The organism is Enterobacter sp. BWH52 (assembly GCF_001037565.1).
GTDB lineage: Bacteria > Pseudomonadota > Gammaproteobacteria > Enterobacterales > Enterobacteriaceae > Enterobacter > Enterobacter hormaechei_C.
This window is the reverse complement of record NZ_KQ089854.1, coordinates 3,869,870-4,100,555: the sequence shown is the minus strand read 5'-3', so window position 1 is coordinate 4,100,555 and position 230,686 is coordinate 3,869,870. Positions and strand designations below refer to the sequence as shown.

Below are 230,686 nucleotides of genomic sequence, written 5' to 3'. Positions count from 1 at the left end.
AGCATGGCGACGGGGTTTGCGTTTCATACGCGGACCTCGCATTCGCCCTCTTTTTCATCCTTTCGCGCAGGTAAACAAGTTTGAGGACTTGCTTCAGAGGGAATCTCAATTACTGCATAAATATGATGAGCAGGCCGCTCATCCAGAAAGCTTCCAGCGGATTTCCAACTTATCGGGAATTGGTACACAGGTCAAATGGCAATCTTATTTATACAAAAATGTGCTAAAGAGAGTTTATCTACCTGTATTTTAAGGTTATTTAACTAATTTTACATTGATTGATTGCCCTGAAAGAGCGCAGCGGAGTGTGATCTGACTCACTATATGAAAGCGGTATTATCCATGTAGCGTGCTGAATAGCGGTTTTATAGCAGAACAATAATCTGGCATTGGCCGCAATCCCGCATAAACACACTGTTTTTCAGTGATGGCGCTATAAATGAAAAAAACAATCAGAACATAAGGAAAAGTAATCACATGCGGCGTGAATGAAATTGCAGTAATCCTGAGTATTTATTCATATAGATAAAGGCCGTCCAGGGCGATTGATCCAGGTCATCGCCGACAGAGGCTAAAAATGGCAGGCTTGTCCCCTTTCTTCGGGACGGTCTATCAGATTATGCAGTTACAGAAATTAGTCAATATGTTTGGTGGGGATCTTTTGCAGCGCTACGGACAAAAGGTTCACAAACTGACGCTGCACGGCGGCTTTAGCTGCCCGAACCGCGATGGCACCATCGGGCGTGGTGGCTGCACCTTCTGTAACGTGGCCTCGTTTGCTGACGAGGCCCAGCAGCATAAATCTATCGCTGAACAGCTCGCCCATCAGGCGAGTCTGGTGAACCGCGCGAAGCAGTATCTGGCCTATTTCCAGGCCTATACCAGCACGTGGGCGGAGGTGCAGGTGCTGCGCTCGATGTATCAGCAGGCGGTTGCTCAAGCGAACATTGTCGGGCTGTGCGTGGGGACGCGTCCGGACTGCGTGCCGGACGCCGTGCTGGATTTACTTAGCGAGTACAAAGAGAAGGGCTACGAGATCTGGCTGGAGCTGGGCTTGCAGACCGCGCATGACAAAACCCTGCACCGTATCAATCGCGGGCATGATTTCGCCTGCTATCAGCGCACCACGCGTCTCGCCCGCGAGCGTGGATTAAAAGTCTGCTCGCATCTGATTGTCGGCTTGCCGGGAGAAGGGCAGCAGCACGGGCTGGAAACGCTGGAAAAAGTCGTTGAGACCGGCGTGGATGGCATTAAGCTGCATCCGCTGCATATCGTGAAGGGCAGCATAATGGCGAAAGCCTGGGAAGCGGGGCGGTTATGTGGTATCGAACTCGACGACTATACGGTGACTGCGGGGGAAATGATTCGCCATACGCCGCCGGAGATTGTTTACCACCGCATCTCGGCAAGCGCCCGCCGTCCAACGCTTCTGGCACCGCTATGGTGTGAGAACCGCTGGACGGGGATGCTGGAAATCAACCGCTATCTACAGGAGAACGGCGTACAGGGGTCGGCGCTTGGCCGCCCGTGGGTTCCCCCGCTACCGGCGACGGCCGCCTAGCAGACTTCCCAGCATGCCGCGTACTATCTGGTTGGTAATCTGACGCGTCGCGCTTTTTGCCATGGTCTGAACCACGCCATCGCGTTTGCCACCGCGTGGCCCGGTGCTGCCGAACAGAATATCTTTCAGCCCGCCGAGAATGCCGTCGTCCACGGCAACAGATTGCCCTTTTGCGGCAGGCGCATCCTGCGATTCGGCAGTCGCCTGCACCCCTTTTTGCAGCATCTCGAACGCCGATTCGCGATCCACCTCGTCTTCATACTTTCCGTACACCGGGGAGTGGTTAATCAGGCCGTTGCGTTCATCGTCCGTTACCGGACCCATGCGCGAGCAGGGCGCAATCACCATCGCGCGCTCGACAACTGTCGGGCTGCCTTTTGCATCGAGGAACGAAATCAGCGCTTCACCGGTGCCCAGCGCCTGAATGGCGGTTTCGGTATCAAAGGCCGGATTGACACGCATGGTTTGCGCCGCGGCTTTCACCGCTTTCTGATCTTTCGGCGTAAAGGCGCGCAGGGCGTGCTGCACGCGGTTACCTAACTGCCCCAGTACGTTGTCCGGAATATCCGACGGGTTTTGCGACACAAACCAGACCCCGACGCCTTTGGAGCGGATCAGGCGGATAACCTGTTCAATTTTATCCAGCAGCACCTGCGGCGCGTCGTTAAACAACAGGTGCGCTTCGTCAAAGAAGAACACCAGTTTGGGTTTTTCCAGATCGCCTGCTTCCGGCAGTTGTTCGTACAGTTCAGAGAGCATCCACAGCAGGCTGGCGGCGTAAAGCTTCGGCATCTGGTAGAGCTTCTCTGCGCTCAGAATGTTGATGATGCCTTTGCCGCTGCTGTCGGTACGCATCCAGTCTTTGATATCCAGCATTGGCTCGCCGAAGAAGTGTTCGGCGCCCTGTTGCTCCAGCGTCAGGAGCCCGCGCTGAATGGCGCCCACTGAGGCGCTGCTAATATTGCCGTACTGGTTTTGGAAGGATTTGGCGTTATCGCCAATGTACTGGGTGATGGCGCGCAGATCTTTGAAGTCGAGCAGCAGTAGCCCCTGATCGTCGGCGATACGGAAGATAATGTTCAGTACCCCGGACTGCACGTCGTTGAGGTTAAGCAGACGAGCCAGCAGCAGCGGGCCGAGGTCGGAGACGGTGGCACGCACCGGATGCCCTTTTTCGCCGAAGATATCCCAGACCACCACCGGATTACCGTGCGGCGTCCAGTCCGTGATACCGATATTTTTCAGGCGCTCAAGCAGTTTTTCTGACGCTGCACCTTCCTGAGCCACCCCAGTTAAATCGCCCTTCACGTCAGCCATAAAAACCGGCACGCCAGTCTCTGAAAACGACTCAGCCAGCTTTTGCAGGGTAACGGTTTTTCCCGTCCCGGTCGCGCCGGTGATCAGGCCATGACGGTTCGCCATCGCGGGCAGTAAAAACAGCTCTTTTTCCAGCGTCCTGGCGATTAACAATGGTGTACTCATGATGCACGTCCTCTCGTAGTCCTGGGTGGAGTATAGGCAACCTGACGGCAAAATGTCTGCGTAAATTCCTCACTTTGCGGCGCATTATCCAGTGCGGACTATGCTTTTGCATACGGTAAACAAAATTTTGGGAAACTATGTCCAGATTCTTTTTTAACGACCGCAAACAGCTTGTCAACGATGCCATTGAAGGCATACTTCTCTCCGCGCCGCACGGTAATCTCGTCAAACTGGATATCGATCCGGCCATCCGCGTGGTGGCTCGCGACGACTGGGATAAAAGCCGCGTGGCGGTGATCTCCGGTGGCGGCTCCGGCCATGAACCGGCACATGCCGGGTTCGTCGGCAAAGGCATGCTTACCGCAGCGGTGTGTGGCGATCTGTTCGCCTCCCCAAGCGTGGATGCGGTCCTCAATGCCATTGTGGCGGTGACGGGCGACCGTGGCTGCCTGCTGATTGTGAAAAACTACACCGGCGACCGGCTTAACTTTGGCCTGGCGGCGGAAAAAGCCAAACGCTACGGCCTGAAGGTCGAGATGGTTATCGTGGCGGATGATATCGCCCTGCCGGATAACAAGCAGCCGCGTGGTATCGCGGGAACGGCGCTGGTGCATAAAATTGCGGGATATGCGGCAGAGCAGGGGAAATCGCTAAACGACGTGCGGGATATTGCGCAACAGGCCTGCGATAACCTCTGGAGCCTGGGCGTGGCGATGCAAACGTGCAACCTGCCGGGCAGCGACGATGAAGAGGGGCGGATTAAGCAAGGCCATGTCGAGCTGGGCCTGGGCATTCACGGCGAGCCGGGAGCTTCCGTGGTGGATACGCAAAACAGCAAAGCCATTATCGACACGCTGGTGACGCCGTTACGCGCGCAGGCGGGGGAGGGGCGTTTTGCGGTGCTGATTAACAATCTTGGTGGCGTATCGGCGTTGGAGATGGCGCTGCTGACCAAAGAGCTGGCGCACTCGGCGCTGAAAGAGAACATTGCGTATCTGATTGGCCCGGCGCCGCTGGTAAGTGCGCTGGATATGAAAGGCTTTTCGTTAACGCTGCTAAAGCTCAACGATTTCTTCGAGAAGGCGATTCACGCCGAGGTCGAGACGCTGGGCTGGCAGAAGCCCGTGGCGTTCGCGCCCCTGCGTACCGTCCCACATAGCGCCCTTCATGATCGCGTGGAATATGCCCCGTCGGACAATACGGAGGTGAGCGAGGCCGTCGCCTCGGTAACGAAAACATTGATTCAGCTGGAAAACCGCCTTAACGCGCTGGATGCCAAAGTAGGCGATGGCGACACGGGCTCCACTTTTGCGCAAGGGGCGCGGGATATTGCGCAGCGACTTGAGGAGAACAACCTGCCCCTTAACGACGTGCCGACATTACTCCTGCTGGTAGGCGAGCGGCTGGCAACGGTGATGGGCGGATCGAGTGGGGTGTTGATGTCGATCTTCTTCACGGCGGCAGGACAAAAGCTTCACGATGGACAGCCGCTACCTGAAGCCTTGCTGAGCGGACTTGCGCAGATGAAGCAGTATGGCGGCGCGGATCTCGGCGATCGTACGCTGATCGATGCGCTGCAACCGGCGCTGGAGGCGTTACAGAAAGGCAATATTCAGGCGGCAGCGCAGGCCGCGCAGCAGGGCGCCGAAGCAACGGCAAAAATGGCGAAAGCCGGCGCGGGACGCTCGTCGTATGTGAATAAAGAGAATCTGGACGGGGTGATGGATCCGGGGGCAGTCGCGGTGGCGGAAGTTTTTAAGACCATGGTAGATGCAAAACGGTAACAACCGTTACCGTTTTTAGTGTTTGCGCCCTCTCCCTGTGAGCTGAGGGATCCCCACAAAATAATGCCTGCACAGACGGCCCCCTCTCCCTTGAGGGAGAGGGTTGGGGTGAGGGCATCAGGCCGCACATTCCCCGGCAATGTCACATCAAAAATCCGCTTTCAACACCACGCGGTAGCGGGCTTTGCCGTCGCGCACGTGCTGGATCGCTTCGTTGATTTTTGACATCGGGTACAGCTCGGTGGTGGGTGCCACTTTTGTGCGTCCGGCAAACTTCATCAGCTTGCGCAGCTCGTACGGTGTACCGGTCGCGGAGCCTGACACGCTGCGATCCCCGCCGATCAGGGTAAACGCCGGAACCGGCAGCGGCTTCATCACCGCACCCACGGTGTGGAAGTTACCGCCGTAGGCCAGCGCTTCAAAGTACGGCTGCCAGTCGAGATCGACGTTTACCGTGTTGATGATCAGGTCAAACTGGCCTGCCAGGGCGGTGAGTGCCTGAGGATCGCGGCTGTTCACCACTTTATCCGCACCCATCGCCAGCACTTCCTGCTCTTTCGCCGGGTTAGAGCTGAACGCCGTCACTTCACAGCCCATCGCATGCAGCAGTTTGATGGCAATATGCCCCAGACCGCCAATACCGATCACGCCGACGCGGCTGGTGGCGGTGATGTGATGCATCAGCAGCGGTTTAAATACGGTGATACCGCCACACAGCAGCGGACCTGCGGATTCAATATCAATGCTGTCCGGCAGCGGGATAACCCATTGCCAGTCGGCGCGCAGCTTATCGGCGAAACCGCCCTTGTTAAGGATGGTCGGCGTTGCGCCCTCAAGGCAGTTGATCTGGTTGCCGCTGATACAGGCATCGCAGTGACCGCAGCTGCGTGCCGTCCAGCCGATACCCACGCGCTGGCCCACTTTCAGCCCTTTGTCCTGCGCGGCGCTGCCGAGCGCCACGACGCGGCCAATGACTTCGTGCCCGGCAACCAGCGGATAGCTGGAAAAGCCCCATTCATTGTCGATCATCGAGAGATCCGAGTGGCAGATCCCGCAGTAATCAACCTGTACTTCGACGTCTTCCGCTTTTAGTTCGCCCGCATCGTACTCGTACAGCTCAAGTTCTGCACCCGCCTGCGGTGCGGCGTAGCTTTTTATCTTCGACATCGCGTTTCCCCTGTTTTGGTGTGAACTGTGAGTGTAGAGCATTCAGTTTACAGACGCTTAACAGAAGACGGCAGGAACGAAACTTACAGACTTTTCAGCATCCTGACTTCGCAGTCCACGTGGCCCGTGCAGCCCAGTGGCGCATCGATATGCTCAAAGCCCAGATGCTCATACAGGCCAATGGCCTCTTTAAGGAAAGCGGTGGTTTCGAGGTAGCAACGTTTAAAGCCCTGTGATCGTGCATGTTCCAGGGCGACCAGCGCCAGCTTTTTCGCCAGGCCTTGTCCGCGTATCGTTGGCAGGAAATACATTTTCTGAAGTTCACAGATATCCGGCTCGCTGCAAAGCAGTGGGGCAATGCCGCCGCCGCCCACGACCTGGCCGTCCTGTTCAATGACCCAGTAGGCATGACCCGGCTGGCTGTACAGCTGAAAAAGTTCGTCCAGATTGGGGTCGGCCACGGTGTAGCCTTTGTCGGCGGTCAGGCCATATTCGGCAGAAACCGTGCGGATAACGGCGGCGATAGCCGGGTTGTCCTGCTCAGTGATCCGACGCATTGTCGTCGCGACGGGGGTAATCACGCTCATAGCATTACTCATGACAAAAATTGACACACAACTGCTGTTAATAGCACCGCAGAAAGGGGAGTGCAAGCGAGGAGTTTTCAGGAAGGATACCCCTTACGCCCTGAAGCGTAAGGGGTAAAAGCATTACAGGGCTGCGATAACCGCCTGCTGCTCGATCAGTTTGGTCTTCGCATCGGCGAAGGCAACCAGACGCTCACGCTCTTTGGCGATGACCGCTTCCGGCGCGCGGGCCACAAAGCCCTCGTTCGCCAGTTTGCTTTCGATTTTGCCAATTTCCACGTCGACTTTCGCCACTTCTTTCGCCAGACGCGCCAGCTCCGCGTCTTTGTCGATCAGACCCGCCATCGGGATCAGCAGCTCCGCGCCGTCGATGATTTTGGTCACGGAAACCGGACCTTTGTCATCGGCAGGCAGCACGGTAATGCTTTCCAGACGCGCCATGGTTTTCAGGAAGGTGTTGTTCTCGGTGACGCGACGAACGGCAGCTTCGCTGCAACCGCGCAGCAGCAGTTCCAGTGGTTTACCCGGAGCGATATTCATTTCCGCGCGGATGTTACGTACCGCAACGATCGCCTGTTTCAGCCACTCGGTATCCGCAGACGCGGCTTCATCCACTTTCGCGGCGTCGAATGCCGGGAACGGCTGGAGCATGATGGTATCGGCATTAATACCGGCAATCACCTTCACGCGCTGCCAGATGGTTTCGGTGATGAATGGAATGATCGGGTGCGCAAGGCGCAGCAGACCTTCCAGAACGGTAATCAGCGTATTACGCGTGCCGCGCAGTTCCGCTTCAGAACCGCCGTTCATGACCGGCTTCGCCAGCTCCAGGTACCAGTCGCAGAACTGGTTCCAGGTGAATTCGTACAGAATGCCTGCCGCGATGTCGAAGCGGTAGCTGTCCAGCGCGTCGCGGAATGCTTTAACCGTCTGGTTAAATTCCGCCAGGATCCAGCGGTCTGCCAGAGACAGGGTCATTTCGCCGCCGTTAAAGCCGCAATCCTGATCTTCGGTGTTCATCAGCACGAAGCGGCTGGCGTTCCACAGCTTGTTACAGAAGTTACGGTAACCTTCCAGACGCTTCATATCCCAGTTGATGTCACGGCCGGTGGAGGCCAGCGCCGCCAGGGTGAAGCGCAGGGCGTCGGTACCGTGAGATTCGATCCCGTTCGGGAACTGCTTCTCGGTACGCTTGCGGATTTTCTCCGCCAGCTGCGGCTGCATCATATTGCCGGTACGTTTTTCCAGCAGCTCTTCCAGAGAGATACCGTCTACCATATCCAGCGGGTCGATAACGTTACCCTTGGATTTGGACATCTTCTGGCCTTCGTCGTCGCGGATCAGGCCGGTCATGTAAACGGTATGGAACGGAACCTGCGGCTTGCCGTCTTCGTCTTTGATGAAGTGCATGGTCATCATGATCATGCGGGCGATCCAGAAGAAGATGATGTCGAAGCCGGAGACCATCACGCTGGTTGGGTGGAACTGACGCAGCGCGTCGGTGTTTTCCGGCCAGCCGAGGGTAGAGAAGGTCCACAGCGCGGAGGAGAACCAGGTATCCAGCACGTCTTCATCCTGGCGCAGGGCAACGTCAGCGCCCAGGTTGTTTTCCTGACGCACTTCCTCTTCGGTGCGGCCAACGTAGACATTGCCTTCGTTGTCGTACCACGCCGGGATACGGTGACCCCACCACAGCTGACGGGAAATACACCAGTCCTGAATATCGCGCATCCAGGAGAAGTACATGTTTTCGTACTGCTTCGGCACGAACTGAATGCTGCCGTTCTCAACCGCTTCCACAGCCGGTTTCGCCAGCACGTCGGCACGCACGTACCACTGGTCGGTCAGCATTGGCTCGATAACTACGCCGCCACGGTCGCCGTACGGCACGGTCAGATCGTGAGGCTTAATCTCTTCCAGCAGGCCGAGCGCGTCAACGGCGGCTACGATGGCTTTACGCGCGGCAAAGCGCTCCAGCTTCTGGAACTCAGCCGGGATGTCGCTGGAATAAACGTCGGACTCGTTGCCTTTGGTGTCATACACTTCTGCGCTTTCGCGGATATCGCCGTCGAAGGTCAGAATGTTGATCATCGGAAGTTGATGACGACGACCGACTTCATAGTCGTTGAAGTCATGCGCTGGGGTGATTTTCACGCAGCCGGTGCCTTTTTCCATGTCGGCGTGTTCGTCGCCCACAATCGGAATACGGCGGTTCACCAGCGGCAGCACCACGAATTTGCCGATCAAATCTTTATAACGCGGATCTTCCGGGTTAACGGCCACGCCGGTATCGCCCAGCAGGGTTTCCGGACGGGTGGTCGCCACCACCAGGTAATCTTTACCGTCGGCGGTTTTCGCACCGTCTGCCAGCGGATAGCGGATGTGCCACATGGAGCCTTTAGACTCGCGGTTTTCCACTTCCAGGTCAGAGATGGCGGTACGCAGTTTCGGGTCCCAGTTGACCAGGCGTTTGCCGCGGTAAATCAGGTCTTCTTTGTACAGACGGACGAAGACTTCTTTCACGGCGTTGGACAGGCCTTCGTCCATGGTGAAGCGCTCGCGCTCCCAGTCCACGGAGTTGCCGAGGCGGCGCATCTGACGGGTAATGGTGCCGCCGGATTCTGCCTTCCACTGCCAGATTTTGTCGATGAACGCGTCGCGACCGTAGTCGTGGCGGGTTTTACCCTCTTCAGCGGCAATTTTACGCTCAACCACCATCTGGGTCGCGATACCCGCGTGGTCAGTCCCCGCCTGCCACAGGGTGTTTTTACCCTGCATGCGCTGGTAGCGGATCATGGTATCCATGATGGTCTGCTGGAAAGCATGCCCCATATGCAAACTGCCGGTGACGTTCGGCGGCGGGATCATGATGCAGAAGGACTCTTTGCTTTCGTCGCCGTTAGGCTTGAAATAGCCCTGCTGTTCCCAGTGCTCGTAAAGCGGCTGTTCGATATCGCGTGGGTTATATGTCTTTTCCATTATTTCCAGGTTGCCGTATTCAGGTTAAAACCGGCCAGGCGGTACGCTTTGTAGCGTTCGCGCGCCAGTTGTTTCAAAGATTCTTCGTAAGGGACAAAGTCTACCACTTCTGTGAAAGCGGTGGCAAAATCTGCAAAGTCTGTCCGCAGGCTAATGAGAATGTCGCGCGCGCTGCTGTTGCGTTTTTGCGGCCAGGCAATCTCCACCGGTGCCCCGCCGCGTGGACCTTCGCCCGACAGGTTATGCGGAACAAAACTCTCCGGCGGGCGCGCCCATAGCGCTTCATCCAGGCGAATCGCTTGCTGCTCATCTTCACAGGCAATCAGGACGCGTTTACCTGCGCGCCAACGTTCTGCGGCAATTTCACACACCAGTTGTTCAACGGCGCTGAGGCCATCCTGATGGGTGTCATTGTCCAGAAGGTAGAACGTTGCATTCTTCATATATGGGGTTTCTTGTCGTGGATTTAAATGCAAAGCCGGGTAAGCGTAGCGCCACCCGGCGTTTATCATTACTCGTCGCCGTTAAAACCCGCACGATTGAGCAGGAACTGCGACAGCAGCGCCACCGGACGTCCGGTCGCGCCTTTGGCTTTACCGGAGCGCCATGCGGTCCCCGCGATGTCCAGGTGCGCCCAGTTGTACTTGCGGGTAAAGCGCGCCAGGAAGCAGCCCGCGGTAATCGCCCCGCCAGGACGACCGCCGATGTTTGCCATGTCTGCGAAGTTAGACTCCAGTTGTTCCTGGAACTCGTCCCCCAGCGGCAGACGCCACGCGCGGTCGCCGGCCTGTTCGGACGCGCCGATCAGTTCATGCGCCAGCGGGTTGTGGTTCGACATCAGGCCGGTGATGTGATGCCCCAGCGCAATCACGCAGGCGCCGGTCAGTGTAGCCACGTCAATCACCGCTTCAGGTTCGAAACGCTCAACGTAGGTCAGCACGTCGCACAGTACCAGACGACCTTCGGCGTCGGTGTTCAGCACCTCAACGGTCTGGCCGGACATGGTGGTCAGCACATCACCAGGACGATAAGCGCGGCCGCCAGGCATGTTTTCGCAGCCCGCCAGCACGCCGATCACGTTGATGGGCAACTGAAGTTCCGCGACCATGCGCATAACGCCGTAAACCGCCGCCGCGCCGCACATGTCGTACTTCATCTCATCCATGCCTTCTGAAGGCTTGATGGAGATACCGCCTGAGTCGAAGGTCAGCCCTTTACCGACGAGCACGATCGGACGCGCATCTTCAGACGGATTGCCCTTGTACTCAATGACTGACATCAGGGATTCGTTCTGGGAGCCGTTACCGACCGCCAGATAAGAGTGCATCCCCAGCTCTTTCATCTGCTGTTCGCCGATAACGCGGGTGATAACGTTCTTGCTGTAGGCGTCAGCCAGCTGGCGCGCCTGAGACGCCAGGTACGCGGCGTTACAGATGTTTGGCGGCATATTGCCAAGATCTTTTGCCGCTTTGATACCGGCGGCAATGGCCAGACCGTGCTGAATGGCGCGCTCGCCGCTGGTCAGCTCGCGACGGGTTGGCACGTTAAAGACCATTTTACGCAGCGGGCGACGCGGCTCGCTTTTGGTGGTCTTCAGCTGATCAAAGCTGTAGAGGCTCTCTTTTGCGGTTTCGACGGCCTGGCGCACCTTCCAGTACGTGTTGCGGCCCTTAACGTGCAGCTCCGTCAGGAAGCAGACGGCTTCCATCGAACCAGTATCATTCAGTGTATTAATGGTTTTCTGAATAACCTGCTTGTACTGGCGCTCATCAAGCTCACGTTCTTTACCACAGCCAATCAGCAGAATACGCTCGGACAGGACGTTCGGAACATGGTGCAGCAACAAGGTCTGCCCTGGTTTGCCTTCCAGTTCGCCACGGCGCAGCAGGGCGCTGATATAGCCGTCGCTGATTTTATCGAGTTGCTCGGCGATCGGGGAGAGTCGGCGTGGTTCAAAGACGCCCACAACGATGCAGGCACTCCGCTGTTTCTCCGGGCTACCGCTTTTTACACTGAACTCCATGCACTACGCTCCTGAATCTTAAAGACAACGGCGGCGGCTACGGATAGAATTGAAACCTTTCGTAACTCATGTCCGCCGTTGTGGTGACTTCGTGTTAATCTTACGTTACTACGGTTTCGACACGTCAATAAATGTCATGAAGCGCGAATCCGCCGGGTTTTTTAATCTTAGCGATGATTTCAACGACTCAAGAGAATAAATGACGTTTAAGCCATGAAACAAGCTAAATTCCTGCATAAGACGAGTTTTAACGGGCGTATTTAAAGTGATAATCATAAGATATCTGGTTCGGGAGACGCTGAAGAGCCAACTGGCGATCCTCTTTATCCTCCTTCTGATCTTTTTCTGTCAGAAGCTGGTCAGGATCCTCGGCGCGGCGGTTGATGGCGAAATCCCAACGAATCTGGTGCTTTCCCTGCTCGGGCTTGGCGTGCCGGAAATGGCGCAGCTTATCCTGCCGTTAAGCCTGTTCCTTGGTCTGCTGATGACCCTGGGTAAGCTCTATACCGAAAGTGAAATCACCGTGATGCATGCCTGCGGCCTCAGTAAAGCCGTACTGGTAAAAGCAGCCATGGTGCTGGCGCTGTTTACGGGCATTGTTGCCGCGGTTAACGTCATGTGGGCGGGGCCGACCTCCTCTCGTCATCAGGATGAGGTGCTGGCGGAAGCAAAAGCTAACCCGGGGCTGGCGGCGCTGGCGCAGGGGCAGTTCCAGCAGGCGACCGACGGTAACTCCGTGCTGTTTATCGAAAGCGTCGATGGCAACCGCTTCAATGACGTGTTTCTTGCTCAACTGCGCCCGAAAGGTAACGCTCGGCCTTCTGTGGTGGTGGCGGACTCCGGTCAGCTGTCTCAGCGTAAAGACGGCTCTCAGGTTGTCACGCTGAACAAAGGAACGCGTTTCGAAGGCACGGCTATGCTGCGCGACTTCCGTATTACCGATTTCCAGAACTACCAGGCCATCATTGGTCATCAGGCCGTCGCGCTCGATCCAACGGATACTGAGCAGATGGATATGCGCACCTTAATGAATACCGATACCGATCGTGCGCGTGCTGAACTGCACTGGCGTATCACGCTGGTATTCACCGTATTTATGATGGCGCTGATGGTGGTTCCGCTGAGCGTGGTGAACCCGCGCCAGGGCCGCGTGCTGTCGATGCTGCCAGCGATGCTGCTGTATCTGGTGTTCTTCCTGCTGCAAACCTCAATCAAGTCTAACGGCGGGAAAGGAAAAATTGACCCGATGATCTGGACCTGGGTCGTGAATGGTTTGTATCTGCTGCTGGCAGTCGGACTCAACTTGTGGGACACGGTGCCTGTGCGTCGTCTTCGTGCCCGGTTTACGCGTAAAGGAGCCATCTAATGCAGGCGTTTGGCGTACTTGACCGCTATATCGGTAAAACGATTTTCACCACCATCATGATGACCCTGTTCATGCTGGTGTCGCTCTCGGGCATTATCAAATTTGTCGACCAGCTGAAAAAAGCCGGGCAGGGGAGTTACGACGCGTTGGGTGCCGGGATGTACACCCTGCTCAGCGTACCAAAAGATGTGCAGATCTTCTTCCCGATGGCGGCCCTGCTGGGGGCGTTGCTGGGCCTGGGGATGCTGGCTCAGCGTAGCGAGCTGGTGGTGATGCAGGCATCTGGCTTTACCCGTATGCAGGTTGCGCTGTCGGTAATGAAAACCGCGATCCCGCTGGTGCTGTTGACCATGGCGATTGGCGAATGGGTCGCGCCGCAGGGCGAACAGATGGCGCGTAACTACCGTGCTCAGGCTATGTACGGTGGTTCGCTGCTCTCCACGCAGCAGGGGTTATGGGCGAAAGATGGTCAGAACTTCGTCTATATCGAACGCGTGAAAGGGGACGATGAACTGGGCGGCGTGAGCATCTACGCCTTCAACAACGATCGTCGTTTGCAGTCGGTGCGTTATGCCGCCTCCGCTAAATTTGATGCGAACAACAAGCTGTGGCGGTTATCCCAGGTTGATGAATCTGACCTGACGAACCCGAAACAGATCACCGGTTCGCAGACCGTAAGCGGTACCTGGAAAACCAACCTGACGCCGGACAAGCTTGGCGTGGTAGCGCTCGATCCCGATGCGCTCTCCATCAGCGGTCTGCATAACTACGTGAAGTATCTGAAATCGAGCGGACAGGATGCGGGGCGTTACCAGCTCAACATGTGGAGCAAAATCTTCCAGCCACTGTCCGTGGCGGTGATGATGCTAATGGCGCTGTCGTTCATCTTTGGACCGCTACGTAGCGTGCCGATGGGGGTCCGCGTGGTAACTGGTATCAGCTTTGGTTTCGTGTTCTACGTCCTCGATCAGATTTTCGGTCCGCTGACACTGGTGTATGGCATTCCGCCAATTATCGGCGCGCTGTTGCCGAGCGCCAGTTTCTTCCTGATCAGCCTCTGGATGCTGCTAAAACGCTCCTGATAAAACGTCTTCCTCGCTCCCGCTAGCCCGGGGGCGAGGCTAATCTCCTGTTTCACCCCGCACTTTTTCTCACAACCTTCAACGCCTCGCCGTGAATTTGAGTATTATTGAGCGATAAAGTCGTGAAGGGATCCTCTATGAAGCAAATTCGAATGCTGGCCCAGTACTACGTCGACCTGATGATGAAGCTCGGGCTGGTGCGTTTTTCCATGCTGCTGGCGCTGGCGCTGGTCGTTCTGGCCATTGTCGTGCAAATGGCCGTGACCATGGTTCTGCATGGTCAGGTCGAGAGCATCGACGTGATCCGCTCTATTTTCTTTGGCCTGCTGATCACCCCATGGGCGGTCTATTTCCTCTCCGTGGTGGTTGAGCAGCTGGAAGAGTCCCGACAGCGTTTATCGAAACTGGTGGATAAGCTGGAAGAGATGCGCGAGCGCGATCTTAAACTCAACGTTCAGCTCAAGGACAACATTGCCCAGCTGAATCAGGAAATTTCAGACCGTGAGAAGGCGGAAGCCGAGCGTCAGACCACGCTTGAGCAGCTGAAAATTGAGATGAAAGAGCGCGAAGTCACGCAGATCCAGCTTGAACAGCAATCCTCTTTCCTGCGCTCGTTCCTCGATGCGTCGCCGGATCTGGTGTTCTACCGTAATGAAGATAAAGAGTTCTCCGGCTGTAACCGGGCCATGGAACTGTTGACCGGGAAAAGCGAAAAACAGCTGATCCACCTGAAACCTCAGGATGTCTATTCCGAAGAGGCGGCAGCAAAAGTGATGGAGACGGATGAAAAGGTCTTCCGCCATAACGTTTCGCTGACCTATGAGCAGTGGCTGGACTACCCCGACGGGCGCAAAGCCTGCTTTGAGATCCGCAAAGTACCTTATTACGACCGGGTGGGTAAACGTCATGGTCTGATGGGCTTTGGCCGTGATATCACCGAGCGTAAGCGCTATCAGGATGCGCTGGAGCGCGCCAGCCGGGATAAAACAACTTTCATCTCCACCATCAGCCATGAACTGCGCACCCCGCTGAATGGCATTGTGGGGCTGAGCCGCATTCTGCTGGATACCGAGCTGACCAGCGAGCAGGAAAAATACCTCAAAACGATCCACGTCTCGGCGGTCACGCTGGGCAATATCTTCAATGATATTATCGACATGGATAAGATGGAGCGCCGTAAAGTTCAGCTCGACAACCAGCCGGTTGATTTTACAGGCTTCCTTGCGGACCTGGAGAACCTGTCAGGTTTGCAGGCCCAGCAAAAAGGGTTGAGCTTTGTGATGGAGCCGACGCTGCCGCTGCCGCATAAAGTGGTGACGGACGGCACGCGGCTGCGTCAGATCCTGTGGAACCTCATCAGCAATGCCGTGAAGTTTACCCAGAAGGGGCAGGTTGCGGTGCGCATTCGCTATGACGAAGGCGACATGCTGCACTTTGAAGTTGAGGACTCGGGTATCGGCATTCCTCAGGAAGAGCAGGATAAGATCTTCGCCATGTATTATCAGGTTAAAGACAGCCACGGCGGTAAACCGGCGACCGGTACGGGCATTGGCCTGGCGGTGTCGAAACGTCTGGCGAAAAGTATGGGCGGGGATATCACCGTTGCCAGCCAGCCGGGTAAAGGCTCCACCTTTACGCTTACCGTCCACGCGCCTGCCGTGGCGGAAGAGGTGGAAGATACGTTTGAGAACGACGATATGCCGCTGCCAGCCCTGCACGTCCTGCTGGTGGAAGATATTGAGCTGAACGTCATTGTCGCCCGGTCGGTACTGGAAAAACTCGGTAACAGCGTGGATGTGGCGATGACCGGCAAAGCCGCGCTGGAGATGTTCACGCCGGGCGAGTACGACCTGGTGCTGCTCGATATTCAGCTACCGGACATGACCGGACTGGATATCTCCCGCGAGCTGACGCGCAAATATGCTCCTGACGAGCTGCCGCCGCTGGTGGCGTTGACCGCAAACGTGCTGAAAGATAAAAAAGAGTACCTCGAGGCCGGAATGGACGATGTGCTCAGCAAGCCGCTGGCGGTACCTGCCCTGACGGCGATGATCAAGAAGTTCTGGGATACCTGTGATGAAGAGGAGAGCACCATGACGTCTGTTGATAGCGCCAAAGCCCAAACGATACTGGATACCGCCATGCTGGAGCAGTATATCGATCTGGTAGGACCAAAACTGATCACCGATGGCCTGGCCGTGTTCGAAAAAATGATGCCGGGCTATCTGAACGTGCTCGAATCCAACCTGACGGCGCGTGACCAGAAGGGCATCGTCGAAGAGGGACATAAAATCAAAGGCGCGGCAGGATCGGTCGGGTTACGTCATCTCCAGCAACTGGGCCAACAGATTCAGTCGCCTGATTTACCTGCCTGGGAAGATAATGTAGGTGATTGGGTCGAAGAGATGAAACAGGAGTGGCAAAACGATGTGGCAGTGCTGAAAGCCTGGGTAGATGCCAGAAAAAAATGACCCCGGCTATACCGGGGTGCGCGAATACTGCGCCAACACCAGGGAAATCGTGGCTGCGCCTGATTTTTGTGGGTTGTTTTCGCATGGACGCCGCCTGAAAATTGAGGCCGCACGCAGATAAGATAGCAAATCTTAAACAGTTTGTTACATGAATCAGTGAAATGTGTGAAGCATAGCGTTTTAATCAGAATTTTTAATGTGCTTCAGCGAGTTGCTTAGAAGGATCGTCAGAATGAAGAAAGTGGGTGTCGTGCTGAGCGGATGTGGCGTTTACGATGGTTCAGAGATACACGAAACCGTATTAACGCTGCTGGCATTATCGCGGCAGGGGGCAGACGTTCTCTGCTTCGCGCCGGATAAAACTCAAGCAGACGTAATGAATCATCTTACCGGCGAGCCAATGGCGGAAAGCCGTAACGTGCTGATTGAAGCAGCACGTATTGTGCGTGGAGATATTCATCCGCTGGCACAGGCCGATGCCGCTGAACTTGATGCGCTCATCGTGCCGGGCGGCTTTGGCGCGGCAAAAAACCTGAGCACGTTTGCAACAGAAGGCGCGGCGTGCCATGTCGATCCCGATTTGAAAGCGCTATCGCTGGCGATGCATGCAGCAGGTAAGCCGCAGGGCTTTATCTGCATTGCGCCAGCCATGCTGCCGAAAATTTTTGATTTCCCGCTGCGGCTCACGATCGGAACCGACATTGATACCGCTGAAATTATTGAGGATATGGGCGGCGAGCACGTGCCATGCCCGGTCGACGACATTGTGGTGGATGAGGACAACAAAATCATCACCACGCCGGCGTATATGCTGGCGCAGAATATCGCTGAGGCTGCCGCAGGCATTGAAAAGCTGGTGGACAGAGTGCTGGTTCTTACCGAATGAGTCGTAAATTATCCCCTGGTGGGTGGTTAAAACGGATCCTGCTGCGTATTGTGCTGGTCCTGGCCGTTTTTTGGGGCGGAGGCATTGCGCTGTTCAGCATCCTGCCCGTCCCGTTCTCCGCCGTGATGGCAGAGCGGCAGATTAGCGCCTGGCTCTCGGGTGATTTTGGCTATGTTGCCCACTCAGACTGGGTCGGCATGGATGAAATCTCCCCGTGGATGGGGCTGGCGGTCATTGCGGCAGAAGATCAGAAATTCCCGGAGCACTGGGGTTTTGACGTGGCGGCTATTGAGAAGGCGCTGGATCATAATGAACGTCATGAAAACCGCGTCCGCGGCGCGTCAACGCTTTCTCAGCAGACGGTAAAAAATCTGTTCTTATGGGACGGTCGCAGCTGGGTAAGAAAAGGGCTGGAGGCCGGGCTGACGCTGGGGGTCGAGACGGTGTGGAGCAAAAAACGCATTTTGACCGTCTACCTGAATATCGCGGAGTTTGGTGACGGCGTGTTTGGCGTCGAAGCGGCATCGCAGCGCTATTTTGGCAAGCCCGCCAGCAGGTTGACTATGTCCGAAGCGGCACTCCTTGCCGCCGTGCTGCCGAACCCGCTGCGTTTTAAGGCCAGCACCCCGTCAGGCTACGTGCGAAGCCGCCAGGCGTGGATTATGCGCCAGATGCGTCAGTTGGGTGGGGAAGGGTTTATGGAGCGAAATAATCTTATGTAGGGCGGGTAAGCGCAGCGCTACCCGCCGACATGGCGAACGTTAGTCTTCGTCAAACCCGGCGTTAAACAGGGCAATCACTGCCGCCAGCGCTTCTTCTTCCTGCGGGCCGGTGGCTTCAACTTCAATCTGGCGGCCTTTGGCAGAATCCAGCATCAGCAGGGCGATCACGCTATTGGCTTCTGCCTCGGTTCCCTCGTCGTTGCGCAGCAGCACCTCAGCATCAAAACCCTGCATCAGCTCAAACAGCTTCATCGCCGGGCGCGCATGCATGCCCAGCTTATTGGTGATTTCGACGGTCTGTTTTACGGTCATGTTTTGCGTTTTTCCAGCGTGCGATGACGGGACTGAACGTTCTTCCCGCGTGAGCGGAAGTAATCGGCCAGCTGTTCGGCAATGTAGACCGAACGATGTTTACCGCCGGTACAGCCAATCGCCACCGTCAGGTAGCTGCGATTGTTTGTTTCCAGCATAGGTAACCATAGCTCAAGGTAGCTTCGCGTCTGGTAGATAAAATTGTGTACTTCTGTGTGTCGGTCGAGGAACGCCGCCACCGGCTTATCCAGACCGGTCATCGGACGCAGTTTCGGATCCCAGTGCGGGTTCGGCAGGAAACGCACATCAAAAACGTAATCCGCATCGATAGGTATGCCGTGCTTAAAGCCGAAGGATTCAAACACCATCGTCAGTTCACGCTCGCGCTTGCCGAGTAAGCGCGTACGCAGCATTTCCGCCAGCTCGTGGACGGACATTTCAGAGGTGTCGACAATCAGGTCGGCCCGCGAACGCAGCGGCTCAAGCAGATCGCTCTCTTTATCGATGGCGCTTTCCAGCGAAAGATTTTTACTGGAGAGCGGATGCAAACGACGTGTATCGCTGTAACGGCGGATCAGCGTGTTGCGGTCAGCGTCCAGGAACAAGAGCTGAGGCGAGAAGCATTCCGGCAGGCTGTTCATTGCCTGCTCGAAGATTTCCGGCGATTCCGGCATGTTACGCACGTCAATACTGACGGCGGCAGAGATTTGCCTGTCCGCCAGCGTCCGCGCCAGATCGGGTAACAACACTACCGGCAGGTTATCTACACAGTAAAATCCCATGTCTTCCAGCGCGCGCAGGGCCACGGACTTCCCGGACCCCGAACGACCGCTGACGATCATCAGCACCATGTTCCGTTTCTCCTCAGGGCAGCCGTTCTGAAGGCCCTTTCCCGATTATGCCTCATCCTGATTGCCTTCTGCTTCAGTGATAATTTGATAAAGCTCTTCATCACTTTGGGCTGAGCGCAGTCGACGACAAATGGTTTTATCCGCCAGACGTTTGGCAACCAGCGACAGCGTGTGCAGGTGGGTCTTGGTCTGATCGGCAGGAACCAGCAGCGCGAAGAGCAGATCCACAGGCTGGTTATCAATGGCGTCAAAAGCGATAGGCGTTTCCAGTTGCACAAACACCCCCACGGCACGCAGCGTATCTTCTTCCAGCTTGCCATGCGGGATCGCAATGCCATTGCCGATGCCGGTACTGCCCATTTTTTCACGAGTCAGAATGGCTTCAAACACGATCTGCGGCGGCAGACCCAGCTGTTTTGCGGCCAGCTCACTGATGATTTCCAGCGCACGTTTTTTGCTCTGGCAGTGAACGCCACTGCGGGTACAATCCTGGTTAAGGACATTGCTCAGTTGAAGAGCGGAATCGTTGTTTATCATAATTTCACCTAAGCGCTAACTGTACAAATGGCCTGTTGTGTTTCACAACAGGCCGTCCTGCACCCGTTAACTGCCCGGACAATTAGTGTTGTTTCAGTTTATCTTTATGTTTATTGAGCTGTCTCGCAAGCTTATCAATCAAGCCGTCGATAGCCGCGTACATGTCTTGCCCTTCCGCACTGGCATGGAGTTCCCCTCCGTTGACGTGCAGGGTCGCATCCGAGATATGCGTCACTTTCTCCACTTTCAACACAACATAGACCTGGTTGATCCTCTCGAAATACTGCTCGAGTTTCGCAAACTTAGTGTTTACAAAATCGCGTAAAGCCTCAGTAATCTCGACGTTATGTCCGGTGATATTGAGCTGCATAGTGTCTTCCTTATCGGTTGTGTCAAACCAGTTGTTTACGCTGGTTAGACGGCGGAATGGATAAAGACTCTCGATACTTCGCGACAGTACGACGTGCCACCATAATACCCTGATCGGACAGCATGGTGGTTAACTTACTGTCACTGAGTGGCTTCGCGGGGTTCTCCGCGGCGATCAACTTCTTCACCAGTGCGCGAATGGCCGTCGACGAGGCTTCGCCGCCGCCTTCGGTGTTCACGTGGCTGGAGAAGAAATACTTAAGCTCAAAAATACCGCGTGGGCTGTGCAGATACTTCTGCGTGGTCACGCGGGAAATGGTTGATTCATGCATCTCGACGGCCTGGGCTATGTCCGCCAGCACCATCGGTTTCATAAACTCTTCGCCCTGCTCAAAGAATGCCTGCTGCTGTTCGACAATACAGCGGCTGACGCGCAGCAGCGTGTCATTACGGCTCTCCAGACTCTTAATCAACCAGCGTGCTTCCTGAAGGTTGCTGCGAATGTATTGATTATCAGCGTCGTTACGGGCGCTGGTGCACATGGAGGCGTATTGCTGGTTGATTTGCAGGCGAGGAATGCTGTCGGCGTTCAGTTCAACGACCCAGCGGCCATTGTGTTTTCTCACCAGCACATCGGGAATGACATATTCCGGTTCGCTGGTCTGAATCGACTGCCCCGGACGCGGATCGAGCGACTGGATCAGATTCACCGCTTCCTTCAGCACCTCTTCTTTCAGGCGCGTGACGCGCATCAGGGTGCGGAAGTCGTGGTTCGCCAGCAGATCCAGATGATCGCTGATGATGAGCCGGGCTTCGTCAATCCACGGTGTCTCTTTAGCAAACTGCGAAAGCTGAATCAGAAGGCAGTCACGCAGATCTTTCGCGGCGACGCCAATCGGGTCGAAACGCTGAACGCGTTTCAGGACGGCTTCGATCTCTTCCAGTTCAATCTCGTCATCGCCGATGCTTTCAAGAATCTCGTCCAGCGTCACGGTCAAATAGCCCGTGTCGTCAACGGCATCGACAATCGAGGTGGCAATGGCGCGATCGGTATCGGAGAAAGGCGTCAGCTCCACCTGCCACATCAGGTAGTCCTGAAGCGATTGGGTAGTTTCGCCCTGGTAGACCGGGAGTTCATCGTCCTGGTAGTCTGCACGCGTCCCGGAAGGGGTACCCGCGGTGTAGATTTCATCCCAGCTGGCATCCAGCGGCAGTTCGTCCGGCATCTCTTTCTGTTCGAGTGCATCTACGGAGTCGAGCGTTTCTGTGTCCTGCGTCTGCTGGGCGTCTACCTCGTCATGAAGATCGGTCTGCTCCAGCAGCGGATTGCTGTCCAGCGCCTGCTGGAGCTCCTGCTGGAGTTCTAACGTGGACAGCTGCAACAGACGGATTGCCTGCTGGAGCTGCGGCGTCATGGCCAGTTGCTGGCTGAGCCGTAATTGCAAACCTTGCTTCATGTTCAGAGCGTTTTTCTCCGGTTCGGCGTGACTTAACCTCTACCCTATCAGAGTCTGAAGTCTTCCCCAAGGTACACGCGCTTAACATGCTCATCCTCGAGGATTTGCTGCGGCGTACCGTGGGCAATCAGATGGCCCTGGCTCACTATGTAGGCGCGCTCACACACCGCCAGCGTTTCACGAACGTTGTGGTCCGTGATCAGTACGCCAAGCCCGCTGTCGCGCAGGTGTTCAATGATACGTTTGATATCGATAACGGAGATGGGGTCAACGCCCGCAAACGGTTCATCCAGCAGGATAAATTTCGGGTTTGCTGCCAGCGCGCGCGCAATCTCAACGCGGCGGCGTTCACCACCGGACAGCGCCTGACCGAGGCTGTCGCGAAGGTGTTCAATATGAAACTCTTCCATCAGCTCGTTCGCACGGTCAGTGCGCTGCTCGCTGGTCAGATCGTCACGGATCTGGAGCACGGCCATCAGGTTGTCGAACACGCTTAAGCGGCGGAAGATAGACGCTTCCTGCGGCAGATAGCCGATGCCACGACGCGCGCGGGCATGCAGCGGCAGCAGGCTGATATCTTCATCATCGATAATGATGTTGCCGGCGTCACGTGGGACGATGCCCACCACCATGTAGAAGGTCGTGGTTTTACCCGCCCCGTTAGGGCCAAGCAAACCCACGATTTCGCCGGAGTTGACGGTCAGACTGACATCTTCGACGACGCGGCGGCCCTTATACGCTTTCGCGAGGTTTTTTGCAGTTAAAGTTGCCATAACGAATTAGTTACTCTTTTTCTTTGCCGGAGCCTGACCGTTGTTCTTGTCCTGCAACTGCGAAGGCACAAGCACGGTCGTGACGCGTTTGCCTTTTTCGCTGGAGGCCTGCATTTTCTGCTCTTTCACCAGATAAGTGATCTTGTCGCCTTTGATATTGCTGTCCAGCTGTTCCAGGTAAGCATTACCGGTCAGGATGACCAGATCCTTCGCCAGTTCATAGTGCATATGCGAGGCATGGCCTTTCACCGGCTTGCCGTTGTCCTGCATCTGGTAGAAGGTGGCCGGGTTGCCATAACCATCGATAATCTCTTTCCCCTGCTCGCCGCCCGGACGGGTAACGACCACTTTGTCGGCGTTGATTTTGATAGTGCCCTGGGTCACAACGACGTTGCCGGTAAAGGTGACGACGTTACCCTGCATATCCAGAGACTGGGTATCGGATTCAATATGAATCGGCTGTTCGGTGTCGCCAGTCACAGCAAGCGCGGGAAGACTGGCCGCCAGCAGCGCGCTGGCGATAACAACTTTAAGGCTGAGTTTGTTTGTTTTGAATTTCATAGGAGGTTCTAACCTTTTCAATCAGCTCGGCGTTTTTGCTGCGTAAGTTCCCGCGCATTCTTAAACCGCTGGAATTAAATGTTGTGCCATACAGGGTGACTAAATCCTGCGACGTGACATCCTGGGTGACCAGGTTGATCTGGGCGTTATCCGTCGTAATTTTTCGCAGTTGCGCGTCAGCGGTCAGGGCGTTGACTTCAACGTGACCATACAGGTAAAGCATACGGTCATTTGTCAGTTTTGCCCGGTCAGACTTGATTGACCACGTCGGCACTTTGTCCGTATCAAAGGTGGTCAGGACCGGCTGGGTAAACCACGAGGTGCCGTCATCTGAAAAATATTCTACATGCTGAGCAACGAGGCGATAGTTCAGCGCACCTTCCGGGCTATAGACCACGGTGTCGCTGTGATCGCTTTTATAGGTCGGGTCGCTCGTGTTAACCACTTCCGCTTGCGTATCATCGCGGTCAGCGAGATTTACGCCAATCAGTATCAGGGCGACAAGCGCAAGCAGAATGATAACCCAACGTCTGGTTTTACTCATATCGATTGCCCTTTCGCCTCATCAAGCTTGCCCTGCGCCAGCAGAAGCAGATCGCAGACTTCACGGACGGCGCCACGGCCACCGTGAATATGGGTAACGTAATCAGCACGCGGGATCAGCAGCGGGTGCGCGTCAGCCACGGCGATGCTCAGACCCACCTCCGCCATGACTGGCCAGTCGATCAAATCATCCCCGACGTATGCCACATTCTCTGGCGCAATGGCCAGTTTTCCCAGCAAATCCCGGAAGGCTACCATCTTATCAGACTGTCCCTGATAGAGATGCGTAATGCCCAGCGTTTCACACCGATCTTCTACCAGTTTAGCTTTCCGCCCGGTGATGATTGCAACTTCAATACCGGACGTGAGCGCACAGCGGATACCGTAACCGTCGCGAACGTTAAAGGCTTTCAGCTCTTCGCCGTTATTGCCCATATAAATCAGACCGTCGGAGAGCACACCATCCACATCGAGGATCAGCAGGCGGATATTTTCCGCCTTTGACATCATGTGGGCGCTCACCGGGCCATAACAGGTTGCAAGGGATGCACCCGCATTACTCATTGTCTTATCCTTCATTACACTACGCCAGCGCGCAGCAGATCATGCATATGTACCACACCCAGCAGTTGGTCGCCATCGGCAACCATCACTGAGGTAATATGACGGGACTGCATCAGGTTCAGTACATCTACCGCCAGCGTACCCGGACGGACGCGGATCCCTCCTGGTGTCATTACATCAGCGATGCCCAGCGTTCGGACATCCACACCCATATCGAATACCCGGCGCAGGTCGCCGTCGGTGAAAATGCCCTGAATCTTCATCAGATCGTCGCAGATAACCGTCATGCCCAGGTTTTTACGGGTGATCTCCAGTAACGCGTCGCGCAAAGAGGCCTCTTTGCTGACGTGCGGGATCTCATCCCCGGTGTGCATAATATCGTTAACCCGCAGCAGCAGTTTGCGCCCGAGCGCGCCGCCGGGGTGAGACAGGGCGAAATCTTCTGGCGTAAAACCGCGGGCTTCCAGCAGCGCAACGGCAAGGGCATCGCCCATCACCAGCGCGGCGGTTGTGCTGGAGGTCGGCGCCAGCCCCAGCGGGCAGGCTTCTTTAGGCACCTTCACGCACAGGTGAATATCCGCCGCGCGCGCCATGCTGCTTTCCGGGCGGCTGGTCATGCAAATCAGCGGTACGTGCAGACGCTTCAGCACCGGGATCAACGCCAGGATTTCATTCGATTCCCCGGAGTTGGACAGCGCAATAACCACGTCCTGCGGCGTAACCATGCCGAGGTCACCGTGCGCGGCTTCACCGGGATGAACGAAGAATGACGACGTGCCGGTACTGGCAAAGGTCGCCGCCATTTTGCGCCCGATATGGCCGGATTTGCCCATCCCCATCACCACGACTTTACCGGCGCAGTAGAACATCTTCTCACAGGCCAGACTAAAATCCTGATTAATGTACTGATCTAACTGCGCCAGACCTTCACGTTCAATCTCCAGAACGTCTTTGCCTGCTTTCTGAAAGTCAAAACCCGGCTGCAATTCTATTTGCGACATAATGCGTTTCCGTTTACCCAGAGAGAAGTGGCGAAAGCCAGTACAGCATCGCCAGCCATACGATAAATCCACCCGTCAGCAGCGCGCCTGCGCCTTTGCCGATCTGCTCTTTTCGCCGCCAGCAGAGCAGGGCGAAAATTACGCTGACCAGCAGCATTACACCGTAATCGCGCGTGAAGACCATAGGGTTAAACGGCCCCGGTGAGATTAATGCCGGCAGCCCCGTCACGATCGCGATATTGAAAATATTCGAGCCAATGATATTGCCGATGGCGATATCATCTTCCCCTTTACGCGCCCCGGCGATGGCGGTAGCCAGCTCTGGCAGGCTGGTGCCGATGGCGATGACCGTCAGACCAATTGTCAGTTCGCTCATCGCAAACGCGTTCGCCAGCACCGTCGCGTTATCGACCACCATCCGCGTGGCCATTGGCATGATAATCAGCGCGACGCCCAGCCACAGCAGGGCGACGGGTAAGGTCCCTTCCCGGGGCAGCTCGGCGAGGTGCTCACGCGTGAGGCTATCGTTACCCTGTTTTTCCGCCAGACGTGCGATCTTCACGCTGTAAAGCAACCAGATCACGGCCAGGGCGAGCAGGAATATACCGTCACCGACGCTCAGCACCCCGTCATAAAGCACATAGCCCGCCAGCAGACTGACGACTAACATTAGCGGCAATTCACGACGCAAAACATCGGAATGTACGCGAAATGGATGCAGTAATGCGGCTAAGCCTAAAATCAGCAAGATATTGACGATGTTAGAGCCAATCGCGGTGCCGATAGCGAGGTCAACCTGGCCATGCAACGAGGCTGAAACAGAAACGATGATTTCAGGAAGCGATGTGCCTACACTGACCACCGTCATGCCGATAATGATGGGCGGCATGCCAATGAGTCGACAGAGAATGGATGCGGCAAAGACCAAACGGTCAGCACTGTAGACCACCAACAGTAAACCAATTATTAACAGTGCTGTTGCTAAAAGCATCAAAAGTCCTTTCTTCAGGTATACTCGCTGGTCCACTGCGCACGAATTTTAGCGCCAGATGAAGTCTGAGACGTGACGAATTCCTAATTTTGACTTTATGCGCCGGAAAAGTAAAACAAATGCCAGCTTTCGCTAACCCCAATAGTGAATATTCTGTAAAAATGCGGGGTTTAGGGCTGATTTACGCTTCATGCCAGCCGTGAAGCAAGGTAAGTAAGGAACCATAAATGAGCCAAACGATGGCGAATATAGTCGATGTCCGGGGCGTCAGTTTTTCTCGCGGCAACCGGTTAATATTTGATGATATTTCGCTGACCGTGCCGCGCGGTAAAATCACCGCCATCATGGGGCCGTCAGGGATCGGTAAAACCACGTTGCTGCGTCTTATCGGCGGGCAAATCCCCCCTGACAGCGGCGAAATTCTCTTCGACGGCGAAAACGTCCCGGCGATGTCTCGCTCGCGCCTCTACACGGTTCGCAAACGGATGAGCATGCTCTTTCAGTCGGGTGCGCTGTTCACCGATATGAACGTTTTTGACAACGTGGCCTATCCGCTGCGTGAGCACACCCATCTTCCTCCTGCGCTGTTGCACAGCACGGTGATGATGAAGCTTGAAGCCGTGGGGCTGCGGGGGGCTGCGAAACTCATGCCGTCCGAACTCTCGGGTGGGATGGCGCGCCGCGCCGCGCTGGCGCGTGCTATTGCCCTGGAACCCGATTTAATCATGTTCGATGAACCGTTCGTCGGGCAGGACCCCATCACCATGGGCGTGCTGGTGAAGTTAATTTCGGAGCTGAACAGCGCCCTTGGCGTCACCTGCGTGGTGGTTTCCCACGACGTGCCGGAAGTGCTGAGCATTGCTGATTACGCCTATATTGTGGCTGACAAAAAGATCGTCGCCCACGGCAGCGCGCAGGCGTTGCAGGAGAATGGCGATCCGCGCGTGCGGCAGTTCCTGGACGGTATCGCAGATGGGCCGGTGCCTTTCCGCTATCCGGCGGGCGACTATCATGACGATTTACTGGGAATAGGGAGTTAAGCCACTCATGCTGTTAAATGCGTTGGCGGGTCTTGGACACCGTGGCCTAAAAACCATCAGTACGTTCGGGCGTGCCGGATTAATGTTGTTCAACGCGCTGGTCGGCAAACCGGAGTTCCGCAAGCATGCGCCGTTACTGGTGCGGCAGCTTTATAACGTCGGCGTGCTGTCGATGCTTATCATCATCGTGTCGGGTCTGTTTATTGGCATGGTGCTGGGGTTGCAGGGGTATCTGGTACTGACAACCTACAGCGCGGAAACCAGCCTTGGCATGCTGGTGGCGCTCTCGCTGCTGCGTGAACTCGGGCCGGTGGTTGCCGCGCTGCTGTTCGCCGGGCGTGCCGGGTCAGCGTTGACGGCGGAAATTGGCCTGATGCGCGCCACTGAGCAGCTCTCCAGTATGGAGATGATGGCAGTCGATCCGCTGCGCCGGGTGATCTCGCCGCGCTTCTGGGCCGGGGTTATCTCCTTGCCGTTACTGACTATCCTCTTTGTGGCGGTAGGTATCTGGGGAGGCGCGCTGGTTGGCGTTAACTGGAAAGGCATTGATGCCGGATTCTTCTGGTCTGCCATGCAGGACGCCATCGATCTGCGGATGGATCTGGTGAACTGTCTGATCAAGAGCGTGGTTTTCGCTGTGACGGTTACCTGGATTGCGTTGTTTAATGGTTACGATGCCATTCCGACGTCGGCGGGCATTAGCCGTGCAACGACGCGTACTGTCGTACATTCGTCGCTGGCCGTTTTAGGTCTGGATTTTGTGCTCACCGCACTGATGTTTGGGAATTGAGTTCATGCAAACGAGAAAAAATGAAATTTGGGTTGGCGTGTTTCTGCTTCTGGCGCTGCTGGCCGCGCTGTTCATCTGCCTGCGAGCGGCGGACATCACCTCTGTTCGCGCCGAGCCGACGTACCGTATCTACGCGACTTTCGATAACATCGGCGGCCTGAAAGCGCGCTCACCGGTGCGTATTGGTGGCGTCGTTATCGGACGTGTCGCCGACATTACGCTTGATGAGAAAACCTATCTGCCGCGCGTCGCGATGGATATCGAAGAGCGCTATAACCACATTCCGGACACCAGCTCGCTTTCTATCCGCACCTCTGGCCTGCTGGGGGAGCAATATCTGGCCCTTAACGTTGGTTTTGAAGATCCTGAGCTGGGAACGACTATCCTTAAAGACGGTAGCGTAATCCAGGATACCAAGTCAGCGATGGTGCTGGAAGATATGATTGGTCAGTTCCTTTACAACAGTAAAGGGGATGATAAAAAGTCTGACGATGCCCCTGCGCAGAGTGAAGACCACACCAACGTCGAACCGACGCCAGGCGCGACGAATTAATTTCAGGAGAAGTTATTCATGTTTAAACGACTGTTAATGGTTGCCATGCTGGTCATTGCCCCTCTTACCGCGGCGCACGCTGCGGATCAGAGTAACCCGTACAAACTGATGAATGAGGCCGCGAAGAAAACCTTCGACCGTCTTAAAAACGAACAGCCAAAAATCCGTTCTAACCCTGATTATCTACGTGATGTGGTGGATCAGGAGCTGCTGCCGTATGTGCAGATCAAGTACGCGGGCGCACTGGTGCTGGGCCGTTACTACAAAGACGCGACCCCGGCGCAGCGCGAGGCTTACTTTGCGGCGTTCCGTGAATACCTGAAACAGGCTTACGGCCAGGCGCTGGCGATGTATCACGGGCAGACCTATCAGATTGCCCCTGAACAACCGCTGGGCGATGCCACTATCATTCCTATTCGCGTGACGATTATCGATCCAAACGGTCGTCCACCGGTTCGTCTGGACTTCCAGTGGCGTAAAAACAGTCAGACCGGAAACTGGCAGGCGTACGACATGATCGCTGAAGGCGTCAGCATGATCACCACTAAACAGAACGAGTGGAGCGATCTGCTGCGCACTAAAGGCATTGATGGCCTGACGGCTCAGCTTCAGTCCATCTCTCGTCAGAAAATTACCCTGGACGAGAAGAAGTAATGTCACAGCAGCTTAGCTGGGCGCGTGACGGCGAGACGTTGACGCTGACGGGAGAGCTGGATCAGGATCTGCTTAACCCGCTGTGGGACGCTCGCCATAACGCGATGCAGGGCGTGACGCTGATTGATCTCCATGGCGTCACGCGGGTAGATACCGCCGGTATCGCCCTGCTGGCGCACCTGGTGGCCACGGGCAAAAAGCAGGGGAGTAGCGTCACCCTGACGGGGGTAAGCGATAACGTGATTACCCTTGCACAGCTTTACAATTTGCCCGAAGACGTATTACCTCGCTAATTTTTTCAGTACGTTACTTCTGAAAGCCCCGACAGTTTACGCGTCGGGGCTTTTTGCTTGTTTAAGACCGCGCCACTTTGCTCTAAGATGTTGAGCTTGTTTTCACTATCAGATGATGTAGACCCCATGGAAAATAATGAAATCCAGACTGTGCTGATGAATGCACTCTCCCTTCAGGAAGCCCACGTCTCTGGCGATGGCAGTCACTTCCAGGTTATTGCTGTGGGTGAGATGTTCGACGGAATGAGTCGCGTGAAGAAACAGCAGGCTGTGTACGCGCCGCTGATGGAATACATTGCGGATAACCGCATCCACGCCCTGTCGATTAAAGCGTTCACCCCACAGGAGTGGGCACGCGATCGCAAACTAAACGGTTTTTGAGCTGAGGGCGAAACGCCCGCAGCACGGTTGAATTTATAAGAGAGCAAACGATGGATAAATTTCGTGTACAGGGACCTACGCGTCTCCAGGGCGAAGTCACAATTTCTGGCGCTAAAAACGCCGCGCTGCCCATTCTTTTCGCTGCGCTGCTCGCAGAAGAGCCGGTAGAGATCCAGAACGTACCGAAGCTGAAAGATATCGACACGACCATGAAGTTGCTCGGCCAGTTGGGCACCAAAGTGGAGCGTAACGGTTCCGTCTGGATCGATGCCAGCAACGTGAACAACTTCTCAGCGCCGTATGAGCTGGTGAAAACCATGCGTGCGTCCATCTGGGCGCTTGGTCCGCTGGTGGCGCGCTTCGGTCAGGGACAGGTTTCACTGCCGGGCGGATGCGCTATCGGCGCGCGTCCCGTTGACCTGCATATCTTCGGGCTGGAAAAACTCGGCGCGGAGATCAAGCTGGAAGAGGGTTACGTTAAAGCATCCGTCAATGGTCGTCTGAAAGGCGCGCACATTGTCATGGACAAAGTGAGCGTGGGCGCAACGGTCACCATCATGTCGGCTGCTACGCTGGCAGAAGGCACTACCATCATCGAAAACGCCGCCCGTGAGCCGGAGATCGTGGATACCGCGAACTTCCTGGTCGCGCTGGGAGCGAAGATCAGCGGGCAGGGCACAGACCGTATCACCATCGAAGGCGTTGAACGTCTGGGTGGCGGTGTGTATCGCGTACTGCCAGACCGTATCGAAACCGGCACTTTCCTGGTGGCCGCGGCCATTTCTGGCGGTAAGATTGTCTGCCGTAACGCCCAGCCGGATACCCTGGATGCGGTGCTGGCGAAGCTGCGCGATGCGGGTGCGGACATTGAAATCGGTGAAGACTGGATCAGCCTGGATATGCACGGGCAGCGTCCTAAAGCCGTTAACGTGCGTACTGCGCCACATCCGGCATTCCCGACGGATATGCAGGCACAGTTCACGCTGTTGAACCTGGTGGCCGAAGGCACGGGCTTCATCACGGAAACCATCTTCGAAAACCGTTTCATGCACGTACCGGAACTGATCCGTATGGGTGCGCATGCTGAGATTGAAAGCAACACGGTAATTTGCCACGGCGTTGAAAAACTGTCCGGTGCGCAGGTGATGGCGACCGATCTGCGCGCATCTGCGAGCCTCGTACTGGCAGGTTGTATTGCGGAAGGGACTACCGTTGTCGATCGTATCTACCACATCGATCGTGGTTACGAGCGTATTGAGGATAAACTGCGCGCGCTGGGTGCAAATATCGAGCGTGTGAAGGGCGAGTAATCATTCCGGCACCCCCCTGCCAGAACAGGCCGGGGGATTGCTGTTCTTGTCAATTCTGGTGCATCAGTCCTGATGCGCTTTCTTCGTTTTGCTCTGGCGCATCATGCGCGTTCTGTCGATAAATTCATGGGTGATGGGATCGTGGTAGCGTGACGGCCATATCACCCACGGATGCGTATCCAGCGCCGTCGCGATAATCAGTTCCCCCTTCGGCCATGGGCGGGTCAGGGCGTTTGCCAGCGTCGACGAGCTCAGCCCATGACGACGTGATTCGGCAGCCAGCGAAGTTCCTTTTTTACGCAGTGCCGCAATAATGTCAGCAGAATGCCAGTCGATGAATTTTGTATCCATAATGCTGTCCTTGTGTTCGTTATCGTCCACGTCGTTTCGTGTGAAAAGACAGCATTACTATACTCACTTCGAACATCTGTTCTAAAAAGTTCATGTTACGAGAAGCAATATTCAGAATAAGGCACGGCTTTATACATACGGCCTGTAACCCGATGGGCTTACGCGTAAATGTAATTTACTGGAGCGTACTGGAGTCTCCCTGCGTAGGGGCAGGGAGATGATGAGGGATTAACGGTCGCGCTGGACGGCGATGTGCGCGAGGCCGATTAGCGCATCACGCCATGGGCTGTCGGGAATGACCTGAATAGCGGCGATGGCTTTGTCCGCTTCTTCTTCAGCGCGCTGACGCGTCCATTCCAGGGAGCCGCAGATTGCCATTGTTTCCAGTACCGGTTCCAGAAGATGGCGTCCATTTCCCTGCTCGATAGCCTCCCGGATCATTTTCGCCTGCTCTGGTGTACCATTGCGCATCGCGTGGAGCAGCGGCAGCGTTGGCTTGCCTTCGTTCAGGTCATCGCCGACGTTTTTACCGAGCGTTTCGCCATCCGCGCTGTAGTCCAGCAAATCATCAATCAACTGGAACGCGGTGCCGAGGTAACGGCCATAGTCCTGAAGGCCTTTTTCCTCCGCTTCGCTACAGCCAGCCAGAATGCCAGAGCACTGCGCGGCGGCTTCGAACAGACGTGCGGTCTTGCTGTAAATCACCCGCATATAGTTTTCTTCGGTGATGTCCGGGTCGTTGACGTTCATCAGCTGTAGGACTTCACCTTCAGCGATAACGTTCACGGCTTCTGACATCACTTCCAGCACCTTCAGCGAGCCAAGGCTGGTCATCATCTGGAAGGCTCGGGTATAGATAAAATCGCCTACCAGAACACTTGCCGCATTACCAAACGCGGCGTTGGCGGTGGCTTTGCCACGACGCATGTCTGATTCATCCACAACATCGTCGTGAAGCAGGGTGGCGGTGTGGATAAATTCGATCAGCGCCGCGATCGTGACATGGGCATTTCCCTGATAGCCAACCGCGCGTGCGGCCAGAATGGCAATCATCGGACGAATACGTTTACCGCCGCCGCTGACGATGTAATAGCCCAACTGATTGATCAGCTGAACGTCAGAGTTGAGTTGCTCCAGGATTGCTGCATTCACACCCGCCATATCTTGCGCGGTTAACTCATTGATTTTTTCTAAATTCATCGCAAAAGCCGGGCTTTTTATCCTGTTTATCCCACACGAGATGGGTACACAAAGGGTTTCGGTTTATAAATAGTATTGCTGATTGTACTGAAAAAACGGCTCAGATAAACGTTACCGTACGTGTTGTGTTTTTTTTCTTCATGTATTGATGGTAGCACTTGTCAAAGGCTCGCATTTTGCGTAATATTCGCGCCCTATTGTGAATATTTATAGCGCACTCTGAATCATACGAGGATGTGCGCGGAAGCGGAGTTTATATGTACGCGGTTTTCCAAAGTGGTGGTAAACAACACCGAGTAAGCGAAGGTCAGACCGTTCGCCTGGAAAAGCTGGACATCGCAACTGGCGAATCTGTTGAGTTCGCTGAAGTTCTGATGATCGCAAACGGTGAAGAAGTCAAAATCGGCGTTCCTTTCGTTGATGGCGGCGTTATCAAAGCTGAAGTTGTTGCTCACGGTCGTGGCGAGAAAGTTAAAATCGTTAAGTTTCGTCGTCGTAAACACTATCGTAAGCAGCAGGGCCACCGTCAGTGGTTCACTGATGTGAAAATTACTGGCATCAGCGCCTAAGACCTGAGGAGAGATTTAAATGGCACATAAAAAGGCTGGCGGCTCCACACGTAACGGTCGCGATTCAGAAGCTAAACGCCTGGGCGTTAAGCGTTTCGGTGGCGAATCCGTTCTGGCGGGTAGCATCATCGTTCGTCAGCGTGGCACCAAGTTCCACGCGGGTACCAACGTAGGTTGCGGTCGTGACCACACTCTGTTTGCTAAAGCAGACGGTAAAGTGAAATTTGAAGTTAAAGGCCCGAACAACCGTAAATACATCAGCATCGTTGCTGAGTAAGGTTTTCTCGGTCCGGTAACGGATTAAAGCCCCGCAACGTGTTGCGGGGCTTTTTACATTGGAAACCCGGAAAATTTTCTGTAGGGAAAACGGGCATGAAGCAGCAGGCCGGCATTGGTATTCTTTTGGCGCTCACTACCGCAATGTGCTGGGGTGCGCTGCCAATTGCAATGAAGCAGGTACTGGAAGTCATGGAGCCACCGACGGTGGTGTTTTATCGCTTCCTGATGGCAAGCATAGGCCTGGGCGCCATTCTGGCCGTCAAAGGTAAGCTGCCACCGCTGCGCATCTTTCGAAAACCGCGTTGGCTGGTGTTACTGGCTATCGCGACGGGCGGTCTGTTCGGTAACTTCATTCTGTTCAGCTCTTCCCTGCAATATCTTAGCCCTACAGCGTCGCAGGTGATTGGTCAGCTTTCACCGGTCGGCATGATGGTCGCCAGCGTATTCATCCTCAAGGAGAAGATGCGCGGCACGCAGATCATCGGGGCAAGTATGCTGCTTTGCGGGCTGGTGATGTTCTTTAACACCAGCCTGATTGAGATTTTTACCCGCCTGACGGATTACACCTGGGGTGTCATTTTTGGGGTGGGCGCAGCAACGGTCTGGGTGAGTTATGGCGTCGCGCAAAAGGTGTTATTGCGCCGTCTTGCCTCACAGCAGATCCTCTTTTTGCTGTACACTTTGTGTACACTGGCATTATTGCCTTTAGCGAAGCCGGGTGTAATTACCCAGCTCAGCGACTGGCAACTGGCGTGCCTCATTTTTTGTGGGCTGAATACGCTGGTCGGTTATGGCGCGCTGGCTGAAGCCATGGCGCGCTGGCAGGCAGCACAGGTGAGCGCCTTAATCACGCTTACCCCGCTGTTTACGCTGTTATTTTCAGATTTATTATCAATGGCCTGGCCCGATGTCTTCGTCAAGCCGATGCTCAACCTGTTGGGTTATCTCGGTGCGTTTGTCGTGGTTGCGGGCGCGATGTATTCCGCCATTGGTCATCGTCTCTGGGGGCGTTGGCGCAAAAATGAAGCGGTTGTAATAGTCCCCCGCTCAGGCGAATGAGTTACGGAGAGTAAAATGAAGTTTGTTGATGAAGCGACGATTCTGGTCGTGGCAGGTGATGGCGGTAACGGTTGTGTAAGCTTCCGCCGTGAAAAATATATTCCTCGTGGCGGTCCTGATGGCGGTGACGGTGGGGACGGTGGCGACGTGTGGCTGGAGGCGGATGAAAACCTCAACACGCTGATCGACTACCGTTTCGAAAAATCTTTCCGCGCCGAGCGTGGCCAGAACGGCCAGAGCCGCGACTGTACCGGTAAACGCGGTAAAGACGTGACGATCAAAGTGCCGGTGGGTACGCGTGTCATCGATCAGGGTACGGGCGAAACCATGGGTGATATGACCAAACACGGTCAGCGCCTGATGGTGGCCAAAGGCGGCTGGCACGGTCTGGGTAACAGCCGTTTCAAATCTTCCGTTAACCGTACCCCGCGTCAGAAAACCATGGGTACCCCAGGTGATAAGCGCGACCTGCAACTGGAACTGATGCTGCTGGCGGATGTGGGGATGCTGGGCATGCCAAACGCCGGTAAATCGACGTTTATCCGTGCGGTCTCTGCGGCGAAACCAAAAGTGGCAGATTATCCGTTTACGACGCTGGTACCGAGCCTGGGCGTTGTCCGTATGGATAACGAGAAGAGCTTCGTGGTCGCTGACATCCCGGGTCTGATTGAAGGGGCTGCAGAAGGCGCCGGTCTGGGTATTCGCTTCCTGAAGCACCTTGAGCGTTGCCGCGTACTGTTGCACCTCATCGACATCGATCCAATCGACGGTTCCGATCCGGTTGAAAACGCTCGTATCATTATCGGCGAGCTGGAGAAATACAGTGAAAAACTGGCGCAAAAACCGCGCTGGCTGGTATTCAACAAGATCGACCTGATGGACAAAGCGGAAGCTGAAGCGAAAGCTAAAGCGATTGCCGAAGCGATGGGTTGGGAAGATAAGTACTATCTGATCTCTGCCGCCAGCCAGGTTGGCGTGAAAGATCTCTGCTGGGATGTGATGACCTTTATCATCGAGAATCCGGTTGTTCAGGCAGAAGAGGCGAAACAGCCTGAAAAAGTCGAATTCATGTGGGATGACTACCACCGCCAGCAGCTCGAAGAGCTGGAAGCGGAAGAAGATGATGAAGACTGGGACGATGACTGGGATGAAGACGACGAAGAAGGCGTCGAGTTCATCTACAAGCACTAACCCCTGTATAAAGCCCCTTAACGGGGCTTTTTTTTATCCTATTTTCGTCGGTAACCAACAGCTGGCGATGAGGCCGCCCTCAGCGCCGTTCTCCAGCGTTAAATGACCATGATGGAGCTGTACGATACGCTGTACGATGCTCAGCCCAAGGCCGCTGCCGCCGTAGCGCTGGTCGAGACGTCGGAAAGGTTCGGTGATCGACTGGCGGTGCGCCTCATCAATACCCGGCCCCTGATCGGTAACGCTCACCCGGGTACCCCCCTCCGTCGCTGTTAATGCCACTTCAATGGTTGTGCCTGCCGGGCTGTAACGGGCGGCATTCTCCAGAAGGTTCCTTAGCATCAGACGTAACAGGACGGCGTCCCCCTGTACCGTCAGCGTGCTGTGGGCCGGCCATAATACCGTATGCTCTTTGGCTTCATGCTCCAGGCTAAGCGGAGCAATGATCGACTCAGTCCAGTTCACGGTATCGTAATGGCCGCTGGCCATCGCCTGTCCGGCACGCGCCAGCATCAGCAGCTGTTCCACCGTGTGCATCAGCTGATCGATCCGGTTTATCAGTGGCGTGGCCTGCGGGGAACCGGACTGAGCCATCAGTTCCAGATGGAGCCTAATCCCCGCCAGCGGCGTACGTAACTCGTGTGCCGCATCGGCGGTAAACAGGCGTTCCTGTTGAATAGTGTGGTCCAGCCGGGCGAGGAGTTGGTTGAGGGACGTGGTTACTGCGCCTATCTCTTCCATATCAGAATACATCGGCAGGGGAGTCAGATTATCCGCCGAACGGTTCGCAAGGCTGGCGCGAAGTTTGTTGAGTGGTCGGGTGATCCATGTGACTGCCCAGAATGAGAAGAGCAGGGTAAAACCGACCATCACCAGTGAAGGGACCAGCAGGGAGGCAATGGCTTCGCGGATCTCTTTTTCGACATGGTTGTTGCGTGCTTTAGCGGACAACGTTTCATTCACCAGAAAACCGATCTGCTCGCGGCTCTCATGCCACAGCCAGACTACGCTAATGAGTTGAAAAAATAGCAGAATAACCGCCAGCAACACCATTAATCGCCGGCGCATACTGTTCATTTCTGGCTCTCCAGACGGTAACCCACGCCGCGTACGGTTTTGATGCGATCTTTACCGAGCTTGCGGCGCAGATTATGAATGTGAACTTCAAGCGTGTTTGATCCTGGATCGTCCTGCCAGGAGTAGATGTCCTGTTGCAGCGTTTCACGGTGCACGGTCTGCCCGCTGCGCATGATCAGGCGCGTCAGCAGAGCGAACTCTTTTGGGGTCACTTCCACAGGCTGAGACTGGCGCAGCACCTGCTGAGTTTGCAGATTGAGGGTAATATCCCCGTCCGTCAGCAGGTTGTCGCTGTGGCCCTGATAGCGGCGGATCAACGCCCGTACGCGAGCCTGTAGCTCGGCAAGGGCGAAGGGTTTTACCAGATAATCGTCAGCGCCAGAATCAAGCCCGTTAATTCTGTCTTCAATGGCATCGCGGGCGGTGAGAATCAATACGGGATTCTCCACTCCGCGACGACGCCACTGGCAGAGCAGCGTCGCGCCGTCTTTATCCGGCAGTCCCAAATCCAGGATCACCAGGCTGTATTCACCGCTCTGGATCAGGGCATCTGCTTCAGCGGCCGTGGCGGCACAATCCAGGGCGTAGCCCTCATTGCCCAGCGCCAGCGCTAACCCTTCCTGCAATAACAGATCGTCTTCAACTATCAGTAGTTTCATCGCTAGTTATTCTGGTAGATGTCCTTATAGAGCCTGCTTTCGAAACGTACCAGTGGAATACGGCGATTGCGCTGGTCAGCCGGTTCGACGGCATAGCCGGAAAGATACTGCACAAATGCCATGCGTTGTCCGCTGGCGGTCGTGATGAAACCGGCAAGGTTGTAAACGCCTTGCAGGGAACCCGTTTTGGCTGAAACTTTGCCATCCACGCCCGCAGCGTGAAGGCCCGCGCGGTACTGAAGAGAGCCGTCGTGTCCGGCAAGCGGCAGCATCGTAATAAAGTTTAGCTCAGCGTCATGCTGAGCAATGTACTGCAACACCTGCATCATGGTGGCCGGCGAGATCAGGTTATGACGCGATAAACCGGAACCATCAACGGCGATCGTATTGCCCAGATCGATACCCGCCTGCTGGCGCAGGATCTGACGTACGGCATCAGAACCGGCCCGCCAGGTGCCCGGCACACCAAAGCGCGCGTGCCCGATCATGCGGAATACCGTGTCGGCAATCATGTTATCCGACTTTTTCAGCATAATCTTAAGCAAATCATGCAGTGGCGCGGACTGTTTGCTGGCAATCACCGTGCCTGGCTCATTCACCTGCGTCTGGCGCAGCAGCGTTCCGGTGTAGGTTATGCCCGCCTGCTTCAGTTCATCTTTGAAAATGGCACCGGCATAACCTGCGCCATCCTGAATGGCAAAGGCCAGCGGGAGTGGATCGGCCCGCTGGGTCAGGCAGCCGGTGAGCGTATAGCGGTTGAGATCGCCCGGTACCACGTCCAGCTCGCAATACTGTGCCTCCGGGGAGCCTTTCGCCAGCGTCCGCACCTGGCTGAACATCGTGACCGGGTAGTAAGACGCCACGCGAATAAACGCTAAGTCATTTGGTTTTGGCGCGCTGTAAAGCGATACGGAGAAGCAGTTACGGTCAACGATGGCGGCGGCTGGCGGGGCGCTAAAGCACTGCGTCATGTCGTTCCATGGCCAGCCAGGCGCTTTATCGTGGCTGGCGAAAATGGAGGTGTCGATCAGCACGTTGCCATCTATTTTTGTTACGCCGGATTTTTTTAGTACCGCCACCATGTTGCGGACATCCTGGCGCTTAAAGGTGGGATCGCCACCAAAACGGGCGATAAGATCGCCTTTCAGTTCGCCACCCTCAACGTTACCTCTGGTTTCAAGGGTGGTAGTAAAACGGAAGTCAGGCCCGAGCTGGAGCAGGGCGGCGAGGGCGGTGATCACTTTCTGGGTACTGGCAGGCAGCGCCATCTGTTGACTGTGATAGTCAATCTCGGGAGCCTGCGCGCCAACCTTCTGCACCATCAGGGCAAGGTTCGCGCCGGCGGGCAGTTGATTAATGTACTCATCAACATTCGCGGCCTGAACGGTGAACGTTATACTGGTAGTCAATCCGATGATAAAACTGGAAAATCGCATAATCTCGCGCTAACAACCCGAAAACAAACCGTCATACTACGGTGCATGGCACTGTAAAGTAAACGATGACCCATAGTGAACTTCGCGGTAAAATGCGTATCAAATTGAAAAATTGCTGCTGACCTGGGGCGTTGCTCCCGGGTCGGTTTTCTTTTTGCTTCTGGCCTGTTCAGGTGGGCTGGAGCAGGGAACACTGCTCCCAACAGGAATGTTTAAGAGGTATAACAAATGCAAGCTATTCCGATGACCTTACGTGGTGCCGAAAAACTGCGCGAAGAGCTGGATTTTCTGAAATCCGTGCGTCGCCCTGAAATCATCGCCGCTATCGCGGAAGCGCGTGAGCATGGCGACCTGAAAGAGAATGCTGAATACCACGCGGCGCGTGAGCAGCAGGGTTTTTGTGAGGGGCGCATTAAAGATATCGAGGCGAAACTGTCTAACGCGCAGGTTATTGATATCACCAAAATGCCAAATAATGGCCGTGTTATCTTCGGTTCTACCGTCAGCGTCCTGAATCTGGACAACGACGAAGAGCAGACCTATCGCATCGTGGGTGATGATGAAGCGGACTTCAAACAGAACCTGATTTCGGTGAACTCGCCAATTGCTCGTGGCCTGATTGGCAAAGAGCAGGACGATGTGGTCACCATCCGCACCCCTGGTGGTGAAGTGGAATACGAAATTATTAAGGTTGAATATCTGTAATTCGCTTCTCTACTAAGATGTTGATACATTGTAAAGAAAAGAAAAAGGCCGCATAGCGGCCTTTTATCAACTCACGGAGCATGGCATTTTGCTCGCCTGCTGAAAGAAATCCCTCGTTTCACACAGAAAATGTGTTCGATTCAGGATATCCTTAACGTGGCAGCGAGATTTTGCGCTCTTTAGATGGGCGATAGAGCACCAGCGTTTTACCGATGACCTGTACATTACAGGCGCCGGTTTCGCGCACGATGGCTTCCACGATCAGGTTTTTAGTGTCTCTGTCTTCAGAGGCGATTTTCACCTTGATCAGCTCGTGGTGTTCCAGCGCTTGTTCAATCTCGGCAAGCACCCCTTCGGTCAAACCATTGTTGCCAAGCATCACTACAGGCTTGAGCGGATGTGCCAGACCTTTAAGGTGCTGTTTTTGTTTAGTACTCAGATTCATCGTATATTTTTGCTTACGTTGGGATTGAAAACGGTTCATTCTACCGCCATCTCCCTAATATCGCCAAATAGCTGCGTAGAAATTTACGTCACAGGCAAGCAACGATGAACCAGGACGGAAATGTTAAATGACAGGTAAAAAGCGTTCTGCCAGCTCCAGCCGCTGGCTTCAGGAACACTTTAGCGATAAATATGTTCAACAGGCGCAGAAAAAGGGGTTGCGTTCCCGCGCCTGGTTTAAACTTGATGAAATACAGCAAAGTGACAAACTTTTTAAACCGGGAATGACGGTGGTCGACCTCGGTGCGGCACCTGGCGGATGGTCCCAGTATGCGGTTACGCAGATCGGCGGAACGGGCCGAATCATCGCATGCGATCTTTTACCAATGGATCCCATCGTCGGTGTCGACTTCCTTCAGGGCGACTTTCGTGATGAATTAGTGCTGAAAGCATTACTTGATCGTGTAGGTGACAGTAAGGTCCAGGTTGTCATGTCGGATATGGCGCCAAATATGTGTGGAACACCGGCGGTGGATATCCCCCGCGCCATGTATCTGGTGGAACTAGCGTTAGAAATGTGTCGTGATGTACTAGCGCCTGGTGGTAGTTTTGTTGTGAAGGTGTTTCAGGGCGAAGGTTTCGAGGAGTATCTTAAGGAAATTCGCTCCCTGTTTGCGAAGGTCAAAGTTCGTAAGCCGGACTCTTCCCGGGCCCGTTCCCGTGAAGTGTATATTGTAGCGACCGGGCGAAAATGATAACCGGTAGATTTCAGGCGAAAGTTTGAATGAAACTGGATATAGAGTATCCTGACGCTGTTTTTAACACAGTTGTAATATGAGGTTAATCCCTTGAGTGACATGGCGAAAAACCTAATACTCTGGCTGGTCATTGCCGTTGTGCTGATGTCAGTATTCCAGAGCTTTGGGCCCAGCGAGTCGAATGGCCGCAAGGTGGATTATTCTACCTTCCTGCAAGAGGTCAATCAGGACCAGGTTCGCGAAGCGCGTATCAACGGACGTGAGATCAACGTTACCAAGAAAGATAGTAACCGTTACACGACTTACATCCCGGTGAACGATCCTAAGCTGCTTGATAACCTTCTGACCAAAAACGTCAAAGTGGTAGGCGAGCCGCCGGAAGAACCAAGCCTGCTGGCTTCTATCTTCATTTCCTGGTTCCCGATGCTGCTTCTTATCGGCGTCTGGATCTTCTTTATGCGCCAGATGCAGGGCGGTGGTGGCAAAGGTGCCATGTCGTTCGGTAAGAGCAAGGCGCGTATGCTGACGGAAGACCAGATCAAGACCACGTTTGCTGACGTAGCAGGTTGTGACGAAGCAAAAGAAGAGGTGGGTGAACTGGTTGAATACCTACGCGAGCCGAGCCGTTTCCAGAAACTGGGCGGTAAGATCCCGAAAGGCGTCCTGATGGTCGGCCCTCCGGGTACCGGTAAAACCCTGCTGGCAAAAGCCATCGCGGGTGAAGCGAAGGTGCCGTTCTTTACTATTTCAGGTTCTGACTTCGTTGAAATGTTCGTGGGTGTCGGTGCATCTCGTGTGCGTGACATGTTCGAGCAGGCTAAGAAGGCAGCACCGTGCATCATCTTCATCGATGAAATCGACGCCGTAGGCCGCCAGCGTGGCGCAGGCCTGGGTGGTGGTCACGATGAACGTGAGCAGACGCTGAACCAGATGCTGGTTGAGATGGACGGCTTCGAAGGTAACGAAGGTATCATCGTTATCGCGGCAACTAACCGTCCGGACGTACTTGACCCTGCGCTGCTGCGTCCAGGCCGTTTCGACCGCCAGGTTGTGGTTGGTCTGCCGGATGTTCGCGGTCGTGAACAGATTCTGAAAGTGCATATGCGTCGCGTACCGCTGGCGCCAGATATCGACGCGGCAATCATCGCGCGTGGTACTCCAGGCTTCTCCGGTGCGGATCTGGCTAACCTGGTCAACGAAGCAGCCCTGTTTGCCGCTCGCGGTAACAAGCGCGTGGTGTCCATGGTGGAATTTGAGAAAGCGAAAGACAAAATCATGATGGGTGCGGAACGTCGCTCCATGGTGATGACGGAAGCGCAGAAAGAGTCCACGGCATATCACGAAGCGGGCCACGCGATTATCGGTCGTCTGGTGCCGGAACACGATCCGGTACACAAGGTGACGATCATTCCACGCGGTCGTGCGCTGGGTGTGACCTTCTTCCTGCCTGAAGGCGACGCGATCAGCGCCAGCCGTCAGAAGCTGGAAAGCCAGATTTCAACCCTGTACGGCGGTCGTCTGGCTGAAGAGATTATCTACGGTGCGGAACATGTTTCCACCGGTGCGTCGAACGATATTAAAGTGGCGACAAACCTGGCGCGTAACATGGTGACTCAGTGGGGCTTCTCCGACAAACTCGGTCCGCTGCTGTATGCAGAGGAAGAGGGCGAGGTGTTCCTGGGCCGCTCCGTGGCAAAAGCGAAACATATGTCCGATGAAACGGCACGTATCATCGACCAGGAAGTGAAAGCGCTGATTGAACGTAACTACGCTCGCGCCCGTCAGATCCTGAACGACAATATGGACATCCTGCATTCGATGAAAGATGCGCTCATGAAATATGAGACCATCGATGCACCACAGATTGACGACCTGATGGCGCGCCGCGAAGTGCGTCCGCCGGCAGGCTGGGAAGACCCAGGCGCGTCTAACAATTCTGACAACAATGGCACCCCGCGTGCGCCGCGTCCGGTCGATGAACCGCGTACGCCAAACCCGGGCAACACCATGTCAGAGCAGTTAGGCGACAAGTAAGTCACTGCTGTTGAAGCGTTTGTCTGTATCTCAAACCCTGGAGCTTGCTCCGGGGTTTTTCTTATCTGTTTAACCACATTAATCCCAGGGACTTCACCATGAAACTATTCGCCCAGGACTCGCATCTCGACCTTTCACATCCCCATGTGATGGGGATCCTGAATGTCACGCCTGATTCCTTCTCTGACGGCGGCACGCATAATTCGCTTATCGACGCGGTTAAACACGCGAATTTAATGATTAACGCGGGTGCCACCATCATTGACGTTGGAGGGGAGTCAACGCGGCCTGGCGCGGCGGAGGTTTCGGTGGAAGAAGAGCTGGCGCGCGTGGTGCCGGTGGTGGAGGCTATCGCACGGCGCTTTGAAGTGTGGATCTCTGTTGATACCTCCAAACCCGAAGTGATCCGTGAAGTGGCGAGAGTGGGCGCTCACATTATCAATGATATCCGCTCGCTGACCGAGCCGGGCGCGATTGAAGCCGCCGCAGAAACCGGGCTACCGGTGTGTCTGATGCATATGCAGGGCCAGCCTAAGACAATGCAGGAGGCGCCAAAATATGAAGACGTGTTTGCCGACGTCACCCGCTTCTTTATTGAGCATATCGAACGCTGTGAACGTGCGGGTATCGCAAAAGAGAAATTGCTGCTCGACCCGGGCTTCGGTTTCGGTAAAAATCTCTCACACAATTACGCGTTGCTTGCGCGCTTATCAGAGTTTCATCAGTTCGGCCTGCCACTGCTGGTGGGAATGTCGAGAAAATCGATGATTGGTCAGTTGTTGAATGTCGGGCCGAGCGAACGTCTGAGCGGCAGTCTGGCCTGCGCGGTGATTGCCGCGATGCAAGGTGCACACATCATTCGCGTCCATGACGTAAAAGAAACAGTAGAAGCCATGCGTGTGGTGGAAGCCACACTGGCAGCGAAGGAAAACAAACGCTATGAGTAATCGTAAATATTTTGGTACCGATGGCATCCGTGGGCGCGTAGGCGATGCGCCAATTACCCCTGACTTTGTCCTGAAGCTGGGCTGGGCAGCGGGGAAAGTGCTGGCGCGTCATGGCTCCCGTAAGATCATTATTGGTAAAGATACCCGTATTTCGGGTTATATGCTGGAATCCGCGCTGGAAGCCGGGCTGGCGGCGGCGGGGCTTTCAGCTTCCTTTACGGGGCCAATGCCAACTCCTGCTGTTGCCTATCTGACCCGCACCTTCCGTGCGGAAGCGGGCATCGTTATTTCCGCTTCCCATAACCCGTTCTATGACAACGGTATCAAATTCTTCTCCATCGACGGCACCAAACTGCCGGATGACGTGGAAGAGGCGATTGAAGCGGAAATGGAAAAAGAGATCACCTGTGTTGACTCCGCTGAGCTGGGTAAAGCAAACCGTATTGTCGATGCCGCAGGCCGCTACATTGAATTCTGCAAAGGCACTTTCCCGAATGAACTGAGCCTGGCACACCTCAAAATTGTGGTGGACTGTGCAAACGGTGCGACTTACCACATTGCGCCGAATGTGTTCCGCGAGCTGGGTGCGAAAGTGATCACTATCGGCTGCGAGCCGGACGGTCTGAACATCAACGAAGAAGTTGGCGCGACAGACGTGCGTGCCTTGCAAGCGCGTGTCCTGGCTGAAAAGGCCGATCTGGGTATTGCCCTGGATGGCGATGGTGACCGTGTGATCATGGTTGATCACGAAGGTAACAAGGTCGATGGCGATCAGATCCTCTACATCATTGCGCGTGAAGGCCTGCGTCAGGGGCAACTGCGCGGTGGCGCGGTGGGCACTTTGATGAGCAATATGGGTCTGGAGCTGGCGCTGAAACAGCTGGGCATCCCGTTTGTTCGTGCGAAAGTGGGTGACCGCTACGTGCTGGAAAAACTCCAGGAGAAAGGCTGGCGTATTGGCGCGGAAAACTCCGGCCATGTGATCCTGCTCGATAAAACCACCACCGGTGACGGCATTGTGGCGGCGCTTCAGGTTGTTGCCGCGATGGCGCGTAACCATATGAGCCTGCACGATCTGTGCAGCGGCATGAAAATGTTCCCGCAGATCCTGGTCAACGTGCGTTTCACCGCGGGTAAAGGTGACCCGCTGGAAAATGATAACGTGAAAGCGGTGATGGCAGAGGTGGAAGCGACGCTTGGCAGCCGTGGGCGCGTCCTGCTGCGTAAGTCGGGTACCGAGCCGCTGATCCGCGTGATGGTGGAAGGCGAAGACGAAGCGCAGGTGACTGAATTTGCGCACCGCATTGCGGATGCAGTCAAAGCTGCATAATCTTTCAGAATAAGTGTTTAAAAAGGCGGCGTTTGCCGCCTTTGTTTTAAACAATTAATGGCTTTTTGCTGTTTTTTTCCGCAGTTGATACAATGCCTCGAAAATGCCCTTGCGAAGGTGATTCGCTTTGGTTAGTATTCACACCCGCTTCAGTGGGAAACAAAATCCTGCTAATTGGTCGAAGCATTGGTATGCGGCAAATCCGCAAGGAACAGGTTGATTATGTACGAAGCTCTTTTAGTTATTTTCCTTATTGTAGCCATCGCTCTCGTAGCGCTGATTATGCTACAGCAAGGTAAAGGCGCTGATATGGGAGCCTCCTTCGGAGCAGGCGCTTCCGGTACGCTGTTCGGTTCAAGTGGTTCTGCGAACTTCATGACCCGCACGACGGCGATTCTGGCTACGCTGTTCTTCATTATCAGCCTGGTGCTGGGCAATATCAACAGCAACAAGACCAGTAAAGGAAGCGAGTGGGAAAATCTGAGCGCGCCAGCAAAAACTGAGCAAACTCAGCCAGCTGCACCGGCTAAGCCAACCAGCGATATCCCGCAGTAAGTATTCCGTACCGAGGTGGTGGAATTGGTAGACACGCTACCTTGAGGTGGTAGTGCCCTAACGGGCTTGTGGGTTCGAGTCCCATCCTCGGTACCAATATTCCAGAAGAAAGACGTCGCAAGACGTCTTTTTTTTCGTCTTTATATTCTGTGTTTCCGATCTATTGTAGGGCGGGTAAGCGCAGCGCCACCCGCCGTTTTGCCCGGTGGCGCTGCGCTTACCGGGCCTACGAAGACCACAAAAAAGGCGCCCATTGGGCGCTTTTGCATGTCTTGCTGTCGATTACTTCTTATCGCTGTGTTCCAGGTTCTCAACCTGCGGCAGACCATTACCGGAATTCGCGGAGAGCAGGCCATTCTCAACATAGTTGAACAGCTTCTCACGGGTATCGGTGATGTCCAGGTTACGCATGGTCAGCTGGCCAATACGATCGTCCGGAGAGAATACTGACTCACCTTTCTCCATGGTCAGACGCTCTGCTTTATAGGTCAGGTTGTCAGACACGGTGTTCAGGATGGAGTAGTCGTTACCGCGACGCAGTTCCAGGGTCACTTCGCCGGTGATGGCGCTTGCCACCCAACGTTGCAGGGCGTCACGCAGCATCAGCGCCTGTGGATCAAACCAGCGACCCTGATACAGCAGTTTGCCCAGCTGACGGCCATGAGCGTGATACTGCTCAATGGTGTCTTCGTTGTGAATACCGGTCAGCAGACGCTCATAAGCGATGTGCAGCAGCGCCATCCCTGGAGCTTCGTAAATGCCGCGGCTTTTTGCTTCGATGATACGGTTTTCGATCTGATCGCTCATACCCAGCCCGTGACGACCGCCGATGCGGTTTGCTTCCAGCATCAGTTCAACATCGTCGGAGAACGTTTTACCGTTCAGGGCAACCGGATGACCACGTTCGAAACGCACGGCCACTTCTTCCGCCGGGATCTTAACGTTCTCATCCCAGAACTTCACGCCCATGATCGGGTTAACAATTTTTACGCTGGAATTCAGGAATTCCAGGTCTTTCGCTTCATGCGTCGCACCCAGCATGTTGGAGTCGGTTGAGTAGGCTTTCTCAACCGACATCTTGTAGTCAAAGCCGCAGGCAATCATAAACTCAGACATTTCATGACGGCCACCCAGCTCGTCGATGAAGTCGGTATCCAGCCACGGTTTGTAGATCTGCAACTCGGCGTTGGTCAGCAGGCCATAACGATAGAAACGTTCAATATCGTTGCCTTTATAGGTGCTACCGTCCCCCCAGATGTTCACGCCATCTTCTTTCATGGCGGCGACCAGCATAGTGCCGGTGACGGCACGACCCAGCGGGGTGGTATTGAAATAGGTCAGGCCGCCGGTAGTGTTATGGAAAGCACCGCACTGGATCGCGGCAATCCCTTCGGCGACCAGCTGCTTACGGCAGTCGATCAGACGTGCGTTCTCTGCGCCATATTCCATGGCACGACGAGGGATCGCGTCATAATCTTCCTCGTCCGGCTGACCCAGGTTCGCAGTATATGCATAAGGAACCGCTCCCTTCTGGCGCATCCACAGCAGTGCAGCGCTGGTATCCAGGCCGCCAGAAAAAGCGATGCCAATACGTTGTCCTACCGGGAGATGCTTGAGAATCGTCGTCATATAATAAAACCCTGCTTGATTGACTGATTAGAGACCGCTTTCGCTCTCGATGCATGTTTATGCAAAATAAGTGAGTATTCATTTAATCATCTTTTATCGACGACCGAAAGAGACGTGTGCGTTTTTTGTAAAAATTTCCCTTTTATTGCCCTGGCCGAAGTTGGGTTGACAGGTGGGGTCAACTATCAATATACTGAATGCCGATTTTACGTCCCGTCTTCGGTACCAAATCCCAGCATTATTTGCAAATTCTGTCCAAAACGCGTAGAATTTGCCACGTTTCAGGCGCGGGGTGGAGCAGCCTGGTAGCTCGTCGGGCTCATAACCCGAAGGTCGTCGGTTCAAATCCGGCCCCCGCAACCACTTTCCCATAAAGTTCTTTTTCAAATATACTGTGAAGACTTAGAGCCTTCGTAGCTGGATTTGAAAAAATGCTTTCGGAGAGTGCTCCAGGCCACAGTTGTGGCTATAGGGTTCAGTTATCTAAAGCCCCGATTTATCGGGGTTTTTTGTTATCTGACTACAGAATAACTGGGCTTTACGCCCTTTTTTTATGTCTTGGGGGTGGGCTTGTCCACATTAGAGCAAAAATTAACAGAGATGATTACTGCGCCGGTCGAAGCACTGGGCTACGAACTGGTCGGCATCGAATTCGTTCGCGGCCGTACATCCACACTGCGCATCTATATTGATAGTGAAGATGGCATCAATGTTGATGATTGTGCTGATGTCAGCCACCAGGTGAGTGCGGTTCTTGATGTTGAAGATCCGATTACCGTTGCGTACAACCTGGAAGTTTCCTCACCTGGCCTCGATCGTCCGATGTTCACGGCCGAGCACTACGTGCGCTTTACCGGTGAAGAAGTGGCTCTCGTTCTGCGTATGGCCGTACAGAACCGCCGTAAATGGCAGGGAATTATCAAAGCCGTTGATGGTGAAATGATCACGGTGACAGTCGAAGGCAAAGATGAAGTGTTCGCGCTGAGTAATATCCAGAAGGCGAACCTGGTTCCCCACTTTTAACAGTCTGGATTGAGGTGAAAAGCCCGCGATGAACAAAGAAATTTTGGCTGTTGTTGAAGCCGTCTCCAACGAGAAATCACTGCCGCGTGAGAAGATTTTCGAAGCGCTGGAAAGTGCACTGGCTACAGCAACCAAGAAAAAATACGAACAAGAGATCGATGTTCGCGTAGAAATCGATCGTAAAAGCGGTGACTTCGATACATTCCGTCGTTGGGTAATCGTTGAAGAAGTGACCCAACCGACCAAAGAGATCACCCTGGAAGCGGCACGTTTTGAAGACGAAAGTCTGAACGTGGGTGACTACGTTGAAGATCAGATTGAATCTGTTACCTTCGACCGTATCACCACCCAGACCGCGAAGCAGGTTATCGTGCAGAAAGTTCGCGAAGCCGAGCGCGCGCTGGTTGTCGATCAGTTCCGCGATCAGGAAGGCGAAATCATCACTGGCGTGGTGAAGAAAGTGAACCGCGACAACATCTCTCTGGAGATCAAATCCGAAGGACTGCCGGGTAACGCTGAAGCCGTCATCCTGCGCGAAGACATGCTGCCGCGTGAAAACTTCCGCCCAGGCGACCGTATTCGTGGTGTGCTGTATGCCGTACGTCCTGAAGCGCGTGGTGCACAGCTGTTCGTGACGCGTTCTAAACCAGAAATGCTGGTTGAACTGTTCCGTATCGAAGTGCCGGAAATCGGCGAAGAAGTTATCGAAATCAAAGCGGCGGCCCGCGATCCGGGTTCCCGTGCGAAAATTGCGGTGAAAACCAACGACAAGCGTATCGACCCGGTCGGTGCTTGCGTCGGTATGCGTGGCGCACGTGTTCAGGCGGTTTCTACCGAACTGGGCGGCGAGCGCATTGATATCGTTCTGTGGGACGACAACCCGGCGCAGTTCGTGATCAACGCAATGGCACCGGCTGATGTGGCGTCTATCGTTGTTGACGAAGACAAACACACCATGGATATCGCTGTAGAAGCGGGCAATCTGGCGCAGGCGATTGGCCGTAACGGTCAGAACGTACGTCTGGCGTCACAGCTGAGCGGCTGGGAACTCAACGTGATGACCGTTGATGACCTTCAGGCCAAGCATCAGGCTGAAGCCCACGCGGCGATCGATACCTTCACCAAATACCTGGACATTGACGAAGACTTCGCCACTGTGCTGGTTGAAGAAGGTTTCTCTACGCTGGAAGAACTGGCCTACGTGCCAATGAAAGAGCTGCTGGAAATTGACGGTCTGGATGAACCAACCGTTGAAGCCCTGCGTGAACGCGCTAAAAACGCACTGACCACCCTGGCGCTGGCTCAGGAAGAAAGCCTTGGCGATAAGAAGCCGGCTGATGACCTGCTGAATCTGGAAGGTCTTGATCGTGCGATTGCGTTCAAGCTGGCTGCCCGTGGTGTTTGTACGCTGGAAGATCTCGCTGAGCAAGGCGTTGATGACCTGGCCGATATCGAAGGTTTAACCGACGAGAAAGCCGGCGAACTCATCATGGCCGCACGTAATATTTGCTGGTTCGGCGACGAAGCGTAATAAACTGTAGCAGGAAGGAACAGCATGACTGATGTAACTGTAAAATCGCTGGCTGCTGAGATTCAGACCTCCGTGGACCGCCTGGTACAGCAATTTGCTGATGCAGGGATCCCGAAGTCCGCTGATGACTCGGTGACCGCGCAAGAAAAACAAACCTTGTTAGCGCACCTGAACCGTGAACACGGCTCTACGCCTGACAAGTTAACGCTACAGCGTAAAACGCGTAGCACGTTGAACATCCCTGGTACCGGTGGCAAAAGCAAGTCGGTACAAATTGAAGTCCGCAAGACGCGCACCTTTGTAAAACGTGATCCGCAAGAGGCAGAACGCCTTGCCGCGGAAGAGCAGGCACAGCGTGAAGCGGAAGAACAAGCTCAGCGTGAGGCAGAAGCCACTGCCAAACGTGAAGCAGAATTAAAAGCTGAACGTGAGGCCGCAGAAAAAGCGAAACGCGACGCCGGTGAAAAAGCGAAGCGTGACGCTGCGGAAAAAGACAAAGTGAGCAATCAACAGACCGACGAAATGACCAAAACTGCCCAGGCTGAAAAAGCCCGCCGTGAAAATGAAGCTGCCGAGCTGAAGCGTAAAGCGGAAGAAGAAGCCCGCCGCAAGCTTGAAGAAGAAGCTCGCCGCGTCGCCGAAGAAGCGCGTCGCATGGCAGAAGAAAACGAGAAGAATGGTGTGAATACTGCTGAACCAACTGAAGATACCAGCGATTATCACGTCACCACGTCTCAGCATGCGCGTCAGGCAGAAGACGACAACGACCGCGAAGTAGAAGGTGGTCGTGGTCGTACTCGCAGTGCAAAAGCTGCGCGTCCTGCGAAAAAAGGTAACAAACACGCTGAATCAAAAGCTGACCGTGAAGAAGCGCGTGCAGCGGTTCGCGGCGGTAAAGGCGGCAAGCGTAAAGGTTCCGCTCTCCAGCAGGGCTTCCAGAAGCCTGCTCAGGCCGTTAACCGTGACGTTGTGATCGGCGAAACTATCACCGTTGGCGAACTGGCTAACAAAATGGCGGTGAAAGGCTCTCAGGTCATCAAAGCGATGATGAAACTGGGCGCAATGGCCACCATTAACCAGGTCATCGACCAGGAAACCGCACAGCTGGTTGCCGAAGAGATGGGCCACAAAGTTATCCTGCGTCGTGAAAACGAGCTGGAAGAAGCAGTAATGAGCGACCGTGATACGGGCGCAGCGGCTGAACCGCGCGCACCGGTTGTGACCATCATGGGTCACGTTGACCACGGTAAAACCTCTCTGCTTGACTACATTCGTTCTACTAAGGTTGCCTCCGGCGAAGCGGGTGGTATTACCCAGCACATCGGTGCTTACCACGTAGAAACCGAAAACGGCATGATCACCTTCCTGGATACCCCAGGCCACGCAGCGTTTACCTCAATGCGTGCTCGTGGTGCTCAGGCAACGGATATCGTTGTTCTGGTTGTTGCTGCCGACGATGGCGTGATGCCGCAGACCATTGAAGCTATCCAGCACGCGAAAGCGGCGCAGGTGCCTCTGGTTGTTGCAGTCAACAAAATCGATAAGCCAGAAGCCGATATGGATCGCGTGAAGAACGAACTGTCCCAGTACGGCGTTATGCCGGAAGAGTGGGGCGGTGAAGCACAGTTCATCCCTGTATCTGCAAAAGCGGGTACCGGTATCGACGACCTGCTGAACGCCATCCTGCTTCAGGCTGAAGTTCTGGAGCTGAAAGCGGTTCGTAAAGGTATGGCGAGCGGCGCGGTAATCGAATCCTTCCTGGATAAAGGTCGTGGTCCGGTTGCAACCGTTCTGGTTCGCGAAGGTACTCTGCACAAGGGCGACATCGTTCTGTGTGGTTTCGAATACGGTCGCGTTCGCGCGATGCGTAACGAACTGGGTCAGGAAGTGCTGGAAGCGGGTCCGTCCATTCCAGTGGAAATCCTGGGGCTGTCCGGTGTTCCGGCTGCCGGTGACGAAGTAACCGTCGTACGTGACGAGAAGAAAGCGCGTGAAGTCGCTCTGTATCGTCAGGGTAAATTCCGTGAAGTGAAGCTGGCTCGTCAGCAGAAATCTAAACTCGAGAATATGTTCGCCAACATGACCGAAGGCGAAGTTCACGAAGTGAACGTTGTTCTGAAAGCGGACGTTCAGGGTTCTGTGGAAGCGATCTCCGACTCCTTGCTGAAACTGTCTACCGACGAAGTGAAAGTGAAGATCATCGGTTCTGGCGTAGGTGGTATCACCGAAACCGACGCAACTCTGGCAGCAGCGTCCAACGCGATCCTGGTTGGCTTCAACGTTCGTGCTGACGCATCTGCGCGTAAAGTGATTGATGCTGAAAGCCTGGATCTGCGTTACTACTCCGTCATCTATAACCTGATTGACGAAGTGAAAGCAGCGATGAGCGGCATGCTGTCTCCTGAGCTGAAACAGCAGATCATCGGTCTGGCTGAAGTACGTGACGTGTTCAAATCACCGAAATTCGGTGCGATCGCGGGCTGTATGGTTACCGAAGGGACCATCAAGCGTCACAACCCAATCCGCGTACTGCGTGACAACGTGGTTATCTACGAAGGCGAGCTGGAATCCCTGCGCCGCTTTAAAGATGACGTTAACGAAGTCCGTAACGGCATGGAATGTGGTATCGGCGTGAAGAACTACAACGACGTTCGCGTTGGCGATATGATCGAAGTGTTCGAGATCATCGAAATTCAGCGTACCATCGCGTAATCTTCTTCAACAGAAGATTAATGAGCGTAGGCCGGGTAAGCGAAGCGCCACCCGGCAGTAATTTTAAAAAGGGGCTTAAGCCCCTTTTTTGTCTGGAGAATTTATTATGGCGAAAGAATTTGGTCGCCCACAGCGCGTCGCGCAGGAGATGCAGAAAGAGATCGCTCTCATTCTGCAACGTGAAATCAAAGATCCACGCGTGGGTATGATGACCACCGTGTCTGGCGTGGAAATGTCCCGCGACCTGGCGTACGCCAAAGTGTTTGTAACTTTCCTGAATGACCAGGATGAAGACGCTGTGAAGAACGGCATTAAAGCGTTGCAGGAAGCCTCTGGTTTCATTCGCTCTCTGCTTGGCAAAGCGATGCGCCTGCGTATCGTGCCAGAGCTGACCTTCTTCTACGACAACTCGCTGGTTGAAGGTATGCGTATGTCCAACCTGGTGACCAGCGTGGTGAAACATGACGATGAGCGTCGTGTTAACCCGGCGGACGACAGCAAGGAGGACTGATGAGTCGTCCTCGTCGTCGCGGTCGTGACGTGCATGGCGTGCTCTTGCTGGATAAACCACAGGGCGCATCCAGCAACGACGTGCTGCAAAAAGTGAAGCGTATTTATAACGCCAACCGAGCAGGGCACACCGGCGCGCTGGATCCGCTGGCAACCGGCATGCTGCCGATCTGCCTGGGGGAAGCGACAAAGTTTTCCCAGTACCTGCTGGATTCCGATAAGCGCTACCGCGTGATTGCCAAACTGGGCCAGCGTACGGATACCTCCGATGCAGATGGCCAGGTGGTGGAAGAGCGCCCGGTGACCTTCAGCGCAGAGCAACTTGATGCGGCGCTGGACAGCTTCCGTGGTGATACGCTACAGGTGCCGTCGATGTATTCGGCGCTGAAATATCAGGGCAAAAAGCTCTACGAATATGCACGTCAGGGCATTGAGGTTCCGCGCGAAGCTCGTCCGATTACCGTGTATGAGCTGCTGTTCATTCGTCACGAAGGTGATGAACTCGAGCTGGAAGTACACTGTTCGAAAGGGACCTATATCCGCACCATCATTGATGACCTCGGTGAAAAGCTGGGCTGCGGCGCGCATGTGATTTATCTGCGTCGTCTGGCGGTCAGCAAATATCCGGTCGAACGCATGGTGACGCTTGAGCATCTGCACGCCCTGATTGAGCAGGCGCAAGCGCAGGGCGTTGCGCCGGCCGATCTGCTGGACCCGCTGCTGATGCCAATGGACAGTCCGGCAGTGGACTTCCCGGTTGTTAATCTTCCTTTAACATCGTCCGTTTACTTTAAGAACGGAAACCCGGTTCGCACAACGGGGGCACCGCTTGAGGGCCTGGTACGCGTGACGGAAGGTGACGAAGGGAAATTCATCGGTATGGGCGAAATGGACGGCGAAGGGCGTGTGGCGCCGCGTCGTCTGGTCGTCGAATATCCGGTCGAAGCGTGACGGTGATAACGCCTTACCTTGCGATAAGCAGGGGAGACGAGTAGAATATCGCCGCTTAACGCCTGGTAAATTGTTTAACAATCTGCGGGGCGTACATGGGATAGCTGAATTAGAGATCGGCATCCTTACATTCTTTATACTTTGGAGTTTGAAAATGTCTCTAAGCGTTGAAGCTAAAGCTAAAATCGTTTCTGAGTTTGGTCGTGGTACTAACGACAGCGGTTCTACCGAAGTTCAGGTTGCACTGCTGACTGCACAGATTAACCACCTGCAAGGTCACTTTGCAGAGCACAAAAAAGATCACCACAGCCGTCGTGGTCTGCTGCGTATGGTTTCTCAGCGTCGTAAACTGCTCGACTACCTGAAGCGTAAAGATGTTGCACGCTACACCGCGCTGATCGAGCGTCTGGGTCTGCGTCGCTAATTCTTGCGAGTTTCAGAAAAGGGGGCCTGATGGCCCCTTTTTTCAACCAGACGGCAGCAATTCAATGGAAACTATTGTATTGTTGCTATAAATGATCTTCATTGCAGAGGTTCGCGCGGCTAATGAGAGGCTTCACCCATGGGGGTGTCGGTTGTCATTAGTCGCGAGGATGCGAAGAAGGTCGGGTTAAATCGTCAGCACACCTGAGGTGTGCTTTCAAACATTTAAGAAAGGACAGAACTTTGCTGAATCCGATCGTTCGTAAATTCCAGTATGGTCAGCATACCGTCACGCTGGAAACCGGCATGATGGCGCGTCAGGCTACTGCTGCCGTTATGGTAAGCATGGATGACACTGCTGTATTCGTTACCGTAGTTGGCCAGAAAAAAGCTAAACCAGGTCAGGACTTCTTCCCACTGACCGTTAACTACCAGGAGCGTACCTACGCTGCCGGTAAAATCCCAGGTGGCTTCTTCCGTCGTGAAGGCCGTCCAAGCGAAGGCGAAACCCTGATCGCGCGTCTGATTGACCGCCCGGTTCGTCCGCTGTTCCCGGAAGGCTTCGTGAACGAAGTGCAGGTTATCGCAACCGTTGTTTCCGTTAACCCGCAGGTTAACCCGGACATCGTTGCGATGATCGGTGCGTCTGCTGCCCTGTCACTGTCTGGTATTCCATTCAATGGTCCAATCGGTGCTGCGCGCGTGGGTTACATCAATGATCAGTACGTGCTGAACCCAACTCAGGAAGAGCTGAAAGAGAGTAAGCTGGACCTGGTTGTCGCCGGTACTGAAGCCGCGGTGCTGATGGTTGAATCCGAAGCTGAACTGCTGAGCGAAGACCAGATGCTGGGCGCTGTGGTCTTCGGCCACGACCAGCAGCAGGTTGTTATCCAGAACATCAACGACCTGGTGAAAGAAGCCGGTAAACCACGTTGGGACTGGCAGCCAGAAGCGGCCAACGACGCGCTGAACGCACGCGTTGCTGCACTGGCAGAATCTCGTCTGAGCGACGCATACCGCATCACCGACAAACAGGAGCGCTATGCTCAGGTTGATGTGATCAAATCTGAAGTAACCGCGACCCTGGTTGCCGAAGACGAAACGCTGGACGCTAACGAAATTGGTGAAATCCTGCATGCCATCGAGAAAAACGTTGTTCGTAGCCGCGTACTGGCAGGCGAGCCGCGTATTGATGGCCGTGAAAAAGACATGATCCGTGGTCTGGACGTGCGTACTGGCGTACTGCCACGTACTCACGGTTCTGCGCTGTTCACCCGTGGTGAAACGCAGGCGCTGGTAACCGCGACCCTGGGTACTGCACGTGACGCACAGATCATCGACGAACTGATGGGCGAGCGCACTGACAGCTTCCTGTTCCACTACAACTTCCCTCCGTACTCTGTGGGCGAAACCGGTATGGTTGGCTCACCGAAGCGTCGTGAAATTGGTCACGGTCGTCTGGCGAAGCGCGGCGTGCTGGCAGTGATGCCAGAAGCAGACAAATTCCCGTACACCGTACGTGTGGTGTCTGAAATCACTGAATCCAACGGTTCTTCTTCCATGGCTTCCGTGTGTGGTGCTTCTCTGGCGCTGATGGATGCAGGCGTGCCAATTAAAGCCGCCGTTGCGGGTATCGCAATGGGTCTGGTGAAAGAAGGCGACAACTACGTTGTTCTGTCTGACATTCTGGGTGATGAAGACCACCTGGGTGATATGGACTTCAAAGTGGCGGGTTCCCGCGACGGTATCTCTGCCTTGCAGATGGATATCAAAATTGAAGGTATCACCAAAGAGATCATGCAGGTTGCTCTGAACCAGGCTAAAGGTGCGCGTCTGCACATCCTGGGCGTGATGGAACAGGCTATCAACGCGCCACGCGGTGATATCTCTGAATTCGCTCCGCGTATTCACACCATCAAGATCAATCCAGACAAGATCAAAGATGTTATCGGTAAGGGCGGTTCCGTTATCCGTGCACTGACCGAAGAGACGGGCACCACCATCGAAATCGAAGATGACGGTACTGTGAAGATCGCAGCAACCGACGGCGAGAAAGCGAAATACGCTATCCGTCGTATCGAAGAGATCACGGCAGAAATCGAAGTGGGCCGTATCTACAATGGTAAAGTGACCCGTATCGTTGACTTTGGCGCATTCGTTGCCATCGGTGGCGGTAAAGAAGGTCTGGTACACATCTCTCAGATCGCTGACAAGCGCGTTGAGAAAGTGACCGATTACCTGCAAATGGGTCAGGAAGTACCGGTGAAAGTTCTGGAAGTTGACCGCCAGGGCCGTATCCGTCTGAGCATTAAAGAAGCAACCGAGCAGTCTCAGCCTGCTGCGGCGCCGGAAGCTCCGGCTGCTGAACAGCAAGGCGAGTAAGGTTGCCATTTGCCCTCCGCGCAGGCGGAGGGCTTATTATCAGGCAGGACGCCTTGTTAAGCCGCCGGGGGACAGGACGTTCATCCAATAGTTGTCTTCGGGAGTGGGAAATGAAGCCTTTTTTGCGCTGGTGTTTCGTTGCGACAGCTTTAACGCTGGCAGGATGCAGCAACTCTGCCTGGCGTAAGAGCGAAGTCCTCGCAGTGCCATTGCAACCGACTTTGCAGCAGGAAGTCATTCTGGCACGCATGGAACAAATACTTGCCAGTCGGGCTTTAACCGATGACGAACGCGCACAGCTTTTATATGAGCGCGGAGTGTTGTATGATAGTCTCGGTCTGAGGGCACTGGCGCGAAATGATTTTTCACAAGCGCTGGCGATTCGACCTGATATGCCTGAAGTATTCAATTACTTAGGCATTTATTTAACGCAGGCAGGCAATTTTGATGCTGCCTATGAAGCGTTTGATTCTGTACTTGAGCTTGATCCAACTTACAACTACGCGCACTTGAATCGCGGTATCGCATTGTATTACGGCGGACGTGATAAGTTAGCGCAAGATGATCTGCTGGCGTTTTATCAAGACGATCCTAATGATCCTTTCCGCAGCCTGTGGCTTTACATCGTTGAGCAGAAGCTTGATGAGAAGCAGGCCAAAGAAGCACTGAAACAGCGCTTCGAGAAATCGGACAAGGAACAGTGGGGATGGAACATTGTCGAGTTCTACCTGGGCAACATTAGCGAAGCAACGCTGATGGAACGCCTCAAGGCGGACGCAACGGATAACACCTCGCTCGCTGAGCATCTCAGTGAAACCAACTTCTATTTAGGTAAGTACTACCTAAGTCTGGGGGATATGGACAGCGCTACGGCACTGTTCAAATTAGCGGTTGCTAACAACGTACATAACTTCGTTGAGCACCGTTATGCATTGTTGGAATTATCGCTCTTGGGCCAGGAGCAAGACGACCTGGCAGAATCGGACCAGCAATAGCTGACGACATAAACATCAGCCCGTAATCTTTTGATTGCCATCACCTTCACTGGTGAGGGCGTTGTTGTTCGTCAATACACCTAATTTGAGCCGGTTCACACTTTTCAATGAAAATTGCTAATCATTTTCACGATGAGCTAAGTAGACTGGCCGCCATTAATATCGAGGCACTTGTACTACATGGCTGAATTCGAAACCACTTTTGCAGATCTGGGCCTGAAGGCTCCTATCCTTGAAGCCCTTAACGATCTGGGTTACGAAAAACCATCTCCGATCCAGGCTGAGTGTATCCCACACCTGCTTTCTGGTCGTGACGTGCTGGGCATGGCCCAGACTGGTAGCGGTAAAACCGCAGCATTCTCGCTGCCGCTGCTGAACAACATTGATCCGGACCTGCGCGCGCCGCAGATCCTCGTCCTGGCTCCAACCCGTGAACTGGCTGTTCAGGTTGCTGAAGCCATGACGGAATTCTCTAAACATATGCGCGGCGTAAACGTGGTAGCCCTGTACGGCGGCCAGCGTTATGACGTGCAGTTACGCGCCCTGCGCCAGGGTCCACAGATTGTTGTCGGTACGCCGGGCCGTCTGCTGGATCACCTGAAGCGCGGTACCCTGGATCTCTCTAAACTGAGCGGCCTGGTACTGGACGAAGCCGATGAAATGCTGCGTATGGGCTTCATCGAAGACGTAGAAACCATCATGGCGCAGATCCCGGAAGGTCATCAGACCGCTCTGTTCTCTGCAACTATGCCAGAAGCGATCCGTCGCATTACCCGCCGCTTCATGAAAGAGCCGCAGGAAGTGCGCATTCAGTCCAGCGTGACCACTCGCCCGGACATCAGCCAGAGCTACTGGTCTGTATACGGCATGCGCAAAAACGAAGCGCTGGTCCGTTTCCTGGAAGCGGAAGATTTTGATGCGGCGATTATCTTCGTACGTACCAAAAACGCGACACTGGAAGTGGCTGAAGCCCTGGAGCGTAGCGGCTACAACAGCGCAGCGCTGAACGGCGACATGAACCAGGCCCTGCGCGAGCAGACCCTGGAGCGTCTGAAAGACGGTCGTCTGGATATTCTAATTGCAACCGACGTGGCAGCACGTGGTCTGGACGTTGAGCGTATCAGCCTGGTTGTAAACTACGATATCCCAATGGACTCCGAGTCTTACGTTCACCGTATCGGCCGTACCGGTCGTGCGGGTCGTGCAGGCCGTGCGCTGCTGTTCGTTGAGAACCGCGAGCGTCGTCTGCTGCGTAATATTGAACGCACCATGAAGCTGACCATTCCAGAAGCTGAGCTGCCAAACGCAGAACTGCTGGGCAAACGCCGTCTGGAAAAATTCGCCGCGAAAGTACAGCAGCAGCTGGAAAGCAGCGATCTGGATCAGTACCGTGCGCTGCTGTCCCAGATCCAGCCTGTCGCTGAAGGCGAAGAGCTGGACATGGAAACCCTGGCCGCAGCACTGCTGAAAATGGCGCAGGGCGAACGTAGCCTGATCGTGCCACCTGATGCGCCGATGCGTCCTAAGCGTGAGTTCCGTGACCGTGACGATCGTTTCGAACGTCGTGGCGACCGTAACGACCGTGGTCCACGCGGTGACCGTCCAGAGCGTGGTGGTGAAGACCGTCCACGTCGCGAGCGTCGTGACGCTGGCGAAATGGAACTGTATCGCATTGAAGTGGGCCGTGATGATGGTGTTGAAGTTCGTCACATCGTTGGCGCGATCGCTAACGAAGGCGACATCAGCAGCCGTTACATTGGTAACATCAAGCTGTTCGGTTCCCACTCCACCATCGAGCTGCCAAAAGGCATGCCGGGCGAAGTACTGCAACACTTTACTCGCACCCGCATCCTGAACAAGCCGATGAACATGCAGCTGCTGGGCGATGCACAGCCACGTCCTGACCGTGGCGGCGAACGTCGTGGCGGTGGTCGCGGTTTCGGTGGCGAGCGTCGTGAAGGCGGTCGCAGCGAAGGTCGCGGTGGTGAAGGCCGTCGTTTCTCCGGCGAGCGCCGCGAAAACCGTGGTCCACGCCGTGAAGAAGGTGCCAGCCGTCGTCGTTTCGGTGACGCGTAAGCCTTTCGCTTCTGACGTAAAGTAAAATATACAGCCCCGATAGTCGCTATCGGGGCTTTTTTTATTCCTTTTGTACTCTTGTACTGGTACAGTGCAGCACATTAAAATGCAGAACCACATTTTTCACTGGAGATAAGGCCGCATGGCAACACTAACCACCACCCAAACGTCACCTTCGCTGCTTGGCGGCGTGGTGATCATCGGCGGAACCATCATTGGTGCCGGGATGTTTTCCCTGCCTGTGGTCATGTCCGGTGCGTGGTTCTTCTGGTCGCTGGCGGCGCTGGTTTTCACCTGGTTCTGCATGCTCCATTCCGGGCTGATGATCCTTGAAGCAAACCTGAACTATCGCATTGGCTCCAGCTTCGACACCCTCACCCGGGATCTGTTGGGCAAAGGCTGGAACCTGGTGAACGGGCTGTCCATCGCGTTTGTACTCTATATCCTGACCTACGCGTACATTTCAGCGAGCGGGTCGATTCTGCATCACACCTTCTCAGAGATGTCGCTGAACGTTCCGGCGCGTCTGGCGGGTCTCTGCTTCGCGCTGGGCGTGGCGTTTATCGTCTGGATGAGCACCAAAGCGGTCAGCCGCATGACGGCAATCGTGCTGGGCGCAAAGGTCATCACCTTCTTTCTTACCTTCGGCAGCCTGCTGGGGCACGTCACGCCGGCCACGCTGTTTAACGTTGCCGAAACGAACACCTCTTATACGCCGTACCTGCTGATGACCCTGCCGTTCTGTCTGGCGTCGTTTGGCTACCACGGTAACGTACCGAGCCTGATGAAGTACTACGGCAAGGATCCGCGCACCATCGTGAAATGCCTGGTTTACGGCACGCTGCTGGCGCTGGCGCTGTATGTGATCTGGCTGCTGGGGACGATGGGTAACATCCCGCGTCCGGAATTTATCGGCATTGCGCAGAAGGGCGGTAACATTGATGTGCTGGTACAGGCGCTGAGCGGCGTGCTGAACAGCCGCAGCCTGGATCTGCTTCTGGTGGTCTTCTCGAACTTTGCGGTGGCGAGTTCATTCCTCGGCGTGACGCTGGGCCTGTTTGACTACCTGGCGGATCTGTTTGGTTTTGATGACTCTGCGACGGGGCGCTTCAAAACGGCGCTGTTGACCTTCCTGCCGCCGATTGTGGGCGGCCTGCTGTGGCCGAACGGTTTCCTCTACGCCATCGGCTATGCAGGACTGGCGGCCACCATCTGGGCGGCGATTGTACCGGCGCTGCTGGCGCGCAAATCACGTAAGCGCTTCGGCAGCCCGAAATTCCGCGTCTGGGGCGGAAAACCGATGATTGCGCTGATCCTGGTATTTGGTATCGGTAACGCGGTGGTGCACGTGCTGTCGAGTTTTAATCTGTTGCCTGTGTATCAGTAAAACGTGCGGTCTGAACCCCTCACCCCGGCCCTCTGCCGCAGGGAGAGGGAGAAAAGAATGTAGGCCCGGTAAGCGAAGCGCCACCGGGCAAAGCAAAAAAACTACCCCACCAACTCCTCTTTCACCTGCATTGCCAAATCAAACGAATGCAGACGCGCCTGGTGATCGAAAATCTGGCCGTTAACCATAATCTCATCCGCCTGGGTTTCACGCAGCACCGCCTCCAGCCCGTGACGCACTTTCGCCTTATCACCTACCAGCGACATACTCAGAGCCTGCTGCACGCCATACTGCTCGGAGGCCGACCACAGCTGATGCATATTCTCTACCGGCGGCGGCAGCTGGCCCGTCTCACCGCGACGCAGCTTCACAAACGCCTGCTGCATGGAGGTGAACAGGAATTCCGCGTCGCGGTTGCTGTCGGCGGCAATGATATTGATACAGACCATCGCGTACGGTTTCTCCAGACGCTCGGACGGTTTGAAGTGCGTGCGGTAGAGATGCAGCGCCTGATGCAGCATATCCGGTGCGAAATGCGAGGCAAACGCAAACGGCAGCCCCAACTGGGCGGCGAGCTGCGCGCTGTACAGACTTGAGCCTAACAGCCATACCGGGATCTTTTCCCCGTACCCCGGCACAGGACGCACGTGCGGGTTCGGATCCCGCGCGTCAAACCAGCCCACCAGCTCCGCCACATCGCGCGGGAAGTTATCGATATCGCCGCTCATATGGCGACGCAGGGCGCGCATGGTCGGCTGGTCGCTGCCCGGCGCGCGGCCAAGCCCTAAATCAATACGGCCCGGATAGAGGGTATTCAGCGTCCCGAACTGCTCAGCAATCACCAGCGGGGCGTGGTTTGGCAGCATCACGCCGCCGGAGCCCAGGTGCAGTGTGGTGGTATTCGCCGCCAGATAGCCAATCAGCACCGAGGTGGCGGCGCTGGCGATGCCCACCATATTGTGGTGTTCCGCCAGCCAGTAGCGGTGATAGCCGCGCTTTTCGGCAAGCTGAGCAAGATCGAGAGAGTGCGTGAAGGCTTCTCTGGCCGAGGAGCCTTGTGGGATCGGCGCCAGATCCAGCACCGAAAACGGAATGGTTTTGTCAGTCATAACAGCTCACTTTGTCGACGGTCAATCTTTAATACTGCATTAAAAAATGATAACCGTTGTTAACAAAGTGAGCCTTTTTTATGCCTGCAATTCCAGCCCGGCGAGACGTCGCCAGTAACCGTTGCAGTCGCTGTTTGCCGTCAGAGGCAGCGGAGCAGCGCCATTTTCGTTGGCGCGGAAGGCGTCCAGCATGGCGAATACGCCGGTATCAAGCGGCGAAAGACGCACCATATCCACCAGCCCGTGCATTGACGCCAGTTCGTTGCCGAGGTTATAGACGTAACCGCTCATGGTCTGAATGCCGTTAAGAACAAACACCTGCTGATTCTCCTGCGACAGCATGCTGCGTCCGTTCGGGTACTTAATGCAGCAGGTTTCGCACTCGTCTTTCGGACGATCTTCGGAACGTGCGGTGAAGCAGCGGGCAGAGTAGGCCAGCGGCAGATGCCCATAGCTCAGAACTTCCACTTCAAACTTGTTGCGAATGCCCAGCTCTTCGCACTGTGTAAGCAGGTTGGCCAGCCAGTCGCGGGAGAGTTCAACCGGCATGCACCAGCGGGTCATCCCCTGTTTGAGCAGCAGGCGCAGGGTCACGGCGTTATAGCAGTTCAGGGCATGTCCGGCGACAAACGGCAGCTTACGTTCGGCGCACATGTTCACCACGCCCAGGTCGCTCGCCTCCAGCAGGAACTCACCGTTTTCGACGTAGCGCTTCAGCTCGCCCAGTTCAGAGGACGCCTGCACCAGCGCCAGCGTCGAGAGCACCACCTGCTTGCCGCTGCCGGCCAGGCTTTTCGCCATATCCAGCCAGTCGCCCACTTTGGTGGCGCGGCGCTTGCTGCACACCGCTTCGCCGAGGTAAATCACATCGGCGCTGCTGGTAGCGGCCTGCTGGTAAAAATCTTCCAGCGTCTCTTTTGACCAGTAGTAAAGCACCGGCCCTAATGAATATTTCATGATTTTCTCACTGCCATTTACGGTGATACGCGCCGAGCGTGGTTTGGGTGCCTTCGGACATCGCGCCGAGCGTCTCCATCCATGCCGCCTGCGGAGCGTAGTTTTGCGGGTCCGCCATGCAGCGGTCGATGGCCTGACGCCACACCTTTGCCACCTGGCTCACGTAGGCCGGGCTGCGCTGGCGGCCTTCGATTTTCACCGAGGCAATATTGGCGGCCAGCAGCTCTGGCAGCAGTTCCAGCGTGTTGAGGCTGGTGGGCTCCTCCAGCGCGTGGTAGCGCTCGCCGTCCACCAGATATCGGCCTTTGCACAGTGTCGGATACCCCGCGTTTTCACCGTCCTGATAGCGGTCAATTAACACGTCATTCAGGCGTGACTCCAGTCCCTGCGGTGTTTGCTGCCAGCGAACGAAGCGGGCAGGCGAGCAGGCGCCGACGGTATTTGGCGATTCCCCGGTGAGATAGGAAGAAAGATAGCAGCGGCCTTCAGCCATGATGCACAGGCTGCCGAAGGCAAAAACCTCCAGCGGCACTGGCGTGACGCGCGCCAGTTGCTTAACCTGATGAATAGAGAGCACGCGCGGCAGCACCACGCGGGCTACGTCAAAGTGTCGATGATAAAAACGCACGGCCTCTTCATTGGTGGCCGATGCCTGAACAGAGACGTGGCGCTCAATATGCGGATAACGTTCTGCCGCATACTCAAGCATGGCGAGGTCGGCCAGGATCAGCGCATCGGCGCCCAGCTGGGCCGCCATATCCACGGCGCGCTGCCAGCGGGCATAGCCATCAGGATGGGCAAAGGTATTGATGGCGATGTGCAGTTTGCGCCGGTGCTGGTGAACGAAGTTAACGGCTTCCTGAAGCTTTTTCTCCGTAAAGTTAAGACCCGCAAAATGGCGGGCGTTGGTATCATCTTTCAGCCCGATATAGACCGCATCGGCCCCATTTTCGATGGCCGCCTTAAGCGCCGGAAGGTTTCCGGCAGGGCAGAGCAGCTCCATAATTTATCCCGATGTTGTCGATCGCAGGGATCGTAAAAAATGTTAACGAGCTGGGATTTTAATTAACCCATACGCGACAATTTTTGATTTAAGGCAGCTAATGGCGTATTGATGGCACCAATAATGAGGTACACCGGACAACGGTTTGTTGATTTACGCCGCTATCTTCTTGTCGGGATATGGCAAAATAGCAGGACTATAGCTATCAGGGAGTAAAGCTCGTGCTGGATAAACTGCGTTCACGTCTCGTACAATTTGGTCCATCAATGCTGAGCGTGCCGGTAAAACTGGCGCCGTTCGCGCTTAAACGCCAGGTGCTGGAACAGGTACTGAGCTGGCAGTTCCGCCAGGCGCTACAGGACGGTGAGCTGGAGTTTCTGGAAGGCCGCTGGTTAAAGATTGAAGTGCGCGATATCGGGTTGCGCTGGTTTACTTCCGTTGAGAACGATCGGCTTATCGTCCGTGAAACCGCCGAGGCGGATGTCAGCTTTAGCGCGGATGCCAGCGATCTGCTGATGATCGCCGCGCGCAAACAGGATCCGGACACCCTCTTCTTCCAGCGTCGTCTGGTGATTGAAGGCGACACGGAGCTCGGTCTGTACGTCAAAAATTTAATGGATGCCATTGAACTGGAGCAGATGCCGAAAGCGCTGCGTATGATGTTGATGCAAATGGCAGATTTCGTTGAGGCCGGGCTAAAAACCCCGCCGGACAGTAAACACACTTCAGTAGGTGAACCATGCTGATTCGAGTCGAAATTGGGATTGATGCGCCGGGTATCGATGCGTTGTTACGCCGCTCTTTTGCAGGCGACGCCGAAGCCCAACTGGTTCACGATCTTCGCGAAGATGGCCTGATTACGCTGGGCCTGGTTGCCACTGACGATGAAGGGCAGGTGGTCGGCTACGTGGCCTTCAGCCCGGTGATTGTGCAGGGTGAAGAGTTACAGTGGGTCGGCATGGCGCCGCTGGCGGTGGATGAAAACTACCGTGGCCAGGGCCTGGCGCGCCAGCTGGTCTATGAAGGGCTGGATTCCCTGAATGAATTTGGCTATGCCGCTGTCGTCGTTCTGGGCGATCCGGCGTTCTACGAACGTTTAGGTTTTGAGCCAGCGTCCAGATACGATCTGCGCTGCCACTGGCCGGGCACGGAAACATCTTTCCAGGTGCATCCTCTGGCGGATGATGCGCTCGACGGCGTTACCGGTCTGGTGGAGTACCACGATCATTTCAATCGTTTTTAAGCAGGCTTTCGCGTAGCGCCTCGAAAGAGCCGTCCCCGTTGACGAGACGCTCTTTCTGGCGCTTTGTCAGCTGCTTGATGCGGTATTCCAGCCTGAGCGCCAGGGATCTGTCGCCCACGGCGGCTGAAAACGCTAACTGAAGTTCACCTTTCCCCCGTAGTGCTTTCGCCCCTTTCCCCGTTTGATGTTGTAAAAAACGCCGTGCCACATCGGTAGTGATCCCGGTGTAGAGTGCGTTATCAGCGGTTCGGACAAGATAGAGAAACCAGCACACGGTAAACAGATTCAGTATGTTAAGGTGAACGCACCATAGCATGAGAGAGAGCGAAAATGGAAACACTGGCCGCCATTAACCGCTGGCTGGCAAAGCAGCATGTCGTGACCTGGTGCGTCTGTAAAGACGAGGAGATGTGGTGCGCAAATGCCTTTTATTACTACGATCCCGAGCGTGTGGCCTTTTACGTGATGAGCGAAGACAAAACGCGGCATGCGCAGATGACGGGCCAGCAGGCAAAAGTGGCAGGTACGGTAAACGGTCAGCCTAAAACCGTTGCGCTGATCCGCGGGGTCCAGTTCAAAGGTGAAATTCGTCGCCTGGAAGGGGAGGAGAGCGACGCGCAACGTAAACGCTATACGCGCCGCTTCCCGGTGGCTGCGGCGCTAAAAGCCCCGGTGTGGGAAATCCGCCTTGATGAGCTGAAATTTACCGACAACACCCTGGGCTTTGGTAAAAAGCTGCACTGGTTACGCGCCGAGCAGGCGTAGCGCTTCACGGTTAAACGCCGGCAGATCGTCCGGTGTACGGCTGGTGATCAGCTGATCGTTATCGTTCACCACTTCCTGATCGTAGAACTCGGCTCCCGCGTTTTTCAGATCGATAACGATCGGTTTCACCGCGGTGAGCTTACGCCCGCGTACCACCTCGGCGCTGATCAGCAGCTGCGGACCGTGGCAAATGGCAAACACCGGTTTACCGGTGCCGACGAAGTCACGGGTAAAGGTGACGAAACGCTCGTCCCCGCGCAGGGAATCCGGTGAATGGCCGCCCGGTAACAGCAGGGCGTCGAAATCCGACGGGCTGACGTTATCAATGGATTCGTCAATGGTCACGCTGGCTTCACCCTTGTGGCCCTTCACGGTTTTACCCGCTTCTTTCTCAATGGTGACCACCTCGTGGCCCGCCTTCCGGAATGCCTCTGCTGGCGACGTAAATTCTGAATCTTCAAACTCGTCGGTAATCAAGACTGCGATTTTTTTACCCATGCTTCCTCCGTTGTTTTCGCTTCAGACTGTTTTTTTCCCGTTTGTGGTAAATACTTACCGGTAACAGACTTTTAAGTGTGGTAGAGCAGGCCCAGAACGCAAACGGACAATTCTGTAAAGGGGATAAGATGAGTCAGGTACTGATTACCGGCGCAACCGGGCTGGTGGGTGGACATCTGCTGCGGCTGCTGATCCAGGATCGGCATATCAACTATATCGCCGCCCCGACGCGTCGCCCGCTGTTGGATATCACCGGCGTCTATAACCCGCACGATCCACAGCTCACCGACGCGCTGGCGCAGGTGCAGGATCCCATTGATATCGCCTTTTGCTGCCTTGGCACCACCCGACGGGAAGCGGGCAGTAAAGAAGCTTTTGTCCATGCGGATTACACGCTGGTGGTGGATACCGCCCTGACGGCGAAAAAGCTGGGCGCAAAACATTTCCTGGTGGTCAGCGCGCACGGCGCGAACGCAGGCTCGCCGTTTTTTTACAACCAGGTGAAGGGCAAAATGGAAGAGGCGTTAATCGCGCAGAAATGGGAGCGCCTGACCATCGCGCGGCCTTCCATGCTGATGGGGCACCGTGACGAACGTCGTTTTAACGAGTCTTTTTTCGCTCCGCTGTTTCGCATTCTGCCGGGTAACTGGAAGTCCATCGAGGCGCGGGATGTCGCGCTGGCGATGCTAAAAGAGGCGCTGGCTCCGTCGCAGGAGGGGGTTAATATTATCCCTTCGGCAAAACTGCGTGAAATCGCGCAGGGCGAGGCGTAAACTTCCCCAGCTTATTAAATAACACCTTCCGGGGAATGGTATGACTGGTCAGTCTTCATCTCAGGCGGCAACACCTGTTCAGTGGTGGAAGCCCGCACTCTTCTTTCTCGTGGTCATCATTGGCCTCTGGTATGTGAAATGGCAGCCGTACTACGGTAAAGCCTTCACCGCCGCCGACACCCACAGCATCGGTAAATCGATTCTCGCGCAGGCCGATTCCAGCCCGCTACGCGCGGCGTGGGATTACGCAATGGTCTATTTTCTTGCCGTCTGGAAAGCGGCGGTATTGGGCGTATTGCTGGGCTCGCTGATTCAGGTACTTATCCCGCGTAACTGGCTGGTGAAAACCCTGGGACAGCCGCGCTTGCAGGGCACGCTGCTGGGGACGATTTTCTCCCTGCCGGGCATGATGTGTTCCTGCTGCGCCGCACCGGTGGCGGCGGGTATGCGCCGACAGCGCGTGTCGATGGGCGGCGCGCTTGCCTTCTGGATGGGTAACCCACTGCTGAATCCGGCAACGCTGGTGTTTATGGGCTTCGTTCTCGGCTGGCATTTCGCGTTTATCCGTCTGGCGGCTGGCCTGCTGACGGTGGTGCTTGTCGCTACGCTGGTGCAGCACCTGGTGAAAGACAACGAGGCCGGGTCTGCTTCCGTTGAGCTGGACGTCAGCGAGCCGCAGGGCAGTTTCTTTGCTCGCTGGGGCAAAGCGCTGTGGCAGCTTTTCTGGAGCACCATTCCGGTCTATATCCTGGCCGTACTGGTGCTGGGGGCCGCGCGCGTCTGGCTGTTCCCGCATGCGGATGGCGCTATCGACAACACGCTGATGTGGGTGATTGCGATGGCGGTGGCCGGTTGCCTGTTCGTGATCCCAACCGCGGCGGAGATCCCGATTATTCAGACCATGATGATGGCCGGTATGGGGACCGCACCAGCGCTGGCGCTGCTCATCACGCTGCCGGCGGTGAGCCTGCCGTCGCTTATCATGCTGCGTAAGTCATTCCCGGCGAAAGCGCTGTGTCTGACTGCGGGGCTGGTGGCGTTGAGTGGAGTGATTGTGGGGAGTATGGCGCTTGTGTGAAAAAAAGCCCGGTGGCGCTAGCGCTTACCGGGCCTGTAGCCAGGTGGGAATTACTTAATGTAAGTAAAGGCGGTGGTGACGTGTTTCACGCCGCTCACCCGGCTGGCGATATCCGCTGCCGCTTTCCCTTCACGTTCCGTCACCAGACCCAGCAGGAACACTTCGCCGTTCTCCGTGGTCACTTTCACGTTTGAGGATTTCACCTGGTCGGTACCCAGCAGCTGGGAACGCACTTTGGTGGTGATCCAGGTATCAGATGACGCGGTGCCGAGACCAATCGGCTGGCCCTGGCGGATCTCGTTATACACTTCCGCCGTGCCTTCCACACCCATCGCGATCTGTTTGGCGCGCGAGGCGAGTTCAGGATTTGGCGCCTGGCCTGCCAGCAGCACTTTGCCCTGATAAGCCGTCACGTTGATGCGTGCTTCCTTCTTGATCTGCTCGTCTTTCGACAGCGCACTGTTTACGCGCAGCTCAAGCGTACCGTCATCCACCTGCGTCCCAACGGTACGCGGATCGGTCGCTGCTTTGGTGCCGACCGCTGCGGTACCGACTACAGCGGCAGCGATGCATCCCTGAAGCAGTAATGCAGACATCACGACTGCAAGGGCCGATAAAACCTTCATGAGAACTCCTTAATCATCCTGGTGAGGGAAAAGCGTGTTATCGATCAGATCGCATAAGCAGTTCACCGTGAGCATATGCATCTCCTGGATGCGGGCGCTACGGTGCGAAGGAATGCGGATCTCCACATCCTGCGGCCCCAGCAGGCCAGCCAGCTCACCGCCGTCGTAACCGGTCAGGGCGACAATCGTCATATCCCGGGTCACTGCCGCTTCAACCGCTTTAACGATATCCCGGCTGTTACCGCGCGTGGAGATCGCCAGCAGCACGTCTCCGGCATGGCCTAAGGCGCGCACCTGCTTGGCGTAGATTTCGTCATGCAGACGATCGTTGGCAATCGCAGTTAAGACCACGTTATCGGTGTTTAGTGCAATGGCAGGTAAGCTTGGGCGCTCGGTTTCGAAGCGATTGATCATGCTGGCAGCAAAATGCTGTGCGTTGGCGGCGGACGTGCCATTGCCACAACAGAGGATTTTGTTGCCGTTGAGCAGCGACTGAACCAGTGTCATCGCTGCACGCGAGATCGCGTCCGGAAGGGCTTCCGCCGCGGCAATCTGCGTTTGAATGCTTTCTGTGAAGCACACTTTAATTCGTTCGAGCACGGTATCCCTTTAAAATCTTATTTATGCGTCTTCGCCAAACGCGTTTTTAAGCCAGTCGATCGCATTTCCGGTGAAGGCTACCACATCGAAACGGCAATCCACAGTATCAAAACTCCCATTATGGCGGGCAAGCCACAAGTGGGCAGTCTGTAATAATTTTTGTTGTTTGGCGAGCGTCACGCTGGCGGCAGCACCGCCAAAACGGGACGACTGTCGGTAGCGAACTTCAACAAACACGATGGTCTGACCGTCTTTCATGATCAGGTCAATCTCGCCGCCGCGCCCGCGAACGTTGGCGGCGACAAAGCGCAGTCCTTTGCCTTCAAGCCAGCGACGCGCCTTTAACTCCCACGCGTCGCCGGTCTGTTTACGGCTTAACTGGCCGGGACAATCTGCCCCTGCTGGTATTTGAGCCATGATAACTTCCTGTTAATCACACAATCCTGATCGGCGGTCAGATCGCCGGTATTCCCGTTAAGCTCGAAGCCCGGTACCTGGCGCATCTGGGTGAAGTGGTTTGCCAGCGCCCAGGCATCGACGCCCATCGCGTACAGACGCGCCAGGGAATAGTCATTGCGCACCGCGCCCAGCGCCTGCTGCATCAACTGCGGGTTGCTGCCTGCCAGCATCGGGATCTCGCTGTATTGCAGTCCTTCCATTTCCAGACGGAAATCCGGGCCTGCGGTACCCTGTGCGCTGCGTGAGCTGGCGTAGAGCGTTGCGCCGCTCTGGCTGCCGTTACGCATGGCGATCATCGGTTTGATAAAGGCGATCTCTTCCGGCGTAGCGACGATGTACGCCGAATCCACTTTACCGCCGCCGCTGATTTGCGCGTCGGTAGGGGGCGCTGGGATCGTCAGACCGCCGATGGTGACGCTCTGCTGCTGCGGCAGGCTGGCGGATACCGGGCTACCGTTGAGGGCAATACCTGCCCCGCCGTTCACGCCCGCTCTCAGTTCGGCAGCTGAGCCAAATTTCTGCTGCAACACCACGCCACCGCCAAGGGTCTGCCACTCTTGCGCAAACGCGTTGGCAACGCGATCGCCCAGCGTGCTGCGTGGGATCAGCAGCAGCGGCGCCTGCTTGCCCTGCTCGTGAATATGACGGGCCGCATCGCGGGCTTCATCCTCCGGAGAGAGGGCGAAGTAACAGATATTGGCGCGGTTCTGAACCTGCTCAGGCTGGTTAAGCGCCAGCACGTTCAGCGTGGTGTCGCTCTTCATCAGCGCTTCCACGTTGTTTTTCAACAGCGGGCCGACAACGATGCTGGCCCCGTCCTGCTGAACCTGCGCCAGCACCTGGTCAAGCGGCTGGGCGCTGGTGTCGTAGATTTTCAACTCTGCACCAGGGTTAGCGCTGGTGGTGGCCACAGCCTGCGGCTGGGTTGCTGGCTGCTGTTCCGGCTGCGCGGTTTGCGGCTGAGGTTGTTCTGCCGTCGCGGGCACCGGTGTTTCAGCCGGGGCCTGTGTTGCCGCAGGCGCAGGGGGAGCGGGCTGCGTCGTTGGGGCGGTAACCGGATTCTGCATGGTGCCCTGCGCAGGGGTTTGCGCGGTGGTCAGGTCGCTGGTTTCGGCGGCGGACGGGCTGACAACGTCATTCACATTCGCCGCCTGTGCTGCCTGGGTCGGAACCGCGCTACCGCTGACGGCGGTAGTGCCGTTTTTCGCGGCTTCGAAACCTTGCTGAATGGCGCGACCAAACACCGCTGCCTGACCGTTTAACGGCAGCAGTAGGGCGATTTTGCTGGTGGAGGCGGGCTTAAAGTTTTGCACGTTCACCAGCTGCGTTGGCAGCATTTTCGCTCCCGGGTTTTGCGGGTAACGCTTTTGCCAGTCGGTAATGCCAGCTTTCAGCATGTTCGGATCGCTGCGGTTGTTGAACCACATCTGTTGCAGATCCAGCCAGCCTTGCAGAACATTTTCATCGGCGTTGATTACCAGCGCTTTGGCCTGATCCTGGGTCATGGAGGCGAGCGCCTGCCAGGTTGCATCAATATTTTTTTGCTTGTCCGCACCCGCGAGCAGAGGCTCCTGGGCTATCAGCGCGCGGAGTAGCGTCAGGGAAGGGCGGCCCTGCTCAGCGGTGATACCGGCCTGCCAGAAACGGGCCTGCTGGTTTTTATCCAGCGTGCTGAGATCGATGGTGCCGAGGATCTTCTTCGCGCCGTCGTAATCTTTTTGCGCGACCTTCAGTTCTGCTGACAGCAGCGTCTGCTCATGGCGCTGAGTGTCGTTAAGATCCTGCGGCAGCTGGCTGAACAGCTCGGCGGCCTGCTGGGTTTTCCCTTCTTTCAGCAGTGCACGAATGGCGAGTAATTGCCAGTTGATCCTGGTATCATTTGTACTCTGCGACATTTGTTGCAGATAAAAGCCAGAATCAGCCTGAGCGGATCCCTGCATATGAGCAGTGCTCTGGTCAGGTGCCTGGGTGCCGCAGCCGGTAAAGATCAGGGCTGCCAGCAGGAGGGGCACGCTGTGCGCGGCTTTTTTACGAAGAAACGTTAACGGTACCATACTGTATCCAGTGATTTTTTTACGCAATGCTCAATATTAAATCGGCAATACGGACGAAACAATGAAACAACACGAAACGGCAGATAATTCTCAAGGCCAGCTTTATATTGTACCTACTCCTATCGGGAATTTGTCTGATATTACCCAACGTGCGCTCACCGTATTGCAAGCTGTTGATTTAATTGCTGCTGAAGACACCCGTCATACCGGTTTACTGCTACAACACTTTGCCATTAACGCCCGTTTGTTTGCCCTGCACGATCACAATGAGCAACAAAAAGCCGAAACGCTGGTGGCGAAGCTTAAAGAAGGGCAGAACATCGCGCTGGTCTCCGATGCGGGAACGCCGCTGATCAACGATCCGGGCTACCATCTGGTACGCACCTGCCGTGAAGCAGGCATCCGCGTTGTGCCGCTGCCCGGGCCGTGCGCGGCCATTGCGGCGTTAAGCGCTGCGGGCCTGCCGTCCGATCGTTTCTGCTACGAAGGCTTCCTGCCTGCTAAATCCAAAGGCCGTCGCGATGTATTAAAGGATCTGGAAGCTGAACCGCGTACGTTGATCTTCTACGAATCAACTCACCGTCTGCTGGAAAGCCTGGAAGATATGGTGACCGTCTGGGGCGAAGGGCGCTACGTGGTGCTGGCGCGCGAGTTGACCAAAACGTGGGAAACCATTCACGGTGCGCCGGTTGGCGAACTGCTGGCGTGGGTGAAAGAGGATGAAAACCGCCGCAAGGGCGAAATGGTGCTGATTGTTGAAGGGCACAAAGCGCAGGAAGACGCTCTGCCTGCCGATGCGCTGCGTACGCTGGCTCTGCTACAGGCTGAACTCCCCCTGAAAAAAGCGGCGGCGCTGGCGGCGGAGATCCACGGCGTGAAGAAAAATGCACTGTATAAATATGCGCTGGAGCAGCAGGGGGAGTAAGCCCCTGCCGCCTGTTTTGCCGGGTGGCGGCTTCGCCTTACCCGGCCTACACCGTGTCAGAGCCTCACTATTTCCCCGGCATCGCCTCAAATACCAGCGTTTCCAGCGGTTGCAGCGTAATTACCACAGCGTTTTTATACTCCTCTGGTACGGTCGAATTACTGCCGTACACGGCTTTCAGGGTAAACTGCGAACGCTCTCCTGCCGGGATCTCAAAATCTTTGGTTAAATCCAGGTAGTAACGTTGCGGCTTATCCGACGGGTTGCGTAGGCCAAAAATCGCTTTGTCTTTACTCCATGAGGCCCAGCCGTAAACCTGAAGCGAAGTTGGGTCACCGCCAATCCAGTGAGTATCCACCAGCACGCTGGCATTCTCACGCGACCATTTCGCCGCCTGCGCCAGGGTATCCCACTTCGCCTTATTCAGCATGGACGGCGTGATGTACAGCTCCTGAAGCTGAGTTCCGGTTGCGAAGTAGCTCCAGACCTGATCGGCAAAATCGCTGTCTGTTTGCACTTTCTCGAGTCCATAGTAAGCGTTCTCTGCGCTGACGATCCCGTGGTACATCAGTGAGTTCAGCGGGAACAGAGGACCTTTGCGCACGATGGATCGCCAGGTTTCGGCATCGCGGTAGGTCATCCACTGCTGCACTGGCGTGCCGGGGCCGTACAGGTTGATATCATCGCCCTGACGCCAGATTGAATCAGCATAGAACAGCCAGGACGGGCTGGCGTCGGTGCCGGTGGTCAGGTTGATAAACAGGTTCGGGTTTGCGCTGCGCATGTTGTGCAGCAGGGCAATGGATGCGTCAAAATCCGATGCAAATGGGCTGCCCTTGATATGCGAATTGGCGTTACCCATTCCGTCGAGCTTGAACGAGGTAATGTGCTCGTTTTTGATCAGCTTAATGATCTGATCGTTAAAGTTTTTAAAATAGTTCGGCCCCGACAGCGCCAGCTTGCCGTCTACGGTTTCAAAACCATACTCTTTTGCATGCGAGACGCGAATATCGCGCGGCTTGTTGTATCCGCCCCACGGAGAAAGCCACAGCCCAACCGAGCTGTGCAGGCTGTCGGCTTTTTCCCTGACTTTGCCAAAACCGTTGCTGAATGCCGGGCCAAAAAGCCAGCGTCCGGTGCGATCGTCCCAGCCATCGTCCAGCAGGAACGCGTCCAGCGCCACCCCGCGTCCGGCAATAAATTCTTTATTCCATTCGTCCATCCGCCCAATGACATCCTGCTCGGAGTAAGGGGTAAAGAAACCGATGTCCATCCAGCTGTTGTAGTGCAGATAAGGCTTATAAGGCCGCGGACGCACGGCATCGATAAACTGGTTTACGCTGCGGCGCAGCTGATTAGTTTCCGGGAAAGTGCCGAACCAGGTGGTAAAACTAACCGGTGTCTCAGGCAGAATTGGCGTTCTCAGCTCCACGTTGAGGTTCGTGGTGGCTTCATAAGCGTAAGTATTCACAATCGGTTTGTCTGGCAGGATGAAGAACGAGTCGGCCACGATTGGCGAGCTGTTAATCGCCCCGTCAACGTAAGGTGCCTGAGACTGCTTCTTCGTCGGGAAGAAGGTAATTTTCGCTACCTCCTGCGGCTGCCCGACGGCGGCGATGGTGTAGCCGATGCTGGCGTATTTTCCCTTCACCAGGTTCAGTTTCACCGTTACGTTAAAATCCGGATGCGTAAAGTCGATGACTATCGCATTGTCCTGCTTTTCGACGTGCTTGATTTTGAAATCAGCGGTGTGGATTTTTGTTTCATCCGGCAGCGTCAGAAAGAACAGCTCCTGGGGCGTGAGCGGATGGTTAGCTTTGCTGTCCGTTACTACTACCGTTGCATTTGCATCATCAAACGAAAGGGCAATATTGTCGTTACTGAGCGCGTAGTTTGCTGCCGCCGCGCCGTGAGAAACGCAGAGAGCCAGCAGCGAGAGAGTGAGCATTTTTTTCATCGGGGTAAGATCCTTATCAGTAATGCTTCAGCATTCGGTTGATGGACTGTTCCAGCCAGTAGCGCTGGGTGCCGAAGTTAATACGCAGGTAGTTTTCGCCGTTTTGTACGTAGTGGCTGCCATCTTCGATGACCACGCCAGCCTGTTTGGCGAAATGTTGGGTTAGCGCCGTCGCACTGCGATCGTCCGCACTGACGTCTATCCAGGCGAGATACGACGACTCCGGGTTCATCATCTTCCATGCAGGGAAGTGGGTCTGGATGGCATCCGCAAGGTAGCGGGCATTGCCGCGCAGATAACCATTCAGCGCGTCGAGCCATGGCAGAGCCTGCTGATAGGCCAGAATAATTCCCCACACGCCGAAGATATTGGGCGAGGTAATGGAGTTCTTCTCCAACTGCTGGCGGAAACGCTGGCGCAGCGAATCGTCTGGAATTATCGAGTAGGATGTTTTTAGCCCGCCAAGGTTGAACGCTTTATTGGGGGAGGTCAGCACAATCAGGTTGTCCTGGGCGGCACAGCCCGAAGTCAGACAGCTGACGAATGTACCGTCCAGAATGTGCTCGGCGTGAACCTCATCAACCACCAGAATCGTGCCGTAGCGCTTACAGAGATCGGACACCTGGCGTATCTCATCCGCGCGCCAGATTCGGCCTGAAGGGTTATGCGGCGAGCAGAAGAACCACAGTTTTGGACGGTGAGTTTTGAGCTGAACTTCAATCAGATTAAAATCCAGGTGATAGCGGTTTTCCTTCACGCTCAGCGGATTTGCAAGCACCCGCACGCCCTGTCGCTGTGTCGCCATCGCAAACGGGTCATACACCGGGGTGTTCATCATCACGCAGTCGCCGGGTTTGCAGAACGCCTGAACCGTATAGTGCAGCGTGGAAACGGTGCCGTAGGTCAGGGTGATCCATGACTTATGCACCTCAACCTGATGACGGGTGCGCTGGAAGGCGATGACCGCATCGTAGAATTCGTCGAAGCACCAGGTGTAACCGAAGGTGCCATGCTCCACGATGCGCTGGAAGCCTTCAATCACGGCGGGTGGCGAGGTGAAATCCATGTCTGCTATCCACAGCGGGATAAATCCCTCCGGGACATCACCGAAACGCGAGCACACAAACGCATGATCCCATTTACGGCATTTATCGCTTTTACGCTCAATGATTCTGTCGAAATCAAACACAACGTCCCCCTGTTAAATTAAGGCTTCAATGCCGGATTTGACGCTCTGCACCTGCGGGCCGATGATCACCTGAACGCTGTGGGCATCAAGCACCACGACTGACAAGGCGCCCGCGGCCTTCAGCGCCTGCTGGTCGATAAGCCCCATATCTTTCACCACCAGACGTAAGCGGGTGATGCAGTTGTCGAGCGACTCAATATTCTCTTTACCGCCAAGCGCGCGAAGAATAAGCCCATGATCGTATTTTGATTTTCCACGTGCCCGGGTATTGGCTTCCACCGCCTGGAGCGCACCCTGCGCGTCAACCTCACGGCCCGGCGTTTTAATATCGTGCCTGAGGATGTACCAGCGGAAGACGAAGAAGTAGATAGCAAACCAGGCCATACCCACCGGGAACAGCAGATACCATTTGGTCGACATCCCCTGCATGACGCCGAAGATCAGCAGATCCAGAATACCGCCGTCGGTGTTGCCGATAGTGACGCCGAGAAGCGCCATCACCATCAGCGCCAGGCCAGACATAACGATATGAAACGCGTAAAGCACAGGGGCAATAAACAGGAACAGGAACTCAATCGGCTCTGAAATACCCGTGACAACTGAAACCAGCACGCCAGAAAGCAGCAGCCCTTTAATCACCGGACGGTTTTCCGGACGCGCGGTGCGGTAGATAGCGTAAGCCACGGCAGGCAGGCCGAAGATAAAGGTCGGCATAAACCCTTGCGATAAAAATGCCGTAACGTGCGGGCTAAACGGCAGGCCGGCTTTCAGCTCGGCGTAGAAAATGTTCAGCGCACCGGCCACTTCCTGGCCGTTAACCATCTCAATGCCGCCCGCCGGGGTGAAGCGCACCATCGCCAGCAGGATGTGGTGCAGGCCAAAAGGTTTGAGCAGCAGTACGCCCACGCCATACAGGAACGGCCCAAAGACGCTGGTGCTCTGGATGATATGACCAATCCCGGCAATGCCCATTGCCACATATTCCCACAGCAGGGGGATGAACAAGCCGACCAGCGACAGGGTGAGGGCGGTAACAATCGGTACAAAACGAATGCCGCTAAAGAAGGCAAACGCGTCGTGCAGCACCGTGTCCTGGAAGCGTTCGTGCAGGAAGTAGGTGATCACCCCTACCACAATGCCGCCGAGCACGCCCATCTCCAGCGTTTGAATACCAAGCACGATGGATTGTCCCACCTGTCTCATGGTGGCGGCATCCGCAAGCTGGTGGGTGGCGGTCAGGTAGTAGTTGATGCTCATGTTCATCAGCATGTAGCCAACGAATCCGGCAAAAGCGCCCACCGCTTTATTACGTCTGGCAAGGCCCATCGGGATCGCCATGGCAAACATCAGCGGCAGATAGGTAAAAGCAAAGCCGCCGACCATGGCGATAAAACCAAAGGTGAGCTGCGTTAACTCGCCGCCCAGAAAGGGAAAACTTTTGATGGTGGAAGGGCTGGTGACAGAACTACCGATACCTAACAACAACCCCATAAAGGCCAACAGCGAGACTGGGAACATAAACGTCTTTCCCAGGCTCTGGAAAAACTCCCACGCTTTCGATTTAAACGACTTTTCCTGTGTCATGTAGGGACTCCTCGGATTTTTAGGATAATGGAAGGCGCTGTCCGGCTTAAGGACGCGCCTTCATATTTGCGAGGCTTATAGTTATTTTTTTAGGTACTAGCGTTATGCGCGATGGGTTCAGGCTTCAGCCGGAAGCAGCAGCCGGTTCGCCGAGCCGCAAACGGTGATTTTGCTTCTGACCACCTCTTTCATGGCATCCATGCCGACGCGCATGTAGAAGCGCGGATCGTTGCCCTGTGGGTTCTCGGCAAACCAGGCTTTGACTGCGTCAGAGAAGGCGATTTTCAGCTCTGTTGCGACGTTAACTTTGCAGACGCCCAGCTCAATGGTGCGGCGCACATCCTCATCCGGCACATCGCTTGCACCATGCAGCACCAGCGGCACTGTCACTACCTCGCGGATCTCGGCCAGCCGCTGGAAGTCGATTTTTGGGCGTTTGGTATAGAGACCGTGCGCGGTACCGATGGCGACGGCGAGGCTGTCCACGCCTGTCAGTTCGACAAAGCGTTTTGCTTCCTGCGGGTCGGTCAGGAACGCGCTTTCGGCGTCGACGCTCATGTCATCTTCCACCCCACCCAGTCGGCCCAGTTCGGCCTCGACGCTACAGTCGTTGAGGTGGCAGAAATCGACGACCGATTTCACCAGCTTGACGTTTTGTTCGAAGGGGTAATGGCTACCGTCGATCATTGCGCTACGTACGCCGGCATGGACTTTGCGGCGAATGTCGTCCAGCGATTCGTGGTGATCGAGGTGTAGCGCCAGCGGCATGTCATAAGTAAGGGAATACGCGCTGCACAAGGCGTAAATCTCTTCCAGCGCAATATGTTTAAACGTCCCCGGCGTACCCGCGAGGATCACCGGCGATCGCATTTCGCTACAGACTTCGAGGATCGCCTGGATCGTCTCGGCGTTATGGATGTTAAAGGCCGGAACGGCATAGCCCTTCGCCTGTGCGTCCTGCAAAAGATATTTGGTAGAAATAATACTCATGAGCCTGTCCTCTTAAGCCTGCCACGGATGAATAACGACGCCCTGGACCACACGGTTAACCGTACCGCTGGCGGATGGCGTATCCGGCGTATTGCCAACGTGCAGAGACTGGGTCAGTGCGAAGACCTGGGCGTACATCAGGAAGCAGAACGCCTGCTCCATATCGTTAAATGAACGGGAAGGCGGCAGCAGGATATGCGGGCCAGCTTCAATGACCGGATCCGTTTCGGCTGCAATGGCTACCACGCGCATAGCCTGACGATCGCGTCGCAGCTCGGCGAGCAGATCCAGATCGTACTGACGCGTGTACGGATGGCTGGAGACAAACACGACGACCAGTGTTTCGTTGTCCACCAGCGACTTAGGCCCGTGACGGAAACCCGTTGGCGAATCGTAGAATGCCGCCAGCTTGCCGGCGGTCAGCTCCAGCACCTTCAACGCTGACTCCCGTGCGGCGCCCTGTAATCCACCGCTGCCCAGATAAACAATGCGTTTCCACGGTTCGTTACCAAAGACGCCGGGGCTGAAATCGCCAAGCGACGTGAGGATCGCCTGACAGCGATCGGACACGTCGCGGAACGTTTTGCTGTTGATCGTTTCCGGTGCGAATACCGCCAGGCAGCTCGCCATCATGGTGGTGATGCTGCTTGTCATCGCGAACCCGCGATCGTGCGTTTCGGCTGGCATGAGCAGAGCGCAGGCGTTATCGCTGTCGACGGCATTCTGATACAGGCTGCCCGCTTCATTACAGGTGATCGACAGGTGGTAGCACTCCGGAACAAACTGATTCGCCAGCTCAACGGCAGCGACGCTCTCCGGGCTATTGCCAGAACGGGCGAAAGAGACCAGCAGCAGCGGATGCGCAGGGCTGAAGTAATCCATCGGGTTGGTGACCAGATCGGTCGTAGGTATCGCGGTGATATTTTTTCTCGTGTGGCTGGCAAGCCATGGCGCAATGATGTCGCCGATAAAAGCAGACGTACCCGCGCCGGTCAGAACGATCCGCAGATCGGGCTTGCGCAACAGTGGCGTCAGAAAACTGTCGATCGACGCGCGCAGGTTATCAATATTGTTGAGCGAGCGAAGCCAGCTGGCTGGCTGCTGGCGGATCTCTTTTTCGGTCCAGGTGCCGGTGGTGGTAGTGGTTTGTGGCATAACTCAGTCCTTAGTCGTGTGAATTCCACATCAGACGCTGGCAAATGTGTCGCTATCTTTCGTTTCGTTTCACTTGTTTACTTTAGCAGTTAAAGAAAATCTATAGAAAAGAAATCGAAAGTTCAATGGCGAAAAAGAAATAAAACGAAAAGTGTGATCGCGAAAGGAAAGGCGAAGATCAAGGAAAGGAAAAGAAAGGCCTTACGATCGTCTTCCGTAAGGCCAACAGAGCACACTGTGAAGGGGCTACAGGGAAAGAGCCTGACCCTGGATCCAGATCTGCCGGAGGTGTAAACCCGCATCGAGCGCAATAATATTGGCGCGTTTGCCTGGTGCTAACGATCCCAGCAGGTGATCCATACCGAGCAGACGGGCGGGATGCAGCGAGGCCATATGGATAGCGTTTTCTGGGGCGACCCCCGTATGCTCCACCATATTTCGCACGGCGGCATCCAGCGCGAGCGTGCTGCCCGCCAGCCCGCCCGAGGCCGTGCGGACAACGCCGCCCTGCATCTCGACATTTTCACCACACAACGTATAGCGCCCATCAGGCATACCCGCCGCCTGCATGGCATCGGTAATCAGCACTGTACGATCCTTCGCGCAGCAACAACATAGCCGCATGGCTCCAGGATGAACGTGATGCCCGTCGGCAATAAGCTCCAGCCACGCGCGTGGGTCCGTAAGCCCGGCGCCAACCATGCCCGGCTCCCGGTGGTGTAATCCCGTCATGCCGTTGTAGCAGTGCACCAGCCCGTCTGCGCCTGCATCAAATGCGGCCAGGGTTTGCGCGTATGTAGCGGCGCTGTGGCCCAGCATGACGCGTATCCCTTTTTGCTTGAGGTGATGGATCGCCTTCAGGGCATCCACTTTTTCCGGAGCAAGCGCCACCACCCGCAGCGTGTTCTGCGAAACCGCAATCAGCTCATCAAGTTCCGCGAGATCCAGCTCGCGAAACAGTTCTGGCGGGTGCGCCCCTTTGTTCTGCGGTGTAAAGTACGGGCCTTCCAGATAGCTGCCCAGGAGCTGCGCGCCGGGGCCACCGGCATGACAGCGCCGGGCAATGCGCCGTAACGCGCCATGGATCGCCTCCAGCGAAGCGGTGACGGTGGTAGGCAGAAACGCCCCTACGCCTTCACGCGCTTTATGTAAGGCTAACCGGTCCAGCACGTCGGGGGCATCATCCATCACATCCACACCCGCGCCGCCGTGGACGTGGATATCAATGTATGCCGGGCAAAGCAGGTCTGCCTCGCGGGTGTTAACCCCTGCCGGAATCGGCTCGATGGCGGTGATGACGCCTCTATCCATACGCAGCTGATGGTCATCCAGCCAGCCTTGCCCGGTAAGCAGACGACGCGCGCGCAGCAGCTGGCTCATATCCCTTCCTCGGCGGGCGCTTCCTCGCGACAGCGTGCAAGTTCATCCACCAGGCTGGTCAGGCCGCGATGGCCGCACTCCAGCGCCTGCAAACGAAAGGCTTCACTGCTTAATCCGTCGCGCTCCAGAACCATCTCCAGCAAAAGCTGGAGATTGGTGCCGGTAATCACTTCGCTGCCGGGGCGCTGCATCGCGAGGGTAGAGGCCACACGAAACGGCGTACCGCCGAGAAGATCGGTGAGAAACACGATATCGTGCTCTGCATCCAGTTCATTCACTGCCTGCTCAAGCTGCGCGGTCAGCCGCGCAGTGGTGGAGCTTTCCGGAAAATCGATGGCGATAAACTGCGGCTGTTCGCCGAGGATTTGCTTCATCGCCTGTTGCAGGCCGCTGGCAAAACCGCCGTGACCCGTCAAAATAATGCCTAACATCGCAACCTCTTTGCTTTTTACAGGAAGTGACAGAATTTACCGACAACGCCCAGCACCACGGTGATACCAATCAGGCGCAGTGGGCTCCAGCCACGGCGTACCAGCCAGAACATGATCAGGGTGTAGACCAGTGGCAGAAAGGCGGGCATCAGTTTGTCGATCACATCGGTTTGCAGTTTGACGACCGCGTCCCCGGCTTTAATCTCGAGTGTGGTATTCAGGCGCACATAGGTTGCCACCAGCGCGCCAATCACTGTCATTCCGACAATGGACGCAGCATGACCAACCTTTTTGGTGTTGGCCTTGATCAGCGGGATCGCGGCGACACCCATTCGGTAGGCATAGTGCGCCAGACCAAAACGCAGGCCGAGATGCACCACGTTAAACAGAACGATAAAGACAACGGCGCCAAGAATGGATCCCTGTAGCGCCAGGCTGGCGCCAATCCCCCCGCAAATGGGCAGCAGGGTCAGCCAGAACATGGCGTCACCAATGCCACCGAGCGGTGCGCCAACGGCAATTTTAGTGCTCTGGATGCTGTTCACATCCTGCTTGGAACGCTCCATTGCCAGAATAATGCCGATGACGAAGGTCACCAGAAACGGGTGGGTGTTAAAGAAGCCCATATGGCCTTTCATGGCGCGCGCCAGGTCCCGCTTATTGGTGTGGATCTTTTTCAGCGCGGGCAGTAGCCCATACAGCCAGCCGGAGGCCTGCATACGCTCGTAGTTAAACGAGGCCTGTAGCAGCATGGAACGCCAGGCGACACGGTTAATATCCTTTTTCGTTAGCTCAGCGCCAATACTCTGATCTTCGTAGACGTTTTCATTCACGCCGGTCAGCAGTGTCTCTTCACTTTCAGACACGCCCGGCAGGGTGGTGTGATTAGATGCCATCTTCAAATTCCTCTTTCTGGGCCGCAGGCGCCGTGGGTTCAGGCGATTTGCGCAGCAGGTCGATCAGCGCCATCGCCAGTGCAGCCGCGGCAATCGCCAGCACCGGGAGTTTCAGCCAGGCCGCGGCGACAAAGCCGATAATGAAGTAAGGGATGTAAACGTTTTTCATCATGATCTTCAGTAGCACGGCGAAGCCGATCGCTGGCATGATGCCGCCCGCGACGCCGAGACCGTCGATCAGACGTTCCGGCAGCACGTCAATGGCGGTTTTCGCATGTTCAGCGCCGAAGTAGATGGGCAGAAATGCGCACAGGAAGTAGAAGACGCCGAGCGCCAGCAGTGCAAGATAGTTGACCCGTTCAATACCACGGGTGTCTGCGTTAGCCGCCATGCGATCGCAGCGGGACATCACGCCGGACATCACCGAGAAGAGGAAGGTGATCCCCATCTGAACCGCCACGGCAAACGGCACGGCGACCCCAACGGCGACATCCGGCTTCACGCCTGTAGTAATGGCAAATGTGGTGCCAACGATGGTGCCGATAATCACGTTTGGCGGCTGCGCGCCCGCCAGCGGCGCGAGTCCCATCCAGACCAGTTCTAATGTACCGCCGGTCAGAATTCCGGTGTGCAAATCGCCCAGAATCAGGCCAACCAGTGGCCCGAGCACCACTGGACGGTGCATGTGTGTTAAGCCGTTAAACATATCCAGGCCCGCTATAAAGGCGAGAAGCCCCAGCGCGAAAGCCTGCAACAGACTGATTTCCATTGTGAATCCCTCAGAGCAGTTTAAAGAGATCCAAAGCAGTCTCTGTTGGAACGCCCTGAACGAAGCATTCCACTCCGGCCGCCTTCAGGCCGTTAAACGCGGCGATATCGTTCGCGTCTACAGATACCGTTTTGGCAATTTGCTGTTTGCCACTGGCGTAATGCATATTTCCGACGTTAATACGGGTGATGGGCACGCCGCCCTCGACCAGCGTTAAAAAATCAGCCGGTGTTTTACAGACCAGCAGAATTTTCTGCCGGTCGGCGGCGCGATGAATGTTGTCGATCACTTTTTGCAGAGACCAGAAACGCACGGCGATGCCTTCCGCAAGCACCATCTCCATCAGGTTTTGCTGAACCGGATCGTCTGCAACCTCGTCATTTGCCACCAGCACCAGGTTCGCCCCCGCAAACCCCACCCACTGTACGCCCACCTGACCGTGGATCAGGCGTTCATCAATGCGGCATAAGACAATGTTTGGCATAGCGTTTTCCTCTTTTTAATTATGCGTGTTGAGTCGTTACGCCTTCGCAGGCGGCATGGTACTGATGGAGTATGTCCTGAATGTGGTCGAGGATGAGTTCCCGTGGTGTGGAGCTGAGAGCACCATCGCGAACTTTGCTGTACTGCAACGGCAGATACTGGCTGATCAGCGGCAGCGGGATCGGTTCATCCGCCAGGTTGCGTACCAGCCGCTCAAAGGCGTCGTCAATCTGGCTGTCTGGCCAGTAATAGCGCACGCGGTCGGAATAGCTGTAACCGCGGGCCAGGCGACGGGCATTGCCGTCGCCGTGATAGTGGCTTTGCCAGTATTCCGGGCGATCGAGCATCACGTTTTCCAGGACGTGACGCAGCCCTGAGCAGGCTTTTGCCGGCAGCAGCTCTTCTTCAATTGCTGCCAGTGAGAACAGCGCTTCGCGCAGCGCGAAGGTTAGCGCAGGGCCGACTTTCAGAATGGCGAAGTGATCTTTCACCAACTGGCGCAGCGCCTGCGGCGTCTGGTAATCGGTAGAGTGTGCTTCAAATACCAGCGTGTCGTAGGCTTCAACCATCTTGCTCAGCGCGACGGCTTTATGCGGTTGATAGTCACAAACGTGCGCATGGTCGAACTCAACGCCAGGCTGAACGACCAGGCCAATAATGCGCGGCCAGATGTCGCTTAACCCTTCCTTCTCGAATGCGTGGCGGTGTGCCTCAAGCGTGGCGCGTGCCGCCTCTGGCGTGGTGACCTCAAGCTCGGTCAGCGTCTCGTGTGCCCCACCGGGAACCGGAACTTCCGTGCCGATAACGTAGACCAGATCGGCTACGCCAAATTGCTCGAGACAGGTGGTTTCGGCAATTTTAGCCAGCCGAGCGGCACGCCCGGCAACGATTGCATCGGTTAAAGGAACCGGGTCGTCTTCGCAGGACATGCTGCAATCGAGGTGAATTTTTTTAAATCCGGCCGCCACGTAGCTTCTGATCAGAGCGTCGGCGTTCGCCATCGCCTGCAAAGCTGGCAGGTTTTGCCAGCGGTTTGGACCTAAATGATCGCCGCCAAGGATCAGCTGTGAGGTGGGGAAACCGAGGGATCCCGCCAGCTTGCAGACAAACCCATAAAAATCGGCGGGCGTCATACCGGTATAGCCGCCAAACTGATCCACCTGGTTTGAGGTGGCTTCAATCAGCAGAGGCGTCTGTTGTGAATGGGCGTAACGTATTGCAGCTTCAAGTACCAGTGGATGTGCGGAACAGACGGCATAAATCCCGTTTGTATTCCCCCGTTTATGTTGTTCCACCATTTCTGTCAGATGTTTCACTTTCCTCTCCATTTCGGATGGTGTTGGCATTCATCTTTCGTTTTGTTTCATTTGATACTGCATTATGGTGATGTAAAAATAAAACGAAAGATAATAGTTTTCCGATCTGTTTCACAAAAGAAACATAATGAAAGGTTTCAGCGGCGATTAAGCTTGCGTCCGCCTCCCATACAGGGCTTGCATTCCCTCAAAAGAAAGGCGTTAATAAGAAAAACGAAATGAAACGAAAGTTTATTTACTAAGGAGCTCGTATGAGCAGCACCGATTCATCCGCAGAGAAGCGCATCACCGGCACCAGTGAAAGGCGAGAGCAGATCATTCAGCGGTTGCGGGCGCAGGGAAGCGTGCAGGTTAACGATCTTTCTCTTTTATTCGGCGTGTCGACGGTGACGATCCGTAATGATCTGGCCTTTCTGGAAAAGCAGGGGATTGCCGTTCGCGCTTACGGCGGCGCGCTGATTTGCGAAGGCAATGCCCCCGGCGTGGAGCCATCCGTTGAGGACAAAAGTTCCCTTAATACGGCAGTGAAGCGCAGCATCGCGCAGGCGGCGGTTGAACTGGTGAAGCCGGGTCACCGCATTATTCTGGACTCCGGCACCACAACCTTTGAAATTGCCCGCATGCTGCGCCAGCACACCGATGTCATTGCCATGACCAACGGGATGAACGTGGCAAACGCGCTACTGGAAGCGGAAGGCGTAGAGCTGCTTATGACCGGCGGGCATTTGCGCCGTCAATCACAGTCCTTCTACGGCGACCAGGCGGAGCAGTCCTTACAGAATTACCATTTTGACCTGCTGTTCCTGGGCGTCGATGCCATCGATCTCGACCGGGGGGTGAGTACGCACAACGAGGATGAAGCCCGTCTGAACCGCAAAATGTGCGAGGTGGCGGAGCGTATTATCGTTGTCACTGACTCCAGCAAGTTTAACCGTTCAAGCCTGCATAAAATCATTGATACTCAGCGAATCGACATGATTATTGTTGATGAAGGCATTCCGGCGGAAAGCCTGGAAGGGTTACGCAAAAGCGGGATCGATGTGGTGCTGGTCTAAAGAGGCTTTTCCCCTCACCCTAACCCTCTCCCCATAGGGGAGAGGGTTCCCCAGTAATTTGAAAGCAAAAACTATAACGTTGCCTCAGAATAACTGAGGGCTTTCAGCGATGCCTCGGTCCGGCTGTAAATCGCTGAGGCGTTTCCTGTAGGCCGGGGCGAGGCGCAGGGATGCGCCGAGAGGGCGGGCTTTACAGGGATGTTACCTCCGCCCGTCCCCGATAAGCCGGAAGGAATAAGCCGAAGGCACCGCGAAGCGGCGATTTTCCGCCGGAAGCCCGGGTCGCCAGGGTGGTGGCGATTGAGCCACCCTGGCACGTTCACCGGTCATGTCGTGACAGAGTAGCAAGGAACATAAAGTGAACGGAATGACCACCAGAGCCGTATGTTTCCCCTCACCCCAGCCCTCTCCCTCAAGGGAGAGGGGGCCGTCTGTGCAGGCATTATTTTGTGGGGAACCCTCAGCCCCATAGGGGAGAGGGGACTGCTCGGTGCGGTTTTTTACCCTCTCCCCGGTGGGGAGAGGGCAGGGTGAGGGACAATCACGTCACCGGCGCCGGGTTAAACACCGCCAGCGAGTTATGCAATCCCCATTGATCGGAGAAGGTTTTCTTCCGCCCGCTTGCCACATCCAGAATGAAGTGGAACAGCTTCCAGCCCACCTCTTCAATACTCTCTTCCCCGGTGGCGATGGTGCCCGCGTTGATATCCATTAAGTCATACCAGCGGTTTGCCAGCTCGGTGCGGGTCGCCATTTTGATCACCGGTACCGCCATCAGGCCGTACGGCGTGCCGCGCCCGGTGGTAAAGACCTGTACCGTAATGCCGGAAGCCACCTGCTGGGTGCCGCAAACGAAATCACTGGCAGGCGTTGCCGCGTAAATCAGGCCGCGTTTGGTTGGTCGCTGGCCAGGGGAGAGCACTTCCACAATCGCGCTCTGGCCGGATTTGGCAATCGACCCGAGGGCCTTTTCCACCACGTTCGCGAGGCCGCCTTTCTTGTTACCCGGAGACGGGTTGGCGCTGCGGTCAGTTTTGCCCATGTCGAGATAGTTATCGTACCAGGCCATTTCCTCCAGCAGGCGTTTGCCCACCTCTTCGTTGACGGCGCGCGGCGTGAGCAGGTGGATAGCATCACGTACTTCGGTGACTTCGGAGAACATCACCGTGGCGCCGCAGCGCACGAACAGATCGGAGGCATAACCTACCGCCGGGTTAGCGGTGACGCCGGAAAACGCATCGCTGCCGCCACACTGTGTCCCAACGACCAGTTCAGAGGCCGGGCAGGTTTCACGCTGGCGTTTGTTCAACTTCTCCAGATGGCGCTCTGCCACCTGTAAAATGTCGTCGACCATCGATCTGAAGCCGACATGGTGTTCATCCTGAAGACGCACAACACTGGCATCGTCAACCGGAATGGCTTTCACATCCTCAGTACCCTGCAACAGGCGTTCTGGCTGCAATTTTTCACAGCCGAGACCAATCACCATGACCTCACCGCCAAAGTTTGGGTTAAGGGCGATATTGTGAATCGTGCGGATCGGCACGACCGCTGCCGGCGCGTTGATCGCCACGCCGCAGCCGTACAGGTGGTTAAGACCCACCACGCCGTCAACGTTGGGGTATTTCGGCAACAGATCGCGCTCAATAATTCTCACAACGTAATCCACTACGCCCGCCACGCAATGCACGCTGGTGGTGATGCCAAGCAGGTTTTTGGTTCCCACGCTGCCATCCGCATTGCGGTAACCTTCGAAGGTATAACCCTCCAGCGGAGGCAACGGCTCAGGGACGCGGGTAGCCAGCGGCAACGTCTCCAGCGGCGGGGCGGTGGGCAGCTCAACCAGCGACTCCTCAATCCAGCTACCCTGCGGGATAGCGCGCACCGCATAGCCGATGACTTCGCCGTAGCGCACGATTTCACCGTGAGCCGGGATATCGACCAGTGCGACTTTATGCCCCTGCGGAATGTGCTCAATCAGCTCCAGGCCATCCGGAAAGCGGGTGCCAGCTTTTAAGCCATTGTCGTTGACAATAATCGCCACGTTATCAGTATCGTGCACTTTTATATAGAACGCCGTCGGCGACGCCTGTCGAATTTCAATATCGGCCATTGTTCACTCTTCTCCAGCAAAATATCTGATACTAAATATAGCCAGATGGTTAATCGTTTCTTATTGAGGAAATAAAGAATGTCAGGAGAGGAAAAGTGAGAATGTGATCGCGATCACTCCCGAAACACTAATCGTTGATTTTGTGCATCAGCGCCCACTGCATTGGGCAAATGCTCAAAATAGCGTGTTACTCCCGCTGGATAATTGAGCATTGAGACAATGTGCTGCCGGGTGGTGACGATTATACTGAATGACGATTTTATAACGCCAAAATTCAGTCAGGAAAATAAATATAACGCTGACGCTGAGTCGGAATAAATAAGAAAAGTTACTGGCTAAAACTGCGGAATTAAAAAAGGTATAAGTAATGAGTAACGACATCTTCCCGAATAAATTTAAAGCGGCCCTCGCGGCGCACCAGATTCAGATTGGCTGCTGGTCTGCGCTGGCCAACCCCATCAGCACCGAAGTGCTGGGCCTGGCCGGGTTCGACTGGCTGGTGCTGGACGGCGAACATGCGCCAAACGATATCAACACGTTTATTCCGCAGCTGATGGCGCTGAAAGGCAGCCACAGCGCGCCGGTGGTGCGTGTGCCCACCAACGAGCCGGTGATCATCAAGCGTCTGCTGGATATCGGCTTCTACAACTTTCTGATCCCGTTTGTTGAAACGGAAGAAGAAGCGGTGCTGGCCGTGGCGGCGACCCGCTATCCACCGGAAGGGATCCGCGGCGTGTCCGTCTCGCACCGCGCCAACATGTTTGGCACCGTGCCGGACTATTTCTCCCAGTCCAACAAGAACATCACCATTCTGGTTCAGATCGAGAGCCAGCAGGGGGTCGATAACGTCGACGCTATTGCCGCGACGGAGGGCGTCGACGGCATTTTCGTCGGCCCGAGCGATCTGGCGGCCGCCTTTGGTCATCTGGGTAACGCCAGCCATCCGGATGTGCAGCGCGCAATTCAGCACATTTTTGCCCGTGCCAAAGCGCACGGTAAACCGTGCGGCATTCTGGCGCCAGTGGAAGCCGATGCCCGCCGTTACCTGGAATGGGGCGCAACGTTTGTCGCCGTCGGCAGCGATCTCGGCGTATTCCGCGCCGCCACGCAGAAATTAGCGGACGCTTTTAAAAAATAACCATCATTGAGGAAACAGATTATGACGCTGAAAGTGGGTTTTATTGGCCTGGGTATCATGGGCAAACCAATGAGCAAAAACCTCATCAAAGCAGGTTACTCACTGGTGGTTTTAGATCGTAATTCAGACGCGGTGGCAGAGGTGATTGCGGCTGGCGCAGAAACGGCGACAACCGCAAAAGCAATTGCTGAGCAGTGCGACGTGATTATCACCATGCTGCCAAACTCCCCGCACGTGAAAGAGGTGGCGCTGGGTGAGAACGGCATTATCGATGGCGCGAAGCCGGGTCTGGTGGTGATCGACATGAGTTCTATCGCACCGCTGGCAAGCCGCGAAATCAGCGAGGCGCTGAAAGCGAAGGGTGTGGAGATGCTGGATGCGCCAGTCAGCGGCGGCGAACCGAAAGCCATCGACGGCACCCTGTCGGTGATGGTAGGGGGCGATAAAGCCGTGTTCGACAAATACTACGACCTGATGAAAGCCATGGCTGGCTCCGTGGTGCACACCGGTGAAATTGGCGCAGGCAACGTCACCAAGCTGGCAAACCAGGTGATTGTGGCGTTGAACATCGCGGCTATGTCGGAGGCGCTAACGCTGGCCACCAAAGCGGGCGTTAATCCGGATCTGGTCTATCAGGCCATTCGCGGTGGTCTGGCGGGCAGCACCGTGCTGGATGCCAAGGCGCCGATGGTGATGGATCGTAACTTCAGGCCGGGCTTCCGCATCGATCTGCACATTAAGGATCTGGCGAATGCGCTGGATACCTCCCACGGCGTGGGGGCGCAGCTGCCGCTGACTGCCGCCGTCATGGAGATGATGCAGGCGCTGCGTGCGGATGGTCTGGGCACCGCCGATCACAGCGCGTTAGCGTGCTATTACGAAAAGCTGGCGAAGGTTGAAATTGCTCGCTAATGACGTCCTGCCCGGTGGCGTTACGCTTACCGGGCCTACGGCTCAGGCATACAACTATGAAAATCGTAATCGCGCCAGACTCTTATAAAGAAAGCCTGTCTGCCACTGAGGTGGCGCAGGCGATAGAAAAAGGATTTCGGGAAATTTTCCCCGATGCTCATTACGTGTCTGTTCCCGTTGCTGACGGCGGAGAAGGTACGGTTGAAGCGATGATCGCTGCGACGCAGGGCACCTGGCAGCAGGCTGTCGTCACCGGCCCGTTAGGGGAAAAGGTGAAGGCCAGCTGGGGGATCTCGGGCGACGGTACCACCGCGTTTATCGAGATGGCCGCCGCCAGCGGCCTGGTGCTTGTTCCTCCCGCGCAGCGTAACCCGCTGGTCACGACGTCGCGCGGGACGGGGGAGCTGATCCTCCGCGCGCTGGATAAAGGCGCGCGCAACATCATTATCGGTATCGGCGGGAGCGCAACCAACGATGGGGGCGCAGGCATGATGCAGGCGCTGGGCGCGAAGTTTACGGATGCGAACGGGACGGAGATCGGCTACGGCGGCGGCAGCCTGATGGCGCTTAACCGGATTGATATTTCGGATCTCGATCCGCGTCTTCAGGGGTGCGCAATCCGTGTCGCCTGTGACGTGACGAATCCGCTGGTCGGTGAAAGCGGCGCGTCGCGTATCTTTGGACCGCAAAAAGGCGCCACGGAGGAGATGATCCTCGAACTCGACGCCAGTCTTAGCCACTATGCCGAAGTGATCAAAAAAACGCTGCGCATTGACGTCAACCGGGTTCCGGGGGCAGGAGCGGCGGGCGGCATGGGCGTGGCGCTGATGGCCTTCCTGGGCGCAGAGCTGAAAAGCGGCATTGAGATTGTCACTCAGGCGCTCAATCTTGAAGAACATATTCACGACTGCACGTGGGTGCTGACGGGGGAAGGGCGCATCGACAGCCAGAGCATAAATGGCAAAGTGCCCGTCGGCGTGGCGAGCGTCGCCAAAAAATACCATAAGCCAGTGATAGGGATTGCCGGAAGTCTGACGCAGGATGTGGGTGTGGTGCATCAGTACGGCATCGATGCGGTGTTCAGCGTACTGACCCGCATCGGCTCACTGGAAGAGGCGTTCCAGGGCGCGTATGACAACATTTACCGCGCCTCGCGGAATATCGCGGCCACATTGCAGGTAGGCATGCGTAGCCAGGGGTGACAGCGACGCGCAAACCCTCTATACTGCGCGCCGAAGCTGACCAGACAGTCGCCGCTTCGTCGTCGTCCCTTTCGGGGGAGACGGGCGGAGGGGAGGAAAGTCCGGGCTCCACAGGGCAGGGTGCCAGGTAACGCCTGGGGGGGAAACCCACGACCAGTGCAACAGAGAGCAAACCGCCGATGGCCCGCGCAAGCGGGATCAGGTAAGGGTGAAAGGGTGCGGTAAGAGCGCACCGCGCGGCTGGTAACAGTCCGTGGCACGGTAAACTCCACCCGGAGCAAGGCCAAATAGGGGTTCACATGGTACGGCCCGTACTGAACCCGGGTAGGCTGCTTGAGCCAGTGAGCGATTGCTGGCCTAGATGAATGACTGTCCACGACAGAACCCGGCTTATCGGTCAGCTTCAACTTCTTACGAAACCCCGCTTCGGCGGGGTTTTTGCTTTCTGAAGGTTGCAGGTCGGGTAAGCGAAGCGCCAAACGACATCAATTCTCAATTTTGCGACGCTAAGCACGTTTCACTATTTGTTCGGCTGCGTGTTCCTCTCATCTGCTGCGCATGATCGTAATCACAAAATTTAACGCTATAAAATTAGAAAAATTTAGTGTTGAGCAGATGTTGTAAATGTTTAGTCAGTGATGCCGAATGTTATTCATTTGATAATTTAATATTGAATCTAAAAACATTCTTCTGGTGAATGTGTGATATATCCCACTCTTTAACCGGAAAGTGAATAAATACTCCTGGTAAAGTTGATAAACCACAAAAATGTTTTAAAGGAATAATGGTGTTTTATTAATCTTTAATTGCCTGAAAGATAGCCTTTATTAATATTTTTAAGGCAAAAAAATTCACGCTGGTTATTGCCATAAAATAAATTTATTACCGCGTTTTTTATTGATCAATGTCAGCGTAAATGCGTATTTTTATTGTGATAAATCTTTGATTTATAAAGATATAAATAGTTTTCTGGTGCGACTGAAAACAGAGCGTCCTGGCAAATTGTGAGTAACAGCACATACCCCCTGAAACAATATTGGGTAGAATCCGCTGCGTCATAGGGAAATAAGCGCAGAATATTATGAATACTATTATTCTACCGAAAACTCAGCACCTCGTGGTATTTCAGGAAGTCATCAAAAGTGGCTCCATAGGTTCTGCTGCAAGACAACTGGGGCTGACGCAACCTGCCGTCAGCAAAATCATCAGCGACATCGAATCTTACTTTGGGGTGGAAGTGATGGTGCGTAAAAACACCGGCGTAAAACTCACTGCTGCCGGTCAGGTGCTGCTGTCCTACGCTGAGTCGATCACCCGCGAAATGAAAAACATGGTAAGCGAGATCAACAGCCTCAGTTTCAGTACCGTCATGGACGTCTCCTTCGGCTATCCGTCGCTGATTGGCTTCACCTTCCTGTCCGGGATGATCAAAAAATTCAAGGAAGTGTTCCCGAAGGCACGCGTCTCAATGTATGAAGCGCAGCTCTCTTCATTCCTGCCCGCCATTCGCGATGGCCGGCTGGATTTCGCCATCGGTACGCTGAGCGACGGGATGCAGCTTCAGGATCTTCACGTTGAGCCACTGTTTGAATCCGAGTTTGTGCTGGTGGCGAGTAAATCACGAACGTGCACCGGCCCGACCAGACTGGCATCGCTCACGCACGAGCAGTGGGTGATGCCGCAAACCGATATGGGCTACTACAACGAACTTCTGACCACCCTGCAAGACAACCACATCAGCATTGAAAACATCGTCCAGACCGATTCCGTCGTCACCATCTATAACCTTGTCCTCAATGCCGATTACCTGACGGTGATCCCCCGTGACATGATTGCGCCATTCGGCTCGGACCAGTTCATTGTCCTGCCGGTGGAAGATGAATTACCCGTGGCGCGTTATGCCGCCGTGTGGTCAAAAAATTACAGTATTAAAAAATCGGCGTCAGTATTAGTGGAACTGGCAAAACAATATTCGTCGATGAATACCGAAAAACGACGATAGAAATAATGATGATTTAAAACACCCGGAGCGACGCTTTTTAACGCTCTGTTACCCTGACTTTGCCTGAAAACAATGAATTATTATAACGAGGATATTATGCACATTACTTACGATCTCCCGGTGACCATTGAAGATATTCAGGACGCCAGAAAAAGACTGGCGGGAAAGATCTATAAAACCGGTATGCCGCGCTCAAATTATCTGAGCGAACGGTGTAAGGGTGAGATATTCCTGAAATTTGAAAATATGCAGCGTACCGGTTCGTTTAAAATACGTGGGGCGTTTAATAAATTAAGCTCGCTGACCGATGCGGAAAAACGCAAGGGCGTGGTGGCCTGTTCCGCAGGGAACCACGCGCAGGGGGTCTCTCTCTCCTGCGCCATGCTCGGCATCGACGGCAAAGTAGTGATGCCGATGGGCGCGCCGAAATCCAAGGTTGCCGCCACGCGCGACTACTCTGCCGAAGTGGTGCTACACGGCGAGAACTTTAACGACACCATCGCCAAAGTGAGCGAAATAGTCGAGATGGAAGGGCGCATTTTTATCCCGCCTTACGACGATCCGAAAGTGATCGCCGGTCAGGGCACCATCGGCCTGGAGATCCTCGAAGATTTATATGACGTGGATAACGTGATTGTCCCCATCGGCGGCGGCGGTTTAATTGCCGGTATTGCGACAGCAATTAAATCCATCAACCCAACTATCAATATTATCGGCGTGCAGTCTGAAAACGTGCACGGAATGGCGGCATCGTATCAGGCCGGTGAAATAATGAACCACCGCATTACCGGCACATTAGCAGACGGTTGCGATGTGTCTCGCCCGGGTAATTTAACCTTCGAAATTGTTCGTGAATTAGTCGATGACATTGTGCTGGTCAGCGAAGACGAGATTCGCAACAGCATGATCGCGCTTATTCAGCGAAATAAAGTGGTCACGGAAGGTGCTGGCGCACTGGCGTGCGCGGCGTTATTAAGCGGCAAGCTGGACCACTATATCCAGGGCCGTAAAACCGTCTGCATTATTTCCGGCGGCAATATTGATCTCTCCCGTGTTTCCCAAATTACCGGCTTCGTTGACGCATAAAGGATGACTTATGAGCAACACAGAAAGCATTATCGTTGGCCAGACAAAAACGTCCTCCTGGCGTAAATCTGATACCACCTGGACGCTCGGCCTGTTTGGTACCGCCATTGGCGCAGGCGTGCTGTTCTTCCCTATCCGTGCAGGCTTTGGCGGCTTGATCCCCATCCTGCTGATGCTGGTACTCGCGTTCCCGATTGCCTTTTACTGCCACCGCGCGCTGGCGCGTCTGTGTTTGTCCGGCAGTAACGTCTCCGGCAACATCACCGAAACGGTGGAGGAGCATTTTGGTAAGACCGGCGGGGTGGTGATCACCTTCCTCTACTTCTTTGCCATTTGCCCGCTGCTGTGGATTTACGGCGTCACCATTACCAACACCTTTATGACCTTCTGGGAAAATCAGCTCCAGATGCCTGCCCTGAACCGCGGCGTGGTGGCGCTGTTCCTGCTGCTGCTGATGGCCTTTGTTATCTGGTTCGGTAAAGACCTGATGGTGAAAGTGATGAGCTACCTGGTGTTCCCGTTCATCGCCAGCCTGGTGTTGATTTCTCTCTCGCTGATCCCGTACTGGAACTCGGCGGTGATCGACCAGGTTAACCTGAGCGATATCGCCTTCACCGGTCATGACGGCATTCTGGTCACGGTGTGGCTGGGGATCTCCATCATGGTCTTCTCCTTCAACTTCTCGCCTATCGTCTCCTCGTTTGTGGTCTCCAAGCGCGAAGAGTACGAACCGGAGTTCGGGAAAGAGTTTACCGAGCAGAAATGTTCCAAAATCATCGGTCGCGCCAGCCTGCTGATGGTGGCGGTGGTGATGTTCTTCGCCTTTAGCTGCCTGTTTACACTCTCTCCGCAGAACATGGCGGACGCCAAAGCGCAGAACATTCCGGTGCTCTCTTACCTGGCGAACCACTTTGCGTCGATGTCAGGCAGTAAATCCACGTTCGCCACCGTGCTGGAGTACGGCGCGTCCATCATCGCGCTGGTCGCTATCTTTAAATCCTTCTTCGGCCACTATCTGGGCACGCTGGAGGGGCTGAACGGCCTGATCATCAAGTTCGGCTACAAGGGCGACAAGAAGAACGTCTCCGTCGGCAAGCTGAACACCATCAGCATGGTCTTCATCATGGGCTCCACCTGGATTGTGGCCTACGCCAACCCGAACATTCTGGACCTCATTGAAGCCATGGGCGCGCCAATTATCGCCTCTCTGCTGTGCCTGCTGCCGATGTACGCCATCCGCAAGGCACCGGCGCTGGCGAAATACAAAGGCCGGACCGAGAACATCTTCGTAACCGTGGTCGGACTGCTGACCATTCTGAACATCGTGTACAAACTGTTTTAAACCAAAGCTCAGGAAGAGCGGAGCCATACCATGATTGAGTTTCCGGTAGTACTGGTCATTAACTGCGGATCGTCCTCTGTTAAGTTCTCGGTGCTGGACGCCGCAGGCTGCGATGCCCTGATGACGGGCATTGCGGACGGCATCAACACAGAAAAAGCCTTTATTTCCGTGAATGGGGGTGAGCCGGTCAGACTGGCTCACCAGGACTACGAAGGGGCGCTGGCCGCCATTGCCCTGGAGCTGGAGAAACGCAACCTGATGGGCAGCGTGGCTTTGATTGGCCATCGCATTGCCCACGGCGGTGACCTCTTCAGCGAGTCGACCCTGATCACGGAAGAGGTGATGGCGCAGATCCGCCAGGTCTCCCCGCTGGCGCCGCTGCATAACTACGCCAACCTGAGCGGCGTGGAAGCCGCCGAGCGCCTGTTCCCCGGCGTGCAGCAGGTGGCGGTATTTGATACCAGCTTCCACCAGACCATGCCGCCGCAGGCGTATCTGTACGGCTTGCCGTACCGCTATTTTGAAGAGCTGGGCGTGCGCCGCTACGGTTTCCATGGCACCTCTCACCGCTATGTGTCGGCGCAGGCGCACGCGCTTTTCGGGCTCTCTCCCGATGACAGCGGCCTGGTGATTGCCCATCTCGGCAACGGGGCGTCCATCTGCGCGGTGCGTAACGGCGTAAGCGTGGACACGTCCATGGGGATGACGCCGCTTGAAGGACTGGTGATGGGCACGCGCTGCGGAGACGTGGATTTTGGCGCGATGGCGTGGATTGCCCGGCAGACCGGCCAGTCGTTCGAGGATCTGGAGCGCGTGGTCAACAAAGAGTCCGGGCTGCTGGGGATCTCCGGTATCTCCTCCGATTTGCGCGCGCTGGAGAAAGCCTGGCATGACGGCAACGAGCGGGCGCGGCTGGCAATAAAGACCTTTGTCCACCGGATTGCGCGGCATATCGCCGGTCATGCCGCGTCCCTGCACCGTCTGGATGGCGTGGTGTTTACCGGCGGGATCGGTGAGAACTCCGTGCTTATCCGCGCGCTGGTGGCGGAGCATCTGAAGGTGTTTGGCATCATCCTCGACGAGTCCAAAAATGCCCTGCCGGGCAGCGCGGGCGAGCGCGTGATCTCCACCGAGTCGTCCCGCGCGGCCTGCGCGGTGATCCCTACCAATGAAGAAAAAATGATCGCGCTGGACGCCCTCCGTCTTGGGAAGGTTACTCCGGCTGCGGCTTACGCCTGATAAAGCGAGAATCTGATGAAAGTAACAATCGATACGGGCGTCGCGCCCTACAGCGACGCATGGGCCGGGTTTCGTGGTGAAGAATGGAAAAACGCCATCAACGTGCGCGATTTTATTCAGCATAACTACACCCCTTATGAAGGCGATGAAGCTTTCCTCGCGCAGGCGACGCCAGCAACGACGGCGCTGTGGCAGAAGGTGATGGTCGGCATTCGTCAGGAGAATGCCACCCACGCTCCGGTGGATTTCGACACCAACATCGCCACTACCATTACCGCGCACGGGCCGGGCTATATTGATCAGGAGCTGGAGACGATCGTCGGCCTGCAAACCGACAAGCCGCTCAAGCGCGCCCTGCATCCGTACGGCGGGATCAACATGATCCGCAGCTCGTTCGAAGCCTACGGTCGCGAGATGGATCCGCAGTTTGAATATCTCTTCACAGACCTGCGCAAAACCCACAACCAGGGCGTGTTTGACGTTTACTCCCCGGAGATGATGCGCTGCCGCAAATCGGGGGTACTGACCGGTCTGCCGGACGGCTACGGGCGCGGACGCATCATCGGCGACTACCGCCGCGTGGCGCTGTACGGCATCAGCTATCTGGTGCGCGAGCGTGAACTTCAGTTCGCCGATCTCCAGGGGAAACTGGAGCGCGGAGAAGAACTGGAGGCCACGATCCGCCTGCGCGAGGAGCTGGCGGAGCATAAACGTGCGCTGCTGCAGATCCAGCAGATGGCGACGAACTATGGCTTTGATATTTCACGTCCGGCGATGAATGCGCAGGAAGCGGTGCAGTGGGTCTACTTTGCCTACCTTGCCGCAGTGAAATCCCAGAACGGCGGGGCGATGTCGCTGGGGCGCACGGCCTCGTTCCTCGATATCTACATTGAACGCGACATGCAGGCAGGAAGGCTGAATGAGGTGCAGGCCCAGGAGCTGATCGACCACTTCATCATGAAGATCCGCATGGTGCGCTTCCTGCGCACGCCGGAGTTCGACACGCTCTTCTCCGGCGATCCGATCTGGGCCACGGAAGTGATTGGCGGCATGGGGCTGGACGGGCGCACGCTGGTGACTAAAAACAGCTTCCGCTACCTGCATACCCTGCACACCATGGGGCCTGCGCCGGAGCCAAACCTGACGATCCTCTGGTCCGAAAAACTGCCGATCGCGTTCAAGAAATACGCCGCACAGGTGTCGATCGTCACCTCCTCGCTGCAATACGAGAACGACGATCTGATGCGCACCGACTTCAACAGCGACGACTACGCCATTGCCTGCTGCGTCAGCCCGATGGTGATCGGCAAGCAGATGCAGTTCTTCGGCGCACGCGCCAACCTTGCGAAAACGCTGCTGTACGCAATCAACGGCGGGGTGGATGAGAAGCTGAAGATCCAGGTCGGTCCGAAAACCGAGCCGCTGCTGGATGAGGTACTGGATTACGACACCGTAATGGCGAGCCTCGATCACTTCATGGACTGGCTGGCGGTACAGTACATCAGCGCGCTGAATCTCATTCACTATATGCATGATAAATACAGCTACGAAGCCTCGCTGATGGCGCTGCACGACCGGGACGTCTACCGCACCATGGCCTGCGGCATTGCCGGGCTGTCGGTGGCGGCGGATTCCCTGTCGGCCATCAAATACGCCACGGTAAAACCGGTACGCGACCACACTGGTCTGGCGGTCGATTTCATCATCGAAGGCGACTATCCGCAGTACGGCAACAACGACGATCGTGTGGACAGTATCGCCTGCGATCTGGTTGAGCGCTTTATGAAGAAAATCCAGGCGCTGCCGACGTACCGCAACGCGGTACCGACGCAGTCGATCCTGACCATCACCTCCAACGTGGTTTACGGCCAGAAGACCGGGAACACGCCGGACGGACGACGCGGCGGCACGCCGTTTGCGCCTGGCGCCAACCCGATGCACGGGCGCGACAGAAAAGGGGCGGTGGCGTCGTTAACCTCGGTCGCCAAGCTGCCGTTCACCTATGCCAAAGACGGGATTTCCTACACCTTCTCCATCGTGCCGCAGGCACTGGGCAAGGACGAGCCGGTGCGCAAAACCAACCTTGTCGGGCTGCTGGACGGATACTTCCACCACGAAGCGACCATTGAGGGCGGTCAGCACCTGAACGTCAACGTGATGAACAGGGAGATGCTGCTGGATGCCATCGCCCATCCGGAGAACTATCCGAACCTGACGATCCGCGTTTCAGGCTATGCGGTGCGGTTTAATGCTCTGACGCGCGAGCAGCAGCAGGATGTGATTTCGAGGACGTTTACGCAGGCGATGTAATGCAGGCTCCATCTTAAGCCTCCTCTAATGAGGAGGCTTTTAATTTTGTGAACTCGGTCGATTTTAGAAAACTCACTCTCTTTTCTGCTGTTCAGAAGTAATATTTTCCTCGCGCCTTATGAAATCCCTATAAAACTTGTGACTTTTTTCTCCCGCTCTCCGGATATGATCTCCCCATATCAATAACTCACACCTGCACCCTCTGACTCGCAATCGCTGGCGATCGGAACCTTATAAAAACAACCAGTTACCCTACAAAATAAGCGAGTGCCCAATGAATATGGCAACAAACAGCAGTGTGATTGTGAGTGATTCCCCTGCGGCAAGGCGGGCGGGAATGAGCGAAAGCGAATGGCGAGAGGCGATCAAATTTGACAGCACCGATACGGGCTGGGTCATCATGAGTATCGGGATGGCTATCGGCGCGGGCATCGTTTTTCTTCCGGTGCAGGTCGGGTTAATGGGGCTGTGGGTGTTTTTACTCTCGTCGATAATTGGTTATCCGGCTATGTACCTGTTCCAGCGCCTGTTTATTAATACGCTGGCGGAATCACCGGAATGCAAAGATTACCCGAGCGTCATTAGCGGTTATTTAGGTAAAAACTGGGGCATCTTATTGGGTGCGCTTTATTTCGTGATGCTGGTGATCTGGATGTTTGTCTATTCCACGGCTATCACCAACGACAGCGCCTCCTATTTGCACACCTTCGGCGTAACCGACGGTTTGCTGTCGGAAAATCCGTTCTACGGCTTATTCCTGATCTGCATTCTGGTCGCTATCTCGTCGCGCGGTGAAAAACTGCTGTTTAAAGTCTCCAGCCTGATGGTGCTGACCAAATTATTTGTAGTGGCGGCGCTGGGTCTTTCGATGATTGGCCTCTGGCATTTAGCCAACGTCGGTATGCTGCCGCCGATGGGGCTGCTGATTAAAAACGCCATTATTACGCTGCCTTTCACCTTAACCTCCATTCTGTTTATTCAGACTTTAAGCCCGATGGTGATTTCCTATCGTTCACGGGAAAAATCCGTAGAGGTGGCGCGTCATAAAGCGCTGCGGGCAATGAATATCGCCTTTGGCGTGCTGTTTGTGACGGTCTTTTTCTACGCGGTCTCCTTCACGCTGGCGATGGGGCACGACGAGGCGGTAAAAGCCTACGAGCAGAATATTTCCGCCCTGGCAATCGCAGCACAGTTCATCAGCGGTGACGGTGCGGGCTGGGTCAAAATCGTCAGCGTGATCCTCAACATTTTCGCCGTGATGACCGCGTTCTTTGGCGTCTATCTCGGCTTTCGTGAGGCGACGCAGGGCATCGTGATGAACATCCTGCGCCGCAAAATGCCGGCGGAAAAAATCAATGAAAATGCCGTCCAGCGCGGAATTATGCTGTTCGCCATCCTGCTGGCCTGGAGCGCGATTGTATTAAACGCGCCGGTGCTGAGCTTCACCTCCATCTGTAGCCCTATTTTCGGGATGGTGGGCTGCTTAATTCCGGCGTGGCTGGTCTACAAAGTGCCCGCACTTCATAAATATAAAGGCGTATCGCTGGTAATTATCGTAATTACCGGGCTGCTGCTTTGTGTTTCTCCTTTCCTCGCCTTCTCATGAGGTTAAATAAGGTCGTAACGATGTCTGAGCAAATTAATCCTTTATGGAACCATTTTATTCGCGCCGTGCAGGAAGAGGTAAAGCCTGCGCTGGGCTGTACCGAACCCGTCTCGCTGGCGCTGGCGTGTGCGATGGCTGCCGGACAGCTTTCCGGTGAGGTAACGCGTATCGAGGCGTGGGTATCGCCGAACCTGATGAAAAACGGGCTTGGCGTAACGGTGCCCGGCACCGGTATGGTCGGTTTACCCATCGCGGCCGCGCTGGGGGCGACAGGCGGTAATGCACACGCCGGGCTGGAGGTGTTGAAAGACGCGTCGGCCGAGGCGCTAACGCGCGCCAAAGCATTGCTGAACGCGGGTCTGGTGCAGGTAAAATTGCAGGAGCCGTGCGATGAGATCCTTTATTCACGCGCCTGCGTTTACGCCGGTGAATCCTCGGCGATGGTGGCCATCGCTGGCGGGCACACTCGCGTGGTGGAGGTAGTTTGTCAGGGCGAAACGTGCTTCAGGCTTGACGATCGTCAGAGCCAGAACAACGACGATCCGCTGGCGGTACTCTCGACCACCACGCTGTCACAGATCCTTGAGTTTGTGGAGCAGGTGCCGTTCGACGCGATCCGCTTTATCCTCGATGCGGGGCGGCTGAACGATGCGCTCTCCCGCGAAGGTTTGCGTGGCAACTGGGGGCTGCATATTGGCGCGACGCTCAATAAACAGCGCGCACGCGGCTGGATGGCGCAGGATCTGGGTTCAGACATTATTATCCGCACCAGCGCAGCCTCGGATGCCCGCATGGGAGGCGCGACGCTGCCAGCGATGAGCAACTCGGGTTCCGGGAATCAGGGCATCACCGCCACCATGCCGGTAGTGGTGGTGGCTGAGCACGTTCAGGCTGATGACGAACGGCTGGCGCGGGCGCTGATGCTCTCGCATCTGTCGGCTATCTATATCCATTACCAGCTTCCGCGCTTGTCCGCGTTGTGCGCGGCGACAACCGCCGGAATGGGGGCAGCGGCGGGGATGGCGTGGCTGATGGGCGGATCTTACCAGACCATTGCCATGGCGATCGGCAGTATGATCGGCGACGTGAGCGGGATGATCTGCGATGGGGCTTCTAACAGCTGTGCAATGAAGGTCTCGACCAGCGTCACCAGCGCCTGGAAAGCCGTGATGATGGCGCTGGATGATACTGCGGTGACGGGTAACGAGGGGATTGTGGCGCACGACGTGGAACAGTCGATCTCTAACCTGTGCGCTCTGGCGTGCCGCTCAATGCAGGCGACGGACCGGCAGATCATTGAGATTATGGCGAGTAAGGTGTTGTGATCTAATCCAATCCGTTACCCCTCACCCTAACCCTCTCCCATAGGGAGAGGGAACCGATCGAGCGAGGGGCGTGTTGATCTTAAACCGGCAAATCAATCAACAGCGCGCGCAGCGGCGTATCGGCAACCAGAGTGATATTCGCTTCGTCACGAATAAACGCCCCGTCACCGCAGGTGAGCGCTTCTTTCTCTTCCGTATGCGTGACCGCATGCACCGTTCCGTGAATGGACTGCAAATAGGCTCGCGGGCCATGAAGCTGGAAGCTCGCCTGTTCACCTTTTTTCAGTTCGATATGGTGCAGCCACACCTGCTGGCGTAACTGCAAGCTGCCTTTGCTGCCGTCCGGCGAGGCAATCAGCTGCTGTTGATCGCCCTTCAGATCGATCTTTTGCACCAGCGGATTTTCCCGCTCCGGACAGGCATCCAGCCACAGCTGCATGCGGGTCAGCGTTTTGTCTTTGCTGAGGTTATGCTCACTGTAGCTAATACCTGGCTGAGTAGAAATTAACAGCGCCTCGCCAGCCTTCGCCTGGACATGATTGCCCTCGCTATCGCGGTATTCTGCCTCGCCTTCCAGGATCAGGTTCAGGATATCGACTTTCGGGTACGTGCGCGGCTGGAAGGACGCGCCCGGGGCGAGCACCTCCTGATTCAATACACGCAGTGAAGCGTAACCGAGGAGTTTAGGGTCAAAGTAGTGTCCAAAGGAAAAGGTGTAGCGGGCCTGCAACCAACCGAAATCGGCTTGTCCGCACTGTTTCGCTGTTCTTGTCGTAATCATAAACTTGACCTCTCTTTACACTAAATCAATGGTAAAGGTATGGACGCTGCATTGTTAGCCAGATATTCTGCCTGGTATGTTCAAATTTCCTGAATGAGAACGAGATGGCTAAAGAGAGAGCATTGACGCTTGAGGCGCTTCGCGTCATGGACGCGATTGACAGGCGCGGCAGTTTTGCCGCGGCGGCAGATGAACTGGGGCGCGTTCCGTCTGCGCTGAGCTACACCATGCAAAAGCTGGAAGAGGAGCTGGATGTTGTGCTCTTCGATCGCTCCGGTCATCGAACAAAATTCACCAACGTTGGGCGGATGCTGCTGGAGCGCGGCCGCGTATTGCTGGAAGCGGCGGATAAGCTGACGACCGATGCCGAAGCGCTGGCCCGCGGCTGGGAAACCCATCTGACGTTAGTGACCGAAGCGCTGGTGCCCACCGAAGCGCTGTTTCCGCTGGTGGACAGACTGGCCGCGAAAGCCAATACCCAGCTGTCGATCATCACCGAGGTGCTGGCCGGGGCATGGGAGCGTCTTGAGACGGGCAGGGCGGATATCGTGATTGCGCCAGACATGCATTTCCGCTCATCGTCAGAAATCAATTCGCGCAAGCTCTACAGCGTGATGAACGTCTACGTCGCCGCGCCGGATCACCCTATCCATCAGGAGCCGGAGCCGCTCTCTGAGGTCACGCGCGTGAAATACCGCGGCGTGGCGGTCGCGGATACCGCCCGAGAGCGCCCGGTGTTAACGGTACAGTTGCTGGATAAACAGCCGCGACTGACGGTAACGTCGCTGGAAGATAAGCGACAGGCGCTCCTGGCGGGGCTGGGCGTGGCGACTATGCCTTACCCGTTTGTCGAAAAGGACATTGCAGAAGGGCGGTTGCGCGTCGTCAGCCCGGAATACACCAGCGAAGTGGATATCATTATGGCGTGGCGTCGCGACAGCATGGGCGAAGCCAAATCGTGGTGTTTGCGTGAAATTCCCAAGCTTTTTGCTCACCACAACAAATAAGCGTAGGCCCGGTAAGCGTAAGCGCCACCGGGCAGAATTTACGCGCTTGCCTTAGGATCCTGACCAAAGCGGTTTTCGCCCGGCGTTCCGCTCTGACAGTTGAAAATCAAAATCACGATCCAGCCGATAAGCGGGATCAACAGCAACAGCAGCCACCACGCCGAACGATCGGTGTCGTGGAGACGACGAAACAGTACGGCCCATGAAGGCAGCAGAACTAACACACCATAAATGGTGGTGAGAATGCCTTCACCCCCCTCGCGTTCCCAGCCGAGGATCTTGTCCACAATGCCCAGCACCATAATCAGGACGAAGTTCACCAGAACGAACATCCAGTACTCTTTACGGCGGGCACGGCCACCAAAACCAAAATAGTTGCGCAGTACCTTTAAATACCAGTCCATTTTTCCTTGCCTCATAATCAGTCAATCACTTGTTTTCTAAGCGATCGAGGTAAGGATAGATGTATGCTGTGAATTAAAAAAGGGAATCAATTGATTCCCTAAATAATTATCCGAAACGCACGTCGCGCCCGTGCGGTTCATCCAGGTCCTGCCACGGGCCAATGGAGATAATGCCCGTTGGGTTGATGGTCTTATGACTGCGGAAATAATGGGTGCGAATATGGTCAAAATTGACCGTCTCCGCAATCCCCGGCATCTGATAGATGTCGCGCAGGAAACCGTGCAGGTTCAGATAATCGCTGATGCGATGCTTGTCGCACTTGAAGTGGGTGACATACACCGGATCGAAGCGGATCAGCGTCGTCCACAGGCGGATGTCTGCTTCGGTGAGGCGATCGCCCGTTAAATAACGATGCTGGCCGAGGATCTGCTCCAGGCGCTCCAGGGATCCAAACACGTTGCCGACCGCTTCGTCGTACGCTTCCTGACTGGTGGCAAAGCCCGCTTTATAGACGCCGTTGTTGACGTTGTCGTAGATCCAGCCGTTCAGCTCGTCAATTTTCTCGCGCAACTCAACCGGGTAGTAATCCCCGGCGCGGGCGCCGTGCGCGTCAAACGCGGTATTGAACATGCGAATGATTTCAGCGGATTCATTGCTGACGATCCTCTGGTTTTTCTTGTCCCACAGCACCGGCACCGTTACGCGTCCGGTGTAGTGCGGATCGGCGCGCAGATAGAGCTGATACAGGAAATCGTGATGATAAAGCTCATCACCCGTCGCGGCAGGGAAGTCACTGTCGAACGTCCAGCCGTTTTCCAGCATCAGCGGGTTGACCACCGAAACCGGAATTAACGATTCGAGACCTTTAAGTTTGCGCACAATCAGCGTGCGGTGCGCCCACGGACAGGCGAGAGAAACGTACAGATGATAACGATCTTTCTCCGCCGCAAAGCCCCCTTCGCCACTCGGGCCGGGTGCGCCGTCGGCGGTCAGCCAGTTACGGAAGGCCGAAACAGAGCGCTTAAAGCGTCCACCGGTGGATTTGGTGTCATACCAGACATCCTGCCAGACGCCGTCTACGAGTTGTCCCATTTTTTTCTCCTCCGTCAGATAGCAAAAGCGAGGAGATGTCTCCTCGCTTTGAATGTAATCAGTATAGCGTGCTTACCACTTCTTATTCAGAAGACGGTCGATGCTGTAGGCGCCCGGGCCCGTGATAGCCAGCAGCAGGAAGCCACCCGCGATGGTCAGGTTTTTCATGAACATCAGGGAGTTCACGCCTTCCGCAAAGTTGCTGTGGAAGATGAACGCGGTCAGCAGGGTAAAGCCTGCGGTGAACAGCGCCGTGGTGCGGGTCAGGAAACCGAACAGCACTGCCAGGCCGCCGCCGAACTCAAGCAGAATGGTCAGTGGCAGCAGGAACCCCGGCACGCCCATCGCTTCCATATACTGCTGAGTGCCCGCATAGCCGGTAATTTTGCCCCAGCCTGCGGTGATGAACAGAATTGGCATCAGAATACGCGCTACCAGTACACCAACATCTTCTAATTTTTTCATTTTACTCTCCAGGAAACCACATCAGCGGCTAAACGTTATTTGCGTGCAAATTCGGGTAGATACCGCGTCTTTGCTGTCGATGGAGAGGAGTGTAAACGGGGCGGATGGCAATTGTTAGCAAGGAAAACTGTTAATCTTCTTCAAAGATATTGAGTAAGGGAGCGTGCGGGCTGGTGCCCTCACCCCATCCCTCTCCCACAGGGAGAGGGGGCAAAAACAAAAAACGGTAACCAGGGTTACCGTTTTGCTTTTTTCACCGCAACTGCTGCTGTCGCAGCGTGGTTTTCACCAGACGCCAGGCGCTCCAGGCGCCAAAGCCGCGACGTGCCCAGCGGATCAGCATGTTAGGATGCCGAACCGACCAGATCGCCATCACGCTGCTGCCGACCAGCGCCCATGAACGCAGGCTCAGGACCGTGTTCCAGCCGCGGTCAAACCGATGCGTGGCTTCAACCCAGTCGCGACGGCTGGCAGACAGATCCAGTCGCTGCTGCTGGATTTGGCTCAACAGATACGCTTTCCGCTTTTGACGTTCGGCTTTGTCGCTCACGACTTATCATCCTCCAGCAGGGCGCGGTCGTTGGCCAGCTCCTGGCGCGTATGACGCAGGAAGGTCGACGTGCGCGCTTTATGCAGGGTCCAGATACCGCCTATCAGCGCCGCCACCAGCAGAACCACGGTAGTCGCAATCATCGCGTTCAGACGATACTGTGGATCGATAGCCCAGATGATTAACACCATCAGGCTCATCAGACCAAACGCGGCAAAGAGCATCGTAAGCCCAAGCATGAGCAGCATCTGGAAGAGGTTGGCTTTCTCCTCTTCCAGCTCCACTACCGCAAGCCGGACGCGCGTTTCGGCAATCCCGACCAGCGTCGTAAGAATACGCTGGCCAATGCCGAGGACGTTTTTAGCAGGCCCTTGTGCGTGACGTGGATCTTCCATAATCAACGACGCGTCAGCAGGACACCCAGCACCACACCCACTGCGGCGCCAATACCCACACCCGTCCATGGATTATCACGTACATATTCGTCTGCGCGCGCAGCCGCTTCGCGGGTCTGTTTCGCCAGCGCATCACCGGTTTCACCCAGACGGTAACGGCTCTCTTTCAGTGCCTGCTCCGCTTTGCTGCGCAGTTTGCTGACTTCTTCTTTCGATTTATCGGCAGAAGAGTTCAGCACCTCTTCCAGGGTGTCCGCCAGGGATTTCAGTTCAGCGCGCAGATTTTCTGAAGTTGTATCTTTTGACATGATTCTCTCCTGTTGAGATTTCCGTTAACTCAATAATCGCGAGCTTCCAGCGCTTTCAGTTCGTCCTGCGCCTCTTGCAACTTCCTCTCGCGCTTGGCAATTTTTTCCGCATCACCTTTCTCTTTCGCTTCTTGCAGGTCTTGACGGCGCTCGGCTATCTCGTCCTTCTGTTCAGCGATTTTTTCCTGATGATCGGCACGCAGCTTGCTGTCCGTACAGTTGTCTTTCACTTCGCTCAACGCTTTTTTCAGTCCGTCGATCCGGTGCTGATTGTTATGCTTTTCGGCATAACTGATTTCGCGTTGGATATCCTGTTCTTTCTCCTGACAAAGAGACATAGCGAAGGAAGCTGTGCTTAAAGAAAAAAGGGCCAGAGCCAGGGTGATGCGGTATTTCATTATAGAAACCTTCCATTGTGTTACGGCGTAAGCCGTGTTCCAGAACAAAGCGGAGAACATCTGAGGGGTGCTCCGCGTACTTAAGCATAGTAAGTAAACGGGAGTTTCACCAAAGTAGGTGAAAATATTCGGAATATTAGTCGTTAACCAAATCGATGCGACGTGTCGCGTAACCGTGACATCCAGGAGGCGACGTGGCTGTCATCATCCTGTTGCGCAATGATGTAACCCTGCGGCAGCGTGCGGTCCAGCACGGCTTTCGCCGCGGCGCTTTGCGCACTGGAGTCAAATTTTATCAGCAGCACATCGTCTTGCGGCGTGATGCTCTTAAAGCGGATCCCGTTTGCGTCGAGATGATGCCAGATGGAAAAACCATCCGGCACGCTGGTTCCCTGGCTCACAGGACGGATAGCCAGCGTCGACTCCTGATGCTGTAGCGCAGACCACAGCAGGATAAGAGCGCTGAACATCATCAGCGCGACGATGGCGTAAGAGAAGCGGCGCAGCGCGAGCGGGGAGATAACCATCGTTAACCCCTGGCCCCGTATTTCTTCTTCCAGAGTACGACCAGGGACCCGACCAGGCCAAACACCAGCAGAACGACGGGCAGCAGCATCAGGCAAGACATCAGTTGGTCTTCGTATTTCATAAAGACCGGCGTTTTACCCAGCGCGTAGCCGAGCGTGGTCAGGATCAGCACCCACAGCAAGCCGCTCATCCAGTTAAAGAACTGGAAGCGCGTGCTGCTCAGGCCGGACAGGCCCGCAATGGTGGGCAGTAGGGTGCGTACGAATGCGATAAAGCGGCCGATCAGCAAGGCGGAAAGCCCATGCTTATGGAAAAGGTGGTGCGCTCGCTGGTGGTAATGGGCCGGAAGGTGCGAAAGCCAGTTCTGAACGATTCGCGTGTTACCCAGCCATCGCCCCTGAATGTAACTCACCCAGCAGCCCAGGCTGGCGGCAATGGTTAAAAGCAGGACCGTTTGCGGGAAAGCCATCGCCCCTTTTGCACAAAGCACCCCGACCAGTACCAGCAGGCTGTCGCCCGGTAAAAAGGCAGCAGGCAGCAGACCGTTCTCAAGGAACAGGATCATAAATAATACAAAGTAGAGCATGCCAATCATGGACGGGTTGGCCAGCGTTTCGAAATCCTGAGCCCAGAGGGCGTTCAGTAGTTGGGTCAAAAGTTCCATTCAGTGTTCCTGGAAATCGGTTAACGTCACGCCTGTAATTCGGGAAATACAGCACGGCGACATTGTTATGATTTCATTATGGTCGCTCGCGGACACATTGATGTGTGGCCAACACTGTTCCCTGTTAATTGGCTGGTTAGCAAGCACTAACTTACAAAATAACGAAGTGAATCCAATTGTAACAAAGCCCGACGTTCTGCGTCACAGAATTTGAGGGGAAACACGATTTTGGCGTAAGCCACGGAGGGGAGCGAGAAATTTTACAAAGGCTGACACTATAGAGGTTTTCTTACCCTGTCTGGCCGGAAGGCGCGGCGGTGCGCCTGCCAGCAGTTCGGGGCGTTATTTTGCGAGATTGGTCGCGGTATCGAGGTGAACGACCGGATTATCGGCAAAAAGATAGCGGTCAGCGTTAAATTCAAAGTCATCACTTGTTTCATTAAACAGCATCTGTTTGGTGTTCTCCAGATGCTGCCACATTGCCAGTTTCGCCGCATGCGGATCTTTACGAATCAGGGCTTTAAGAATCTGGTCGTGATCGTCACACCAGTTATCTACCGTGCGGGAATCAATGTGATCGTGCAGTTTCTTCCAGTACGGGTTGTGAACGCGCTGAGTCCACATTTTTTCAACGATTGCCGCCAGCGCCGTGTTCTGAGTCGCAAGGGCGACCTGGACGTGGAATTGCAGGTCCCATTCAGAATCGCGGAAACATTTTTCTTTACGCGCGTGATCCTGGATTTCCATCAGCTTCATGATGTCCTGCTTGGTCACCTGCGTCGCAGCAAATTCCGCAATGTTGCTTTCAATCAGCTGGCGAGCCTGGAGAAGCTCAAACGGACCGTAGCTGGCAAACTCCAGACTTTCGTCCGGGGTGGGGGAGTGTTTCGCCTGGCTGGAAATCACATGAATGCCGGAACCTTTGCGTACCTCAACATACCCTTCCACTTCCAGCATGATGATGGCTTCGCGGACCACCGTGCGGCTGACGCTTTTTTCATCCGCAATGAAACGCTCAGCGGGAAGTTTATCACCGACAAGATAGACCCCTTGCTCGATGCGATCTTTCAGCTCGGCGGCAAGTTGTTGATATAAACGACGTGATTCGGTGATTTCCATATGCGCTCCAGGCAGGGTACGGCGAATGATTTGTTATACCACTTTTGCGTGCCAGTCTCCAGATTTCGCCATCAAAAAAGCCGCCCGGAGGCGGCTTTTGCGTCGTTCTTGCCGGGTGGCGCTACGCTTACCCGACCTACTATTTTATTGGATTTTGTAGGCCGGGTAAGGCGGAGCCGCCACCCGGCACAACAACGCTAACTCTGCGTCGCCGGTCCCCCGAGGGACTCTTTCGCAAGTTCATCTGCGGATTTGCTTTTCAGCACCGTCCAGATAACCACCGCACCCAACAGGTCGAAGACAGCCAGTACCGCGAACAGTGGGCTGAAACCAATCGTATCCGCCAACGCGCCGACCACCAGTGCAAACAGGGTACTTGCGGTCCAGGCGGCCATCCCGGTCAGGCCGTTGGCGGTGGCGACTTCGTTACGACCAAACACGTCGGACGAGAGCGTAATCAGCGCACCGGACAGAGACTGGTGAGCAAAGCCCCCGATACACAGCAGGGCGATAGCCACGTAAGGGCTGGTGAACAGGCCGATCATACCCGGGCCGATCATCAGCAGGGCGCCCATGGTGACCACCATCTTACGGGACACAATCAGGTTCACGCCAAACCAGCGCTGGAACAGCGGTGGCAGGTAGCCGCCGACGATACAGCCCAGGTCTGCAAACAGCATTGGCATCCAGGCGAACATCGCGATCTCTTTCAGGTTAAAGCCGTAAACTTTAAACATGAACAGTGGGATCCAGGCGTTAAACGTACCCCAGGCCGGTTCTGCCAGGAAGCGTGGCAGGGCGATACCCCAGAACTGACGGGTGCCCAGGATCTGCCAGACGGACATCTTTTTGCCGTTGTCGGTCTGATGCTGGGATTCCTGACCATTAATAATGTAGTCACGTTCTTCGTCAGACAGCTTTTTCTGGTCGCGCGGGTGTTTATAGAAAATCAGCCACGCCATGGCCCAGGCAAAGCTCAGCACACCGGAGATGATGAACGCCATCTGCCAGCTGTGCATCACAATCGCCCACACCACCAGTGGCGGAGCAATCATCGCCCCGATGGAGGAGCCCACGTTGAAGTAACCGACAGCGATAGAACGCTCTTTTGCCGGGAACCATTCAGAGCTGGCTTTCAGACCCGCGGGGATCATCGCCGCTTCGGCAGCACCTACCGCACCACGCGCCAGCGCCAGTCCGCCCCAGCTGCCGGCCAGCGCGGTCGCCCCACAGAAGACGGCCCAGGCTACAGCGAAGAAGGCATAACCAATTTTTGTACCCAGAATATCAAGAACATAACCTGCAACAGGCTGCATTACGGTGTAAGCGGCAGAGTAAGCCGCAATGATGTAAGAGTATTGCTGCGTGGAGATATGTAACTCTTCCATCAACGTTGGCGCCGCTGCTGCCACGGTGTTACGTGTCAGGTAGCCCAGCACGGTGCCGAGCGTCACCAGTGCGATCATGTACCAACGTAACCCTTTAATTTTACGCATGTAAAACCTCATCGTTATGTTATTTCCGTGTCGGGACACGGCAACAACTCAACCGTTGCCGGGAGCTGTTCTGTAACGGGAGGGGCGTAACCGGGAACCTGTCCCGGAACGGCCCGAACCTTGCCATTAGTAATCGTGCTAAGTCGGCTTCCGTACCGTTAAATCCGATGTATCAAACACCGGTAATGCATTCCGTCGGCTTATAGTTTGCGACGGCGAAAAGATAACTTGTCATACAACTTTAAAAGGTGAGTGACATCACAAAAGTGTGAATCTTTGTAGGGACATTATGCGGCACGCGCAAAGCCAGAACTGGCGCGGCCTGGGAGAGGGTTTACCCCTTTGAGGGTAATTTATTTGTCGACGTTTATTGATCTAACTCACGAAAAAAACGTCGGACTCTGGAAATTGGTGTGATAACTTTGCAGCATCTGAACATAAGCTTTCTGACGCTCCCGTAATGAGGAAGACGATAATGACACCGTTTATGACCGACGATTTTCTGTTAGATACCGAATTTGCTCGCCGCCTGTACCACGACTACGCAAAAGACCAGCCGATTTTCGACTACCACTGCCATTTACCGCCGCAGCAGGTTGCCGAAAATTACCGTTTCAAAAACCTGTATGATATCTGGCTGAAGGGTGACCACTATAAGTGGCGCGCAATGCGCACCAACGGCGTGGCCGAGCGCCTGTGTACCGGCGACGCGACCGATCGCGAGAAGTTTGACGCCTGGGCCGCTACTGTTCCCCACACCATCGGTAACCCGTTATACCACTGGACGCACCTTGAACTGCGTCGTCCGTTTGGTATCACCGGCAAGCTGCTCTCTCCCGCCACGGCGGATGAAATCTGGGATCAGTGCAACGACCTGCTGGCGCAGGATAGCTTCTCGGCGCGCGGCATCATGAAGCAGATGAACGTGAAGATGGTGGGCACCACCGACGATCCGGTCGACACTCTGGAGCACCACGCGGTTGTCGCGAAGGACAGCACGTTTGACATCAAAGTGCTGCCAAGCTGGCGCCCGGATAAAGCCTTCAACATCGAGCTGCCGACCTTTAACGACTATATGGCGAAGCTGGCGGAAGTGTCTGACACCGATATCCGTCGCTTTGGCGATCTGCAAACCGCGCTGACCAAACGTCTGGATCACTTTGCCGCACACGGCTGTAAAGTGTCTGACCACGCGCTGGACGTAGTGCTGTTCGCGGAATCCAGCGAAGCTGAGCTGGACAGCATTCTGGCGCGTCGTCTCTCCGGCGAAGCCCTGAGTGAGCACGAAGTGGCGCAGTTTAAAACGGCGGTACTGGTGTTCCTCGGTGCGGAATATGCCCGCCGCGGCTGGGTTCAGCAGTATCACATCGGCGCGCTGCGTAATAACAACCAGCGTCAGTTCAAACTGCTGGGCGCGGACGTGGGCTTTGACTCCATCAACGACCGTCCGATGGCGGAAGAGCTGTCAAAACTGCTGAGCAAACAGAACGAGCAAAACCTGCTGCCAAAAACCATCCTTTACTGCCTGAACCCACGCGATAACGAAGTGCTGGGCACCATGATCGGCAACTTCCAGGGCGAAGGGATGCCGGGCAAGATGCAGTTCGGTTCCGGCTGGTGGTTTAACGATCAGAAAGACGGCATGGAGCGTCAGATGACGCAGCTGGCGCAGCTCGGCCTGTTGAGCCGCTTCGTTGGCATGCTGACCGACAGCCGCAGTTTCCTCTCCTATACCCGCCATGAATATTTCCGCCGTATTCTGTGCCAGATGATTGGCCGCTGGGTGCACGCGGGCGAAGCGCCAGCAGATATCCAGCTGCTGGGCGAAATGGTGAGAAACATCTGCTTTAACAATGCGCGTGACTACTTCGCCATTGAACTGAACTAAGGCCGTTTGAGGTTGATATGCAATACATCAAAATCCATTCGCTGGATAACGTTGCCGTCGCGCTGGCCGATTTAGCCGAAGGGACGGAAGTGACCTTCGACAACCAGTCGGTGACGTTACGCCAGGCCATTGGACGTGGACATAAGTTTGCCCTGATCCCCATCGCGAAAGGGGAGAACGTGGTGAAGTACGGTTTGCCCATCGGTCATGCGCTGGCGGATATTGCGCCGGGTGAATACATTCATTCCCACAATACCCGCACCAATCTCAGCGATCTGGACGAGTACAGCTATCAACCTGACTTCCAGGCAGAAGAAGGACAGGCGGCCGATCGTGAGGTGCAGATCTACCGCCGCGCCAGCGGCGAGGTGGGGATCCGCAATGAACTGTGGATCCTCCCGACCGTCGGCTGCGTGAACGGGATCGCGCGTCAAATTCAGACGCGTTTCCTGAAAGAGACTAACAATGCTGAAGGCACCGACGGCGTGCATCTGTTCAGCCACACCTATGGTTGTTCCCAGCTGGGCGACGACCACATCAATACCCGCACCATGCTGCAAAATATGGTGCGCCACCCGAACGCGGGGGCGGTGCTGGTGATTGGCCTCGGCTGTGAAAACAATCAGGTTGACGCCTTCCGCGATACGCTGGGCGAGTTCGATCCTGAGCGCGTGCACTTTATGGTGTGTCAGCACCAGGACGACGAAGTGGAAGCGGGCGTTGAACAACTGCACCAGCTGTACGAGGTGATGCGTCACGACAAGCGCGAGCCGGGCAAGCTGAGCGAACTGAAGTTTGGCCTGGAGTGCGGCGGGTCTGACGGGCTTTCCGGCATTACCGCTAACCCGATGCTGGGCCGCTTCTCGGATTACGTGATTGCCAACGGCGGCACCACGGTGCTGACCGAAGTGCCGGAGATGTTCGGCGCAGAGCGCATTCTGATGAGCCACTGTCGCGACGAAGAGACGTTTGAGAAGACCGTCACCATGGTGAACGACTTCAAACAGTACTTCATTGCCCACAATCAGCCGATTTACGAGAACCCGTCGCCGGGGAACAAGGCGGGCGGAATCACCACGCTGGAGGAGAAATCCCTCGGCTGCACCCAGAAAGCGGGCGCGAGCCAGGTGGTTGACGTTCTGCGCTACGGCGAGCGCCTGAAAACGCACGGTCTGAACCTGCTGAGCGCGCCCGGTAACGATGCGGTCGCCACCAGCGCGCTGGCGGGAGCCGGCTGCCATATGGTGCTGTTCAGTACCGGCCGCGGTACGCCGTACGGCGGGTTTGTGCCGACGGTTAAAATTGCCACCAACAGCGAGCTGGCGGCAAAGAAAAAGCACTGGATCGATTTCGACGCAGGGCAGCTGATCCACGGCAAAGCGATGCCGCAGCTGCTGAGCGAGTTCGTGGACGCTATCGCAGAGTTCGCCAGCGGCAGGCAGACCTGTAACGAGAAGAACGACTTCCGCGAGCTGGCGATTTTTAAGAGTGGTGTGACGCTGTAAGCTGGGTGCGGGCTGGTGCCCTCACCCCAACCCTCCCCACAGGGAGAGGGTGCAAACACTAAAAACGGCAACACATGTTGCCGTTTTGCATTTACCTTGTAGGCCCGGTAAGGCGTAGCCGCCACCGGGCTTTTCTTTTTAACTGCGCAGGGCGTTCTTCGCTAAACGCGCATCTTCCGCCTGACAGGCTGCGGCGGTAAACAGCACGTCGGTAGAGGAGTTCAGCGCAGTCTCGCAGGAATCCTGCAATACGCCGATAATGAAGCCGACCGCGACAACCTGCATGGCAATCTCGTTCGGGATACCGAACATGTTACAGGCCAGCGGGATCAGCAGCAGCGATCCGCCCGCCACGCCGGATGCGCCACAGGCACACAGTGATGCAACGACGCTCAGCAGCAGCGCGGTTGGCAGATCCACCGGAATACCCAGCGTATGCACTGCCGCCAGGGTCAGCACGGTGATGGTGATCGCCGCACCCGCCATGTTCACGGTCGCACCCAGCGGGATCGACACGGAATAGGTATCGCGATCCAGGTTCAGCTTCTCCGCCAGCGCCATGTTGACCGGAATGTTTGCCGCCGAGCTGCGGGTAAAGAAGGCATACACGCCGCTCTCGCGCAGGCAAGTCAGCACCAGCGGATACGGGTTGCGGCGGATCTGCCAGAACACCAGCAGCGGGTTGATCACCAGCGCCACCAGCAGCATACAGCCGACCAGGACGACCAGCAGCTGCGCGTAGCCCCACAGTGCGTCGAAACCGGTAGTGGCCAGCGTCGAAGAAACCAGACCAAAGATACCGACTGGTGCAAAGCGAATCACCAGCTTCACCATGAAAGTCACGGCATTGGACAAATCGTTGACCAGGTTTTTCGTGGTCTCGTTGCCATGACGCAGCGCGAAGCCCAGACCAATCGCCCAGACCAGGATGCCAATGTAGTTTCCGCTCATCAGTGCGGTGATGGGGTTAGAGACCATGCTCATCAGCAGGCCGCGAAGGACTTCCACAATCCCGGACGGCGGGGTGATATCACCGGCCGCGCTGGTCAGGTGCAGCGTAGACGGGAACAGGAAGCTAAACACAACGGCCGTTAAGGCAGCAGAGAAGGTTCCCAGCAGATACAGGAACAGAATAGGGCGAATGTTGGTTTTTTGTCCGTGCTGGTGGTTGGCAATCGACGCCATCACCAGCATCAGCACCAGTACCGGGGCGACGGCCTTCAGGGCGCCCACAAACAGCGTCCCGAGCAGTCCCGTGGCCTCCGCGGCAGGTTTCGACACCATGGCCAGCAGAATACCCAGTACCAACCCGACCAGAATTTGTTTTACAAGACTGCCCTGCGCCAGGCGCGCGAACAGACCGCGTGATTGTGTGCTCATACGTTATTCCTGAGTGAAATTGCGTTCCATCCTGGATGTGCTCTAAGTCACATTTATTTCCGGATGTAAGTAAATGTTTGCCTGGTCGAGTATAGGGAATACGTGAAAGGAGGGAAGCGTAAAATGCTGGATTTTACGTGTTGCGTCATGTTTTTTAACTATTGGTTAACGAAAGCGCCGGGTAGCGCTACGCTTACCCGGCCTGCATTGCATTTCCCCCTCTCCCTGTGGGAGAGGGTTGGGGTGAGGGCATCAGCCCGCACCGAACGTTGCACTAAACCTGCTGCTTCTTATCGTGCTGGCGGTTAACCCAGGTATTGATAATCAGCGTCACCAGCAGAATGCCAAACACCACGCCGAGCGAAATGGCGATCGGGATATGGTAGAAATCGACGATCAGCATCTTGATACCGATAAACACCAGAATCACCGACAGGCCGTACTTCAGCATTGAGAAGCGCTCTGCCGCGCCTGCCAGCAGGAAGTACATCGCACGCAGGCCGAGGATGGCGAACAGATTCGAGGTCAGAACGATGAACGGGTCGGTGGTAACTGCGAAGATAGCCGGGATACTGTCCACCGCAAAAATCACGTCGCTCAGCTCGACCAGAATCAGCACCAGCAGCAGCGGGGTGGCGAACAGCAGGCCGTTCTTACGCACGAAGAAATGCTCGCTCTCGATCTTGTCCGTCATGCGCAGATGACCCCGGAACCACTTCACCAACGGCTTATCACCGATACCGGTATCGTCTTCTTTCGCCAGCGCCATTTTGACCCCGGTGAACAGCAGGAACGCACCAAATACATACAACAGCCATTCGAACTGGGTAATCAGCCAGCTACCGGCGAAGATCATGATGGTACGCAGGACAATAGCGCCCAGAACGCCGTACACCAGCACGCGGCGTTGCAGAGCCGCAGGCACGGCGAAGTAACTGAACAGCATCAGCCAGACGAAGACGTTATCAACCGCCAGTGCTTTTTCAATCAGATAGCCGGTGAGGAAGGCGAGTGCCTGAGGATCGGCCACCGCGCGGCCTTCGGTTGAGGCCAGATACCACCAGAAGGCGGCGCAGAAAAGAAGTGAGAGGGTAACCCATACCAGCGACCAGACGGCGGCTTGCTTGACGCTCATGCCGTGTTCGCCGCGACGACCCTGCAAAAAGAGGTCGATCGCCAGCATGATGAGCACGACAACCGCGAATCCGCCCCACAGCATTGGAGTGCCGACAGAATGCATACTATTTTCCTTACACATAAAAAACAAAAACGGCTATGGTCAGAAGACGATAGCCGTTAGCTTTTTATGCATAGACCTCGCCTTCCGGCAAGGTCTCACTTACAACCTCGAAGGTTGCCCGGCGACCGGATGCGGTTTTGCACGCATCGTAATGACGATCCACCGGCGAAGAAGTTACTCCCCTTTGCAGGTAACAAATTATGTCAGACCATCGGTTTCGTCAATGGTCTGCACGATTTCATTACACAGCTTTACGCGACGGCTTCCACATTCACGCCGTCTGCGGGGAAAATCACGCCAGTCTGTCGGCGGATCTCCGTTTGCAGCTTCGCCGTGGTGCGGCTGATTGCCAGCCCCGGGTGGTTCACTTCGTTGTCTTCTACCAGACGGGCGAAGACCTCTGCCTCATAGAGCATAGTGTTAATATGCTGAGGCTGCGTCAGCTCCTGCGCTTTGCCGCCGCGGGGAACGATGCTTAGCTTCTGGCATTCGGAGATTTTTTCGATCACCAGCGAGCCGTCTTCGCCCTGAATTTCGCTTGGCAGTACGGAGTCACTGACCTTCGAGTGCTGCAACGTCACGCTGAAATCACCGTAGTCCAGCACCACAACGCCATGTGCATCCACGCCGCTCTCCAGCAGGCTGGCGGTGGCCGTTACGCCGTGCGGTTCACCCCACAGGGCGACCGCAGAGGCCAGGCAGTAAAAACCGATATCCATAATCGAGCCATTCGAGAAGGCCGGGTTAAAGGTGTTCGGGTTTTCGCCGTCCAGGTAGCGCTGGTAGCGCGAGGAATACTGGCAGTAGTTGATAAAGGCTTTACGCACTTTGCCAATTTTCGGCAGGGACTGCTGCAAGAGCAGGAAGTTCGGCAGGCTGGCGGTTTTGAACGCTTCAAACAGCACCACCTGGTTTTCGCGGGCAAGCGCAATGGCGGCTTCCACTTCCTCAATATTCGAGGCCAGCGGCTTCTCGCAAATCACGTGTTTTTTGTGGCTGAGGAACAGCTTCGTTTGCGGGAAATGCAGAGAATTCGGGCTGGCAATATAGACCGCGTCAATGGCGTCGCTTTGCGCCATCTCATCGAGCGAGGTGAACAGATGTTCAACCAGGTAGTCATTCGCAAAACTCTGCGCCTGCTCAAGGCTGCGGGAATAGACTGCGGTGAGCTTATATTTGCCGGTTTCGTGGGCGGCGTCGACGAACTGGCGCGTGATCCAGTTCGTACCGATGACTGCGAAACGTATCATAAACGTTTACGTACTCCGTAGCAGGGAACTTAAAACCACTGTAGCACGTCATCATGACATTTCGCGTGCGCTACTGCGCATTACTCTTTAACGATAAATGCGTCAGCCACAGCCGGGTATCAAACTCCAGCTGGTGGTACTGTGGCTCCATGTGGCAGCACAGGGAATAGAAGGCTTTGTCGTGCTCTTTCTCTTTCAGGTGCGCCAGCTCGTGCACCACGATCATCCGCAGAAAGGCTTCCGGCGCGTTACGGAAAACGGTCGCGACGCGGATCTCCGCTTTAGCCTTCAGCTTGCCGCCCTGCACGCGGGAGATGGCGGTATGCAGGCCGAGCGCGTTTTTCAGCACATGGATCTTATTGTCGTACATCACCTTGTTGATCGGCGGGGCGCTCTTAAGATACTGGTTTTTCAGATCCTGCGTATACTGCCAGAGGGCTTTGTCAGTCGCGAAATCATGCGTGCCCGGGTAGCGTTTTTCCAGCACCGCACCGAGCTTTCCCGCGGCAATCAGGTCACGAACCTGGGAAAGTAAATGCTCCGGATAGCCCTGGAGATAAGTCAGCTGGTTCATCAAAACCCCAAAATAGTGTGAAAACGGGTATACTCACGCACCCTTTTCAGGGATACGCCAAATTTTACCATTCAGGAGGGCCGATGAGCCACTTAGACAACGGTTTCCGTTCACTCAACCTTAAACGTTTCCCGGAAACGGACGACGTGAACCCGCTTCAGGCGTGGGAAGCGGCGGATGAATATCTGCTGCAACAGTTGGATGAGACTGAAATCAGCGGCCCGGTTCTGATCCTGAATGACGCGTTTGGCGCGCTGGCCTGCGCGCTGGCGGAACATGCGCCTTACAGTATCGGCGATTCTTACTTAAGCGAACTGGCGACGCGTGAAAACCTGCGCCATAACGACATCGAAGAGTCCAGCGTGAAGTTCCTCGACAGCACCGCGGACTACCCGCAGGCGCCGGGCGTGGTGCTGATTAAGGTGCCAAAAACCATGGCGCTGCTGGAGCAGCAACTGCGCGCGCTGCGTAAAGTCGTCACGCCAGAAACCCGCATTATCGCGGGTGCCAAAGCGCGCGATATTCACACCTCGACGCTGGAGCTGTTCGAGAAGGTCCTCGGCCCGACAACCACGACGCTTGCCTGGAAAAAAGCACGCCTGATCAACTGCACCTTCAGCGCACCGGCGCTGGCCGACGCGCCAGAAACGCTGAGCTGGAAACTGGAAGGTACCGACTGGACCATCCACAACCACGCGAACGTCTTTTCCCGTACCGGTCTGGATATCGGGGCGCGTTTCTTTATGGAACATCTGCCGGAAAATCTTGAGGGTGAGATTGTCGACCTGGGCTGCGGCAATGGCGTGATTGGCCTGACGCTGCTGGCGAAGAACCCGGAGGCCAGCGTGGTGTTCAGCGACGAATCGCCAATGGCGGTGGCCTCCAGCCGTCTGAACGTGGAAACTAACCTGCCTGAAGCGCTGGATCGCTGCGAGTTTATGATCAATAACGCGCTGTCGGGCGTAGAGCCTTTCCGCTTCAACGCGGTATTCTGTAACCCGCCGTTCCACCAGAAGCACGCCCTGACGGATAACGTCGCGTGGGAGATGTTCCACCACGCGCGCCGCTGCCTGAAAATCAACGGCGAGCTGTATATAGTGGCGAACCGCCACCTGGACTACTTCCACAAGCTGAAGAAGATTTTCGGCAACTGCGTCACCATTGCCACCAATAACAAATTCGTGGTGCTGAAATCGGTGAAGCTGGGGCGTCGTCGCTAAATAACCAGTGCAAGCTGGGTGCCCTGCGCAATCGCCCGCCGCGCATCCAGCTCCATCGCCACGTCGCACCCGCCGATCAAATGCACCGTTTTACCCGCTTCGCGCAGCGGATCGGCCAGATCGCGCTTTGGCTCCTGTCCGGCGCACAAAATCACATGATCCACGCGCAGCAGCTGCGGTTCACCACCGATCAGCACATGCAGCCCGTCGTCGTCGATCTTCTGGTAGCTCACCGCCGGGATCATCTTCACCCCGCGCGAGAGGAGGGTGGCGCGGTGGATCCAGCCAGTAGTTTTGCCCAGCCCTTCACCCGGCTTGCTGGCCTTACGCTGGAGCATCACGATCTGGCGCGGGCTTTTCGGCAGCTGCGGCCCTTCCGGCCGTAATCCGCCGGACTGGCTCAGGCTGGTATCAATGCCCCATTCCACGCAGAACTCAGCGATGTTCTGGCTGGTGGCCTCGCCCGGCTGGCTTAAATACATCGCGGTATCAAAACCGATCCCGCCGCAGCCGATAATCGCCACCTTCTCGCCAACCGGTGCTTTGTCGCGTAGCACGTCCAGATAGCTCAATACCTTCGGATGATCGATACCCTCGATCGCAGGGGTGCGCGGGGCGATCCCACTCGCGAGGATCACCTCGTCGAAACCGATCAGATCCGCCGCGCTGACAAACTTGTTAAGCCGCAGATCGACACCCGTCACCTCGATCATCCGGCGGTAATAGCGCAGCGTTTCGTAGAACTCCTCTTTGCCGGGGATCTGTCTGGCGATAGTAAATTGCCCGCCGATCTCCGCCAGCGCATCAAACAGCGTCACGCTGTGCCCGCGCGAGGCGGCATTGACCGCAAACGCCAGGCCCGCCGGGCCTGCGCCCACCACGGCCAGGCGTTTTTTATTGACCGTCGTAACCACCGGCATTTTGGTTTCATGGCAGGCGCGGGGGTTAACGAGGCAGGAGGTGACTTTGCCAGCGAAGATTTGATCCAGACAGGCCTGGTTACAGCCGATGCAGGTATTGATCTCATCCGCACGGCCGCTTTGCGCTTTGGAGAGCAGTTCGGCATCCGCGAGGAACGGACGCGCCATCGAGACCATATCGGCGTCGCCGCGGGAGATCACATCGTCCGCCACCTGCGGGTCGTTAATGCGGTTAGTGGTCACCAGCGGAACGGAGACTTTGCCTTTCAGCTTGCGCGTTACCCAGCTGAACGCCGCACGCGGCACCGGCGTGGCGATGGTGGGGATGCGCGCTTCGTGCCAGCCAATCCCGGTGTTGATAATGGTGGCACCGGCGGCTTCAATTGCCTGCGCCAGCTGCACGGTTTCGTCGAAGGTGCCGCCGCCTTCCACCAGGTCGAGCATCGACAGGCGGAAGATGATAATAAAATCCGCACCCGCACGTTCACGCACCGCGCGCACCACCTCCACGGCAAAACGCATCCGGCGGGCATAGTCGCCACCCCATTCGTCGTCGCGCTGGTTGGTGCGTGCGGCGAGAAATTCGTTAATCAGATAGCCTTCAGAGCCCATCACCTCAACGCCGTCGTAGCCCGCTTCCCGCGCCAGCGCCGCGCAGCGGGCAAAATCGTCGATCAGCGCCAGGATCTCGTCGTGGCTAAGGGCGTGAGGAGTAAAGCGGTTAATCGGCGCCTGAATAGCCGAGGGGGCAACCAGGTTCGGTTGATAGCTGTAGCGCCCGGTATGCAGAATTTGCAGGGCGATTTTGCCGCCCTCGCGGTGGACCGCGTCGGTCACAATGCGGTGATGCGGCAGCTGTGACGCATCGTTCAACACCGCGCCGCCCTCCATCGTCACCCCGGAAGGGGCAGGGGCTACGCCGCCGGTGACAATCAGCGCCACCCCGTGGCGCGCGCGTTCGGCATAGAAGGCTGCCAGACGTTCAGCCCCGTCCGGACGCTCCTCCAGCCCAGTGTGCATTGAGCCCATCAGCACGCGGTTTTTGAGGGTGGTGAACCCCAGATCGAGAGGGGCGAATAACGACGGGTAGCGGCTCATAGTCTCTTCCAGTGTAAAATTATTGATATGTGGTCGGATGAGTTACTAATTTAGCCAGCGGGGAGTAAAAGGGAAAAGGGGAATGCGGTGAATGTGATGGGATTCAAATATTGGTGTGGCCTGATGCCCTCTCCCTAAGGGAGAGGGGACTTAATCTCCCTCTCCCTTAGGGAGAGGGCCGGGGTGAGGGGGATGCCCGCACCAGCCCCGGCGCCTGCCACATCGACGTGGTCAGCCCGCTGTCCACCAGCCCGAGCTGGTCGGCGTACACCGCCTGCCATTTCTGCATCATGCCGTCGTACAGTTCCCGGTGCTGCGGGTTTGGCGTGAACTCGCGGCTCCACTTTACCAGCCGCTCGCCCGTCGAAGCCATATCCGCAAACAGCCCCGCGCCAGCTCCTGCGGCAAGGGCACAGCCGAGCGCCGTTGCCTCTTTAACTTCCGGCACGCGCACCGGCAGGCCGGTAACGTCGCTTAAAATCTGACTCCACAGGGCGCCTTTGGCCCCGCCGCCCGCAAACACCAGACTCTCAAACGTCACGCCGGAGAAGCGCGAAATCTGCGCCAGGTTGCAGGCCGAGACGATCGCCGCGTTCTCTTCCAGGGCGCGGAACAGCGTCGCTTTGTTGCACTTTTCCGGGTCGATGGAGAGGTTAATAAACGACGGCGCGGCGTGATACCACTGCTTAAAATGCATCGCGTCGGAGAAGATTGGCATTACGCCGTGGGAGCCCGCCGGGACGCGGCTCGCCATCTCTTCCAGCAGGGAATAGGTGTCCATCCCCATCCGCTCGGCAATCAGCTTTTCCTCGGCGCAAAAGGCGTCGCGGAACCAGCGCATGGTTAGCCCGGTAAAGAAGCTGATCGACTCCGCCTGTGCCATGCCGGGGATGACGTGCGGGTTTACGCGGATGTTCATCTCAGGATCGGTGCGCACCTGCGGCAGGTTAACCACCTGCTGCCAGAAGGTGCCGCCCAGCACCGCCGTTTGTCCGGCGCGGACCACGCCCAGCCCCAGACAGCCCAGCTGCACGTCGCCGCCGCCCATCACCACCGGCGTGCCTTCACGCAGGCCGCACTGCTGCGCGGCCTGTCTGGTTATCGCGCCCAGCACGGTGCCGGTCTCTTTCACCGGGGAAAGGATATCGGCGCGCAGCCCGGCCATGTCGAGCAGCGCCGGACGCCAGTCGCGGGAGAAGAGATCCAGCATACCGGTGGTGCCCGCATTGGACGGGTCGACCGCCAGCTCGCCGGAGAGCTTCGCCGCCAGCCAGTCGCTGATCATGGTGATAGTCGCAGCCTTGCGGTAAATATCCGGACGGTGGTGCGCCAGCCACAGCAGGCGCGGCATGGCGCTCAGCGCCAGCGTCTGGCCGGAGACCTCATACACTTCGGATTCAAACCGGTAGTCGTGGATCTCTTTGAGTTCAGCCACCTCGCGGCTGGCGCGGGCGTCGACGTTGGCGCAGGCCCAGATAGCCTCGCCGTTGCGGTCGTACAGCACAATCCCTTCGCGCATCGAGCAGCAGGCGACGGACTGAATATCCGCCGCGCTAAGCCGTGCGCGCTCCAGCGCCTGCTGAATACACCGGCAGGCCAGCCGCCAGTTGGTGTCGAGATCGAACTCCATCGACCCCGGCACGTTCTCCACGCTCTGGTGCTTCCACTCGGCCTGGCCAACGGCAATCTGGTTGCCCTGTAAATCGAAAATCACGGCGCGAACGCTGCCTGTCCCTGCATCTAACGCTAAAAGGTAACTCATGAGCTTGCCTCGCTGTTAGCGCAGGGCTGCTCTTATCCGGCCAGAGCCAGCACCGCGCGGGCTGTCGTCTCTTCCGTCACCAGGCCATTAATACGGCGACCTTTCAGTGCGGCATAAATCGCATCGGCTTTCTCTTCCCCTCCGGCCACGCCGACAATGGTGGGCAGCTGCGCCAGTTCATCGAGCGTGACGCCCAGTAATTCTTTGTGGATCTCCAGCTCCTCGACGCATTCCCCTTCGGCATTGAGGAAATAGCCGAGAATGTCGCCGACCGCGCCTTTGCGGGCGTACATCAGCTGTTCACCTTCGCTGATATAGCCGGAGCGCAGGATCGTTGCGTCGCGGCGCTGGTTTACCGAGCCAATCCCGACCACCGCCACGTCAGCCGCGGTGGCGGCGAGGATCACGTCCCGCACGCTGGTTTCGCGCTTTAAGATCCCGGCGACTTCAGCGGATGACACGCGAAGCGGGGCGGGGATCATGCTGACGCTACAGGCCGCATCCAGCTGGCCGATACCGGTCATATACGGCCCGACGCCGCCGGAAAGCGTCACCAGGCGGATCTGCTGCGAGCTGATAAAGCCGCTTAAGTGTTGCAGACTGCTCATGGTGGTTTCACCGAACCCCACCGCTAACAGCTGGCCGGGCTCCAGCACGCCCATCAGCGACTGCGCCGCGCCAATGCCCAGCCGCACGTTCATCGGCGGGGTATTCAGGGCAGGCATCACGCGCACCAGCTTCAGACCAAAGCGCTGCTGTAGCTCGGTTTCCAGCGCCAGGCAGCCCTCGTAGCGGGAGTTGATCTGCACGCGGATCACCCCGGACTGACGGCCTTTCTCCAGCAGGCGGGAGATTTTTAATCGCGGCAGCCCGAGCCGTTCGCCGATGTCGTTCTGGGTCAGCCCGTCGTGGTAGTAGCACCAGGCCACGCGCGCCACCAGCTCCTCTTCCGCCAGTGCCAGCCCGGCAAACCGTCCTTCTTCCGCAGTGCGTTTATCGCTCATAATTGAACTCTTATAAAAATTTAGATCATATGTTCGTGATGGCGCGACGTGAAAATGTGAGCCACGCGACAAAACAGATCATTTCGATCGATTCCGGTTTATCTAAATCTCAATCGATAAAATTGTGATCCCTGCACGGTTGTAAATATAGTTCACCGTCTACGCTTTTGAACATTATTAAATCTAAAAATCATTTGTTCAATAGCGGAGCGATGATGACACCACTTCTCGACGCGCGTGATATCAGCAAGCAGTTTTCAGGCGTACCGGTCTTAAAAGGCATTGATTTCACGCTGCTTGCGGGGCAGGTGCATGCGCTGATGGGCGGTAACGGCGCGGGAAAATCGACGCTGATGAAGATCATCGCCGGGGTAGAAACCCCGGATAGCGGTGAACTTTCGGTGGCGGGTGAGTCTTTTACACGGCTTACCCCGGCTCAGGCGCACAGGTTAGGCATTTATCTGGTGCCGCAGGAGCCGCTGCTGTTTCCCAACCTGACGGTGCGGGAAAACATCCTGTTTCGTCTGCCGCGAGAGCGCGATCGGGAAAAACGTCTGGCGGAAAAACTCCGGCAATTGCAATGCCAGCTTAACCTCGACGCCACCGCCAGCACCCTCGAGGTGGCTGACCAGCAGATGGTGGAGATCCTGCGCGGGCTGATGCGCAACGCCAGAATTCTGATCCTCGATGAACCCACGGCCTCGCTGACGCCAGGTGAAACCGAACGGCTGTTTCGCCAGATCCGCGCCTTGCAGGATCTTGGCGTCGGGATTGTTTTTATCTCGCATAAGCTGCCGGAGATTCGGCAGCTGGCGAGTCACGTCTCGGTGATGCGCGACGGCGCCGTGGTGCTCAGCGGCGAAACCGCGCAGTTTGACGATAACGCCCTGATCGCCGCCATGACGCCGGTAAGCCGGGAGACCTCCCTGAGCGATACGCAAAAGCTGTGGCTGGCGCTGCCGGGCAACCGCCGCACCCAGGCGCAGGATTTTCCCGTGCTGCGGGTGGAGGATCTTACCGGGGAAGGGTTTATCGATCTCAGCCTTGAGATCTACGCCGGGGAGATCGTCGGCCTGGCCGGGCTGGTAGGCTCCGGGCGCACCGAGTTTGCCGAAACGCTCTACGGCCTGCGTCCGGTTCGCGGGGGGCGCGTCTGGCTGGAGAACCAGGAGATCACCACCGAACCGGTGGGTTCACGTCTGGAAAAAGGGCTGGTCTATCTGCCGGAAGACAGGCAGGTGTCCGGCCTGTTTCTCGACGCGCCGATCCGCTGGAACACCGTGGCGCTGAACGAGCCGTCGCTCTGGCAGCAGCGAAAGCGGGAGTCTGCGGTAGTGGAACGCTATCACCGGGCGCTGGGGATCAAGCTCAACCATGCGGATCAAACCGTGCGCACGCTCTCCGGCGGCAACCAGCAGAAGGTGCTGCTGGCACGCTGTCTGGAAGCCAACCCGTTATTGCTGATCGTCGATGAACCGACGCGCGGCGTGGACGTCTCGGCGCGCGCCGATATTTATCAGCTGCTGAAAAGCGTGGCGGCGCAGAACGTGGCGGTGCTGATGATCTCAAGCGATCTCGATGAGTTTCCCGGCCTCGCGGATCGGGTGCTGGTAATGCATCAGGGCGTGCTCAGCGGCGAGCTGCCGCGCCACGCCGTCAGCCTCGACCGGATGATGGCGCTGGCGTTTGGAGGGCAATCATGAAGATCTTACTGAAAAACCGCGAGCTGAGCGCGTTTCTCGCCATTCTGGCGCTGTTCGCCGTGCTGGTGGCGCTGAACCCGTCGTACCTGAGCTTACAGACGCTGGGGATGATCTTCGCCAGCGCGCAGATCCTGATCCTGCTGGCTATCGGCGCGGCGCTGGTGATGCTGACCCGCAATATTGACGTCTCCGTCGGCTCCACGGTCGGGTTGTCCGCCATTGCCGTCGGCGTGGCGCTTAACAGCGGCTACAGCCTGCCCGTTTCCATTCTCTTCGCGCTGTCGATCGGCGCGCTGGCCGGGGCGTTCAACGGTTTTCTGGTGGTGGGCCTGCGCATTCCGGCGATTGTCGCCACCCTCGGCACGCTGGGGCTTTATCGCGGGGCGATGCTGCTGTGGACCGGCGGGAAGTGGATTGAAGGGCTGCCGCCGGGGCTGAAATCCCTCTCTGAGCCTGCCGCCGTCGGTATTTCGCCGCTCGGCATGCTGGTGTTGATTATCGCGGCCACCGGCGCGTGGACGCTGTCGCGCACCGCCTTTGGACGTAATTTTTACGCCGTGGGGGATAACCTCACCGCCGCGCGCCAGCTGGGCGTGGCGGTGAACCGCACCCGCATGATCGCCTTTACCCTGAACGGCCTGCTGGCGGCCTGCGCCGGGATTGTGTTTGCCGCGCAGATAGGCTTTGTGCCCAACCAGACCGGCAGCGGGCTGGAGATGAAAGCCATCGCTGCCTGCGTGCTGGGGGGCATCTCGCTGCTGGGCGGCACCGGCACGCTGGTCGGTGCGTTCCTCGGCGCGTTCTTCCTCACCCAAATCGATACCGTGCTGGTGCTGTTCAGGCTCCCGGCGTGGTGGAACGACTTTATCGCCGGGCTGGTGCTGCTGGGCGTGCTGGTGCTCGACGGGCGTCTGCGTCAGGCACTGGCGCGGCATCAGCGGGCGCTGAAATACAGCCGTTTCCAGCCCGGTAACAAAGGGGGAAAGCACGTTACCCCGTTTCCCAAACGCAAAAAAGAGGTGGCGTAAATGAGGCTTAACTGGGAAAGCGCGCTGCTGATTTTACTGGTGCTGGAGATCCTGCTCTTCGGCGCCATCAACCCGCGCATGCTTGATATCAACATGCTGCTGTTCAGCACCAGCGACTTTATCTGCATTGGCATCGTGGCGCTGCCGCTTACGCTTGTAATCATCAGCGGCGGGATCGACATCTCCCTCGGCTCAACCATCGGCCTGTGCGCGATTGCGCTGGGGGTGATGATGCAGGCAGGGTGGCCGATGGCGGTTGCCATCCCTCTGACGCTGCTGCTCGGCCTGGTGTGCGGGCTGGTGAATGCGGCGCTGATCCACTACACCGGCATCAGCCCGTTGGTCATTACCCTCGGCACGCTCTACCTCTACGGCGGCGGCGCGCTGCTGCTCTCCGGCATGGCGGGGGCGACGGGCTACGAGGGCATCGGCGGCTTCCCGGACAGCTTTACCGCCTTCGCTAACCTCACGGTGCTGGGGCTGCCGATCCCGCTGGTGCTGTTCGCGGTGATTACCGCCTTCTTCTGGCTGATTACCCACCGTGGGCGCTTTGGTCGGCACCTGTTTTTGATTGGGCAGAACCCGCGCGCGGCGCGCTATGCGGCGCTGCCGGTGAACGGCATGCCCTACGCGCTGTACGGCCTGGTGGGCGTGGCCTCGGCGATTGCCGCGCTGGTGATGGTCTCCTATTTCGGCTCTGCGCGTTCGGATCTGGGGCGCGATTTGCTGATGCCCGCGCTCACCGCCGCCGTGCTCGGCGGAGCCAATATCTACGGCGGGTCAGGTTCTGTTGTCGGTACGGCGCTGGCGGCGCTGCTGGTGGGGTATCTGCAACAGGGTTTACAGATGGTCGGCATCCCCAACCAGGTGTCGAGCGCGCTGTCGGGGGCGCTGCTGGTTGTGGTGGTGATGGGGCGTTCGCTGAGTCTGCACCGCGAATGGGTGCGATCTCTCTTCAGAAAACTATCCGGAGCGTAAGATGAAAACAAAACTGCTCGTCCTGGCAATGGCCCTCAGCTTCGCTTCGGCGCAGGCGGCGGACCGCATTGCCTTTATCCCGAAACTGGTAGGCGTGGGATTCTTCACCAGCGGCGGCAACGGCGCGAAAGAGGCGGGGAAAGATCTTGGCGTGGACGTGACCTACGACGGCCCGACCGAGCCGAGCGTCTCCGGTCAGGTGCAGCTCATCAATAACTTCGTCAACCAGGGCTATAACGCCATCATCGTCTCTGCCGTGTCACCGGACGGTCTCTGCCCGGCGCTGAAGCGCGCGATGCAGCGCGGCGTCAAGGTCCTGACCTGGGACTCCGACACCAAACCGGAGTGCCGCAGCATCTACATCAATCAGGGGACGCCGGAACAGCTGGGCGGCCTGCTGGTGGAGATGGCGGGCAAGCAGGTCACCAAACCGAACGCGAAAGTGGCGTTCTTCTACTCCAGCCCGACCGTCACCGACCAGAACCAGTGGGTGAAAGAGGCGAAGGCCAAAATCGAGAAAGATCATCCTCAGTGGCAGGTCGTCACCACCCAGTTTGGCTATAACGACGCCACCAAATCGTTGCAAACCGCCGAAGGGATCTTAAAGGCTTATCCGGATCTGGATGCGATCATCGCCCCGGACGCCAACGCCCTGCCGGCGGCGGCACAGGCGGCAGAAAACCTGAAGCGGGAAGGAGTGGCGATTGTCGGCTTCAGCACGCCGAATGTGATGCGCCCGTACGTTGAGCGCGGCACGGTGAAAGCCTTCGGCCTGTGGGATGTGGTGCAACAGGGCAAAATTGCGGTCAATGTCGCCGATCGTTTGCTGAAAAAAGGCGATCTTAACGTCGGCGACAGCGTTGACGTGAAAAATATCGGAACGCTGAAGGTCGAGCCGAACAGCGTGCAGGGCTACCAGTATGAGGCGAAGGGCAACGGCATCGTGCTGCTGCCGGAGCGCGTGGTGTTCACCAAAGAGAACATCAGCAAATACGATTTCTGACGGGGGAGCAAATGGCTGATTTAGACGACATCAAAGACGGCAAGGATTTTGGCATCGGTACGCCGCAGCAGAATGTGCCGTACACCCTGAAGGGCTGCGGCTCGCTCGACTGGGGCATGCAGTCAAGGCTTTCGCGCATTTTCAACCCGCAGAGCAACCGCACGGTGATGCTGGCCTTTGACCACGGTTACTTTCAGGGACCGACCACCGGCCTTGAGCGTATCGATCTCTCCATCGCGCCGCTGTTTGGCGAAACCGACGTGCTGATGTGCACCCGCGGCATCCTCAGGAGCCAGGTACCTGCCGCGACGAACAAACCGGTGGTGCTGCGCGCCTCCGGCGGTAACTCGATTCTGGGCGAGCTGTCTAACGAGTGCGTGGCGGTGGCTATGGAAGACGCGCTGCGCCTGAACGTCTGCGCGGTGGCGGCGCAGGTGTACATCGGAAGCGAGTTTGAGCATCAGTCGATCAACAATATCATCAAGCTGGTCGATGCAGGGGCGCGCTACGGCATGCCGACGCTGGCGGTGACGGGCGTGGGGAAAGAAATGGCGCGTGACGCTCGGTATTTTTCGCTGGCAAGCCGCATCGCCGCCGAAATGGGGGCGCAGTTCGTCAAAACCTACTATGTGGACGAGGGCTTTGAAAAAGTGACCGCCAGCTGCCCGGTGCCGATCGTTATCGCGGGGGGCAAAAAGCTGCCGGAGCACGAGGCGCTGGAGATGTGCTGGCGCGCGATAGACCAGGGCGCGTCCGGCGTGGACATGGGGCGCAACATCTTCCAGTCCAGCGCGCCGCTCGCCATGCTGAAGGCGGTGAAGAAAGTGGTTCACGAGAACATGAGCGCCCGGGAGGCGTTCCAGTTCTGGCAGGAAGAGAAACAGGGAGAAGCAAAATGAACGTGACGCTGGTGGAGATCAACATTAAGCCCGAGCGGGTGGACGAGTTTCTGGAGGTATTTCGCGCCAACCACGAGGGGGCGATCAAGGAGCCGGGCAACCTGCGCTTCGACGTATTGCAGGACCCGCGGGTGAAAACCCGGTTCTTTATCTACGAAGCCTATAAAGACGAAGAGGCGGTGCTGGCACATAAGCAAACCCCGCACTATCTCGCGTGCGTGGATAAGCTGGAGGAGCTGATGTCAGAGCCGCGCAAAAAACGCAGCTTTGTCGGATTGTTGCCGGAGTAGCGGTTTTGCCTGGTGGCGCTGCGCTTACCGGGCCTACGGGTACGGGGGGTGTTGATTTTGTAGGCCGGGTAAGCGCAGCGCCACCCGGCGTTGTTCACGCCAGCTCCAGCAACTGAATACGCGCCGTCGCGCCCGGCATCAGCTTTTGCAGATTGCTCACCAGCTCATCGCCAGCTTCCTGTAATGCCGCCAGCGGCATCGACGGCAGGCTTTCGAGAATAAACCACATGGACTGCGCCTGGCTGTCCAGACGCGTGCGTATCCCCTGTCGCCAGTTCCAGCGGCGGCAGGTGATGCCAAGATCGTCACGCCAGATAACTTCGCCTGGCTCCGGATTTTCGACTACCGGCTCACCCTCTTTGACGGTATCAAACGGCTCACTGCCGTCGGCCAGCGTCAGGCGCGGCGCTCCCGAGTAAGCCGCCAGATTTTCTCCCCCTACCGGAATAGCGTAGCGGATACTGATGGCATTATAGATATCCACCACCGGGTCGAGCGGCGGCAGCGAACCGTCTCTCATCACGCGCTTGCGCAGGGCCGAGGCCGAGCAGGGCGTACGTTTGGGTTTTGCACCAAAGGCTTTAAACACCTCATCCCAGGCGGCGAGATGATTTTCTGCCCAGGGCACATCATCATTGAGCATCTGCTGGCAGGCCTGCGCCAGCGCAGCGGGCGCAACCTCCGGTTGGGTAATCGGGGCAGCTTCAACCAGAATGCTCAGCGCCCGAAAGCCGGGCGCGATCCCGACAAGTCGCGAATCTATTGACGGTGTTACAAGAGACATAAATAATCCTGTATTGACTGTTTTATACCATGGTAGTGACCAATGACTGATAAAGTCAATATAATGACCGATGCGGGTGCCGATGTTGCCCAGGTAAGCCTGGCCGTCGCGAACCGTATCCGCAGCTGGCGGAAAGAGAAAAAACTGTCGCTGGACGAGCTTTCTCGCCGCGCCAGCGTCAGCAAAGGCATGCTGGTAGAGATCGAAAAAGGGGCTGCCAACCCCAGCATTGCCATTCTGTGTAAACTGGCCGCCGCGCTTGGCGTCTCGGTGGCAGATATCGTTAACGTCTCCAGCGAGCCGCAGATACACATTATTCAGGAAGAGGCGATCCCGGTTCTGTGGCAGGGCGCACAGGGCGGTTACGCCAGATTGCTGGCAGGCACCGCAGGCCCGGATATGATTGAGCTGTGGCAGTGGGAGATGCATCCGGGAGAAACGTTCACCTCTCCGGGACATCCGGCGGGAACGTTTGAGCTGCTGCACGTGAACGAAGGCATGTTAACCCTGACGGTGGACGAGACGGTAACGCAGGTAGCTGCCGGGGCGTCGGCGGTGGCGAAAACGGAAGCGGCGCACGGCTATGCCAATGAAAGCGATACCGTGCTTCGCTTCACCATGACGGTGGCAGAGTTTCACCGATAAAAAGCAGCCCGGTGGCGCTACGCTTACCGGGCTTGCATATGCAGTATGTTGTAGGCCGGGAAAGCGTAGCGCCACCCGGCTTTTTTTACGCCTCTTCCACACTCACCCGCAGCGCCGCCAGCGCCTTACGCGCCGCCTTCAGCACCTGCTCACACTGCTCAATGGTGAGCGTCAACGGTGGTTCAATGCGGATGGTTTTCGAGTTGTTAAGCGTTCCCGCCACCAGTACCCGCTGGCGGAACATCTCGCTTGCGAAGCTATAACCGGTTTCGTTATCAACGAACTCAATCGCCATCAGCATCCCTTTCCCGCGCGCATCCTGTACCAGATCCGGGTATTCCCGGCCCAGCTGGCGGAAGCCGTCCAGCAGCATGTCGCCTTTCTGCTCCGCCTGCGCAGGCAGGTTTTGCTCCAGCAGCACGTTGATGGTCGCCAGCGCGGCCGCGCAGGCCAGCGGGTTACCGCCAAAGGTGGTGGTATGCAGGAATGGATTGTCGAACAGCACCGAGAACACCTCTTCAGTGGCGACCGTTGCGCCAATCGGCATCACGCCGCCGCCGAGCGCTTTTGCCAGGCACAGAATATCCGGCTGAACGTTCTCATGCTCACAGGCGAACATCTTGCCGGTGCGCCCCATCCCGGTCTGCACTTCGTCGAGGATCAGCAGCGCGCCAAACTCATCGCACAGCTGACGCACGGCGGGCAGATAGCCCTGCGGCGGGAGGATCACGCCGCCTTCACCCTGAATCGGCTCCAGGATCACCGCCGCCACGTCGTCGCCGGTTTTACGGCATTCGCCGAGCATGGTGCGCATGGCGTTGATGTCGCCGAACGGTACGTGGCGGAAGCCCGGCAGCAGCGGCATAAACGGTTTACGGAAAGTGGATTTAGCGGTCGCCGACAGCGCGCCCAGGGATTTCCCGTGGAACGCGCCGCTGGTGGCGATAAAGGTAAATTTCCCGCGTGGCGACTGGTACGCTTTGGCGAGTTTAATCGCCGCTTCGACCGATTCGGTGCCGCTGTTGCTGAAGAAGCTGTATTTCAGTTTGCCGGGCGTTAAGGCTGCCAGCGTTTTCGCGAGCATGGCGCGAAGCGGATCGAGCAGTTCCTGGCTATGGAGAGGTTGTTTCGCAAGTTGATTCTGTACGGCGGAAACCACAACTGGATTACGGTGCCCCACGTTGAAAATACCAAAACCACCCAGGCAATCGATAAACTCCTGTCCCTGGGTGTCGACAAGCGTATTCAGACTGCCCGCTTGCCACTCTACGGCTCCGTAATCCCCGCCGGCGGTAACAGATTTGCGATACTCCAGAAAACCAGGATTCACATGCTCTTTAAAGTAATCAATGACCTCACGGTTAAGTTGTTTCATCTCCTCATGATCAAGCGTTCGCTTTTCAATGAGATTCAGTGCGTGCGCGGTACAGGCAAGAGCCGAGGCGCTGGAAGGTAACCTGTTCAAAATATGCTCCCGGGGATCGCGTATCACATGATACTGAGTTAATTATTGCAGGGATTACGCCACCTCAGATGCCTTAACAAAAATCGGGATAAACGCCAGGTGAAATCAAATTTGCACAATATTTAATCATGCCATTGCGCGCCGCACGGGATAAGGGATAACGAGCCGGGGATGGGGTGTCGTCAATTGCACTACCCCAGGGCAGGAAATGCGCCTTAAGTGTGCGCCGGGGGATCATGCTTTGTAGGTAGTTTCGTCTCGAAAGTATTTTAAATCAATTAATTAGAAAAACGCACGAAAAGTGCGGTTTAACCGAGATTTGCGATCTCAATCATATTTAACAACTAAAGATAAATTTTTTATCGCCGAAAAAACATAAGCCACAAAATTAACATTCAAATAACCTGCAAGGGATGCTCACTATGTCCTCTCCTGACTATGTCACCCAGAATGAATATCCGCTGGACGATGACACCACGCTTATGTCGACCACCGACCTCCACAGCTACATGACCCACACTAACGACACCTTTGTGCAAGTGAGCGGCTTTACGCTCCAGGAGCTGCTCGGGCAACCGCACAACATTGTGCGCCATCCGGATATGCCGAAAGCGGCTTTTGCCGACATGTGGTACACGCTGCAAAAGGGCGAACCCTGGAGCGGGATTGTCAAAAACCGACGTAAAAATGGCGATCACTATTGGGTACGCGCCAATGCGGTACCGATGGTGCGTAACGGCCAGATGACGGGCTATATGTCCATTCGTACCCGCGCCACCGAGGACGAGGTCGCCGCAGTGGAGCCGCTTTATAAGGCGCTCAACGAAGGACGTAGCAAAAAACGCATTCATAAAGGGCTGGTGGTGCGCAAAGGCTGGCTCGGCAAATTACCGGCGATGCCGCTGCGCTGGCGCGTGCGCAGCGTAATGGCGGTACTTTTTGCGGTGATGGCCGCAACGCTGGTTGCCAGTGCTGCGGGCTGGGCTTCGCTGGTGGCGGCAGCCGTGGTGATGCTGCTTGGCACCCTGGTGTTTGAACAACAGATTGTCCGCCCGGTGGAAAACGTCGCACGGCAGGCGCTCAGGGTCGCTACCGGAGAGCGTAACAGCGTGCAGCATCTTAGCCGCAGCGATGAACTGGGGCTGACGCTGCGGGCCGTCGGACAGCTGGGGCTGATGTGCCGCTGGCTGATCAACGACGTCTCCAGCCAGGTGGTGAGCGTGCGCGACGGCAGCGACAGGCTGGCGCAGGGCAATGAAGATCTCAACGACCGCACGCGCCAGACCGTGGCTAACGTTCAGCAGACCGTGGCAACAATGAACCAGATGGCGGCGTCGGTGCAGAGTAACTCTGAGACCGCAGCCGAAGTCGACAAGCTGTCGATGGCCGCCAGCAGCGCGGCCACGCAGGGGGGCACCGTGATGCAGACCGTGGTGAAAACCATGGATGACATAGCCGACAGTACCCAGCGCATTGGCTCTATTACCTCGCTTATCAATGACATTGCCTTCCAGACCAATATTCTGGCGCTGAACGCCGCGGTTGAGGCGGCACGCGCGGGCGAGCAGGGGAAAGGCTTTGCGGTGGTGGCGGGCGAAGTGCGTCATCTTGCCAGCCGCAGCGCGAATGCAGCTAATGATATTCGTAAGCTGATCGACGCCAGCGCCAGCAAAGTACAGTCGGGCGCCGATCAGGTCCACGCCGCGGGACGTACCATGGATGATATTGTCGAGCAGGTGAAAAACGTCACGCAGCTTATCGCGCAGATCAGCCACGCCACCTCCGAGCAGGCGACAGGCCTGACAGAGCTGACCCGTGCCGTGGCAGAGCTGGACAGCATTACGCAGAAAAATGCTGACCTGGTCGAAGAGAGCGCGCAGATTTCCGCGATGGTTAAGCACCGGGCCGGACGTCTTGAAGATGCGGTTACCGTGCTGCATTAAGAAATGCATGCTTCGATAAAGCCGTTTATTCCTCCGGGGTAAACGGCTTTTTTGTTTTTCAGAATACGTTATGTTGTTAATGAAATATTAATTAACTAAAAAAAGCACCCGATTTTTAATTGTTACGCCCCGGATTTATTGAAAGTGAGAAATAAAAAAACGATCAAAGTCATAAAGTTAGAGAGTTTCCTGTCGATAACAGCGATCGTCTGAGAAATAATCACATCGATGGGGTAAATATGTTCATACATGACGTAAAGATCGGCACGAAATTATTTCTGGCGTTTGGATTATTTATTGTCCTGATGGTCGTCAGCGCAAGCTTGTCTCTGATGAGCCTGAATCGGGCAAACAATGGAATGCAAACCATCCTTACCAGCGATTATCCAACGACGGTAAAAGCGAACCAGTTAATCGACAACTTCCAGGAATTTATCAGCACGCAGCAGCTCATGCTGCTGGACGAACAGGGGACGTACACGGCGCAATCAGAGCAGCGTCTGAAGGCGATCAGCGAGCGCATCGCCGCAATCCTGAGCGAGCTGGACAACGCTCTCAAGGATAAAAAATCCCAACAGGTGCTGGCCGATATCCACGGCGTGCGCCAGCAATATCTTGACTCGCGCTACCGCATTTTGCAGGCCGTGCAGAATAATGACCGTGCGGGCGCGATAAACGAAATGATGACCAACACCCTGAACCTGCAACAGTCCTATAAAGCGAAAGTGCAGGCGTTGATTGCGATCCAGGACCATGAAATGCAGAGTGCGGGCGAGCAGGTGGAAGGTGATTTCCGCACCAATCGTCTCCTGCTGATCCTGATTACGCTTTTTAGCGTCGCGGCAGCCAGCCTGACTGGCTGGTTCATTGTGCGATCCATTACCCGCCCGCTGAACGACGCGGTGAATTTTGCGGAGGCCATTGCCGATGGCGATCTCACCGGCAGCATTACCTCGCACGGTAAAGATGAAACCGGACTGCTACTCACCGCACTTATGGAGATGAAAACGCGCCTGCTGGAGATTGTGCAGCAGGTGCAAACCGGATCGGAAAACATCTCCAGCGCCGCCGCGCAGATTGTCGCGGGCAACCAGGATCTGGCTGCCCGCACGGAAGAGCAGGCCAGTTCCGTTGAACAGACGGCTGCGTCGATGGAGCAGATTACCGCCACGGTGAAGAATACCGCGTCCCACACCGGAGAAGCGACGAACCTGTCTGCCGATGCGGCTGCTGTGGTCAAAAACAACGGCGAGATGATGAAGCAGGTCACCAGCAAGATGCGCCTGATCAACGAAACATCGAACAGGATGTCCGACATTATCGACCTGATCGACGCCATTGCCTTCCAGACTAATATTCTGGCGCTGAACGCGGCGGTCGAAGCGGCGCGCGCGGGTGAGCATGGTCGTGGCTTTGCGGTGGTGGCGGGCGAGGTACGTCAGCTCGCGCAGAAAAGTGCAACATCCGCAAGTGAGATCCGCCAGCTGATTGAAAGCTCCACAAGCCAGACGCAGGACGGCATGAACCTTGTGGAGAAGGCCAGCGGGCTTATCAACGGCATGGTCGGCAACGTGGAAGAGATGGACGTCATCCTGCGTGAGATTCGCCAGGCCAGCCACGAACAGACGGAAGGCATCTCGCAGATCAACAGCGCGATTGGCCTGATAGACGCCACCACCCAACAGAACTCCGCGCTGGTGGAGGAGTCCGTTGCGGCGGCGGCATCCCTTAACGAACAGGCCATGCACCTGAAGGAGCTGGTCCGCGTGTTCCGCGTGAGCGACGGCGTGCTGGCTTAATCCAGCTGGGAGATCTCCAGTGCCGCGCGGTCAATCACGCCGATAATCTGTTTTAACTGCGCGTCGCTGAGCTCTCCCTGATTAACCTTCAGATCCAGAACCGCTTTGAAGTTATCCAGCGCCCGCTTCATCTGCGGGTTTTTGCGCAGCTGGAAACCGACGGAGCGCGCCTTGATACGCGTCTGGATCTGCTCCAGCTGTTCCCGGTTATCTTCCAGCCACTGTTCTCCGGCGGCGTTAATCGCAATCCGCTTACGGCCGTTCTCTTCTTCGGTAATGATGATAAGCGACTGATCCTGCAAGTAATCCAGAGTCGGATAGATCACGCCAGGGCTTGGCGTGTAATGTCCCTGCGTCAGGTTCTCGATCTCTTTGATCAGCTCATAACCATGGCTCGCGTTGCGGGTCAGGATATCCAGGATCACCAGCCGCAGATCGCCATGACCAAAAAATCGTGGCCGGCGTCCGCCGCCGTCGTGTTCGTGTCGCATGTTTCTTCCTCAATTTGATATATCTAAACTATATCTAAGATATATTCAGATGCAATCTAAAAAATCTTGATTTCTGAGTTAATAGCAATCATTATCATTAAAAATTCATTCCGATATATCGTATTCACCTGAGAAGGGCATCAACATGGCATCTACCCGTTACCCTCAACGTGTCCGCAATGACCTGCGTTTTCGTGAGCTGAACGTGATGCGCACTGAGCGAGTCAGTGCAGGATTTCAGCGCATTGTGCTAGGCGGCGAGGCGCTGGAGGGCTTTAGCTCTCGCGGCTTTGACGACCATACCAAAGTCTTTTTCCCGGCACCGGGCACCACTTTCGTGCCGCCTGTGGTGACTGATGAAGGCATCGACTGGGGCGACGGCGTGCGTCCGCAGGCGCGTGACTATACCCCGCTGTACGATGACGAAAAACATGAGCTGGCGCTCGATTTCTTCGTTCATGATGGTGGCATTGCCAGCAACTGGGCGGTAGAGGCGAAGGTGGGCGACAAGCTGACCATCGGTGGTCCGCGTGGTTCGCTGGTGGTGCCGGAAGATTACGCCTGGCAGCTGTACGTGTGCGACGAGTCGGGCATGCCCGCGCTGCGCCGCCGTTTAGAAGGCATCGCAAAACTGCCTGTTCGCCCGGCGATCCACGCCATCGTCACCGTGGGCGATGCGGCGTACCAGGACTATCTGGCGCACCTGAGCGGGTTCAACATCACCTGGGTTATCGGCCACAACGAGCAGGCGGTGGCCGACCATCTTGCCGCGCTGGACGTGCCGGAAGAGGATTACTTTATCTGGCTCACCGGGGAGGGGAAGGTGGTGAAACGCCTGAGCCGTCAGTTTGAAACCGACGCAATTGACCCGCAGCTGGTGCGTGCCAGCGCGTACTGGCACGCCAAATAATCAGGCAGCGGGATCCAGCTGCGCTTCGCTCACCTGATGTTCGAGCGAGGCGCATACCTCTTTCAGCGCTTTCTCCTGCTGGGCAAAGTAGGCTTCCATATTGCTGAGCGACGAGACGAGCAGCCAGGACTCTTCTTTCTCCAGCTCTGCCAGCTCGTTCACCAGGGTGTCGATTTGCTCACGCACCTGCGCCATCTTTTTACGAATACGTTCCAGGTCGTTCAGCCTGTCGCTCGCCATCATCGGTTCAAACCCTTGTTGCAGACGGGCGACCAGCAAGCGAATGGCCTTCACGTCGCCGCGCTGTTTGGCCTGGTTGAGTTGCACCATCATCCTGTTGGCTTCTTCTTTTAAATCATCGGCAACCAGATCCGGGTGGCATAACTTGCTCGCCTGACGCCAGAGCCGCTTCAGCTCGTTCCGATCCTCTTCAGAGAGATCCTTGCCTTTACGCAGGCGCACTTCGGCATCATGATGCTGTTCGCGATACTTCTTGTACTCTTCGTTGGCCTCATCGCGCGCCTGACGTGCTGGCTCTTCTTCACGCGTTAAACCGGTCTCCAGCTCCATCGCTTCGGCCAGCAGGTTGGCAATCAGATTACTTTGCTGCTGAAGATGCTTGCGCGCCTCTGCCGCCTGAACGGAATCCGCAGGCAGATCTCGCCAGCGCCGGGTGAGCGTTGTCAGAACCTCTACGGCCTGCGCCATATAGCTCTGGCAGCGGCGGTAATCCTCTTCCCGGCGACGCGTCTCCGCCTGCTGACGACGCAGGTTAAGCTCCGCCAGCGTTTTACGCAGGGCGAGGATCTGCTGCATCAACGGCCCGAGGCGGGAGAAATAGAGATCGTTGAATTCGTCAAGCTGCTGTACCCGGGCGTTACGACGATCAATCAGATCGCGCAGACGCTCTTCCAGGGCTTTTAGCTCCAGCTTGCTGGCCGCCAGTTGCGGGTCACGCCACGGGGTAACGGCGCGCTGGCTTTGCAGCCAGGTGGTGATAGCGCGAAGGGCTGCGGTGTAGTTTTTCTGCTCAAGCGCCGCGACGATGGACAGGAGTTCATCGTCAAAGGCTTCCTCTTTGAGACGTTTCAACTGGCTCCGGATGATGTCGTCATCTTCCAGCTCAATGGCATTTTTAATGATTTCTAGCCGTTTGATCGGTGTGCTCATGATGCCTTTCGCTCTGGCGCTTAAGTATTTGAGTTAAGGTTAGTTGTTGTAAAAGCTACAGGAAATAATACACACGGATGATGATCGGCGCGATGGGGGATTTCTTTAGTTTTTAGGGTTTGTGAGGGGAAGCGGCAGGCCGGGCTACGTGTGGTGGATTACTTACAAAAAAGCCACTCAATCGAGTGGCTTAACTGGATGATTCTAAAGCTAAAATTTGGTGGCCCCTGCTGGACTTGAACCAGCGACCAAGCGATTATGAGTCGCCTGCTCTAACCACTGAGCTAAGGGGCCGTGGCGGTGAATTATAAAGTAACTCCCCTCAGCAATCCAGCCATTCACACCTGCCTGCTGTTTTTATAAACAACGCATAATCAATCCTTTATACTTATCTTAAGATGCATAGACAGGAGTAGAGATGATCAACGATATTCTGGCCCCTGGCCTGCGGGTGGTGTTCTGCGGTATTAATCCGGGCAAGTCATCGGCGCACACCGGTTTTCACTTTGCTCATCCGGGAAATCGCTTCTGGAAGGTGATCCACCAGGCCGGATTTACCGACAAACAGCTTAAGCCGGAAGAAGAGCAGCAGCTGCTGGATACGCGCTGTGGCATCACCATGCTGGTCGAGCGACCCACGGTGCAGGCGAGCGAAGTGAATCTGCATGAGCTGCGCGCTGGCGGGCGTGAGCTGATCGCGAAAATTGAAGACTATCAGCCCGCGGCGCTGGCGATCCTCGGCAAGCAGGCCTACGAGCAGGCGTTCAGCCAGCGCGGTGTGAAGTGGGGTAAGCAGAACATTACCATTGGCGTAACGCAGGTTTGGGTGTTGCCGAACCCCAGCGGGCTGAACAGGGCGACGCTGGACAAGCTGGTGGAGGCGTATCGGGAACTTGATGAGGCGCTTGTGGTGAGGGGGCTTTAGCTCCTCTGCGGCCTGATGCCCTCACCCTGACCCTCTCCCACAGGGAGAGGGAATAAACAAAAAAAAGCTCCCGATTGGGAGCTTTTTCATTTCAGGACCGATTAATCGTCCAGGAAGCTACGCAGCACTTCAGAGCGGCTCGGATGGCGCAGTTTACGCAGCGCCTTCGCTTCGATCTGACGGATACGTTCGCGGGTCACGTCAAACTGTTTACCCACTTCTTCCAGCGTGTGGTCGGTGTTCATGTCGATACCGAAACGCATACGCAGCACTTTGGCTTCACGGGCGGTCAGGCCAGCCAGCACGTCGTGCGTAGCGGCACGCAGGCTCTCGGTGGTGGCAGAGTCCAGCGGCAGCTCGAGGGTGGTATCCTCGATGAAATCACCCAGATGCGAATCTTCATCATCACCGATTGGCGTTTCCATGGAGATTGGCTCTTTAGCGATTTTCAGCACTTTACGGATCTTGTCTTCCGGCATCAGCATGCGTTCAGCCAGCTCTTCCGGCGTCGGCTCGCGGCCCATCTCCTGCAACATCTGGCGAGAGATACGGTTGAGTTTGTTGATGGTCTCAATCATATGCACCGGAATACGGATGGTGCGCGCCTGGTCTGCGATAGAGCGGGTGATCGCCTGACGGATCCACCAGGTAGCATAGGTGGAGAACTTGTAACCACGACGGTATTCAAACTTATCTACCGCTTTCATCAGACCGATGTTGCCTTCCTGAATCAGATCCAGGAATTGCAGGCCACGGTTGGTGTATTTCTTGGCGATAGAGATAACCAGACGTAAGTTCGCTTCAACCATCTCTTTCTTCGCACGGCGGGCTTTCGCTTCACCGATGGACATACGACGGTTGATGTCTTTTACCTGCTCGATGGTCAGGCCGGTCTCTTCTTCAATCTGATGCAGTTTTTGCAGGCCGCGCTGTACGTCTTCTTTCACGTCGTGCAGCTTTTCAGACCACGGCTTGTTCATCGCGATAGCGGCGTTGAACCAGGTTTCGCTGGTTTCGTTGCCGGTGAAGAGGGTGATGAAGTTCTTCTTCGGCATTTTGCACTGTTCAACGCACAGCTTCATGATGATACGTTCCTGGGTACGTACGCGATCCATCATCACGCGCATGCTGTTCACCAGGTAGTCGAACTGTTTTGGCACCAGGCGGAACTGTTTGAACACTTCAGACAGCTTCAGGATCTCTTCCTGAGCGGCGGCATGGCTGCGGCCTTTCGCTTTGATGGTGTCACGCGTCACTTCGTACTGGGTACGCAGCTCGGCAAATTTCTCACGCGCCAGTTCAGGGTCGATGCTGTTGTCGTCATCGCTGCTGTCGTCGTCTTCTTCTTCATCTTCGTCTTCGTCGTCATCCATCTCTTCCTGAGACAGCTCAGAACCGACGTGAGTGGCGGTTGGCGCCATATCTTCTTCAGCGTTCGGGTCGACAAAGCCAGTGATCAGATCGGACAGACGCGCTTCTTCTGCTTCAACGCGATCGTACTGCTCCAGCAGATAGGTGATCGCTTCCGGGTATTCGGCAACAGAGCACTGAACCTGGTTGATCCCGTCTTCGATGCGTTTTGCGATGTCAATTTCGCCTTCGCGGGTCAACAGTTCAACGGTACCCATTTCGCGCATGTACATGCGGACCGGGTCAGTGGTACGCCCGATTTCAGATTCCACGCTGGACAGTACCTGTGCAGCAGCTTCTTCCGCATCTTCGTCAGTGTTGTTGGAGGTTTCAGCCAGCAACAGATCATCGGCATCCGGTGCTTCTTCCATCACCTGAATGCCCATGTCATTGATCATTTGGATGATATCTTCGATCTGATCTGAATCGACGATATCTTCCGGCAGATGGTCATTGACCTCGGCATAGGTCAGATAGCCTTGCTCCTTACCGCGTTGGACAAGAAGTTTCAGCTGTGACTGCGGGTTTTGCTCCATAAGACGGTATCCACACTTAATTCGTTTGATTGGTGTCGGCGATGGGCTGCCAACATTTAAAGCGAGGGCGTACTTATATTTTTGCCGCTGCCTCTCAGTGCGGCTGCCGGGGGCTTCCCGATCGATATTCGGCACTTAAGCCGTTAAATTTTTTATTTCTTCGCCAGTTCCTGGTTAATCATCCAGAGCTCCCGGCGTTCTTCGCTGCTTAGGCCATGGGTGCGCTCGCGAGCTATCAACTCTTCCTGGCGCAACTCAAGCATCGAATCAAACATATGGTTGAGTGAGTCGGTGAACGTTTTTTCTGCGATATCCTTATCTGCTATATCGTCCCACATCGACAGTTTTTCAAGGGTAGCGGCCTCTTTTGTGCCGCGATAATGCTCTAAAAGTTGTCCGGTGGTCAGACCTGGCTGAGACAAACAAGTGTTGACCAATTCTGAAAATAAGCCAAGCCCGGGCAATTTTTCGTGGTTCAAACCCGCCAGCGACGGCACTTGCGGAGCAAGTTCGGGGTTTTGCACCAGCAACCCTATCAGTATACGCATGGTTGTGCGTTTTAGCTGAGGCGCGGGGCGTACCGTGCCGTTTTCAGCCTGTTTCGGCATTAAACGTTCAAGCTGGCTGTCATCCAGAATGCCGAGCTTGTTGCCTAACTCCTGACGCAGATAGATGCGCAGCGTTTCGCCGGGCACCTGGCTGATTAACGGCAGCGCCAGCGTGCTGAGCTGCGCGCGCCCGTCAGGGGTACTCAAATCAACCTGCGGCATCAGGCTGTTAAACAGAAACGTGGAGAGCGGCTGAGCCTGCTCCATCCGCGCTTCAAACGCCGCTTTGCCCTCTTTACGCACCAGCGTATCCGGGTCTTCACCGTCGGGCAGGAACATAAAGCGTAGCTGACGCCCGTCGGTCATATACGGCAACGCGGTTTCCAGCGCTCGCCAGGCGGCGTCGCGTCCTGCGCGGTCACCGTCGTAACAGCAAATCACGTTGTTGGTGACGCGGAACAGCAGCTGGATATGGTCCGCCGTGGTGGACGTTCCCAGCGACGCAACGGCATAGTTAATGTCGTACTGCGCCAGCGCAACAACATCCATATAGCCTTCGACGACCAGAAGACGCGGAGGTTCCGCATTATCCTGCTGTGCCTCATAAAGACCATAAAGCTGGCGGCCCTTATGGAAAATATCGGTTTCCGGGGAGTTAAGGTATTTCGGCAGGGCATCACCCAGCACGCGACCACCAAAACCTATCACCCGGCCACGCTTGTCGCGGATCGGGAACATCACCCGTTCACGGAAGCGGTCGTAGCTTCGTCCCTGGTCGTTGGTGACCAGCATGCCTGCGTCGATGAGGGATTTACGATCTTCGCTATTGCCGCCAAAACGCTTTAACACGTTGTCCCAGCCGGGCGGGGCGTAACCAATAGCGAAACGCGCAATCACATCGTCACTCAGTCCGCGCTTGTTCAGATACTGACGCGCAGGCTCAGCCGCAGAGTGCTTAAGAGACTGTTGGTAAAACGAATTCAGGCCATCCATCAGTTGGTACAGCGTTTGCCGCTGATGGCGCTCGATCTGACTTGGCCCACTGCCCGCTTCATACGGCACTTCAAGGTTATGCATCGCCGCCAGTTCTTCGACGGTTTCAACGAACTCGAGCTTGTCGTAGTTCATCAAAAAATCGACGGCATTACCGTGTGCGCCACAGCCGAAGCAATGGTAGAACTGCTTTTCACCGTTTACGGTGAAAGAGGGGGTTTTTTCGTTATGGAACGGACAGCACGCATGGTAGTTCTTGCCCTGCTTTTTTAGCTTCACCCGCGCGTCGATGAGATCGACGATGTCGGTTCTGGCAAGCAGGTCATTGATGAAAACGCGTGGGATTCTTCCGGCCATATGCCCCAAAAATTTAAGCGACTTATAAACGAAAACAAGCCGCGCATTCCTTCCGGAAGCACGGCCTTACGACTACAACTCTGTCTGTCAATTGAGGGCTGTGGCCCTCAACAGATTAGTACAGACGAGTACGGCGTGCGTTTTCGCGAGCCAGTTTCTTCGCGTGACGTTTCACAGCGGAAGCTTTAGCGCGCTTACGTTCGGTCGTTGGTTTTTCATAAAACTCACGACGACGAACTTCAGCCAGAACACCTGCTTTCTCGCATGAACGTTTGAAGCGACGCAGTGCTACGTCGAACGGCTCGTTTTCACGTACTTTAATTACCGGCATGTAACTCTCACCTTTAATAAATTCGGTTTGCCGCTGGCATCAACGCCAGCTTATTTCAAAATGGTGCGGAATTTTACTGCAAATGCTGCTGCTTTGTAAAGCACCGATGCGATTTTGAAAGGGACTTTAATAAGGGTGAGGAGTATACACGAGGCTTCTTCCTGGGGCGAACAAAGTTTTACAACAATCCGCCCAGGCTCTACACTGCGCGGTATTGAAACGAGGTAAAACAAGTCATGCGTGTACTGGGTATTGAAACATCCTGCGATGAAACCGGCATCGCGATTTACGACGACGAAAAAGGGCTTCTGGCCAACCAACTGTATAGTCAGGTGAAATTGCACGCTGACTACGGCGGCGTCGTGCCTGAACTGGCCTCTCGTGACCACGTGCGTAAAACGGTTCCCCTGATCCAGGCGGCGCTGAAAGAGGCCGGGTTGAGTGCAAAAGATATTGATGCCGTAGCCTATACCGCAGGACCGGGCCTGGTCGGCGCGCTGCTGGTCGGCGCAACGGTAGGGCGTTCACTGGCCTTCGCGTGGGATGTTCCGGCCATTCCGGTTCACCATATGGAAGGGCACCTTCTGGCGCCGATGCTGGAAGACAATCCGCCAGCGTTCCCGTTTGTGGCGCTGCTGGTTTCCGGTGGTCATACCCAACTGATCAGCGTAACGGGTATTGGCAAGTATGAGCTGCTGGGCGAGTCAATTGACGATGCAGCCGGTGAAGCCTTCGACAAAACCGCCAAGCTGCTGGGGCTGGATTACCCGGGCGGCCCGATGCTCTCGAAAATGGCCGCACAGGGCACGGAAGGGCGCTTTGTCTTCCCACGGCCGATGACTGATCGTCCGGGGCTGGATTTCAGCTTCTCCGGTTTGAAAACCTTCGCGGCGAACACCATCCGCAATAACGACGACAGCGAGCAGACGCGTGCCGACATCGCTCGTGCGTTCGAAGATGCGGTGGTGGATACGCTGATGATCAAGTGCAAACGCGCGCTGGATCAGACCGGCTTTAAGCGCCTGGTGATGGCAGGCGGCGTGAGCGCCAACCGTACGCTGCGCGCGAAGCTTGCAGAGATGATGCAAAAGCGTCGTGGGGAAGTGTTCTACGCGCGTCCTGAATTTTGTACCGATAACGGGGCGATGATCGCCTACGCCGGGATGGTGCGCCTGAACGCTGGCGCAACGGCTGACCTGAGCGTGTCCGTGCGTCCGCGCTGGCCGCTGGCGGAGCTGCCTGAGGCGTGAACGGCTCTCCCGTCATCGCGGCGGGGGAGTTTTATATCCTGATGTCGAAAATCTGGTTCTTGATGATCAGCGAGTAAAGCTGGCAGTCGTTTTGCACATCCAGCTTTTCCATCGCCCGGATCTTATGCGCACTGACTGTTTTGATGCTCAGGTGCATATGTTGTGCAATCTCCTTCAAATTTAATCCGTTACATATCAGACGCAGCACATCGATTTCCCGCGGCGAGAGTTTCTCTATATCTGTCATCTCATGACGAAAAAGCATATTTACCAGCTGGCTTTCGATAAAGATCTCACCTTTAAGAACTGTAGCAATCGCCTGGCTTAATGTTTTCTCGTTGATATCCCGCGACAAATACGATCTGACGCCTTCCTTTAGCGCCTGACGAATAAACATGGTGTTTGTATAGGGCGAGAGCAGGATAATGCTGAGCGCAGGATAAGTCTGATGGAGCCATCTCAACAGCTTCAGACCGTCCATACCCGTGAGAGGAGAGCGATTAAAGCTGGTTGTCAGTGAATAGCTGAGGATAACGATATCGGGGTTATGCTGACCCAGAAGCGACAGAAGTTCTGCGGAAGAGGTTGCTTCACCGGTCAAAACACATCTCTGATTCATGCCTGAGGCGGGTAACGAGAGCGCTTGCATCATTGAGGATAAGCCGCGGCGAATCAACGAGGATTCTTCAGCGATAACGATTTTAATGTCCATAATGATGCGTCGTATTAACCCTTACATGATAATGGCGGGGTTGGAATCCCTCGCAAGATATATCCTTATTAAAATCCAGACTGCGGTAAAATAGCAGTAACAATGAGAGTATTTTTAACGGCGGTGGATGTTGATTATTTCATTATGATTAATCTTTACGGTTTTTGTATCCAAGTGTATCCTCGCGTTGCGAAATATAAAGAAACGAGTTAAAGATTTTTCTTATTCAATTATAGAAAGATCGTTCCCCCAGATTAGGATGCTCTTATTCATCACGGTGCATGTATCACAGATACTGAAAAAGGAGAAATGTCGATTCACAAAGGAACCGTGATTACCATGAAAAAAAGTACCTTGTCCCTTTTTATTTGTGCAGCAATTTCATTTTCCGCTGCGGCAGAAAATCAGGTGCAAAATGAGTTTGCACATGACAATGCGACCTACACAGCAATTGTACTCAAGCTAAAACCCACTACAGGTTTGCTAAAAGCGACAAACAATAAAATTACCCTGAATGATCCTTCCCTTATCACCACAAATATGTTTAGGCCGACTAATTTGCGGAGTTCAAATCAGTCATCCGAGTTAACGGAACTCAATAAACGCTATGGCTTTGACCGTTATCTGCGTATCGCGTTACCGCAAGATAAACGTCAGGATAAAACCTACATTAACCATATTATTTCTGAGCTGGAGCAGAATCAGAACGTAGAGTTAGTTTATCCGGAGGCCGAACCGGTGTCGCTGGATGAAAACGCCCTTACGCCGCAGGTTAAATCTTCGGTAAATAATAATTTAACGTCTGCCGCCGTTCCGGATTTTCGCAATAAGCAGGATTATCTCAAAGCACCTGATGTTAAGCGCGCCGGTTATTATATGGGGGGCGTAAACCGCGAAAGCGTAGATCACTATGCAGGCAGTGCGGGTGAAGGGGTGACGATTATTTCAACGGAAATTTATCCCTGGAATACCCAGCACCTCAACTTACCGCCAATGAGCCTCAGCTCTGGAAAGACAACGTATGTTGAAAAGCAAGATCATGACACCGCTTCTGTCGGGATTATGGCAGCGAAAGATATTGGCACCGGTATTCGAGGGATAAGCTGGAAAAGCCGACTGGGGTACGCGGCCTCAGCGCATAATAACCTCTATAATTTAATTCCGTTGCTAAAAGCTGGCGATGTGGTGCAGATCGGGGTACACGTAGCGGGCGGTTATCCAGCGGGTTGCCAAAAGGATTGCTGGGTGGCAATGGAGTCCGAACCCGCCTATTACGATGTGATTAAAGCGCTGACAGATAAAGGCGTTCACGTTATTGAGGCGGCAGGTAACGGGAACGTCAACCTGGATAGCCCAGGCTTCCAGGGGGAGTTTGACGTGAACGTGCGGGACTCCGGGGCTATCCTGGCGGGTGCGTTTTGTGCAAAAGACGGTAAAAAAGCGTCGTTTAGCACCTATGGTTCGCGCGTCACCAGCTCTGCATGGGGCTGCTGGGACGTAGTGAGCACAGGTTATGGCGATCTCTATAAAAATGGCGGCGTTAACGATTCTTATACCGCGACGTTTGCCGGAACTTCTTCCTCGAACCCGATTATTGCGGGTGTGGTAGCCAGCCTGTCAGGCATCGCCAAAGCCAACGGTATTACCGTGACACCGCGTCAGATGCGTCAGATTCTGGCAGAGACCGGAACGTCACTGGCCAACGGAGATTCGGCAAAAGTGGGTACTCAACCTGACATGGAGCGTGCGGTGGCCCGTATTATGGCGCTCAAAGACGGTAGCACGCCTGTCGCGCCGGCTCCAACGGCTGTGGCAGGCGCAGATTACGCTCTGGTTTCTCCGACCACGGGGGTGATCACCTACGCGCTGGACGGCAGTAAGAGCCTGAATGCCAAATCGTATAACTGGCGTGTGACAAAAGGGGCAGAAACCTTCTCGCTGGAGGCGACACTGAACGGCGCGCTGGTGAAGAGCGTGGACAGCGCGCATGCCTATGCCGTCATTCCTGCCAACAGCGAGGGGGAAGCGACCTTTACGCTGACGACGACCGGCGCGGATGGGCGAACCGCGACGGACAGCATGACCATCACCGTCAGTAAGCCAGCGGTACCGGCTAAGGATGACACCCCGGCAAAAGATGACACACCGGTAAATCCTACGGCACCGGCCTATAACGCCAAAATTGCCTATCCAACCCGATGCACCAAAGTGTCCTACAACGGTAAAGTTTGGCTCAACCAGTGGTATGTCAACCCGGGGCAAGAAACGCCGGGAACCGGCGGCCAGTGGGGCGCATGGCGCGAACAAGGGTCTTCCAATAACAGCTGCAAATAACCATCACGGCCTGGCGTTATGCCAGGCCTTTTTCAGATCCGCAGCATCCCTTTCTCTTCCAGAAACGCAATGATCGTCGCCAGCCCGTCACCCGCTTTCAGGTTGGTAAAGGTCCACGGACGCTCGCCGCGCATGCGGTTAGTGTCGCGTTCCATTACCTCCAGCGACGCCCCCACGTACGGCGCGAGGTCGGTTTTATTGATCACCAGAAAATCGGATTTGGTGATCCCCGGCCCGCCCTTGCGCGGGATTTTTTCCCCTTCGGCCACGTCGATGACGTAGATGGTGAGGTCCGCCAGCTCCGGGCTGAAGGTCGCGCTCAGGTTATCCCCGCCGCTTTCGACGAAGATCAGATCCAGATTGCCGAACTTCTCGCTGAGTGCTTCCACCGCCGCCAGGTTCATTGAGGCATCTTCGCGGATGGCGGTGTGCGGACAGCCGCCCGTTTCCACGCCCACGATGCGCTCTGGCTCCAGCGCACCCGCCTCGGTCAGGATGCGCTGATCCTCTTTGGTGTAGATATCGTTAGTCACCACCGCCAGGTGATAGGTATCGCGCATCGCCTTGCAGAGCGCTTCCAGCAGGGCAGTTTTGCCCGACCCTACCGGGCCGCCCACGCCAACGCGCAGGGGATGTTTGTAATCAGCCATATTGACTCCTCAGGAACGGAATAGTCGTGAATATTGGGTTTCGTGGCGCGCGGAGGCGATGGCGGACAGCGGCGTAGCGGCCCCCAGCGCGTCGTCGCCACGTAAAAATGCCTGTTCAAACCCGGCGGCAAAATGGTCGCTCAGGTCGATAATCAGCTGTTGTGCGGCCTGCTGCCCAAACGGCACCAGCTTGACGCCCGCCATCACCGCGCTCTCAATCCAGCTGTAGCCCAGGCTCAGCGCCAGCTCACGCGCGCTAATGCCCCAGCGCACGCCGAGCCACGCCATGCCGCAGAGCTGGCTCTGCGTCAACAGCGGCAACCATTCTGGCGGGCAGGCGGGTTCCCAGCTTTTAACCAGGCGCGTAAAGGCCGCGCCACGGTTGCGTTCTTCATCGCGCAGCTCGCGCGTTTCCCGGCAGGCGAGCAGGTATGCCGTCCAGCGTTTTGCTGTCGCGACGTCCTGCTTCTCGCAGGCACGATAAAGGCGTATAAACAGCGGCAGGTCGACGCAGAAAAAGCTCTGCTCCATCTGCTGGATCTGCCAGCGCCTGAAGGCCTCAGCGTCCGTGACCCACCCGGCCTCAACGGCCCACTCTAGCCCCTGCGACCAGGTAAACGATCCGACCGGCAGGCTACTGCTGGAGAGCTGTATCAGGCGCAGCCGCTGGCGGGCGTGCTCCATCAGCTCATCAGCGCCAGCAGGGCAGAGACGATCAGCCCGCCACCGAAGGTTTTACGCAGGCCGTCGTGACGGCGCAGCAGCAAGCCTGCGGCGAAACTGGCGCACAGCACCGTGGCGCTGGCGAACATAAACCCGCTGGTGAAGAGCCAGAAGCTGTGGCCGGACATCTCCACGCCGTGCGCCCAGCCGTGGAACATCGCCAGGGCTGGCACCGCCAGCAGCAGGCGATTTTCAGTCTTAAACATCATTACGCCGCAGACCGCCAGCGAGGCGATAATCAGCATCTCCATGCCGCTAAAACCGCCGAGCAGGCTGCCCGCAACGGCGCCAGCAAGCATCATGCCGAGCGTTGCTAACGGCAGCAGCAGCTTGCGGCCGCTCAGGGCGGACAGCACGCCAGCCCCCGTCAGCATCAGCAGGTGATCCAGCCCGGTCAGCGGATGGAGAAATCCGGCCTGGAAGCTGTCGGTCCCGTGGCCCGGATGGGCAAGCGCCGGAACGGAAAATGCCAGCAGAAACAGCGGTAAATACTTGCGCATGATGAGTCCTTAATGTGAATGAGAGTGGGAGTGGCCATGGCTGTGGGCATCGCTGGTGTAAGCGCCCGCTTCTGGTTCAAAGGGCAGGCTGGCGAAGGTCACCTCCAGCCCGAAATGACGCAGCATGTCGTCAAGAACGTGGTCGTGGTGGTAGCGCAGCTCGCCGGGCATAATTTGCAGCGGCACGTGACGGTTGCCCAGGTGGTAACAGGCGCGGGCGAGCAGGAACGGATCGGCGCAGCGCACCACGGAAACCGACTCCGGGGCCGCGATCACTTCGATCACCTCGCTGCCGTCGTCGGTGGTCAGCAGATCGCCGCCGCGCAGCAGCAAACCGCGCGGCAGCATCAGCCCGGCTTCGCGACCGTCGTTCAGGGCCACGCGGGCGCGGCTTTTCACCCGCACGTCAATCGGCAGCGTGACGCTGGCGGTAGTCGGGTGTGCGTGGTCCAGGCGTTGGGTCAGATAAATCATCATCACTCCTCAAAACAGGAAATAGCGTTGTGCCATCGGCAGAACGTCAGCCGGTTCGCTGGTAATCAGTTCGCCGTCGACGCGCACCTCGTAGGTTTGCGAATCAACGGTGATGTTCGGTTGCAGAGCGTTGTGGATCATGTCCGCCTTTTTCACCGTCCGGCAGCCTTTCACCACCGCGGTGGCGCTCTGCAGGTTGAGCTGCTGCGGGATGCCGTTCGCACTGGCGGCCTGCGAGATAAACGTCAGCCGTGTGGCGTGGCGCGCGGCGCCCAGCGAGCCAAACATCGGACGGTAATACACCGGCTGCGGCGTGGGGATCGAGGCGTTGATATCGCCCATCGGTGCGCAGGCGATCATCCCACCTTTGACGATGGTGGCGGGCTTGACGCCGAAGAACGCCGGGGACCAGACCACCAGGTCCGCCAGCTTGCCCGCCTCAATCGAGCCCACTTCATGGGCGATGCCGTGGGTCAGCGCCGGGTTAATGGTGTATTTGGCGACATAGCGCTTCACCCGGAAGTTGTCGTTATCGCCGGTCTCTTCCGGCAGCGCGCCGCGCTGAACCTTCATGCGGTGCGCGACCTGCCAGGTGCGGATAATCACTTCCCCCACGCGGCCCATTGCCTGTGAATCTGACGAGGTGAGTGAGAACGCGCCGATATCGTGCAGCACGTCTTCGGCGGCGATGGTCTCCCGGCGAATGCGGGATTCGGCAAACGCCACGTCCTCGGCGATATCCGGGTCGAGGTGATGGCAAACCATCAGCATGTCCAGGTGCTCGTCGATGGTGTTGACCGTGTAGGGCAGCGTCGGGTTGGTGGAGGAGGGCAGAATATTCGGGTGCGCGCAGGCGGTGATGATATCTGGCGCATGGCCGCCGCCCGCCCCTTCGGTGTGGAAGGTGTGGATGGTGCGCCCGGCGATGGCGGCCAGCGTATCTTCGACAAAACCGGACTCGTTCAGCGTGTCGCTGTGCAGCGCCACCTGGATATCCATCTCTTCAGCGACCTCCAGCGAGCAGTTGATGGCCGCAGGCGTCGCACCCCAGTCTTCGTGGATCTTAAGCCCGATGGCACCTGCCGCGATCTGCTCGCGCAGCGCGTCCGGGTTTGAACTGTTCCCTTTGCCCAGCAGGCCAATATTCACCGGCAGCGTATCGGCAGCCTGCAACATGCGGGCGATATACCATGGCCCCGGCGTGCAGGTGGTGGCGTTTGTACCTGCCGCGGGCCCGGTGCCGCCGCCGATCATGGTGGTGACGCCAGAGACCAGCGCCTCTTCCGCTTGCTGCGGACAGATCCAGTGGATATGGGTGTCGATCCCGCCAGCGGTGACAATCTTGCCTTCGGCGGCGATCACTTCCGTTGCTGCGCCAATCGGGATCGTCACGCCGGGCTGAATGTCCGGGTTTCCGGCTTTGCCGACGGCGAAGATCCGCCCATTTTTTACGCCGATATCCGCTTTCACGATCCCCCAGTGATCGACGATCAGCGCGTTGGTGAGCACCAGATCCACGCAGTCGTCGGCGGTCATCTGCCCCTGTCCCATGCCGTCGCGGATCACTTTTCCGCCGCCGAATTTAACCTCTTCTCCGTAGATCGTGAGATCGTCTTCTACTTCGATCCACAGTTCGCTGTCGGCCAGCCGCACTTTATCCCCGGTCGTGGGGCCGAACATATCGGCATACGCCTGGCGTGAAATCTCAGCCATGTTTCACCTCGCCCATGATCTCGCCGCGAAAACCGAAAATGCGCTGTGCGCCCGTCACCTGCACCAGCGTCACTTCCCGCTTCTGGCCGGGCTCGAAGCGCACAGCGGTGCCCGCCGGGATGTTCAGCCGGTAGCCTCGGGTGGCCTCGCGATCGAACTTCAGCGCCGGGTTGACCTCGTAAAAGTGATAGTGCGATCCCACCTGGATCGGCCTGTCGCCGTGGTTTTCCACTATCACACTTCGGGTTTCGCGCCCGACGTTGAGAGCAATGTTGCCGGACTGGATCCGGTATTCACCTGGGATCATCACGCGCTCCTTACACGATCGGGTTGTGGACGGTGACGAGCTTGGATCCGTCCGGGAAGGTGGCTTCCACCTGAATATCCGGGATCATCTCCGGTACGCCCTCCATCACCTGATCGCGCGTCAGGACGTGGCGGCCGGCTTCCATCAGCGAGGCGACGGTTTCGCCATCGCGCGCGCCTTCCATAATAAAGGCGCTGATCAGCGCGACCGATTCCGGATAGTTGAGCTTTACCCCGCGCGCGAGGCGGCGTTCGGCAACCAGCGCGGCGGTGAACAGCAACAGCTTGTCTTTTTCTCTGGGAGTCAGTTCCATAGCGTTTCTCTTTATGTCTGCCAGATGCGCGGCGAACAGGCGGTTTTGGGGGTTAAAAGCGGGCGAAGCGACTGCCAGATATCGCGCATCACCCGCTGACAAATCAGGTTGTCGTGCGAGAGAAAACGCACCGACAGCAGATCGTCGGTGAGCGTCGCCCCGCCAAAGTTTTCCAGCGGGGCGAGCCGCTCGCGCACCGTGTCGAGATGTGCTTCCCGGGCCGGATAGAACAGCAGCGTGCCGACCCACGGATGGTCCGCGACGGGCGTCAGATCGCCACCGCTGAGATGCAGTCGCTCAATCAGACGCGGCTCGCCATCCACCCACACCTCAAGGCGGCTCTCCAGCGTGCCTTGGCTGAAGGTTTCGTTTATCACCGGACGGCCCAGACAGTACAGCTCCCACGCCAGCAGCGTGCTGGTGGCGTGCAGGTGAAAGACGGAACGCAGCGCGGCGTTAGCGCCGGGGAAAATAATGGTGTCCTGCGGCAGCCACTCCAGCGTGGCCTCTTCGTCGAGGTAAAAATGCTGACTGAGGCAGGCCAGCGGGCCGCTGCTGCGATAGAACTTGCTGGCGCCGGGCATGGTGATGAGGGCATGGCTTTTGGCGTCGAGCCGCACGGAAATATCCAGCGTATCCCCGCCCACAATTCCACCTGGCGGGTGCAGCAGGTAAAGGTGGCAGGTTTCCCCTTCGGGATAAAACGGACGCTGAACGGTAAGTGGCCCGGTGTGACGCGCGGAATGGAGGAGGGTTTTCTCAGGGGTATGACAAAACTGGAGGGCAAGCGAGGCCTGCCAGCCTTTGTATGAATTATCAGTGACCTGAGTTGCTAACATGGTGCTTCCACTTCCGCACTATCGGGATACGTTTCAGTATGCCCTGGCGGAAATGAAGGCTGTCATATGAGTCGCTTATGGATAAAAAAACCGGCTCATGTGAGCCGGTTTCAGTAATGTAGGCCGGGTAAGCGCAGCGCCACCCGGCAAGAAAGGCTAGCGATAATCCTCTGCATCCACATCATACCCCGACGGCTCCCAGCGGATCGCCAGCAGCGAGGCCAGGCCGATAAACGGCGCCAGCGCAATCACCCAGAACACGGCGGTATCCAGCGAGGCGACCAGCAGCGGGAACAGAAACAGTGATAGCGTTGAACTGCTGCGCATCAGCGTCTGGTTAAGCCCCACACCCACACCGCGCAGCGAGGTCGGGTAGCTCAGAGAGGCAAACGTCATGGTGTGCGCACCCGGACCAAAACCCTGGCCAAACAGGAACAGCGCCAGCATCGCGACGGCGACCACGCCTTCCGTGGACCCGTCAGGGCGGCCAATCAGCGCCAGGCCGAGCAGCGCCGCCAGCTGGCACGCATAACCCGCCAGTGACATCCGCCATGCGCCGAAGCGCGGAACATAGCGCACCGCCAGCAGCCCGCCGACAAACGCGAACAGCAGATTAAGCGCCAGCGAGATCAGAATGGTCGTCAGCATCGACTGCACAAAGAAGCTGGAGATGATCACCGGCAGGCCAAAGGCTACGGCGTTATAGGCGAACGAGGAGAAGACCGACAGCAGCGTGGCGAGCGTGGTACGCCGCAGATAGATACCGCGGAACAGGTTCAGGTAGTTCGACCATTTTGCCTTGTTCACAACAGGCGCGGGCTGGTCGAGCGCATCCTGCGGTACGTGGGCATTAATGTTGTATGACTGCCGCAGGATGGACGCCGCCTCCTTCAGATTGCCCTGATTCGCCGCCCAGACCGGGGATTCGCTCATATAGCGGCTGCGGATGGCGATAATCACCAGCGCGGGCACCGCGCCAAAGCCAAGGATCAGACGCCAGAGCCAGTCGCTGTGGCTTTCCGGCAGCACGGCGTAAAAGAAGAGCACCAGAAGATAAGAGATGCTGATGGCCGCATACCAGGTGGGACACCACATCGCGACGCTGGAGGCTTTATTCCCCGGGCCTTTCAGTCTGGCGAACTCGCTGAGAAACGCCATCGCGACGGGAAGGTCGATCCCAACGCCAAGACCCATCACAAAGCGCGCGCCCGCCAGCACATATTCGTTCGGGGCCAGCGCACAGGCGATAGCGGCAACGACAAAGAATACCATGTCGGCCATAAAGACGCGGTAGCGCCCGATTTTATCCGTAAGATAGCCGCCGAGCAGCGCCCCGACAATCGCGCCAAACGTAATGGCTGAAGCCACCATGCCGGTACCGGCGGGCGTCAGGTTAAATTCGCGGGTGATGTCTTTGATGCCGAATGCCAGCGCGCCGAGATCGTAGGCATCGAGAAAAATTCCCCCGAGCGCGATACCGACCACGATGCGGGCATTGGCCCGGCCCTGAGAGCCGTCATTAACGAGACGTGAAACGTCCGATGCGCTGCGTACCCACCTGATGTCGCCATCCGGGGTGTTTGCTGCCGCTGGAAGGGGAGTTGAATCTGTGATTTCTGCCATTTTCTTTTTGTGTGGTTGTGTTGTGTCTCTAACAGTTACCACAGGCAGAAGGTGACAAAAATCACATTTGGTTATAAGGCATAACGAACGGTTTACTGAGCGTCTTTCTTTTTACGTCTGAGCTTCGTCCAGATCTTCGTTTCCTGACGACGCCACAGGCGTTGAATGTTGTCGTGATGGCGCAACAGGATCAGACACGAGAGCATCGACACCGGGAAGGTAAACTGCGGTTTAAACCACCAGACATAGAACGGGGCGATCAGTGCGCTGACGATGGCGCCCAGCGACGAATAACCGCTCAGCAGGATGGTCAGCAGCCAGGTGCCCGCCATCACGCCGGTGAGATCCCAGCCGATCGGCGCAATCGCGCCAAACGCAGTGGCCACGCCTTTACCGCCTTTAAAACCAAAGAAAACAGGCCAGATGTGGCCGACGCAGGCGGCGATGGCTATCAGCCCCAGCCAGAAGGGTGTGACGCCGAGCGCATACGCGCCCCAGACGGGAAGCATTCCTTTCAGAACGTCAAAAATCAAAACCGCTACGGCTGCTCCCTTGCCGCCAATTCGTAGTACATTGGTCGCCCCCGGATTCCCGGAACCACTTTCACGCGGGTCAGGCAACCCGGCGATGCGGCAGACCAGAATGGCGCTGGAGATTGAGCCGCAAAGGTAGGCGAGGATAATCATTCCAGGCGCGATTGCACTCATAACGCTGTTCCGTTTTGAAAAAGTATCTGTATTCTCAGCATCTGTGGATAATACGCATAATTCGCCGGAAGTGGTATCCGGTTTAGCCAAAAAGCAGGCAGGTCGTGATGGATATTGTATTTATAGAGCAACTTTCGGTAATCACCACAATTGGTGTTTACGACTGGGAACAGACCATCGAGCAGAAACTGGTGTTCGATATCGAAATGGGCTGGGATAACCGCAAGTCAGCGAAAAGCGATGATGTGAATGATTGTCTGAGCTACGCCGACATCAGTGAAACGGTCATCGGCCATGTGGAAGGGCAACGATTTGCGCTGGTAGAACGCGTGGCGGAAGAGGTGGCGGACCTGCTGCTGAGCAAATTTAACTCCCCGTGGGTGCGCATTAAGCTAAGCAAGCCGGGCGCGGTGGCGCGCGCCGCCAACGTGGGCGTGATTATCGAGCGTGGCACAAATCTGAAAGGAAAGATTTAACGTCATAATAGCTAAACCATTTTAGGTTATATCGGTCTTAGAGCTGTATGTTTCACGGTAGCCGTTGTGGCGACCGTTTTTTTATATCTTTTTAGGGGTTTATAGATGAGCGATATGCACTCGCTGCTGGTGGCGGCAATACTGGGTGTGGTCGAAGGATTGACGGAGTTTTTGCCGGTGTCCAGTACGGGCCATATGATTATCGTTGGCCATCTGTTGGGCTTTGAAGGCGATACCGCAAAGACGTTTGAGGTGGTGATTCAGCTGGGCTCTATCCTGGCGGTGGTTGTGATGTTCTGGCGTCGTCTGTTTGGTCTGATCGGCATCCACTTCGGGCGTTTGCCGCAGCGTGAAGGAGAGGGCAAGGGGCGTCTGACGCTGATTCATATTCTGCTCGGGATGATCCCGGCAGTGGTGCTGGGGCTGGTGTTCCACGACACCATTAAATCGCTCTTCAACCCGATTAACGTGATGTACGCGCTGGTTGTCGGCGGCTTCCTGCTGATTGCCGCCGAAGTGCTGAAGCCAAAAACCCCGCGTGCGGAAGGTCTGGACGATATGACGTATCGTCAGGCGTTTATGATTGGCTGCTTCCAGTGTCTGGCGCTGTGGCCGGGCTTCTCCCGTTCAGGGGCAACCATTTCCGGCGGGATGCTGATGGGCGTGAGCCGTTACGCGGCGTCTGAGTTCTCGTTCCTGCTGGCGGTGCCGATGATGATGGGCGCCACCGCGCTGGATCTCTACAAAAGCATCGGCTTCCTGACCGTGGGTGACATTCCGATGTTCGCCGTGGGCTTTATCACCGCCTTCATTGTGGCGCTGATCGCCATCAAAACCTTCCTGCAACTGATTAAGCGTATTTCGTTTATTCCGTTCGCGATCTACCGCTTTATCGTCGCGGCTGCCGTGTACGTGGTCTTCTTCTGATGACCGACCGCCCTCAGTCTTTCGGCTGAGGGCAACGTTTTTCCTTCCACGCCGCAACCGCATCAATCCGCCGCTTCGTCAGCTCTTCGCGGATCTCCGGGCCTTTAAACCCTGCCTCCACCACCTCTTTCGTTGGCACCGCTTTCGCTACGTCCCACGCCTCACGCAGCAAACGACCCTGCGGATAATCGGACGCTTCAAACCCGGTGCGGCCGCGCACGTCGGCTTCGCTGGTCAGCGCAATTTGCTCCACGCGCTGCGGCTTGCGCCAGGCGTCGATGTTATCGAACAGCCTGACGATGGTGGCGGGTTTCAGGATCGGGAAGGTGTGGATCAGGTCGTGGAACTCGGCGACCAGCTTTGCCAGATCGCGAATGTCATTCGGCACGCGCAGGCGCTGGCAAATCCCTTCAACCAGCTTTACGCCAGCCGGACCGTGCCCGTGATGGCGTGGCCACAATTCCTTTGGCGTTAACCCTTTGCCGAGGTCATGGCAGAGAGTGGAAAAGCGCACGTCCACTTCAGGACTGAGCATAGCGGCCATGCTCAGCGTCATCAGGGTGTGAATGCCGGTATCAATTTCCGGGTGCCATTTCGCCGGGGCGGGCACGCCAAACAGCGCATCTATTTCCGGGAACAGCACTTTCAGCGCCCCGCAGTCGCGCAGAACCTGGAAAAAGATCTGCGGATTACGGGTAGTCAGGGCGTTTTCGGTCTCTTTCCAGACGCGTTCTGGCGTCAGGTGTTCCAGCTCGCCCGCGTCGGTCATGGCCGTCATCAGCGCCATCGTCTCGTCGGCGATGCGGAAGCTGAGATGGGCATAACGGGCGGCAAAACGCGCCACGCGCAGTACGCGTAACGGATCTTCAGAAAAGGCGGGGGAAATATGGCGTAAAAGACGGTCGCGCAGATCGTTCTGGCCGCCGTAGACGTCGATAATATGGCCGTTTTCGTCCTGCGCCAGGGCATTAATGGTGAGATCGCGGCGCAGTAAGTCCTGCTCCAGCGTCACATCCGGCGCGGCATAGCAGGTGAAGCCGGTATAACCGGAACCGGATTTCCGTTCGGTTCGCGCCAGGGCGTACTCTTCCCGGCTTTTCGGATGGAGGAACACAGGAAAATCGCGGCCTACCTGCTGGTAGCCCGCGTCAATCATCGCTTCGGGCGTGGCACCGACCACGACCCAGTCTTTATCTTTGACCGGCAGACCTAATAACGCATCACGTACCGCACCACCGACCAGATAACTCTTCACGCCAACACTCCCGTTTTCTCTTTTCGCAAGATGATACGTAAGTGTGGCAGAGAAGACGAGTTAGTTCATCCAGCGGTCTTTACGTTTACGGCTTGGGATAAGGTGAGGAAGCACCAGACCCAGCACCAGACCGACGCCCAGCACCCCGCCGCCATACATAAACCACTGCATGATGATGGTGCGTTGTTTGTCATCCAGCTGTAGATTCGCGGCGTTCACTTTCTTCTGCGCGACGATCAGCTCATTTTTCAGCTTCTGATTTTCATCTTTCAGACCGGCGATCACGCTGTCGCTTTGCGCCACTTTCTGCTGCATCTCTGCGGTGCGCTGGTTCCAGGTGCCGTCGATGTTGTTCAGCTTGTCAGTCAGGGTTTTCACCTGATTTTCCAGATCCGGCACGCGGGTGCGCAGGCTTGGCACCGTGCTCAGCTCTTTCAGCGGGATCCATGAGGTGCGGCCAGAGCTGTCACGAACCTGACCGTAATTGGTGTCTGCATTGGTTTGCAGCAGAGTCACTTCCTCGCCGGCATTTACCGTACCCACGAGGCGATAATTGTCTCCAGGGCCGCTGCGTACCCAGGTATTCAGTTCATCAGAAACGTAACGTTTCTCTTCAGCGTGGACCGCGGTTGCGGCGCTAAAAGCGAGTAAAGTAAGTCCAATCAGGCGTAATTTAAGCATATCAGTCGTTATTTTCATAAAAAGTGGAACGATAGTAGTGGTATCAGTGTCGCTACGCAAAGGATTCATCATCAATCGGAATCATCTGTGTCATGATTTCCACCGCTTTAAACTTTTACGCCCGTCAAATTGCTCATTGCGTGGCAATTTGGCGCAAAATACTATGTACTGACAAACAAATGGCGAGGAAGTTCGCCTTCATCGACGCGTCTGTGACGCACGCAAAAGTACAAGGCTATGGCACAAGAGATCGAATTAAAGTTTATCGTCGAAAAAGACAGCGCTGACGCGCTCCGCCAGCATCTGAATACGCTGTCCGGCGAGCACCATGAACCCGTACAGCTGCTCAACATCTATTACGAAACGCCGGACAACTGGCTGCGCAACCATGATATGGGCCTGCGCATCCGGGGTGCGAACGGGCGCTACGAGATGACGATGAAAATCGCCGGTCGCGTGGTGGGCGGTTTACACCAGCGTCCGGAATACAATATCGACATCAGTAAGCCAGAACTTGAGCTGGATCGTTTTCCGGCGGAAGTGTGGCCGGAAGGAACGCTGCCCGCAACGCTGTCGGCAGAGGCGCAACCGCTGTTCAGCACCGATTTCTGGCGCGAGAAATGGCTGGTGACGGAAGGCAAGAGCCGCATTGAGATCGCGTTTGATCGGGGTGAAATTAAGGCTGGTGAAGAGCAGGAGCCGATCTGCGAATTGGAACTCGAACTGCTTGATGGCGACGCGAGCGATGTGCTGAAGCTGGCGCGCAAGCTGGTGAACCAGCCTGGACTGCGTCAGGGCAGCCTGAGTAAAGCGGCACGCGGCTATCACCTGGCCGCCGGGAATGCGCCGCGCGTGCTGCGAGAAACCCCGATTCTGCGCGTTGTGCCGAAAGCCTCCGTTGAGCAGGGGATGGAAGCGGCGCTGGAGCTGGCACTCTCTCAGTGGCAGTACCACGAGGAGCTGTGGGCGCGTAACGTGAAAAATGCCAAAAAACAGGTGCTGGCCGCTATGGGGCTGGTACGTCATACCCTGACGCTCTTTGGCGGCATTGTACCGCGTAAAGCCAGCACTCACTTACGTGATTTGCTCACTCAAACCGAAACGCTGATGCTTTCCGACGTGTCGGCACAAACGGCGATCTACAGCCCGCAAAACGCCAGCGCGAAACTGGCGCTGACCGAGTTTCTGGTGACGCGCGGCTGGCGCACCTTCCTCGATGCGAAAGGGCAGGCCAAAATTGCGGAAAACTTCAAACGTTTTGCGGATATCCACCTCTCCCGTCACGCGGCCGAACTGAGAACCACCTTTGCGCATCCGCTGGGTGACCAGTATGGCGATCAGCTTCCCCGCCTGGCGCGTAACATCGACAGCATGTTGCTGCTGTCGGGTGCGTATGAGGGCGTGAAGGCGCAGGCCTGGCTGGAGAACTGGCAGGGGCTTAAGCATGCCATCGAGACCCGTCAGCAGATTGAGATCGAGCATTTCCGCAACGAGGCCATTTCGCAGGATCCGTACTGGCTGCACAGCGGAAAACGTTAATTCTGGCAAGGAACCCCTGATATGCCGCTTTCTTCGCAGTTACAGCAGCACTGGCAGACCGTTTGTGAACGGCTGCCTGAGTCGTTACCCGCGTCGTCGTTAAGCGAGCAGGCGAAAAGCGTGCTCACGTTCAGTGATTTTGTACAGGAGAGCGTCAGCGCTAACCCGGACTGGCTGGCAGAGCTGGAAAGCGCGCCGCCGCAGGCTGACGAGTGGCGGCATTATGCTGGCTGGCTGCAAACCGCGCTGGCAGAGGTGGCAGACGAAGCCACGCTGATGCGCGTTCTGCGTCAGTTCCGCCGCCGGGTGATGGTACGCATTGCCTGGGCGCAGGCGCTGGAGCTGGTGAGTGAAGAGAGCACCTTGCAGCAGTTGAGCGAGCTGGCGCAGACGCTGATTGTCGCCGCGCGGGACTGGCTCTACGCCGCCTGCTGTAAAGAGTGGGGCACGCCGTGCAGCGAGGAAGGGGTTCCTCAGCCACTGTTGATCCTGGGGATGGGCAAGCTGGGCGGCTGCGAGCTGAACTTCTCCTCAGACATCGATCTGATTTTTGCCTGGCCCGAGAACGGCTCCACGCGCGGCGGCCGTCGCGAGCTGGACAATGCCCAGTTCTTTACTCGTCTGGGGCAGCGGCTGATTAAGGCGCTGGATCAGCCCACGCAGGATGGTTTTGTTTACCGCGTGGACATGCGCCTGCGTCCGTTTGGCGACAGCGGGCCACTGGTGCTGAGCTTTGCCGCGCTGGAAGATTACTACCAGGAGCAGGGTCGCGACTGGGAGCGTTACGCGATGGTCAAAGCGCGGATCATGGGCGACAGCGACGATGCCTACGCCAACGAGCTGCGCGCCATGCTGCGCCCGTTCGTGTTCCGCCGCTACATCGACTTCAGCGTTATCCAGTCCCTGCGAAATATGAAAGGGATGATTGCCCGCGAGGTGCGTCGCCGTGGCCTGAAAGACAACATCAAGCTCGGTGCTGGCGGTATTCGTGAGATCGAATTTATCGTCCAGGTCTTCCAGCTGATACGCGGCGGGCGTGAACCTTCTCTGCAATCCCGCTCGCTGCTGCCGACGCTAAGCGCTATCGATCAGCTGCATCTGCTGCCGGAAGGCGACGCGCAAACGCTGCGTGACTCTTATCTCTTCCTGCGTCGTCTGGAAAATTTGCTGCAAAGTATCAGCGACGAACAGACCCAGACGTTGCCGGGCGATGAGCTGAACCGGGCGCGTCTGGCCTGGGGGATGCGGGTGGATGACTGGGCGGCGCTGACGCAACGGCTGGAAGCGCATATGGCGGGCGTGCGCCGCATCTTTAACGATCTGATCGGCGACGACGAAACTGAATCGCAGGACGATGCGCTCTCCGAGCACTGGCGCGAACTGTGGCAGGACGCGCTCCAGGAAGATGACACCACGCCGGTGCTGGCGCACTTAAGCGACGATGCCCGCCATCGCGTGGTGGCGCTGATTGCCGATTTCCGCCTCGAACTGAACAAACGCGCTATCGGCCCACGCGGTCGTCAGGTGCTGGATCATCTGATGCCGCATCTGCTGAGCGATGTCTGCTCCCGCGACGATGCGCCGGTGCCGCTGTCGCGCATGATGCCGCTGCTGAGCGGGATCGTCACGCGTACCACTTACCTTGAGCTGTTAAGCGAGTTTCCCGGCGCGCTGAAGCACCTGATTTCCCTCTGCGCCGCCTCGCCGATGGTGGCGAACAAGCTGGCGCGTTATCCGCTGCTGCTGGACGAACTGCTCGACCCGAATACCCTCTATCAGCCGACGGCGACGGATGCCTACCGCGACGAGCTGCGTCAGTATCTGCTGCGCGTACCTGAAGAGGACGAAGAGCAACAGCTTGAGGCGCTGCGTCAGTTTAAGCAGGCACAGATGCTGCGCGTGGCGGCGGCAGATATCGCCGGTACCCTGCCGGTAATGAAAGTGAGCGATCACTTAACCTGGCTGGCGGAAGCGATCATCGACGCGGTTGTCCATCAGGCGTGGGTGCAGATGGTAGCCCGCTACGGCCAGCCGAAGCACCTTGCTGACCGTGAAGGCCGCGGTTTTGCGGTGGTGGGGTACGGCAAGCTGGGCGGCTGGGAACTGGGCTACAGCTCCGATCTGGATCTGATTTTCCTCCACGACTGTCCGGCAGACGTCATGACCGACGGCGAACGTGAGATTGACGGACGGCAGTTCTACCTGCGTCTGGCCCAGCGCATTATGCACCTGTTCAGCACCCGCACCTCATCCGGCATTCTGTATGAAGTGGATGCGCGTCTGCGCCCGTCCGGCGCGGCAGGCATGCTGGTCACCTCGACGGAGGCTTTCGCCGACTATCAGAAGAACGAAGCCTGGACGTGGGAGCATCAGGCGCTGGTGCGCGCCCGCGTGGTGTATGGCGATCCGCAGCTCAAAACGCAGTTCGATGCGATCCGCAAGGCGGTCATGACGACCCCGCGCGAGGGCAGTACGCTGCAAACCGAAGTGCGGGAAATGCGGGAGAAGATGCGCGCGCACCTTGGCAACAAACATCGCGATCGCTTTGATATCAAAGCCGATGAAGGCGGGATTACCGATATTGAGTTTATCACTCAGTACCTGGTGCTGCTGCACGCGCACGATAAACCGAAGCTGACCCGCTGGTCGGATAACGTGCGCATACTGGAACTGCTGGCGCAGAACGACATTATGGATGAGCAGGAGGCGCAGGCCTTAACCCGCGCCTACACCACACTGCGTGATGAGTTGCACCATCTGGCATTACAGGAACAGCCGGGCCATGTGGCGCTGGACTGTTTCGCCGACGAACGCGCGCAGGTGACTACAAGCTGGCAGAAGTGGCTAGTGGAACCGTGCGTAACAAAACAAGTGTGATATTATCGCGCGCAAATTGTGAATCTTTCTGGAGTCAGGAATGAAAGTAACACTGCCAGAGTTTGAACGTGCTGGAGTTATGGTAGTCGGTGATGTGATGCTGGATCGCTACTGGTATGGGCCGACCAGCCGCATCTCTCCGGAAGCACCGGTACCGGTGGTAAAGGTCGACACCATTGAAGAGCGTCCCGGTGGCGCGGCAAACGTGGCGATGAACATAGCCTCTCTGGGCGCACATTCGCGTCTGGTTGGCCTGACCGGCATTGACGATGCGGCGCGTGCGCTGAGCAAGTCGCTGGCGGACGTGAATGTGAAGTGTGACTTCGTTTCTGTTCCGACCCACCCAACCATCACCAAGCTTCGCGTGCTGTCGCGTAACCAGCAGCTAATCCGCCTCGACTTTGAAGAAGGGTTCGAAGGCGTTGATCCCGAGCCGCTGCACGAGCGCATTAACCAGGCGTTGGGCAATATTGGCGCGCTGGTGCTGTCCGACTACGCGAAAGGCGCGCTGGCGAGCGTGCAGACCATGATCCAGCTGGCGCGTAAGGCCAGCGTACCGGTGCTGATCGACCCGAAAGGCACCGATTTTGAGCGCTATCGCGGCGCAACCCTGCTGACGCCAAACCTCTCTGAATTCGAAGCGGTGGCGGGCAAGTGCAAAACTGAAGAAGAGCTGGTTGAGCGCGGCATGAAAATCATCGCTGATTTCGAGCTGTCTGCGCTGCTGGTGACCCGTTCCGAGCAGGGCATGACGCTGCTGCAACCGGGCAAGGCGCCGCTGCATATGCCAACCCAGGCGCAGGAAGTGTACGACGTGACCGGTGCCGGTGATACGGTGATTGGCGTGCTGGCGGCGACGCTGGCGGCGGGTAACTCCCTGGAAGAAGCATGCTACTTCGCGAACGCCGCGGCGGGCGTGGTCGTCGGTAAACTCGGGACCTCCACCGTTTCGCCAATTGAGCTGGAAAACGCGGTGCGTGGGCGTGCGGATACCGGCTTTGGCGTCATGACCGAAGACGAGCTGAAAGTGGCCGTTGCCGCCGCGCGCAAACGCGGTGAAAAAGTGGTGATGACGAACGGCGTGTTCGACATCCTGCATGCGGGCCACGTGTCGTATCTGGCGAATGCGCGCAAGCTGGGCGACCGCCTGATTGTGGCGGTCAACAGCGATGCCTCAACCAAACGTCTGAAGGGTGAAACGCGTCCGGTTAACCCGCTGGAGCAGCGCATGATAGTGCTCGGCGCGCTGGAAGCGGTGGACTGGGTGGTCTCATTTGAAGAAGACACCCCGCAGCGCCTGATTGCCGGAATTTTGCCTGACCTGCTGGTGAAGGGCGGTGATTACAAACCAGAGCAAATCGCAGGTAGCGAAGAGGTCTGGGCGAATGGTGGTGAAGTAATGGTGCTCAACTTTGAGGACGGGTGTTCAACCACCAACATCATTAAGAAGATCCAGAAAGACAGTCAGTAAAAAACGGGCCTGTTGGCCCGTTCGTTTTTCACCCTCTCCCTGTGGGAGAGGGCTGGGGTGAGGGCATCAGGCCGCACTTATGCCTGGTCATCCACCGGTGGAATAGCTGGCGCTGGCTTCACTTCTTCCGGCGCATTGCGGTTTTCCAGCTCGGTCAAACGTTGTTCCAGCAGCGCCAGCTTCTCGCGGGTGCGCAGCAGCACCTGCGTCTGCACGTCAAACTCTTCGCGGCTGACTAAATCAAGGCGAACCAACTGTGCCTGCAACGTCTGGCGGATTTTCTTCTCAACGTCATCACCAAACTCACGAATACCTTTCGGCATGGACTCATGAACCTGACGCGCGATCTGCTCAATTTTCTTTGGGTCAATCATTGTCGTTTCCCTTGATGAAAAGGTGTTAGTGCCTATTGTAGCGTGTCATGCCGCGGGTTAAACAAAATTGTTTGAAGCTTATGCATTGCCCAGGGTAATCAATAGCGTTATAGTTATCTCGCTTATTCTCAGGGCGGGGCGAAATTCCCCACCGGCGGTAAATCAGCTTAACGCTGAAAGCCCGCGAGCGCTTTGGGTGAATTCTCAAAGGTCAGCAGATCCGGTGTAATTCCGGGGCCGACGGTTAGAGTCCGGATGGGAGAGAGTAACGATCCAGTCGGGCAAAGCCCGCTCACGTTATTTTTTTGCCGCTTGTACGGCGCTCCTAAGACTGCCCTGATTCTGGTAACCATAAAGTTAATGAGGTTTTTTTACCATGAATCAGACGCTACTTTCCTCTTTTGGCACTTCAACTCAACGTGTTGAACATGCACTGGATGCCCTGCGCGAAGGCCGCGGTGTGATGGTGCTTGACGATGAAAACCGTGAAAACGAAGGCGACATGATTTTTGCCGCCGAGAACATGACCGTTGAGCAGATGGCGCTGACCATCCGTCACGGTAGCGGCATCGTATGCCTGTGCATCACCGAAGACCGTCGCCAGCAGCTTGATCTGCCGATGATGGTTGAAAACAACACCAGCGCCTTTGGTACTGGCTTCACTGTGACCATTGAAGCGGCGCATGGCGTAACCACCGGTGTGTCGGCGGCTGACCGTCTGACCACCGTGCGTGCAGCGATTGCTGATGGTGCGAAACCTTCCGATCTGCACCGTCCTGGTCACGTCTTCCCGCTGCGCGCGCAGCCGGGCGGCGTGCTGACCCGTGGTGGTCATACCGAAGCGACCATCGATCTGGTGACGCTGGCTGGCTTCAAACCCGCAGGCGTGCTGTGCGAACTGACCAACGATGATGGCACCATGGCGCGTGCGCCGGAGTGCATCACCTTTGCGCGTCTGCACAATATGCCAGTGGTGACGATTGAAGATCTGGTAGAGTACCGCCGCGCGCACGAGCGCAAAGCCAGCTGAACATGCTGATGTAAAAAAGCCGGGGAAACCCGGTTTTTTTGTTTCTAGTGGTAGTTAATTTTGAACAGTACCACGGTTTCGAACGGCCCGGACTGAATCGCTTTTCCTTCTTCCCGTGAAAGTTCAGCTGTGTAGTTTTGCTCAACATTCATCTTATCGCCCGTAAAATCGGCGTACTCTTTGTACTGGTTGAAGGTGTAAGGGGCCGTTCCGTTAAGAATACGCAGTTTTAACCCATTCCCTATCAGCACCGCAGTGTCGTCTGCGCTGAGCGTTTCGGTTGTGTAAAACGACGAGTCCATCTTAAATCCATCCGAGCACTGGGCATCCTGGACTTTGGTGGTTCGTATTGAAAACGTGCGCAAACGCGTCTGCTGATTCACGATGTCGCGCGCGCTGAAGGTGCCAAAGTCGATCTCCTGATTCTCAGGGTAAATGGTAAACGTCGCCCCGCAATCAAGCACCGTAATGTTTTGCAGTCCGTTGATGTGATACTTAAGGTTCTTCGCATCGGCCATCTGATTAACGCCGCCCTTACCGTCAAACTGCACAACGATGTAATCGCTGAGCGAGCTGACATAGCCATGTGGCGGCATAGCCTTAATTCTCACGAAAAGTCGTAAACGGGCGACGAACGTGCGCGTAATGTGGATATCATCCGGATTGCCAGAGCAGATGCGATTCTCCCAACCCATCTGGCGGATTTGATCCGGGGTGTAAATGGTGATGTTATCGTTGTCCAGGCACTGGCGGGTATCCACGCCGTTGGGCTGGCCTGTGGCATCGTAATCTATGCCTTCATAGGTGACGCCCAGTTCATAATAGGGATCGGTTGCGGCAGGATAAGGGTTTACCCAGGCAAAAACATCTTCCGGCTTGAAACCGCTTGTGACGTTATTGTCACACGTCACCGGAATTTTAATGTCATCAGACTCCCATATTTTTTGGCCAACCTGAGCGTTGCTGGGTATGGCAAAAGGGGAGATCGTTTTTGTCTCCTCGACGGGGCCGCCAGATCCACCCAGATAGCAGTTGAGCGCCAGCGCTTCTTTCAAAGGCAGCGTTGTAAGCAGCAATGTAAGCAGGAAACTAGTGAGCTTTCGCATCTTTATCGATTTTCCGTTCGTTAAGCTTACATAGCACCGTTCCGGTGCACTGTACGTCGACTTTTTTCAGTGCGCCGTAATCGTCGATGTAGCCGATGCTGTAATAACTACCGTGGTAATCGCCGGTAGAGGCGGTTGCCGTGGCGAAAGGCGCAATCATCAGACTGTCAAAACCCGGCAGCATGGTTTTGGCATTTTTGCTCAGCCACGCCAGCGTGATGTAGTACGGCGTAGGGTTGTGGACCGTGAGCCCTTTCGCGTTGGCGGTAATTTCCATACGCATTTCAGTCAGTTCGCCAGATTTTTTGCGAATCGCTTCCGGACGCCAGAAGAGCTTAATTCGGCTCTGCATGGCAACCTGCATCACGCTGCGCTCCTCGCTGGCGCTGGTGCTTTTAGGCGGTACTTCACGCAGGTTGAAATAAAACAGCGATTCCCTGTCTTTTGGCAACTGGCGGGTAGCGGCTTGTTTAACAATTCTTACCTGCGACGAGGCGTCCGCTTCGATACGTTGAATGGGGGAAGCGCCATAAAGTGCACATCTTCTTTTTGCCCCTTTTCATCTTCAATCCAGGAGAGCGCCAGATAAGGCAGCGCCTTGCTCTGATTGTCCACTTTCAGGCTGCTGGCCTTGTCGCTTTCTGGAAAAACAATGCGCGTGCGGTCCAGGTTAATGGCCGCGTGGGCGGTAAATGTTGTGCTGATCAGCATCAGGCACAGGCTTTTAATCGGCGTTAATTTCATGATGATTTCTTACTGGCACGGCAGTATCAACTGCATACTGTTTTCTAAGTGAGAAGGTAACGAGAAGCGACACTGTTGGTTGTCGCCCCATGTCACGCGAAACTGCTGTTCTGGCTCAACGGCGCCGAGCCAGACGCGGCCTTCATCGGCCACCATCCCAACCTGTAAATTGCTTTCATCCAGGCGAACAATCGCCCCGAGTGGTGGTGTTCCTGACGACATCCGCAAAACGCCTGTTACGTCCTGACCTGCGCGCGTGGCAATCTGACGATAACCAATGGCCCCCTCAGTCCAGGTTGAGGTCACGACGCGGTTGTCCACGTCTACGCCATCCGGAAGGTTGTTCATATTGACCTGCACGCTAGAGGGGGAATAGCTGGAGAATGACGGTAAAACGCCGATGCCAAAACGGTTAGTTTCATCGCGCGACATGTTCAGCGGGATATGGCCTACCCCGTCGGTGCTGACCATTACGCGGGGTTCATTACCGTAACTGCGCCGGTGCAGCGCGGCGCCTTTCGCCGTTGAGGTGAAGGAACCGCTCCAGCTCGCGCTGAGGGAGTTATATTCGTTAGCTTTATAGCTGCCGGAGAGATTGAGATCGCCGTACGCAGAATAATGCTGATAATTCCCGCTGACCTGCGCGCCGGAATCTGGCTTCCCGCTCTCCGTACCTGCGGAAACGCCCCAGGTATTATTGCGATCCGACGTGTCATACCACGACACGTTATGGCTCAGCGTGTCGCTGTTACGCAGGTCATAGTTAAGTCGATGATCGGGATCGAGCGGTACGCTGAGCGAGAGATAAAACTGAGTATCGTCATTTTCGTCTTCCTCCTCGTAATGCGTTTTACTCCAGGACAGGGTTACGCCAAGGTTCTTCCAGCGACCTATATCAAAGTTGTAGCCCGCCGTGATGCTGCCGGTCGTGGAGGGTGAATCATTCCACCATGTCTGACGCAGCATATTGACGTACAGGTTAAGGGATAACGCTGAAATGTACTGGCTTGCCGTCACGCTCAGGGTTTGTTTTTCCGACTGGCGGTCACCGTTGTCATAATCCAGGTAGCGGGCGTAGCTCAAAAACTGTGGGTCTGAGTAGCGGTAGCTGGCGAGCGTAAGCTGACTGCCGGTGGTATCGAAACGCTTGCTGTAGTTAATGCGATAGCTGTAACCCGTCTGGCTGCGCTGGTGTGGCAGCTGGCTGGTAGCCTGCGTGACGTCAAAAGAGAGCGCCCCCAGCCAGGCCATATTCTGGCCGATCCCGGCAGCGACGGAACGATAACGGTCGCCATCGGCCAGCGTGCCGCCATACAGAGAGGTGTGCGACAGCATGCCCCAGGAAAATTCGCCGCTCATGAAGGCATTATCTTCAACATCATGGGAGGCGCCCTGGCGCGCTTTACCCGCCGCGAGCTTATAGCGCACCTGGCCCTTGCGCGTTAAAAACGGCACGGATTCAGCCGAGACCTGGAAGGTGTTGACGCGTCCGTCTTCTTCCGTGACTTTGACGTCCAGCGTGCCCTGAACCGACTGGTTAAGATCCTGAATAACAAAGGGTCCTGGTGGCACTTTACTCTGGTAAATCACGCGATCGGCAAGGCTTACGGCCACGGTGGCGTTGGTTTGTGCTATTCCGGTAATCTGTGGGGCATAGCCGCGCAGCGACCATGGCAGCATACGTTCATCGCTGATTAGCGATGCGCCGGTGTAGGTGAAGGCGTCAAAAATGGAGGACTGGAAATCCGTTTCACCCAGCGTCAGTTTCGCACCGATCGAGGGCAGAGGGCGGAACATATACACGCGTGAAAAACGGCCATCCTGCTCTGAGCCTGCTTCAGTATCGCTTCGCGTGTACTGGTAATCGCTTCGCAGACGCCACGCGGCCATGTTCGCACCGGCGGTACCATAGGTATTGGCGTTGTCATTGCTGCCGCTGCTATTGGGCTGATAATGGCTGGCAAAAAGATTGTAATCCAGCAGTACGCCTGGCACGCCGTTGTCCCAGGTGGATGGCGGCATCCAGTCAACCGCACGGTATTGCAGCCACGCCTGGGGGATCGTTACTTTCAGGGTCTGGCTGCCTTGCTCAAAAATAAATTTGATGTCTGGTCTGGTGGCGAAATCAACGCATCCCTCTTTTTCCGGCAAAGCGTGACGAACGTCATCCTGCAATGCGAATGTATCGGCCAGCGCGGGGGGAATACAGACCTGAACTGCGTTATTTATTTCTCGCCAGCGAAGCTGCCAGCCATTTGCCAGCGGAATATCATTAACTGAAACCGTAACGAAATAGCTTCCCGGCGTAACCGATATTTGATCTTTAAAACGTGATAAATCGACGCTGCCGCGCTGATCTTTATCGATGGCGTTTATATTAAATTCAGTGGCAGAGGCAACTATCGTCATTAACAGGGACGCAATGATGATTATCCATTGTACTTTGTATGTCATCATCCTGTTACTCGAATAAATAAAGAGTGCCGACCGGCATGGATTGCCAGTCGGCTGATACCGTGACGTAACGGAATTATTTGTACATCAGGACGTAGTTAGCCGTGGCTTCAACCTGGCCTGCCGTCGCAGTTTTACCTGTTGGGACTTCCATAACCGCTTTGAAATGCAGCGTCTGGGTGGTTGAACCCGCCAGCAGATCAAGCACGTTTGGCTGACCAAGCGTGATGTTGCCTTCCGCGTTATCCAGCAGACGGACGCCCACGTTCTGCGCACCGTTTGCAAAGGTGTTGCTCATCAGGCTGGTATCCGTCGCATCTGTCGCTGCGCTGGTAAAGGTCACTTCCACTTTAGTAATTGGCGTGTCGGTTTCGTCTGCCGGATCGTCAAGCTGGCAGTTTTCCAGATTGATATCGACCGGAACCGGCGTGGATTTTTTGTTGGCGTTGATAACGGCCGTAGTCACTTCACCCAGGTCGACTTCTTTATCAACGCTGTCTGGAGCGATGCTGCATGGTGCGTCAATAACCACGCCTTTGAATTTGATTTTGCCTGAGCCTTGATCATCAGCAAACGCAGAACCCGATACAATGGCAGCCATAGCTGCCGCTAACAGCAATTTTTTACCCATATACATGAAAATATCCTTTTTCAGATTGATTCGTAATGTGAATATTAATTTCAGAATACTCGCAAAGTATACGGATTGGGGCGGGGAGACGCGATTAACGTGACTTAAATATATTTTTAGATGGTTTTAATTAATATTTTTAGGCTATCTGAAGAGGCTTCTTTTTTCGGGGTTTTAATAGATTTATATTTTGTGGGTTATTATATGTAAAATATATAGGATTGTTTTTTTGAATAATATAAAGCCTCCGTATAAAAACGGAGGCATTAATTCTTAGCCAATACCTGCCGTTTGCAGCAGAACCAGGCTCATCCCCATCACTGACATTCCACACAGCACGCCGTAGCTTGGGTTATTGTTGGGATCGATCTCTTTTGCCAGCGGCATCAGCTCATCGACAGAGAGCGCGACCATAATCCCGGCCACGGCAGCCATAATTGCAGCCATTACAACCGGGGATACGAGGCTACCGAGGATCAGCCACGCCAGCACGCCGCCGAGAATTTCAGCCATGCCGGAGATACCTGCCCAAAAGACAGCTGTACGTTTTGAACCCGTGGCGGCATAAACGGGCCCGGCAACGGCAAGTCCTTCAGGAATATTGTGCAAAGCCACGGCCAGCGCCACACCAAAACCTATTTCCAGGTTGCTGCTGGCCGTGACATAGGTGGCGATACCTTCCGGAAAGTTATGCAGGCTGATACCCAGCGTCAGCAGAATGGCCGTGCGTTTGATATTTCCCGGAATGGGGGTAACGCTTTTTTGCATTAAATCCTGCGGGTGCGCGTGAGGAAGAATACGGTCGAGTGCAAAATAACCCAGCAGGCCAATGATAAACATGCCATAGCCCAGAACAGGCGACATCCCTTCGGTGTGAAGCGCGGCGGGCAGCATCTCCATCAGCGAGATAAGCAGCATGATCCCGGCGGCGAAACCCAGCGAGAAGGCCAGCAGGCGATTAGAGGGTTTTTGCCCGAGTACCCCGAGGAACGCACCGATAAAGGTTGCGGCGCCCGCAAGTATGGTCAAAATCAACGGTACTGACATGCATTCTCCTTAAGCGATATCTGGCATTCAAATTTCCTGATGATGATCTTCACGGTTATCTGCGTTCATCTTCACCTGAATGCGCGTAATGTAGGCCTATCACATTGACACCTCCTCTAAGGATATCACCATGTCTTCTTCTCGTATGCCAGCACTGTTTTTAGGCCATGGCAGCCCAATGAACGTCCTGGAAGATAACGTCTATACCCGCGCCTGGCGTCAGTTGGGTGAGACGTTACCGCGTCCGAAGGCAATTGTGGTGGTCTCTGCGCACTGGTTTACCCGGGGTACCGGCGTGACGGCCATGGAAACGCCAAAAACGATTCATGATTTTGGCGGCTTTCCGCAGGCGCTGTATGACACGCATTATCCTGCGCCGGGCTCCCCTGAGCTGGCGCAGCGGCTGGTTGATCTGCTTGCCCCTGTTCCGGTTGCGCTGGACAAAGAAGCCTGGGGCTTTGACCATGGCTCATGGGGGGTGTTGATCAAAATGTATCCGGATGCCGATATTCCGATGGTACAACTGAGTATCGACAGCACCAAACCAGCTGCCTGGCACATGGAGATGGGGCGTAAGCTGGCTTCGCTTCGTGATGAGGGCATCATGCTGATAGCCAGTGGCAACGTGGTACACAATCTGCGTACGGTACGCTGGCACGGTGAAAATACGCCGTACCCCTGGGCAACAGCCTTTAATGACTATGTAAAAGACAACCTGGCCTGGCAAGGGCCGGTCGAACGGCACCCTTTGGTGAACTATCTGGAGCACGATGGCGGTTCGCTCTCTAACCCGACGCCGGAACACTTCTTGCCATTGCTGTATGTATTAGGCGCATGGGACGGTCAAGAGGTTATTACAACCCCGGTCGACGGCATTGAGATGGGGAGTTTGAGTATGCTGTCGGTGCAGGTGGGGTAAACACATGCCCGGTGACGCTGCGCTTACCGGGCCTACGCTCGACATGTAGGCCGGGTAAGGTGAAGCCGCCACCCGGCAAGTCTTACTCGACGAAAATATGCGGGTAGAAACGTGACAGATCCTGCGTAATCAGCGCGCGATCTTCGCGAATGCCAATCCCGGCAGGCTGATCGTTAATAAGCCAACTGCCGATCAGCGTATAGCTGTCGCCAAACTTCGGCAGTTGATAAAACGCCTGGACGATCATCCCTTCTTCACCGTACGGCCCTTCAACTGCTTCCAGCGTTTTACCGTTTTCGATAATCGAGACGTTTGCCCCTTCACGGGAGAAGATTGGCTTAACGACGTATTTCTCCATCGGTGGGAAATCATCTTCGGCAAAATAAGCAGGCAGCAGGTTCGGGTGATTCGGGAACATCTCCCACAGCATCGGCAGCAGGGCTTTATTGGAGATAATGCTCTTCCAGGCTGGTTCCAGCCAGCGCACGCCAGCGTCTTCCAGTTTGGTAGAGAACATTTCCCGCAGCATGTATTCCCACGGATAGAGCTTGAACAGGTTGCTGATCACCTGATCCTGCATGTCCGTAAACTGACCTTTTTCACCTAAACCGATATCTTCGATATAGAGAAATTCCGTCGCCACTTCCGCTTCGGCTGCGCAGTCCTGCAAATACTGAACCGTACCGCGGTCTTCTTCGGTATCGCGGCAGCAGGCGAGGTGCAACAGGTTGAAACCGTGCTGTTCACGCAGTTCGACGAAACGTTCAATCAGCTTTTCCTGAAGGCTGTTGAACTGATCGCTGCCTTCCGGCAAGTTTCCGGCATTCGCCTGATCTTCCAGCCAGATCCACTGGAAGAACGCGGCTTCGTACAGGGAGGTTGGCGTATCTGCGTTATTTTCTAAAAGCTTCGGTTCACCCACGCCATCCCATGCCAGATCGAGGCGAGAGTAGAGCGAAGGCTGGTTCGTTTTCCAGGACTGACGAACAAAGCTCCAGGTGTGCTTCGGAATGCGGAATTTGGTCATCAGCTCATCGCTGTCGATGACTTTCTCAACCACCTTCAGGCACATCTGGTGCAGCTCTGCGGTCACTTCTTCAAGCTTTTCGACCTGAGCAAGCGTGAGCTTATAGTAAGCATCTTCACACCAGTACGGCTCGCCGTACATGGTGTGAAAGTTGAAACCGTATTCGGTGGCTTTTTCGCGCCAGTCCGGGCGCTCGGCAATACTGACTCGTTCCATGATCAGCCGCCCATTGAGCGAGTTGAGGAGCCGGTCGCACTACGCTGCATGGTGGTTTGTTTGGCAACAGACTCACCGAAGCCGCCACGGGTAATGGTGCTGGTGGTGGCTGGTTTCGGCGCCATTGCGGTTTTCGGTACGGTCATCGTACGGCCAGGCGTTGCAGCACCGTAACCCTTGCCGGTGGCATCGGTGTATTTCCCGTAGGCCGGGCTGTTCGGGTTTTTGGAGCTAAACAGCGGCTGCTGCTGGTAGCCCGCACCGCCGCTCATCAAACGGCCCATCATATAACCCGCCATCAGCGGCATCCAGAAGCTGCCGCTGGACTGTGCCTGCGCCTGGTTTTCCGGTGCCATACCCGCCTGAGCAGGTGCCTGCTGGCACTGGCCTTCACCGAATTCGGCTACACAGTCTTCGCGTGAGGCATATTTCGGCGCGGTACGTTCCGCTTCTTTCAGGGCGTTGTTATACGCCGTCGTACACTCAGCGGCTTTACCGGTTGCGCTCGCGCAGTCGTCGGCGTTTTGATACAGCGAAACCGTTTCGTCGTTTTGCTCACAGCCTGCCAGCATAAAGACGGCGGTGACCGCCAGCGCGACAGGTGTCAGGTGGCGTGCGTTCCAGCTTTTGCGGAACGACGCGTGATTCATCGTTTTTGTCCGTTTCATATTTGTCTTCCAGGACCCAGTGGTAATAACGCTCAGGATAGAGGATGAGTGGTTGAAAATGAAGCGACGAGGGGCGAAATCCGGGGGATCTTTACGTTGGCTTACGTTCGGGGGGGATTAATGTGCTCCCTCTCCCTGTGGGAGAGGGCTGAGGTGAGGGCATCAGGCCGCAGTGGGCCTGATGACACGCTTAATTGCGGAACGGATTCGTGCCGCTGCTGGCAGGTGAGGTGCTACGCGCTGCCGCTGGCTGTGCAACCGGGGTGCTGCTGTTAGCGGTGAAATTATCCACGGCGGCATCCTGCTGTGGATTTTCCGGCGCGACGCTGTCAGGCGACGTGGAAACCGGTTTGCCCAGCGTGCTGTTCAGCATTTGCAGATCCTGCTCGTTCAGCGTACCCAGCGCCTGCTTGATGTTCAGCTGGTTGATCAAGTACTGGTAACGCGCACTGGAGAGCTGCTGTTTCGCGTTGTACAGCGTGGTCGTTGCGTCTAACACATCAACGATAGTACGCGTACCGACGGAGTAACCCGCTTCCATCGCGTCCAGAGAGCTTTGCGCAGAGACAACGGCCTGTTTATAGGCGTTGATGCTGCTGATGGACGCGTTCACGTTGTTGAAGGAAGAACGCACGGTCTGGACCACGTTGCGGTGCGCGCTTTCAAGCTGCTCGCTCGCGCCTACGAAGTTGTACTGCGCCTGCTTAACCTGAGAGTTAACCATCCCGCCCTGGTACAGCGGCAGAGAGAAGCTGAGGCCCACTTTGTTCTGGCCCATATTGTTGTCGTCATACTGGGCAGTGTTGGTTTTAGAACCGCTGTAGCTGGTATCCGATACGCCGGTAGAGGCGCTCAGGCTCAGGGTTGGCAGGTGACCATCCTGTGCAAGACGGATCTGCTCGCGCGCCAGGTCCTGGCTCAGGCGTGCCTGCAGCAAGGTCAGGTTGCGGTTTTCCGCCTCTTTCAGCAGGGCGTTAACCGCCTGCGGCTTGTCTGTTTTGAAGCTGTCCACGTTCAGAGAGGCCAGCTCAGGATAGTAGTTACCGGTGACCTGACGCAGTGCTTCCAGCGCGTTGTCGAGGTTGTTACGTGCGGTCACTTCGTTAGCCAGTACGGTATCGTACTGTGAACGGGCGTTCTGCACGTCAGTGATCGCAACCAGGCCCACGTTGAAGCGCTGGGTGGTCTGATCTAACTGACGATAAATCGCCTGTTTCTGCGCTTCGGTGTAGGAGAGGGCGTCAATCGCGCTCAGTACGTTGAAGTAGGCGGTCGCGGTATTCAGGATAAGCGTCTGCTGATCTGTCTGATATGTGACATCCTGAATGCCGGCGCTCTTTTCCTGCAAGCTCAGCTCACGCCATTTGGACATGTCGAACAGGGTTTGCGTTAACTGTAAAGAGGCGCTGGTGGCATTTGAGTTGATGCCGTTATTATCGCGAAAACCGTTAGTGTAGGTATAATCTGCACCTAAGCCTAACTGCGGCAGCAGTGGACTACGTGCTTCGTTAATCTTTTCAAACGCAGCATCACGATCGGCCGCTGATTTACGTAAATCAGGGTTGCCCAGACGTGCCTGCTGGTAGACCTGTAACAGGTTCTCTGCCTGGCTCATTGCACTGAAGCCCGTCAGGCTCAGGCCGATAAGGATGGGGAGCAATTTCTTCATTTGCATTCCTTGTTGTGAAGCAGTATTAGCGCTGATCTAATTAAAAATAATTGCCGATTCTAACAGAATCATCCACACCAAAAGGTTGGCGTAACGTGCCATCTGGCGGTAATTTGCTCCAATCTACCATATAGCCATACAAACGGCAGCCAAACAGCCTTGAAATTCACAATTTCATCACCATTGCTACCAGGACTCGACCGATGCAAAAACCAGAAAACGTGCCTGTCACCTTCGCCAAAAACGATGTAGAAATTATTGCACGAGAAACGCTTTATAGCGGTTTTTTTTCAATGGAACTTTACCGTTTCAGGCATCGTCTGTTTAACGGTGAGATGAGCGGTGAAATCAAACGCGAAATTTTTGAGCGCGGGCATGCGGCTGTGTTGCTACCCTATGACCCAGTGCGTGACGAAGTTGTGCTGGTCGAGCAGGTGCGTATTGCGGCTTATGATACCAGCGAAACGCCGTGGTTGCTGGAGATGGTGGCCGGGATGATCGAAGAAGGTGAGTCGGTCGAAGACGTCGCTCGCCGCGAGGCGCTGGAAGAGGCGGGCCTGGTGGTTGGCCGGACGAAGCCGGTGTTGAGCTACCTGGCAAGCCCGGGTGGGACAACGGAACGCTCATCTATTATGGTGGGCGAAGTGGACGCCACGACAGCGGAAGGGATCCATGGTCTGGCAGATGAAAACGAAGATATTCGGGTTCATGTGGTGAGTCGGGAGCTGGCTTACCAGTGGGTAGAAGAGGGGAAAATCGACAACGCAGCGTCTGTCATCGCTCTGCAATGGCTACAGCTGCATTATCAGACATTACGACACGAGTGGAAAAAATGAAGCGTTATACACCTGACTTCCCAGAAATGATGCGCCTGTGCGAAACCAATTTCGCCCAGCTGCGCCGCCTGCTGCCGCGAAACGACGCGCCCGGCGAAACGGTGAGCTATCAGGTGAGCAACGCACAGTATCGGTTAACGATAACAGAATCAACGCGCTACACTACGCTGGTGGAGATTGAGCAAACGGCGCCGAGCATCAGCTACTGGAGCCTGCCGTCGATGACGGTACGTCTTTATCATGACGCGATGGTCGCTGAAGTGTGTTCAAGCCAGCAGATCTTTCGCTTTAAAGCGCGGTATGATTATCCGAATAAAAAGTTGCATCAACGCGACGAAAAGCATCAAATTAACCAGTTTTTAGCCGACTGGCTAAGATATTGTTTAGCACATGGAGCAATGGCGATTCCGGTTTGTTAGCGTCATAAACCTACCTAAGGACACCATTTGGAAAGCCTGTTGAACCTGACTGTTGCTGGTGGGGCGCCAGTCAGGATATTACAAATCACCGACACCCACCTTTTTGCCGAAAAGCATGAGACGCTTCTGGGCGTGAACACCTGGGAGAGTTATCAGGCGGTTCTTGACGCGATCCATGCTGAAAAGCGGCCATGCGATCTGATCGTCGCGACGGGCGATCTGGCGCAGGATCAATCCTCCGCAGCCTATCAGCATTTTGCTGAAGGGATTGCGAGCTTTAGCGTGCCTTGCGTCTGGCTGCCGGGCAATCACGATTTTCAGCCCGCGATGTACAGTTCGCTTCAGGATGCGGGGATTTCACCGGCAAAATGTGTCTTTGCGGGGGACCAGTGGCAAATTCTGCTCCTCGACAGTCAGGTGTTTGGCGTTCCGCACGGTGAGTTGAGCGACTATCAGCTTGACTGGCTGGAGACAAAACTGGCCGCCGAACCGAATCGCAATACGTTGCTGTTACTGCATCATCACCCGCTGCCGGCGGGCTGTAGCTGGCTCGATCAGCACAGCTTACGCAACTCTGCGGCGCTGGACGGCGTGCTGGCGAAATTCCCGCGCGTAAAAAATTTGCTGTGCGGTCATATTCACCAGGAACAGGATCTCGACTGGAACGGTCGACGTCTGCTCGCGACGCCCTCTACCTGCGTGCAGTTTAAGCCGCACTGCGCCAACTTTACGCTGGATACCATCGCACCGGGCTGGCGCTGGCTGGAGCTGCATGCCGATGGCTCGCTGACCACCGAAGTTTGCCGTCTGGCCGGGGCACAATTCCGCCCGGATACCGCTTCGGAAGGCTATTGATGTCGACGCTTCTCTATCTGCATGGGTTTAACAGCTCACCGCGTTCGGCGAAAGCGACGCAGCTTCGCCAGTGGCTGAGCGCGCATCATCCCCACGTGGAGATGATTATTCCGCAGTTGCCCCCTTATCCGGCGGATGCGGCAGAGATGCTGGAATCGCTAGTGCTGGAACACGGCGGCGAATCGTTTGGCGTTGTCGGGTCGTCGCTCGGCGGCTACTACGCCACCTGGCTGTCGCAGTGCTTTATGTTGCCCGCTGTCGTCGTCAACCCGGCGGTCCGGCCATTTGAGCTGTTAAGGGACTTTCTTGGCGAAAACGAGAACCCCTACACCGGCCAACAATATGTGCTAGAGTCACGCCATATTTACGATCTCAAAGTTATGCAGGTCGACCCGCTTGAAGCGCCCGATCTTATCTGGCTGCTGCAACAGACGGGAGATGAAGTGCTGGATTACCGCCAGGCAGTGGCGTATTACGCATCCTGCCGCCAGACTGTAGAAGAGGGCGGTAACCATGCTTTCACGGGCTTTGAAGATCATTTCACCCAGATTGTCGATTTTCTTGGACTGCACAGCCACTGACAATCAATGCGAATTGCTAGCTTAAATCATGACGCAAACCTATAACGCTGATGCCATTGAGGTACTCACCGGGCTTGAGCCGGTTCGCCGCCGCCCGGGGATGTACACCGATACGACGCGCCCAAACCACCTGGGCCAGGAAGTAATTGATAACAGTGTGGACGAAGCGCTGGCAGGCCATGCCAAACGCGTGGACGTTATCCTGCACGCCGATCAGTCGCTGGAAGTCATCGACGACGGCCGCGGCATGCCGGTAGATATCCACCCGGAAGAGGGTGTTCCCGCCGTTGAGCTGATCCTCTGTCGTCTGCACGCGGGCGGTAAGTTCTCCAACAAAAACTACCAGTTCTCCGGCGGCTTGCACGGCGTGGGGATCTCCGTGGTTAACGCCCTGTCAAAGCGCGTGGAAGTGAACGTCCGTCGCGACGGCCAGGTGTATAACATCGCGTTTGAAAACGGCGAAAAAGTGCAGGATTTGCAGGTCGTCGGGACGTGCGGTAAACGCAACACCGGCACCAGCGTCCACTTCTGGCCTGACGAAAGCTTCTTCGACAGCCCACGCTTTTCTGTTTCCCGCCTGACGCACCTGCTGAAAGCCAAAGCGGTGCTGTGCCCGGGCGTGGAAATCACCTTTAAAGACCACGTTAATAATACCGAACAAACCTGGTGCTACGCCGATGGTCTGAACGACTACCTGTGCGAAGCGGTTAACGGCCTGCCAACCCTGCCGGAAAAACCGTTCGTCGGGAATTTCGAAGGCGATACTGAAGCGGTGGACTGGGCGCTGCTATGGCTGCCGGAAGGCGGCGAGCTGCTGACCGAAAGCTACGTTAACCTGATCCCCACTATGCTCGGCGGGACCCACGTCAACGGCCTGCGTCAGGGGCTGCTGGATGCGATGCGCGAGTTCTGCGAATACCGCAACATTCTGCCGCGCGGCGTGAAGCTGTCGGCGGAAGATATCTGGGATCGCTGCGCCTACGTGCTTTCCGTGAAAATGCAGGATCCGCAGTTTGCCGGTCAGACTAAAGAGCGCCTGTCGTCACGCCAGTGTGCGGCGTTCGTCTCCGGCGTGGTGAAAGATGCCTTTACCCTGTGGCTGAACCAGAACGTTCAGGCCGCGGAAATGCTGGCTGAAATGGCGATCTCCAGTGCCCAGCGTCGTCTGCGCGCGGCGAAGAAAGTGGTGCGTAAAAAGCTGACCAGCGGCCCCGCGCTGCCGGGCAAGCTGGCGGACTGTACCGCGCAGGATCTCAACCGCACCGAGCTGTTCCTGGTGGAAGGAGACTCGGCAGGCGGATCGGCCAAGCAGGCGCGGGATCGTGAATATCAGGCGATCATGCCGCTCAAGGGTAAGATCCTCAACACCTGGGAGGTCTCGTCTGATGAAGTGCTGGCCTCGCAGGAAGTACACGACATCTCGGTTGCGATCGGTATCGATCCGGACAGCGACGATCTGAGCCAGTTGCGCTACGGCAAGATCTGCATTCTCGCGGATGCGGACTCCGATGGCCTGCACATCGCCACGCTGCTCTGTGCGCTGTTTGTGAAGCATTTCCGCGCGCTGGTGAAAAACGGTCACGTCCACGTGGCGCTGCCGCCGCTGTACCGAATCGACCTCGGCAAAGAAGTTTACTATGCACTGACGGAAGAAGAGAAAGCGGGCGTGCTGGAACAGCTTAAGCGCAAGAAGGGCAAACCGAACGTTCAGCGCTTTAAGGGGCTGGGTGAGATGAACCCGATGCAGCTGCGTGAAACCACGCTGGATCCGAATACCCGCCGTCTGGTGCAGCTGACCATCAGCGATGAAGATGAACAGCAAACTAACGCCGTGATGGACATGCTGCTGGCCAAGAAACGTTCTGAAGATCGACGTAACTGGCTACAGGAGAAAGGCGACATGGCGGATATAGAGGCCTGATACACGCTGTCTTTTTGCCGGGTGGCGGCTGCGCCTTACCCGGCCTACTTAACCCGTAGGCCCGTGCAAGCGTAGCGCCGCCGGACAAGAAATGCAGCTCATCACGATGAATGGTTTTTCCGGTACTGCAACGGCGTCTCGCCAATCCCCTTTTTAAACGCGCTGATAAACCACGTCACGTCGGAAAATCCCGCCTGTGCGGCAATGTCACGCACGCTCGAATCAGTGTGGAGTAAACACTCGCACGCCTTACGCAACCTTAGCGTGTTCAGGTAGTCGTGAATTTTTTCGCCTGTTTCCGCATGGAATCTTCGCGATACGTAACTGCGCGATTTACCCAGCTCTGCAGCCAGCGCATCCAGACGAAATTTCTCCTGATAATGCTCGTCGAGCCAGATCATGACCTGGCTGGCGATCCCCTGGCTGTTGCCCGGCTCGCCGTCGCGATCGTCGGGCAGCATCGCGAACAGGCCGATCAGCAGGCTGGCGATGCTCTCGCCGTTCATCGGCGGTTTATAGCAGCTAAACAGATGGTCGATATGGTGGTGACAGTGGGCTAAATCGGCGACCCACGCTTCGCCGCCACGGCGTGACAGCCGCTCCAGGCGCTGCCGGGTCTGGGGAAAATCCCGCAGGATCTTCAGCACCGCGTGCTGGTCGAGATGAATAATGGTGCGGCGGTAAATTGCCTCCGCCTGTTCGTCCACCATGACCTTGTGCAGCGTAAAAGGCGGGAAGAAAAACAGTCGTCCGGGGCGCATGGTGTAGTGACGATTATCGACAATCGCCACGCCAAAGCCCTCTTCCACATAGAGGATCTCCAGACACTGATGCCAGTGATGGTAGCGCACCGTATTGGCAAACAGGCGGCTGAACGAGGCCACGGTATCGTTCAGGGCGATCAGTTCCAGAAGGTCGGTTGTCGGCGTGTCGCGCATAGTGCAATAAAACTCAACTTTTTCCTGTCTGATCGTCTTTATAAACCACCTTTTTAAATTTTCTCAACTGGAGGTTTATTCATCGTTCATGCCTGTGACATGGCTAACATTTCTGCACCTTGCGGATTCACTATGCTTTGCCGCAGTTGATTACGAGGGCGAACCGATGTGGGCGGCAAACAAAGAAAAATCAAATCCGTTGTCTTCACGCCAGGAGGTAGTGGCGTCGTTGAATGCACTTTTACAGGCGCTGGACACGCAATTTCCGGCGAACCGTTCACGATTCCCGCTGGGCGACACCTGCGCCCATTACACAGCGGATATTGCGCAGATGGAGGGACTTTCCCGCGCGCTGTGGGGGCTGTTTCCGCTGATGGCATCTGGCGAAAGCACGCCGTTCAGCGAGAAGTACCTTACTGCCATTAAGCTTGGTACCGACCCGCAAAGCAGCGGTTACTGGGGTGAAACCGGCCCGTACGATCAGCGTCTGGTGGAGATGGCGGCCTACGGTCTGGGGCTCGCTCTGATGGGGGAGACGCTCACCGCGCGCTTTACCGGTCGCGAGGTGATGAACCTGCACGCGTGGCTCAACCAAATCACCGAAGCGCAGATGCCTGACAGCAACTGGAACTATTTTGCCATTATGGTTCAGCTAGGCTTTAAGCGCGCCGGCCTGCCGTACGATCAGGACGCCATTGACCACCGCTTTGCGCTGATGGACGCCTACTACCTCGGCGACGGCTGGTATTCCGACGGTCCCGGCCGCCCGAAAGATTACTACATCTCCATGGCTTTCCATTTCTACGGCCTGATTTACGCCACCCTGAGTAACGACGAGGCGAGGGCGAATGTGCTGCGCGAGCGCTCGCGCCTCTTCGCGGAAGACTTTATCTACTGGTCCGCCGCCGATGGCGCCTCGGTGCCGTTTGGCCGCAGCCTGACCTACCGCTTTGCCATGGTTGCCTTCTGGAGCGCGGTGGCCTTTTCTCAGCTGGACGTCTTCACCCCGGGCATCGTGAAAGGCATTGTGCTGCGGCATCTGCGCTGGTGGCAGCAGCAGTCGATTGTCGATCGCGACGGCATTCTCACCCTGGGGTTTGCGTATCCGAACCTGGCGATGTGCGAGGATTACAACTCCCCCGGTTCACCGTACTGGGCGCTGAAAACCTATCTGATCCTGGCGCTGCCGGAAGCACACCCGTTCTGGCAGGCGGAAGAACAACCGCTGCCCGCGCTTGATGAAAAACATGTGATCCCGCATGCGCAGCAGATCCTGATGCATTCGAAAGATTCGCAGCACGTCGTCATGCTCACCGCCGGTCAGCTGGAACTGAACAACTACGTCAACACCGAAGCGAAATACACCAAATTTGCCTACTCCAGCCGCTTCGGATTCACCCTTGAGCGCGGGCGTTTTGGCCTGAAGCATGCCGCCTGCGATTCCATGCTGCTGCTGGCGGACGGAGATGACTATTTCCGCGGTCGTCGCGAGTGCGAAGAGGTTCGGGTGGATGAAAATTACATTTTCTCGCGCTGGTCGCCGTGGCGCGACGTGCAGATTGCGACCTGGCAGATCCCGTTCGGGGAGTGGCACCTGCGCCTGCACCGTATCAACAGCACGCGCACTCTGCAAACCGTCGAGGGCGGCTTTGCGGTGATGAAAACCGCCCACCAGGTGCGCGAACGCGGTTGTTATCTGTTGGCTGAAAACGGCAGCAGCGTCATTGTCGATCTTTCGCCGATCATTCAGCGCCAGCCAGACAGCATCGTCACGCCGCCGAACAGCAGCATTATGTTTGCGGAGTGCGCCTCCATTCCGCTGTTAAAAGCTGACCTCCCGCAAGGGGAAAGCTGGCTCTGTTGCGCCGTTCTGGCTGGCGGAAGACAGCTCGCTGCGGCGACGCCGCAGCTGAATATAACCCATAGCCGGGTCGTCATTAGCGAACCCGGAAGCGAACGTAAGCTGTCGTTCACATTATAAAAATCTGGCCCTACACGTCGGCGAGGATGATATGAAAAGCACATCGACAACCAACAGAACTGAATATTACAAAATCAGTAGCTTTATCTTTCTCTATTTCTTTACCTGGTCTGCCAGTATTGGACTGCTGGCGATCTGGCTTGGCCAGAAAGCCAACCTGAGCGGATCGGTGATTGGAACCGTTTTTGCGGTGAACGGGATATTCTCCGTAATTCTTAAACCGATCTACGGCTATATTCTCGATAAGATCGGCATGAGCAAATACCTGCTCTATTTTGTGGTGATCATGTCGGCCCTGATGGCGCCATTCTTTATTTATGTTTACCAGCCGCTGTTAATGTCTAATACCCTGCTCGGGATTATTATCGGCGCGCTCTATTTAAGCTTTGCCTGGTACGCGGGCGTGGCGGCGTGTGAATCCTATTCCGACCGCTTTAGCCGCTTAAACGGCATGGAGTTCGGGCAAATTCGCATGTGGGGTTCGCTCGGCTGGGCGGTGGCATCGTCCTTCTCCGGCCTGCTGTTTAACCTCTCACCGGCGTATAACTTTATTCTCGGCAGCGTGGCGTCAGTGGTGATGCTGATTGTCCTGCTGAGCCTGAAAGTGAACACTAACTCCGCTCACGCAGGCGAGGTGCTGACGAAAGAGAAAATCGCCCCGTCAGACGTTTACGCCCTGCTGCGAAACCGCAAATTCTGGGCCTTCTGCCTGTACGTGGCGGGCGTGGCGTGGATGATGTTTATCGCCGAGCAGCAGTTCTCGCGCTATTTCGTCACCTTCTTCGACGATATTCACCAGGGCAACGCGGTATTCGGTTATCTCGGGACCGTGCAGTCGGGCATGGAGTTCGTCATGTATATGGTGATCCCGCTGTTTGTGAACTTTATTGGCGCCAAACGCGGGCTATTAATTGTCGGGCTGGTGGTCGGGGCGCGTCTGATTATTTCCGGCATGTGTGATTCTCACCTGTTAATTTCAGTGCTTAAGCCGCTGTACGGTCTGGAAATTTGTCTCCTGCTGGTGTCGGTATTTAAATATATCGCCGAGCATTTCGACAAGCGCGTCAATGCCACCATGTATTTACTCGGCTATCAGGCGATGCTCTACGTTGGCAACGTGGTGGTCTCTTCCCCTGCCGGCTATATGTATGACCGTATTGGCTTTGAGCACACCTATATCATCATGGGCGCAACGGCGCTGACCTTTACCCTTATTTCTGCTTTTACGTTATCCGCCTGTCAGAGCAAATGGCGCGGGGCTCGTGCGCTGAACGTAGCAGAAACGTCAACACGATAAATTACGCCGTCAAAGAAGGAACCGAAATATGTTAAGTCGTATCAAAGAAGAACGCCTGCCTGTTATCGCTGCGCCCGTTGACTCCCGCGCATTCAGCGATGAACTGAATTCGGCGCGCAGCCACGTTCTGGACCTGATTAGCCGTCATTTAACGGAGTTCGGCGACAAATTCCCGGCGGAAACCTGCCAGAACGGTTTTTATCCGCTGACTGACAACGTGGAGTGGACCACCAGCTTCTGGACCGGGCAGCTGTGGCTGGCGTGGGAGATGAGCGGCGAGGAAAAATTCCGTGCGATGGCGGAAAAACACGTGCGCTCGTTTGGCCTGCGCATCGCCGGGCGCAACGACACCAATACCCACGATTTAGGCTTCCTTTACACGCTCTCCTGCGTAGCCGCGTGGCGGCTGACCGGAAACCGCGAGGCGCGCGGCTTCTCGCTGCTGGCGGCGGAAGCCCTGCTGGAACGCTTCCACGAGAAGGCGAAGATCATCCAGGCGTGGGGCGATCTCTCCGATCCGGAGCAGGCCGGGCGAATGATCATCGACTGCAACATGAACCTGCCGCTGCTCTACTGGGCAACAGAGCAGACGGGCGATCCGCGCTTTGCCGACGCCGCAAAAGCGCACGTCATGCAGGCGGCGACGTATCTCATTCGTGACGATGCCTCCACCTTCCACACCTACTATATGGATGTAGCAACCGGCGCACCGCGCTACGGCAACACCCAGCAGGGCTACGCCGACGACTCCTGCTGGTCGCGCGGGCAGGCTTGGGGCATTTACGGTTTCCTGCTGAGCTATATCTATACCGGCGACGAAACGATGATCGCTCTGTCAAAACGGCTGGCGAACTACTTCCTCAATCGCCTGCCGGAAGACTACGTCTGCCACTGGGATCTGGCGCTGGTGGGCACCGACGCGCTGCGTGACTCTTCCTCGGCGGCGATTGCGGTATGTGGGCTGCTGGAGCTGGTAAAACACCTGCCGGTCACGGATCCGGATCGCGAACGTTACCTCGAATGGGCGAAAGGGATTATGTCCACGCTGACAAAGCACTATCTGATGGGCAAAGAAGAGAAGGGCAACGGGCTGCTTAAGCACTCGGTGTATCACCTGGCGAGCAATAAAGGCGTGGATGAGTGCGCGAGCTGGGGCGATTACTTCTACGTCGAGGCGCTGGTGCGCTTCACCCAGAGCTGGAAGCTGTACTGGTAACGGGCAGCGGTATCACCACCCAAGCACCTCTTTAATGGCGCGCCGGTAGGGCGTATCAAGCTGGGCAGGCACGCGGCAAATATAGTCCCGCGCATGGCTGCGGGTCTCTCCGCTGAGGCCGTCGAGATAAGCGATGGCTTCGTCCACGGCAGGAACCCTGCCTTCCTGTGACGCGCTTCTCGGCGGGAGCCCGGTCCAGATGATCGCTTCAATACCTTTCTCCCTGGCCCATGTTGTCAGGATACCCGTGTCGCGTCCGGTGATTAGCAACGAGCCAATGCCATCGCAGCGATGCTCGGGAATGGCTTCGCGCTCACGCAAAGCGCGGCAGGCCACGCTCAACGTTGTGGCCTCCAGCCATGCCCAAAGCACCGGCACGGCAGGGGCATTCATACAGATGGCGGTCGCCAGTTCACCGCCATCACTGACCCGACAGAACTCGACGGGCAGTGATGGCCCGTCGGTTTGCCACTCACCGGCTACCGGTAGCGCGCCGCTTTTCCAGATTAACGAGCCCCAGCCAAGACAAGCGATTTTCATGCTGTTCCTCTGCGCGACGTGAACCAATAGCCTCAGACGTTATGCCTTAGGAATACGCAGCGTCTGGCCGGGATAAATTTTATCCGGGCTGGAGAGCATCGGGCGGTTCGCCTCAAAGATCTTGTTGTACTGATTGGCATCGCCGTACACGGTTTTAGAGATCGCGCTCAGGGTATCGCCGGATTTCACCGTATAGTAAGTAGCTTCATCTTTGGCGTCTGTCGCGGTGATATTGTTCTCCACCTCGCTGACGCCCGCGATGTTGCCGACGGCGACCTGGATTTTTTCTTTCTGCTCCTGCGTTAGCCCGTCGCCCGTTACGCTGGCCTTGCCATCGGTGACGTTAACCTGAACTTTATCGGAACCGGGAATGTTGAGTTTCTTGAGGTGCTCGGTGATTTTGTCGCTCTGACCCTTATGATCGGTCAGGTTGTCCCAAAGCTTTTCGCCTGCTTCTTTCACGAAGTTAAAAAGACCCATTCCATCCTCCTGTTAAACATGAAGTCAGAATAAGCATAGCAGTTGAGCGGTAAGGTGATAAAAAAAGCCCGGTGGCGTTAACGCTTACCGGGCCTGCGGGGGAAAGTTGTAGGCCGGGTAAACGTAGTGCCACCCGGCAAATTTCACAGAACTTAAACCCCTTGCTCCAGAATACGGATGTGGGTTTCCAGAACGTCCCCTTTCACCGCGTCGCTCCACGCTTTCATATGCGCGGTCTGCAAATGGGCTTCAAGGTGCGCGACGGTTTCCCACTGCTCCACCATGATGATGGAGTCTGGCGCGGTCGCCTGGAAGCTTGCGCTGGTGGCGGCGTCTACCATCGGCGCGTAGCCGTGGCAGCCTTCTTCTTTCAGAACGGTCGGGATGATCTTCGCGAACTCATCCAGTACTGCCTGGCGGTGATGTTGGCCAGGACGCGTACGGATTTCAGCAATAACGGTAAGCATAATTAACTCCTTCTAATTCCAGGCTACCAGTTAAGCAAAAATTTCCGCGAGATGCTTGCGATATTCTGCGATATAGCGCGGGACGTCCGGCATTTTAATTACGTCGTTGACGATAAAGGTCGGCAGCGGCTCCATACCCAGGAACTGATTCGCCTTGTGGAACGGCAGATACGCGCCGTCTACGCCCACGCCTTCGAAGAACTGATCTTTCTCGGTGAACGCTTCCAGCGGCGCGTTCCAGGTCAGGGAGAGCATATATTTTTTGCCCTGAATCAGACCGCCGGAACCGTATTTTTTAGACGCATCTGAACGGGTGCGGCCGTCGCTGGCATACAGCGAACCGTGACCTTCGGTAAACACATCGTCCATGTATTTTTTCACGGTCCACGGTGCGCCCATCCACCAGCCCGGCATCTGCCAGATCACCACGTCGGCCCACAGGAAGTTCTGCACTTCGGCCTTCACGTCGTAATCGCTGTCCGCGCGCACGACCTTAACATCATGTCCGGCGTCGCGCAGGAAACCATCCGCGACCTCGGTCAGGGTGTCATTCAGCTGGCCTTTAGAGTGCGCAAATTCTTTCGCGCCGTTGATAATCAGAATGTTGCTCATTATTTGTCCTCGATGATGAGAGTATGCCGGGTATTCTACGCGCGAGGACGGAGCGGAAAAATAAGCAAAATGTGCAAAGTCTTTTGCGCTCAGCGCAATAATCTTACCAGCTGACGGTCACCGCAAAACCCCCTTCCGGCGCATTGCCCAGCGAGACGCGCATCCCGTGCAACGCCGCGATACGCTTGACGATAGACAACCCCAGACCGCTGCCGGTGGCGTCCTGGCCCGGTGGACGATAAAAGCGCTCGCCGAGACGCGTCAGCGCATCGGTTGAAATGCCCGGGCCGTTGTCGCGCACGGTAAAGCTTTGGGTGTTCAGCGTCACGTCCACCACGCTGCCGCGCGGGCTGTAACGAACGGCGTTGTCCAGCAGGTTACGCGCCAGAAGGCTCAGCAGTAGCGGCTGTCCGTGACGCATCACCTCGGGCGCATTAGCGTTGAGCCGAACATCAATGCCCGCCTGCTGCGCCGGATGCCAGATATCCAGCACCGCGGATTGCAGCAAATCGGCCATCATCACGGGTTCGACGTCATCAAGATTATCCAGTGAATCCAGGCGCGACAGGGTGAGAAGCTGATCCACCAGCCGGGAGGCGCGGTCGATGCCTGCGTGCAATTGCCCCAGCGCTTTAGACTGCGCCCCGGGATCGTCAAGGGAAAGCTGCGCCACGTCGGTTTGCACCTTCAGCGCGGCCAGCGGGCTGCGCAACTCATGGGCGGCATCCGAGGTGAAGCGACGCTCGCGGGCCATCATCTCCTGCGTACGGGCGAAAAGATGGTTAAGCGCATCAAGCAGGGGGCGAACCTCCGTCGGCACGCCGTGGGTGGGCAGCGTATCGGTCGCATCCGGGGAGCGCGAGCGCAGGGTCTGCGCCAGCTTTTTCAGCGGTTTCAGTTCCCGGCTCAGCAGAACAATCAGCAACAGCAGCATTATGGGCAGCGCCACCAGCCACGGCGTCAGCTGCGAGCTGACCACGTCCAGCGCCATATCCTGTCGGTACTCCCACTCCTGGCCAACCACCACGCGGTATTTCCCGTCCGGAGAAGTCAGCCACAGGAAACGCCATTCGTCGTTGTCATCCTGCAACCGACCGTCATCAAACCCGTCCCGGCGGTAGAGGTAAGGTATGTCGCGCCCGTTTTCGCCGTCGTTAAGCACCATGCTGCCGTCGGCGGTGAAGATTGCGAAGGCCAGCGCATCGTCGTCAAGATGGCCGTGTTTGGCTTTTTTCGGCACCTCGCGCATGCGTTCCGGGGCGCGAAGTTCGTCCACGTCCATCGTCAGCAGCCGTTTGGCAAACAGCATCTGCTGGGTATCGAACAGCTTATCGAGCTTGTCGGTCGTCTGGTGCCAGGCCACCACGCTTGCGGCAAACCAGGCCGCCAGGGACAGCAGCAAAAAGAGGAGCGTCAGGCGCAGCTTCAGGCTCAGGCGTTGGGTCAGTTTCATGCGTCACCCAGGGTATAACCGATGCCGTGCACGGTGCGGATAAAGTCGCTGCCGAGCTTGCGGCGTAAATGATGAACGTGGACTTCGACAGCGTTGCTGGAGACGTCATCATCCCAGTTGTAGAGCTTCTCCTCGATGGCCTTGCGCGGCAGCACGCGGCCCGCGTTGCGCATCAGCAGTTCCAGCAGGGCGAACTCTTTGGGTTTGAGCACCAGCGTTTCGCCCTCCAGCGTGGCGACAAGGCTTGCCGGATCGAGCGTGACCTTGCCGTGACGCAGCTCGCTGCGCGCCTGCCCGTGGCTGCGGCGTACCAGCGCTTCCAGACGGGCCGCCACTTCAATTAGCGCGAACGGCTTACACAGGTAATCATCCGCCCCCAGGCGTAACCCTTCGACGCGCTGATTCAGCGCATCCCGCGCGGTCAGGATCAGCACCGGTTCGCTCGTTCCGCTTTCGCGCCAGGCGCGCAGGATCTCAAGCCCGTCGATTTCCGGCAGCGTCAGATCAAGCACCACGGCATCATACGGCGCGGTGTACAGGGCCGCCTGCCCGGTTTTCCCGTCGGTAAACCAGTCCACGTTAAAGCCCATTTTGCTTAAGCCCGCTTTGATGCCGTCGCCAATGAGCTTGTCGTCTTCTACCAGTAAAATGCGCATATTTCCTCCTTGATGCCGTCAGTAAACCTTTTGCAAGCGCCTGCTGTACAGTAAAAATAAATAAATTTTCCCCTTAAGAAGTTGTTAAGGTTTACCCTGTTTAATGGATTGTGAAACGACATTAAAGGGAGAGATAAAGATGAAAAAATTCGCTGCAATTGCTGCCATCATGATGATGACCACGGCCCCTGTCTTTGCTGCACAGGGTGGCTTCTCTGGCCCATCTGCGACACAGAATCAGACGCAAACCCAGCAGGGTGGCTTTGTCGATAACAACGCCAACCTCACCACCGCGGCTAAAGTGAAAGACCTGAAGGACGATGCCTGGGTGAAGCTGCGCGGGAACATTACCGAGCGCCTGTCTGATGACCGTTACACCTTCCGCGATGAAAGCGGCACGGTGGTGGTGGAGATCGACCACAAGCGCTGGAACGGCGTGACGGTGACGCCGCAGGATAAAGTCGAACTCCAGGGTAAAATCGATAAAGACTGGAACGAGTTTGAAATCGACGTGAAGCAGGTTATCAAGCTGAACAAATAACCCGGAAAGGGCCGCATGAGCGGCCCTTTTTCTTTGTGACTCAACTCGCCAGATGAGGTAGTATCTGCGGCAATATTGCCTGAAACCCATCGGTTTCTGAGTTGAGGAATCACACGTAATGAGCGATATGGCAGAGCGCCTCGCGCTACATGAATTCACGGAAAATGCCTACCTGAACTACTCCATGTACGTCATCATGGACAGGGCGTTGCCGTTTATCGGGGATGGCCTGAAGCCCGTTCAGCGCCGCATCGTCTATGCGATGTCCGAACTGGGGCTGAATGCTACCGCCAAGTTTAAGAAATCCGCCCGTACCGTCGGCGACGTGCTGGGTAAATACCATCCGCACGGCGACAGCGCCTGCTATGAAGCGATGGTGCTGATGGCCCAGCCGTTTTCTTATCGCTATCCGCTGGTGGATGGCCAGGGGAACTGGGGGGCGCCGGACGATCCGAAATCCTTCGCGGCAATGCGTTATACCGAATCTCGCCTGTCTAAATATGCCGAAGTGCTGTTGGGCGAGCTGGGGCAGGGCACGGTCGACTGGGTGCCAAACTTCGACGGTACGATGCAGGAGCCGAAAATGCTGCCTGCGCGTCTGCCGAACATCCTGCTGAACGGCACGACCGGTATCGCCGTGGGCATGGCGACGGACATTCCGCCGCACAACCTGCGTGAAGTGGCAAAAGCGGCCATCACCCTGATTGAGCAGCCAAAAACCTCGCTGGACGATCTGCTGGATATCGTGCAGGGGCCGGACTATCCGACCGAAGCCGAGATCATCACCTCGCGTGCGGAAATCCGCAAAATCTACCAGAACGGTCGCGGCTCCGTGCGCATGCGCGCGGTGTGGAATAAAGAGGATGGTGCCGTGGTGATCACCGCGCTGCCGCACCAGGTGTCGGGTGCCAAAGTGCTGGAACAGATCGCCACCCAGATGCGCAATAAAAAGCTGCCGATGGTGGACGACCTGCGTGATGAATCGGACCACGAAAACCCGACCCGTCTGGTGATTGTGCCGCGTTCTAACCGCGTGGACATGGAGCAGGTGATGAACCACCTGTTCGCCACTACCGATCTGGAAAAAAGCTACCGCATCAACCTGAACATGATTGGTCTGGACGGTCGTCCGGCGGTGAAAAACCTGCTGGAGATCCTTACCGAATGGCTGGCCTTCCGCCGCGATACGGTGCGCCGTCGTCTGAACCATCGCCTGGAAAAAGTGCTTAAGCGCCTGCATATCCTCGAAGGTTTGCTGGTGGCGTTCCTCAACATTGACGAAGTGATCGAGATCATTCGTACCGAGGACGAACCTAAGCCTGCCCTGATGTCGCGCTTTGGCATCAGCGAAACCCAGGCCGAAGCGATCCTCGAACTGAAATTGCGCCATCTCGCCAGACTGGAAGAGATGAAGATCCGAGGCGAGCAGAACGAGCTGGAAAAAGAGCGCGATCAGCTTCAGGCGATTCTGGCGTCCGAGCGCAAGATGAACACCCTGCTGAAGAAAGAGTTGCAGGCCGATGCCGACGCCTTTGGCGACGACCGACGTTCTCCGCTGCACGAGCGCGAAGAGGCGAAGGCGATGAACGAGCACGACATGCTGCCGTCCGAGCCGGTGACCATCGTGCTTTCCCAGAGCGGTTGGGTGCGTAGCGCCAAAGGCCACGATATCGACGCGCCGGGTCTGAGCTACAAATCCGGTGACAGCTTCAAGGCGGCGGTGAAGGGCAAGAGTAACCAGCCGGTGGCGTTCATCGACTCCACGGGCCGCAGCTACGCCATCGACCCGATCACGCTGCCGTCTGCGCGCGGCCAGGGCGAACCGCTCACCGGTAAGCTGACGCTGCCGCCGGGTGCCACGGTTGAGCATATGCTGATGGAAGCCGACGATCAAAAACTGCTGATGGCGTCTGATGCGGGCTACGGCTTTATCTGTACCTTCAACGATCTGGTGTCGCGTAACCGTGCCGGTAAAGCGCTGATTAGCCTGCCGGATAACGCACACGTCATGCCGCCGCTGATCATCGAGAACGAAAGCGACATGCTGCTGGCGATCACCGCTGCCGGACGTATGCTGATGTTCCCGGTCAGCGATTTGCCGGAGCTGTCGAAAGGCAAGGGCAACAAGATCATCAGTATCCCGTCAGCGGAAGCGGCAAAAGGCGAAGATAGCCTCGCGCATCTTTTCCTGCTGCCGCCGCAGAGCACGCTGACCATTCATGTCGGCAAGCGTAAAATCAAACTGCGTCCGGAAGAGTTGCAGAAGGTGGTGGGTGAGCGCGGACGTCGCGGCTCACTGATGCGCGGCCTCCAGCGAATCGACCGCGTGGAGATTGACTCGCCGGCGCGCAGCAAAGCGGACGACAGCGAAGAGTAACCTGTTTCATCCCCCTCTTTCCGGAGGGGGAATTACCATAAAATTTCCCGTAAAAACGTTGTTAATTCGTGCGTTGCGATTAACAATACGCGCTCGTAATAAAGTCCTTACCTGGCCACAGGTGAAGTATAATTGTCAGCTGTCAGGGCTTCAGAGGTCGCTATGCTATACATTATTCGTCTCATTCTTACCGTTATTTATTGCATTCTGGTCTGTATTTTCGGATCGATTTATTGCCTGTTCAGCCCGCGTAACCCAAAGCATGTCGCGACGTTTGGCCACATGTTTGGTCGTCTTGCGCCGCTGTTTGGCCTGAAGGTTGAAAAGCGTCTGCCTGAAGGGGCGGAGAATTTCGGTAACGCCATCTATATCGCTAACCATCAGAACAACTACGATATGGTGACGGCCTCAAATATTGTTCTTCCGCCGACCGTAACCGTGGGCAAAAAAAGCCTGCTGTGGATCCCCTTTTTCGGCCAGCTGTACTGGCTCACCGGTAACTTGCTGATTGACCGCAACAACCGCGCCAAAGCGCATGGCACTATTGCGGAAGTGGTGGATCAGTTTAAAAAGCGCCGGATTTCCATCTGGATGTTCCCGGAAGGGACGCGCAGCCGTGGTCGCGGCCTGCTGCCGTTCAAGACCGGCGCGTTTCATGCTGCAATTGCGGCTGGCGTTCCAATTATTCCCGTGTGTGTTTCCAATACATCGAATAAGATTAATCTTAACCGTCTGAATAACGGACTGGTCATTGTCGAAATGCTGCCGCCGGTAGATACCTCTAAATACGGTAAAGACCAGGTGCGCGAGCTGGCCACGCACTGCCGCGAGCTGATGGCTCAGCATATTGCGCAGCTCGATAAAGAAGTTGCAGAGCGAGAAGCCGCCGGTAAGATTTAACCCGGTGTCGTGTAAGGGAAAACGAATTCCCGCGTTGTTAGTCGTTTCAGATGGAGCTTATATGTCACTCAGTCGGCGTCAGTTTATTCAGGCTTCGGGTATCGCCCTTTGTGCGGGTGCGATACCGCGGACAGCCAGCGCCGCCGGGCAGCAACAGCCGCTGCCTATTCCGCCGTTGATTGAATCCCGTCGCGGGCAGCCGCTATTCCTCACGCTTCAGCGTAGCCACTGGTCCTTTACCCAGGGAACGCGCGCGCAGGTATGGGGCATTAACGGACGCTACCTCGGGCCGACCATTCGCGTGTGGAATGGCGATGACGTTAAGCTCATCTACAGTAACCGTACGACGGAAAATGTCGCGATGACCGTCAGTGGTTTGCAGGTGCCGGGGCCGCTGATTGGCGGCGCGGCACGCATGATGTCGCCGAATGCCGACTGGGCGCCCGTCCTCCCGATTCGTCAGAGCGCGGCGACATTGTGGTATCACGCCAATACCCCGAACCGCACCGCCCAGCAGGTCTACAACGGCCTGGCCGGAATGTGGCTGATTGAAGATGAGGTCAGTAAAACGCTGCCGATCCCGAATCACTACGGCGTCGATGATTTCCCGATCATTATTCAGGATAAGCGACTGGATAACTTTGGTACCCCGGAGTACAGCGAGCCGGGCAGCGGTGGCTTTGTGGGCGATACGCTGCTGGTTAACGGCGCGCAAAGCCCGTATGTCGAAGTGTCTCGTGGCTGGGTGCGCCTGCGTCTGCTGAATGCCTCTAACTCGCGCCGCTACCAGTTGCAGATGAGCGACGGCCGCGCGCTGCACGTGATTTCAGGCGATCAGGGGTTATTACCTGCGCCGGTGTCGGTGAAGCAGCTGGCGCTGGCGCCAGGCGAACGTCGTGAAATCCTCGTGGATATGACCAACGGGGATGAAGTGTCCGTGACCTGCGGCGAAGCGGCAAGCATTGTTGACCGTATTCGCGGCTTCTTTGAACCGTCGAGCGTGCTGGTCTCCACGCTGGTGCTGACGCTGCGCCCGACCGGCCTGTTGCCGCTGGTGACCGACAGCCTGCCGATGCGCCTGCTGCCGCAGGAAATTGTGACCGGCCCGGCAGTACGCAGTCGCGATATCAGCCTTGGCGACGATCCGGGCATCAACGGCGCGCTGTGGGACGTAAACCGTATTGATATCACCGCCCAGCAGGGAACCTGGGAGCGCTGGACCGTCCGCTCGGAGATGCCGCAGTCGTTCCATATTGAAGGGGTGTCATTCCTGATCCGCAACGTCAACGGGGCGATGCCGTTCCCGGAAGACAGGGGCTGGAAAGATACCGTCTGGGTGGATGGCCAGGTCGAACTGCTCGTCTACTACGGCCAGCCTTCCTGGCCGCACTTCCCGTTCCTGTTCCACAGCCAGACCCTGGAGATGATGGACAGGGGATCGGTAGGGCAGATGCTGGTGAATCCGGCACCGTAAAACACTTTCTCCCTCTCCCTGTGGGAGAGGGTTGGGGTGAGGGCAACAGCCCGCACAATACCCCTTCATTTCCCCCGGTAAACCAGCGTATAATCCCGCTCCTTTTGTCTATTTTTTCTTCGGAAGCATTATGAGCGCTATTTCCCTGATCCAGCCGGATCGCGACCTCTTCTCCTGGCCCCAGTACTGGGCAGCCTGCTTTGGACCGGCGCCGTTCCTGCCGATGTCCCGGGAAGAGATGGATCAACTGGGCTGGGACAGCTGCGATATCATTCTGGTGACGGGCGATGCGTATGTCGATCACCCGAGCTTTGGCATGGCGATCTGCGGCCGTATGCTTGAAGCCCAGGGCTTCCGCGTGGGGATCATCTCCCAGCCTGACTGGAACAGCAAAGACGACTTTATGCGTCTGGGCAAGCCGAACCTGTTCTTCGGCGTGACCGCAGGCAACATGGACTCGATGATCAACCGCTATACCGCCGACCGTAAGCTGCGCCATGACGACGCTTATACGGCTGACAACGTGGCGGGTAAACGTCCCGACCGCGCGACCCTCGTCTACACCCAGCGATGCAAAGAAGCATGGAAAGACGTGCCGGTGATCCTGGGCGGCATCGAAGCGAGCCTGCGCCGTACCGCACACTATGACTACTGGTCCGACACCGTGCGCCGTTCGGTGCTGGTGGATTCGAAAGCCGACATGCTGATCTTCGGTAACGGTGAGCGTCCGCTGGTAGAGGTGGCACACCGTCTGGCGCAGGGCGAAGCGGTCAGCGAGATCCGCGACGTGCGCAACACCGCGATCATGGTGAAAGAGGCGCTGCCGGGCTGGAGCGGGGTGGATTCCCGCATTATCGATATGCCGGGCAAAATCGATCCTATCCCGCATCCGTACGGTGACGATTTGCCGTGCGCGGATAACAAACCGGTTGAGCCGAAAAAAGCGGAAGCAAAGGCCGTGGTGGTGCAGCCGCCGCGTCCGAAGCCGTGGGAAAAAACCTATGTGCTGCTGCCGTCCTACGAAAAAGTAAAAAGCGATAAAGTACTCTACGCCCACGCGTCGCGCATCTTACACCATGAAACCAACCCCGGCTGCGCGCGAGCGCTGATGCAAAAGCACGGCGAGCGCTATATCTGGGTTAACCCGCCGGCGATCCCGCTCTCTACCGAAGAGATGGACAGCGTGTTTGCTCTGCCGTACAAGCGTGTACCGCATCCGTCATATGGCAGCAGCCGCATTCCGGCGTACGAGATGATTCGTTTCTCGATCAACATCATGCGCGGCTGCTTCGGCGGGTGCTCCTTCTGTTCGATCACCGAACACGAAGGCCGTATTATTCAGAGCCGTTCCGAAGAGTCGATTGTTAACGAGATCGAAGCCATTCGCGACACCGTGCCGGGCTTTACCGGTGTGATCTCCGATCTGGGTGGTCCAACGGCCAACATGTACATGCTGCGCTGTAAATCGCCGCGCGCCGAGCAGACCTGCCGTCGTCTCTCCTGCGTCTATCCGAGCATTTGCGAGCATATGGACACCAACCACGAGCCGACGATCAACCTTTACCGTCGCGCCCGTGACCTGAAAGGCATCAAGAAGATCCTGATCGCCTCCGGCGTGCGTTACGACATCGCTGTGGAAGATCCGCGCTACATTAAAGAGCTGGCGACGCACCACGTGGGCGGGTATCTGAAGATCGCCCCGGAGCACACCGAAGAAGGCCCGCTGTCCAAAATGATGAAGCCGGGCATGGGCAGCTACGACCGCTTTAAACAGCTCTTCGACACCTACTCAAAACAGGCGGGGAAAGAGCAGTATCTGATCCCATACTTCATCTCCGCACACCCCGGCACCCGTGATGAAGACATGGTGAATCTGGCGCTGTGGCTGAAGCAGCGTCGATTCCGTCTGGATCAGGTGCAGAACTTCTACCCGTCGCCGCTCGCCAACTCGACGACCATGTATTACACCGGCAAAAACCCGCTGAGTAAGATTGGTTATAAGAGCGAAGACGTGGTGGTGCCGAAAGGGGATAAACAGCGCCGTCTGCATAAAGCGCTGCTGCGCTATCACGATCCGAAAAACTGGCCGCTGATCCGTCAGGCGCTGGAAGAGATGGGGAAAAAGCACCTGATCGGCTCGCGTCGTGATTGCCTGGTGCCTGCGCCAACGCTGGAAGAGATGCGCGAAGCGCGCCGCCAGAACCGCAACACGCGCCCGGCGCTGACCAAACATACCCCGATTGCGCATCAGCGTTCGAATGGTGTTGCGGGAACGAAGAAGAACGTAAAACGTAAGACCGGTTAAACCTGTAACAATACCCGGTGGCGCTGCGCTTACCGGGTCTACAGGTCTAACCCTCTCCCCTCCGGGGAGAGGGCAGGGTGAGGGGATTACCCGCCAAACTGATCCGGGTCCGGCCCAAGCCGCTTGCCCTGATCCAGCTTCGCAATTTCACCCAGCTCGTCTTTATCCAGGCGGAAATCCCAGACGTCGAAGTTCTCGGCGATACGCGATGGCGTGACCGATTTCGGGATCACCACCAGACCGCTATCCAGATGCCAGCGAATGACGATCTGCGCCGGGGTTTTACCGTACTTATCCGCCAGTTCACGGATGATTTTCTGGTCAAACACCCCTTCGCCGCCCTGGGCCAGCGGGCTCCAGGATTCAGTCTGGATCTTGTGCGTGGCGTTCCATGAATGAAGCTGGCGCTGCTGCATCAGCGGGTGCAGCTCAATCTGGTTAATCACCGGCGCGACGCCCGTTTCATCAATCAGGCGTTGCAGATGATGAACCTGGAAATTACAGACGCCGATGCTTTTTATCAGCCCCTCTTTTTGCAGTTCAATCATCCCTTTCCAGGCATCAACGTAATGGTCGATAGCCGGTACCGGCCAGTGCATGAGATAAAGATCGACGAAATCGAGCTGGAGTTTCTCCAGACTCTCCTGCAACGCTTCGCGGGGACGCTTTTGATCGTCGTTCCACAGCTTGGTGGTGATGAAAAGCTCATCCCGGGGAACGCCGGCGCTGGCAAGCGCTTTTCCCACGCCGTCCTCGTTTTTATAGGCGGCGGCGGTATCGATGGACCGATAGCCGACTTCCAGGGCTTTATGAATGGCGGAGACGACCTCGTCGTTACCGGCTTTCCATACACCTAGCCCCAGCTGGGGCATCACGTTGCCGTCCTGTAGCTTGATTACGGTTTGGTTTGCCATTTTTCCTCCTTCAGGTGCTCATCGCCGGAGGGAACCTCCGACGATGTGATGTGCATTAAGTCTGGACGAAATGTCAAAAAACGAAAGTCAGGATCCTAAAAACGCTTAGCGTGCCGCTTCGTAAATACGACGGCTGACGTCAAGGGTGATGTCGCCATGCTCGCCGATCTGCGTCATACCGTGTGCTTCCAGTTTCGCCAGCAGGGCAGGGATGGAGCTGCCGTCCAGGCCGTAGCCAGAGAGACGCGTTGGCACGCCCAGGCTTTCAAAGAAGTGACGGGTGGCTTCAATCGCGGCATCGATACGCGCATCGTCGGAACCGTCGGTGATGTTCCACACGCGTTCGGCGTACTGGAGCAGTTTGGCGCGTTTAGCGTCACGTTTTTCGTTCCACAGCGCAGGCAGAACCACCGCCAGCGTCTGGGCGTGATCCAGGCCGTGCATCGCCGTCAGCTCGTGGCCGAGCATGTGGGTAGCCCAGTCTTGCGGCACGCCTGCGCCGATCAGGCCGTTCAGCGCCTGGGTGGCTGCCCACATCACGTTGGCACGCACGTCGTAGTTTTCAGGCTCTTTCAGCGCTTTCGGACCTTCTTCAATCAGCGTCAGCAGAATGCCTTCCGCGAAACGATCCTGAATTTTGGCGTTTACCGGGTAAGTAACGTACTGCTCAACGGTGTGAACAAAGGCGTCGACCACGCCGTTCGCCACCTGACGCGCAGGCAGGGTATAGGTGTAAACCGGATCGAGGATCGCGAACACGGGCTGAACGTGTTCGTTCATAAAGGCCTGCTTGTCACCGGTGGTTTTACGGGAGATGACCGCGCCTTTGTTGGACTCTGATCCGGTGGCCGGCAGCGTCAGCACGGAGCCCATCGGGATCGCACTGCTGATGTCGCTGCCGCCCGTTTCCAGAATATGCCACGGGTCGATGCCGTCAGCGTAATGGGCCGCCGCCGCGATGAATTTGGTGCCGTCCAGCACGGAACCGCCGCCCACCGCCAGCAGGAAGGTGATCTGCTCGTCGCGGGCGATTTTTACCGCGTTCATCAGCGTTTCATAAGACGGGTTAGGCTCGATACCGCCGAACTCGCGCACGTCCAGACCTTCCAGAGCGCTGTACACCTGATCCAGTACGCCGGTTTTTTTCACGCTGCCGCCGCCGTAGGTAATCAGGACGCGGGCGTCCGTCGGGATTTGCGCGCGCAGGTCAGCGATAGCGTTTTTACCAAACAGAATGCGGGTTGGGGTATGAAGATTAAAGTTGTTCATGGCTTGTTCCCTGTAGTGGGTAAAAAATCGTGGTGGCGCAGAAGGCAACCTGATGCTGCTCATTGTGGCGGGCAGGCGCTATCCTCTCAATGCACATTCCTGCCGATGTCTTGCCCATTTCTACAGCGCGCTGGAGAAACGGTAAGAAAATGCGCACACTGTCAGCGTCGGAAACCGTACCCGGAGTAACTGAAAATGAACCGTGATGCCATCTGCCGCCAGCTAACGTCGCAGATTAAAACACTGATTGATAACGGAAATAATTCGGCTGAGCTGTTGCCGGATATTCGATTGCTGTACGGTACCCAGCCCGGGACGCGCACCCCGGTGATGTATCAGCCCGGCATCGTGTTTCTCTTTTCTGGCCATAAGATTGGCTATATCAATGAGCGCGTGTTCCGTTACGACACCAATGAATATCTGCTTCTGACAGTACCTTTACCCTTCGAATGTGAAACTTTCGCGACAGAGGAGGTGCCGCTGGCCGGGATCCGCGTCAACGTCGACATCCTCCAGTTGCAGGAGCTGCTGATGGATATTGGGGAGGACGAACTTTTCCGGCCGTCGATGGCGGCAAGCGGTATCAACTCCGCGACCCTATCGGAGGAAATTCTCTGCGCGATTGAACGCCTGTTAGACGTGATGGAAAGGCCGCTAGATGCGCGTATTCTCGGAAAGCAGATTATCCGCGAAATTCTTTACCATGTGCTGCTCGGGCCGGGCGGCGGGGCGCTGCTGGCGCTGGTAAGCCGCCAGACGCACTTTAGCCTGATTAGCCGCGTGCTCAAGCGCATTGAGAGCCAGTACACGGAAAACCTCAGCGTTGACCAGCTGGCGGCGGAAGCCAATATGAGCGTCTCGGCGTTTCACCATAACTTTAAATCCGTCACCAGCACGTCGCCGTTGCAGTACCTCAAAACCTACCGTCTACATAAGGCGCGGATGCTGATGATCCACGATGGCATGAAGGCCAGCGCCGCGGCGATGCGGGTTGGGTATGAAAGCGCGTCGCAGTTTAGTCGGGAGTTTAAGCGCTACTTCGGCGTCACGCCGGGGGAAGATGCGTCGCGCATCAGAACGATGCAGGGCGCTTAGGCTTTTGATTCTCTCCCCGCGGGAAGAGAATCAGGATGGGGTATCAGGCGCTGCAATACTTCTTCTTAATCACCACCGCGATTGTGCCGACCAGGCCCGCAACCAGCAGGAAGATCGGCAGCACCATCAGGAACGTCATCACCTGGTCTTCATGGCGCTTAACAAACGGGATCATATTCAGCGCGTAGCCGAGCGTGGTGACCACGCCCACCCAGAGCAGAGCGCTCAGCCAGTTGAAGAACTGGAAGCGGCGGTTAGGGAGGCCTGAAATACCCGCCATGGTAGGCAACAGGGTGCGAACAAACGCCAGAAAACGCCCGGCAAGTAACGCCAGCAGGCCGTGGCGGTCAAACATGCAGGTGGCGCGCTGGTGATATTTATGCGGCAGCTGTGCCAGCCAGCCTTTCACCACGCGGGTGTTTCCAAGCCAGCGCCCTTGCAGGTAGCTCAGCCAACAGCCGAGACTGGCCGCAGAAGTGAGGATCACCATTGTCGGTGCGAAGTCCATCACGCCCTTGCCGATTAACGCCCCTGCGAGCAGGAGCAGGCTGTCGCCGGGTAAAAATGAGGCTGGCAGTAGTCCATTTTCCAGAAACAGCGTCGCGAACATCACGAAATAGACAATCCCGACGACATGCGGGTCCGCCAGCGCGGCAAAATCGTGTTGCCAGAGCGCCGTGATGATATTTTGAATAACAGCCATGGACTTTCCTGTGGAACAGCAGATATAACGCTATTGTACTCCCAATTTTGCCTGTCGGGGTTGATCGCAGGCGCATCTCATACAGACTTTTCTGCTTGCGGTGTTCAGAATTGCGTCCGGGGAGTACATTTCAGTCAGCACTCTACACGATGCGCTCAAATCCTGCCGATAAATCCGCAATTAAATCGTCCACATTTTCCAGCCCGATATGCAGGCGGATTAAGGTCCCTTCGAAGTCCACCTCGCCGCCCGGGCGCAGGGCCGCAATCTGCTCCGGCTGGTTGGGCAGGATCAGCGATTCAAACCCACCCCATGAATAGGCCATGCTGAAGAGGGTAAAGTTATCCAGATAGCTTGCCAGTTCGGCGTCATTCAGGCGCTTTTTAAGTACAAATGAGAACAACCCGCTGCTGCCCGTAAAGTCACGTTGCCAGTATTCATGGCCTTTGCTGCCCGGCAGCGCCGGATGGTTAACGCGCTCCACCTGCGGATGCAGCGCCAGCCACTGTGCAATTTGCAGGCTGCTTTCGTGATGCTGACGCAGACGCACGCCGAGCGTACGGATGCCCCGGCTGGTCATGTAGGCGGTATCGGCATCCACCATCTGGCCCATCAGGTAGGCGTTTTCACGCAATTGATCCCAGCAGCGGGCGTTAGACACCGCCGTACCGATCATGCCGTCGGAATGGCCAATCAGGTATTTGGTCGCCGCCTGAATGGAGATATCGATGTCAAATTCCAGGGCTTTAAACAGCACACCTGCCGCCCAGGTGTTGTCGATCATGATGATCGCTTCCGGCGCTATGCTGCGCACCGCCTTCACGATGGCCGGGACGTCATGCACTTCCATGGTGATGGAACCGGGAGATTCCAGGAACACAACGCGCGTGTTGGGCTGAATAAGCCCGGCAATACCGGCCCCAATCAGCGGATCGAACCAGCTGGTGGTGACGCCGAGCTTGCTGAGTATTTTGGTGCAGAAGTCCTGGCTTGGCTCGTAAGCGGTATTGGTCATCAGGACGTGGTCACCCTGTTCCACAAACGCCAGAATGGTATTGGCGACCGCCGCCGCGCCGCACGGGAACAGCGCGCAGCCCGCGCCGCCCTCCAGTTCGCACATGGCTTCCTGCAACGAGAAATGGGTTAACGTGCCACGACGACCGTAAAACAGCCCGCCCTTCGCGCGATTACGCGTAGCGATTTTTTTATCTTCAACGGTATCAAACACCAGCGAGGAGGCGCGCTGGATCACGCTGTTGACCGAGCCCTGCGTGTATTTCTTACTGCGTCCTGCCTGCACCAGCGTGGTCTCAAGCTGCTTTTTAGTCATGTTCGCTAACCCTATTTTTATACGTCTGGACGTCCAGACTACCACGATTGTCAGAATGTGCATCCGGATGCTTATCGAATAAGCAGAAAATATTATCAAAAATTCGCATAAGAAATTTTTACTGCGTAAGCGCAAGGAAAGTGAGCGAAAATTACGGCACTATGTAAATACTAATGAGAACTACTATCAATTCGACGACGTTTTGATATTATTACGTTCAGATTTTGTGATTTGCGTCCTGGAGATACAGAGTGGGTAATAATTTGATGCAGACGGATCTCTCCGTTTGGGGCATGTATCAACATGCTGACATCGTAGTTAAGATTGTGATGATCGGCCTGATTCTGGCGTCCGTGATCACCTGGGCTATCTTCTTCAGCAAGAGCGCCGAACTTCTTTCACAAAAACGCCGCCTCAAGCGTGAGCAGAAGCAGCTGGCGGAAGCCCGCTCTCTGGATCAGGCTTCTGATATCACCTCATCCTTCCATGCGAAAAGCCTGACTACCCTGTTAGTGAACGAAGCGCAGAACGAGCTGGAACTCTCCGCAGGCAGTGAAGATAACGAAGGCATTAAAGAGCGTACCGGCTTCCGTCTGGAGCGTCGCGTTGCGGCCGTGGGTCGTCATATGGGCCGCGGTAACGGCTACCTGGCGACTATCGGCGCTATCTCCCCGTTCGTCGGCCTGTTCGGTACCGTCTGGGGCATCATGAACAGCTTTATCGGTATCGCCCAGACGCAGACCACTAACCTTGCGGTCGTCGCGCCGGGTATCGCAGAAGCGCTGCTGGCAACGGCTATCGGTCTGGTTGCCGCTATCCCGGCGGTTGTTATCTATAACATCTTCGCGCGCATGATTGGCAGTTACAAAGCCACACTGGGTGACGTTGCCGCGCAGGTTCTGCTGCTGCAAAGCCGCGATCTGGACCTGAACGCCAGCGCCGTTAAACCGGTTCATGCGGCGTCCAAACTGCGCGTAGGTTGATTGTATGGCAATGCGTCTTAATGAAAATCTGGACGATAACGGTGAAATGCATGAGATCAACGTGACGCCGTTTATCGACGTCATGCTGGTTCTGCTGATTATCTTTATGGTTGCCGCACCGCTGGCGACGGTGGATGTGAAGGTGAATCTGCCTGCGTCCTCCAGCCAGCCGCAGCCGCGTCCGGAAAAGCCTATCTACCTGTCCGTGAAGGCCGATAAGTCCATGTTCCTGGGCAACGATCCGGTAACGGATGCCTCGGTTATTCCGGCGCTGGACCAGCTCACCGGCGGCAAGAAAGACACCACCGTCTTCTTCCGCGCGGATAAAACCGTTGATTATGAAACCATGATGAAGGTAATGGACACGCTGCATCAGGCGGGATACCTGAAGATTGGTCTGGTCGGCGAAGAGAAAGCGGCCGCGAAGTAAAACGAAGGCTCTTGCAGCCTTGCCTGCCGGGTGGCGGCGTCGCATTACCCGGCCTGCATTCCGCAACAATCATTGTTGTCTCACTCTGAAGGCGCCGTCGGCGCCTCTTCATCAAGCGCCACACAGGTCACGTTTGATGTACGGTAATTGCCTTCCGAGAGTTTACGGGTCAGGCGCAGGGTGGCTGTCTCGCGTGCCAGCAGGTACTGATAGTTCGCCTCCAGTCGCCCGAGGATCTTCTCTTTAAGCTCAGGACGCTGTTCAATAATGGCGTTCATCACCGCGCCGTATATCTCCTCCTTGGCCTGCAAGGCGTAAATCTCCCGACGGTTCTGCCATTTCAGGCGTACCAGCGTGGCCGGAATCGAAACCAAATCCTGCGTAATTCGCGTCATCTCGTCATTTTTTATCTTTTTCAGGGCGTCGAGATTCTGCTTTAAGATAAATTCATCGCTTTTTTTATCATCTAAAGTCAAATAAACGTTATTACCGCTATCATCATTCACGTTAATCTTCCCCCAGGTTATAAAAAATGGGATTGTTTTTTTCACGCGTAATTAAATTAAGCCAAATTTCATTGCCGGCTTCATTTATTTGCTGCGTTTTCTCGACCATTATTTGACTTAGCGTCTGGGCGTCTATTTCCCCTTCGGCCTGTAAATCATTCAGCAGATGAACTAAGGCTTCAATCTTGATCGCGCGAAATAAACGCTCTTTTAAATGGCGATCGTGCTCTTCCAGCACCATATTACGGGATTTGCCAGTGCGTGAAACACCAATTAATATGTCGGCTTCATAGTCGGAGAGTTTTCTTTTTCCTTGAGTGAAATTCGCCTCTTTATCTGCTTCCGTCGAAGGCTGTTCCACAGGCGTAATGTGGTACTTTGCCGGGACAAGATTGTCGGGCAGCATTTTAATTTCCTTTAATTTCAAAAGGGTGGGGTTGGAAAAAGGGTGAGATTTGTTGACAATATCATGAGGCAATTTTAAAATCAAAAAAAATGGAGCCTACCCATGAACAGCATTTTCTTCACGGTCATAACGTTACTATTACTGACCGCTGGCGTGCTTTTATTGATGCAAGAGTTCAATAAAACGAAAGTGTCAAAAGACGTCAGTGAACCGCCGCAGCCTGAATTGATGTCGAAAGAGGAGGGGGAAGATCATTTCTCCGTATTGATGAACGCCGTGACACCGGTCTGGTACTGGCGAGTAAATCACGAATATATCGATTTCCTCCATGCGACAATTAAGCGAATGAAAATGGCCGAAATTAATGATACGCCCGGCCTGTTCGACGCGCAGCGCCGCTGTAGCGACCTTAATTCGGCGGTTTATAAATATTACGACAATATCAAAAAGCGCTGTCTGAATGGCGAGAAGGTGTCGTACTCCGATTTAGATGTATTAAATCTGCGCCAGTGTTTTCGCGAGTTTAGCCTGGAAGCCTACCCGGAACTGGTCGCGCTGGTCTGGCCGGAGTATGCGCGTCCGGATGTAGATCCCAACGAGGTATAGTTGAGATATACTCAGCGCTGGTTTCGTTTGCAGACAGGATTTTATGGAACGCTTCTTTGAAAACGCAATGTATGCCTCTCGCTGGCTGCTCGCACCCGTCTATTTTGGTCTCTCCCTGGCGCTGGTCGCCCTGACGATTAAGTTCTTTCAGGAGATATTCCACGTCCTGCCAAACATTTTCTCCGTGGCAGAAGCCGATTTGATTCTGGTTCTACTGTCGCTGGTAGATATGACGTTGGTGGGAGGATTACTGGTGATGGTGATGTTCTCCGGTTATGAGAATTTCGTCTCTCAGCTTGATATCGCCGAGCACAAAGAAAAGCTCAGCTGGCTGGGGAAAATGGACGCCTCATCGCTGAAGAATAAAGTCGCGGCGTCGATTGTTGCAATTTCGTCGATTCACCTGTTACGCGTCTTTATGGACGCGAAAAACGTCCCGGATAATAAGCTGATGTGGTATGTGATTATCCACCTGACGTTTGTGCTGTCGGCGTTTGTGATGGGGTATCTGGATAAGATCAGTAAGAAATAAATTCACCACGCCCCCTCTCCCTGTGGGAGAGGGGGCGTGGTAAGGGCAGCAGGCCGCACTATTTATCCGACGACGCCTGCCACAAATTCAGCTCACCATCCGCAACGTGCTGGTCAATCCGCATCAGTTCATCTTCGCTAAAGCGCAGGTTATTCAGCGCCTGAACGTTCTCTTCCAGCTGCTCCGGGCGGCTCGCGCCAATCAGTACCGACGTTACACGCTCATCTTTCAACAACCAGCTTAGCGCCATCTGCGCCATCGTCTGCCCGCGCGCGTGCGCCATCTCGTTCAGCAGACGAAGGCTGCTCAGGTTGGCTTCCGTCAGCATTTTCTCCGTCAGGCCGCGCACTTTTTTCCCTTCGCGCTGCATACGTGAACCGTCCGGAATGCCGTTCAGGTATTTTCCGGTGAGCAGGCCCTGTGCCAGCGGGGTAAAGGCGATACAGCCCGTTCCGTTTTTCTCCAGCGCGTCCAGCAGGCCGGTCTTGTCGACCCAGCGGTTAAGCAGGTTGTAAGACGGCTGGTGGATCAAAAGCGGGATCTTCCACTCGCGCAGCAATTCGGTCATCGCCGCCGTGCGTTCCGTGGAGTAAGACGAAATGCCGACATACAGCGCTTTTCCGCTCTGCACCGCGTGTGCCAGCGCGGCGGCGGTCTCTTCCATCGGCGTGTTTTCGTCTACGCGGTGAGAATAGAAAATATCCACATACTCCACACCCATGCGGTTCAGGCTCTGGTCGAGGCTGGCGAGCAGGTACTTACGTGAACCGCCCGAACCATACGGTCCTGGCCACATGTCGTAGCCCGCTTTGGTGGAGATGATCAGCTCGTCACGATACCCGGCAAAATCCTCCCGCAGCAGACGGCCAAAATTCTCTTCAGCGCTGCCCGGAGGGGGGCCGTAGTTGTTGGCAAGATCAAAGTGGGTAATGCCGAGATCGAAGGCCTTACGCAGCAGCGCGCGCTGGGAATCGAGCGGCTGAACGTGACCGAAGCTGTGCCACAGGCCCAGCGACAGTGCCGGTAAGCGCAGGCCGCTTTTGCCGCAGTATCGGTACTGCATGTTTTCGTATCGGCCGGTGTAAGGGTGCCAGGACATGATGTCTCCTTTCTTGTCGGTGAATTTTCGAAACAACGTTTTCATTCTATGCCGACTCGATAACGAAAAAAGTATATTTTCTACAGTATCTGCCGATAACGAGGGGAGTACTCGCCTCTGGGCGAATTCACCCTCACGGCAAGGAATACTCAATGAAGATGCTTCGTAATTTCACCATCCGTTTCGTCATGCTGACGATACTGGGGATCTTTTGTGTCATGTGGGCAGGCGTGGGGCTTTACAGCACCTGGTCTCTGTCTCGTGTTTCTGATGGTAATGACGTTGACCGCCAGCTGGTCCGGCAAATGACGGTGCTGAGCCAGGGCAACGATCAGTATTTCCGTTTCGTCACCCGGCTGAGCCGGGCAATGGAAGTTAAAGCTGCGGGCGGCACGCCGGACCTGGCTCCTGCTCAGCAGGCGCTGGCTAACATGAGTAAAAAGCTGGCAGAGATGAAAGCTATCTCCCCGGGCCCGATGGATGAAAAGGTGTCTGCGCAGGTGATTTCCACCTGGCAGGCGCTGCTCGATCAGGGCGTTACACCGCAGATGGCGCAGGCGAAGCAGGCGACGCTCGAAGGCTATCGTCAGCATGCCAACAACGTCACGCCGCCGCTAAGCCGTGCATTCGGGTCAGCGGCTGAGAACTTTAACAATACCGCGGCGAAGGCGCTCGACAGCACGCGCGTGGTGGTCGACGGCCTCACCAGCATGACCCGGACGGTAATTATCACCGCCACGATCGTGGGTCTGCTGATCCTGCTGTTCACCGACCGCTACCTGGTGGCGATACTGGTAAAACCGCTGGATCGTATCCGTCAGCAGTTCCGCCAGATTGCGCAGGGCGACCTCAGCCAGCCGATTGAATCTTTGGGCCGCAACTGCGTGGGGCAACTGGTACCGCTGCTGAGTGCAATGCAGGACAGCCTGCGGGAGGCGGTCAGCACGATTCGTTCCGGCAGCGAGAATATCTGGCGCGGGGCAACGGAGATCTCCAGCGGGAATAACGATCTTTCTTCGCGTACCGAAGAGCAGGCCGCCGCGCTGGAAGAGACCGCGGCCAGCATGGAGCAGCTTACCGCAACGGTGAAGCTGAATGCCGAAAGCGCGCGCCAGGCCAGCCAGCTTGCGGATGTCGCCTCCAGCACGGCCAGCCGCGGCGGGTCGCTGGTGGAAGATGTGGTTACGACCATGAGCGGCATTTCGGACAGCTCGAAAAAAATCGCTGAAATCACCACCGTTATCAACAGCATCGCTTTCCAGACTAATATTCTGGCGCTGAACGCCGCGGTGGAAGCCGCCCGGGCCGGGGAGCAGGGGCGAGGCTTTGCGGTCGTGGCGGGTGAGGTACGTAATCTGGCCAGCCGCAGCGCGAATGCGGCCAAAGAGATCGAAGGGCTGATTGCGGATTCCGTTGCCCGCGTGGAGCAGGGGGCGCAGCTGGTGAACGATACCGGCACCACGATGGAAGCAATCCTGCGCGACGTGACGGAAGTGACCGTCATTATGAAGCAGATCGCCACCGCGTCAGAGGAGCAGAGCAAAGGAATTTCTCAGGTCGGCGTTGCCATCACGCAGATGGACGGCGTGACCCAGCAGAACGCCTCGCTGGTGGAGCAGGTTTCCGCCGCCGCCGCCGCACTGGAACGGCAGACCGAAGAACTCCAGCGCTCAGTGCAGAAATTCCGTCTCACCGCGTAACCTCATCGTGTCAGGCCGTCTCTGGCGGCCTGACGTTTATCGCTCTGAATAATCTGTGTTACCTGCGACAGCTGACCAATTTTCACTTCGCTTGCCCGCATAAATTTACTTTTGTCGATCAGCAGCAGCGACTGGCTGGCGCGGTTTAACAGCAGCGCCTTAAAGCCCGCGTTGTGCTCGGACGGATCCCAGAGGACGCCATGCTCATCGACCCCTTCACACGAGAAGATAAACAGATCGATCTCCAGCCCTTTTAGCTGCGTCACCAGCGCCGGATTAACATAGCAGCGATACTTACGCTCAAGCGTTCCGCCGGAGCAGATAAGCGTGATCCGCTCGCGCTTTGCCATCTCGTGGCAGACAGGCAGGCTGTTGGTAAATACGGTGAGGTCGATGTCCGGCAACTGGCGCGCCAGATGAAAGCAGGTTGAGCTGGCGTCGAGGGCGATGGTCATCCCTTCGCTGATCCAGCCCAGCGCGTGGCGGGCAATATCGGCTTTGTCGGCATAATGGCTTTTCAGGCGTGCGCCAAAGGGTTCACCGCTGTCGCGGCTGTCCGGGTGAATCAGACGCGCGCGCCCGTGCTGGCGCAGAAGCTTCCCCTGCTGCTGCAACGACTTCAGATCCCGGCGGATCGTCTCTTTGCTGACGGAGAGCTTTTCAGCCAGCACCTCGGTAGTCAGCCAGTCGCTTTGACTCAGCAGGGTGATAAGGCTCTGCTGTCGGGTCGCTTTTAGCGTCTGGTCTGACATACGAGGCTCCTTGCGCACGCGTGCTGACGCATTTTTCTCATCGCGGAATAAGGGCGGCGAACCGCCCGGTCATGGATCAGGCCTGACGTTTATCTTCCGTCTGGGTATCGAAGTCGCTTGCTGAATGACGCTCATGCAACTGCTCGTTCAGCTCGCCGTTGGTACGGTTAACAATGCGCCCGCGTTTCACGGCCGGACGATTCGCCACATCTTTTGCCCAGCGATGCACGTTGGTGTACTTCCCGGCATCCAGGAACTCGGCGGCGTTATAGACGCTGCCCAGCGCCACGCAGCCAAACCATGGCCAGACTGCCATATCCGCAATGGTATATTCCTCACCCGCTACGTAACGACCGCGCGCCAGCTGTTTGTCCAGCACGTCGAACAGGCGTTTAGCTTCCATGGTGAAGCGATCGATAGCGTACTCAATCTTCACTGGCGCGTAGTTATAGAAGTGGCCAAAACCGCCGCCGAGGAACGGGGCCGCGCCCTGTAACCAGAACAGCCAGTTCAGGGTTTCCGTTCGTCCTGCCGGATCTTTTGGCAGGAAGTGACCAAATTTCTCGGCCAGATAGAGCAGGATATTGCCGGATTCAAAGACGCGCGTCGGCGGGGTGGTGGAGTGGTCACGCAGGGCCGGGATCTTCGAGTTCGGGTTCACGTCGACAAAACCGCTGGAGAACTGATCGCCCTCGCCAATGCGGATCAACCATGCGTCGTATTCCGCGCCCGTCACGCCCAGCGCCAGCAGCTCTTCCAGCATGATGGTAACTTTCTGTCCATTCGGCGTACCGAGAGAGTACAGCTGGAGCGGGTGCGCGCCCACAGGTAGCTCTTTCTCGTGCGTCGCGCCCGAGACGGGACGGTTGATATTGGCGAACGCGCCGCCGTTATTCTGTTTCCATTCCCACACTTTCGGTGGCTGATAGGTGTTATCTGACATGTTGGCCTGCCTCTTTGGTGTTGTGTTGAGGCAGTGTAGCAGGAGATGCAGGAACCGTTTAACGATGCGAGCGTAATGGGCAGGGCGGGTGTATGATAACGCCACCTCTGTCAGTTAATTACAACGTGCAGACGACGACAACCCCACAAAAAAATTGCCGCCTGCCTGTTTTAGGTTGGACACATGCGTAAAGGAACGTTAAGCAGTGACGCCCCCTTCGGGACGTTATTAGGTTATGCGCCGGGTGGCGTGGCGATTTACTCTTCAAATTACGGCAGTCTCGATCCGCGTCACTACCCGGAAGATGCGGAATTCCGCAGCTATATCGGCAACGAGTACATGGGCCATAAATGGCAGTGCGTTGAGTTTGCGCGCCGTTTCCTGTTTCTCAATCACGGGTTTGTCTTTACCGACGTCGGGATGGCGTGGGAGATCTTCTCCCTGCGTTTTTTGCGCCAGGTGGTAAACGACAATATTCTGCCGCTACAGGCCTTTGCCAATAGCTCAAAACGCGCGCCGCAGGCCGGTGCGCTGCTCATCTGGCAAAAGGGCGGTGAGTTTCATGAGACCGGCCACGTCGCCGTCATTACCCAGCTGCTGGATGACAGAGTGCGCATTGCCGAGCAGAACGTTATTCACTCCCCGCTGCCGATGGGGCAGCAGTGGACGCGCGAGCTGCGTCTGAGCGTGGAGGACGGTTGCTATACGCTTCATGACACGTTCAACGATACCGAGATCCTCGGCTGGATGATCCAGACGGAGGAGACGGAACACAGTATTCCTCAGCCGGAGATCGACGGTGAACTGCTGAAAATCAGCGGCGCGCGGTTGAAGAACAACCGCCAGTTCGACGGAAAATGGCTCAATGAAAACGACGCCCTGCAACAGGCGTACGTTCGCGCCAACGGCCACGTTATCAACAACGATCCCTGCCAGTACTTCACCATTACCGAAAGCGCCGAGCAGGAGCTGATCAAAGCCACCAACGAACTGCACCTGATGTACCTTCATGCCACCGACAAGGTGCTGAAAGACGACAGCTTACTCGCGCTTTTCGACATCCCAAAAATCCTCTGGCCGCGTCTGCGCCTCTCCTGGCAGTGGCGTCGTCACCATATGATCACCGGTCGTATGGATTTCTGCATGGATGAGCGCGGCATCAAGGTTTACGAGTACAACGCGGATTCCGCCTCCTGCCATACCGAGGGCGGGCTGATTCTTGAAGAATGGGTGAAAAACGGCTATCGCGGCACCGGCCACAATCCGGCGGAAGGCTTGCTGGAGGAGCTGACCGGCGCATGGAAGCACAGCCACGCGCGGCCGTTCGTCCATATCATGCAGGACAACGATATTGAAGAGGATTACCACGCGCTCTTTATTCAGCGCTCGCTGATCCAGGCCGGGTTTGAAACCAAAATCCTGCATGGTCTGGGCGCGCTGAGCTGGGATGCCGCCGGGCAACTGATTGATGATGAAGGCCGTCACGTTAACTGCGTATGGAAAACCTGGGCATGGGAAACGGCGATTGAGCAGATCCGCGAGGTGAGCGAAACCGAGTACGCCGCCGTGCCTATCCGCACCGGTCACCCGCAAGGTGAAGTGCGCCTGATTGACGTCCTGCTGCGCCCGGAAGTGCTGGTCTTTGAACCGCTGTGGACGGTGATCCCAGGTAACAAGGCGATCCTGCCGGTGCTGTGGCAGCTCTTCCCGAACCACCGTTACCTGCTGGATACCGATTTTGAGGTCAACGATCTGCTCAAACGGACCGGTTATGCCGTTAAACCGATCGCCGGACGCTGCGGGAGCAATATCGATCTGATCGGCGCCCAGGACGAACTGCTGGACCAGTCCAGCGGCAAGTTTGTTGACCGCAAGAATATCTACCAGCAGCTATGGTGCCTTCCGAAGGTTGACGGCAGATACATTCAGGTCTGCACCTTTACCGTGGGCGGGAACTATGGCGGAACTTGTCTGCGTGGGGATAACTCGCTGGTGGTGAAGAAAGAGAGCGATATTGAACCGCTGATTGTGGTGAAGGATAACTAATTCATACCCGCGACAAAAAAGCCCCCGCCGGATAACCTGCGGGGGCTTTTTCTTACTCTTCTTTCTCGTCCTGCTGCTCGCTGATCTTCAAATCAATGATCCGGCCAATCTGGTCATGGTAAACCGTCAGCAGGTTGTACTGGCTCATCTCGGACATAATTTGCGGCGTGACGTTAAAACTTTGGGCAAGCTCGTCATGGCGCAACATTTCCGGATGACGCCGCCTCACATGCGCGCGGCGGCGATTGTACTGATACCACAGGATCAGCAGCCAGCCGTTGAACGCGGCAATCAGCAGATAAACCAGCACTGTATTAAACGAGGCGATAATTACGTTCCAGCGGTGATCGCCCTCCTCGGTTAACTGCATCCACAGCCTGGCGTACAGGAAAAACAGGAATCCTCCCCAGGCTATCAGCGTTAATGCAGCATCGAAAAGACGCGGTGCCAGCCGATGTTCAGTCAAAATTAACGTACTCTCGTTCATTGAATGCTCCCTTTACCCCGGTCCGGACTGATCCAGCGCGCGCGGGCGCGTTTACGTTTAAGCATGACTTTCGGAAATGCCACGAGGGTGGTAAACAGGCCAATCATCCAGTACACCATCGGGAACCAGATTACCCAGAACAGCGAGCCTGCCACTTTCCGCTCGTAGCGCCGCTCGATATACAAACTGACGAGGAATTGCAGCAGGCACATTACGCCCAGCAGCAGCCCGGTAAACGCCGGGGGAAACAGGCTCGCAACGGCCAGGTTCGCGGGAAGAGGGATAATATGGCTGAGAATGAACAACACCACGGTCGCCCCATAGGCAAATGCCCACAGCGTTGATAGGGCGTACTCGAGAAACAGGGGCCACATGCGATGATGCTCCCAGCGGGCCATCTTGCGCAGGTTAACCAGAAACACCTCTGCACCCCCCTGCGCCCAGCGCAGACGCTGCTTCCACAGTCCTTTTAGCGTCTCCGGCATCAGGATCCAGCACAGTGCCCGCGGCTCGAAAAAGATATCCCAGTGGCGAAGCTGAAGCTTCCAGCTTATGTCGATATCCTCTGTGATCATATCCTGGCTCCAGTACCCGACATCCGCCAGCGCCTGTCGGCGAAAGGCGGCGATGACGCCGGAGACGGTAAAGACCCGGCCATAGATCCGCTGCGTTCGCTTGATGAGGCCAATAATGGAAGAAAACTCGCCCACCTGAATACGACCAATCAGCGTTGAGCGCGTGCGAATACGCGGATTTCCGGTGACGGCCCCAACGTGGGGATACTGAATCAGCGGTGCCACCAGATACGCCGCGGTGTCGCGGTCGAGCAGGGCGTCGCCGTCAATGCAGACCAACAGATCGCCCCGGGCCGCCGCAGCGCCGGCCTTGAGCGCCACGGCTTTCCCCTGGTTCTCCGCGAGATTAATCACCCGCAGGCGCGGCTGCTCCCGCGCCAGCTGTTGCAGTACCTCCGCCGTGTTATCAGAAGAACCGTCGTTGATGGCGATAACTTCTACATTCCAGTACCGCTGATCCAGCGCGGCGCTAATGGTCTCCCGTGCGTTGCGTTCCTCATTGAAGCAGGGAATAAGAATCGAGATTAACGGCTCACCGGCTAAGGCGGGGGCGGGTGTTGCGTTATCCCACGACCAGTGCCGTTCAAGCTGAAACCAGAAATAGAGGCCGCCGGTTACCCAGAGCACGGACATAAACAGCGGCCAGAAAAAGACAAAGTCCAGAATCAGTTCGCCAGTAAACAGCGCGGCTACGCCTAACGGCAACCCGAATACCAGACACAAAATAGAGAAGGCGATAATGCGATCAGTCATTGTCAGGATACCAGTACGAAGAAAATTCAGGTCTGATACGCGAAATATCAGGTTGGTTGTTGAGGAAGTCGTCGGGGTAATAACCGTAATTTTTGATGCCGTTCAGCTGGAGCACCCGCATCCACTCCACCAGACGTTCATCGGCTACGGCACGCTGCGGTTTCTGCGCCCAGTCCCTGGCCTGTAGCTCAAAAATCGTTTTATTCAGCGCGCCGGGGCGTGCGGCGACGGCTTTGACTAAACGCGTCAGCCAGGCATTGCTCTCTTCTGCCGGGACGGACTCCATCAGCGGCATTGCCATCGGCACCGTCCAGTCGTAGGCCGCCAGAAAATCATCCAGATTTTGCGCAAACCATGCCTCGCTTTCCGGCTCAAGAATGGGTAACGCGAACATGTTCCGCGCGGTTTTGATCTGCGGGCCACGGATGTTTTTCACCGCCTGGCTCAGGGTGCGGGTAAAGCCGATAAGCCGCTGGCTCTTCTGCCGGGTCGTATCCTGTCCGGCATCGTCAACGTCCGTCAGCACTGCGTCGTCATGGAACAAGATCCCGTTGAAGCTGGCATAGCGGGCCAGATCTTCATAGATCTCCGTCACCTGCTGGCGAACCTGCGGACTCCAGGGGGAGAGCCGGATATAGGGCTCGGCGGCCACGGTCAACTCTCCCGTTTGACGCTCACGGCGCTGCACGCGCGGCAAGGCTGGACTGAGATCGAAAGAGAGAACCGGCATCCACGCGAAGACTTTCACTCCCGCGCGGGTTTGTAGCTGCCAGGCGACAAAATTAAAGAGATCGGCCCGGACCGGAAGACGACGGTTGGGGAAATAGAGCGCGCTGATCCTGCCGTCGCCCCGCGGATCCGAAAACGCCTGGAGAAACACATGGCTGATTTTCATGTCGTAGACCCGCTGGACGAGTTTGTTGATGTTTTTCGTCTGCTGGGCCGGATCGGGATCGTAGACGTAATCAAGATCAACATGCATGACGCGCACCGGTTCAAACTCCTGAACGCGGCTAACCGTGTTGGCAAAGGTTTTTATCGACGGATTTCCGGCAATCAGCAGGCGCGGGATGTTGCCGAGGTCGCGCACGTTTGCCAGCCCGTCCTCCAGGGTAAAGGCCAGCTGATAGCCCTGTTTCTGGGCGATAGCGAGCGATGTACCGTTAGCAGCCCCATAGGGCCACACCCAGGCACGCGGCGCTTTTCCCGTCACCTGGGTGATTTTATCGGTGACTTTCCGTACGTCTGCGGCGATCCGCTGATTGAAGTGTTCATCGGTTTCGTAGTGCCCCGTCGCGTTATCAAAAAAACGGTTAGCGATGGCGGGTTCACGGCTTCCCTGCGGGTTGGCCGGAATGCCGTAATGCGAGGCCCAGGTATGCGAGCCAATCTCAATCAGCGGGGACTGGCTGAGCTCGCGAACCATATCCCAGGTGGCAAAGCGATCGCGGGGCGTCATCAGACCGCCGAAGTTAACTTTTTGATTTGCCGGCGTATCCACCCAGCTGCCCACCGGTGCCCACAGCGCAGGAACGTTCCAGGCCTGAAGCAGGGGCCAGACCCGGGTGTAAAAACTGCTATAACCGTCGTCGAAGCTGAGCAAAACGGCTTTCGGCGGCAGCGCTTTTTTTCCTTCATGCGCATCCAGAATGTCCTGCACGCTAATGGCGTGATAGCCGTTGTGCAAAAGCCAGCTTATCTGCTCGTTTAACGCGCTGGTGCGAACGGAGAGGTAGCGCTGATCGGCGGCATCATCTTCGACGTCGTGGTAGGCCAGGACCAAAAACTGATTCTCCGGCCAGGGTTTGCTGGCCTCCAGCTGCGGCCTCTCTTCAGGGGCCATAAAGGAGAGCGGCTGCGCGCAGAGGCTCGCGCTGAGGCAGAGCCAGCCGATGACGATCAGGCTTACAGAAAAACGTGTGTTCAGCATATTCATCCTTAAAAGCGTAAAGTCGCATCTAACGTGACGGAGAGATTGCTCTCGCGTTTGCCGTCGTAAGGGCGCTTATCCCAGTTCAGCATCACGCCAGTATCGACAACGTTGTTCCACTGGATGCGTTGCCCGTAACCCAGCAGGGTAACGGCGCCAGGTGACTGATTTTTCTGCCAGTAGCTGCCCCCGCCTGCCACGAACTGCTGGCTCCAGAGGGTGTCGTAGTGGCGGTACATCTCATGGTCAACGGACAGGGCAGCCGTCACGGACAGATCCCGTGCCGGGTTGTAATAGAGCGTATTCCGCAGGCTGTTTTTACTGGCGGCGATCCCCGGTTCGAGATCCAGCGTCAGGGTCGGGGTCTGCCAGAGACGCTCTTTCCCAGAGAGGGTGTATTCCTGACGGCGGTTGTGGTCTGAGAAGCGGCTGATTGCGGCGTTGAACTGGTATTCACGTCGCTCGTTTTGATACCAGCGCACCCCACCTTCACCCCGGTTGGCGCTAATCCCATTGCGTAATGCCCGTAAGGGTGTGGCGCGTGACAAGCGCTCGAGGTTACCACTGACCTGCCAGTTATCACTCAGGCTGTAAGTTGTTGAGAGCCGTGCGCCCGGCCTGTTTTTGCCGTGATAGTGGTTGCCGGAGAGCTCGGCTTCGAGCGTGAGGTCACGGGGGCGCCACTCAACGCCGCCCAACAGGTGGCGGCTGATGCCTTTACCTTCGTCGAAATTCCCCTGGGCATAGCGGGTGCCGGCAAACAGCCGCCAGCTATCCGCCACGGGCGGGCCATAGAGCGTGGCGTCCCAGTTCATGTCGTGGCTACCGCTGACGGGGTTATCTGAGTGCAATCCTTTACCCGCGTTCAGACGCAGCTCAGACATATGGTGGACCATTCTGAGTCTGTCCAGGCGACGGGCGCTGCGATCGGCGGGGGCGCGAGCAATTACGTTATTAGCCAGTAAATCCATCTGGCGCCACTCCTGAAGGTCCATTGCGACGTAAGCCTGCTGTTTTTCAAGCTCCAGATTCGTGGGTTCGAGCGCCTCTGCTCGTTTAAGCTTTTGCTCGGCCGCGCGCGGCAGGCCTCTGGCCTGAAGCAGGGCGGCATAATCAATCTGTAATCCCTGATTTCCCGGCGCCGTTGACGCCAGACGATACGACAGCTTTTCGGCCTCCGGCAGGGCGTTGGTTGCCAGCAAATAGTTAAATTTGAGTGACTGCCCGGTAAGCCACCGATCGTTTGGCTGGGCGGTGGGGGACCCGAAATCGTAGCGGGTCCAGGGAACGCTGCGGGTCTCGCGCTCAACGTAGCGGCGGGCGGCCTGATATTGCCCCGTATCCAGCCAGGCGTAGAAAAGCGCATGCTCCTCATCCTGCGGATCGGAGGCGTAGTGTGGATAGCGTTGCACAAGCGAGAAGGCGGCAACGGTGTTTTTCTCCTGCAAATATGCAGAGATCACCCAGCCGATGGCCCAGTCCGGCACTGGATGCTGTGCGGCCGTCAGCGACTCATATTCGCTAATGACCTGCCGGTAATTACCCTGCGCATACAGGGCGCCAAGCCGATCGATACGGGCAAGGATGACGTCTTCAGCCGCCTGCGGGTCGTTTTGCCAGCGGGAAAGCAGGGCGTGATAGCGATCTAATGCGTTTTGTGCCAGCCGCAGGCGCTCTTTCTCCGTTCTGCCAGGCACATCCGCCAGGCGTACCCGTTCAGCCGCGGCGTTACGCTCAAGGCGGCGGCGCTCCGCAGGAGAGAGCGCCGCGTTTTGTGACAGCCAGAGTGCGGGCGTGCTTAACCGGTTATCCGTTAGCGCATCGATTGTCTCGCGAAGAAGGGCCTCATTCCCTGGCGCGGCGCTCAGCGCGCGCATGTCAGCCAGCAGCCGATCCCTGTTTTTTCCCTGGCGCATCCAGACATAGGAGAGCGTCTCAAGGTGCGCGGGAGAAGGATTGTCTTTAACCAGCTGCCGGGCTTCCGAAAGCGCGAGGCGATCTTTGCGGGCATCGGCCAGAGTCTTCACATAGCCGATGCGGTAATCGTCGTTATCCGGCGCAAGGCTGAGCGCCTCTTTCCACAGCGATAAGGCGGATGGCCAGGCTTTTTGGTTTCTTCTGGACTGGGCGACGGCAGCGATGGCGCGAGCGGGCAGCGGCATATAAATACCATAACGCTGCCAGACCCGGATAACTTCGTCATCGCGTCCTGCCCAGGAGGCTACCTGTAACCAGTCCGCAACCTGTCCGGGTGTTAAAGCATGTTGTTGCTCATAGCGCTGTAGGTAATCAAGAAACAGAGCGTAATTACCGTTACGTGCCTGTTGTATCTGATGCTCATAAACGGATTCATCAGCCTGAACCAGAACAGGAAAGAGTAAAAGCAGGAACAATAATATTGTGGTGCGATAAAAGAATAACGTAGTGAAGCTAAGCGATCTTTCCATATCTATTTGCCATTTGTTTATTGTGAATCCATTGCATAACACGGCCACCTTTTAACTCTGCGTTAAAGGGCATAAAGGAGAACATTAAATCTGAATGATGCTACGTTATGGGGTACTTACTTAAAGGTAATTATGAGCCCTCATCTCAGCGGTCTGATTGGGCTTAATGTACACCCGATGTGTTGGGGGATAAATAAGTTGAAAAGCGGCTGGGAGGTTTTGAGATAATTCTGGGAGAAGTAAGTTTTTTAGATAATTTAGTGCAAGGTTGAAGTTTTTAATTAATTGATATTAAATGATTTTTCTTTCTCTTTTTCCTGTTTTGTTATATTCGAAATGAAGTTCTTCTGAGTTAATTAAAGTACTTTCTGGTGCATGTTTGGGAAGTTTCATGACAAAAATTCTTAATGTTCAGAGAAGTGACTTTTCTGAAATTCTTTTTTATTTATAATTAACGCCAGGCATTGAGTGATAGTCTGCAAAAAGTCTAGCTCACCAATGTCATATTGAGGGATGATCAAAGCCAGAAAACATTTGCCGTTAATGTAAAGCGCTATAAACGAAAGCGTTCTTGTTTCTTAAGAGGCGGGCTTGCTTTAATCTAAAAGGGATGGTTAGTGGCGACTTCAATAGTGTTAGTGACTCAGGATTGTTTCCTTGTCAGGGGGATACGGCTATTTTTCCCGGATATAATTTGCCTCAGTTCGATAGACAGAAACATATTTGATACCGACGCAAATGAATATACTGTACTGATTGATAGCCGTACGCCGCTCCGTTTATATGATTACCTGATACGCCATCCGGCCAGAACGAGAAAAACGATCTGCTGCGTTATGCTGGATATGCGTCCTCGAGAGGAGGATCTTCTCAGTATGAAGCTGTTTATGAACACGTCGCTTACGGCTCCGGATATGGCGTCGTTATTCAATCTGGTGCTCGATATGAAAGGCAGGCGTCTGACCACCAAATGGCTGCTTAACTTACGGCTGAGTCGACACGAAGCGATAATGATCCGGTTGCTGAAGGCAGGGAGGTCAATGGAAGAGATTGCAGATAAGCTGAATATGTCGGTTAAAAGCCTCTATCGCAAGCGAACGGTGCTGTCGGAGCGGTTAGGGGCAGGGAATTTCAACGAGGCGTGTTTGTTTATCTTTAAAAACAAACTGCTGGACGCGGTTGGGAACGATCCCTAGCTTCGTCAGAAGCCAAAAGCAGAAACCCGCCACGAGGGCGGGTTCTTTTAATGGAAATAATTCAGAACGACCAGCGCAGATTGGCGTTAACCGAGTTGACGCGGGTATCCGCACCATATTGACCCTGGTAACCCACATCCAGCGTCGCAGCACGCGACAGCTGTACGCTCACGCCGATATCACCGACCATCACATCCTCATCCACGGCCTGTCCCTGAGTAATGAACGCGTCGCTGCCCGCAAACGCCATGCGCGAAGAGGTATTCTTATCGCCATAGGCGTGCTGCCAGCCCAACGAACCGTAGAGGTTAACGTGCTTCGGCAGCTCGGTCACACCGCGCAACCCGAGTGTCGTGTAGAAGGTGTTCATCGTTTCGTTACGGACGCTCAGCGCAGCGGCACCGCCGTCTTCCCTGAAGCTGTCAGTATGCAGCCGGATGTACGATAAATTGACGAACGGCTCAATATTCCTGTCTGGCTGGCCGAAACGGTAGCCCGCTTCGGTGAACGCCAGCAGGGAGTTGGCGTCGTAATCTGACTTCAGCCGATCCGAGAAACCGCTGAAATCAACATTGCGCTCGCCTTCGATCTTGTGCCAGGTGTACCCCAGCGCGCCGCGAAGGGAGAACGCATCCTGTTGACCCGCCGCATACAGACCAAGGTGATAGTTGTCGGTATCCGTTGAGGAGCGACGGCTGTCGACGTCGTAATCACCCCGGCTGTAGCCGAAGTAGCCGCCGACACGCACGTTATGGTCCGCCAGTTTGCGATCTGCCCCCAGCAGGAAGCCGGTGGTGTTGCCGTCCAGCTTGCCCACGTTACCGTCGCCGCTGTTTCGGCTCCAGGAGCTGAAGGTCTGGCCCCAGACGCCATTGTTTTGCGGCTCCGGCTGCTGCACCAGCGACATGGCTAACGGTGGTATCGGCAGGCTGTCGTTATCAAACGCGCGCTGCATGCGCTGGTTTAACACGTTAAACACCTGCGTGCTGCCAGCGATCAGGTTGGACTGCATTGACGGATAAACTTCACCAGAAAGCTGGTTGAACGCCTCGCGCGCTTCCGGCGCGCTTAGCAGAAGCAGCGAGTTATACAGCGCCAGAGACTGGCCGCTTTGCGTCAGCGTGGAGAGCGCGCCAGCGGTATTCCACTGGTTGCTGCTTTGGGCCACGGTCTGGAAAATGCCCGGCTTGCCGCTGCCCGGGTTTTCACCTCCGGGGTTTTCACCACCAGGATTCTCACCGCCAGGATTTTCACCTCCGGGGTTTTCACCGCCAGGATTCTCACCGCCCGGGTTTTCGCCTCCGGGGTTTTCACCACCAGGATTCTCACCGCCAGGGTTTTCGCCTCCGGGATTTTCTCCTCCAGGATTCTCGCCACCGGTCTCTTTCTGCGCGATGGTCAGATCGACGGCATTGGTGCTTTGCTTAAGCGCCACGTCGAGGAAGGCGGATTTGGAGATCGCGCCGGCGAACTCACCGTCAATTCCCCCGTCGGAGGTCAAAATGCGGTAGCTTTGGCCCGTTTTATAGCTGGTTTGCGGATCCAGCGCGGTGACCTGTACCTTAGCCTGATTGCTGATGGTGGTTTTGCCCGATACCAGTAGCTGGTCGCTGCGGCCATCTCCTGCGATATCGACGTCATAGAAGGATTCGCCGATAAAGTTCAGATAGCGTTTCAGCGTCAACGTACCGATATTGCCGTCGCCGGGCGAGATATGTCCGCCGGACAGGATCTCGGTCTGGCCCAGCGTCCCGTTGCCGCCCAGCGTGCCGCCGGACTTGATTGACGCGGCGCTGCTGTAACCCACCCCGTTGCTGACATCTGAACCCGCCGTCGCATTGAGGATCAGCGTGCCGCCGTTCTCCGCGCTAAGCGTCTGGACGTCAAAAATATCGTCTTCTGGTTGGGTATTAATATTGCTGGCAATAATGACTTTACCGCCCCGCGCGGTGACGTTCGCCTTGAGTGCGGAAAGATCGCCGTTCAGCGTCGTCTGCCCGGAGGTGTTGATCACATCACCTTCACCGCTCATCGTGTTGCTGAAGATGTAATTTCCGTCGGTATGGTTGAAGTAGACATAGCTGCCGAACAGTCCGCCACGCAGGCTTATTGCCGTCTTCGCATCGAGGGTACCTGCGCCGCCCGCCGTGCCAAGCGTTGGCTCAGTTAAACCCGTGCCGGTGTCCATATTGCCGCGGCTGCCGATGATGAGCGCACCCCGGTTCGAGCCGGAACCCGATGTCCCCACGATCAGCGCATTGCTGCCAGCGGAAAATGAACCGCCGTCAATCACAGACAGCACGCCATTGCCGTAATCGCCCACGCTCACGCTGCTGCCGCTGGTAAAGCGTGAGTCCTCGCCCGCAATAACCAGCTCGGCGGTTTTCCCTGCCCCGGAGACGCCTGCCACCTGCACGCCGCCAACGTTAACCGTTCCGCCGTTCAGCACGTCCAGGTCGCCATAAAGCGTCAACGTACGGCCAACGTTCCACTGTGAGCCGCTCCCAGTGACGGTGGCTTTCGGGCTCAGCGTGTCGGTTTCACCCGGTCCGGTACCGTTGCCGATGCGTGCATCGTAAGCGGTATTGAGCGCAGCGCCGTCTTCAATCGCAAGCGTGGAGCGTGCGCCCAGATCGGTGCCTACGCTGAGAAAATTACTGGTCACACGAGAGCCAGCACCCGTGGCGATAAGGTGGCTGTCGTAGCCGCGGGTGGTGCCGACAACAATCTCCTTTGCACTCGCCAGCGCGCCCTCTTCGACTCGCAGGGTGCCGAGGCCAAGATTCAGGTCGCCGCGCAGGACGTACCGATCGTTCACCGCGTTAAGCTCAGCGTCTGGCCCACGGACCGTGACCACGCTTTCATAAATTTTGCCGTCGAACAGCCGACCGATATTGATGTTATAGGCGGTGATTTTGCCATTATCGATCAACAGATTTCCGCGTTGATTACGTCCAACATACACATCACCGGTGTAACCCAGCGTTTCGGTAATACGCGAGTCGCCATCAAAAAAGGCATCGGCTGCACGCACGATATCGGCAGGTAAAAACAGTAACAGCGGCGCGGAAAATAGAGCGAGGTAAAGTCTGGAAAGCGGTGTCTTAACCGCTAAAGAATGCGATGTAGAGTTATTCACGGGCTATCTCCGTACTCATTAGCATGATGTCAGGAACATCGTTTTTTTATGAAAACTCAGATACGCCAGATAATGTAAAAGGCGTTATTTATGTACGCCTTTTGATGCGGCGTTAATTATTTATGTGTGACAACAGGTGTACAGGTTGGCGCGCTCAGCGTCGGTGCGGATCCTAAAATTCCCGGCATCATCATCGATGAACAATCGAAAATACGCCCTTTTTCCGTCGTGGCGCGATAAGAGAGTTTTTGTCCTCCCAGTGCGTCCGGCTGGGCACCATTAACGTTGGTCACAATTATTTCATCCGATGAGCCCAATCCCAGCATTTTAGCGGTCTCCGCCTGGAGGAGTGGAATAGCCTGATCGGTTTTCAACGTGGAACAACCGGCTAACATCAACGTAACGGTTAAAACGATTAGTGGTTTTTTCATAAATTATCCTTGATATCCAACCAGTTAATTTCACTGATTGTATTTATGTTTTCTTTTACCCAAATCAGCGAATAATATATTTCTCTTTCCTAATCGAAAAAACCCTCCTAAAGTAGGGTGGGTAGATAATAATTCATCTGTACTCTAAGATATGCGAAGGTAAAAGGAGGCTCCTTTGGGACAGAATTATGCGTTAGTCGTTGATGACCATCCATTGGTAGCAAGCGGCATCGCCAATTTTCTGATTACACATTGCCAGTTTAAACAGGCGTGTGTGGTGACGAATGAGGATGATTGCTACCGACAAATTAGAGATCATGGCCCGCCACGTTTGCTGGTAATCGATTTTTGGCTCTCTTCCGGAACGGCCCTGAAATTACTCAAAGAAGTAAAACAACTTTACCCACAGGTACGACTCCTGGTGGTCAGCGGGGATGACAATAATGATATCTGGCGCAAAGTTAATGCCGCCGGGGGACACGGTTTTGTATTGAAAAGCGAGCCACCTGAGATGTTCTCGCGGGCCGTTTTCGCACTCACTGATAATCAGACCTGGTTTCCTGAGGGAAACGAAATTTCCGTTAAGGCCAATAATGAGAAGTTAAGTAAATTTAACTTAACGCCGCGACAAATAGACGTGTTAAATATGATTATGCGCGGCCTGCCAAATAAACGAATCGCCGCACAGCTTTCAATTTCTGAGCCCACGGTTAAAGAACACATCAGCAATATATTGAAAAAGATAGGCGTTAACAGCCGGGTTGAAGCCATCACGCTTCTGCATGGCAAGCAGGAACCGTCGGAATGAGGTTTTTCCAGAGCTTACAAAATGATGGTATCTCTGCTCCGGCGCAGATCCGTTTGCTAAACAACACCTTTCTTCGGCTGGTATTTAGCTTTAGTGCTGTGCCCTTTGTGGGTATTCCTTTCGCCATCTGGATTTATATGCTTGGGGACGACCTCGGCCCAACGATTATCTGGATAATTATTTATCTGCTATGTGCCGTGGCGATACGACTATTGCACCGATGCTATCAGCGTGAAGCGAAAGAAAACGGTGAGAGGGACGTCCTGCGACGCTGGCTTCCGCGTATTAATAATATTGCCTTTATTCACGGGCTGGGAATTTCTTCACTCTATTTAATTACGCCACAGACGCAGAATTTTGACTTTTTCCTGTTACTTAATATCAGCATCGCCGCCATCGTCGCCGCCAATGCGACACATCTGACGCCTGTCATTAGTACCTTCACGCGTTTTTTCTTCGCCTCCTGGGGGGTGCTGAACCTCGGTATTATCTGGCGGCTGGATGAGTTGATGTTCATCGTGCTCATGCTGAATCTGCTTTACGGCTTCGCAATTTACCGCCATGCGTTAACTTCCCATGCGTTCTTTATTCAGCAAGCGCTGCTGGAGGAAAAAAGCTCACGGCTGGCGGAACAGTTTCGTCAGGCCAAAGAGGACGCGGAGCAGGCACTGCTGGATAAAAATCAGTTTCTGACCACCGCCAGCCACGATTTGCGCCAGCCTGTGCATGCTATGGGCTTTCTGATCGAAGCCATCCTCCATCGAAACCGGGACGGCAGCCTGACGCCACAGCTTCTTGACCTTCAGCAGAGCGTTCGCTCGGTACATTTAATGCTCAACTCTCTGCTCGATCTCAGCAAAATAGAATCCGGGAATGTCCTCTCTGCCCCGACCAAAGTGGATATCGGTGCTCTGCTCGACTCGGTCATCACGCTGTTTCGTGAAGAGGCCAACAGCCGCGCGCTTAGGCTGTGCATCCGGCGGCCTAAACGCCATATCTACGTGATGGGCGATCCGCTACTGGTGCGACAGTCCCTGATCAACCTGATTCAAAACGCCCTTCGCTACACGCTCCAGGGCGGGGTGCTGGTCGCCATCCGACCGCGCGGTGACGAGTGTATGGTGGAGGTGTGGGACACGGGAGTCGGTATCGCCGATGAAGAGAAGGGCAAAATCTTCTCACCTTACTACCGCCCCGAGCTGGCATGGAAGATCGACAGCGCCGGACACGGGCTGGGACTGGCCGTCGTTGCCCGTTGTGCCAAGCTGATGAAGGTGAAATACGGGATGCAATCCATTGAAGGGAAAGGCTCACGCTTCTGGATGCGCTTTACCCAATATGCTGGCGAAGATAGCGTGCTGGATACCCCGCCCGCCGCTGATAACACCGCCACGCCGGTACGCTATGCGCCGCTGCACGGTTCCTGCCTGGTCGTCGATGACGACCCGCTGGTGACGTCTGCCTGGGAGAGCCTGATGAGCGTCTGGGGAATCGACGTACGCTGTGCGGCCTCCGCTGAAGAAGCGTTTGCCATAATCGACGACGGCTTTACGCCGTTCGCCGTGCTGTGCGACCAGCGCCTGCGATCCGGCGAAAGCGGCTTCGATATCCTGAAAGCGCTTTTTGAACGTCTGCCGGATATGAGCGGCGCGATAGTTAGCGGCGAATTTAATTCACCGGTTCTGCTGGAGGCGGAGCAGGAGGGGTACCTGGTACTCCGCAAGCCTCTGGAGCCAGCTAAACTGCATGCGCTACTGACGCAGTGGTTGGGGTGTCGTTAAGGGAATGCAGAAGTAATGATTCTGGTGGGCTCAGAATGCAAAAACGGACCTCCGTGGAGGTCCGTTAATATGAAATTTGGTGCCCGGACTCGGAATCGAACCAAGGACACGGGGATTTTCAATCCCCTGCTCTACCGACTGAGCTATCCGGGCAACGGGGCGCATTAAACCCGATCCTCCCTCCGGCGTCAACGAAATTTGTTGCTTTCGGTGCAGACTGCACACTCTCTCACCATTTCGTCGCAAACTTAAGCGAAAAAGTGCGTCCAGAGCGCGGATAGCGGCATCGCGAGCAGGAGGGCAGGGAGCATGTTCACCACTGCAAACATCTTAATGCCACAGATTCGCAGCCCTGTCGCCAGCAGCAACAGGCCGCCGACGGCGGTAAAGTCTGCCATCATCGCTGGCGTTGTCAGCGGCAGGATCAGCGTGGCGCAGGTGGCCAGCGCCAGTTGAATAAGCAACATCGGCACGCAAATCGCGGCGACGGCGATGCCGAGGGTGGTGGCAAAGATGGTGGCAGTAAAGAAATCCAGAAACGCTTTCGCAATCAATATGCTGGGATCGCCGGTCATCCCTTCCTGCATCGA

Annotated in this window: 214 protein-coding genes, 4 tRNA genes, 1 other RNA gene, 1 pseudogene and 1 riboswitch (1 of these 221 only partly in view); of the genes and pseudogenes, 102 read left to right on the top strand and 118 right to left on the bottom strand. The window is 56.1% G+C overall.

The window, feature by feature from the left end:
* Positions 1-619: 619 nt before the first annotated feature.
* Positions 620-1,561 carry a tRNA modification radical SAM protein MnmL/YtqA gene (locus SK47_RS19335; protein WP_057979951.1) on the top strand — a complete coding sequence of 314 codons (942 nt, stop codon included), beginning with the start codon at positions 620-622 and terminating at the stop codon, positions 1,559-1,561.
* On the opposite strand, the gene SK47_RS19330 is transcribed toward SK47_RS19335, so the two are convergent.
* Entirely contained in the window at positions 1,541-3,043 is a 1,503-nt protein-coding gene (locus SK47_RS19330; protein ID WP_048209676.1) for a helicase HerA-like C-terminal domain-containing protein, read from the bottom strand. The two genes, SK47_RS19335 and SK47_RS19330, sit on opposite strands and share 21 nt — an antisense overlap.
* Before the next feature lie 137 nt (positions 3,044-3,180).
* On the opposite strand from SK47_RS19330, the gene SK47_RS19325 reads away from it, so the two are divergent.
* A complete protein-coding gene (locus tag SK47_RS19325) occupies positions 3,181-4,827 on the top strand; it encodes a dihydroxyacetone kinase subunit DhaK (protein ID WP_048244941.1) in 1,647 nt (548 codons plus the stop codon).
* A 147-nt stretch (positions 4,828-4,974) separates the two neighbouring features.
* Here SK47_RS19325 and SK47_RS19320 read toward each other — a convergent pair whose 3' ends face one another.
* The 5 genes from SK47_RS19320 to pepA all read right to left on the bottom strand — a co-directional run bounded on the left by SK47_RS19320 (position 4,975) and on the right by pepA (position 11,583).
* Positions 4,975-5,994 carry an NADPH-dependent aldehyde reductase Ahr gene (locus SK47_RS19320; RefSeq protein ID WP_003861889.1) on the bottom strand — a complete coding sequence of 340 codons (1,020 nt, stop codon included), beginning with the start codon at positions 5,992-5,994 and terminating at the stop codon, positions 4,975-4,977.
* Between the two features lie 83 nt (positions 5,995-6,077).
* Positions 6,078-6,581 (bottom strand): GNAT family N-acetyltransferase, encoded by a 504-nt coding sequence (locus tag SK47_RS19315; protein ID WP_003861887.1) that lies wholly within the window; start codon positions 6,579-6,581, stop codon positions 6,078-6,080.
* 123 nt (positions 6,582-6,704) lie between these two features.
* A complete protein-coding gene (locus SK47_RS19310) occupies positions 6,705-9,560 on the bottom strand; it encodes a valine--tRNA ligase (protein WP_017382726.1) in 2,856 nt (951 codons plus the stop codon).
* Positions 9,560-10,003, bottom strand: coding sequence for a DNA polymerase III subunit chi (gene holC / locus SK47_RS19305; RefSeq protein WP_003861884.1), 444 nt, complete (start codon positions 10,001-10,003; stop codon positions 9,560-9,562). Before holC ends, SK47_RS19310 begins: the two co-directional genes overlap by 1 nt.
* A gap of 68 nt (positions 10,004-10,071) precedes the next feature.
* Positions 10,072-11,583 carry a leucyl aminopeptidase gene (gene pepA, locus SK47_RS19300; protein WP_003861882.1) on the bottom strand — a complete coding sequence of 504 codons (1,512 nt, stop codon included), beginning with the start codon at positions 11,581-11,583 and terminating at the stop codon, positions 10,072-10,074.
* Positions 11,584-11,848: 265 nt separating this feature from the next.
* Between pepA and lptF the strand changes: the two genes are divergently transcribed.
* From lptF to mtgA, 5 genes are all read left to right on the top strand, one after another.
* Positions 11,849-12,949 carry an LPS export ABC transporter permease LptF gene (lptF, locus tag SK47_RS19295; RefSeq protein WP_003861881.1) on the top strand — a complete coding sequence of 367 codons (1,101 nt, stop codon included), beginning with the start codon at positions 11,849-11,851 and terminating at the stop codon, positions 12,947-12,949.
* Positions 12,949-14,031: an LPS export ABC transporter permease LptG gene (gene lptG / locus SK47_RS19290; RefSeq protein WP_001147540.1), complete on the top strand. Its 1,083-nt coding sequence runs from the start codon at positions 12,949-12,951 to the stop codon at positions 14,029-14,031. Before lptF ends, lptG begins: the two co-directional genes overlap by 1 nt.
* 137 nt (positions 14,032-14,168) lie before the next feature.
* Positions 14,169-16,502: an aerobic respiration two-component sensor histidine kinase ArcB gene (gene arcB, locus SK47_RS19285; RefSeq protein WP_000809803.1), complete on the top strand. Its 2,334-nt coding sequence runs from the start codon at positions 14,169-14,171 to the stop codon at positions 16,500-16,502.
* A 232-nt stretch (positions 16,503-16,734) separates the two neighbouring features.
* The gene (elbB, locus tag SK47_RS19280; RefSeq protein WP_003861876.1) at positions 16,735-17,388 is read left to right on the top strand and encodes an isoprenoid biosynthesis glyoxalase ElbB; all 654 of its coding nucleotides are present in this window, start codon (positions 16,735-16,737) and stop codon (positions 17,386-17,388) included.
* A complete protein-coding gene (gene mtgA, locus SK47_RS19275) occupies positions 17,385-18,110 on the top strand; it encodes a monofunctional biosynthetic peptidoglycan transglycosylase (protein ID WP_003861874.1) in 726 nt (241 codons plus the stop codon). The genes elbB and mtgA overlap by 4 nt, the downstream gene beginning before the upstream one ends.
* Before the next feature lie 39 nt (positions 18,111-18,149).
* Here mtgA and npr read toward each other — a convergent pair whose 3' ends face one another.
* The 11 genes from npr to SK47_RS19220 all read right to left on the bottom strand — a co-directional run bounded on the left by npr (position 18,150) and on the right by SK47_RS19220 (position 26,069).
* A complete protein-coding gene (gene npr / locus SK47_RS19270) occupies positions 18,150-18,422 on the bottom strand; it encodes a PTS phosphocarrier protein NPr (protein WP_003861872.1) in 273 nt (90 codons plus the stop codon).
* Positions 18,419-19,273 (bottom strand): RNase adapter RapZ, encoded by an 855-nt coding sequence (gene rapZ, locus SK47_RS19265; protein WP_003861870.1) that lies wholly within the window; start codon positions 19,271-19,273, stop codon positions 18,419-18,421. Before rapZ ends, npr begins: the two co-directional genes overlap by 4 nt.
* 45 nt (positions 19,274-19,318) lie before the next feature.
* Positions 19,319-19,810 (bottom strand): PTS IIA-like nitrogen regulatory protein PtsN, encoded by a 492-nt coding sequence (ptsN, locus tag SK47_RS19260; protein ID WP_003861869.1) that lies wholly within the window; start codon positions 19,808-19,810, stop codon positions 19,319-19,321.
* Between the two features lie 82 nt (positions 19,811-19,892).
* Positions 19,893-20,180: a ribosome hibernation promoting factor gene (hpf, locus tag SK47_RS19255; RefSeq protein WP_003861866.1), complete on the bottom strand. Its 288-nt coding sequence runs from the start codon at positions 20,178-20,180 to the stop codon at positions 19,893-19,895.
* A gap of 22 nt (positions 20,181-20,202) precedes the next feature.
* Positions 20,203-21,636, bottom strand: a complete 1,434-nt coding sequence (rpoN, locus tag SK47_RS19250) for an RNA polymerase factor sigma-54 (protein ID WP_003861864.1) — start codon at positions 21,634-21,636, stop codon at positions 20,203-20,205.
* Positions 21,637-21,683: 47 nt separating this feature from the next.
* Positions 21,684-22,409 carry an LPS export ABC transporter ATP-binding protein gene (lptB, locus tag SK47_RS19245; RefSeq protein WP_003861862.1) on the bottom strand — a complete coding sequence of 242 codons (726 nt, stop codon included), beginning with the start codon at positions 22,407-22,409 and terminating at the stop codon, positions 21,684-21,686.
* 6 nt (positions 22,410-22,415) lie between these two features.
* The gene (gene lptA / locus SK47_RS19240) at positions 22,416-22,970 is read right to left on the bottom strand and encodes a lipopolysaccharide ABC transporter substrate-binding protein LptA (RefSeq protein ID WP_003861860.1); all 555 of its coding nucleotides are present in this window, start codon (positions 22,968-22,970) and stop codon (positions 22,416-22,418) included.
* On the bottom strand, positions 22,939-23,514 hold the full coding sequence (lptC, locus tag SK47_RS19235) for an LPS export ABC transporter periplasmic protein LptC (RefSeq protein ID WP_003861858.1): 576 nt from the start codon (positions 23,512-23,514) through the stop codon (positions 22,939-22,941). The genes lptA and lptC overlap by 32 nt, the downstream gene beginning before the upstream one ends.
* A complete protein-coding gene (kdsC, locus tag SK47_RS19230; protein WP_003861856.1) occupies positions 23,511-24,077 on the bottom strand; it encodes a 3-deoxy-manno-octulosonate-8-phosphatase KdsC in 567 nt (188 codons plus the stop codon). Before kdsC ends, lptC begins: the two co-directional genes overlap by 4 nt.
* Before the next feature lie 14 nt (positions 24,078-24,091).
* Positions 24,092-25,078 carry an arabinose-5-phosphate isomerase KdsD gene (kdsD, locus tag SK47_RS19225; RefSeq protein ID WP_003861853.1) on the bottom strand — a complete coding sequence of 329 codons (987 nt, stop codon included), beginning with the start codon at positions 25,076-25,078 and terminating at the stop codon, positions 24,092-24,094.
* A gap of 13 nt (positions 25,079-25,091) precedes the next feature.
* Positions 25,092-26,069, bottom strand: a complete 978-nt coding sequence (locus SK47_RS19220; protein ID WP_003861852.1) for a calcium/sodium antiporter — start codon at positions 26,067-26,069, stop codon at positions 25,092-25,094.
* Between the two features lie 227 nt (positions 26,070-26,296).
* Here SK47_RS19220 and mlaF point away from each other — a divergent pair, with 227 nt between their 5' ends.
* From mlaF to murA, 7 genes are all read left to right on the top strand, one after another.
* Positions 26,297-27,109 (top strand): phospholipid ABC transporter ATP-binding protein MlaF, encoded by an 813-nt coding sequence (gene mlaF, locus SK47_RS19215; protein WP_003861850.1) that lies wholly within the window; start codon positions 26,297-26,299, stop codon positions 27,107-27,109.
* A 7-nt stretch (positions 27,110-27,116) separates the two neighbouring features.
* Complete coding sequence (gene mlaE, locus SK47_RS19210) at positions 27,117-27,899, top strand: lipid asymmetry maintenance ABC transporter permease subunit MlaE (protein WP_003861848.1); 783 nt, start codon at positions 27,117-27,119, stop codon at positions 27,897-27,899.
* Positions 27,900-27,903: 4 nt separating this feature from the next.
* Positions 27,904-28,452: an outer membrane lipid asymmetry maintenance protein MlaD gene (gene mlaD, locus SK47_RS19205; protein WP_003861847.1), complete on the top strand. Its 549-nt coding sequence runs from the start codon at positions 27,904-27,906 to the stop codon at positions 28,450-28,452.
* 18 nt (positions 28,453-28,470) lie between these two features.
* A complete protein-coding gene (gene mlaC / locus SK47_RS19200) occupies positions 28,471-29,106 on the top strand; it encodes a phospholipid-binding protein MlaC (protein WP_003861845.1) in 636 nt (211 codons plus the stop codon).
* Entirely contained in the window at positions 29,106-29,399 is a 294-nt protein-coding gene (mlaB, locus tag SK47_RS19195; protein ID WP_003861843.1) for a lipid asymmetry maintenance protein MlaB, read from the top strand. The genes mlaC and mlaB overlap by 1 nt, the downstream gene beginning before the upstream one ends.
* Before the next feature lie 126 nt (positions 29,400-29,525).
* Positions 29,526-29,780, top strand: coding sequence for a BolA family iron metabolism protein IbaG (ibaG, locus tag SK47_RS19190; protein WP_003861840.1), 255 nt, complete (start codon positions 29,526-29,528; stop codon positions 29,778-29,780).
* A gap of 50 nt (positions 29,781-29,830) precedes the next feature.
* Positions 29,831-31,090, top strand: a complete 1,260-nt coding sequence (gene murA, locus SK47_RS19185; RefSeq protein WP_006812128.1) for a UDP-N-acetylglucosamine 1-carboxyvinyltransferase — start codon at positions 29,831-29,833, stop codon at positions 31,088-31,090.
* Positions 31,091-31,153: 63 nt separating this feature from the next.
* On the opposite strand, the gene sfsB is transcribed toward murA, so the two are convergent.
* Both sfsB and ispB read right to left on the bottom strand, forming a co-directional pair.
* Positions 31,154-31,441 carry a DNA-binding transcriptional regulator SfsB gene (gene sfsB / locus SK47_RS19180; protein ID WP_017382732.1) on the bottom strand — a complete coding sequence of 96 codons (288 nt, stop codon included), beginning with the start codon at positions 31,439-31,441 and terminating at the stop codon, positions 31,154-31,156.
* A 228-nt stretch (positions 31,442-31,669) separates the two neighbouring features.
* Positions 31,670-32,641, bottom strand: coding sequence for an octaprenyl diphosphate synthase (ispB, locus tag SK47_RS19175; RefSeq protein ID WP_003861833.1), 972 nt, complete (start codon positions 32,639-32,641; stop codon positions 31,670-31,672).
* Between the two features lie 257 nt (positions 32,642-32,898).
* On the opposite strand from ispB, the gene rplU reads away from it, so the two are divergent.
* From rplU to cgtA, 4 genes are all read left to right on the top strand, one after another.
* Entirely contained in the window at positions 32,899-33,210 is a 312-nt protein-coding gene (gene rplU / locus SK47_RS19170) for a 50S ribosomal protein L21 (RefSeq protein WP_003025032.1), read from the top strand.
* A gap of 19 nt (positions 33,211-33,229) precedes the next feature.
* On the top strand, positions 33,230-33,487 hold the full coding sequence (gene rpmA, locus SK47_RS19165) for a 50S ribosomal protein L27 (protein ID WP_003861831.1): 258 nt from the start codon (positions 33,230-33,232) through the stop codon (positions 33,485-33,487).
* Positions 33,488-33,582: 95 nt separating this feature from the next.
* Positions 33,583-34,548, top strand: a complete 966-nt coding sequence (locus tag SK47_RS19160) for a DMT family transporter (protein ID WP_003861826.1) — start codon at positions 33,583-33,585, stop codon at positions 34,546-34,548.
* 15 nt (positions 34,549-34,563) lie between these two features.
* Positions 34,564-35,739, top strand: coding sequence for an Obg family GTPase CgtA (cgtA, locus tag SK47_RS19155; protein ID WP_003861823.1), 1,176 nt, complete (start codon positions 34,564-34,566; stop codon positions 35,737-35,739).
* A gap of 33 nt (positions 35,740-35,772) precedes the next feature.
* Here cgtA and pmrB read toward each other — a convergent pair whose 3' ends face one another.
* The 3 genes from pmrB to dacB are packed head-to-tail and all read right to left on the bottom strand — an operon-like array spanning position 35,773 to position 38,911.
* Positions 35,773-36,816 carry a two-component system sensor histidine kinase PmrB gene (gene pmrB, locus SK47_RS19150; RefSeq protein WP_003861821.1) on the bottom strand — a complete coding sequence of 348 codons (1,044 nt, stop codon included), beginning with the start codon at positions 36,814-36,816 and terminating at the stop codon, positions 35,773-35,775.
* Entirely contained in the window at positions 36,813-37,475 is a 663-nt protein-coding gene (gene pmrA / locus SK47_RS19145; RefSeq protein ID WP_003861819.1) for a two-component system response regulator PmrA, read from the bottom strand. Before pmrA ends, pmrB begins: the two co-directional genes overlap by 4 nt.
* A 2-nt stretch (positions 37,476-37,477) precedes the next feature.
* Positions 37,478-38,911 carry a serine-type D-Ala-D-Ala carboxypeptidase gene (gene dacB, locus SK47_RS19140; protein WP_003861817.1) on the bottom strand — a complete coding sequence of 478 codons (1,434 nt, stop codon included), beginning with the start codon at positions 38,909-38,911 and terminating at the stop codon, positions 37,478-37,480.
* Positions 38,912-39,139: 228 nt separating this feature from the next.
* Here dacB and greA point away from each other — a divergent pair, with 228 nt between their 5' ends.
* Positions 39,140-39,616, top strand: coding sequence for a transcription elongation factor GreA (gene greA, locus SK47_RS19135; RefSeq protein WP_006812122.1), 477 nt, complete (start codon positions 39,140-39,142; stop codon positions 39,614-39,616).
* A 151-nt stretch (positions 39,617-39,767) separates the two neighbouring features.
* On the opposite strand, the gene yhbY is transcribed toward greA, so the two are convergent.
* Entirely contained in the window at positions 39,768-40,061 is a 294-nt protein-coding gene (gene yhbY / locus SK47_RS19130) for a ribosome assembly RNA-binding protein YhbY (RefSeq protein ID WP_003861814.1), read from the bottom strand.
* Between the two features lie 127 nt (positions 40,062-40,188).
* Between yhbY and rlmE the strand changes: the two genes are divergently transcribed.
* From rlmE to SK47_RS19100, 6 genes are all read left to right on the top strand, one after another.
* Positions 40,189-40,815 (top strand): 23S rRNA (uridine(2552)-2'-O)-methyltransferase RlmE, encoded by a 627-nt coding sequence (gene rlmE, locus SK47_RS19125; RefSeq protein WP_003861812.1) that lies wholly within the window; start codon positions 40,189-40,191, stop codon positions 40,813-40,815.
* 102 nt (positions 40,816-40,917) lie between these two features.
* The gene (gene ftsH / locus SK47_RS19120; RefSeq protein ID WP_003861810.1) at positions 40,918-42,852 is read left to right on the top strand and encodes an ATP-dependent zinc metalloprotease FtsH; all 1,935 of its coding nucleotides are present in this window, start codon (positions 40,918-40,920) and stop codon (positions 42,850-42,852) included.
* 98 nt (positions 42,853-42,950) lie between these two features.
* Positions 42,951-43,799 (top strand): dihydropteroate synthase, encoded by an 849-nt coding sequence (gene folP / locus SK47_RS19115; protein WP_003861807.1) that lies wholly within the window; start codon positions 42,951-42,953, stop codon positions 43,797-43,799.
* Entirely contained in the window at positions 43,792-45,129 is a 1,338-nt protein-coding gene (gene glmM, locus SK47_RS19110) for a phosphoglucosamine mutase (protein ID WP_003861804.1), read from the top strand. The genes folP and glmM overlap by 8 nt, the downstream gene beginning before the upstream one ends.
* A gap of 222 nt (positions 45,130-45,351) precedes the next feature.
* Positions 45,352-45,684 (top strand): preprotein translocase subunit SecG, encoded by a 333-nt coding sequence (gene secG, locus SK47_RS19105; protein ID WP_003861803.1) that lies wholly within the window; start codon positions 45,352-45,354, stop codon positions 45,682-45,684.
* Positions 45,685-45,693: 9 nt separating this feature from the next.
* Positions 45,694-45,780: transfer RNA gene (locus tag SK47_RS19100), tRNA-Leu, on the top strand.
* 186 nt (positions 45,781-45,966) lie between these two features.
* On the opposite strand, the gene argG is transcribed toward SK47_RS19100, so the two are convergent.
* Entirely contained in the window at positions 45,967-47,313 is a 1,347-nt protein-coding gene (gene argG, locus SK47_RS19095; protein ID WP_003861801.1) for an argininosuccinate synthase, read from the bottom strand.
* A 286-nt stretch (positions 47,314-47,599) separates the two neighbouring features.
* Here argG and SK47_RS19090 point away from each other — a divergent pair.
* The 12 genes from SK47_RS19090 to mtr all read left to right on the top strand — a co-directional run bounded on the left by SK47_RS19090 (position 47,600) and on the right by mtr (position 61,303).
* Positions 47,600-47,676 (top strand) — tRNA-Met (locus tag SK47_RS19090).
* A gap of 207 nt (positions 47,677-47,883) precedes the next feature.
* Positions 47,884-48,336, top strand: a complete 453-nt coding sequence (gene rimP, locus SK47_RS19085) for a ribosome maturation factor RimP (protein ID WP_014833432.1) — start codon at positions 47,884-47,886, stop codon at positions 48,334-48,336.
* Positions 48,337-48,364: 28 nt separating this feature from the next.
* Complete coding sequence (nusA, locus tag SK47_RS19080; protein WP_003861798.1) at positions 48,365-49,867, top strand: transcription termination factor NusA; 1,503 nt, start codon at positions 48,365-48,367, stop codon at positions 49,865-49,867.
* A 24-nt stretch (positions 49,868-49,891) separates the two neighbouring features.
* The gene (gene infB, locus SK47_RS19075) at positions 49,892-52,579 is read left to right on the top strand and encodes a translation initiation factor IF-2 (protein ID WP_003861796.1); all 2,688 of its coding nucleotides are present in this window, start codon (positions 49,892-49,894) and stop codon (positions 52,577-52,579) included.
* A 106-nt stretch (positions 52,580-52,685) separates the two neighbouring features.
* Positions 52,686-53,090, top strand: a complete 405-nt coding sequence (gene rbfA, locus SK47_RS19070) for a 30S ribosome-binding factor RbfA (RefSeq protein WP_003861793.1) — start codon at positions 52,686-52,688, stop codon at positions 53,088-53,090.
* The gene (gene truB, locus SK47_RS19065; protein ID WP_003861791.1) at positions 53,090-54,040 is read left to right on the top strand and encodes a tRNA pseudouridine(55) synthase TruB; all 951 of its coding nucleotides are present in this window, start codon (positions 53,090-53,092) and stop codon (positions 54,038-54,040) included. The genes rbfA and truB overlap by 1 nt, the downstream gene beginning before the upstream one ends.
* A 154-nt stretch (positions 54,041-54,194) precedes the next feature.
* Positions 54,195-54,464, top strand: coding sequence for a 30S ribosomal protein S15 (gene rpsO / locus SK47_RS19060; protein ID WP_003861789.1), 270 nt, complete (start codon positions 54,195-54,197; stop codon positions 54,462-54,464).
* Positions 54,465-54,706: 242 nt separating this feature from the next.
* Positions 54,707-56,845, top strand: a complete 2,139-nt coding sequence (gene pnp, locus SK47_RS19055) for a polyribonucleotide nucleotidyltransferase (RefSeq protein ID WP_003861786.1) — start codon at positions 54,707-54,709, stop codon at positions 56,843-56,845.
* Positions 56,846-56,955: 110 nt separating this feature from the next.
* Positions 56,956-57,840 (top strand): lipoprotein NlpI, encoded by an 885-nt coding sequence (nlpI, locus tag SK47_RS19050; RefSeq protein WP_003861782.1) that lies wholly within the window; start codon positions 56,956-56,958, stop codon positions 57,838-57,840.
* A gap of 107 nt (positions 57,841-57,947) precedes the next feature.
* The gene (gene yrbN / locus SK47_RS24015; protein ID WP_097397692.1) at positions 57,948-58,028 is read left to right on the top strand and encodes a protein YrbN; all 81 of its coding nucleotides are present in this window, start codon (positions 57,948-57,950) and stop codon (positions 58,026-58,028) included.
* Positions 58,021-59,916, top strand: coding sequence for a DEAD/DEAH family ATP-dependent RNA helicase (locus SK47_RS19045; RefSeq protein WP_003861780.1), 1,896 nt, complete (start codon positions 58,021-58,023; stop codon positions 59,914-59,916). Before yrbN ends, SK47_RS19045 begins: the two co-directional genes overlap by 8 nt.
* Before the next feature lie 142 nt (positions 59,917-60,058).
* Positions 60,059-61,303 carry a tryptophan permease gene (gene mtr / locus SK47_RS19040; RefSeq protein WP_045347164.1) on the top strand — a complete coding sequence of 415 codons (1,245 nt, stop codon included), beginning with the start codon at positions 60,059-60,061 and terminating at the stop codon, positions 61,301-61,303.
* Positions 61,304-61,404: 101 nt separating this feature from the next.
* Here the strand turns inward: mtr and SK47_RS19035 are convergent, their stop codons facing one another.
* The 3 genes from SK47_RS19035 to SK47_RS19025 form a co-directional block, all read right to left on the bottom strand.
* Positions 61,405-62,412 (bottom strand): luciferase-like monooxygenase, encoded by a 1,008-nt coding sequence (locus tag SK47_RS19035; protein WP_045347165.1) that lies wholly within the window; start codon positions 62,410-62,412, stop codon positions 61,405-61,407.
* 78 nt (positions 62,413-62,490) lie between these two features.
* Entirely contained in the window at positions 62,491-63,369 is an 879-nt protein-coding gene (locus SK47_RS19030; protein WP_045347166.1) for a U32 family peptidase, read from the bottom strand.
* Between the two features lie 7 nt (positions 63,370-63,376).
* Positions 63,377-64,372 (bottom strand): ubiquinone anaerobic biosynthesis protein UbiU, encoded by a 996-nt coding sequence (locus SK47_RS19025; RefSeq protein WP_003861773.1) that lies wholly within the window; start codon positions 64,370-64,372, stop codon positions 63,377-63,379.
* 221 nt (positions 64,373-64,593) lie between these two features.
* Between SK47_RS19025 and SK47_RS19020 the strand changes: the two genes are divergently transcribed.
* Complete coding sequence (locus SK47_RS19020) at positions 64,594-65,118, top strand: ubiquinone anaerobic biosynthesis accessory factor UbiT (RefSeq protein ID WP_003861771.1); 525 nt, start codon at positions 64,594-64,596, stop codon at positions 65,116-65,118.
* Complete coding sequence (locus SK47_RS19015; protein ID WP_003861769.1) at positions 65,112-65,615, top strand: GNAT family N-acetyltransferase; 504 nt, start codon at positions 65,112-65,114, stop codon at positions 65,613-65,615. The genes SK47_RS19020 and SK47_RS19015 overlap by 7 nt, the downstream gene beginning before the upstream one ends.
* Here the strand turns inward: SK47_RS19015 and SK47_RS19010 are convergent.
* Positions 65,602-65,931 (bottom strand): GIY-YIG nuclease family protein, encoded by a 330-nt coding sequence (locus tag SK47_RS19010; RefSeq protein WP_003861768.1) that lies wholly within the window; start codon positions 65,929-65,931, stop codon positions 65,602-65,604. The genes SK47_RS19015 and SK47_RS19010 overlap by 14 nt on opposite strands.
* Positions 65,932-65,945: 14 nt before the next feature.
* Between SK47_RS19010 and SK47_RS19005 the strand changes: the two genes are divergently transcribed.
* Positions 65,946-66,380 carry a YhbP family protein gene (locus SK47_RS19005; RefSeq protein WP_003861766.1) on the top strand — a complete coding sequence of 145 codons (435 nt, stop codon included), beginning with the start codon at positions 65,946-65,948 and terminating at the stop codon, positions 66,378-66,380.
* Here the strand turns inward: SK47_RS19005 and SK47_RS19000 are convergent.
* Positions 66,360-66,878: a type 1 glutamine amidotransferase domain-containing protein gene (locus SK47_RS19000; RefSeq protein ID WP_015571965.1), complete on the bottom strand. Its 519-nt coding sequence runs from the start codon at positions 66,876-66,878 to the stop codon at positions 66,360-66,362. The genes SK47_RS19005 and SK47_RS19000 overlap by 21 nt on opposite strands.
* 128 nt (positions 66,879-67,006) lie before the next feature.
* Here SK47_RS19000 and SK47_RS18995 point away from each other — a divergent pair, with 128 nt between their 5' ends.
* Positions 67,007-67,651 (top strand): NAD(P)H-binding protein, encoded by a 645-nt coding sequence (locus tag SK47_RS18995; RefSeq protein ID WP_023304489.1) that lies wholly within the window; start codon positions 67,007-67,009, stop codon positions 67,649-67,651.
* Between the two features lie 40 nt (positions 67,652-67,691).
* Complete coding sequence (locus SK47_RS18990; RefSeq protein ID WP_045895488.1) at positions 67,692-68,729, top strand: permease; 1,038 nt, start codon at positions 67,692-67,694, stop codon at positions 68,727-68,729.
* A 50-nt stretch (positions 68,730-68,779) separates the two neighbouring features.
* Here the strand turns inward: SK47_RS18990 and dolP are convergent, their stop codons facing one another.
* From dolP to SK47_RS18970, 4 genes are read right to left on the bottom strand one after another with little or no spacing between them, the layout of a single operon-like run.
* Entirely contained in the window at positions 68,780-69,355 is a 576-nt protein-coding gene (gene dolP / locus SK47_RS18985; RefSeq protein WP_003861756.1) for a division/outer membrane stress-associated lipid-binding lipoprotein, read from the bottom strand.
* 9 nt (positions 69,356-69,364) lie between these two features.
* Positions 69,365-69,955 (bottom strand): DnaA initiator-associating protein DiaA, encoded by a 591-nt coding sequence (gene diaA, locus SK47_RS18980; protein ID WP_003861754.1) that lies wholly within the window; start codon positions 69,953-69,955, stop codon positions 69,365-69,367.
* Positions 69,956-69,976: 21 nt separating this feature from the next.
* Positions 69,977-70,372 carry a YraN family protein gene (locus tag SK47_RS18975; protein ID WP_003861751.1) on the bottom strand — a complete coding sequence of 132 codons (396 nt, stop codon included), beginning with the start codon at positions 70,370-70,372 and terminating at the stop codon, positions 69,977-69,979.
* Positions 70,330-72,468 carry a penicillin-binding protein activator gene (locus SK47_RS18970; RefSeq protein WP_048244938.1) on the bottom strand — a complete coding sequence of 713 codons (2,139 nt, stop codon included), beginning with the start codon at positions 72,466-72,468 and terminating at the stop codon, positions 70,330-70,332. Before SK47_RS18970 ends, SK47_RS18975 begins: the two co-directional genes overlap by 43 nt.
* A gap of 61 nt (positions 72,469-72,529) precedes the next feature.
* On the opposite strand from SK47_RS18970, the gene rsmI reads away from it, so the two are divergent.
* Complete coding sequence (gene rsmI / locus SK47_RS18965; RefSeq protein WP_000809144.1) at positions 72,530-73,393, top strand: 16S rRNA (cytidine(1402)-2'-O)-methyltransferase; 864 nt, start codon at positions 72,530-72,532, stop codon at positions 73,391-73,393.
* Between the two features lie 67 nt (positions 73,394-73,460).
* Here the strand turns inward: rsmI and SK47_RS18960 are convergent, their stop codons facing one another.
* The 11 genes from SK47_RS18960 to kbaZ form a co-directional block, all read right to left on the bottom strand.
* Positions 73,461-75,350 (bottom strand): alpha-galactosidase, encoded by a 1,890-nt coding sequence (locus SK47_RS18960; protein WP_003861746.1) that lies wholly within the window; start codon positions 75,348-75,350, stop codon positions 73,461-73,463.
* 16 nt (positions 75,351-75,366) lie between these two features.
* Positions 75,367-76,539, bottom strand: coding sequence for a MalY/PatB family protein (locus tag SK47_RS18955; RefSeq protein ID WP_003861744.1), 1,173 nt, complete (start codon positions 76,537-76,539; stop codon positions 75,367-75,369).
* A gap of 12 nt (positions 76,540-76,551) precedes the next feature.
* Positions 76,552-78,123, bottom strand: coding sequence for a maltose/glucose-specific PTS transporter subunit IIBC (malX, locus tag SK47_RS18950; protein ID WP_003861742.1), 1,572 nt, complete (start codon positions 78,121-78,123; stop codon positions 76,552-76,554).
* A 117-nt stretch (positions 78,124-78,240) separates the two neighbouring features.
* Entirely contained in the window at positions 78,241-79,113 is an 873-nt protein-coding gene (gene kbaY / locus SK47_RS18945; protein WP_003861740.1) for a tagatose-bisphosphate aldolase subunit KbaY, read from the bottom strand.
* Positions 79,114-79,125: 12 nt separating this feature from the next.
* Positions 79,126-80,268 (bottom strand): SIS domain-containing protein, encoded by a 1,143-nt coding sequence (locus SK47_RS18940; protein WP_003861737.1) that lies wholly within the window; start codon positions 80,266-80,268, stop codon positions 79,126-79,128.
* A 246-nt stretch (positions 80,269-80,514) separates the two neighbouring features.
* Positions 80,515-81,648 carry an N-acetylglucosamine-6-phosphate deacetylase gene (gene nagA, locus SK47_RS18935; protein ID WP_045331547.1) on the bottom strand — a complete coding sequence of 378 codons (1,134 nt, stop codon included), beginning with the start codon at positions 81,646-81,648 and terminating at the stop codon, positions 80,515-80,517.
* Complete coding sequence (gene agaF / locus SK47_RS18930; protein ID WP_003861734.1) at positions 81,645-82,079, bottom strand: PTS galactosamine/N-acetylgalactosamine transporter subunit IIA; 435 nt, start codon at positions 82,077-82,079, stop codon at positions 81,645-81,647. The genes nagA and agaF overlap by 4 nt, the downstream gene beginning before the upstream one ends.
* Positions 82,080-82,096: 17 nt before the next feature.
* A complete protein-coding gene (gene agaE / locus SK47_RS18925) occupies positions 82,097-82,975 on the bottom strand; it encodes a PTS N-acetylgalactosamine transporter subunit IID (RefSeq protein WP_022651905.1) in 879 nt (292 codons plus the stop codon).
* On the bottom strand, positions 82,965-83,744 hold the full coding sequence (gene agaW, locus SK47_RS18920) for a PTS N-acetylgalactosamine transporter subunit IIC (RefSeq protein WP_003861730.1): 780 nt from the start codon (positions 83,742-83,744) through the stop codon (positions 82,965-82,967). The genes agaE and agaW overlap by 11 nt, the downstream gene beginning before the upstream one ends.
* 10 nt (positions 83,745-83,754) lie before the next feature.
* On the bottom strand, positions 83,755-84,228 hold the full coding sequence (gene agaV / locus SK47_RS18915) for a PTS N-acetylgalactosamine transporter subunit IIB (protein WP_003861728.1): 474 nt from the start codon (positions 84,226-84,228) through the stop codon (positions 83,755-83,757).
* Positions 84,229-84,247: 19 nt separating this feature from the next.
* Positions 84,248-85,555 (bottom strand): tagatose-bisphosphate aldolase subunit KbaZ, encoded by a 1,308-nt coding sequence (gene kbaZ / locus SK47_RS18910; protein ID WP_048244935.1) that lies wholly within the window; start codon positions 85,553-85,555, stop codon positions 84,248-84,250.
* Between the two features lie 239 nt (positions 85,556-85,794).
* On the opposite strand from kbaZ, the gene SK47_RS18905 reads away from it, so the two are divergent.
* Positions 85,795-86,598: a DeoR family transcriptional regulator gene (locus tag SK47_RS18905; protein ID WP_003861724.1), complete on the top strand. Its 804-nt coding sequence runs from the start codon at positions 85,795-85,797 to the stop codon at positions 86,596-86,598.
* A 541-nt stretch (positions 86,599-87,139) separates the two neighbouring features.
* Here the strand turns inward: SK47_RS18905 and garD are convergent.
* The gene (gene garD, locus SK47_RS18900; protein WP_048244933.1) at positions 87,140-88,711 is read right to left on the bottom strand and encodes a galactarate dehydratase; all 1,572 of its coding nucleotides are present in this window, start codon (positions 88,709-88,711) and stop codon (positions 87,140-87,142) included.
* Between the two features lie 367 nt (positions 88,712-89,078).
* Between garD and garL the strand changes: the two genes are divergently transcribed.
* The 11 genes from garL to SK47_RS18850 all read left to right on the top strand — a co-directional run bounded on the left by garL (position 89,079) and on the right by SK47_RS18850 (position 102,873).
* Positions 89,079-89,849 (top strand): 2-dehydro-3-deoxyglucarate aldolase, encoded by a 771-nt coding sequence (gene garL, locus SK47_RS18895; protein WP_045332928.1) that lies wholly within the window; start codon positions 89,079-89,081, stop codon positions 89,847-89,849.
* Positions 89,850-89,870: 21 nt separating this feature from the next.
* Complete coding sequence (gene garR / locus SK47_RS18890) at positions 89,871-90,761, top strand: 2-hydroxy-3-oxopropionate reductase (RefSeq protein ID WP_017382435.1); 891 nt, start codon at positions 89,871-89,873, stop codon at positions 90,759-90,761.
* A 56-nt stretch (positions 90,762-90,817) separates the two neighbouring features.
* Positions 90,818-91,963, top strand: a complete 1,146-nt coding sequence (gene garK / locus SK47_RS18885) for a glycerate 2-kinase (protein ID WP_048244932.1) — start codon at positions 90,818-90,820, stop codon at positions 91,961-91,963.
* Between the two features lie 32 nt (positions 91,964-91,995).
* Positions 91,996-92,372, top strand: an RNA gene (rnpB, locus tag SK47_RS22750) — RNase P RNA component class A.
* A gap of 672 nt (positions 92,373-93,044) precedes the next feature.
* A complete protein-coding gene (tdcA, locus tag SK47_RS18880; protein WP_003862670.1) occupies positions 93,045-93,965 on the top strand; it encodes a transcriptional regulator TdcA in 921 nt (306 codons plus the stop codon).
* Positions 93,966-94,061: 96 nt separating this feature from the next.
* Positions 94,062-95,051, top strand: coding sequence for a bifunctional threonine ammonia-lyase/L-serine ammonia-lyase TdcB (tdcB, locus tag SK47_RS18875; RefSeq protein ID WP_048245108.1), 990 nt, complete (start codon positions 94,062-94,064; stop codon positions 95,049-95,051).
* Positions 95,052-95,061: 10 nt separating this feature from the next.
* Entirely contained in the window at positions 95,062-96,393 is a 1,332-nt protein-coding gene (tdcC, locus tag SK47_RS18870; RefSeq protein ID WP_003862666.1) for a threonine/serine transporter TdcC, read from the top strand.
* Positions 96,394-96,423: 30 nt separating this feature from the next.
* Positions 96,424-97,632: a propionate kinase gene (tdcD, locus tag SK47_RS18865; RefSeq protein WP_003862665.1), complete on the top strand. Its 1,209-nt coding sequence runs from the start codon at positions 96,424-96,426 to the stop codon at positions 97,630-97,632.
* Positions 97,633-97,647: 15 nt separating this feature from the next.
* Positions 97,648-99,942 carry a formate C-acetyltransferase gene (gene pflB / locus SK47_RS18860; RefSeq protein WP_047055298.1) on the top strand — a complete coding sequence of 765 codons (2,295 nt, stop codon included), beginning with the start codon at positions 97,648-97,650 and terminating at the stop codon, positions 99,940-99,942.
* Positions 99,943-100,216: 274 nt separating this feature from the next.
* On the top strand, positions 100,217-101,548 hold the full coding sequence (locus SK47_RS18855) for an SLC5/6 family protein (RefSeq protein ID WP_022649483.1): 1,332 nt from the start codon (positions 100,217-100,219) through the stop codon (positions 101,546-101,548).
* A 20-nt stretch (positions 101,549-101,568) separates the two neighbouring features.
* Positions 101,569-102,873 carry an L-cysteine desulfidase family protein gene (locus SK47_RS18850; protein WP_048244930.1) on the top strand — a complete coding sequence of 435 codons (1,305 nt, stop codon included), beginning with the start codon at positions 101,569-101,571 and terminating at the stop codon, positions 102,871-102,873.
* Positions 102,874-102,952: 79 nt separating this feature from the next.
* On the opposite strand, the gene SK47_RS18845 is transcribed toward SK47_RS18850, so the two are convergent.
* Entirely contained in the window at positions 102,953-103,654 is a 702-nt protein-coding gene (locus SK47_RS18845) for a pirin family protein (protein WP_003862658.1), read from the bottom strand.
* Between the two features lie 104 nt (positions 103,655-103,758).
* Here SK47_RS18845 and yhaJ point away from each other — a divergent pair, with 104 nt between their 5' ends.
* The gene (yhaJ, locus tag SK47_RS18840; protein ID WP_003862655.1) at positions 103,759-104,661 is read left to right on the top strand and encodes a DNA-binding transcriptional regulator YhaJ; all 903 of its coding nucleotides are present in this window, start codon (positions 103,759-103,761) and stop codon (positions 104,659-104,661) included.
* A 38-nt stretch (positions 104,662-104,699) separates the two neighbouring features.
* On the opposite strand, the gene SK47_RS18835 is transcribed toward yhaJ, so the two are convergent.
* From SK47_RS18835 to SK47_RS18785, 11 genes are all read right to left on the bottom strand, one after another.
* The gene (locus SK47_RS18835; protein WP_048244928.1) at positions 104,700-105,065 is read right to left on the bottom strand and encodes a DUF805 domain-containing protein; all 366 of its coding nucleotides are present in this window, start codon (positions 105,063-105,065) and stop codon (positions 104,700-104,702) included.
* A 106-nt stretch (positions 105,066-105,171) separates the two neighbouring features.
* Positions 105,172-106,158 carry a glutathione S-transferase family protein gene (locus SK47_RS18830; RefSeq protein ID WP_048244926.1) on the bottom strand — a complete coding sequence of 329 codons (987 nt, stop codon included), beginning with the start codon at positions 106,156-106,158 and terminating at the stop codon, positions 105,172-105,174.
* Positions 106,159-106,230: 72 nt separating this feature from the next.
* Positions 106,231-106,623, bottom strand: a complete 393-nt coding sequence (locus tag SK47_RS18825) for a DoxX family protein (RefSeq protein ID WP_003862651.1) — start codon at positions 106,621-106,623, stop codon at positions 106,231-106,233.
* Between the two features lie 253 nt (positions 106,624-106,876).
* Positions 106,877-107,173, bottom strand: coding sequence for a YqjK-like family protein (locus SK47_RS18820; RefSeq protein ID WP_003862649.1), 297 nt, complete (start codon positions 107,171-107,173; stop codon positions 106,877-106,879).
* Entirely contained in the window at positions 107,170-107,568 is a 399-nt protein-coding gene (locus SK47_RS18815; RefSeq protein WP_003862647.1) for a phage holin family protein, read from the bottom strand. The genes SK47_RS18820 and SK47_RS18815 overlap by 4 nt, the downstream gene beginning before the upstream one ends.
* Before the next feature lie 2 nt (positions 107,569-107,570).
* Positions 107,571-107,876, bottom strand: a complete 306-nt coding sequence (locus SK47_RS18810) for an ElaB/YgaM/YqjD family protein (protein ID WP_003862645.1) — start codon at positions 107,874-107,876, stop codon at positions 107,571-107,573.
* Between the two features lie 29 nt (positions 107,877-107,905).
* The gene (locus tag SK47_RS18805; RefSeq protein ID WP_017382428.1) at positions 107,906-108,274 is read right to left on the bottom strand and encodes a DUF1090 domain-containing protein; all 369 of its coding nucleotides are present in this window, start codon (positions 108,272-108,274) and stop codon (positions 107,906-107,908) included.
* 143 nt (positions 108,275-108,417) lie between these two features.
* A complete protein-coding gene (mzrA, locus tag SK47_RS18800; protein ID WP_003862640.1) occupies positions 108,418-108,801 on the bottom strand; it encodes an EnvZ/OmpR regulon moderator MzrA in 384 nt (127 codons plus the stop codon).
* 2 nt (positions 108,802-108,803) lie between these two features.
* Positions 108,804-109,466: a DedA family general envelope maintenance protein YqjA gene (yqjA, locus tag SK47_RS18795; protein ID WP_003862638.1), complete on the bottom strand. Its 663-nt coding sequence runs from the start codon at positions 109,464-109,466 to the stop codon at positions 108,804-108,806.
* A 342-nt stretch (positions 109,467-109,808) separates the two neighbouring features.
* On the bottom strand, positions 109,809-110,585 hold the full coding sequence (gene exuR / locus SK47_RS18790) for a transcriptional regulator ExuR (protein ID WP_003862635.1): 777 nt from the start codon (positions 110,583-110,585) through the stop codon (positions 109,809-109,811).
* Between the two features lie 197 nt (positions 110,586-110,782).
* Positions 110,783-112,081 carry an MFS transporter gene (locus SK47_RS18785; RefSeq protein WP_003862634.1) on the bottom strand — a complete coding sequence of 433 codons (1,299 nt, stop codon included), beginning with the start codon at positions 112,079-112,081 and terminating at the stop codon, positions 110,783-110,785.
* 475 nt (positions 112,082-112,556) lie between these two features.
* Here SK47_RS18785 and uxaC point away from each other — a divergent pair, with 475 nt between their 5' ends.
* Both uxaC and SK47_RS18775 read left to right on the top strand, forming a co-directional pair.
* Positions 112,557-113,969 carry a glucuronate isomerase gene (uxaC, locus tag SK47_RS18780; RefSeq protein WP_003862632.1) on the top strand — a complete coding sequence of 471 codons (1,413 nt, stop codon included), beginning with the start codon at positions 112,557-112,559 and terminating at the stop codon, positions 113,967-113,969.
* Between the two features lie 17 nt (positions 113,970-113,986).
* Positions 113,987-115,474 (top strand): UxaA family hydrolase, encoded by a 1,488-nt coding sequence (locus SK47_RS18775; protein WP_003862630.1) that lies wholly within the window; start codon positions 113,987-113,989, stop codon positions 115,472-115,474.
* A 138-nt stretch (positions 115,475-115,612) separates the two neighbouring features.
* On the opposite strand, the gene sstT is transcribed toward SK47_RS18775, so the two are convergent.
* From sstT to SK47_RS18755, 4 genes are all read right to left on the bottom strand, one after another.
* Positions 115,613-116,854 (bottom strand): serine/threonine transporter SstT, encoded by a 1,242-nt coding sequence (gene sstT / locus SK47_RS18770; RefSeq protein WP_003862628.1) that lies wholly within the window; start codon positions 116,852-116,854, stop codon positions 115,613-115,615.
* Between the two features lie 274 nt (positions 116,855-117,128).
* The gene (locus tag SK47_RS18765; protein ID WP_003862625.1) at positions 117,129-118,094 is read right to left on the bottom strand and encodes a TerC family protein; all 966 of its coding nucleotides are present in this window, start codon (positions 118,092-118,094) and stop codon (positions 117,129-117,131) included.
* A 251-nt stretch (positions 118,095-118,345) separates the two neighbouring features.
* Positions 118,346-119,344, bottom strand: a complete 999-nt coding sequence (locus tag SK47_RS18760; protein ID WP_003862623.1) for a Gfo/Idh/MocA family protein — start codon at positions 119,342-119,344, stop codon at positions 118,346-118,348.
* Between the two features lie 70 nt (positions 119,345-119,414).
* Entirely contained in the window at positions 119,415-119,918 is a 504-nt protein-coding gene (locus SK47_RS18755; RefSeq protein WP_003862622.1) for a YgjP-like metallopeptidase domain-containing protein, read from the bottom strand.
* Between the two features lie 83 nt (positions 119,919-120,001).
* Here SK47_RS18755 and rlmG point away from each other — a divergent pair, with 83 nt between their 5' ends.
* Entirely contained in the window at positions 120,002-121,138 is a 1,137-nt protein-coding gene (gene rlmG / locus SK47_RS18750; RefSeq protein WP_003862620.1) for a 23S rRNA (guanine(1835)-N(2))-methyltransferase RlmG, read from the top strand.
* On the opposite strand, the gene SK47_RS18745 is transcribed toward rlmG, so the two are convergent.
* The 3 genes from SK47_RS18745 to lsrR all read right to left on the bottom strand — a co-directional run bounded on the left by SK47_RS18745 (position 121,135) and on the right by lsrR (position 125,922).
* On the bottom strand, positions 121,135-123,156 hold the full coding sequence (locus tag SK47_RS18745) for an NADPH-dependent 2,4-dienoyl-CoA reductase (RefSeq protein WP_023314887.1): 2,022 nt from the start codon (positions 123,154-123,156) through the stop codon (positions 121,135-121,137). The two genes, rlmG and SK47_RS18745, sit on opposite strands and share 4 nt — an antisense overlap.
* A gap of 166 nt (positions 123,157-123,322) precedes the next feature.
* Complete coding sequence (gene lsrK / locus SK47_RS18740; protein ID WP_032660411.1) at positions 123,323-124,918, bottom strand: autoinducer-2 kinase; 1,596 nt, start codon at positions 124,916-124,918, stop codon at positions 123,323-123,325.
* A gap of 32 nt (positions 124,919-124,950) precedes the next feature.
* The gene (gene lsrR, locus SK47_RS18735; protein WP_023295481.1) at positions 124,951-125,922 is read right to left on the bottom strand and encodes a transcriptional regulator LsrR; all 972 of its coding nucleotides are present in this window, start codon (positions 125,920-125,922) and stop codon (positions 124,951-124,953) included.
* Positions 125,923-126,137: 215 nt separating this feature from the next.
* Between lsrR and lsrA the strand changes: the two genes are divergently transcribed.
* Genes lsrA through lsrG form a run of 6 tightly spaced genes read left to right on the top strand, consistent with a single transcriptional unit; the run spans position 126,138 to position 131,823 of the window.
* Positions 126,138-127,625, top strand: a complete 1,488-nt coding sequence (gene lsrA / locus SK47_RS18730) for an autoinducer 2 ABC transporter ATP-binding protein LsrA (RefSeq protein ID WP_022651885.1) — start codon at positions 126,138-126,140, stop codon at positions 127,623-127,625.
* On the top strand, positions 127,622-128,653 hold the full coding sequence (gene lsrC, locus SK47_RS18725; RefSeq protein WP_045341108.1) for an autoinducer 2 ABC transporter permease LsrC: 1,032 nt from the start codon (positions 127,622-127,624) through the stop codon (positions 128,651-128,653). Before lsrA ends, lsrC begins: the two co-directional genes overlap by 4 nt.
* Entirely contained in the window at positions 128,654-129,631 is a 978-nt protein-coding gene (lsrD, locus tag SK47_RS18720; protein WP_032660404.1) for an autoinducer 2 ABC transporter permease LsrD, read from the top strand. It begins immediately after the preceding gene.
* Between the two features lies 1 nt (position 129,632).
* Complete coding sequence (gene lsrB / locus SK47_RS18715) at positions 129,633-130,634, top strand: autoinducer 2 ABC transporter substrate-binding protein LsrB (RefSeq protein WP_003862610.1); 1,002 nt, start codon at positions 129,633-129,635, stop codon at positions 130,632-130,634.
* A gap of 11 nt (positions 130,635-130,645) precedes the next feature.
* Entirely contained in the window at positions 130,646-131,533 is an 888-nt protein-coding gene (gene lsrF / locus SK47_RS18710) for a 3-hydroxy-5-phosphonooxypentane-2,4-dione thiolase (protein WP_032660401.1), read from the top strand.
* Positions 131,530-131,823, top strand: a complete 294-nt coding sequence (lsrG, locus tag SK47_RS18705; RefSeq protein ID WP_003862606.1) for a (4S)-4-hydroxy-5-phosphonooxypentane-2,3-dione isomerase — start codon at positions 131,530-131,532, stop codon at positions 131,821-131,823. The genes lsrF and lsrG overlap by 4 nt, the downstream gene beginning before the upstream one ends.
* 94 nt (positions 131,824-131,917) lie before the next feature.
* Here the strand turns inward: lsrG and SK47_RS18700 are convergent, their stop codons facing one another.
* Positions 131,918-132,607 carry a B3/B4 domain-containing protein gene (locus SK47_RS18700; protein ID WP_003862604.1) on the bottom strand — a complete coding sequence of 230 codons (690 nt, stop codon included), beginning with the start codon at positions 132,605-132,607 and terminating at the stop codon, positions 131,918-131,920.
* A 42-nt stretch (positions 132,608-132,649) separates the two neighbouring features.
* Here SK47_RS18700 and SK47_RS18695 point away from each other — a divergent pair, with 42 nt between their 5' ends.
* Positions 132,650-133,252, top strand: coding sequence for a helix-turn-helix domain-containing protein (locus SK47_RS18695; protein ID WP_023314879.1), 603 nt, complete (start codon positions 132,650-132,652; stop codon positions 133,250-133,252).
* 85 nt (positions 133,253-133,337) lie between these two features.
* Here SK47_RS18695 and ygjG read toward each other — a convergent pair whose 3' ends face one another.
* Positions 133,338-134,717: a putrescine aminotransferase gene (ygjG, locus tag SK47_RS18690; protein WP_022651884.1), complete on the bottom strand. Its 1,380-nt coding sequence runs from the start codon at positions 134,715-134,717 to the stop codon at positions 133,338-133,340.
* Between the two features lie 422 nt (positions 134,718-135,139).
* Between ygjG and SK47_RS18685 the strand changes: the two genes are divergently transcribed.
* The gene (locus SK47_RS18685; RefSeq protein WP_003862598.1) at positions 135,140-136,660 is read left to right on the top strand and encodes a methyl-accepting chemotaxis protein; all 1,521 of its coding nucleotides are present in this window, start codon (positions 135,140-135,142) and stop codon (positions 136,658-136,660) included.
* A gap of 239 nt (positions 136,661-136,899) precedes the next feature.
* Positions 136,900-138,459: a methyl-accepting chemotaxis protein gene (locus SK47_RS18680; RefSeq protein WP_022651882.1), complete on the top strand. Its 1,560-nt coding sequence runs from the start codon at positions 136,900-136,902 to the stop codon at positions 138,457-138,459.
* Here SK47_RS18680 and SK47_RS18675 read toward each other — a convergent pair.
* Positions 138,456-138,950, bottom strand: a complete 495-nt coding sequence (locus SK47_RS18675; RefSeq protein ID WP_022651881.1) for a PadR family transcriptional regulator — start codon at positions 138,948-138,950, stop codon at positions 138,456-138,458. The two genes, SK47_RS18680 and SK47_RS18675, sit on opposite strands and share 4 nt — an antisense overlap.
* 145 nt (positions 138,951-139,095) lie before the next feature.
* Between SK47_RS18675 and SK47_RS18670 the strand changes: the two genes are divergently transcribed.
* A complete protein-coding gene (locus tag SK47_RS18670; protein ID WP_022651880.1) occupies positions 139,096-139,860 on the top strand; it encodes a siderophore-interacting protein in 765 nt (254 codons plus the stop codon).
* On the opposite strand, the gene SK47_RS18665 is transcribed toward SK47_RS18670, so the two are convergent.
* Positions 139,861-141,030, bottom strand: coding sequence for a coiled-coil domain-containing protein (locus SK47_RS18665; protein WP_003862593.1), 1,170 nt, complete (start codon positions 141,028-141,030; stop codon positions 139,861-139,863).
* A 218-nt stretch (positions 141,031-141,248) separates the two neighbouring features.
* Positions 141,249-141,324, bottom strand: a tRNA-Ile gene (locus tag SK47_RS18660).
* A 124-nt stretch (positions 141,325-141,448) separates the two neighbouring features.
* Between SK47_RS18660 and mug the strand changes: the two genes are divergently transcribed.
* Positions 141,449-141,955 carry a G/U mismatch-specific DNA glycosylase gene (gene mug / locus SK47_RS18655; protein WP_032607936.1) on the top strand — a complete coding sequence of 169 codons (507 nt, stop codon included), beginning with the start codon at positions 141,449-141,451 and terminating at the stop codon, positions 141,953-141,955.
* Positions 141,956-142,056: 101 nt separating this feature from the next.
* Here mug and rpoD read toward each other — a convergent pair whose 3' ends face one another.
* The 3 genes from rpoD to rpsU all read right to left on the bottom strand — a co-directional run bounded on the left by rpoD (position 142,057) and on the right by rpsU (position 146,130).
* Entirely contained in the window at positions 142,057-143,901 is a 1,845-nt protein-coding gene (gene rpoD / locus SK47_RS18650; protein WP_006812010.1) for an RNA polymerase sigma factor RpoD, read from the bottom strand.
* 152 nt (positions 143,902-144,053) lie between these two features.
* A complete protein-coding gene (gene dnaG / locus SK47_RS18645; protein WP_003862574.1) occupies positions 144,054-145,799 on the bottom strand; it encodes a DNA primase in 1,746 nt (581 codons plus the stop codon).
* 115 nt (positions 145,800-145,914) lie between these two features.
* Complete coding sequence (gene rpsU, locus SK47_RS18640) at positions 145,915-146,130, bottom strand: 30S ribosomal protein S21 (protein WP_001144069.1); 216 nt, start codon at positions 146,128-146,130, stop codon at positions 145,915-145,917.
* Positions 146,131-146,366: 236 nt separating this feature from the next.
* On the opposite strand from rpsU, the gene tsaD reads away from it, so the two are divergent.
* Positions 146,367-147,380 carry a tRNA (adenosine(37)-N6)-threonylcarbamoyltransferase complex transferase subunit TsaD gene (gene tsaD / locus SK47_RS18635; RefSeq protein WP_022651877.1) on the top strand — a complete coding sequence of 338 codons (1,014 nt, stop codon included), beginning with the start codon at positions 146,367-146,369 and terminating at the stop codon, positions 147,378-147,380.
* A gap of 31 nt (positions 147,381-147,411) precedes the next feature.
* On the opposite strand, the gene SK47_RS18630 is transcribed toward tsaD, so the two are convergent.
* Positions 147,412-148,092: a LuxR C-terminal-related transcriptional regulator gene (locus tag SK47_RS18630; protein ID WP_003862570.1), complete on the bottom strand. Its 681-nt coding sequence runs from the start codon at positions 148,090-148,092 to the stop codon at positions 147,412-147,414.
* A gap of 558 nt (positions 148,093-148,650) precedes the next feature.
* On the opposite strand from SK47_RS18630, the gene SK47_RS18625 reads away from it, so the two are divergent.
* Positions 148,651-150,426: a S8 family peptidase gene (locus SK47_RS18625; RefSeq protein ID WP_255354015.1), complete on the top strand. Its 1,776-nt coding sequence runs from the start codon at positions 148,651-148,653 to the stop codon at positions 150,424-150,426.
* A 32-nt stretch (positions 150,427-150,458) separates the two neighbouring features.
* Here the strand turns inward: SK47_RS18625 and ureG are convergent, their stop codons facing one another.
* The 10 genes from ureG to plsY form a co-directional block, all read right to left on the bottom strand.
* Entirely contained in the window at positions 150,459-151,076 is a 618-nt protein-coding gene (gene ureG / locus SK47_RS18620) for an urease accessory protein UreG (RefSeq protein WP_003862566.1), read from the bottom strand.
* A gap of 9 nt (positions 151,077-151,085) precedes the next feature.
* A complete protein-coding gene (locus SK47_RS18615; protein WP_048241789.1) occupies positions 151,086-151,760 on the bottom strand; it encodes an urease accessory protein UreF in 675 nt (224 codons plus the stop codon).
* Positions 151,760-152,299, bottom strand: a complete 540-nt coding sequence (locus SK47_RS18610; RefSeq protein WP_045335748.1) for a HupE/UreJ family protein — start codon at positions 152,297-152,299, stop codon at positions 151,760-151,762. Before SK47_RS18610 ends, SK47_RS18615 begins: the two co-directional genes overlap by 1 nt.
* Positions 152,300-152,308: 9 nt before the next feature.
* Positions 152,309-152,773 carry an urease accessory protein UreE gene (ureE, locus tag SK47_RS18605; RefSeq protein WP_048244923.1) on the bottom strand — a complete coding sequence of 155 codons (465 nt, stop codon included), beginning with the start codon at positions 152,771-152,773 and terminating at the stop codon, positions 152,309-152,311.
* A 9-nt stretch (positions 152,774-152,782) separates the two neighbouring features.
* Positions 152,783-154,486 carry an urease subunit alpha gene (ureC, locus tag SK47_RS18600; protein ID WP_048244921.1) on the bottom strand — a complete coding sequence of 568 codons (1,704 nt, stop codon included), beginning with the start codon at positions 154,484-154,486 and terminating at the stop codon, positions 152,783-152,785.
* Complete coding sequence (locus SK47_RS18595; RefSeq protein WP_003862557.1) at positions 154,479-154,793, bottom strand: urease subunit beta; 315 nt, start codon at positions 154,791-154,793, stop codon at positions 154,479-154,481. Before SK47_RS18595 ends, ureC begins: the two co-directional genes overlap by 8 nt.
* A gap of 10 nt (positions 154,794-154,803) precedes the next feature.
* Complete coding sequence (locus SK47_RS18590) at positions 154,804-155,106, bottom strand: urease subunit gamma (protein WP_003862556.1); 303 nt, start codon at positions 155,104-155,106, stop codon at positions 154,804-154,806.
* Positions 155,107-155,117: 11 nt separating this feature from the next.
* A complete protein-coding gene (locus SK47_RS18585) occupies positions 155,118-155,945 on the bottom strand; it encodes an urease accessory protein UreD (protein ID WP_003862554.1) in 828 nt (275 codons plus the stop codon).
* A gap of 156 nt (positions 155,946-156,101) precedes the next feature.
* Positions 156,102-157,568 carry an MFS transporter gene (locus tag SK47_RS18580; RefSeq protein WP_048244919.1) on the bottom strand — a complete coding sequence of 489 codons (1,467 nt, stop codon included), beginning with the start codon at positions 157,566-157,568 and terminating at the stop codon, positions 156,102-156,104.
* Between the two features lie 92 nt (positions 157,569-157,660).
* Complete coding sequence (gene plsY / locus SK47_RS18575) at positions 157,661-158,275, bottom strand: glycerol-3-phosphate 1-O-acyltransferase PlsY (protein WP_003862548.1); 615 nt, start codon at positions 158,273-158,275, stop codon at positions 157,661-157,663.
* A 107-nt stretch (positions 158,276-158,382) separates the two neighbouring features.
* Here plsY and folB point away from each other — a divergent pair, with 107 nt between their 5' ends.
* The gene (gene folB, locus SK47_RS18570; protein ID WP_003862547.1) at positions 158,383-158,751 is read left to right on the top strand and encodes a bifunctional dihydroneopterin aldolase/7,8-dihydroneopterin epimerase; all 369 of its coding nucleotides are present in this window, start codon (positions 158,383-158,385) and stop codon (positions 158,749-158,751) included.
* Between the two features lie 105 nt (positions 158,752-158,856).
* A complete protein-coding gene (bacA, locus tag SK47_RS18565) occupies positions 158,857-159,678 on the top strand; it encodes an undecaprenyl-diphosphate phosphatase (RefSeq protein ID WP_003862545.1) in 822 nt (273 codons plus the stop codon).
* Positions 159,679-159,691: 13 nt separating this feature from the next.
* Here bacA and SK47_RS18560 read toward each other — a convergent pair whose 3' ends face one another.
* Positions 159,692-160,933, bottom strand: a complete 1,242-nt coding sequence (locus SK47_RS18560; protein WP_047654220.1) for a multifunctional CCA addition/repair protein — start codon at positions 160,931-160,933, stop codon at positions 159,692-159,694.
* A gap of 60 nt (positions 160,934-160,993) precedes the next feature.
* Positions 160,994-161,614, bottom strand: a complete 621-nt coding sequence (locus SK47_RS18555; protein WP_001303390.1) for a TIGR04211 family SH3 domain-containing protein — start codon at positions 161,612-161,614, stop codon at positions 160,994-160,996.
* A 237-nt stretch (positions 161,615-161,851) separates the two neighbouring features.
* On the opposite strand from SK47_RS18555, the gene SK47_RS18550 reads away from it, so the two are divergent.
* From SK47_RS18550 to hldE, 3 genes are read left to right on the top strand one after another with little or no spacing between them, the layout of a single operon-like run.
* Positions 161,852-163,153, top strand: coding sequence for a CYTH domain-containing protein (locus SK47_RS18550; RefSeq protein WP_045332899.1), 1,302 nt, complete (start codon positions 161,852-161,854; stop codon positions 163,151-163,153).
* 21 nt (positions 163,154-163,174) lie between these two features.
* On the top strand, positions 163,175-166,030 hold the full coding sequence (gene glnE, locus SK47_RS18545; protein WP_048244917.1) for a bifunctional [glutamate--ammonia ligase]-adenylyl-L-tyrosine phosphorylase/[glutamate--ammonia-ligase] adenylyltransferase: 2,856 nt from the start codon (positions 163,175-163,177) through the stop codon (positions 166,028-166,030).
* Between the two features lie 40 nt (positions 166,031-166,070).
* Positions 166,071-167,501 carry a bifunctional D-glycero-beta-D-manno-heptose-7-phosphate kinase/D-glycero-beta-D-manno-heptose 1-phosphate adenylyltransferase HldE gene (gene hldE / locus SK47_RS18540; protein ID WP_003862540.1) on the top strand — a complete coding sequence of 477 codons (1,431 nt, stop codon included), beginning with the start codon at positions 166,071-166,073 and terminating at the stop codon, positions 167,499-167,501.
* Positions 167,502-167,578: 77 nt separating this feature from the next.
* Here hldE and ubiK read toward each other — a convergent pair whose 3' ends face one another.
* Complete coding sequence (gene ubiK, locus SK47_RS18535; protein ID WP_003862539.1) at positions 167,579-167,875, bottom strand: ubiquinone biosynthesis accessory factor UbiK; 297 nt, start codon at positions 167,873-167,875, stop codon at positions 167,579-167,581.
* 120 nt (positions 167,876-167,995) lie between these two features.
* Positions 167,996-168,146, top strand: a riboswitch (FMN riboswitch).
* Between the two features lie 105 nt (positions 168,147-168,251).
* Here ubiK and ribB point away from each other — a divergent pair.
* Positions 168,252-168,905, top strand: coding sequence for a 3,4-dihydroxy-2-butanone-4-phosphate synthase (gene ribB / locus SK47_RS18530; protein ID WP_003862538.1), 654 nt, complete (start codon positions 168,252-168,254; stop codon positions 168,903-168,905).
* Positions 168,906-168,949: 44 nt separating this feature from the next.
* On the opposite strand, the gene SK47_RS18525 is transcribed toward ribB, so the two are convergent.
* The 5 genes and pseudogenes from SK47_RS18525 to zupT all read right to left on the bottom strand — a co-directional run bounded on the left by SK47_RS18525 (position 168,950) and on the right by zupT (position 174,887).
* Positions 168,950-170,011 carry a fimbrial protein gene (locus SK47_RS18525; protein WP_003862536.1) on the bottom strand — a complete coding sequence of 354 codons (1,062 nt, stop codon included), beginning with the start codon at positions 170,009-170,011 and terminating at the stop codon, positions 168,950-168,952.
* Positions 169,995-170,755: pseudogene (locus tag SK47_RS18520) on the bottom strand (molecular chaperone). Before SK47_RS18520 ends, SK47_RS18525 begins: the two are co-directional and overlap by 17 nt.
* A 9-nt stretch (positions 170,756-170,764) precedes the next feature.
* A complete protein-coding gene (locus tag SK47_RS18515; protein ID WP_048244915.1) occupies positions 170,765-173,209 on the bottom strand; it encodes a fimbria/pilus outer membrane usher protein in 2,445 nt (814 codons plus the stop codon).
* Positions 173,210-173,285: 76 nt separating this feature from the next.
* Positions 173,286-173,846 (bottom strand): fimbrial protein, encoded by a 561-nt coding sequence (locus SK47_RS18510; RefSeq protein WP_003862529.1) that lies wholly within the window; start codon positions 173,844-173,846, stop codon positions 173,286-173,288.
* Positions 173,847-174,113: 267 nt separating this feature from the next.
* The gene (gene zupT, locus SK47_RS18505; RefSeq protein ID WP_023314868.1) at positions 174,114-174,887 is read right to left on the bottom strand and encodes a zinc transporter ZupT; all 774 of its coding nucleotides are present in this window, start codon (positions 174,885-174,887) and stop codon (positions 174,114-174,116) included.
* Between the two features lie 130 nt (positions 174,888-175,017).
* Here zupT and ygiD point away from each other — a divergent pair, with 130 nt between their 5' ends.
* Positions 175,018-175,806 (top strand): 4,5-DOPA-extradiol-dioxygenase, encoded by a 789-nt coding sequence (gene ygiD, locus SK47_RS18500; RefSeq protein WP_023314867.1) that lies wholly within the window; start codon positions 175,018-175,020, stop codon positions 175,804-175,806.
* An 82-nt stretch (positions 175,807-175,888) separates the two neighbouring features.
* Here ygiD and SK47_RS18495 read toward each other — a convergent pair whose 3' ends face one another.
* The 3 genes from SK47_RS18495 to tolC form a co-directional block, all read right to left on the bottom strand.
* Positions 175,889-177,049 (bottom strand): glutathionylspermidine synthase family protein, encoded by a 1,161-nt coding sequence (locus tag SK47_RS18495; RefSeq protein ID WP_023314866.1) that lies wholly within the window; start codon positions 177,047-177,049, stop codon positions 175,889-175,891.
* A 2-nt stretch (positions 177,050-177,051) separates the two neighbouring features.
* Complete coding sequence (locus SK47_RS18490) at positions 177,052-177,717, bottom strand: DUF1190 family protein (RefSeq protein WP_003862522.1); 666 nt, start codon at positions 177,715-177,717, stop codon at positions 177,052-177,054.
* 190 nt (positions 177,718-177,907) lie between these two features.
* Positions 177,908-179,386 carry an outer membrane channel protein TolC gene (gene tolC, locus SK47_RS18485; RefSeq protein WP_023314865.1) on the bottom strand — a complete coding sequence of 493 codons (1,479 nt, stop codon included), beginning with the start codon at positions 179,384-179,386 and terminating at the stop codon, positions 177,908-177,910.
* A 203-nt stretch (positions 179,387-179,589) separates the two neighbouring features.
* On the opposite strand from tolC, the gene nudF reads away from it, so the two are divergent.
* Genes nudF through parE form a run of 5 tightly spaced genes read left to right on the top strand, consistent with a single transcriptional unit; the run spans position 179,590 to position 183,998 of the window.
* Complete coding sequence (gene nudF / locus SK47_RS18480; protein WP_003862517.1) at positions 179,590-180,222, top strand: ADP-ribose diphosphatase; 633 nt, start codon at positions 179,590-179,592, stop codon at positions 180,220-180,222.
* Positions 180,219-180,641 (top strand): DUF1249 family protein, encoded by a 423-nt coding sequence (locus tag SK47_RS18475; RefSeq protein WP_003862516.1) that lies wholly within the window; start codon positions 180,219-180,221, stop codon positions 180,639-180,641. Before nudF ends, SK47_RS18475 begins: the two co-directional genes overlap by 4 nt.
* Before the next feature lie 27 nt (positions 180,642-180,668).
* The gene (gene cpdA, locus SK47_RS18470; protein WP_023314864.1) at positions 180,669-181,496 is read left to right on the top strand and encodes a 3',5'-cyclic-AMP phosphodiesterase; all 828 of its coding nucleotides are present in this window, start codon (positions 180,669-180,671) and stop codon (positions 181,494-181,496) included.
* The gene (yqiA, locus tag SK47_RS18465) at positions 181,496-182,077 is read left to right on the top strand and encodes an esterase YqiA (protein ID WP_023314863.1); all 582 of its coding nucleotides are present in this window, start codon (positions 181,496-181,498) and stop codon (positions 182,075-182,077) included. Before cpdA ends, yqiA begins: the two co-directional genes overlap by 1 nt.
* Before the next feature lie 28 nt (positions 182,078-182,105).
* A complete protein-coding gene (gene parE, locus SK47_RS18460; protein ID WP_003862513.1) occupies positions 182,106-183,998 on the top strand; it encodes a DNA topoisomerase IV subunit B in 1,893 nt (630 codons plus the stop codon).
* Positions 183,999-184,099: 101 nt separating this feature from the next.
* Here parE and SK47_RS18455 read toward each other — a convergent pair whose 3' ends face one another.
* On the bottom strand, positions 184,100-184,936 hold the full coding sequence (locus SK47_RS18455) for an AraC family transcriptional regulator (RefSeq protein ID WP_023314862.1): 837 nt from the start codon (positions 184,934-184,936) through the stop codon (positions 184,100-184,102).
* 166 nt (positions 184,937-185,102) lie between these two features.
* Between SK47_RS18455 and SK47_RS18450 the strand changes: the two genes are divergently transcribed.
* The 3 genes from SK47_RS18450 to SK47_RS18440 are packed head-to-tail and all read left to right on the top strand — an operon-like array spanning position 185,103 to position 189,430.
* Positions 185,103-186,917 (top strand): DUF2264 domain-containing protein, encoded by a 1,815-nt coding sequence (locus SK47_RS18450; protein ID WP_048244913.1) that lies wholly within the window; start codon positions 185,103-185,105, stop codon positions 186,915-186,917.
* Positions 186,918-186,948: 31 nt separating this feature from the next.
* On the top strand, positions 186,949-188,214 hold the full coding sequence (locus SK47_RS18445; protein WP_003862510.1) for an oligosaccharide MFS transporter: 1,266 nt from the start codon (positions 186,949-186,951) through the stop codon (positions 188,212-188,214).
* A gap of 28 nt (positions 188,215-188,242) precedes the next feature.
* The gene (locus SK47_RS18440; RefSeq protein ID WP_032660336.1) at positions 188,243-189,430 is read left to right on the top strand and encodes a glycoside hydrolase family 88 protein; all 1,188 of its coding nucleotides are present in this window, start codon (positions 188,243-188,245) and stop codon (positions 189,428-189,430) included.
* A 12-nt stretch (positions 189,431-189,442) separates the two neighbouring features.
* On the opposite strand, the gene SK47_RS18435 is transcribed toward SK47_RS18440, so the two are convergent.
* The 6 genes from SK47_RS18435 to qseB all read right to left on the bottom strand — a co-directional run bounded on the left by SK47_RS18435 (position 189,443) and on the right by qseB (position 193,638).
* Positions 189,443-189,970, bottom strand: a complete 528-nt coding sequence (locus SK47_RS18435; RefSeq protein ID WP_048244911.1) for a hypothetical protein — start codon at positions 189,968-189,970, stop codon at positions 189,443-189,445.
* A 39-nt stretch (positions 189,971-190,009) separates the two neighbouring features.
* On the bottom strand, positions 190,010-190,450 hold the full coding sequence (gene lysM, locus SK47_RS18430; protein ID WP_003862507.1) for a peptidoglycan-binding protein LysM: 441 nt from the start codon (positions 190,448-190,450) through the stop codon (positions 190,010-190,012).
* 152 nt (positions 190,451-190,602) lie between these two features.
* Entirely contained in the window at positions 190,603-190,917 is a 315-nt protein-coding gene (locus SK47_RS18425) for a putative quinol monooxygenase (RefSeq protein ID WP_003862506.1), read from the bottom strand.
* 30 nt (positions 190,918-190,947) lie between these two features.
* The gene (locus SK47_RS18420) at positions 190,948-191,529 is read right to left on the bottom strand and encodes an NAD(P)H-dependent oxidoreductase (RefSeq protein ID WP_032607911.1); all 582 of its coding nucleotides are present in this window, start codon (positions 191,527-191,529) and stop codon (positions 190,948-190,950) included.
* Between the two features lie 103 nt (positions 191,530-191,632).
* Positions 191,633-192,982 (bottom strand): quorum sensing histidine kinase QseC, encoded by a 1,350-nt coding sequence (gene qseC, locus SK47_RS18415; protein ID WP_032607910.1) that lies wholly within the window; start codon positions 192,980-192,982, stop codon positions 191,633-191,635.
* Entirely contained in the window at positions 192,979-193,638 is a 660-nt protein-coding gene (qseB, locus tag SK47_RS18410) for a quorum sensing response regulator transcription factor QseB (protein WP_048244909.1), read from the bottom strand. The genes qseC and qseB overlap by 4 nt, the downstream gene beginning before the upstream one ends.
* Before the next feature lie 139 nt (positions 193,639-193,777).
* Here qseB and SK47_RS18405 point away from each other — a divergent pair, with 139 nt between their 5' ends.
* From SK47_RS18405 to SK47_RS18385, 5 genes are all read left to right on the top strand, one after another.
* Positions 193,778-194,179: a YgiW/YdeI family stress tolerance OB fold protein gene (locus SK47_RS18405; protein ID WP_003862501.1), complete on the top strand. Its 402-nt coding sequence runs from the start codon at positions 193,778-193,780 to the stop codon at positions 194,177-194,179.
* Positions 194,180-194,297: 118 nt separating this feature from the next.
* Positions 194,298-196,556: a DNA topoisomerase IV subunit A gene (gene parC / locus SK47_RS18400; RefSeq protein WP_047654211.1), complete on the top strand. Its 2,259-nt coding sequence runs from the start codon at positions 194,298-194,300 to the stop codon at positions 196,554-196,556.
* A 162-nt stretch (positions 196,557-196,718) separates the two neighbouring features.
* Positions 196,719-197,456: a 1-acylglycerol-3-phosphate O-acyltransferase gene (plsC, locus tag SK47_RS18395; protein ID WP_047654209.1), complete on the top strand. Its 738-nt coding sequence runs from the start codon at positions 196,719-196,721 to the stop codon at positions 197,454-197,456.
* A gap of 61 nt (positions 197,457-197,517) precedes the next feature.
* On the top strand, positions 197,518-198,930 hold the full coding sequence (ftsP, locus tag SK47_RS18390; RefSeq protein ID WP_003862496.1) for a cell division protein FtsP: 1,413 nt from the start codon (positions 197,518-197,520) through the stop codon (positions 198,928-198,930).
* 130 nt (positions 198,931-199,060) lie between these two features.
* A complete protein-coding gene (locus tag SK47_RS18385) occupies positions 199,061-201,235 on the top strand; it encodes a YgiQ family radical SAM protein (RefSeq protein WP_023323746.1) in 2,175 nt (724 codons plus the stop codon).
* An 86-nt stretch (positions 201,236-201,321) separates the two neighbouring features.
* Here SK47_RS18385 and dkgA read toward each other — a convergent pair whose 3' ends face one another.
* Positions 201,322-202,149, bottom strand: a complete 828-nt coding sequence (dkgA, locus tag SK47_RS18380; RefSeq protein ID WP_003862493.1) for a 2,5-didehydrogluconate reductase DkgA — start codon at positions 202,147-202,149, stop codon at positions 201,322-201,324.
* A gap of 105 nt (positions 202,150-202,254) precedes the next feature.
* Positions 202,255-203,418, bottom strand: a complete 1,164-nt coding sequence (gene yqhD / locus SK47_RS18375) for an alcohol dehydrogenase (protein ID WP_023323745.1) — start codon at positions 203,416-203,418, stop codon at positions 202,255-202,257.
* Positions 203,419-203,613: 195 nt separating this feature from the next.
* Here yqhD and SK47_RS18370 point away from each other — a divergent pair, with 195 nt between their 5' ends.
* Positions 203,614-204,513: an AraC family transcriptional regulator gene (locus SK47_RS18370; protein WP_048244907.1), complete on the top strand. Its 900-nt coding sequence runs from the start codon at positions 203,614-203,616 to the stop codon at positions 204,511-204,513.
* 43 nt (positions 204,514-204,556) lie between these two features.
* Here the strand turns inward: SK47_RS18370 and yghB are convergent, their stop codons facing one another.
* Together yghB and metC are read right to left on the bottom strand one after the other, a co-directional pair.
* A complete protein-coding gene (gene yghB, locus SK47_RS18365; protein WP_003862486.1) occupies positions 204,557-205,216 on the bottom strand; it encodes a DedA family general envelope maintenance protein YghB in 660 nt (219 codons plus the stop codon).
* A gap of 142 nt (positions 205,217-205,358) precedes the next feature.
* Positions 205,359-206,546: a cystathionine beta-lyase gene (gene metC, locus SK47_RS18360; protein WP_003862484.1), complete on the bottom strand. Its 1,188-nt coding sequence runs from the start codon at positions 206,544-206,546 to the stop codon at positions 205,359-205,361.
* Between the two features lie 251 nt (positions 206,547-206,797).
* Here metC and exbB point away from each other — a divergent pair, with 251 nt between their 5' ends.
* On the top strand, positions 206,798-207,529 hold the full coding sequence (exbB, locus tag SK47_RS18355; RefSeq protein ID WP_003862482.1) for a tol-pal system-associated acyl-CoA thioesterase: 732 nt from the start codon (positions 206,798-206,800) through the stop codon (positions 207,527-207,529).
* Positions 207,530-207,533: 4 nt separating this feature from the next.
* Positions 207,534-207,959 (top strand): TonB system transport protein ExbD, encoded by a 426-nt coding sequence (gene exbD / locus SK47_RS18350; protein WP_001251472.1) that lies wholly within the window; start codon positions 207,534-207,536, stop codon positions 207,957-207,959.
* An 80-nt stretch (positions 207,960-208,039) separates the two neighbouring features.
* Here the strand turns inward: exbD and SK47_RS18345 are convergent, their stop codons facing one another.
* Both SK47_RS18345 and SK47_RS18340 read right to left on the bottom strand, forming a co-directional pair.
* Entirely contained in the window at positions 208,040-208,465 is a 426-nt protein-coding gene (locus SK47_RS18345) for a hypothetical protein (RefSeq protein WP_003862479.1), read from the bottom strand.
* Between the two features lies 1 nt (position 208,466).
* Positions 208,467-208,871: a hypothetical protein gene (locus tag SK47_RS18340; protein ID WP_045335726.1), complete on the bottom strand. Its 405-nt coding sequence runs from the start codon at positions 208,869-208,871 to the stop codon at positions 208,467-208,469.
* Positions 208,872-208,973: 102 nt separating this feature from the next.
* On the opposite strand from SK47_RS18340, the gene SK47_RS18335 reads away from it, so the two are divergent.
* Complete coding sequence (locus SK47_RS18335; RefSeq protein ID WP_003862475.1) at positions 208,974-209,477, top strand: ESA_00282 family adhesion-associated protein; 504 nt, start codon at positions 208,974-208,976, stop codon at positions 209,475-209,477.
* Positions 209,478-209,520: 43 nt separating this feature from the next.
* Positions 209,521-210,009, top strand: coding sequence for a TIGR00645 family protein (locus tag SK47_RS18330; RefSeq protein ID WP_003862473.1), 489 nt, complete (start codon positions 209,521-209,523; stop codon positions 210,007-210,009).
* A gap of 58 nt (positions 210,010-210,067) precedes the next feature.
* Here SK47_RS18330 and SK47_RS18325 read toward each other — a convergent pair whose 3' ends face one another.
* Positions 210,068-211,108 (bottom strand): aldo/keto reductase, encoded by a 1,041-nt coding sequence (locus tag SK47_RS18325; RefSeq protein WP_003862471.1) that lies wholly within the window; start codon positions 211,106-211,108, stop codon positions 210,068-210,070.
* Between the two features lie 152 nt (positions 211,109-211,260).
* Between SK47_RS18325 and SK47_RS18320 the strand changes: the two genes are divergently transcribed.
* Positions 211,261-212,808: a methyl-accepting chemotaxis protein gene (locus SK47_RS18320; RefSeq protein ID WP_048244905.1), complete on the top strand. Its 1,548-nt coding sequence runs from the start codon at positions 211,261-211,263 to the stop codon at positions 212,806-212,808.
* A gap of 2 nt (positions 212,809-212,810) precedes the next feature.
* Here SK47_RS18320 and fucR read toward each other — a convergent pair whose 3' ends face one another.
* Entirely contained in the window at positions 212,811-213,560 is a 750-nt protein-coding gene (fucR, locus tag SK47_RS18315; RefSeq protein ID WP_023314843.1) for an L-fucose operon activator, read from the bottom strand.
* A 76-nt stretch (positions 213,561-213,636) separates the two neighbouring features.
* Positions 213,637-214,503 carry a glutathione-dependent disulfide-bond oxidoreductase gene (yghU, locus tag SK47_RS18310; RefSeq protein WP_048244903.1) on the bottom strand — a complete coding sequence of 289 codons (867 nt, stop codon included), beginning with the start codon at positions 214,501-214,503 and terminating at the stop codon, positions 213,637-213,639.
* Between the two features lie 183 nt (positions 214,504-214,686).
* Here yghU and gss point away from each other — a divergent pair, with 183 nt between their 5' ends.
* Positions 214,687-216,549, top strand: coding sequence for a bifunctional glutathionylspermidine amidase/synthase (gss, locus tag SK47_RS18305; RefSeq protein WP_048244901.1), 1,863 nt, complete (start codon positions 214,687-214,689; stop codon positions 216,547-216,549).
* A gap of 52 nt (positions 216,550-216,601) precedes the next feature.
* Here gss and pgaD read toward each other — a convergent pair whose 3' ends face one another.
* From pgaD to pgaA, 4 genes are read right to left on the bottom strand one after another with little or no spacing between them, the layout of a single operon-like run.
* Positions 216,602-217,036: a poly-beta-1,6-N-acetyl-D-glucosamine biosynthesis protein PgaD gene (pgaD, locus tag SK47_RS18300; protein WP_023323741.1), complete on the bottom strand. Its 435-nt coding sequence runs from the start codon at positions 217,034-217,036 to the stop codon at positions 216,602-216,604.
* Positions 217,033-218,364, bottom strand: a complete 1,332-nt coding sequence (gene pgaC, locus SK47_RS18295; protein ID WP_048244899.1) for a poly-beta-1,6-N-acetyl-D-glucosamine synthase — start codon at positions 218,362-218,364, stop codon at positions 217,033-217,035. Before pgaC ends, pgaD begins: the two co-directional genes overlap by 4 nt.
* Positions 218,357-220,294 (bottom strand): poly-beta-1,6-N-acetyl-D-glucosamine N-deacetylase PgaB, encoded by a 1,938-nt coding sequence (pgaB, locus tag SK47_RS18290; RefSeq protein ID WP_003862461.1) that lies wholly within the window; start codon positions 220,292-220,294, stop codon positions 218,357-218,359. The genes pgaC and pgaB overlap by 8 nt, the downstream gene beginning before the upstream one ends.
* An 8-nt stretch (positions 220,295-220,302) precedes the next feature.
* Positions 220,303-222,741 (bottom strand): poly-beta-1,6 N-acetyl-D-glucosamine export porin PgaA, encoded by a 2,439-nt coding sequence (pgaA, locus tag SK47_RS18285; protein WP_048244897.1) that lies wholly within the window; start codon positions 222,739-222,741, stop codon positions 220,303-220,305.
* Between the two features lie 617 nt (positions 222,742-223,358).
* Here pgaA and SK47_RS18280 point away from each other — a divergent pair.
* Positions 223,359-223,937 carry a helix-turn-helix transcriptional regulator gene (locus SK47_RS18280; protein ID WP_048244895.1) on the top strand — a complete coding sequence of 193 codons (579 nt, stop codon included), beginning with the start codon at positions 223,359-223,361 and terminating at the stop codon, positions 223,935-223,937.
* 61 nt (positions 223,938-223,998) lie between these two features.
* Here the strand turns inward: SK47_RS18280 and SK47_RS18275 are convergent, their stop codons facing one another.
* Both SK47_RS18275 and SK47_RS18270 read right to left on the bottom strand, forming a co-directional pair.
* Positions 223,999-227,076 carry an autotransporter outer membrane beta-barrel domain-containing protein gene (locus SK47_RS18275; RefSeq protein WP_048244892.1) on the bottom strand — a complete coding sequence of 1,026 codons (3,078 nt, stop codon included), beginning with the start codon at positions 227,074-227,076 and terminating at the stop codon, positions 223,999-224,001.
* A 116-nt stretch (positions 227,077-227,192) separates the two neighbouring features.
* Positions 227,193-227,507, bottom strand: coding sequence for a lipoprotein (locus SK47_RS18270; RefSeq protein ID WP_048244891.1), 315 nt, complete (start codon positions 227,505-227,507; stop codon positions 227,193-227,195).
* Positions 227,508-227,682: 175 nt separating this feature from the next.
* Between SK47_RS18270 and SK47_RS18265 the strand changes: the two genes are divergently transcribed.
* Both SK47_RS18265 and SK47_RS18260 read left to right on the top strand, forming a co-directional pair.
* The gene (locus tag SK47_RS18265) at positions 227,683-228,315 is read left to right on the top strand and encodes a response regulator transcription factor (RefSeq protein WP_003862456.1); all 633 of its coding nucleotides are present in this window, start codon (positions 227,683-227,685) and stop codon (positions 228,313-228,315) included.
* Positions 228,312-230,096 (top strand): hybrid sensor histidine kinase/response regulator, encoded by a 1,785-nt coding sequence (locus tag SK47_RS18260; RefSeq protein WP_003862454.1) that lies wholly within the window; start codon positions 228,312-228,314, stop codon positions 230,094-230,096. The genes SK47_RS18265 and SK47_RS18260 overlap by 4 nt, the downstream gene beginning before the upstream one ends.
* Positions 230,097-230,173: 77 nt before the next feature.
* On the opposite strand, the gene SK47_RS18255 is transcribed toward SK47_RS18260, so the two are convergent.
* Together SK47_RS18255 and SK47_RS18250 are read right to left on the bottom strand one after the other, a co-directional pair.
* Positions 230,174-230,249: transfer RNA gene (locus tag SK47_RS18255), tRNA-Phe, on the bottom strand.
* Between the two features lie 95 nt (positions 230,250-230,344).
* Positions 230,345-230,686, bottom strand: the final stretch of a protein-coding gene (locus SK47_RS18250) for a DUF554 domain-containing protein (protein WP_003862452.1). It continues 372 nt past the right edge of the window; the window shows 342 of its 714 coding nt (coding positions 373-714); its start codon lies beyond the right edge, outside the window; the stop codon is at positions 230,345-230,347.

Coding starts and splice junctions, on each gene's coding strand:
- rpmA (WP_003861831.1), top strand. CDS start 33,230: ATGGCACATAAAAAGGCTGGCGGCTCCACACGTAACGGTCGCGATTCA.
- garD (WP_048244933.1), bottom strand. CDS start 88,711: ATGGCCGATATTGAAATTCGACAGGCGTCGCCGACGGCGTTCTATATA.
- arcB (WP_000809803.1), top strand. CDS start 14,169: ATGAAGCAAATTCGAATGCTGGCCCAGTACTACGTCGACCTGATGATG.
- SK47_RS18595 (WP_003862557.1), bottom strand. CDS start 154,793: ATGATCCCAGGTGAATACCGGATCCAGTCCGGCAACATTGCTCTCAAC.
- dnaG (WP_003862574.1), bottom strand. CDS start 145,799: ATGGCCGGAAGAATCCCACGCGTTTTCATCAATGACCTGCTTGCCAGA.
- SK47_RS18755 (WP_003862622.1), bottom strand. CDS start 119,918: ATGAACCAGCTGACTTATCTCCAGGGCTATCCGGAGCATTTACTTTCC.
- yqiA (WP_023314863.1), top strand. CDS start 181,496: ATGTCGACGCTTCTCTATCTGCATGGGTTTAACAGCTCACCGCGTTCG.
- glnE (WP_048244917.1), top strand. CDS start 163,175: ATGCCGCTTTCTTCGCAGTTACAGCAGCACTGGCAGACCGTTTGTGAA.
- ribB (WP_003862538.1), top strand. CDS start 168,252: ATGAATCAGACGCTACTTTCCTCTTTTGGCACTTCAACTCAACGTGTT.
- SK47_RS19220 (WP_003861852.1), bottom strand. CDS start 26,069: ATGCTTTTAGCAACAGCACTGTTAATAATTGGTTTACTGTTGGTGGTC.
- ureE (WP_048244923.1), bottom strand. CDS start 152,773: ATGATTTATCTGACCCAACGCCTGGACCACGCACACCCGACTACCGCC.
- SK47_RS19330 (WP_048209676.1), bottom strand. CDS start 3,043: ATGAGTACACCATTGTTAATCGCCAGGACGCTGGAAAAAGAGCTGTTT.
- SK47_RS18515 (WP_048244915.1), bottom strand. CDS start 173,209: ATGACATACAAAGTACAATGGATAATCATCATTGCGTCCCTGTTAATG.
- qseC (WP_032607910.1), bottom strand. CDS start 192,982: ATGAAACTGACCCAACGCCTGAGCCTGAAGCTGCGCCTGACGCTCCTC.
- SK47_RS18825 (WP_003862651.1), bottom strand. CDS start 106,623: ATGAAAAAATTAGAAGATGTTGGTGTACTGGTAGCGCGTATTCTGATG.
- SK47_RS18435 (WP_048244911.1), bottom strand. CDS start 189,970: ATGAAAATCGCTTGTCTTGGCTGGGGCTCGTTAATCTGGAAAAGCGGC.
- tsaD (WP_022651877.1), top strand. CDS start 146,367: ATGCGTGTACTGGGTATTGAAACATCCTGCGATGAAACCGGCATCGCG.
- SK47_RS18385 (WP_023323746.1), top strand. CDS start 199,061: ATGAGCGCTATTTCCCTGATCCAGCCGGATCGCGACCTCTTCTCCTGG.
- kdsC (WP_003861856.1), bottom strand. CDS start 24,077: ATGAGTAATGCGGGTGCATCCCTTGCAACCTGTTATGGCCCGGTGAGC.
- pgaC (WP_048244899.1), bottom strand. CDS start 218,364: ATGACTGATCGCATTATCGCCTTCTCTATTTTGTGTCTGGTATTCGGG.
- SK47_RS18785 (WP_003862634.1), bottom strand. CDS start 112,081: ATGCGTAAAATTAAAGGGTTACGTTGGTACATGATCGCACTGGTGACG.
- rlmE (WP_003861812.1), top strand. CDS start 40,189: ATGACAGGTAAAAAGCGTTCTGCCAGCTCCAGCCGCTGGCTTCAGGAA.
- infB (WP_003861796.1), top strand. CDS start 49,892: ATGACTGATGTAACTGTAAAATCGCTGGCTGCTGAGATTCAGACCTCC.
- murA (WP_006812128.1), top strand. CDS start 29,831: ATGGATAAATTTCGTGTACAGGGACCTACGCGTCTCCAGGGCGAAGTC.
- yqhD (WP_023323745.1), bottom strand. CDS start 203,418: ATGAACAACTTTAATCTTCATACCCCAACCCGCATTCTGTTTGGTAAA.
- rplU (WP_003025032.1), top strand. CDS start 32,899: ATGTACGCGGTTTTCCAAAGTGGTGGTAAACAACACCGAGTAAGCGAA.
- agaV (WP_003861728.1), bottom strand. CDS start 84,228: ATGCCAAACATTGTCTTATGCCGCATTGATGAACGCCTGATCCACGGT.
- SK47_RS18585 (WP_003862554.1), bottom strand. CDS start 155,945: ATGTTAGCAACTCAGGTCACTGATAATTCATACAAAGGCTGGCAGGCC.
- tdcD (WP_003862665.1), top strand. CDS start 96,424: ATGATTGAGTTTCCGGTAGTACTGGTCATTAACTGCGGATCGTCCTCT.
- cgtA (WP_003861823.1), top strand. CDS start 34,564: ATGAAGTTTGTTGATGAAGCGACGATTCTGGTCGTGGCAGGTGATGGC.
- SK47_RS19005 (WP_003861766.1), top strand. CDS start 65,946: ATGGAAACACTGGCCGCCATTAACCGCTGGCTGGCAAAGCAGCATGTC.
- pflB (WP_047055298.1), top strand. CDS start 97,648: ATGAAAGTAACAATCGATACGGGCGTCGCGCCCTACAGCGACGCATGG.
- elbB (WP_003861876.1), top strand. CDS start 16,735: ATGAAGAAAGTGGGTGTCGTGCTGAGCGGATGTGGCGTTTACGATGGT.
- SK47_RS19000 (WP_015571965.1), bottom strand. CDS start 66,878: ATGGGTAAAAAAATCGCAGTCTTGATTACCGACGAGTTTGAAGATTCA.
- lsrA (WP_022651885.1), top strand. CDS start 126,138: ATGACACCACTTCTCGACGCGCGTGATATCAGCAAGCAGTTTTCAGGC.
- npr (WP_003861872.1), bottom strand. CDS start 18,422: ATGACCGTAAAACAGACCGTCGAAATCACCAATAAGCTGGGCATGCAT.
- glmM (WP_003861804.1), top strand. CDS start 43,792: ATGAGTAATCGTAAATATTTTGGTACCGATGGCATCCGTGGGCGCGTA.
- exuR (WP_003862635.1), bottom strand. CDS start 110,585: ATGGAAATCACCGAATCACGTCGTTTATATCAACAACTTGCCGCCGAG.
- yhaJ (WP_003862655.1), top strand. CDS start 103,759: ATGGCTAAAGAGAGAGCATTGACGCTTGAGGCGCTTCGCGTCATGGAC.
- SK47_RS18765 (WP_003862625.1), bottom strand. CDS start 118,094: ATGCATTCTGTCGGCACTCCAATGCTGTGGGGCGGATTCGCGGTTGTC.
- SK47_RS18810 (WP_003862645.1), bottom strand. CDS start 107,876: ATGTCAAAAGATACAACTTCAGAAAATCTGCGCGCTGAACTGAAATCC.
- SK47_RS18805 (WP_017382428.1), bottom strand. CDS start 108,274: ATGAAATACCGCATCACCCTGGCTCTGGCCCTTTTTTCTTTAAGCACA.
- lysM (WP_003862507.1), bottom strand. CDS start 190,450: ATGGGTCTTTTTAACTTCGTGAAAGAAGCAGGCGAAAAGCTTTGGGAC.
- SK47_RS18615 (WP_048241789.1), bottom strand. CDS start 151,760: ATGGAGCACGCCCGCCAGCGGCTGCGCCTGATACAGCTCTCCAGCAGT.
- garR (WP_017382435.1), top strand. CDS start 89,871: ATGACGCTGAAAGTGGGTTTTATTGGCCTGGGTATCATGGGCAAACCA.
- SK47_RS18335 (WP_003862475.1), top strand. CDS start 208,974: ATGAACAGCATTTTCTTCACGGTCATAACGTTACTATTACTGACCGCT.
- sstT (WP_003862628.1), bottom strand. CDS start 116,854: ATGAGCACACAATCACGCGGTCTGTTCGCGCGCCTGGCGCAGGGCAGT.
- ispB (WP_003861833.1), bottom strand. CDS start 32,641: ATGAATTTAGAAAAAATCAATGAGTTAACCGCGCAAGATATGGCGGGT.
- agaE (WP_022651905.1), bottom strand. CDS start 82,975: ATGGCATCTAATCACACCACCCTGCCGGGCGTGTCTGAAAGTGAAGAG.
- mlaB (WP_003861843.1), top strand. CDS start 29,106: ATGTCACAGCAGCTTAGCTGGGCGCGTGACGGCGAGACGTTGACGCTG.
- SK47_RS18445 (WP_003862510.1), top strand. CDS start 186,949: ATGAAAAGCACATCGACAACCAACAGAACTGAATATTACAAAATCAGT.
- hldE (WP_003862540.1), top strand. CDS start 166,071: ATGAAAGTAACACTGCCAGAGTTTGAACGTGCTGGAGTTATGGTAGTC.
- rlmG (WP_003862620.1), top strand. CDS start 120,002: ATGAGCCACTTAGACAACGGTTTCCGTTCACTCAACCTTAAACGTTTC.
- lsrC (WP_045341108.1), top strand. CDS start 127,622: ATGAAGATCTTACTGAAAAACCGCGAGCTGAGCGCGTTTCTCGCCATT.
- sfsB (WP_017382732.1), bottom strand. CDS start 31,441: ATGGATACAAAATTCATCGACTGGCATTCTGCTGACATTATTGCGGCA.
- SK47_RS19315 (WP_003861887.1), bottom strand. CDS start 6,581: ATGAGCGTGATTACCCCCGTCGCGACGACAATGCGTCGGATCACTGAG.
- SK47_RS19335 (WP_057979951.1), top strand. CDS start 620: ATGCAGTTACAGAAATTAGTCAATATGTTTGGTGGGGATCTTTTGCAG.
- SK47_RS18700 (WP_003862604.1), bottom strand. CDS start 132,607: ATGTCTCTTGTAACACCGTCAATAGATTCGCGACTTGTCGGGATCGCG.
- gss (WP_048244901.1), top strand. CDS start 214,687: ATGCGTAAAGGAACGTTAAGCAGTGACGCCCCCTTCGGGACGTTATTA.
- SK47_RS19015 (WP_003861769.1), top strand. CDS start 65,112: ATGCTGATTCGAGTCGAAATTGGGATTGATGCGCCGGGTATCGATGCG.
- dkgA (WP_003862493.1), bottom strand. CDS start 202,149: ATGGCAAACCAAACCGTAATCAAGCTACAGGACGGCAACGTGATGCCC.
- rpoD (WP_006812010.1), bottom strand. CDS start 143,901: ATGGAGCAAAACCCGCAGTCACAGCTGAAACTTCTTGTCCAACGCGGT.
- secG (WP_003861803.1), top strand. CDS start 45,352: ATGTACGAAGCTCTTTTAGTTATTTTCCTTATTGTAGCCATCGCTCTC.
- rpsO (WP_003861789.1), top strand. CDS start 54,195: ATGTCTCTAAGCGTTGAAGCTAAAGCTAAAATCGTTTCTGAGTTTGGT.
- SK47_RS19045 (WP_003861780.1), top strand. CDS start 58,021: ATGGCTGAATTCGAAACCACTTTTGCAGATCTGGGCCTGAAGGCTCCT.
- SK47_RS19035 (WP_045347165.1), bottom strand. CDS start 62,412: ATGACTGACAAAACCATTCCGTTTTCGGTGCTGGATCTGGCGCCGATC.
- mlaC (WP_003861845.1), top strand. CDS start 28,471: ATGTTTAAACGACTGTTAATGGTTGCCATGCTGGTCATTGCCCCTCTT.
- pgaD (WP_023323741.1), bottom strand. CDS start 217,036: ATGAACGAGAGTACGTTAATTTTGACTGAACATCGGCTGGCACCGCGT.
- SK47_RS18495 (WP_023314866.1), bottom strand. CDS start 177,049: ATGGAACGAGTCAGTATTGCCGAGCGCCCGGACTGGCGCGAAAAAGCC.
- SK47_RS19325 (WP_048244941.1), top strand. CDS start 3,181: ATGTCCAGATTCTTTTTTAACGACCGCAAACAGCTTGTCAACGATGCC.
- SK47_RS18940 (WP_003861737.1), bottom strand. CDS start 80,268: ATGCCACAAACCACTACCACCACCGGCACCTGGACCGAAAAAGAGATC.
- mlaD (WP_003861847.1), top strand. CDS start 27,904: ATGCAAACGAGAAAAAATGAAATTTGGGTTGGCGTGTTTCTGCTTCTG.
- SK47_RS18405 (WP_003862501.1), top strand. CDS start 193,778: ATGAAAAAATTCGCTGCAATTGCTGCCATCATGATGATGACCACGGCC.
- yrbN (WP_097397692.1), top strand. CDS start 57,948: ATGAAAATTGCTAATCATTTTCACGATGAGCTAAGTAGACTGGCCGCC.
- SK47_RS18425 (WP_003862506.1), bottom strand. CDS start 190,917: ATGCTTACCGTTATTGCTGAAATCCGTACGCGTCCTGGCCAACATCAC.
- rapZ (WP_003861870.1), bottom strand. CDS start 19,273: ATGGTGCTGATGATCGTCAGCGGTCGTTCGGGGTCCGGGAAGTCCGTG.
- tdcC (WP_003862666.1), top strand. CDS start 95,062: ATGAGCAACACAGAAAGCATTATCGTTGGCCAGACAAAAACGTCCTCC.
- SK47_RS18420 (WP_032607911.1), bottom strand. CDS start 191,529: ATGAGCAACATTCTGATTATCAACGGCGCGAAAGAATTTGCGCACTCT.
- parC (WP_047654211.1), top strand. CDS start 194,298: ATGAGCGATATGGCAGAGCGCCTCGCGCTACATGAATTCACGGAAAAT.
- SK47_RS18590 (WP_003862556.1), bottom strand. CDS start 155,106: ATGGAACTGACTCCCAGAGAAAAAGACAAGCTGTTGCTGTTCACCGCC.
- kbaZ (WP_048244935.1), bottom strand. CDS start 85,555: ATGGAGAGGAAAGTGAAACATCTGACAGAAATGGTGGAACAACATAAA.
- metC (WP_003862484.1), bottom strand. CDS start 206,546: ATGACTAAAAAGCAGCTTGAGACCACGCTGGTGCAGGCAGGACGCAGT.
- SK47_RS18450 (WP_048244913.1), top strand. CDS start 185,103: ATGTGGGCGGCAAACAAAGAAAAATCAAATCCGTTGTCTTCACGCCAG.
- pmrA (WP_003861819.1), bottom strand. CDS start 37,475: ATGAAACTACTGATAGTTGAAGACGATCTGTTATTGCAGGAAGGGTTA.
- hpf (WP_003861866.1), bottom strand. CDS start 20,180: ATGCAGCTCAATATCACCGGACATAACGTCGAGATTACTGAGGCTTTA.
- ygiD (WP_023314867.1), top strand. CDS start 175,018: ATGTCTTCTTCTCGTATGCCAGCACTGTTTTTAGGCCATGGCAGCCCA.
- ftsH (WP_003861810.1), top strand. CDS start 40,918: ATGGCGAAAAACCTAATACTCTGGCTGGTCATTGCCGTTGTGCTGATG.
- SK47_RS18685 (WP_003862598.1), top strand. CDS start 135,140: ATGTCCTCTCCTGACTATGTCACCCAGAATGAATATCCGCTGGACGAT.
- yhbY (WP_003861814.1), bottom strand. CDS start 40,061: ATGAATCTGAGTACTAAACAAAAACAGCACCTTAAAGGTCTGGCACAT.
- lptA (WP_003861860.1), bottom strand. CDS start 22,970: ATGAAATTCAAAACAAACAAACTCAGCCTTAAAGTTGTTATCGCCAGC.
- yghB (WP_003862486.1), bottom strand. CDS start 205,216: ATGGCTGTTATTCAAAATATCATCACGGCGCTCTGGCAACACGATTTT.
- SK47_RS18850 (WP_048244930.1), top strand. CDS start 101,569: ATGTCTGAGCAAATTAATCCTTTATGGAACCATTTTATTCGCGCCGTG.
- pgaA (WP_048244897.1), bottom strand. CDS start 222,741: ATGGAAAGATCGCTTAGCTTCACTACGTTATTCTTTTATCGCACCACA.
- lsrR (WP_023295481.1), bottom strand. CDS start 125,922: ATGAGCGATAAACGCACTGCGGAAGAAGGACGGTTTGCCGGGCTGGCA.
- garL (WP_045332928.1), top strand. CDS start 89,079: ATGAGTAACGACATCTTCCCGAATAAATTTAAAGCGGCCCTCGCGGCG.
- lsrK (WP_032660411.1), bottom strand. CDS start 124,918: ATGAGTTACCTTTTAGCGTTAGATGCAGGGACAGGCAGCGTTCGCGCC.
- SK47_RS18580 (WP_048244919.1), bottom strand. CDS start 157,568: ATGGCAGAAATCACAGATTCAACTCCCCTTCCAGCGGCAGCAAACACC.
- mtgA (WP_003861874.1), top strand. CDS start 17,385: ATGAGTCGTAAATTATCCCCTGGTGGGTGGTTAAAACGGATCCTGCTG.
- SK47_RS18455 (WP_023314862.1), bottom strand. CDS start 184,936: ATGCGCGACACGCCGACAACCGACCTTCTGGAACTGATCGCCCTGAAC.
- folP (WP_003861807.1), top strand. CDS start 42,951: ATGAAACTATTCGCCCAGGACTCGCATCTCGACCTTTCACATCCCCAT.
- kdsD (WP_003861853.1), bottom strand. CDS start 25,078: ATGTCGCAAATAGAATTGCAGCCGGGTTTTGACTTTCAGAAAGCAGGC.
- lptB (WP_003861862.1), bottom strand. CDS start 22,409: ATGGCAACTTTAACTGCAAAAAACCTCGCGAAAGCGTATAAGGGCCGC.
- ptsN (WP_003861869.1), bottom strand. CDS start 19,810: ATGATAAACAACGATTCCGCTCTTCAACTGAGCAATGTCCTTAACCAG.
- pgaB (WP_003862461.1), bottom strand. CDS start 220,294: ATGCTGAACACACGTTTTTCTGTAAGCCTGATCGTCATCGGCTGGCTC.
- zupT (WP_023314868.1), bottom strand. CDS start 174,887: ATGTCAGTACCGTTGATTTTGACCATACTTGCGGGCGCCGCAACCTTT.
- argG (WP_003861801.1), bottom strand. CDS start 47,313: ATGACGACGATTCTCAAGCATCTCCCGGTAGGACAACGTATTGGCATC.
- SK47_RS19160 (WP_003861826.1), top strand. CDS start 33,583: ATGAAGCAGCAGGCCGGCATTGGTATTCTTTTGGCGCTCACTACCGCA.
- SK47_RS18490 (WP_003862522.1), bottom strand. CDS start 177,717: ATGAAACGGACAAAAACGATGAATCACGCGTCGTTCCGCAAAAGCTGG.
- pepA (WP_003861882.1), bottom strand. CDS start 11,583: ATGGAGTTCAGTGTAAAAAGCGGTAGCCCGGAGAAACAGCGGAGTGCC.
- ureC (WP_048244921.1), bottom strand. CDS start 154,486: ATGGCTGAGATTTCACGCCAGGCGTATGCCGATATGTTCGGCCCCACG.
- yqjA (WP_003862638.1), bottom strand. CDS start 109,466: ATGGAACTTTTGACCCAACTACTGAACGCCCTCTGGGCTCAGGATTTC.
- lsrD (WP_032660404.1), top strand. CDS start 128,654: ATGAGGCTTAACTGGGAAAGCGCGCTGCTGATTTTACTGGTGCTGGAG.
- SK47_RS19025 (WP_003861773.1), bottom strand. CDS start 64,372: ATGGAGCTGCTCTGCCCTGCCGGAAACCTTCCGGCGCTTAAGGCGGCC.
- SK47_RS18845 (WP_003862658.1), bottom strand. CDS start 103,654: ATGATTACGACAAGAACAGCGAAACAGTGCGGACAAGCCGATTTCGGT.
- garK (WP_048244932.1), top strand. CDS start 90,818: ATGAAAATCGTAATCGCGCCAGACTCTTATAAAGAAAGCCTGTCTGCC.
- SK47_RS18550 (WP_045332899.1), top strand. CDS start 161,852: ATGGCACAAGAGATCGAATTAAAGTTTATCGTCGAAAAAGACAGCGCT.
- uxaC (WP_003862632.1), top strand. CDS start 112,557: ATGACACCGTTTATGACCGACGATTTTCTGTTAGATACCGAATTTGCT.
- SK47_RS18745 (WP_023314887.1), bottom strand. CDS start 123,156: ATGAGCCGCTACCCGTCGTTATTCGCCCCTCTCGATCTGGGGTTCACC.
- SK47_RS18675 (WP_022651881.1), bottom strand. CDS start 138,950: ATGCGACACGAACACGACGGCGGCGGACGCCGGCCACGATTTTTTGGT.
- SK47_RS18370 (WP_048244907.1), top strand. CDS start 203,614: ATGAACCGTGATGCCATCTGCCGCCAGCTAACGTCGCAGATTAAAACA.
- SK47_RS18775 (WP_003862630.1), top strand. CDS start 113,987: ATGCAATACATCAAAATCCATTCGCTGGATAACGTTGCCGTCGCGCTG.
- SK47_RS18855 (WP_022649483.1), top strand. CDS start 100,217: ATGAATATGGCAACAAACAGCAGTGTGATTGTGAGTGATTCCCCTGCG.
- SK47_RS18830 (WP_048244926.1), bottom strand. CDS start 106,158: ATGGGACAACTCGTAGACGGCGTCTGGCAGGATGTCTGGTATGACACC.
- greA (WP_006812122.1), top strand. CDS start 39,140: ATGCAAGCTATTCCGATGACCTTACGTGGTGCCGAAAAACTGCGCGAA.
- nusA (WP_003861798.1), top strand. CDS start 48,365: ATGAACAAAGAAATTTTGGCTGTTGTTGAAGCCGTCTCCAACGAGAAA.
- SK47_RS18630 (WP_003862570.1), bottom strand. CDS start 148,092: ATGGACATTAAAATCGTTATCGCTGAAGAATCCTCGTTGATTCGCCGC.
- exbD (WP_001251472.1), top strand. CDS start 207,534: ATGGCAATGCGTCTTAATGAAAATCTGGACGATAACGGTGAAATGCAT.
- mzrA (WP_003862640.1), bottom strand. CDS start 108,801: ATGGTTATCTCCCCGCTCGCGCTGCGCCGCTTCTCTTACGCCATCGTC.
- rsmI (WP_000809144.1), top strand. CDS start 72,530: ATGAAACAACACGAAACGGCAGATAATTCTCAAGGCCAGCTTTATATT.
- SK47_RS18330 (WP_003862473.1), top strand. CDS start 209,521: ATGGAACGCTTCTTTGAAAACGCAATGTATGCCTCTCGCTGGCTGCTC.
- SK47_RS18760 (WP_003862623.1), bottom strand. CDS start 119,344: ATGATACGTTTCGCAGTCATCGGTACGAACTGGATCACGCGCCAGTTC.
- SK47_RS18815 (WP_003862647.1), bottom strand. CDS start 107,568: ATGGAAGATCCACGTCACGCACAAGGGCCTGCTAAAAACGTCCTCGGC.
- SK47_RS18510 (WP_003862529.1), bottom strand. CDS start 173,846: ATGTATATGGGTAAAAAATTGCTGTTAGCGGCAGCTATGGCTGCCATT.
- SK47_RS18835 (WP_048244928.1), bottom strand. CDS start 105,065: ATGGACTGGTATTTAAAGGTACTGCGCAACTATTTTGGTTTTGGTGGC.
- rbfA (WP_003861793.1), top strand. CDS start 52,686: ATGGCGAAAGAATTTGGTCGCCCACAGCGCGTCGCGCAGGAGATGCAG.
- tdcA (WP_003862670.1), top strand. CDS start 93,045: ATGAATACTATTATTCTACCGAAAACTCAGCACCTCGTGGTATTTCAG.
- ftsP (WP_003862496.1), top strand. CDS start 197,518: ATGTCACTCAGTCGGCGTCAGTTTATTCAGGCTTCGGGTATCGCCCTT.
- kbaY (WP_003861740.1), bottom strand. CDS start 79,113: ATGAGTATTATTTCTACCAAATATCTTTTGCAGGACGCACAGGCGAAG.
- truB (WP_003861791.1), top strand. CDS start 53,090: ATGAGTCGTCCTCGTCGTCGCGGTCGTGACGTGCATGGCGTGCTCTTG.
- SK47_RS18440 (WP_032660336.1), top strand. CDS start 188,243: ATGTTAAGTCGTATCAAAGAAGAACGCCTGCCTGTTATCGCTGCGCCC.
- SK47_RS18905 (WP_003861724.1), top strand. CDS start 85,795: ATGAGCAGCACCGATTCATCCGCAGAGAAGCGCATCACCGGCACCAGT.
- mlaE (WP_003861848.1), top strand. CDS start 27,117: ATGCTGTTAAATGCGTTGGCGGGTCTTGGACACCGTGGCCTAAAAACC.
- mug (WP_032607936.1), top strand. CDS start 141,449: ATGATCAACGATATTCTGGCCCCTGGCCTGCGGGTGGTGTTCTGCGGT.
- plsY (WP_003862548.1), bottom strand. CDS start 158,275: ATGAGTGCAATCGCGCCTGGAATGATTATCCTCGCCTACCTTTGCGGC.
- SK47_RS18975 (WP_003861751.1), bottom strand. CDS start 70,372: ATGGCTCAAATACCAGCAGGGGCAGATTGTCCCGGCCAGTTAAGCCGT.
- SK47_RS18670 (WP_022651880.1), top strand. CDS start 139,096: ATGGCATCTACCCGTTACCCTCAACGTGTCCGCAATGACCTGCGTTTT.
- SK47_RS18340 (WP_045335726.1), bottom strand. CDS start 208,871: ATGCTGCCCGACAATCTTGTCCCGGCAAAGTACCACATTACGCCTGTG.
- nlpI (WP_003861782.1), top strand. CDS start 56,956: ATGAAGCCTTTTTTGCGCTGGTGTTTCGTTGCGACAGCTTTAACGCTG.
- SK47_RS18610 (WP_045335748.1), bottom strand. CDS start 152,299: ATGCGCAAGTATTTACCGCTGTTTCTGCTGGCATTTTCCGTTCCGGCG.
- mtr (WP_045347164.1), top strand. CDS start 60,059: ATGGCAACACTAACCACCACCCAAACGTCACCTTCGCTGCTTGGCGGC.
- SK47_RS19310 (WP_017382726.1), bottom strand. CDS start 9,560: ATGGAAAAGACATATAACCCACGCGATATCGAACAGCCGCTTTACGAG.
- agaF (WP_003861734.1), bottom strand. CDS start 82,079: ATGTTAGGCATTATTTTGACGGGTCACGGCGGTTTTGCCAGCGGCCTG.
- dacB (WP_003861817.1), bottom strand. CDS start 38,911: ATGCGATTTTCCAGTTTTATCATCGGATTGACTACCAGTATAACGTTC.
- SK47_RS18970 (WP_048244938.1), bottom strand. CDS start 72,468: ATGGTACCGTTAACGTTTCTTCGTAAAAAAGCCGCGCACAGCGTGCCC.
- SK47_RS18260 (WP_003862454.1), top strand. CDS start 228,312: ATGAGGTTTTTCCAGAGCTTACAAAATGATGGTATCTCTGCTCCGGCG.
- SK47_RS18960 (WP_003861746.1), bottom strand. CDS start 75,350: ATGAAAAAAATGCTCACTCTCTCGCTGCTGGCTCTCTGCGTTTCTCAC.
- tolC (WP_023314865.1), bottom strand. CDS start 179,386: ATGAAGAAATTGCTCCCCATCCTTATCGGCCTGAGCCTGACGGGCTTC.
- qseB (WP_048244909.1), bottom strand. CDS start 193,638: ATGCGCATTTTACTGGTAGAAGACGACAAGCTCATTGGCGACGGCATC.
- SK47_RS18270 (WP_048244891.1), bottom strand. CDS start 227,507: ATGAAAAAACCACTAATCGTTTTAACCGTTACGTTGATGTTAGCCGGT.
- ibaG (WP_003861840.1), top strand. CDS start 29,526: ATGGAAAATAATGAAATCCAGACTGTGCTGATGAATGCACTCTCCCTT.
- SK47_RS18555 (WP_001303390.1), bottom strand. CDS start 161,614: ATGCTTAAATTACGCCTGATTGGACTTACTTTACTCGCTTTTAGCGCC.
- bacA (WP_003862545.1), top strand. CDS start 158,857: ATGAGCGATATGCACTCGCTGCTGGTGGCGGCAATACTGGGTGTGGTC.
- nagA (WP_045331547.1), bottom strand. CDS start 81,648: ATGAGCCAGCTGCTGCGCGCGCGTCGTCTGCTTACCGGGCAAGGCTGG.
- SK47_RS18695 (WP_023314879.1), top strand. CDS start 132,650: ATGACTGATAAAGTCAATATAATGACCGATGCGGGTGCCGATGTTGCC.
- mlaF (WP_003861850.1), top strand. CDS start 26,297: ATGAGCCAAACGATGGCGAATATAGTCGATGTCCGGGGCGTCAGTTTT.
- SK47_RS18320 (WP_048244905.1), top strand. CDS start 211,261: ATGAAGATGCTTCGTAATTTCACCATCCGTTTCGTCATGCTGACGATA.
- agaW (WP_003861730.1), bottom strand. CDS start 83,744: ATGGAAATCAGTCTGTTGCAGGCTTTCGCGCTGGGGCTTCTCGCCTTT.
- plsC (WP_047654209.1), top strand. CDS start 196,719: ATGCTATACATTATTCGTCTCATTCTTACCGTTATTTATTGCATTCTG.
- yghU (WP_048244903.1), bottom strand. CDS start 214,503: ATGTCAGATAACACCTATCAGCCACCGAAAGTGTGGGAATGGAAACAG.
- rpoN (WP_003861864.1), bottom strand. CDS start 21,636: ATGAAGCAAGGTTTGCAATTACGGCTCAGCCAGCAACTGGCCATGACG.
- dolP (WP_003861756.1), bottom strand. CDS start 69,355: ATGAAGGTTTTATCGGCCCTTGCAGTCGTGATGTCTGCATTACTGCTT.
- malX (WP_003861742.1), bottom strand. CDS start 78,123: ATGACACAGGAAAAGTCGTTTAAATCGAAAGCGTGGGAGTTTTTCCAG.
- SK47_RS19320 (WP_003861889.1), bottom strand. CDS start 5,994: ATGTCGAAGATAAAAAGCTACGCCGCACCGCAGGCGGGTGCAGAACTT.
- fucR (WP_023314843.1), bottom strand. CDS start 213,560: ATGTCAGACCAGACGCTAAAAGCGACCCGACAGCAGAGCCTTATCACC.
- SK47_RS18325 (WP_003862471.1), bottom strand. CDS start 211,108: ATGTCCTGGCACCCTTACACCGGCCGATACGAAAACATGCAGTACCGA.
- lptC (WP_003861858.1), bottom strand. CDS start 23,514: ATGAGTAAAACCAGACGTTGGGTTATCATTCTGCTTGCGCTTGTCGCC.
- holC (WP_003861884.1), bottom strand. CDS start 10,003: ATGAAGAATGCAACGTTCTACCTTCTGGACAATGACACCCATCAGGAT.
- lptG (WP_001147540.1), top strand. CDS start 12,949: ATGCAGGCGTTTGGCGTACTTGACCGCTATATCGGTAAAACGATTTTC.
- ubiK (WP_003862539.1), bottom strand. CDS start 167,875: ATGATTGACCCAAAGAAAATTGAGCAGATCGCGCGTCAGGTTCATGAG.
- nudF (WP_003862517.1), top strand. CDS start 179,590: ATGCAAAAACCAGAAAACGTGCCTGTCACCTTCGCCAAAAACGATGTA.
- pmrB (WP_003861821.1), bottom strand. CDS start 36,816: ATGAACAGTATGCGCCGGCGATTAATGGTGTTGCTGGCGGTTATTCTG.
- parE (WP_003862513.1), top strand. CDS start 182,106: ATGACGCAAACCTATAACGCTGATGCCATTGAGGTACTCACCGGGCTT.
- SK47_RS18525 (WP_003862536.1), bottom strand. CDS start 170,011: ATGCGAAAGCTCACTAGTTTCCTGCTTACATTGCTGCTTACAACGCTG.
- SK47_RS18995 (WP_023304489.1), top strand. CDS start 67,007: ATGAGTCAGGTACTGATTACCGGCGCAACCGGGCTGGTGGGTGGACAT.
- lsrF (WP_032660401.1), top strand. CDS start 130,646: ATGGCTGATTTAGACGACATCAAAGACGGCAAGGATTTTGGCATCGGT.
- SK47_RS18665 (WP_003862593.1), bottom strand. CDS start 141,030: ATGAGCACACCGATCAAACGGCTAGAAATCATTAAAAATGCCATTGAG.
- lsrG (WP_003862606.1), top strand. CDS start 131,530: ATGAACGTGACGCTGGTGGAGATCAACATTAAGCCCGAGCGGGTGGAC.
- ureG (WP_003862566.1), bottom strand. CDS start 151,076: ATGGCTGATTACAAACATCCCCTGCGCGTTGGCGTGGGCGGCCCGGTA.
- folB (WP_003862547.1), top strand. CDS start 158,383: ATGGATATTGTATTTATAGAGCAACTTTCGGTAATCACCACAATTGGT.
- SK47_RS18990 (WP_045895488.1), top strand. CDS start 67,692: ATGACTGGTCAGTCTTCATCTCAGGCGGCAACACCTGTTCAGTGGTGG.
- tdcB (WP_048245108.1), top strand. CDS start 94,062: ATGCACATTACTTACGATCTCCCGGTGACCATTGAAGATATTCAGGAC.
- SK47_RS18475 (WP_003862516.1), top strand. CDS start 180,219: ATGAAGCGTTATACACCTGACTTCCCAGAAATGATGCGCCTGTGCGAA.
- rpsU (WP_001144069.1), bottom strand. CDS start 146,130: ATGCCGGTAATTAAAGTACGTGAAAACGAGCCGTTCGACGTAGCACTG.
- lsrB (WP_003862610.1), top strand. CDS start 129,633: ATGAAAACAAAACTGCTCGTCCTGGCAATGGCCCTCAGCTTCGCTTCG.
- SK47_RS18680 (WP_022651882.1), top strand. CDS start 136,900: ATGTTCATACATGACGTAAAGATCGGCACGAAATTATTTCTGGCGTTT.
- SK47_RS19010 (WP_003861768.1), bottom strand. CDS start 65,931: ATGCTATGGTGCGTTCACCTTAACATACTGAATCTGTTTACCGTGTGC.
- SK47_RS19030 (WP_045347166.1), bottom strand. CDS start 63,369: ATGAAATATTCATTAGGGCCGGTGCTTTACTACTGGTCAAAAGAGACG.